Genomic DNA, 217,157 nt, shown 5'->3' with positions numbered 1-217,157 from the left:
CCCGCGACATCGTGTTTCGGTGCCGTCGGATAGAAGACACCGACTTCTTCGACTTTCCCGATCTCATTGACGACGGCCCATTTACAACCTGTGCGATAGGCCGGGTCAATCCCTAGGACGACGACCTCACGAAGCGGCGGTTGCATGTAGAGTTGCTTCAAGTTTTTCGAGAACACGTCGATCGCCTGTTCTTCGGCCGTCTCGGTCAATTCGCTACGAATCTCACGTTCGATGGCCGGAAATACCGACTTCTTGAACGCGTCCTTCACGGCGAGCGTGACGAGTTCGCGTTTCTCTGTCGGCAAACGGTCAAACTTGCCGAGCGCTTGTCGCATGAAGCCGGCTTCGTCGAAGACAACCTTCACTTGCAACACGTCCGTGCGCTCTCCCCGGTTCAAAGCGAGAATCCGGTGCGGGACGATTCCTGCGATTTTTTCTTCATATTCATAATACTGGGCGAACACTTCTTTCTCGTCTTCCGCTTGTTTTTTCTTCTGCGAACGAAGGAGCGCCTCTTTCCGGACTCGTGTTCGAAGTGATTGTCGAAGCGTCGCCACTTCGCCCCACTCCTCCCCAATGATTGATTGGACGAACGGAAGTGCTTCTTCAAGCGAAAGATCACCCGCTAACGACTGCGCTTCTTTCAGCGAATAGGGTGTCGGTTGACGATACCAGTCAGCGAGGGCTTGTAGTCCTTTCTCCCGCCCTTGTTCGGCTTTCGTCCGTCGCTTCGGACGATAAGGGAGATAAATGTCATCGACTTGTTGCAGGCTCGTCGCCGCTTCAAGCGCCCGTGTCAATTCCGGCGTCGCCTTCTCGAGTTCTTCAAGTTTGGCGAGGACGTCCGTCTTACGCTTGTGCAAACTCTCTTCATATTGTAAGGCGTCGAGAATCGCTTTGATTTCGACTTCATCGAGATTACCGGTCATTTCTTTACGGTACCGGGCCATGAACGGAATCGTCGCTCCGTCCGCGGCAAGTTGTTGCACCGTCTCGACTTGACTCGTCTTCAACTTCAACTCTTTTGCGACTTTCGTAATCAATCGAATCACTTCCTTTTCTCTTCTCTCTAGAAGTGTAGCAAACTCACGCCTAGACGACAAAAAAACGATGACCATTTAGTCATCGTTTGAGAATACTTCGTTGAGCGGGACTTTGATGGCCTCACGTAACTTCTCAAGCGCGCGTCGCTGCAAGCGCGATACGTGCATCTGCGAAATCCCGAGGAGTTCACCCGTCTCTTTTTGGCTCATGTTTTTATAATAAGCACATTCTAAAATCGCCTGTTCCCGTTCGTTCAGCACACTGAACGCTTTTTCAAGGATGAGGCGCTGGTCGACCGATTCGTAGCCACGCTCTTGGCTTCCGACAAGGTCGAGGAGCGTGACGGTCGAACCTTCGTTGTCCGCTTCGATTGAGCTGTCGACGGAAAGGGCTTGGTAGCTCTTGCCCATCTCGAGCGTCTCGAGAATCTCTTCATCGGAAACGCCGAGGTGATCGGCAATCTCATCGATGCGCGGTGAACGTTGCAACTCGGTCGTCAATTCCTCGACCGTCTTCTTGATTTTCGGTCCAAGCTCTTTAATCCGGCGCGGAACGTGGACGCTCCACGTCTTGTCACGGATGAAACGCTTGATTTCACCGATAATCGTCGGAACGGCAAACGATTCGAAACTGCGTCCGAACTCAGGGTCGAAACGACGAAGGGCAGCGAGAAGTCCGATCATCCCGACTTGAACGAGGTCATCGTGGATAGCCCGGCCGCGTGAAAACTTTCGTGCAAGTGCCTCAACGAGGTCCGAGTATCGGTTAATGAGGAGCATCTGGACTTCTTCATTTTGATCGTCCTGTTGATAACGCTCAATCCACTCTAATACTTCATCATCACTGTGATGGCGTTGTTGAGATTTTGCTGGCACTCTGATCCACCTCGTCCCTGTTAAGGAGTTTCGTCATCGTCACCTTGACACCATTGTCCTTGTTGATCGAGACGTCATCCATTAAGGCTTCAATGAGGAAAAGACCGAGTCCTCCTTCGTGAAGCGATTCAATTTCAGCCGTCTCTTCGACTGGCGCCGCTTGGCGTTTCACGTCGTCGGCAAACGTTTTGCCCGAGTCCTCGATCGTCATCTCGAGACGATCTTGATGGACGCCACACGTGAGTTTCACTTCACCCTCTTGATCTTCATAGGCATGTTGAACGGCATTGCCACAGGCTTCCGAGACCGCGATTTTAATATCTTCGATCTCGTCGTACGTATATCCCATACGGTTAGCGATTCCTGAGACGACTAAACGGACCACACCGACATACTCCGGTTTGGCCGGGAACGTCATCACCGTCTGTTCGATGTTACTCATTGCGTGCCACCTCTTACGTTTGTATTGATCGAAAGCAACTTGTGCAGTCCTGTCAATTCAAAGAGACGATTGACGCGGTCAGTGACGCCGACGAGCGACAACTCTTTCTCATTACGTTTGGCTATTTTAAGGGCACCGACAAATACGCCGAGACCAGTTGAATCCATATAGTCCACTTCATCCAAATGAACGGTGACGTCTTGGTCCGTGATTGCCGGGTGCAAGACTTCCTTCAATTTTGGTGCGGTATATGTATCCACTTCTCCAGATACGTAAAGGTGTAATTGTTCTCCAATGACTTGCTCGCGAATCGCTAAATCCATCGTATATTCCCTCCTAATGTGCGTACAGAAAAATTGAGTACGATTAAACTAAATTCCCGTTTTACAGAATTCTAAACTATTTTTCAAAGGTTTTTTTGAAAAAAAACCGATACCCATGTATCGGTTTCTTTATATGTAAGCTAGAGAGGGATTAATCCCAGACTAATCTCTAGCGCTCGGTCAACTTTGTGCATCGTCTCATCATCAAGATGAGTGACTTTATCCGTCAGACGACGCTTATCAATCGTTCGAATCTGTTCAAGTAAAATCACGGAATCTCGTTCGAGACCATGTTTGACTTGATATACCTCTACATGAGTCGGCAGTTTTGCTTTCTGGATCTGAGCCGTAATCGCAGCGACAATGACGGTCGGGCTAAAGCGATTGCCGATATCGTTTTGAATGACGAGAACCGGACGAACTCCACCTTGCTCTGAACCGACTACGGGCGACAGATTCGCATAAAACACGTCACCACGCTTTACGATCACTCCGCTCACACCCCGCTTACTTGACGTAAGAGAGCATGTTCGGCTTCCGTCTCAATCATCAGCATCTCTTCTGCCATATTCAAATTAAACGCGGCCATCTCTTGATAGCCTCTCGCCAATTCTTCGCGCAGTGTTTGTTGTCGATCAGCAATTTCTTTGGACAAGTACGTCACTACATCGTTCAATGACAATGATTCACGGTCTTTCATCGAAATCGGACCCACATGTTGCGAGAACCGATCTGGAACGGACGCTAAAGCACCCGCAGTTCGCTGTTTCAACATCTTACACCTCCAGAATCGTTTCAATGACTGGCGGAAATATTCCCGCGTTCTTTACCAATATAACACGCGAGTTTGGGAAAATATAGAGAATTCCCGAAAGAATTCAGATAATTTCACACGTTTTCCGCTTTACACATAACGTCGCGGGAGGCGATTCGTTAATTGACAGACGACCTCATAGTTGATCGTCTCGAGATGCGTGGCCAGTTCGTCAATCGCGACTGGTCCGCCGATGAGCGTGACCACAGTCCCGACCGGCAGCTCTTTAGGAAGCCTCACCATGAAGCGATCCATGCAGACACGACCGATAATGGGACAGCGCTCTCCATTGACGTCTACTTCGAAGCCGCTCGCTTTACGAATCCAGCCGTCGGCATATCCTACCGGCACGGTACCGATCCACTCGTCCCCTGCCGTCGTGTATGTCGCCCCGTAGCTGATCGTCTGTCCAGCTTCGAGTTGCTTCACTTGCATGAGCTTGCTCTTCAACGTGAAGGCCGGACGTAAAAATGAATAGAAGGAAGCCATCTCAGCTGACGGGTAGAGCCCATAAATCGCAATTCCGACCCGCACCACGTTGTACGGCACGTCTTGTCCGGCCATGCGGATCGCTCCGGCCGAGTTTGACGTATGAATGTAGCGGAATCGCGAGTGGAGTCCATCCATCAACTGACCGAACCGCTCCTGCTGCTCATAGTAAAGCTCACTGTCCGGCTCATCCGCTGTCGCAAAGTGCGTATAAATCCCTTCGACGATAAAACGGTCATCTGCCGCTTCTAAAAGGGCATCAAGTTCGGCGCGGGTCCGCAAACCGAGACGACCCATACCGGTGTCGACTTTCACATGAACGGTGAGTGGACGGTCAGATAGATGTGTGCACGCCTCACGCAACCAGTCGGCCGAAAAGACGGACAACGTCACATCGTGTTCGGCTGCGACGCCCGCATATTCTGGGAACTGGGCCTCCATGACGAGAATTGGCGCTTTAATCCCGGCCTCTCGGAGCTCGATTGCCTCCTCGAGTAAGGCCACACCGAGCATCGTCGCTCCGTTATCAAGCGCAATCTTTGCCACTTCGACGGCACCATGCCCGTAAGCGTTCGCTTTGACGACGGCCATGAGCGCTTGCGGGATCCGTTTTTTAATTTCGATTACGTTATGTTTGATCGCCGCCCGATCGATTTCAATCCAACTTGGACGAAACATCGTGATCCCCCTCTTCAATGATGACTTGTGCCACGGCATATTGCTCGCTGTGGCTGATACTCATATGAATCCGGCCTGAGTACGGCGCCGTCATATGCGGTCGCCCGGCCTCATCCGGTAAGATTTCGATTTGTTGCCACGACAGGCCCCGGGCAACCCCGGTCCCGACTGCTTTGGCATACGCTTCTTTCGCCGCAAATCGTCCAGCGACGAATTCGATGCGCCGTTGTTCTGGATAGGCGTCCGCAAGCGCCCGCTCGGCTTCGGTCAACAGACGTGCGACGAAACGGTCATTTTTGAGCGAGCGAGCAATCCGCTCGAGCTCGACGATATCGATTCCGATCCCCACAATCACAGGACACTCGCTCCTTTCCTTTTTCACTCGTTTCCTTATACAATTAAGGAAAGAGGTGATGCTATGTTTAGTCGTACTGAGAATGTTCAAACGTTCGTCCGGGCGTATCCGCTCGTAACGCTGTTCATTGTAATCCAACTGCTCGTGTTTGTCATCGATTCTTTGGTCCCCGACCTCCGGATTGTCGCACTCGGCGGGTCATTCCATCTCGCACTCGCCCAAGGGGAATGGTACCGTCTCTTGACGGCCAACTTCATCCATTTAGGGCTCGGTCATTTGCTGTTCAACTCGTTCGCTTTGATTATCTTCGGACCTGCCATGGAACGCATGGTCGGTCACATCAAGTTCGCCGTGTTCTATATCGTGGCCGGTGTGCTTGCCAACTTGCTCACGTTCTTCACGGTGAGTGAACTGTTCTACCTGCAAGCCGGTGCTTCAGGTGCGATTTTAGCGATTCTCGGCTTTTATGTGTACATCGGTCGGTTCCGCCGGACGCTCATCTACAGCCAGGACGCTCGACTCGTTTATATCTTCGTCGCCATCAGCGCCGTGTTCACGCTCATCGGCGCGAACGTGTCACTTTGGGGACATGTGTATGGTTTCCTGGCCGGGTTCTTGCTCGCGATCCCGCTCTCCCGGTTCGCGGTGCCGTATTCGCGCCCGCTCCGTTACGGGAAGTACAAGCCACGCAAGTATTCCCCGCCCATCATTCATACGGGAGAAGGCAAATGGATTTTCTACGTGATCGTCGGATTGGCCGTGTTCGGCCTGTTCGCCCGCTTTTTATGATAGTAAAAAGAGAGGATTCGCCCGAGCGGCGAATCCTCTCTTTTCGTTTAGGCGAGCAAGGTAAGCATGAGCGCCTTTTGCGCGTGCAATCGATTCTCGGCTTGATCGAAAACGACCGATTGCGTGCCATCGATGACGTCGGCCGTCACTTCTTCGCCGCGATGGGCCGGGAGACAGTGCAGGAAAATCGCATCTGACTTCGCTTGCTGCATGAGCGAAGCATCGACTTGGAACGTCGCAAACTGCGTCAACCGTTCCGCCGCTTCCGCTTCTTGCCCCATGCTCGCGAACACATCCGTGTAAATGACGTCCGCACCCGCTGCCGCAGCGACCGGGTCTTGCCACAACGTAACGCTGCCTCCAGTAGTCGCCGCGAGTTCGTTCGCCCGTTCGAAAATCTCGGTCTCGACCGTATATGCTTCCGGCGAGGCGATGCGGATGTGCATCCCGCTGAGCGCGCCCCCGATCATGAGCGAGTGGGCCATATTGTTCCCGTCGCCGATGTACGTCAACGTCTTACCTGTTCTCGTGCCGAACACTTCCTCGACCGTCAACAAGTCGGCGAGTACTTGGCATGGGTGATGGGAATCGGTCAATCCGTTGATGATTGGAATCGAACCTGCCGAAGCGAGCGTCTCGACCGTCGCGTGGGCATACGTCCGAATCATGAGCGCATCGACATAACGGCTCATGACTTGAATCGTATCCGTCAGCGGTTCCCCACGCCCGATTTGTAAATCACTGCTGCTCAAGAACAGCGGATAACCGCCGAGTTCGACGACACCGACCTCGAACGACATCCGGGTCCGGGTCGAGGCCTTCTCGAACAAGAGCGCCACTTTCTTGCCGGCGAGCGCCGACTGGAACGCTTCCGGCTGTCGTTTGACCTTGGCCGCGAGTCCAAGCAAGTCGTCGAGTGCGGACGGAGTCAGTTCCTCGAGTGTCAGTAGATGATTGATTGTTTTCGTCGTCATAATGGTAGTCCCTCTCCTGTCTGCATCGTTTGAAGTGAACGGACCGGCATCGGTTCCGCTTGCATCGCTTGTTGATAGTACTCGGCAAGATGTGTCTCCGAGATGACGTGGACGCCGTTGCGGACGGCCGTCTCACGTGCCGCTTGTTCTTCTGGTGCGTTTGAAAATAGGACCGACACGTTTTGGAACTCGGTCGTCTCATCGAGCGCTTGATCACTATATGATGACCAGCCTTGGCCGGCTACGGTCTCAGTCCGATTCATGATGCGCGCCGTCGTCGCATCGTAACAGAAGCGTTCGGACACGTAAGGGGTCATGCTGAATTGGAGTGTCTCTCCAGTCGAGCGCATGACGGGTCCGGTGAGCGGGTCGACGCCCGGCAATTTCAAACTCGAGAACACCGGTGTCTTGATGGCATAGCCGCTCCATACCGGACGTGCCTCTGGGACGACGGTTGCCAACTCATGGCCGAACGCCGCGAGCGTCGCCCATTCGATGAGTGGTTCCCCGGTCACTTTACTGACGATCGGGACCGTCCGAGATGCACGCGGATTGATTTCGAGCACGTAGATGACGTCGTCTTTCAACACGAATTGGATATTGAGCGCACCCTTATATGCGAGCGCTTGACCAATCGTTTGAACGATGGCTTCAATCTCGGCTTGTTGCGCGCGTGACGTTTTGACCGGCGGCAGAATCATCGTCGAATCGCCCGAATGGACACCGGCTGCCTCAATCTGTTCGAGCAAGGCCGGAATGTAGACGGTTTTCCCGTCAGTGACACAGTCGACTTCGAGTTCACGTCCATCGACATACGCATCGACGAGGAGCGGATAGGTCAAGTGTGATTCGACTTGGTGCAAATCCGCCGCGGTCCGGATGATATACATGCCTTTTCCACCGATGACGTAGGAAGGACGGACGACACATGGATAGCCGAGACAATCGATCGCGGACGTCAAATCGTCAACCGATCCGACCTCTTCGCCAGGGATGTGGGCCACCCCGATCTCGTCGAGGAATTGATAGAACCGATCCCGGTCCTCCATTTGATCGATGACGTCTGCCGTCGCCCCGAGCAAGTGGTAGCCTTTGGCTTCCAGCGCATGGGCGAGTGAGATGCCGGTCTGGCCGCCGAACTGGATGAGGACGTCCTGACAGCCTTCTGCTTCCAATACGTGGACGACATCTTCAATCGTCAACGGTTCGACGTACAGTTTGTCGGCGACCGTGAAATCGGTCGACACCGTCTCCGGGTTATTGTTGATCATGATCGTCTCGACCCCGAGTTTTTGAAGCGCCCAGACGGCATGCACCGAACTGTAATCGAACTCGATGCCTTGTCCGATGCGAATCGGTCCAGACCCGATGATGGCGACTTTCGGACGCTCGCTCGGTACGACTTCAGACGTCCCGTGCCACGACCCGTAAAAGTACGGTGTGCGGCTCTCGAACTCGGCGGCACACGTATCAATCATCTGATAGACCGGATGGATGTCGTGTTCGAGCCGCATCGCTGCGACTGCGTCGGCCGTGACGTTCATCTGCTGCGCAATCTGGGCGTCGGTGAAACCGAACCGTTTCGCCTGCAACATGTTCGCTTTCGTGGACAGGTCCAGATGGATTGTCGACACGAGTCGATTGAACGTCATCATGAAGTGCGGGGCGATACCCGTCAGCGCTTCAAGCTGTGACGCCGTGGCGATTCCCCGATCGAGTAGTGCGAGGCACGCCAGGAGACGACGATCAGTCGGAGCCGAAATTTCAGCGTATAGCGCGTCAGGATCAGCTGTCGCCATCCAACTCGGATAGAGCGGACTCTGCTCGACACCGGCACCACGCCACGCTTTCTGTAGCGCTTCCTCAAGTGTTTTGCCCATCGCCATGCTCTCCCCGGTCGCTTTCATCTGCGGTCCGAGCGTCCGGTCCGTCCCATTGAACAAATCGAACGGGAACGTCGGCACTTTCGCCGTCACATAATCGAGGGCCGGTTCGAAGCTCGCCATCGTCCCGTTCGTGACGGGATTGATGCAATCGTCGAGTCGTTCCCCGAGGGCAAGACGGGTGGCGATCTTCGCGATCGGATACCCGGTCGCTTTCGAGGCGAGCGCCGAGCTACGCGACACGCGCGGGTTCACTTCAATCACGTAATAGGCGTCTTCCGTCGGATGGACGGCGAACTGGATATTACACCCGCCGACGACACCGAGTGCCGAGACGATTCGGAACGCGGCGCTCCGTAACGTCTGATGCATGACATCCGATAACGTCTGGGCCGGGGCGAACACGACCGAGTCTCCTGTATGGACGCCGACCGGGTCGATGTTTTCCATGTTGCAGACGATGATACACGTCCCGTTGGCGTCGCGCATGACCTCATATTCGAACTCTTTATAGCCGGCGATGCTCTGCTCGATCAAACACTGCGAGATTGGACTCGCCTCGAGACCACGTTTCGCGATCGTGTAGGCGGCATCAATCGTCTCCGCAATCCCGCCGCCGGTACCGCCGAGCGTGAACGCCGGACGGACGATGAGCGGGACGCCTGTCTCGGCGATGAAGCGATCAAGTCCATCGATCGATTCAATCGTCGTGCTAACCGGGAGCGGTTCCCCGAGTTCGTTCATCTTCTGTTTGAACCGTTCACGGTCTTCCCCGTCACGGATCGTCTCGAGCGACGTCCCAAGGAGGGCGATACCGTATCGTTCGAGCACGCCGGCCTCGTCCAAGGCGAGCGCCAAGTTGAGGGCGGTCTGCCCGCCGACTGTGGCGAGCAAGTGGGTCGGACGTTCTGTCTCGATAATCAATTCGGCCTTCTCTAACGTCATCGCCTCGATGTACGTGTGGTCGGCCAAACCGGGATCGGTCATGATCGTGGCCGGGTTCGAGTTAAAGAGTACGACCTCACAACCTGCTTCCCGGAGCGCTTGGCACGCCTGTGTGCCCGAATAGTCAAACTCGGCCGCCTGTCCGATGATAATCGGACCCGAGCCGATGACGAGTACTTTTTTATGCATAGACGTTCACCCCTTGTTGAATCATTTCGTCGAAGCGATCAAAGATGGCTTGTGCTTCCTTCGGTCCCGGACTGGCCTCTGGATGGAACTGAGCCGTTAGAATCGGGGCCGTCCGGTGCAACGTCCCTTCGACCGACAAATCGTTCACGTTCTCAAATAGCAGTTCGAGCGGCGTCGCTTCCAAACTGTCCCGTGTGACGACGTACCCATGATTTTGCGACGTCATCCACACTTCACCCGTCTGGACGTTCCGGACCGGATGATTGGATCCGCGGTGTCCGTAAGCCTGTTTTTCAATCTCACACCCGAAGGCGAGCGCGAGCAGTTGATGGCCCATACAAATGCCGAGTGTCGGATACGACAGTGCCACGTCACGCACATTGTCGAGGTAGCCGACCAAATCACGTGGGTCTCCCGGACCGTTCGACACGAGAATCCCGGTCGGTGCGAGCGCGTGGACTTGGGCGGCCGTCGTATCGAACGGAACGACCGTTACCGCGTACCCTCGCTCCACCATCGCTTGAACCATCGACGCCTTCACACCGAAATCAAGACAGACGATGTGTCCGCTCGCCCCGTCGCCGTGACGCACATGACTTGGCGTCGAAACGGTCTCCGTAATCTGATGTAGGTCCCCATCGAACGACACATCTGATTCAGACGTCATCACACCCCACTGATCGCCGTGTTCACGGAGCGCATGGACGAGCGAGCGCGTGTCGACGTCAGACAGTACCGGCACACCGGACTGCTCCAGCCAATCCTTCAAGTCGGTCGCCGCCCCGTTTCCGGCTAACGTCTGGACGAGCACGCCCGCCACTTGAATGTCCGCACTTTCCGATGCTGCGTCGGTCAACCCATATTGCCCGATGAGCGGATATGTGAACGCGACGATTTGACCGGCGTACGACGGATCGGTCAACACTTCTTGATAACCGGTCATCCCTGTGAAGAAGACGACCTCTCCTTTCGCCAAGCACGCACTCGTCTCCCACGTCCCGTTGAACTGTTCACCGCTTTGTAACGTCACTGTCCCCGTCATGACACCATCTCCTTTGTAATCACCTGTCCAATGATTGCGAGCGCCTCATCCACTTCGGCTTCCGTAAGCAGCAAAGACGGTAAGACGCGAATCACGTCCGGACCTGCCGCAACGACCAGGAGGCCCGCGTCTCGCAACTGTTCGATCCATGGCGCGACCGGTTGCGTCGCGACGAGCCCGAGCATCAAGCCGAGTCCACGGACCTCGATGAACGTCTCTCCGTCGACAAATTGTTCCAAGCCCGCTCGTAATCGTGCCCCCATCGCATTGACGTGGGCGAGTGCGTCCGCCTCGAACAAAATGTCGAGCGTCGCTTCCGCCGCTGCCATTGCGAGCGGATTGCCGCCGAACGTCGAACCGTGACTGCCAGCCGTGAAGACGTGCTCTGCACCTGCCGCTGTCAAAATCGCTCCGACAGGGAAACCGCTGCCGAGCCCTTTCGCGAGCGTGACGACGTCCGGTTTAAGCGGTGTCTGTTCGAACGCGAAGCGGGTACCTGTGCGGGCAATCCCGGTCTGCACCTCATCGACGACGATTTTGACCCCGTGCTCAGTCGCTTTCGCTTGAAGCGCTTCGAGCCATGCCGAGTCAGCGACGACGACCCCGCCCTCGCCTTGGACGATTTCGAGCCAGACCGCAGCCGTATCGGCATCGATCATGTCGAGTGCGTCCATGTCGTTGAACGGTGCGTGTACAAAATCAGCCACCATCGGCCCGAATCCGGCTTTGACCTTGTCTTGTCCCGTGGCTCCGAGCATGGCGAACGAGCGACCGTGGAACGATTTCGTGAACGTCACGACTTTCGTCTTGTTCGTCCATTTCCGAATCAATTTGAACGCCCCTTCGTTCGCCTCGGTCCCGCTGTTACAGAAGAACGCATGCGTCAAATGAGTCCCGGAGACGAGCATCTCGGCGACGCGAGCTTGCCCGCTGATGTTGTAAAGGTTCGACGTGTGCCACACTTTTTGCAGCTGCGCCTCGAGCGCTTGGCTCACATGCGGATGACGATGGCCCGTCCCGCAGACGGCGATGCCCATGACGAAATCGAGGTACCGTTTCCCCGTGGTGTCGGTCACATACGATCCGTTCGCCTGCTCAATCTCAATATGTCGTTGTCCGTAGGTCGGTAGTAGTGAATGCATGGTGCACCTCCTGTAGTGTTGTCCCGGGATGAACCGGGTCCTTGCCGTCACGGATGACGGCGATATCAATCCCTCCTGTTAGAGCAGCCAACAGCGCCTCGGTTTTCGGGATCATCCCCCCATAGATATCCCCTGTGGCGATGGCCGTCTGGATGTCCTCACGTGTCAGCGTTTGACGGAACGTCCCATCAATCCGGATACCTGGTACGTCGGTGATCATTTCGAAGCAGTCGGCCTGCAGCGCGACCGCGACTGCGATCGCACAATCGTCCCCGTTACAGTTCAACGTGCCTTCCGGTCCTTGTAAGAGTGATGTCACGACAGGCACGTAGCGACTCGCGAGCAATAGCTCGAACAAGTCTGTCTCGACATGGTCAACTTCTCCGACCGCCCCGAGCTCCACCAATTGTTTTCCTGTCAGCGTCTGTCCGTCCACACCCGAGAGACCGACCGCTTGAATATGGTGACGTCCGAGGGCAGCAACGATTTCGGTCTGCATCTCCCCCGCGAGCACGCGCTCGGCACCGGTCAACACGTCCGCTGTCGTGACACGACGTCCGTGTTGAAACACCGGTTCGATTTGTTGGTGCTCGCAATAAGCGGACAACGCAGGTCCACCCCCATGGATGAGCACGAGCTCATGCCCCGCCTCAAGCCACGCCTGCCATTCTTTGAAATAGTCCGGATGAAGCGTGTCCCAAACGCTTCCACCGAGTTTGACGATTTTCCGCTGTTTCATGTCCGGTAACTCGCGTTGATTTTGACGTAGTCGTAAGTCAAATCGCAGCCATACGCCTGACCTTGTCCGGTGCCGTCTTGCAACCGGATCTGAATCGGCACGATGTCTTGGCCCATCTCTTCTGTCGCGAGCGTTTCATCGAACCAGACCGGCGAACTTTCCAAGAGTACGTGCTGTGACCCGATGCGGATGTCGACGTGGTTCACGTCAATCGGTTGCTCTGATGCACCGATGGCGGCGATGATGCGTCCCCAGTTCGCATCTTGTCCATAGACGGCCGTCTTCACGAGCGACGAGCCGACGACTTGTTTCGCAATCATCCGAGCCGCTGCGTCCGTTTTCGCCCCGACAACCTCGACCTCAATCAATTTCGTCGCCCCTTCCCCGTCACGGGCAATCGCTTTGGCGAGATTCGTGCATACGTCCGTCAACGCTTGAAGGAAGCGGTCATAGGCCGGTGTCCCTTCGATGATTTCATCCATCTCGGTCAGTCCGCTCGCCAAAGCGAGCACCATATCGTTCGTCGAGCTGTCCCCGTCGACGGTGATACTGTTAAACGAGGCGTCCACGCTCTGTTTCAGCGCCCGTTGCAAGACGTCGGGTGCGATGACGGCATCGGTCGTGATGAAGCCGAGCATCGTCGCCATGTTCGGATGAATCATCCCCGAGCCTTTGGCCACGCCCGCGATCGTCACGGCGGCATCGCCTTCGGTGTACTCGACGCCCGTGCATTTCGTTCCCGTATCGGTCGTCAAAATCGCTTCCGCGAACGACTCCGCCCCCGTCTCCTCATGGATCGGTTCAAGCAAATCGATCCCGTTCAAGAGCGTCTCCATCGGCAACAGTTGACCGATGACACCTGTCGAGGCGATCGCTACTTCTTCCGGCTTGACCCCGATATGTTCGGCCGCCTTATCGCGCATCGTATACGCGTCCTCTAGCCCTTGCGGACCGGTGCAGGCGTTGGCGTTCCCACTGTTGATCAAGACGGCACGAATCTTTCCGTTCGACGCTTGTAGCGTCTCTTTCGTCACTTGAATCGGGGCCGCTTGAAACTGGTTCGTCGTATACACCGCGGCGGCACTGGCCAACTGTTCGCAGACGAGCAGGGCTAAATCCTTACGCTTCCGCTTCAGTCCGACGTGAACTCCGCACGCTTGAAACCCTTTCGGCGTGACGACGTGGACGACAGGGCTGATTGCTGTTTCAATCATTCGTTTCTACCTCCTCATATGTATTGGGGCTGTTCATTCAACCCGGCTGTCTCGTTTAATCCAAAGCGGACGTTGGCGTTTTGAATCGCTTGTCCGGCCGCACCTTTTTGCATATTGTCGATGACCGAGATGACGGTCAGTCGATTCGTTCGTTGGTCGAGATACACCCACAAGTCGCAGTAGTTCGACCCGACGGCCGTCCGAATCTCCGGTTCGCCTTGTTGCACCCGGATGAACGGTTCGTTCGCGTATGTTTGTCGCAATGCGTTCACCCAAGCTGCTTCACTCTGCTCAATCGTCGGGACAACGCTCATCGTTGCCATAATGCCTCGATTGATGGGCAATAGATGTGTCGAGAGTGACACGGTCGCTTGCGTCCCACTCACTGCATAAAGCGTCTGTTCAATCTCCGGGATGTGTTGATGCGTATGAATTTTATAAAGTTGCACGTTTTCGTTGGAGCGGGCATGGTGCGTCTTGGCGCTGAGCCCTTTCCCAGCACCCGTGATGCCGGAGCAGGCCGAGACGATGATTTCGTTCGGATCGATCCAGCCTCCATTCACGAACGGCAATAAGCCAAGGGCGACCGCCGTGGCGTAACACCCGGGATTGGCAATCCAGTCGGCCGACCTTACAGCGTCTCGATTCCATTCCGTCAATCCGTACACGGCCTGCGCTTGAAGTGATACCGGTACGGCCGGTTTGCCGTACCATGTCTCGTAACTCGATGCCGGCAGACGTAAGTCTCCGCTCAAATCGATGACGACTCCTTCATACTCCGTCAACTGCGCCACATATTGTGACGACACCCCGCTCGGCGTCGCTAAAAAAATGACGTCGATGTCGTTCAATGCGCCCGCCTGGAACGGCTCGAGCGTCAAATCCTCAATCTCTAACCATGGATACAGTTGCGCGAGCGTCAATCCGGCGCTCGAATCGCTCATCGCCCGGACGAGCGTGAACTCGGGATGTTTCCCGATGAGCTTCAACAGCTCCATCCCGGCGTACCCCGTGACGCCGACGATTCCACAAGTGATCATCTGTCGAACCCCCTTAAAAGAATAAATCGATTAAAACATACGTATATTTATACTGTCAATTGTATTTTTATACAAGTTGAACAGAGAAGTGTTTGCCAGACCATAAAAAAACGGCCCGGCGCAAGAGCGCCAGACCGTGATAGATTGATTAAATTTGATTTTTGTGACGAGCGTCTTGGAGCGCGTCGACCAAGTCTTTCACATCTTCGACGAGATTTTGAATCGTGTCTTGGTTCTCTTCGTAGAGCGCCTTCAAATCCATGACGCGATCTTTCAAGCTCCCTTTCGATGAGGCTTGAAGGCCGACCGAATGGCTTTGTGTTGACGCATCCTTCGACTTGAGTCGTGATTTCATATGTTTGAGCTGTCTGACTTGTTGTTCTCGCGTCTCTCTGTGGAGAAGCGATGCCCCGGCTCCGATGACGGCACCTGCGGCCATTCCCATCCAGAAGTAGTTCTTGTTCATAAAAAATCCTCCCCTAACATGACGTTATGTTTATTATAGGTCATCCGCTTCATCGACGACATAGTGTTTTATGATTGGACCGGCTCCTTTTTGTTCGACGGCTTCTTTCAGCCATTCTTGGAACAAGACATAGTCGGTCGAATCACGGAAACGATTTCCGCCCTCGGTGAATTGGATGAAGATAATCCCGTGGTGATCGTCCGGGTCGACACCGAGCCGATAGGCGGCAAAACCGCTATGGCCAGACCCAAGACGTGATTTGTCTTTCAACAAGCGATGGAACAAGAGCGACCGGGCGTTCGAATCGACCGGAATGTTCGCATAGACAATATTCCCTTTCGAGGCGAATTGTCCTTCCGCTTCTTCGATTTGAAACGTCTTCCCGCTTTGGAAGGGAGACTTGTCGCCTTCTGCGAGCAAAATCGTCTCGGTCCCGTTGGCGACAAGGATACCGGGTTGTTGACGCAATCGTTCAGCGACAGTTCCTGAGGCAAACGTCATGAACAGTTTAGACAAGCCCCTCACACCCTTTCGCGAGCATGATGTCTTTCTCCGTGATTCCACCTTCGTCATGCGTGGACACGGTCAATGTGACGTTCCGATACTCGATCAAGATGTTCGGATGATGATTGAGCTCCTCCGCCAAATCAGCGACGAGATGGACGAACTGAATCGCCTCTGGAAACGTCTCGAGCCGATACGTCTTTTGTAATTCCCCTTCAACAACATCCCAGCCATTTAAGCGGGATAGTTGCTCTGACAGTTCGGTTGATGACAGCAACATGTGCTGATTCCCCTTTCGCAAACGGTTCTTCTTACACCTAGTACCCGACCCCAATCAAAAATAATCTTTTTCGCATCACGCAAAATGATTTAGAATAAGAAAGATAGCCAACTATTCTTTACATGAGAGAGGAGAGCTCCCCATGCGCGCATTGATTGTGATCGATTACACGTTTGATTTTATCGCAGATACGGGTCGTTTGACTTGTGGAAAACCAGGGCAAGACATAGAAGAACGAATCGTCCAGTTGATCGAGGAGTTCGCAGACGAGGATTATGTTGTCGTCGCGAACGACGTGCATGACGCCGGTGATACGTATCATCCTGAGACGACGCTCTTCCCGCCCCACAATATTCGCGGTACAGAGGGCCGTGAATTATACGGTGCCGTCAAAACCGCGGCGAGCCGGGCCGATCATTGGATCGATAAGACACGCTATAGCGCCTTTGCCGGCACAGACCTCGACTTGCGCTTGCGCGAACGGGCCATCACAGAGATTCATCTCGTCGGTGTGTGCACAGACATTTGTGTGCTTCATACCGCTGTCGACGCTTACAACCTCGGCTATACAATCGTCGTCCACGCCGACGCCGTCCAAAGCTTCAACCCAGTCGGCCACGATTGGGCGCTCGAACATTTTGTCACGACCCTCGGAGCAACGGTGACCGGGAAGTGACGTAAAACAGAAAGGATCGATTATGTTACATCGCAACTTAGCACTTCACACAGACTTATACCTCCCACGTTGGATGTATATCTATTGGAAACAAGGCCGTCACAACGAACGAGTCGTGTTTGACCTATACTATCGCTCAAACCCGTTCAGCGGAGGTTACGTCGTCTTCGCCGGCCTCCAAAATATCGTGCATTATTTAGAGAACGTCTCATTCACGGAAGAAGATATCCGCTACTTGAAACAGCAACTCGACTTCGAGGACGAGTTCGCGGATGTACTCCGTAACTTCAAGTTCACGGGCTCGCTCTACAGTGTCCGTGAAGGAGAAGTCATCTTCCCGAACGAACAAGTCGTCCGCATCGAATCGACGATCTTTGAGGCGAAGCTGTTCCAGACGGCGCTCTTGAACATCGCCAACCACGAATCACTCATCGCGACGAAATACGCGCGCATCCGCCAAGCTGCGCCGAACGAGACGCTACTCGAAGGCGGTGCTCGTCGCGCCCAAGGCGTCGATGCTGCGTACTACGGAACACGGGCCGCCTATATCGCCGGTTTCGACGTCACGAGCTTGGTTTCGGCCGGACGTGATTTTGACGTCCCGACCGGTGGAACGATGGAGCACGCCGATATCCAGTTCCACGATGACGAACTCGAGGCATTCCGCTCGTTCGCCTCGATGTACCCGGACAATACGAGCCTGTTGATCGACACGTACGATACGCTCAAGTCAGGTCTCCCGAACGCGATCACGGTCGCCAAAGAACTTGAAGCGAAAGGCTACCGCTTGAAGTCGGTCCGACTCGACTCGGGTGACTTGGCCTACTTGTCGAAACGGGCCCGAAAAGCATTGAACGCGGCCGGACTCGATTACGTCAAAATCGTCGTCTCGGGCGACCTCGATGAGTACGTCATTCAAGACTTGCGGATGCAAGGAGCTGAAGCCGATACGTTCCTCGTCGGGACACGCGGCATCACGGCCTATGAGCAACCTGCACTCGGTATGGTGTACAAACTCGTCGCCCGCGAAGGCGCCGACGGGAAGCTGAAGCCGGTCATCAAAGTGTCGTCTTCGAAAGTGAAAACGACGACTCCGCACAAGAAAGAATTGTATCGCATCATCGATAACGAGACCGGGAAGTTCAAAGGTGACTATATCGCCCTTGCCGACGAACCAGTCGAGTCGTATAACGAGATTGACTTGATTGACGTGCGCGACCCCGCGTTCCGCATCAAGACACGTAACTTTAGCGTCAAACGTTTGCTCGTCCCGATTTTCCAAGACGGCGAACGCGTATATGAGTTACCGAACGCGACAGAAATCCGCACGTATCATCACGAGCAGATGAACGGTCTGTGGGAAGAGTACAAACGCCTCCGCTTGCCGGAAGTGTACTCGGTCACATTCAGTAAACCGCTCTGGGACTTGAAGCTCGAAATGATTCGTCAAACTCGGATTCCGAAATAAAAACAAGAGGCTACGGATTTTTTTCCGTTAGCCTCTTGTTTTTATGCCGTCGTCATCTCATTCGCATGGATTTTATCTTCTTTTCTCCGAAAGTAAAGGGCGATCGAAAGAGAGATCAAAATCAATATGAAGTAAACGGTCCGTTGCCAAAACGTCGCTTCCGTATCCCCTCGGAACAACGCGATGATATAGTCACTCCCGCTCACGAAGAACAAGCCCGCGAGCAAGAGGAAGATTCGATATCCGGCCCGACTCCGCTCCTGCTTTACTTTGAAGAAAAGGACACCATAATAACCGATTGCTAGAATCGCGATATACCCGATTATGCCAACAACCCAACTCATCTTGATGCCTCCTTGTCCTCTATTTTTTTTACGTCGCTTCCCCGCTATCGTAACACAATCTTCGAATCAGACTGTGTTAAGATGAGTTAAAGAAAATGTGGAAGGGATCGATACGATGAAAACGTTCCGCCTAGTCCAAGTTCGCCTCGTCCAAGACGAGTACGGCAACGAGTTGAACCTGCCCGTCGAACTGCTCGATGGGTTGATCATCTCAAAAGAGCACGACAACGAATGGCTCCTCGAGATGCTCGTACCGACTGAATTTGCCGTCACGCTTCATCATTACTTGAATAAACGAATCCTGCTTCTCGCCGAGGCCGTCATCACGTCTCCATCGAACCGGCCGGCCGCCCTCGCCTTGACGTTCACGAGTGAACGGTCGCTAAGCGACCATCACACGTTCGTCGCCGAAGGGCTCATGTTGTTGCCGAAACAAGACACGACGAAGCAAGTACTCGATTCGTTGATTTCCGAAGGCGTGGCGAACGCCGAGCTCAAACCGTCCTTCTTCGAAAAACAAATGGAGCAACAGCAGTCGTTCAGCCGCTCCGCCTTCACTCAGCTCGTTAAGACAGGATCGTTCGAATAAGTCGAACGGTCTTGTTTTTCTTTCCCCGTTTTTTCAAATATCTCAACCCAAAAAGGCGAAGAAATTTCTCCGCCTCAAATGTAGATGAAAAACAAGATGACCATCATCGTCATTCCGACGACTTTGAGCATCGTACTTCCAAGGAAAGCAAGTACCGTCCCGACACCGATACTCCACGCCTCACGCGTCGATTTACCGAGCGTGAGCTCCGCTAGAAACGCGAAGATGAACGGGAAGATGAGCACGCCGACGAGCGGGAAGATGAACGGACCTGCGATCAATCCGATCGTCGCTCCCCACTTCGCCCGTTCGGAACCGCCTCGTTTATCAACCGTCGCCCGAGTGACGATATAGTCGACTACGAACAAGAAGATCAAAAATACGGTTTGCCAAAGCCAGAACGTCCATGTGAGCGGCTCGAACGAGAATCCAAAACCGTAAATCATATAACCGATGAATAAGAACAAGACGCTCGGGATGACCGGATAGATCAGACCCGCGAACGCGACAACAAATGATGCGATGATGAAAATCCAGAGCAATGTCGTCATGAACTTCTCCTCACTTCGCGACGATCACATTCGTAATATGGTCGGCGACATTGACCGCCTTGACCACGAACTGACCCTCTTGATATTCGATATAATTCGAGCAGGCGTTGCGCATGGCGTGGCGGAACGTATACGTGTCGTCAATCGCCGATAAGGCGGCTTTAATTGCATGTGAATGACAGACGACGATGATACGTTTTCCAGCATGTGCCTCGACGATGTCTTCCATGCCGCTCAAGACCCGGGCCCGCATCTCATCTTCTGACTCGAGACCCGGGACGCGATCTTGATCATCGGCTTGGACAGCTTCGTAAATGCCAGGCACCGGTTTTCCCGACGCATGACCGAACTCCCGCTCGATGAACCGTTCGTCTTGAATGATTACGCCTGGGTCGATGCCGCACGCCTCTGCGATGTAGCGGGCCGTATCCATCGCTCGCGAAAGCGGGCTCGCGACGATCACGTCCCATGATTCTTGGCTTAAAAAGGCCGCACTCTCTTCGGCCTGCCGATGTCCGAGTGCGTTGAGCGGGATATCTTCCCGCCCCTGAATGATTTCTTGAAAATTCCAATCGGTCTGACCATGTCGGACCAAACAAAGTTCTGTCACACGAGTCACTCCTTTTTGATTCCTAAATCCTACCCCATCGTACCATCTTTGAAAAAAAGCGCAACGTCACATCATCGCGTCATCGATGAAACGATCGATCCGGGCCATGAGTTGTGTTTCTTTGATCGGGTTATCGGATTGGAGGAAACTCGCTAACGAATGGGTGCCGTTCGGAAAAGAAATCAATTGCACGTTCGCGCCGACCTCGCTCGCATGCTCCACGAAATGGAGCGCTTGTCCGAACGGAACGATGGGGTCTTTTTTCCCGTGCAAAAGGAGAATCGGCGGGGCATCATCGTACAGATGCGTGACCGGAGAACACTTCACCATCAGTTCGCGCCACGCCTCACGACTGCCTTCGTAAAACTTCAAATGGGCGAGCCACGTCTGGATGAACTTGAACAACAAGAAGTTCGTCGGCGGATAAAGGGCGATGACACCTTTCACCGGCGGCACGTCATCGCCGAGTTCTCCTATAAACTGCTTGCTTCGGTCGAGTGCTGTCGCAAGGACAAGGGCCGCGCCTGCCGAGTCGCCCCAGACAATCAATTTGTCGATGTCAAGATTGAGCAGACCGTCGTGTTGTTTGAGATAGCAAAGCGCATCGGAGACGTCGATGATGTTGTCCGGGAAATAGACCCCGTCCTCGAACAGACGATAATCGATGCTGATGACCGCGAATCCTTTGGCGAGGAAGTGGTCGAGCAATGGATGGAACAACGTCACCATGCCTCGATTCCCTCGAACGAATGCCCCGCCGTGTGCATAGACTGCGACCGGGAACGGTCCTTCGCCGGGCGGGTAGTACACATCAAATTGGAGCGGACGGTCATTGACAATCTTGTACGTGTGAGTCCGGCGTTTACGGGTCGAGGGACGCACCGGCAACTCGGGCTCTTGCCAACGCACGAGCGATCCGTATTGGTTCCATACGCTTGCCCCGGCTGCGGTGGCAGCTGCGAGCGCCGCACCACCGACGAACCAGGCGGTCTCCTTTCTCATATACATCCACTCCTCGTTCTTTTTTTAATCATATTCCCTTTTTCTCGAAAAACCATCCATCTGAAGTCGGACTTGACGTGTTCGCATTCGCCCCCTATAATATAAAACGCAGTCTCAGAACGTAACGGTTACGATTTAAAGGTTTTATATAGAGAGGACAGGTGGAGAGGGTTATGAACAAAAAACTGTTAGGTGTCGCCGCTGCCGGGACACTTTTATTAGGTGGTTGCGCAAGCAATGAAGAGGGCGGTGCCACAGAGGAAGCCAACGACCAGTTGACCGTATATGCGTCGACGTTCGCGTTGAAATCATTCGCCGAGGAGATTGGCGGCGACCGCGTCCGCGTCGAGATGGTCATCCCGCCTGGTGCCGACCCGCACACGTACGAGCCGACCTCAAAGCAAATGACAGACATCGCTGAAGCGGACTTGTTCTTGACGGTCGGCCATGACCTCGAGCCATACGTCGAGTCGATGGAGAAAAGCTTGGCCAATGAGAACGTCACGTTCGTGAAGACGGCCGAAGACATCACCCTTTTATCGGCTGATGACACGGTCCACGTCCACGGCGAGGACGAGCATAGTGAAGAAGACGAGCACGGACATGAGGACGATGACCATGCCGAGGAAGAAGCCGGTCATAGTGAAGATGATGGCCATAACCACGGTCAATACGACCCACACGTCTGGCTCGACCCAATGAATGCCGTCTCGATGGCCGAAGCGGTCGAAGCGGCCTTCAGCGAACAGTCCCCTGACTATAAAGATGAGTTTGCGGATCGCTTGAGCGTCTTCAAAGAAGAAGCCGACACGCTCGACGCCGAGCTGAAAGCGGCAGTCGAGGGCGGTTCGAAGTCAGAGCTACTCGTGACGCACGCCGCCTATGGCTACCTAGCGGAGCGCTACGGATTCGACCAACTCCCAATCGCAGGTCTCACACCTTCGGAAGAACCGTCACAACAGGCGTTGAAGCGCGTCATCGAAGAGGCTCAACTTCATGATTTGAAATACATCGCCTTCGAGGACACGGTTACCCCGAAAGTCGCCCAGGTCGTTCAAAATGAGATCGGCGCGGAGACGGTGACGATCTATAACTTGGAATCGGTCACGAAAGAACAGATGGACAAGAGTTACTTTGATCTCATGCGCGAGAACGTCAAAGCGCTTGAGACGGCATTGAAATAAGACAAAAAACTCGGCGCTGCGGCGTCGAGTTTTTTGTCTAAATGGTATGACTAGTGTTTGGCGTTGTCCTGTAGAATTCGTTCCGCGACCAAGACGTAGACTATAGAAACCAAAACGCCTACGGTACCTGGTAGAACGGCGACAATTGGGTCGGCCAAATATGAGGCCGGGATTAGGTAAGTTAACAAAACCTTAACGCCATAGAGTGCGATTAAAGCCGTAAGTAGAATTAAAGTGATCGTTTTTTTCTTCACATTCGCGAAAAATTGACGTTCAGTTTGATTTGTCTCATCTGCATTCGTTATACCTAACCAAGATAACATTCAGCGAACCCCCATAATCATCACACTTGTAGCACTTCTCCCCCATTAGTTCACGTGAATCGAGACTAGAAGTGACTGACATCTTTCCTAATTATACCATTTAGGCGATATTACTCATAATAAATCAACACGAGCTCGTCCCGTTCAATCGCTTCTTCGCAGAATCGTTTCAACAACGTCCATTTGAGCCATACATCATCGAGGCCTTCATGGTCGACGAACGCCATGTCGGCGACATCCTCTTTCGTGAACGCGTTCATCGCGTCTTTGACGATGTGGAGCAGTTGCGGCGTCAAAATCCCGACGACGACCGCCTGCTTCTCGTTGACGATCAACTCTTCCCCAATGACCGCCATCTCCAAGTTATACGTGTCATCCCCATCGATATAGACTTCGATTTGCCCGAGAATTTTTTGGAAGCGTTCAATGTTCGGGAGCGTCAACGTCTCATACGTGTCACGCTGTTGAGCGTGAACGTGCAACAGCCAATCTAAAATCATTTCCGGGTCTTGCCCGAACGAGACCCATACTTCTGGGGAAATGCGTATATAATGTGTCGTCTCCATGATTGAACGCCCCCCTTTTCTTCAGTTTACCCATCTTTTAGGCGCAAAAAAACCGCCTACGTGTTTTCGTAGACGGTTTGTCGCTTATGAACGAATCGTGCCTGTCTTGACTTCTTCCTCTTCTGCCGTCTCCCAAGCCTCGATGTACTCGCGGCCTGGCAAGTTGTCGATCGAATCGGCGTAGAATACAGGGTCATCACCTTGACGGCGTTGCTCCAAGTAATCGTCGAGGACGAGACGAGCGACTTTCGCGAGACGGAAAATCGCATACAAGTTGACGAGCGCCATAAGGCCCATGAACACGTCCGCAATCGACCAGACGAGACCGGCCGAACGGACGGCTCCGAAGAGGACCATACCGACGACACCGATGCGGTAGAGCGTGACGTAAATCTTTTTATCCGAGATGAACTGGATGTTCGTCTCGCCGTAGTAGTAGTTTCCAAGAATCGAGCTGAACGCGAACAAGAAAATCGCGATCGTGAGGAACGATGTCGCCATCGGACCAATCTCAGCCGTAAGCGCCGCTTGTGTCAATTCAACACCTGCGAACGACTCCGATCCGGCTACACCTGACAACAAGATGATCATCGCTGTCGACGTACAGACGAGAAGCGTATCGACGAAGACGCTGAACGATTGAATCAAGCCTTGCTTGACCGGGTGTGATACTTCCGCTGTCGCCGCCGCGTTCGGGGCAGAACCCATTCCGGCTTCGTTCGAGAAGAGACCGCGACGAATTCCTTGGAGCACCATCGCTCCGATGGCACCGCCGAACAGTTGCTGCAGACCGAACACGCCTTCTGAGAAAATCAAACCGAACACTTCCGGCAACAATGATGCGTTTGAAATCATGACCCATCCTGCGAGCAAGATATAGCCACCGGCCATGACCGGGACGATGATACTCGAGAGCACGGCGATCGACTGAATCCCACCGAAGATGACGATGGCTGTGACGACGGCCAAGACGAGACCGACTGTCGTCGTGCTCACGCCGAACTGATTGCTCATCGAGAGCGAGATTGTGTTCGACTGTACCGAGTTGAACGCAAATCCGAACGAGAACGTGATGAGAATCGCGAACAAGATCCCGAGCCAACGTTGACCGAGGGCGCGCTCCATATAGTACGCCGGGCCTCCACGCCATGTGCGTCCGTCCCGAATCTTGTAGACTTGTGCGAGCGTACTTTCTACGAACGCCGAAGCCGATCCGATGAGGGCGATGAGCCACATCCAAAAGACGGCTCCTGGACCTCCGAGCGCGATTGCTGTCGCGACACCGGCGATGTTACCCGTTCCGACGCGGGCTGCTGTCCCGATCGCGAACGCTTGGAATGACGAGACTTGGCCTTTTTCACGTTTCATGCCGTCTTTGAACAAGAGGCGGAACATTTCAGGCAACATCCGGAACTGGACAAACCCCATCCGGACGGTGAAGTACAAACCTAAGGCAACAAGGACAACGATTAGCACTGACGACCAAAGCAAGTCGTTGGCTGATGAAACGAGACCTTCTACGAATTTCTCCATCTTTAAATCCTCCGTGTATGTATGAGTTATAAGAAAAAGTTATGTCAACTTTCTTTACATGAGTAGAATTATAGGAAAAACGTCTAAGAATTGCAATCCTTTTCGACAAATTTCACATGAGCTGTCGAACCACAGAAAAAGCGACCGGTCAAGTGACCGATCGCCCATCCTGCATCATTTGATTAGATGAAGAGGTTCAAGTTGCCGCCTTCAGCCGCCCCGAGGTATGCTGCCACACCACCGAGATCGATGCCGTCGATCAACTCTTCTTCTTTGATTCCCATGACGTCCATCGACATCGTACAAGCGACCATTTTGACGCCTGCTTCTTGAGCCGATTTGATCATTTCGTCAAGTGATGGCACATTTTTGTCGCTCATCACTTTTTTCATCATCTTTTGACCAACTCCACCGAAGTTCATGTTCGAGAGTGGAAGTTCACCCGCATGCGATGGCATCATCATGCCGAACATCTTCTCGAGACCTTGTTTCTTCACTTCCGGTGCATCTGGCTTACGAATGACGTTGAGTCCCCAGAATGTGAAGAACATCGTCACGTCTTTGCCCATCGCCGCCGCACCTTGGGCGATGATGAACGAAGCGAGCGCGCGGTCGAGGTCTCCGCTGAAGACGACCATCGATGCGCCGTCTGTCGCCGGTGCCCCTGCTTGTACAGCCGCAGGACCATTACCTTTTTGAAGAATCGCTTCCACGCGACCGTTCACGAACTGTTTCGAGACGAGCTTGTTGCCGGTTTTCTTCGCCCATGCTTCGATGTCTGCAAAGAAACCAGGGTCACTCGCGAGGACACGAAGCGTCTCGCCTTCGCCGAGCTCGGCTACTTTTTTATTTACTTCTAAGATTGGTCCCGGGCATTGCAGACCGCACGTATCTAGGAAAATCGGTTCCCCGACTGGTTCATTCGTCATTGCTGGTGGTGCCTCCTCCGTTACTGTTGCGGCAGTCTCATTGGCTGCCTTCGTGCCTGCCTCAATGGCATCAAAATCACGTTTTACTTGTGACCATGTTTTGTAGCCACCGCTCAAGTTTTTCACCTTGAAGCCGTTTTGACGCAAGATACGGGATGCGAGATAGCCGCGAAGCCCGACTTGGCACGTCACATAAATCGTTTCGTCTTTGCTGTAGTTGTCCAAGTGATCGCGTAGCGAGTTGAGCGGAACGTTGATTGAACCAGGAATTTTGCCAAGTTCATGTTCTGACTCGTCACGGACGTCGAGCAATGTCGCGCCGTTTTGGACCAACTCGTCAATCTCGTTCCAGTGCACGACTTCGTTATCGCCGAGAACGACGTTCGACGCGACGTAACCGATCATGTTGACTGGATCTTTCGCTGAGCTGAACGGTGGTGCGTAGCTGAGTTCAAGGTCTGGAAGGTCAAGGACCGTCAAGCCACCTTTCATCGCTGTCGCAATCACATCGATTCGTTTATCGACGCCGTTCATCCCCACGCCTTGCGCGCCGTAGATTTCACCTGTCGTCGGATGGAACAAGAGTTTGAGTGATACTGGTGTCGATCCTGGGTAATAACCCGCATGTGAACCCGGGTGCACGTGAACGGCTTCGAATTCTTTACCAGCTGCTGTTAAACGTTTTTCGTTCCAACCTGTCGAAGCAACTGTCATATCGAATACTTTGGCGATCCCAGTCCCCATCGTTCCGTTATATTTAACGTCACGACCGTTGATGATATCGGCGACAAGACGGCCTTGGCGGTTGGCCGGCCATGCAAGCGGAACGACCGTCGGCTCTTGGAAGACATAATCGAGTACTTCAACAGCATCTCCGATCGCGTAGATGTTCGGGTCTGACGTGAGCATCTTCTCGTTGACGCGGATGGCGCCGCGGATGCCTGTTTCAAGTCCTGATTCCGTTGCGATTGACGATTCTGGCACGACGCCGATTGACAAGACGACCATATCGGTATCGATGACGCGACCGCTCTTCAAGTGGACACGTTTCCCTTTCTCAGAGAACGAATCGACACCGTCAGAAAGCTGAAGGTCGACGCCATGGAGACGCATATGTTCGTGAACAGGTGATACCATCTCACGATCGAGCGGTGTCATAACTTGGTCGGCCATCTCGACGAGTGTGACCTCGACGCCGCGCTCACGTAAGTTTTCAGCCATTTCGATCCCGATGAAACCGCCACCGATGACTGTCGCGTGTTTCGGCGCTTTGTCGTCAACGTAGCTGCGGATTTTATCCGTATCTGGAATGTTGCGGAGCGTGAAGATGTCTTCTGCTTCTTCAATTCCAGGGATGTTCGGACGAATCGGTTTCGCTCCTGGTGACAAGACGAGTACGTCGTACGACTCATCGTATGTTTCGCCCGTCTTGACGTTTTTCACCGACACCGTCTTCTCGGCACGATTGATTTTTGTCACTTCCGTCAAGTTACGGATATCGAGTTGGAAACGTTTATTCATCCCTTCAACGGTTTGGACGAGCAATTTTTGACGATCTTGAATCACGTCACCAATGTAATATGGAAGCCCACAGTTCGCGAACGAAATGTATTCGCCTCGGTCGAACATGACGATTTGGTTCTCTTCATTTAAGCGACGAAGGCGTGCGGCTGCTGAAGCGCCACCGGCGACTCCACCGACGATTACGATTTTTTTACTCATTGCTCATTTCCTCCTTTGACGACTTCACCAGGCCAGCTCATCAAGCCATCTTCTATATTGACCACTTTATAACCTTTCGCTTCCATTTGCCAAGTTGCTTGCGTGCTGCGAGCACCTGAACGGCAGAGAACGATGTATTCTTCTTCAGGGTCGAGTGTCTCGATCCATTCCGAAATTTCAGATAGCGGATAATTGCTCGCGCCAGCAATGTGCGCTTCTTGGAACTCGTCACGTTCACGAACGTCGACGATGTTCACTGGTACTTCAAAATCCATTTGACGTTTTAAAGCAGATGCTTTCATGTTATTTACCCATCCTTTTAATCTATGATGTTTCACTTATTTATTCGTCATCTTGGTAGCGGGCGTCCGACGAAAGTTTGTGATTCGTTGAACATATCGCTTCCACGTCATTAATATACCCCCTATGGTATTCGATTGCAAGGGATTTGTTTGACGAAATGGTAAACTTTCAAAAAATCTTTATCTCAAACGTTGTGGCTCGACACATACTCCCCCACGTATTAAGATGAGACTACACAATAAATAGTTGGGTTACTGAACGATTTGAATATAGAGGTGAATCTAATGGAACAGTATCAATACGATGCGAAAGTATTGAACCGGATGAAACGAGTCGAAGGACAAATCCGGGCCATCATCCGTATGATGGAAGAAGGGAAAGAGTGCCGCGACGTCGTGACGCAGTTGAGCGCGGCTCGTTCGGCACTCGACCGTGCTTCGACCATCATCGTCGCGAAGAACTTGGAGCAGTGCATCATCACCGCCCAAGAAGATGGCGAAGATACGTCAGAAACCGTCGAAGAAGCCATCAAAATGTTGATGAAACGCTAGTTCCCCTTGCTTTCCCTCCGCAAATGGGAGAAAGTTAGAGTAACGACTTTTAAGGGGGACTTGTTTGTGAACTTCGAAGAAAAAGTAGAATCATTTAAAGCGCTCGTCGCTGAACGCAATATGACGTTCAAAGAGAGCGAGACTGAAACGCACGTCACATTCTTGACGCGTGAAACGACTAAATCCGGGGCTCAGCCCGTTATGATTATCGCCTTCAATAAAAAGACGACGGATGCGGAACTTTATGCCGCGACAGTCACACACGTGCCGGACTACGTGGAAGACCTACCGATTCTTAACGCCTTGAACGAGTTCAACCAAGAGTTCAAATACTTCCGTTGCGTACTCGATAGCGACCGTGATGTCACGCTCGCCTCGACGCTCGACCTCGACCTCGGCTTCTCGCCAGAGATCATCTTGCAACATTCATTCATGATGTTCCAAGCGGCCGATGAAGTGAACGAGTATATGCAGAAGTTGTATACGCAAGTCCAATAACAAACAGCCGCCCCGGACGAATCCAGGGCGGCTGTTTTTGAATCATTCTTTCGATTGTACTCGTATAAGGAGCAAAAGGAGGAATTGCTGATGATGACACGTTACACCCGTTACCTCGAAGCACTCGAAGGAATCAGGGGAGCGACAAAGTGGTTCACTGACGATTTCCGACGTTTGATGGCCATCAACTACGCCATGCACGATACCCCGTTCGATTCGGAACGGTTCGAACACGCTCAAGCGGTTCTGAAACAGAAGACCGGCATATTCTCGAAATTTCGAGGCAGCAATAACTTCGTCTGGCTGTCGTTCCTCGATGCCAAATACGAAGACATCGAATCTGCCATCGACGAGGCACTCCGGCTTGATACGCTACTCGACCGGAAGCACTTCCGTTTCAGTATGTTGCGGCCCTTTATCGCGAGCCAACTGATCAACGTCGATGAGCCCGAGCGCCGGCTTGACGAGGCGAGCGCACTCTATCAAACGTTCAAACGAAACCATCCTTGGCTGACGAGCGAAGAAGACCTTCTGTCTGCCCTCGTCCTCGTCCAAGCGTTCGATGACCATGTTGCGCTAAATGAACGAATCGAGACGTATTACGAAGCGTTGAAAGCCGAGTTGCCCCGCTCAAACGAGCTCCAACTCGTCTCCCATCTACTTGCTTTTAGCGACTTGCCTTCAGACGAGGTCATCAACCGCCTGCTCGAGTGGCGCACGCGGCTCCAAGGACAAACAATCGCTGTCAAAAACGAGCATCTGCCAGCGCTCGCCCTCTTGGCCATCGTCGCGGCTCCGAACGACAACGACGAGCGCGACCTGATTGACATCACGAACGCCGAGAAGGAACAGCATCGCTGGTTCCACACCCACGCGTTGACGGTCGCCCTGCAACTCGTCGCGGCAAACAACATCAAGGAAGACGCGAGCGATTTACTGTTACACGGGACGTTCGCCCACCTGCTCGCCATGCAACAGGCAGCAACGGCCGCGACGACTGTCGCCATCATCTCTAGCAGCGCTTCAAGCGATTAAAAAAAGAAGGGTCGCCCCTTCTTAAGAAAATAAATACCAGCTGAGACAACCGAGCACGAACACCGAGTTGGCGATTTCGACGATCCCGATCTTCATGATGGGGATCTTTTTGCCGTAGAACGCGACCGCCCGGACGAGACTTGGCGCGTAAGCGAGTGCCAAAACCGGATAGCCGAACGCGATGAAGGTGGCGACGAGCAAACCATGATACCCCCATGATACGTTTCGATAGAATAGACTTTTTTTCTCTCGAATCATCGTCTTGACGAAAAAGATACTTCCGAGGAAATATAAGTACGGCAAGACGAACATCCACATCATTGTCTCGTCCAAGACCCGTGCTCCGAGATAATAACTCGCCATCCCGCCGATACAAAATGAGGTGACGGCGCTGACGTCGTTCCAGACGTTGCGCTCGTCTTTGATTTTGGCGAAATAGGCGTTGACGAGTCCGAACGGAATCATAGCAAGGACAAACCAAATGAGACGCCACTCGGACAGAAACACCGGGACGGCGGCGACGGTGGCAATCGTCAAATACGTCACGACCGTACGCAACAGTTCCTTAGACTTCTTCCGTTGCTTAATGTATTGGAACAAGAAAAACGTGCCCATATAAACGAATAACCAAGCGATCGCGAACGGGATGTGCGCGAGCGTCCACCCTCCGACGATACCGCCGAGTAAGAACGGTAAGATCAGCATCGACCAAGCGCCGTGCTGTTTTGGAATCATCCATGTCATGTGACTCCCTCCTTCTATGTTTAGTGTAGAAGAAAGATGACTGTAAAACTGTGATAAATTTTACAAAACAAAAAACGATCTCACGCGAGATCGTTTTTTGTTTTTAGTTTGGTCACACTTGGTACGGTTACTTCGACCACATCGTCCGTCAACATCTTCGTGACGACACGACCTGCGATCGAGACCGCGAGAAGCGTGTAAAGCGCGTTCGACAGCGGCAAATAGATGAGCGAGATCGCCAAAACGATGACATCAAATATGATGAGAATCGTCCCGACCGATACGCCGGTCCATTTCGATAGGCCGAGGGCGAATAAATCGTCGCCTCCGGTCGCCCCGCCTGACTTCAAGACGAGACCGAGACCGTAACCGGTCACAATCCCGCTCGCGATGGCGGCAAACAACGTTGCCGGCCAGACTTGAATGTCGAATGTGAGTAAATCCAATCGGTCCCACATCGCATAACTGAGCGATAACGACGCGGCGGCAAGCACGGCTTGTCCGACGAAGCGCCAGCCCTTCCACCAAAGGGCAATTAAAAAGAAGGGGATATCGAGTACGATCATCGAGATCGCTGGATCGATATCAAATAAATAGCGGCCGAGCAATGCTAGCCCGACGAAGCCCCCTTCTGCCAAACCAAACTGTTCATTCAAATAATAATAACCGAACGCCATGATTAGCGTTCCGAGCACTATGGTAGCAACTCGTTTCATTCCGATTGTCCTCCCCGTTTTCAACGGAGAGGAGGATCCTCAGTCGTAGCCGCGGTTCCATCTGTTCCATCTCCGATCTTCCGTTTGTTGATTTTTACATTGATGTCGCTTGTAAAAACTCAACGCTAGAAGTCCGGCAATTGAAACAGAGGCCATGTCCTCTCGGTATCCATAAAGACCTTCCTTTCCCAAATTGCGCGTAATCATGAAACTATTTTAACACATTTTCAGGACTATTTCATTAAATGTATATTTAGTGTAGATTACGTTTCGGTAAATCTTTCTTCCCGAACCACCACCAGTTCCAGTCCCCGAACATTTTCATCAAAGATGGTACGAGCAAGATGCGAATGATTGTCGCGTCGATGAAGATGGCGAGCGCGATCCCGACCCCGAGCTGTTTAATCGGGCTGACGCCGGTGAAGGCGAACGCCCCCGTGACGACGATCATGATGACCGCGGCCGACGTGATGATTTTACTCGTCTTGGCGAGTCCCATCTCCGTCGCGTAATCGTTATCCCCGGTCTCCCGATAATATTCCTCAATCCGCGAGACGAGGAACACCTCGTAGTCCATCGATAGGCCGAACACAAGCGAGAAGATAAACACCGGGGTCAATATACTGATCGTCTCGGCGTCATACACGTAACCCGATTCGAAGATGATGACGAGCAGACCGAACGTCGCCCCGAGACCGAGCACGTTCATGATAATCGCCTTAATTGGAATCAAGACCGAGCGGAACGCCCACATGAGAATGACCATCGTCGCCAAGATCACGGTCACGACCGCATATGGGATGCTGTCATAAATCTCTTCATAGATTTCTTCGTTGAACGCGGCTGGTCCCCCGACGTCAAAACCGTTCTCGCGCCAATCTCGGACGAACGCCTGCGCGTCTTTATCACTTGGCGGGACGTTGAAACTGACGTTGACGAGGGCAAGGTCTGTATTTCCTTCAAGCGTGATGAGACGATCGAACGCCTCAAGTTGCTCTGGTGCCGCTTCAGCGAGTTGTTGGAACTCGGCTGGTTCGAGACCGGATGCCGTCAAGAACGTCGTGACGTTGTCGACAATCGGATCCTCGGATAGCTCATCAGTGAGTGCGGTCAATTCATCGAGAATCATCGAATCGGTCAAGTCATTCGTCTCAAACAAGAGCACCGCATCGATCGACGTCTCTCCGAACACGTCGTCCCACCGCTCAAGGGCGGCCCGTGACTCGTACGAGGTCGGGAGCGCATCGGCGTCCGGGATGTTCAGTTCGAGGTCACGAACGAACCAGAGGCTTGGCAGTAGCAGCAAGAGTGCGACGAGTGTCATGGTGACGGGACGTCTCATGACGAAGCGGGCCAACTTCTGCCACCGCACCTCGGAACGCGTCTCATTCGTCTTGACGAGACGCCCTTTATTGATCGCATCTCCGACGATGTATAGGGCAGACGGCAACAACGTGAGCGCGGACAAGACCGCACCGGCGACGGCAATCAACGCCCCGAGCGCGATGGCTTGGAACACGTCGACTTGGATGAATAGCAACCCGGCCAGTCCGACGAAGACGCAAAGTCCTGAGAATAGAATCGATCGTCCGGCCGTCGCGACCGTTCGGACGATGGCCGCCTCACGTGATTTCCCTTTCGCGAGCTCTTCCCGGTACCGGTTGACGAGCAATAAGGAGAAATCAATGCCGAGCGCGATGGCAATCATCGCGACCGCATTCAAGACGAAAATGGATAGTTCCATCGTTTGGGCAAAGAAGAACAACGAGCCGGCAGCCACGATGAACGTAATCAATCCAACGAATAATGGCATGACCGCGGCGAGCGGCGTCCCGAAGACGAGCAAGAGGACGAGCAACGCGACCGGAATCCCAATCAACTCGGCCCGAATCAAGTCATTCTTCGACGCTTCATTCAAGTCATCCGCGAACACCGGCTCTCCGGTCAATCGCACGTCTGTATCTGTATCTCGAATCAAGGCGTTGCGAACGTCATCGATTGACGCCTCGGCCGTATCGTAATCCTCGAACTCGAGCAATAAGTAAGCTGCGTCCCCTGAGCGGGCATCGGGATTCTCGGCTGGCGTGATCACGCCATCGATCCCATCGACTTCAGCGAGTCGATCCCGTTGCTGCTCGATGACCGTATCAAGGTCCCCACCTTCCAACAAGACGATCATCGAGGCACCGGCCCGGTCGAACCGGTCGTTCAACGTATCTTCCACTTGGGCGAAACGCCCGTCTTGGATTGCGAACCCGTTGCCGCGCAGTTCACTTGGCAACTGTAATCCGAAATATACCGATACCGCGAGCAATACCGTCCAAATCAACACGACAGCGTAGCGCCATCGGACTAACGCTTGTCCTAATCGTTCCATCCCTGTCCACTCCTCTCCATCTAAGAAGACTGTTCCCGTTTTTTTGGGGATTCACCAAGTCTTCGTAAAAAAATCCTGAACCATGGTCTGGTCCAGGAGCGTCAACGCTCGAACACTTGAAGCCAACTATGGCAAAAGCGGCGTGGCGTTGACAAGACGACAAGTCGGTCGCCCGGTTCGTCCAATAAGACGACTTTCAGTAATTCAGTTTCAGCACACACTTCAGACGAGAACACTTCGCGATCGCGTTCAAACAGTTGGAACGACGTCATCGATGTGATCGCGGTCGTCTCGCCGATTTGATCGACGATGGCCAGATCGCGGTCACCTCCGTATGGAATCATCCAAGACGCGCTCGACGCAACATTCTCGACTACGAACTGTTGATTCGGTTCGTCGTACAGCGTCACGAGGCCCGGTGCCGTGAATCGTTCGAAATCATAGGTCGGCTGATAGGCAAGTTCGATGATATTTCCGAACTCGGGGACCTCTTCGTAGCGGCTATACCGGAACGTGTGGTCGTTCAAGTTCAAAGCGACAATGTCTGATTCGGCCGAGTAAAGAAACAGGTCGTCTCCTGACCAGTGGTGCAGGTTACTGAACCAATCGTCATGAAACGTCCGTGGGATCGGATGACGTTCCATCGTCCCGTTTGTTAAATCCATGACTCCGTATGTCTGTAAATCCCGAAACAGCGCGACGGCTCGTCTGCCATGAGGCTCAATATATAGTGCGCACGGTGCCCATTTCCACTCGAGTTCCCATCGGATTTGGAACGTCTCGTCAAAAAACAGAAAACCGGTTTGCGCCAAATACAACATCCATCCTCCACCAACGCGCTCCAACCATTCAACCGTTTGATGAAATTGATAGTCTGCTACTTGTTTGTACATTTGATCACTTCCTAGTTTCAGCTTAGCAACGCCCCACGCATTTTTCGATTTTGAATGTGTTCACAGAACACATTCTCCATGCGCCTGATTTTCCTGTATACTGGCATTAGCATACCCTGAATGTGAAAGGAGGAACCTCAATGCGCCCACTTCAACTCTCTCCCGAGACGGCGGTCGAGCTTGCTAAAAAGCTGAACGTTCCGCTCGAGGAGCTCATGCATATGCCAAAACACATCATCGTGAAGAAGATGATGGAACTGGAGGCAGCCAAAACTGAAACGAACGAGGAAAAGGAGACGGAATGACGTCTCCTTTTTTTGGTTACTGCTGTTTGTTCTTGCGTTTTTTCGCGACGTACCAGAGACCAAGGATCGCAAGGGCAGCCCCGCCGGCGACCGCATATTTGCTGTAATCCGGGCGGCGTTCCGTCACGACGAGCGTCGAGAGCGGTGCGACCGTGACGTGTCGTTCTTCAAGGAGGCGCGGCGCTGTCAAATTGACGGTATGGTCTTCAACGTGGACCTCGAACTTACCGGCCGGCAGCTTCACCTCGACCGCTTCCTCGAGCCCGTTATGGTAGACGAGATGACGTTCGACATACCCTTCGACGTGGCGACTCAGTTCAAAGGCGATCACCCCTTCTTCTTCATCGAAGAAGCGCAAATGTTTGCGAATCTGCTCCGTGTTCTCGAGACGGAACAACGGATATTGTTTCCGCAGACTGATCAATCCTTTCACGTATTCGACGCTCGGTGTCTCCTGCTCGGCCCGTGTCCAGTCCAAACGGTTGACGACCTCACCCGAGTTGAAGCTGTTCTCGTCCCCATCTTTTGTTCGGAAGAACTCTTGACCGCTATGCAAGAATGGGATGCCTTGACCGAGCATGACGATCGTTGTCGCGAGGCGATGCCGGCGACGACGTGTCGTCTCGTCATCGTCCGGGTTCGTGACGGCGAGCTTGTCCCAAAGCGTCAAGTTGTCATGACACTCAACGTAGTTCACGACTTGGTTCGGTTCATCGGCAAAACTCTGACTTGTCACCGCGCCGGCAATGCCGCGCTTGACGTCCGCCGTCATATCCGCGTTGCCGCTGATCCAGCCTGGCAAGTCCTCGATGAACACGTCCCCACGGACGCCGTCGCGAATCGCGTCGTTGAACTGGGCGATACGTGGCATCTTATGGGCGTTATGCTGGTTCGCTTTCTTGCGGACCGAGAGCGGCGTGTCGAGATCCCATCCTTCTCCGGTGACGAGAATCGATGGGTCGATGCGATCGAGTGCTTTCCGGACTTGGTTCATCGTCTTGACGTCATGGAGCCCCATCAAATCGAAGCGGAAGCCATCGATCATGAACTCTTTCGCCCAGTATGAGACACATTCGACGATCAACTTCCGCATCATCGCGCGCTCTGAAGCCGTATCGTTCCCACACGCCGAGCCGTCGGCGAGCGTTCCATCCTCGTTCAAGCGGTAATAGTAATCGGGCACAAACTGACCGAGCGGTGTCGTCAATGCGTCATACGTATGGTTGAACACGACGTCCATGATGACACGGATCCCACGGTCGTGCAGTGCCTGGATCATCGCCTTCAACTCGATGATGCGAGCGGCCGGGTCATCGGCAGACGAGGCGTACGAACCTTCGACGGCGAAATAATGGACCGGGTCATAACCCCAGTTATAATTCGCCTCGCTCTCACGCGACTCGTTCACCGAACCGTAATCGAAGAACGGCATGAGTTGGAGGTGCGTGACGCCGAGCGCGGTGATATAGTCGAGCGCGGTCGGATAGCCGTTCGGCGTTTTCGTGCCGACCTCGGTCATCCCAAGGAATTTGCCACGATGCATGACGCCGCTGTCGGGATGGCTCGTCAAATCACGGACATGCGCTTCATAAATGACCGCCTCTTGTGAAGAGTGGAAGAGCGGACGTTCTTTGACCCAATGGTCCGGGTTGAGCGCTGACGGGTCGAGCAGACACCCGCGCTTCCCATTGACACCGACGACTTTCGCATACGGATCGAGCGACTCGACACGTTTGCCTTCGACGGTAGCTTCAAACACGTAAAAATATCCTTCGAATGAAGCGCGGTCGAGTTCAAGGACCCACGTCCCTTTCTCGGCCCGTTCGAGCTCAATCCGTTCGAACTTTCGTGCCCGCGGCGTCCGGTATAGTTTTACGGTCATCTCTTCAGCGACTGGCGACCAGACCCGCAACCGGATGATATCACCTTTAAACGTCACCCCGAGGTCTTTGCCGTGATACGCCATATGGTCTAAATCTACATTTGTCTGTTGATCGATAGTATGTTCCATCTCTTTCACTCCTTCACTACTTCAAATCTGCTATCATTATAACAAAACCCTTGTAAAGGATGGATGAAACATGGCAAAAGACAATTCTTTTGATATTGTGTCAGAAATGAACCTGGAAGAAGTGAAGAACGCGATCCAAATCGCCGAGAAAGAAATTTTAAACCGTTACGACTTTAAAGGATCGAAGAGTGAGATGTCACTCGACAACGGCGACCTCGTCCTCGTATCGGATGACGACTACAAGCTCGAGCAATTGAAGGACGTCATGATCTCGAAATTGATCAAGCGCGGCGTGCCGACGAAAAACCTCGACTACCAAAAAATCGAGCGCGCCCTCGGTGGCACCGTCCGTCAGCGCGTCAAGTTGAAGAGCGGCATCGATAAAGACGATGCGAAAAAAATCAACAACGCCATTAAAGAATCAAAATTGAAAGTGAAGTCGCAAATCCAAGACGATCAAATCCGTGTGACGGCCAAGTCACGCGATGACCTCCAAGCCGTCATGCAGCTCGTCCGTGAGCTCGAATTGTCTGTCGATGCCCAATTTACGAACTACCGATGAAGCTCGCCATCATCAGTGACCCGCACGGTTCGTTTGATGATTTGAAGGCCGTCCTCGAGTCGGTCCGGCGTGAGACGGAGCATATCCTCTGCCTCGGCGATTTATATGAATGCCACATTGGCAAAAAGCGACGGAACGAACGGTTCCACGAAGTGTCCGACGTCGTGACGTACGATCCGGATTACGAGGCGCTGCTCACGTTCCCGAGTCTGCGTGGCAATCAAGAAGAACGGATTGACGAGGTGCTCGTCGTGTCGCATCCAGTTAAGACGCGGATTTCATTATTACCGGAACAGACGACGCTCGATGAGGCGTTGTTCTTGCATGGCCATCAAGTGAACTGGAGTCCGGACTGGGAACCGATCGTCGAGAAAGGCAAGTATCCGCTCGTCTTTATCGGCCACAGCCATATCCCGGGGATTTACCGGAAAGGCCGTTCGATTCCCTGGGAAATCGGGAAACCGTTCACATTGAAGAAAAAACGGTACGTCATCAACGTCGGCGCCGTCATCTTCGACCGGGAATGGTGTTTGTACGATACAAAAACCCGGACAGTCACACGAATGAAGGCATAGGAAAAGGGACCCCCTCAAAAGGGTCCCTTATTTGTGCTTACATTTCTTCTGGAGCTTGAACACCGATCAGACGGAGTCCTTCTGTCAATACGATCGTCACCGCTTTGACGAGGGCGAGACGCGACTGTTTACCAGCATCTTCTTCGAGTACACGGACATGGCCGTAATACTTGTTGAACGATTGCGCCAAGTCGAGGACGTAACGGCTGATGATCGACGGTTCACGGCGCTCATGGGCACGTGTGATCACGTGTGGGAACGCGTTTAGCATCGTCACGACGCCCCACGTGTGGTCGTCATCCGCACCCGTGAATGTCGAGCCGTCGTAGTTGCCTTTACGGAGGAGCGAGTTCGCACGCGCGTTCGTGTACTGCACGTACGGGCCTGTCTCGCCTTCAAACTTGAGCATGCTGTCGAGGTCGAACTCGATGTTGTTGATGCGCTCGTTCTTCAAGTCGTGGAAGATGACCGCGCCGACACCGACCATACGTGCCACGTCGTCCGCGTTCGCAAGTTCTGGGTTCTTCTGGGCGATGTTGCCTTGAGCTTTCTCGATTGCTTCTTTCAGCACTTCCTCGAGCAAGACGATGCGACCTTTTCGTGTCGACATCTTTTTCCCTTCTTGCAAAATCAAACCGAACGGCACGTGATGCATGCCATCGACGAAGTCGTAGCCGAGTTTACGGAGGACCGAGAACAACTGCTTGAAGTGAAGCGCCTGTTCGCCGCCGACGACGTAGTTCGCTTGGACGAAGTTATACGTCTCATGACGATAAACGGCCGCTGCCAAGTCACGTGTTGCGTAAAGCGTCGCGCCATCTTTCTTTTTAATCAAGCATGGCGGCAAGTTCTCGTCTTCGAGTGAGACGACCATCGCCCCTTCACTTTCGACGAGAAGGTTCTTCTCTTCGAGCATGGCGACGATGCGGTCCATCTTGTCGTTGTAGAACGCCTCCCCGTGGAAGCTGTCGAACTCGACGCCGAGCAAGTCGTATACTTTTTGGAACTCTTTGAGCGACTCGTCACGGAACCATGTCCATAGCTCAGTCGCTTCTTCGTTGCCGTCTTCAAGTTTCTTGAACCAAGCACGGCCTTCGTCCTCAAGTTCCGGTTGCGTCTTCGCCTCTTCATGGAAGTGAACGTAAAGCTTCAACAATTCGGCAATCGGATGCTCACGTACCGCTTCCTCGTTGCCCCATTTTTTATAGGCGACCATCAGTTTTCCAAACTGTGTCCCCCAGTCCCCAAGGTGGTTGACCCCAACGACGTCGTAGCCGTTTTTACGGGCGATCTGGTTAATGGCGTTCCCGATTACAGTTGAACGGAGGTGTCCCATCGAGAACGGTTTGGCGATGTTCGGTGACGAGAAGTCGGTCACGATTGTCTCGTTGCGGGTCGCATGCGTCGCATAGTCCGCTTTTTCGTCGAGCACCATGTTGATGATTTCTTGTGACACGACGTCACGGCTCAAGAAGACGTTCACGTATGGTCCAGCCGCCTCGACTTTTGTGAACAATTCATCGTTCAAATCGTTCGCGATATCAGTCGCGATCATGACCGGCGCTTTCCGGTAGGCTTTCGCGAGTTGGAAACAAGGGAAAGCAAGGTCCCCGTGTGCCTCATGTTTTGGTTTTTCAATTAGAGCTTCAATTTGGTCGAGCGTCAACTCGTCCCCGATGACACGGGACAAGGCTTCCGCATATTTGCGTTCATAACTCATTACAATTCCTCCTTATAAAATTTTCATAAAAAAAAACGCCCTTTGCACAGATGCAAAGAGACGGGATGGCCCGCGGTACCACTCTTCTTGCCTGCTTGACGCAGACCGCTTTATCGGTGATAACGGGGGTCCCCCGGCTACGCCTACTAAGGTTCGGGCAGCATCTCAAAAGTGCGTTTCGCGATGTTTGTCAGCCTAGGCTCTCACCAATCCCTAGGTCGCTTTGTTGACGGAACGATCGTTACTCTCTTTTTCATCGACTTTCGTCTATGTGGTTGAAAAGCAATTTCATTATAGAGGATATTTCATATAGACTCAATGCTAGAATTCCGCCATTATGATGAATAGGCAGGACTCAGGCATGATTGTGCCGAATCTCCTACCATACATATCGAATTTTCCCACATAGGAGGGAACCATGAACCATTTTCGCAAGATGTCCGTCCTTGGTTGGAGCATATGGAGTGTTTTACTCATATCGACGATCACCTTGTTCGCCACAGGCGTATTGAACATACCCGCCATCGAGCCGTTGCCGTTCATCTTGATCGCGCTCCTTGTCATCATTTTTCAAATGGACTCCATCGAACGGAAAGGCGTCTACTTCACGTTTTCGGAAAGTATCGTCCTCATCATTTTCTTGTTTTTTGATTTCGAGACGGCGCTTTTCGTCAATCAGATTGGTCTCCTCGTCTTCCAGTTCGTAAACTTGAAACCGCGCGTCGCGCTTCGACGCTTCCGCTTCACGTATCCTTGGAACGCCATCACGTCTTTCTTGGAGATTGCCATCCCAGCCGGTGTTTACTTGGCACTTGGTGGTGTGACCGGTCTCGGCTTCTATTCTCAAGACTCGTTCCTGCCGCTCGCCGGTTTGATTCTGGCCATCATCTTGAACACGGTCGTGCAAAAGTATCAAGTCGGTTGGTGGTTCCGCGTCGACATCCCGGTCCGCGATTTTCTGAGCATCGCGTTTTATACGTATATCGTCAGTCTCGTCTTCATTTTGGCGGCCTCGTTGTTCCGGGAGACGAATTTACTCGTCGTCAGCAGCATCGCTGCCGCGTTGACGTTCTTCATCAAGCGGCTCATCATCCAAAAAGGCCGGCAAGACGCCTTTAAATCGTTGATTGAACAGTATGATGAGGCAAAAGAAGCCGTGTCGTTATCGCAGAGCGAGGCGCAAGCCATCGAAGTGTTTCTCAGTCAATGTGAGCGGCTCAATCACTATGACGAAGGGTTCGTCGAGTTTAAACTGTTCGACCGTACCCTGTACTTTGATTTGAAGACGCGTCAGCCGATTGACCGTCACATCGTGTTCGATTTGCTCGATCACGCTTATCCGAACGAAGCCTCGGTCGAATATGAGATGCGCTTCGAATGGGACGCACCACTGTCGAACGAATTTGACGACGACTATCATAGTTTCATCTCGGTTCGGTCCGAGGAGATCGAAGGGATTCGCACGTGGCTCGTCATGACGGGTGAACACGTCTATGGGTATCCCTCGACCATCCAACGTGAAATCGTCAAACTTCTCAAGTCGTTCAACCGGACGATCAGCCGTTGCCATGAGCGCGACCGTCTTTACACGGAAAGTCGGACCGACAGCTTGACGCTGCTCGCGAATGCACGCGCGTTTTACGAATACGGGATTCAACAAATCTCGGACGGTTCGATGTATCCGATTTCGGTCGCGATGCTCGACATCGACTTTTTCAAAAAAATCAACGATTTGCACGGACATCAAGTCGGGGACAGTGTGCTCCAAGAGTTTGGACGGCGGATTCGCCAGGCACTCCGCACCGAAGATTTTGCCGCCCGTTACGGCGGTGAAGAGTTCATCTTGCTCTTAAACCGTTGTGATGTTGAGGCCGCCGTCGAGATCGCCGAGCGCATCCGCCAACAAATCGAGAACAAACCGTTCCACGTCGACGGAATCGATATCCCCGTCACCGCTTCGATCGGTGTCGACACGATTCAGGCGTTCGGTGACAAACGCCTCGACGATACGATCCGTAACGCTGACCGGGCCCTCTACGTCGGCGGGAAGTACGCCGGACGCAACCGCGTCGCCCATTACAATTTCTTAACGACCTGACTCACCCCCACGTTCACCGCGTGGGGGTTTGCTATTGACAAGCGGATTTGAAACAGGTACGTTAGGGAACGTGTCTTATAATTAAATATCACAACTTTTTTATCAAGAGAGACTGAGGGACTGGCCCAGTGACGTCTCGGCAGCGGGTAACCTGTGCCAAATCCAGCGAGCAGTCTGCTCGAAAGATGAAAAAAGTGTTTTCTTGTAGAGAGAGCCTTTTTTCAGAAGGCTCTCTTTTTATTTTATGAATGAGGTGAATCGATTGGAACAACCGACAGCTAACAAATGGGCACTATTGCCTTTGCTCGTCTTCCTCGTCTTCTTTATCGGGGCAGGCATCTACTATAACGACTTTTATAAATTCCCGGTCCTGATCGCGGCGTTGATCGCGGTCATCGTCGCGGCGATGATGACGAAAGGCAGCGTCACTCAGACGGTCGAGCGTGTCGCCCAAGGTGCGGGGAACCCCGGCATTTTGATCATGGTCTTCATCTTCTTGCTCGCCGGAGCGTTCTCGAGTGTCGCCGAAGCAATCGGCGCAATCGACGCGACCGTCAATGCGGCGCTGACATTTTTACCGTCCTCGCTTCTACTGAGCGGTTTATTCGTCATCGCGGCTTTCATCTCGATGGCGATGGGAACGTCGACGGGCACGATTGCCGCCCTCGCCCCGATCGCGCTCGGTATCCACGAAGAAAGTGGCGTCAATATCGCCATCGCGGCGGCTGCCGTCGTCGGTGGTGCCATGTTCGGGGACAACTTGTCGTTCATCTCGGACACGACAATCGCTGCCGTCCGGACCCAGCGTACCAATATGCGTGACAAATTCCGAACCAACTTTTGGATTGTCCTCCCGGCCGCCCTTATCACAATCGTCCTCTTATCGGTGTTATCGAGTGGAGAATCGACTGTCGATGCAGCCGCGTTCGAATGGTATAAACTCATTCCATACCTCGCCGTCATCGCTCTCGCCTTGACCGGGTTGAACGTCATTCTCGTTTTGCTTGGCGGGATTGCCTTGACCGGCATCATCGGTTTGATCGATGGGAGTTTGGCTGTCACTTCATACGTCACGGCTATGGCAGACGGGATGATGGGTATGGCCGAGATTTCGCTCTTGACGCTCCTCATGGGCGGACTCGTCGGACTCATCTCGCATAACGGCGGGCTCACTTACTTGCGTGACGCGCTCACGTCGCGGATTCAAAAACGTGCCGGTGCCGAATGGAGCATCGCCGGGCTCGTCAGCGCGACGAACGTTGCGACGGCGAACAACACGATCTCGATTCTCGTGGCCGGTCCGCTCGCCGCCAATATCGCCGACACGTATGACATCGAGCGAAAGAAATCAGCGAGTGTGCTCGACATCTTCTCGTGTGGCGTCCAAGGCCTGTTGCCTTATGGGGCACAGCTGCTCATCGCCGCCGAATTGACGAATACGGCGTCACCAGCGCTCGTCCCGTATATGTTCTATCCATTCCTGCTCTTCATTTGCGGAGGGCTGGCCATCGTCTTTAACTTCCCGCGTTTCAAAAAGCGCGCCTGACCAAAACGACCCTTTGAAGCACTAGCTTCGAAGGGTCGTTTGACGTTTCGTTTCACGTTCACGTTGAAGTTGTTCGTTGCGTTTTTTGAAGGCGCGCCGCTTGAGCAATTCCTCGAGGCCACGGCTGATCGCCCAAAGAACAAACAGTAACAGTCCAAGCATCGATAAGCGGAACGGACTTTGAATAAACTCTTCCCACTGGTCACCAATGACCGAAAAAATCAAGACGACAAGCAGTTTCCCGAACCCCGCCGCCATGATGAATGTCCGAAGCGGCATTTGAATGAGGGCAAGTAAGTATGTGATCAAACTGACCGGGATGAACGGGAGCGAATATAAAAACCCAAGCGAGATCGGGCTCATATGGTTGATGCGTTCCAGCCAATATACCCCTTGTTTATGTTTTTCGAGCCACCGTGTCATCGGTTTACGGAATACGTAACGGACGGCTGTAAAGACAAGAATCGTCCCTAGTAAACTACCGACCCAAGACAATAACGTCCCGAGCAAGAACCCATACGTGGCCGCGTTCGCCGAAATGATGAGGACGAGCGGAAGAAATGGAAAGATCGCCTCAAGGAACGGCGCCCCTAGTCCTGCCCATGGGCCTCCCGGAAGCTCTTGCAGCCATTCAATCAGTTGGATAATCCATTGTTGGAGTGATGTGAGCATATCAGTTTCCACCTTCGACTTTCATTAATACCTTTTACCCGATTTCGCTCAGGAAGACGCATCCCCCTGCACGCCAGTAAAAAAAATAAAAAGTATTTGCGAAATTTCGCTGTGATATCTATCATATAATATGGACTTGTGGTTGCAGGCAAGTCCGCTCGTCGAACGACACAACCCAACGTTCGTTTTCCTGCAAAAAACTGAACACAGGGGAGTAATAACATGGAAACAAAACCAATGCGGGTCTTGCTGTACTATAAGTACGTCAACATCGAAGACCCAGAAACGCTCACACAAGAGCACCTCAAGTATTGTAAGGACCTTGGCATCAAAGGACGGATCTTGATTTCTTCCGAAGGAATCAACGGAACGTGCTCTGGGACTTGGGAACAGACCGAGCAATACATGAACGACTTGAAAGCGAACCCGCTTTTCAGCGATATCGAGTTCAAAATCGATGAAGTCGAAGAGCATGCGTTCAAAAAAATCTTTGTCCGTCATAAGAAAGAGCTTGTGACGTGGCGCTTTGATGGTGAGTTCGACGTTCCTAAACAGCACGGTGCGTACCTCGAACCGGCAGAATGGAAAGAGATGATGAATCGCGACGATGTCGTCATCCTCGATGTTCGTAACAACTACGAGTACGATCTTGGTCACTTTAAAAATGCGATCAAAATCGACGTAGAGGCTTCTCGTTACATGCCAGATTGGCTCGAAGAGAACAAGGACCTCTACGAAGGGAAAACCTTACTCACGTACTGTACCGGAGGCGTCCGTTGCGAGAAATTTACCGCATATATGCGTGACCAAGGTCACGACAACATTTTCCACCTAAAAGGCGGCGTCGCCATGTACGGCAAAGACGACGCCACGAAAGGCGAAAATTGGGAAGGCGAGCTCTACGTCTTTGACGAGCGCATCAACGTCCCAGTCAACACGGTCAATCCGTCGGTTGTTTCCGAGTGCATGCACTGTGGGACGAAGACGGTCCGTTACGTTAATTGTGCCAACCCGGTGTGTAATGCTCAACACTTCTGTTGTGAAGAGTGTGAACCGAAACAAATGCGTTCATGCTCGAAAGAGTGCCAGGAGCATCCACGTAACCGCTATATCATCGAGAATATCGCGGACAAACTTCAGGAGACTGAAGGCGTCGTCGGGTAACAAAAATCGACCGAGAAGCACTTCGAGCCTATGCTCGAGGTGCTTTTTTTGACAAAAACTTTACGTCTAGTGCCTGAAAGAATCGGGTATAGTGTAGATACCATTGTCAGACAGGAAGTGAATCGATTGCTCTTTAACGAACCTTTACTCGCCGCCTTGCTCGCGTGGTTCATCGCCCAAGCGGCCAAGCTCGTAACCGAACTCATTAAAACACGAGATTTTGAACTTGAAATCATGTTTGCCTCAGGTGGGATGCCAAGTTCCCACTCCTCGACCGTCGTCGCATTGACGACCGTGATCGGGCGTATCGAAGGGCTCGACTCCAGCATGTTCGCGCTCGCCCTGATTTTCGCGACGATCGTCATGTACGACGCGACCGGTGTCCGGCAAGCGGTCGGGTTCCAAGCCCGTTTGTTGAACGACTATTTCAAAGGCATCAAACATGAGACACCGATTTTAAATGAGTTGGTCGGTCACACCCCGTTCCAAGTCATCGTCGGTGCCCTGCTCGGTCTCGTCATCGGATTGTTTTTCCCGATTTAAGCTGAATTTTAGAGGCATGTCGCCCCTTCTTCTCAAAACACTTCCATCTTTTTGTGAACTTTCACAACAGAGACGGTATAGTGAGAGAGAGGAGGAATCGACATGCCTTTTTTGCAGAAATCTTATGAATCGCTCGATACACTCGCCGAAGCAATCGGACAAGCGATTCGGGCCCCAATCACGATTGAAAATCGCCACCACCAGTTGCTCGCCTACAGCACCCACCCCGACTCGACCGACCCGGCCCGCATCGCGACCATCATCGGCCGTCGTGTGCCGGAAGCGGTCATCGAGGACTTATGGGAAAGTGGAATCCTGCAAGAAGTGATCGACCGAGACGAACCGGTCGTCATCCCAGCCCGGGTGGCTGTCGGTTTAGGCGAACGTGCCGCTGTCGTTATCAAACAACAGGACGATGTGCTCGGTTATATTTGGAGCCTGGCCCGAACGACCCCGTTCTCGGAACAAGAGCTCACTGTGTTAAAAGAAGGCGCGAGCATCGCTAAAAAATTGCTCATGACCATCGCCATGCATGAGCGGCGCATCGATGCCGAGCTCGAGCGTTTCTTTTTAGAGGTGTTGGCCAGCCCCAATTTGTCGCCCGCTCATCGCGATCGTTTGAACGAACTCGCCCCGATTGCTGTCGCCAGCCGACTCACCATCATCGAGTGCGGCCAACCGATCACCCCACAGCTGGCGGAGCGATTGTTTTATGTTCTCGCGACCCAACAAGCGATCGAGGTCGTGTTGCACGCCATCGATGGTCAACAGCTACTCGTCTGGCATTATATGAAATCGGAGTTAGCCGAGGAAGAGACGGCACTTTTGCAGTGGGCCAATCGCTTCGAGACACAGCTCCGAGAGAAATTCACGGAAGTCGATCCACGTTTAGGCGTCAGCCGTCGTTTCTTTGAGAGCGACATGCTGTATGCCGCGATGGAAGAAGCACGACAGGTCACCTCGCTTCGTCGGAAGTTCCCCTATGAGCTTGCCGCGACGCACACGTTCGAACAAATCGGGATTTATCAGCTCGTCCCAGATCTCGCTCGCCGAATCGGGCTTCGGCTCGAAACGCATCCGACCATCGAGCGTTTGCAGGCATATGATGTCGCCCATCATACCGAGCTCGTCACGACGCTCGAGTGGTATTTCTATTTTGATGGGAACGTCAAACGCGTCGCCGCCCATCTTCACATCCATCCGAACACCGTGCTCTATCGGATTCGCCGCATCGAGGACCTGACGAATATTACGCAAGTCTCATTGCCCGAACGAGCCGCTGTTTACCTCGCCATCAAGGCAGGCCAATACCGACAAGATGATTGATGCCCGCTTTGTGATTTTTCACAAAGTGGGCATTGTCATTTTTAGAATCCATGCTAAAGACAGCGTTTTCGGATGGGTCTATACTAGAGGTGTGAACAAATTGTGTCAGTAGAGAGAAAGGGGAACTTTACATGAAAATCGGGGTATTGAAAGAAATCAAAAACAATGAAAACCGCGTCGCCTTGACGCCGATGGGTGCAGCCGTATTAACTGAGCTTGGACACGAGGTTCTCGTCGAGACGGAAGCCGGTGTCGGGAGCGGCTTCACGAACATGGAGTATGTCGATGCAGGGGCGACAATCGTCGACACAGCCGCAGACGTTTGGGGAAACGTCGAATTAGCGTTGAAAGTAAAAGAACCGCAACCGTCTGAATATCGTTATTTCCGTCCGGACTTGACGCTCTTCACCTACTTGCACTTGGCAGCCGAACCAGATCTCACGAAAGCACTCGTCGATTCAGGCGTGACGGCGATCGCTTACGAGACGGTTGAAATCGACCGCACGTTGCCGCTCCTCACACCGATGAGCGAAGTGGCTGGACGGATGGCCGCTCAAATCGGGGCCCAAATCCTTGAAAAACCGCACGGTGGAAAAGGGATTCTCTTGTCAGGCTTGCCTGGCGTACCACGTGCGAACGTCACCGTCATCGGGGGAGGTGTCGTCGGGATGAACGCAGCCCGCATCGCCATCGGCCTCGGTGCCAACGTCACAATCATGGACATCAGTCCAGCCCGTCTTCGCCAAATCGACGACCAATTCGGCAACACGATCAATACGCTCATCTCAAACAGCTACAATATCGCCAAACAAGTGGCTGACAGTGACCTCGTCATCGGTGCCGTCCTCATCCCAGGCGCGAAAGCACCGAAACTCGTCACAAAAGAAATGGTGCAACAGATGTCACCGGGGTCGGTCATCGTCGACGTCGCCATCGACCAAGGCGGGATTTGCGAGACGATCGACCATATTACGACGCATGACGCACCGACGTATGAGCGCTACGGCGTCCAACACTATGCCGTCGCCAACATGCCAGGTGCTGTCCCACGGACGTCGACGCTCGGTTTGACGAACGCGACGATGCCGTATATCGTCGAGTGCGCTCAAAAAGGGATTTTCCCGGCGCTTCGTGAAAACGCGGCGTTACTCAAAGGCTTGAACGTCATCGACGGGACAGTCACGTATGAGGCTGTCGCGCGTGACCTCGGCTACACGTTCGTGGCGCCTGCTGAAGCGGTCACAAAACAATTACAAGCGTAAGGACCAAACCGACAGAACTATTCTGTCGGTTTTTATGTCGTCACATCATCAAAAAACGCTCGAACCGGTTGGTTCGAGCGTTTTCGTGCTTATGCGTTTTCGACGGCGATATCCTCACCAATGATTTTGACTTCTGGTTCAAGCTCAATCTCGAACTTCGCCTTCACCGTCGCTTGGACGTGACGGATGAGCGAGATATATTCAGTCGCCGTCGCTTCATCGATATTGACGATGAATCCGGCGTGCTTGAGCGAGACCTCCGCCCCGCCAATCCGCTTCCCTTGCAGGCCGCAGTCTTGAATCAATTTACCGGCAAAGTAACCAGGCGGTCGTTTAAAGACGCTACCACACGATGGGTATTCAAGCGGTTGTTTCGACTCGCGCTTGTGCGTCAAGTCATCCATCACTTCTTTGATTGCCTCATAGCCGAGCGGCTCGAGTTCGAACGTCGCTTCGAGGACAATCAGCCCGTCTTTAGAAACTCGGCTCGTCCGATAATCGAGGTCGAGCTCTTCTTTCGTGAGCGTCATGAGTTCGCCTTCTGGTGACAAGACGACCGCGCTCGCGATGACGTCTTTCGTCTCTCCACCGTAGGCGCCTGCGTTCATGTAGACCGCGCCACCGACCGTCCCCGGGATGCCACAGGCGAATTCTAAGCCTGATAGTTCCTCGGTGAGCGCTTGGCGTGACACATCGATGATGGCCGCGCCGGCTTGGGCGATCAATTGATTCCCATCGCGACGAATCGTTTTCAACTCGTTCAAGTTCAAGACGATTCCGCGAAGGCCGCCGTCACGGACAATCAAGTTTGATCCAAACCCGAGAATCATGAACGGGACGCTCTCGCGATGAGCAAGTTCAAGCACGGCTTGTACTTCCTCGTACGTGTGCGGGGCCACGAAATAATCGGCCTTCCCGCCTAATTTTGTATACGTGTGTGCCGACAGTGGTTCGTCTTGGTTGACGCGATCGGCCGGAATGATAGTAAGTAGTTGGTCTAAAAAGCTCATGCGTTGCCTCAATCCTTTACGTTCTATTTTAAGCATGCCTCGGTTTGTCAAGAGAGAGGCAAACACGTCACTGAATGATTTCAGTACGAAACACAGTATACAAATCTTTGACAGGGGTGACAAGCAACGTTTTCTTTACAATGAAGCAATTAGTTTATAGCAATAATGATGTAGCTACTGCCACCACGATAGGAATTGTGAAATTATCCCAGTCCCGATACGAAATCGCTTCTGTCAACGTAGCGATAATGGAAATGATGAATCCATATGTTACCACTTGCCAAAGTGGAACATCATCCCACAAAAACAATAAAAAGAGGACAGCGTACGAACTGAGGAACATGGCCATGCTCCCTTGAAACGAGCGTTTCTGTCCGTATAAGTCGTACGTCACTGTACCATATTTACGTCCAATCAGAGCGGCCAACCCATCTCCCCACGCCAAAACGAGCGATCCGGCCAAAAAAGCGAGCGGCTCCGATTCGAAGAAAAAGTACAGGATGACGAGCAAGGCGATCGGATAATAGACGGTACCGAGTGATTTGCGCTCCGTCTGGTGGACCGGTGACGGACTCTTATAAAGAAGCAATGCGTTCGCAAACGTGAAGAAGACGAGCGGGACGGCTGCGACGTACCAAGTCTCCATTAACCAGACTGCAAGCAGCGACCAATGGCCGACCGCGATATGTACACTCTTTCGAATTGTCTCATCCGTCCAGCCGAGGCGTTTGCCAATCTGTTCAAGACCGACGAGAAACACCAGGACAATGACGATGGACAGGATGGAACTGACCCATTCATTCATCGTTGGACCACCTTTATCTACATTTTTTTATACGTTTCCATTATACCTTAATCAGGCGATAGCCTAGCTTCCTTTTCAAACATTTGGTAGAATGAGGTCAAATGACTGTATAGCCAACGGACGTAGGTGGCTATAGAAAGGATGCCTGTATGCGCGACGCAATTTCGATTCAAACTTTGGCTGATTGCCTTCATTATATGCGGGTTGGCGACGTAGACCGGGCCATCTCTCTCTTCCCAGAGGACGTGCGTGAGCATTTCCCGAAAGAACTTCGCAAAATTCATTTGTTTCATATTGAAAAGAACGGATTGTCGATCAATCAAATCGTTGCTTTGGCGAACACGTTGACGGGGGAACACTTATCCGCCACCACGATCCAAAACTGGACGAAACGAGAGGTCCGGAAAATCATCGGAGTGCCCCGGGTCGGTAAAAAGTACTCGCTCCAACAAGCGGCCATCATTTATTTACTCGATGATTTGAAGCACTTGTTCTCGCTAGAAGAGACGAGTTCGCTCCTGGCGCTCATCTTCAACAACCCTGACCGTGATGAAGACGACCTCATCTCACCGATCGACTTTTATCGTCTCTACGCCGAGTACGCCAAGTCGACGAGCCCGATCGAGCTCCTCGACACCCGTGCGAAGCGTTCAATCGAGAAGATGGGCTATACTCACCCGAACATCTTGCACGTCCTTAAACTCTGTTTATACGCGCACCGCGTGACGACCCTCGAGATCGAGGCCAAACATTATTTGAACCGCTTCATTTGACCACGTCGAATGGAGCTTTTTTTCATAAAAAAACACCAGTCGCCGTGACTGGTGTTCGTCATATTGGTCACACCGATACCGCGATGGGCATCCGTGATTTTACTGTCAACGTTTTAAGGACAGACAACAACTCGAACATCGAGAGTTGGTCGGCCTCTTTCGTCAAGCAGAAGCAGTCATCCTCTTGTTTGCGGAGTTCCGCCACAAGCTTGCCTGCTTTGTCTCGAACGCTGAACTTATAGCGCTCGACATCGTATTGAATCGTATAGAGTCCGCGTTCATAGACGTTGTACTCACACTTTTTCCCGAATAACGAGAATTTGTCCTTCAACTGACCAATCGCCTGCCCGTCGTGGTTCATGACGACCCACTTTTGACAGTTCGGGATGTACTTCCCGTGAGCGATTTGACGGCCTGACAAGTTATGCACTTGAACACTGCCCTCCGCGTCGCGGTGAACAGATCCGATCGCATCATTTGTCTCGTCATAAATGGTTGCTTCGCCTTGCGTAAAGACACAACCTTTTACATAAATTAATTTGCGCACCGCTTTTCCTCCTAATACGTTCCAACCTTGGATTTGTGTGTGTTTGGTTGGTCTTTCTATGAAACCCCCAAATTGGTACTGCTAGCCGCCTTTCCTCGTTTCAGCGACTACATATTTCATATGACGAAGATGATTATTGCATCGATTGATGAAAAAGACAACCCCTTTTTCTTCGACACAATCCGCCATTCTGTCAAAGTTGTGAACACGCCTGATTTTATCGCTTAAAACCGGCCTCTTTTAGCAACTGTTCGAGCTCCATTCTTGCAATCAGACGAACTTGATTCGGTTCCGCCAATTCGTACGCACTATCGGTATACGATGAGTTCGTCACGACCCAGCCCTCGTTCACGCCATAGTATGGAACAGACGCCGCGACTTGCTGGACGGCTTCGAGTCCGACCGCCTTTTCATAGCGTTTCGCTTGGACCGCGATCGACCATCCATCTTCTGCTTCAAGGAGCAAATCCGCCCCGAAATCACGTGACGCCGGGGTCACCGTCACGGTATACCCGAGCGCGGTGAACACTTCCTCTAAAAATAGTTCAAATTCTCGGCCGTCCATCCGGTCGATGCGGTGGATCGTCGAGAGACGCATCCGCCAAATGAGCCAAAGCAGGCCGACTGCCACGCAAGCGATGATGCTCCAAATCGGTGCATCCCACCACCATAACCCGAGGGCAATCATTAAGCTGAGCCCCATTCCTTTCACGTCCATCGCCCTCTCTATGTGTTCTTATCTTCACTTTACCGTTTGAAGGCAGGAAAACAAAGGGGGAGCTGTCGAATGTATTGAAGATGTACCCGTTTGATATAGAGAAGGAGGGATCATCGTTAATGGAGAACCGAGGACATCTCCAAAGCGAACTGCTACACGCCTTACCGTACGGTGTAGCGTTAATCACGACGGATGGGACAATCGTCCAAGCAAACCGTCCGTTTTTAGAGCAATTCCCTGAAGACTTACAAACGCGATCAAACATTTTTCATATGGTCAACCAGTCACCGATCACGATGGAGCTGTCACGACGGATGGAGCAAGGACTATCTTGGACGTATGAGATGCCGACGATCCGGATTCACGCCATCCCCAATGGTGACGTCTACATCCTCTCAATCGAGCCGCTCCCGCTCGATACACGGGTGACGGTACAACATAACGCGTTCGAAGCCATGATGCACACGGAGCTTGATATGGCGATGATCATGACCGATGCCAATCTGTTGATCAATCGCTTCAATAAAGGCGCGACCGAACTGTTCGGATATGCGCCGCACGAAGTACTCTATGAAATGACCCCATTCGGTCTGTTCGAGTCAAGAGAACTGAGCGAGAAGCGGACCCACTATCAAGACGAAACGGAGCGGCTCTTGTCATTCGAACAGATGCTTCGTGTGGCGTTAGACCGAGGCGACCGTGAATGGAAGTTCCAACGAAAAGACCGGACCCATTTCGTCGGAAAACTGTTCATGCACCCTGTCTATGAGCAGGCACGCGTCATCGGCTTTTTCTTTTTCGTGTTCGATGTCAGTCCTGAGATTGCCTTGAAAGGCGAATTGCTTCATAAAGAACAACGCTATCGCATGTTTGCCGAATCAGTCATCGAAGCTGTGCTATTCCATGAAGGCGGGACGATTTTAGACGCGAACAAGGCGGCCGAAACGATTTTTCGCATCCCGGCCGAACAGATGGTCGGCCGTCAAACGATCGAGTTCATCGCCGAAGGCTACCGGGCCGATGTGTTGCGCCGCATTCGCAATCATATCCAGACACCGTATGAGGTCATCGGCCGTCGTGAGGACGGGACGTTCCTCGAGATGGAAGTGTACCCGAAAGAAGTGACGTTCCAAGGTCAGACGCTTCGTGTCGCCGTCATGCGCGACATCAGCGACCGAAAGAAAGTCGAGCGCATGCTCGAGCGGGAGAAGAACGCCATCGCCCGGCAACGGGATATCATCCAATCGATTTTACAGGCGTCCAATGAAGCGTTCGTCTTGACCGAATCGAACGGCAGCGTCCTCTTCATGAACGTGCACGCCCGTCGTCTGCTCGATTTGCCGGGTATCGCCCCGAACAAGATGCAAGAGCGAATTCCGCTCCTGACGACATTCCGCGCGCGTGACCGCACCGAGATGTTGAAAAAAATCGATTTGTTGCTCGACGGATCGGCGCGAGAAGTGTCAATGCGCTTCTCGATTCCGCAACCGAATGATCGGGACGAGCAATATTACGAGATGTATGGGACTGGTATGGATACGAAACGCCAAATCGGAATGGACAGTGGGTTCTTGTTTGTTTTTCGCAACCGGACCGAAGAAGAACGGATGGACCAAATCAAAAACGAATTGGTCAGCACCGTGTCCCACGAACTGAGAACCCCGCTCTCGTCACTGTCGGGATATATCGAATTGATGCTCACTCGCGACTTGAACCCCGAAAAGCGTGAGCGCTACTTAAAGACGATGGCGAAGGAAGCGAAGCGTCTGACCGACCTGTTGAACGATTTTCTCGATATTCAACGAATGGAAGACGGCAATCAAGAGTATAAAAAAGACCACTTCATCTTGAACGAACTCGTCCGCGATGTTGTCGAACGCTTCCGCGAGACGAGCAATCACTCGATTCATTTCGATGACGCCTATGAATCGCTTCACCTCATCGCCGACAAAGACCGCATCGAGCAAGTCATCATCAACCTGCTCTCGAACGCGATCAAGTACTCGCCTCATCACCACGAAGTCGAGGTACGGGTCCGCCATGAACGTAACCAAGCCCACGTCTCCATTCAAGACTTCGGCATCGGGATTCCCGAGCATGCGTTCGAAGAGTTATTCAAAAAGTTTTATCGCGTCGACAACTCGGACACACGTCAAATTGGCGGGACGGGTCTTGGGCTGTCAATTTGTAAGGAAATCATCGAATCACACGGCGGTAGTATCGAGGTCGAGTCGAGCGTCGGCGTCGGCTCGACATTCACGTTCACGTTGGACTTAGCGGAGGAGACACTATGAACCATTACGCTTTCACCGGTTTCCCCGGCTTTTTAGCCGGAAAGATGATCACGCACCTCGCAACCTTGCCGAATCAAATCGGAACGATTTACGCGCTCCACCTCCCGACCGAACGTTCCGGGGCACTCGCTTTAAAACAGGAGCTGTTGGAAGCGACATCGTTACGAGATGACCAACTCGTGCTCGTCGAGGCCGATATCACGCTGCCTGAAGTCGTGCTCGACCCGATCATGCGCTCGGTCATCGAACGTGAAGTGAATTACGTGTTTCACTTGGCCGCTGCGTACGACTTGAGCATCCCTTATGATGTCGGGTATCGCATCAATCTGCTTGGGACGAAACACATCACCTCGCTCGCGAAACGGGCCCCGCACTTGAAACGATACGTCTACTTCAGCACCGCCTATGTGTCCGGACGCCGTCAAGGAACCGTTTATGAGAACGAGTTATGGCACCGTGTCCGCTTTAAAAATCATTACGAGGCGACGAAGTATGAAGCCGAGGCCATCGTCTCGCGGGAGCTCGGTTCGATGCCGGTGACCATCATCCGTCCCGGCATCGTCATCGGCCATAGCGAGACCGGCGAGACGAAAAAGTTTGACGGGGTCTACTTCGTCTTGAAGCTGATGGACCAACTCCGCCAAGCCGCCCCGCTGCCTTACATTGGACGACAGAATATCGAAGTGAACCTCGTCCCGTATGATTATGTCGTCGAGGCGACCGCTTATCTCGCCCACGCCCCGGTCGGTTTAAAACGGACGTTCCATTTGACGGACCCGTTCCCGCACGGCGCACGCGAAGTGTACCGGATGATTCATGAAGAGATGTTCGGTCGTCCTCCACGCGGGACGATTCCACACGCAGTCGCGGAGACCGGATTCTCGGCGCTGCATCTGTCGGAACGTTACGGCGTTCCGCGCGAACTACTCGCCTATTTCAAACATCAAGTCCATTTCGATACGACCCAGACGTTGCGGGCACTGAGCGGGACGGACATCGTCTGTCCTGACTTGAAAGACTACTTGCCGAAAGTCGTCGCCTATTACGAGACACACAAAAAGCCCTGAACAGGGCTTTTTGTGTGTCATCCGATTAACAACTTCTCTTTTGGATAGCGAATCTTCCGGTCCATTTGTCTCGCGACCGTGAATAGAATCGTCAACGAGCCGACGCGGCCGAGCAACATCATGAACATGATAAAGCTTTTTCCGGCATCGTTCAGTTCTGCCGTGATTCCAAGCGATAACCCGACCGTGCCGAACGCCGAGACCGTCTCGAATAGGAGCGCGGTCGCCGAAATGTGGCCGTTCGTCAAGATGGTCAGTGCGGTAATCAATAAAATAAAGATGAAACTGGTGATGGCCACCATATACGCTTTTTTGATTTGGAACGCGTCAATCGTCCGCTCCAAGATGACCGTCTCCTTTTTACCGACGATGAACGCCCACATATCCGCCAAAATGACAGCCACGGTCGTCACTTTAATCCCGGACCCGGTGGAAGCGGCCCCTGCACCGACGTACATGAGAATCAAGACGACACCGATCGACACAGGCGCCATCGTCGAGATGTCGACCGTGTTGAAACCGGCCGTCCGTGTCGTCACCGCCTGGAAGAAAGTAACGTGCAACGCTTCACCGAACGGGCGTCCATATAAACTCCCTTCCGTCGACACCCATTCAAACAGCATGAGCGCGAACCAGGCAATGCCGTTGACGATGGCGAGTGACGCAATCATGATTTTCGAATGCAGCGCGAGCCGTTTCCAGCGCTTCACCTCGGTCGCGTCCGCAATCGTCGTGAAGCCGAGCCCTCCAATCATCAAGAGGACGGCAATCGTGATGACGATGGCCGTATTCTGTTCAAATTGCATCAAACTGTCTGGCCAAAGGGCAAACCCCGCGTTATTGAACGCTGATACCGCATGGAAGAAGCCATAATACAATGCCTCGCCGAAGCGATAATCACCGGTGCTGTACAGTTCGAACGTTAAAAACAGCATGCCTAGAAACTGAACGATCAGTGTCGTGAAGACGATGTTGCGGACGAGCCGGACCGTGCCGCCAGGCCCCGACAAGTTGAGCGATTCTTGAAGGAGAATCCGCTGTTTCAAGCCGATTTTCTTCCCGAGCACGCTGAGTAACATGAGAGCGACCGTCATGAAGCCGAGGCCTCCGATTTGAATCAAGGCGACGATGACGAGCTCGCCGAACGTGTTGAAGGAAGAGCCGATATCAATCGTCGACAACCCGGTCACCGTACCGGCCGACGTGGCGATAAAGAGACAGTCAATCCACGACACGGGTTGCGTCTGTGCAAACGGCATGTAGAGCAGGGTCGCACCAGTCAAGATGGCGAGTAAAAATCCAGTCGCGATAAAGCGGGCCGGCTTTTCAAACACGAGCCGGTAGAGCGCTTCAATTCGTTTTATGCGCATTTCCCGCACGGTCAATCGATGTCGCATCTCGCTATCTCCTTCACATCTAGTTTTCTAAGGCTCATATTACTCCTCACTTTTAAAATTGCCAACTAGAAAAATGTATCGCTAACTGTTTGCCGATTTTTTTGGTAATATGAGAGATAGACTTTAAGAATGTTGAGGAGGTTGAATGAAACCGTGGACCCTAGTACGGTAGATCATTCGCTAACGGATGTCTCGCGAAGGTTGGAGCGTCAGTCACAATGTATGCCCGCCCATCTTTATTTCCAACTTGAAGAACTGCTACATTGGTCACTCGATCAAGAAGTTGTGAATCAATTGTACGCATTATTAAAAAAATACGACGTGTTAACCGATATAGAGCGTGAAGAACGAAATATCAGCATTCAAATGCTGATTGACGAAAACGGCGCTTAACCATCGGGAACGCATTTGCGGGAGACGAGTTAAGTCTCTCGCTTTTTTTGTCTCCTGATTTTTTTTAGAAAGGTGGAAAACATAGACATGGATGTCGTCACGTTAGTAGGACTCATACTTGGGTTCCTCACCCTCGTCGGAGGGATGGTATTGAAAGGAGCCGGGATTGCCCCGCTCATCAACCCGGCAGCACTCGTCATCATTTTTGTCGGGACAGCGGCCGCAGTCAGTATCGCCGTCTCCAAAGAACAACTGCAAAACGTACCGAAGTTGTTCGGAATTCTCTTCAAAAAGCAGGAGTTGCCAAGTAAATCCGGGCTGTTGACACAGTTCGTCGACTTGTCGACGCAAGCGCGTAAAGAAGGACTCTTGTCGCTCGAGACAGCGCTCGAACAAGTCGAAGAGCCGTTCTTGAAACAAGGGATGATGATGGTCATCGACGGCCAACCGTCCGAATATATCGCCGAGGTGATGTCGCGCGATATCGAGAACATGGAGCAACGCCATAAAGCGAACTCGGACATCTTTACCCAAGCCGGCACGTATGCGCCGACACTCGGGGTTCTCGGAGCCGTTATCGGGTTGATTGCGGCCCTAAAAGATTTGTCTGATATCGAAAAGCTCGGTCACGCGATTTCAGCCGCGTTCGTCGCGACGTTGTTCGGGATTTTCACAGGATACGTCCTCTGGTTCCCATTCGCCAATAAATTGAAGCAGTATTCGAAGAGCGAGGTCATCATCAAAGAGATGATGATTGAAGGGATTCTCTCGATTCAAAGTGGGGAGTCTCCGAAGACGTTAGAAGATAAATTGTCTGTGTATTTGTCTCCAAAGGAGCGAGCCGACTATGAAGCGCAAAAAGAAGCATGATCATGAGGAACATATCCCGGAAGGTTGGTTAATCCCGTACGCCGATTTATTGACGCTCTTACTCGCCCTCTTCATCGTCTTGTTCGCCTCGAGTAACATCGACCAGACGAAGCTCGAGAAAATGTCTCAATCCTTTAATCAAGTGTTCTCTGGCGGGACGAGCGTGTTCCAAGCGTCGACCGCCTCGAACAGTGACATCAGCCGTACGAACAAGACAGATACGACAGCGAATCCTCGGACATATGAGCTCGCCAAACTGGATGAGTTAAAAGAAGAGGTCAATCAATACATCAAAAAGAACGGGCTCGAACAAGAGATTGAAGCGACCATCAACTCGAGCGGTCTCGTTTTGACGATTCAAGACCGAGCCTTGTTCAGTATGGGGGAAGCGACGCTTGACGCCGAGGCTAGAACGGTGGCCGGCTCGATTAGCGGTATCCTGGAAAAAGCCGGTAACCGTGAGATTGTCGTATCGGGTCACACCGATAACATCCCGATCAACACGGCCCGGTTCCCGTCGAACTGGGAACTCAGTTCAGCCCGGGCCACGGCCTTCATGCGCGGTCTGTTGACGAACGATGCTTTGAACCCTAGCCAGTTCACGCTCGCTAGCTACGGAGAATACAAACCGATTGCGACGAACGACACCGAAGCAGGGCGCTCGAAAAACCGCCGGGTCGAAGTGTTGATTAAACCACTCGTCGATTTATCAGAAGGCTCACCGAAGATGCTCGAAACGATCGTCTTACCATAAAAAAATCCCACTCTGTCGAGAGTGGGATTTTTCGTTATCGGGTCCATTCGAAGTACTTGCGTGACAAATCCGTGAGCGGGCTGTTGAACAAGCGCTTCCGCCAGTAAAGGTCGGCCACTTTTTTCACGGCCTCGCTCCGCGACGGATACGGATAAATCATGCGGGACAGCTTGCCGATTTTATCGCCTCGTTGCATCGCATAAACGACGATTTGCATCCAATCCCCGGCCGTCATTCCGACCGCGTGCCCACCGATAATCTTACCGTTCTTCCGGGTGATGATTTTGACGAATCCTGTCTCTTGACGGTCGGCGACGAACCGATCGACCTCAGACAGTTTCGCTTCAAAAATCTCGACGTCATCGCCGTGACGCTCACGTGCCTCGGCCTCGGTCATGCCGACGTGGAACACTTCCGGGTCCGTGAACGTGATCCACGGCATCTTCGTGTAGTCGACCTTGTTCCATAGTCCGAACAAGGCGTTCGCCACGACGGCTTTCCCTTCTTCTCCGGCCGCATGGGTGAACGGTAACGTCTTGATCGTGTCACCGATCGCGAAAATGTGCGGTTGGGACGTCCGGTATGTCGAAGTGACATCAACGTACCCGTCTTTCACGTTCACATGCGCCCGGTCGAGCCGTAGTTCATCAATTCTCGGTTTACGGCCCGTCGCCATGAGCAGTTTGTCAGCCTCATACGTCACGGTCTCGCCATCGACTTCAGTCGTGACGTGAATACGTCCGTCCTCTTCCGCAATCTGCTTCACTTTCACCCCGATTTTCAGACGCATCGCCATCTCGAGCTGGGAGCGGAGCAATTTGCTGACAGACTCATCTTCTTTCGGTAAGAACGTGTCCTGTGCCTCAAGCACGGTCACTTGGCTTCCAAGACGAGCGAACGATTGGGCAAGTTCAAGCCCGACCGTGCCGGCGCCGATGACGATGATACTTTCTGGCAGCGTTTCTTCTTCAAAAACTTGTTCGTTCGTTAAGTACGGCACACTGTCCAATCCATCAATCGGCGGTACGGTCGGTTTCGATCCGGTCGCGATGACAAACTTTTTCCCAATCAACAAATCGTCTCCGACTTTAAGCTCGTACGGGCTTTGGAATGATGCCTCGCCGATATACACATCGACACCAAGTTTTTCGAAACGCTCCGTTCCGTCATGATCTTGGATAATGGCGCGGGCACGATCGACACGCGCCTTCGTCGTCTGGTAATGGTCGCGGCCATCAAACTCAGCTCCGAGCACACGCGCCGCCTGCATCATGCTACTCGCTTCTTTCGAAGCGGCAATCAGCGCTTTCGACGGGACACACCCGACGTGAAGACAGTCTCCACCAAGGTGTTTCTTCTTCTCGACCAAGGCGACCTTTGCGCCTAAGTTTGCGGCACCAGCCGCGACCGTCATCCCGGCCGCGCCTCCACCAATCACAATCAACTGATAATCCTTCATCTCATCAACCTCCGATAGCGTTCACTCACATCCTGCATCCGTTTCCGGTTCACCCCAAAGTCAGAGTGACCGAGTCGTGATGCCGAGCGGAATTCAATCTGTCTTGTCTCATCGTCGAATCGGAATTCAACGTCATCCTTAAAGCGCATCATTTTCGACGTGACGACATAATGGAGCGTGTCATCCGTCTCCTTGACGAGCTCGGTCCGAGGCAGTTGCCCCATCACCATCTTCATTGTCTCGATGCTCTGAGCGCGGTCTTCCCCGTATGGGAGCGGCTCCATGCGTAGCGCCTCAATTTCTGTTTCGGTCGAGACAGCGTTCGGACTACCTGACAATGGCTTCAATGATTTCGTTGCCACGAAAAAAACCTCCCTCATTCTACATACAATTACATGTATCCTGAATTCGGAAGGTTTAACCCTTTTAATGCAGTTCGCTCGGATCGAGCGGCAACAAAACAGTCACCGTCGTCCCATGACCGACCTCACTTTCAATGACGAGCTTTCCTTCGTGCGCCTCGATCAACTCCTTCGCAATCGCGAGACCAAGACCACTGCTGCCTTTCGTCACTTGCGCCTGATAGAACATTTCCGTGATGCGTTGCAGGTGATCCCGTGAGATACCAGGCCCCTCGTCAATAATCGAGATGAACGCGACCCGCTCCGATTGCACGAACCGTACGGTCAACGTCCCACCTTCGGGTGAGAAGCGAATGGCGTTCTCGAGTAAGTTTAAAAATACTTGCTTCAACCGGTTCTCATCAAACAGTCCAATCGATTTTTGGGGGTACCGTTCGATGAGGGTGATCTGTTTATCCTCGAGCGACTGTTTCAACTGAATCGTCACTTTCCGTAACAGCGATACGAGGTCGAGTTCTTGCCGATACAAGACGAGCCGGCTCTCTTCAATTTTCGTGTAATCGAGCAACTGCTCGACGAGCCCAATCATCCGCTCCGTCTCCGAATGGATGATGCTCAAACCGAGCTCGGTCTCCTCTGACACTTTCTCGTCCCCGCCGCGAATCGTCTCGGTCCATCCTTTGATCGAAGTGAGCGGCGTCCGCAACTCGTGCGACACGTTTGATAGAAATTCATTTCGTGTCGATTGATGCTGCTGCACTTTCGCTCCTAAATACGTCAGCGTCCGGGCCAGTGCCCCGAGCTCATGTTTTTCATTGGAATAGACTTCGACGTCAAAATCACCTTGCGCCATCTCATCAGCCGTCTCAATGATGTCTCGAATCGGTCGGACGAAGCGGTCTGCAATCCGAATGACGGCATAGAGCGCGACCAGCCAAATCAAGACACCAATCATGACGACAGCCATCCAAATCTCGCGAATCAACGTATCGAGATCGGCGAGCGGTCGCGTGAAGCTGATGGCGAATTCACTCGTGCCGTCCGTGATGATGGGACTCGTCACCGACAAATAGTGGTTCCCTTCCGCATCGTAATCTTGGACGACGGACTCACCGCGGGCGAGGTCTTGCAGTTGTTCCGGTGTGAAGGCCGCCTGCTGCGCCCGCTGTCCCGTCGTTTTAATGATTTGACCGGTCCGGTCGACAATCGTCAAATCGGTGCCTGGATACCCGAACGTCCGGACGAGAACCGAGAACGCGCTCGGTGTTTCAAAACCGACCTGCGCCTGGGGATAGAGATAGGCACTCGTCGTCGCATGGCTAAGTAAGGCCTCTGATTCATATTCATAGTAGTAGCGGTACGTTCCGTACGACAAGACGCTCACGAGCAAGACGAGCACGAACGTCATGACGAGCATAATCCGAATGACGAGCTGTTGCTTCATCCGTCATGTCTCCGCCATTTGTACCCGTGCCCCCACAGTGTCTCGATATAAGCCGGGTGGCTCGGATCATCTTCAATTTTTTGACGGAGACGACGAATGTTGACGTCGACCGTCTTTCTGTCCCCGAAGTAATTGATGCCCCAAACGGCATCTAACAGCGCATCACGTGATAAGACGACTTCCTCGTTTTGGACGAGGTGACAAATCAAATCGTATTCGGTCGGGGTCAAATCAATCGACTGCCCATACTTCGTCACTTGCTTCGCTGCCAAGTCGATGGCGAACGGTCCGGACTTCAATCGCTTCTTCTCTTTTCGTTTCACTTTCTCGACACGTCGGAGGAGTGCTTGAATCCGCGCCACGAGTTCGCCGGGACTGAACGGCTTGGCGATGTAGTCGTCCGCCCCTCGGCCGAGTCCTTCGATTTTATCTTCTTCGAGTGTGCGCGCCGTCAGCATGATAATGCCGACATTCTCATCTAAATCACGGATGGCCGCACATGCCTCAAAACCGTCCATCTCTGGCATCATCACATCCAATAACACGACATCGAACGGTTCACGATCAAACGCCGTGACCGCCTCGCGTCCGTTCGTCGCCTCAAAGACGTCGAATCCGGCCCGCTTTAAATTAACGATGATAAAGCTGCGAATCGCATGCTCATCTTCGGCTACTAATATTCGATTCATCATTCCACCTCTTCTGAAATTCACTACTTCTTAATAGTTACGTTTTTGCGACAAGGTTGTCAATTGACCTCAAATCGTATTAGGATGGAGTCATTAGATTCTGAAGGAGGACTCCTTACCATTATGAGTTACAAGATGATTGTTTTAGATATGGACGATACGCTCCTCACGAGCGATCACACGATTTCCGCCAAAACGAAAGCTGCCTTGCTGGATGTACAAGAACGCGGACATAAAGTCGTGCTCGCGAGCGGACGTCCGACGTACGCGATGTGGGATGCCGCCCGTGAACTCGAACTTGCCAAATATGGTAGCTATATTCTCTCATTCAACGGTGCCTCAATCATCAATTGTGAGACGAATGAAGAAATCTTCTCGAGTACGTTGCTTCCGGAAACGGTCGCCCATCTCCATGATATCAGTGTCCGGGAAGAAATCGCGATTCATACGTACATCGGTAACGAAATCGTAACCGATCAACCGAACCCGTATACCGATATCGAAGGTGAATTGACAGGGATGCCGGTCATCCATGTCGACGACTTCAAAGAAGCGGTCACGACGCCTGTCGTCAAGTGTCTCATGCTCGGTGATGGCGATACGCTTGCCCCGATTGAAACGAAACTGCAAGTCGAACTCGAAGGCAAACTCGCCGTCGCCCGTTCGAAACCGTTCTTCCTCGAATTTACGGAAGCGGGTGTGACGAAAGGGACGAGCCTCGCCTTCTTAGCGGAGCACGTCGGCATCGAGCAAGCCCACGTCATCGCTTGCGGAGACGGGAACAACGACTTGACGATGATTGAATGGGCCGGGCTTGGGGTCGCAATGGGCAACGCCAACACAACGGTCAAAGGCAAAGCCGACTTCATCACGAAATCAAACAATGAAGACGGGATCGCGCACGTTATCGAAACGTTCATGGGAACTGTCCTCGTCGATCGATAAACGGACAACTCAGGTTGAATTCAAGGAGGAATTACGATGAATAAAGGATTGAAACGGGCGGGACTCGGACTCGTCGGCACGGCTGTCGCCGGTGCCGCCTATGTATTCTTGTCCCCGAAACCGACCTCACGCCTCGTCAAAACCTCATTTGCCGGCGGGAACGAAGTGGCCATTAAAGGGTTCGAGGAAGTCGTACAAAAAACGTCGGTCCGTAAAGACATCGACTACCATTCGGCTTACGAGAACGGAACGTTCGACTTGATTCGCTACGAAGGTGAGAAGCAGATCGTCCCAACCATCTTTTGGGTGCACGGCGGTTCATTCGTCGGTGGCGATAAGGCCGACGTCTTCAAGTATGCGACGTCGATCGCAAGCAACGGCTCCAACGTCGTCAGCGTCAATTATGCGCTCGCTCCAGACGTCACGTACCCCGTCCCGCTCCAACAACTTGAAGAAGCATACACGTATATCGCTGAAAACAATGACCGCTTCCGGCTCGATCTCGACCGTGTCTTCTTTGCGGGCGATTCGAACGGGGCCCAACTCGTCGCTCAGTTCGTCGGTATTCAATTGAACGACGACTACGCACCATCGGCCGAAGTGAATCAAGTCGTTCCGAAAACGTCGATCCTCGGCACGATTCTCATGTCGGGTCCGTACGATTTGAAACGAAGCATCATCGAGTCATCGAAGGCGGTCAACCGCTTCTTGTTCAAACGGATTGGTTGGGCTTACTTCGGAACGTACAATTGGGAAGACTTGCCGGTCGTCGCGGAAGCGTCGCCGCTCGTGAATATCCCGGCCACGTTCGTTCCGACGTTTATCACTGACGGCAACACCGGTTCGTTCGAAACGCAAGCGAAAGAATTTTCGACGATCCTCTCAGGTCGTGCGGACGTCACGAGCGTCTTTTATGACCGAAACGAGCACACACTCGGCCACGACTACCATTTTGAGATGGATAAGCCGGCAGCCAGTGCCACGTATCGCCGTTTAATCACATTCTTGCGTGAAACGACGCGTTAACAAATAATCCCCGCCCATCATTGGGCGGGGATTATTTTTGTCAGTTGAGCAATGCGAGCGCGCGGCCGATCAACTCATGCCGCGACGGTGACGTCTCACGTAACGCGTGCAACCGTTCCGTCAACGCCTGTCGAAGCGCATCGGACTCGACGAGCTCCAAACATTCGATATGGAGCAACCAAGCATCGGGATGATTGGCAAGAATCGTCGGCACGAGCTCATCAATCGACTCGCCTTGCTCCCGCATATTGCGAATTCGATTGAACATCGGGTCATCGTTCGTCCAAACACGGGCGTCACGTTCGATGCGGACCGGCTTCTCTAAGATGATGAGCTCTTCAATCTCGGTGCCTGGGAAGATCGATGGGAGCGTGTCTTGTCTCACTTCAAGTGTCGTGAGATGGATTTGTCGGTCTTCAATCGTGACGATGACGTCTTCGAACCGTAACGCTTCCGTCGTCTCGCTGACGAGGCGTCCGTCCAGTCGAATCCCTGCCGTCGCCAATACGTCTTGAAGCGGTCCATCGAGAACGAGTACGCCGTGGTTCTGTAAGTTCGTCAATTGACCGTGATTGACGTTCACACAGTCGTCCCACTGGACGAGCGCATGGGCTCCGGAGCGTGTCACGTGACGAATCACACCGACGCGGTCCGTCCCGTCTTCAAGCCGGACGGTCGATTGACTGCCCGACGCGAGCGCTTTCTCGAGCGAGGCGATTCCACCTTGGTTGACCGCCATCCGTGACTCGAGTTCGTCTAGCGCGTCCTTCAACGCTTCAAAGTCCGGGATGACGAACAACTCGCGTTGCATATTCGTCACGTCCTGTTTCGTTTCGAGTGCGTGCTCTAAATTGAACGGATGTTTCGTGACGGCGTCAGTCAAACAATGACGGCTCTCCCCGACCGATGATAACAGTCCTGCCCCGTAGATGAGCGGGTTGTCCACCTCACCGATGAGACCGAACTCGACCGTCCACCAAAAGATGCGGGCGACTTGTTGCGCTTCAGAGAAGCCGGTTACTTGGGCTTTGGCCGCATGAACCGCCGCTTCGGCTGCCGCGATCTCCTCGTCCGTCGAGTTCGCATTCTCCTTCACGACGGTCAATCGTTTCAGTGCTGCAAACGAGGCGTGTTCTTCACGATTCATGAACGCTTTCGCTCCAAGCTGTCCGAACCGCTTCACGATTTGGGAGAACTCCGGATCCATCAACATCGGTGCATGACCAGCCGCCTCGTGGATGATATCTGGTGCCGGACTGTACAAAATATTCTCGACTTTACGAATATCGGTCGCGACCGGCAACATGCCGTTGCCTTGGAAATCAAAGAAAGCGACGCCTGGGATGAGTCCATCGACCGCGACCATCGACCAACCGGCCGCTCGCATCTCTTCGGTCATCTTTTCAACGTCAGGGAGACGCTCTGGCCCCATGCCCGTCTTTTTCAACCCTTCGATGTAGAACGGGTGTGCCTTCCCTTCAAGCGTGTGCAAGTTCAGTCGCAAGACGAAGCGCCAGACAGCATGATCCGTCGGCGTGTACTCGTCGTAGAACTGTGGCGAAATATGTGGGGCCAAATGGCGTGGAATGATTTGTGTGAGCATGATGTTTCCTCCTTTGATTGACTGAACGTAAAAAAGTCCCTATCGATTCACTCGATAGGGACGACGATGCCGCGGTACCACCCTGATTACTAGACGATGTCTAGTCACTCTATTCCGATAACGGGGGACCGCTCAACAAGTGAGAGCTCGCGAACTGTAATTCGATTCATCTTTTGGGCGTGTTCACAGCACCACACGCTCTCTGGGCCAGGGAAGATGTCTCTACTTCGGTTCGGTCATCGCTTTTATACTGTTATACAGTTATGCTTCTATGCACATATGCTTTTAAGCGCTAAAGTATCTTGTTGGTAGTAACGATAACAGACCGTTTGAATGTCGTCAACAAAAAAACAGTCCGCATCTGCAGACTGTCACAAACACCAATCAATTTCAGGTTGTCCCCACTCACTCAACTTCGCGTTCACTTGCGAGAACGGCTTCGATCCGAAAAAGCCGCGATGGGACGAGAGCGGGCTCGGATGGACCGACGTCAAGACGGCATGTTGCGGGCCAATCCATTTCTGTTTCTTCTTCGCGTCGTTCCCCCATAAGACGAACACGATCGGCTCTTCACGCTGCCCGAGTCGCTCGATGATGGAGTCGGTGAACTGTTCCCAGCCCTTCCCGCGGTGAGACCCAGCCTTGCCTGCCTCGACCGTGAGGGCGGTGTTGAGCAATAGCACGCCTTGTCGGGCCCATTTCTCCAAATTGCCGCTGGTCGGGACCGGACAGCCGACATCGTCCTGCAATTCTTTAAAGATATTACGGAGTGACGGCGGAAGGCGGACGCCGTCTTGGACCGAGAAACTGAGTCCATGCGCTTGGTTCGGTCCGTGATAGGGATCTTGCCCGAGGATGACACATTTGACGTCCTTAAACTTCGTATAGACGAACGCGTTCCAAATATCTTCTCGCTCCGGATAGACGGTCGATGTCGCATACGCTTCATCGACGAACGCTTTCAAGTCAGTAAAATAAGGCTCGGCCATCTCGGATGCGATGATGTCGCTCCAATCCCCGAGCAGGCGATCTGATAACTGTTCTCCCATGTCACTCTCCCCTTTCCGTCTTATCATACCCGAATCGATGGCACACAAAAAGGCGAGCCCGATGTTGGACTCGCCTTGATCATTATACTGTGACCGCGCCTGCGACTTCTTTCGCAAGTGCTTCGGCTTTCGCTTTCGCGTCAGCAACGATTTCTTCGATTTTGTCTGGATATTGGTTCATCCCTTCAACCGGAAGTGTCGTCACTTCTGTCACGCCTACGAATGCGAGTGCTTGACGAAGGTATGCGTCTGCGAAGTTGAGGTCTGTACCTGTGTAGATTCCACCCGTACCTTGGATGTGAATCGCTTGTTTGTTCTCGAGAAGACCGACTGGACCTTGCTCTGTGTAACGGAACGTTTTACCAGCAGTCAATACGCTGTCGAGGAACATTTTCATGCGTGCTGGGAAGAAGAAGTTCCACATTGGCGTCGCGAACACATACATGTCAGCTTCCATGAACTTCTCGAGCATACCGTTCATTGTTGCGACTTTAGCCGCTTCGACGTCTGTGAGTGCTTCGCCTGATGCGAATTTGCCCCATGCGCTGAGGACGTCGCCGTCGATTTCTTGGACATCGACATCGTAAAGTTCAATCGCTTCAACTTCGAGTGACGCATTTTCGTTCGTGAGTGTCGTCATGAATGTTTCAGCGACTTGTTTGCTGTATGACAATTCTGTCGGTTTCGGGTTAGCAGATACGTATAATACCTTTTTCATAATGGGTTCCTCCATAAAAGTAATCTCTATTTGTAACAACAGTTTGAACTATATCATCTGTATATCTCGCAGTCAATTATTTTAACTTCAAGATAAATGAGTCAAAAAAAAAACAGGCAGGCGTCATTTGCCTGCCGCGTTATAACCGACCCGTTTTAATAGGTCGATCAGCATTTCCGTCTCCTCTTCACTAAGTGGACCGTAAATGTCTTTAAAGATTTCGATATGCTCGGGATAGACGACGTCCATCAAACGCTTGCCTTCTTCGGTCAACGAAGCATACGTAACGCGTCGGTCAGATGGACAAGCCACACGTTCAATCAAGCCACGTTTTTCAAGCTTATCGATCACGTATGTGACACTGCCGCTCGTAATCAAAATTTGATCTCCGATTTGCTGGAGCGGGGTATCCCCTCGTTTATACAATACGGATAAAACACCGAACTCTGTTGAATTCAATTGGTGGCGTCTTAAATCGTCCTTTACACGGTCACTGATCGCGTCCATCGCCCGCGCTAAAACGATCCACGCCTTCAATTCGAGTGATTCAATCATGTCGGTTTCACCTCAATTCGTTCATCATTTACCTTTAGTATAGCAGGACATGAGCAGTATACGGTGGGAAAAACGCTTCGTCAAGAAACTTCTTCATTGTCGCCCCTGTCTGAAACGTATAGAATGGAATTATTGCGATTTTTAGAAAGGGTGGACGGTATGCGTGAGTATTACGAGATTTCATTGACGATTAAACAAGCCTATTTGAGTACGGTCATCGAGTTGTTGAACCGGGAAGGGATCGCCCCAGACTATGCGCTCGAAAAAGAAGGCGCGGTCTTTTTATTGTTCAACCACTTACCATGGCCGAACGTCACGCGCGAACCCCATGCGGTCGAACGCTTTTTGTTGACGTTGGCGCGTGAGGACTATTTGTTCGTCAAAACGAAACGCAAGTCCCCCGTCCCGGACCATGAACCGGTCGCCTGCATGGGCGCGTTCGACTCACCGTTCCATGAGCATTTGAAGATTGAACTCGCCGTCGACGAATCGGATGCGAGCCATCTCGATATGTCGGCGTTCCGGCACTACTGAACAACACATCTGTGTTGTTTTTTTTATGACTAGTCTGGGCATATGACGGGAATAGATGACAATATCTGAGTGTGAAAAGGAGAATGTGCTTTGATGGATACAGTCATGTTAATCGTCAACCCATCGTCTGGGAAAGAGTTAGGGAAAGAACACGCCGCGGCAGCGGAGGAAGTCTTACGTGAGCGTTACGGGAACGTCGATGTCCGGTTCACGGAGAAAGCTGACGATGCCACCCATTTCGCAAAAGAAGCGGCATCGAAACAATATAAAGCCGTCATCGCGATGGGTGGCGACGGGACACTGAACGAGGCCGTCACCGGTCTCGCCGAAGCCGACCATCGTCCTGATTTCGGCATCATCCCGCTCGGTACCGTCAACGACCTCGCCCGCGCGCTCGGCGTCCCGAGCGATCCCGCAGATGCCATCGAGGCGCTCAAGACAGCTCAACCGACACCCATGGATATCGGCAAATATGAGAATGGCTATTTCATGAACGTCATCGCCATCGGGCTCATCGCCGAGGCCGTCGACGAGGTCAGTGTCGAGGAGAAAACGAAATGGGGCCCGTTCGCCTACTTGATCGAAGGCATCAAAGCGTTCCGCGAACATAGCCCGTATGCGCTGTCGGTCCAAGCCGATGAGCACACGTTCGACGGAGACGCCTATTTGGTCGTCATCGCCCTCACGAACTCGGTCGGCGGGTTTGAGAACTTTGAACCGGACGCTGAGTTGAACGATGGCTTGCTTCATGTCTATTTATTTGAAAACCTCGGCTTCAAAGACGCGGTCCAACTCGCACCGGCCCTCTTCACCGGCAAGTTGAAAGAAACGGACAGCGTCACGTCGTTCACGACGAAACGCGTGCATGTCGACTCACCAGAATCGCTTCCCGTCAATGCCGACGGCGACACGGGCGGGCAGCTGCCGCTCACGTTTGAAGTACTCCCGAGTCATTTGAACGTTTTGAAGCCGGTCGAGTGAAACAAGGATTTTCCCCCTTAAACGCGAAAGAACGTCACGGAAAGGAGGGGAAAGGATGACCATCTCGCTCGTCCCTTTACAGGAAGCGTCGAACGCCATCGCCGCAACGTTCAACCGTTGGAACAACGACCCGACAATCGTCCATTTGATTCGTCCCGTCCGCTCGGAGGAAGAACTCGCCGCCGAACATCACATGACGGTCGAAGACTTGACGGACCGTCTCCGGACCCATGACATCTTCCTCATCTACGCAGATGACGTGCTCGTCGGTGAGGTGAATATCATCTATGATGCCCCGCATCTGTACGACAACGAACGCGGAAGCGCCTGGCTCGGACTCGTGATTGGAGAGCCGACCGGTCGCGGGAGAGGTGTCGGTACAACGGCCCTCGCCCTGTTAGAAGAACGACTGCGTGCACAAAATGTGCCTCGCATCGAGCTCGGTGTGTTTGGATTCAATGAAGCGGCTCATCACCTTTATCGAAAGGTCGGCTACACGGAAATTGCCCGCATCGAGGCATTCACTTATTGGAACGGTCGATTTTGGCCGGATATCCGGATGGAAAAACGATTGGACTGAAAAAACCTTCCTCAGGAATGAGGAAGGTTTTTTGTCAGTTGTTCAAGTTTTCGACTTCGACGACGCGGAACCCTTTTTGTTCGAGTTTCGCGACGATTTTGTCTTTCTTCGGCTCGTCGCAATCAGGCGGCAACGTGATCAATACCCGGCGCAAGACTTTACTCTTGGCATCGAGCGTCATGAGACTGGCAATCGATGAGTATTTGCTGATGATTTTCGTAATCTTCTCAAGCGCCCCCGCTTGCTCACTGAGTGCGATTGTGACGACATAACTCCCCGTGTCACGACTCCATGCCTCTTCGAGCATGCCGAGCATCTTCCCGTGCGGCAAAATCCCGTAGAATTCGTTGCTCTCATCTTTCAAGACCGCGATATACGGTAATTCTTTGATCGAGAAGAACACTTTGAAGAAACCGTCCGATTCATGGACGTACTTTTGCGTGTTCTTGATGAGCTCCATGACGTTGTCGTCTAGGCTCGCCCCACTCATCCCGTGGCGATAAATATGCATTTTATAGATATTACCGCGGAAAAACGTTCCCGTCTCATCGAGCACAGGGACACAGCGGTAGCCTGTCTTTTCGAGCGTGTCGAGCGCCTCGCGTAATGTCGCCTTTTCACTGATTGTGACGACATCTTTCTTCGGAATGCATAAGCTATGCACTAACATGCGGTTTTCCTCCTAGCCAATTGAAAGTGGTCTACACCCTATTCATTACTATTCCCCAAATATGATTGAAATCCTGCCATCAATTTTCGAAACTTATTCCGGCGCGAAAACGACCTCGGAATTTGTCGTAGCGTCAAAAAGTCGTTATAGTGAAACTATCCAAACAGACAAAGGGGATTGAACGACTATGACAATGAAAAAAGCGTTAACGATCGCTGGCTCGGATACGAGCGGCGGTGCAGGCATCCAGGCTGATTTGAAGACGATGGAAGAGCTCGGTGTTTACGGGATGACCGCACTCACGGTCATCGTGGCTCAAGACCCGCATAACGCGTGGCACCACGAAGTATTCCCGATCGACACGACGTTGATTGAGAAACAAATCGATACGGTCCTCGCCGGAATCGGTGTCGATGCCGTCAAGACAGGCATGCTCCCGACGCCAGAGATCATCGAACTCGCCGCTCGTAAAATTAAAGAATACGGCATCCAGAACGCGGTCGTTGACCCGGTCATGGCTTGTAAAGGTGCAGACGAGATTCTCAACCCGGACGTCGCGGTCGCGATGCGCAAGCACCTCGTACCGGTCGCTAAAATCATCACACCGAACTTGTTCGAGGCGCGCATGCTCGCAGGTCTCGATAAAACACCTTCGACGATGGATGAAATCAAAGAAGCTGCTCGTTTGATCCATGAGCTCGGCGCTGAGATTGTCATCGTCAAAGTCGGCGGCAAGCTCGGGTTTGATACAGCATTCGACGTGCTTTACGACGGTAACGAGTATCGTCTCCTTGAGAGCGAGAAAATCGAGCCTGCCTTCACACATGGCGGCGGCTGCACGTTCTCGTCAGCGATCGCGGCCTCACTGGCGAGCGGTCACTCGGTCGACGAGGCCATCCAAATCGGAAAAGAGTTTATCACTGAAGCGGTCCGTCACTCGTTCCGCCTCAACCAATACGTTGGCCCGACGAACCATACCGGTTACCGTAAAAAACTAGCAACACAATCTTAACGGGTGGCCCGGGACGTATGTCTCGGGTCATCGTTTCCATTGGAGGGAACCGCGTGAAATCGATTCAACCTACAACTATCCAGACATACTTGGACGCGCATGTATCCATGCCGCTCTATGTCCACGTCGAGACGACGAACGGGGCGTATGCGACGCATAACGACCCTGACTTTCATAACGCCGGCATGTTCATCCGGAACGTCGTCATCGAATACAGCATCGGCCAAATCAAAGGCAACGGTCCATATCGGGTCGGCTTGAAGCTCGATCACGGTTGGCTTTACGTCGAAGGATTGACCGATTACGAACAGCATGGGGACCAGCTCCTGCTCGCCGGTCATGACCGGCTCGGTCGCCTCGCCTGCGCCTTACACTTAGATATCAAACCGCTCCCACAAGGAGCCTCGGAGGTGGAAAGCCAATGAATGGACCGTTACTCGTTATTTTTCCGCATCCTGATGATGAAGCGTTCAGCTCGGCCGGGACGATCATCCAACACCATAAGAACGGCTTCCCGGTCACGTACGTCTGTCTGACGCTCGGTGAGATGGGCCGCAATATGGGCTCGCCGATTTTCACAACACGGGAAGAGTTGCCGAAGATTCGCAAGCATGAGCTCGAGGAAGCATGTGCCGTCATGGGCATCGACGACCTCCGCATGTGGGGACTCCGTGATAAGACCGTCGAGTTCGAAGACGAAGCGGAACTCGCTGGACGGTTCAGCGCGTTAATCGAAGAAGTGAAACCGGCCCGCGTCATTTCCTTCTACCCGGGCTACGCCGTCCATCCCGACCATGAGGCGACAGCACGAGCGGTCGTTCGAGCGCTCCAAGAGATGGATGAAGCGAGTCGTCCAGAGTTTTTAGGCGTCGCCTTTGACCATCGCACCGAAGCGGAACTCGGAAAGCCGCACGTCCTCATCGAAGTCGGCGACGAGAGTGCCGCGAAACGCGAGGCGTTGCTCGCCCACCGCTCTCAGACGGAAGGATTGCTGCGGGCCATCGACAACGCAGAAAACGCCCACGTCATGGAGTTACTCCAACGTGAGCGTTTCTATCACTATCCGTTCTCATGATTCGTAAGCGAGACGCGTCATGTACAAGAGTGCACCGACAGCCCCGAGGCCAATCAACGTTCCCAATACGACAACGATATGTTCCATGTTCTCACCTCTACTTGGTTATACGAACTTGATGGATCATTGGTTTCAAAGCGCATGTGCTGACATGCGCTTTTTTTCTTAGAAGTACAAGAAGTAAATGATAGCCGCCAACACGATGCGATATATGGCGAACGGCGTCAATTTGACTTTATTGATCAACTTCAAGAAGAACTTGATCGACAACAGCGCGAATAAGAACGCGCTAATGAATCCGACGACGAAGACCGGGAGGGTCGCCATCGTGAAGTACTCCCATTTGCTGTAGAGCGAGAGCGCACTAGCACCGAACATAATCGGTACGGCCATGATGAACGTGAAGTCCGCCGCGGCCCGGTGACTCATCCCTAAGAGGACACCGCCCGAGATGGTCGACCCTGAGCGTGAAAAACCTGGCCAGAGCGAGAAACATTGAATCAAGCCGACACCGAGCGCCTGCTTGTACGAAATCTCATCGAGCGTTGCTGTCGTCTGACGCTTCACGCCTGACAAATCGGCGGCAATCATAAAGAACGCGCCGATGACGAGCCCGATTAAGACCGTCTTGATCGAAAACAAGTGTGTGTCGATATAATCCTCGAACATCAACCCGAGCACAGCGGCCGGGAGCAGCCCAATCAATATATGTAACACATTCAATTTGTTCGTCGGCCCGCTGTTACGAATCGCCAGCAATTCTTTCGGATTCAATAACTCTTTGAACCGACTTCGAAACACGACGATGACCGCTAAAATCGAACCGAGCTGAATCACGATTTTAAACGTGTTCGCGACCTCTTGACCGAGGAAGCTGCTCGAATTGAGCCATAGGTCGTCCACAAGAATCATGTGCCCCGTCGACGAGACCGGGGCGAACTCTGTCATCCCTTCGACGACCCCTAACAAAAATCCAATCAGTAACTCATACCATTCCATCGTCTGTCTCCTACTCCAGTATTGTTTCTTATCATACACGGTTGCTTCTCCGTCCGCCTCGGTCTTGAGGCGTAAAAAAAGGATGCTCGCTTAAGCATCCTTTTTCCAAGTAACGAATATGATGAGCAATTGATGCATACAAACGACGATCCCAATCCATAAAAAGGCAACGAAGAGCGTCATACCGGCCCCGATCACAAACACTAGTCCGATGAGGATGATACTAACGTGCAGCAACATCGAGACGGATGACTCGGTCGTCGCCCGGATGACAGACGGGACACGGTGATGCAATGCCCCGAGATAGAGCGGTTCGACGATGCCGATAAGAAACGCCATGCCTGCCATCCAGACGAGTCCGACTTGTCCTGGGAAAAAGCCGAGAATGACAAAACCGAGACCGATGCCCCAACCGATTCCGTGCAACCAACGATCGACCGTCGTGATGTGTAACAGGACCGGGGCGAGCAGTTGCCCTGGTATTTGAATGAGCAACAGGACAGTCGAAATCATTCCGAACCAATAGATGGGAACTTCGACGTCACGGGCGTACAACTGCCAAAACTCATCGATGAAGTTGAACGCACCGATTGTCACGATGAACACCGACGACAAAGCAAGCAGCTGGCGGTCGTGCCACACGAAGCGAAAACCTGCCCCGATATCCGCCCATGTCATTCGTTCCTCTGTCACGACTCGTCTCGGCTCGACAAGGCCGAGGCTACACGCTGTCGCGATAAACAAACTGACAATCGACAGCACATAGTTCAGTTCAAACGGGAAGCGTGTGGCCAGCAATGCGCCGCTGATCGCCGCGAGAACGGCGGCAACGATTCCGATGACATTCAACCGGCCGACCCAGCGCTCGAATGCCTCCGTCTTCCCATCCTGTTCAAGCGTCTCATAGAGCAGTGCATTCTCCGCCCCGCTCCGGAGCGCCGCCCCAATGCCTGACAAGGCGATGGCTAAGGCGAAACCGCCGAACGAAAAGGACACAAGTAACACGACAAAGGAACCCCACTCGAGTGCAGTTCCGATTTGCAACAGACGTCGCCGTTCCAAGCGATCGGCTAACACCCCGGTCGGCACTTCGAGGATGACGACGAGGATGGCATAGAGCATTTCGAGATAGACGACTTCTTGCATCGTGATCGTCCGCGACTCCCAAAACAGACGCTCAATCGTGTAGGCTGGGATGAGCGCCTCGAACCAACGCATCCATCCAAGCAACGTAACGTTTCGACCGACTTAGCTAGGTGAACGTGCTCGTTTCATCTAAATCTCCTCCTTATTCACCTATTCCCGATTGCACAAAAAAAGCCACGGGAAATTCCGTGGCCAGACGATTATTTGAGCAGATTAAGGATTTCGCGATTGAACGCCGGGATGTCGTCCGGTTGACGGCTTGTCACCAGCTGTTCTTGGCAGACGACGACTTCTTTGTCCGCATACTTCGCACCGGCATACTCCATGTCGACTTTAATCGACTTATAACCGGTTGCATCGCGGCCTTCGAGCGTCTTCGCCGTAATCAACAGTTGTGGGCCGTGACAGATAGCGAACACAGGTTTCTTCGCGTCCATGAACGCTTTCGCGAATTGAACGAATCGCTCGTCTTCACGTAACAAGTCGGGTGAGAACCCACCTGGTAACAGCAACGCGTCGAAGTCTTCCGGCGACACGTCATCGATTGCTTTGTCGATCGTGACTTTCGACTCGCCTTGTTTGCCTTCAACCGTGTTACCGGCTTTCTTTTCAATCGTGACAACTTCGTGCCCCGCTTCCACCAATGCGTCGCGTGGACCCGTGAACTCTACGTCTTCAAACATATCTGTGATTAGCGTTGCTACTTTTGCCATATTGAAAACACTCCCTCATTATTTTTATGCACATAAGGAGTGTTCCACACCTAACCGGCCCATAAACATTCAACGAAACTTCGAGACGTACGGATTGGCTCGTTCGAAGAAGCGGTACGGGTAATCGCGTGCTTCGCCCGTATTTGGAATCCCTACGCGTGGACCGGCCTCGATTTCCGGGATGGCACTCCCTTCAACGATATAAAGTGGCTCATGTTGGAGCGAATGTCCGTATAGGTCCATCGTGATGCCAAGCGCTTTCGTCAGTTTTCCGGGTCCGTTCGTCTGGTCGAATCGCTTGATGCCGGGACGATTCGCCTCAATGATGCCCTGTCCTTCAATCGGCTCGATGGCCCGAATGAGGACGGCTTCCGGCGTGCCGACCGGACCGCTCACGACGTTCAAGAGCGTATGCGTGTGCATCTGATACGTGTAAACGTGTCCAGGTAACCCGAACATCACCTCGGTCCGATTCGTCCGTCTGCCGCCGAAACTGTGGGCCGCCCGGTCGATGGCGCCGAGATAAGCTTCCGTCTCGACGATTTTTCCGACGATTTGACCGTCGAGATGATCATGGACGAGATAGTGACCAAGTAACGAACGGGCCAATTCGAGCGTCGGTTGCTCATAAAATGATGGATCGAGTCGTTTCATCGTCATCCCTCCTCGGTCTCATTTTCTCAAATGAAGACGGGAAGATACAAAAAAGATGCCCGTTCTAATCAAAGGGATTTCGTAATGGAAGCCGAATGGTATGACATACGAGAAAGTGAGGCGAACCAAGGTGGGGTATCTATTAGAATTAAGAAAGACAGTCGGCAACAGGCCATTAATCACTGTCGGGGCGACCGTGCTCGTCTTGAATGACAGGCATGAGCTGTTGTTTCAGCATCGTTCCGACACGCATGATTGGGGATTGCCAGGAGGCTCGATGGAGTTGAATGAGACGTTAGAAGAAGTGGCTGCCCGTGAATTGAATGAAGAGACAGGGCTTGAAACCAATCAATTTGAACTCGTCGGTGTCTGCTCGGGGCCAAAGTTTTTCTTCAAGTACCCGAACGGAGATGAAACGCATAGTGTCATCAATCTCTTCCATGCGAAGCAAGTGCGAGGGACGTTAACCATGAACGACGGAGAAAGTCTGGACTTGCAGTATTTCTCAAGAGCTGATTTGCCGACGGATATCGAATCCAGAGCCCAGGCGCTCATCGATCAATTCGGAGATACGTTATGGGAACTCGAGAGCTCTTTTACCTGAGACATTAAAAAAAACCATCCAGGACACCTATTGGTCCTGGATGGTTTTTTGGAGTGATTCGATTAAGATGCGATCCGCATCGCCTCACGTTGCTTTCCCAACTTCACGTATCCGAGAATGATCGAGAAAATCGGGCTGAGCCAGAGGAAGAAGGCGAACGGTGCGTATTCAAGTACCGGTACCCCGAGCGTGGCCGCGAAGAATGCACCCGACACGCCCCATGGGATGAGCGGGTTGATCACCGTCCCGCCGTCTTCAAGAGCACGTGACAAGTAACGGGGATCGATGCCGCGATCGATGAACCCTTGTTTGAACGCCTGACCTGGAAGCAAGATCGACAAGTACTGCTCACCCGCGAGCAAGTTGACACCAATCGAGCTGAGGACGACCGACAAGACCGAGCTGCCTGGTGACTTCAACCGTTCGAGCAATGCGTCGACGATCGCTTGGAACACACCAAGTTCGCGGAGCAATCCACCGAACGCGAGCGCGATCAAGACGAGGCTGACCGACCAGAGCATCGATTCGAGTCCGCCACGGTCGAGTACGGCCGCAATCGTCTCATTCTCGACGCCCGATTTGAATCCGGCCTGCATAACGCCAAACCAGTTCGTGACGTTCCAGTTGCCTTGGACAAACCCTGCCGTCAACACACCGGCGAACATCCCGACGAGCATCGTCGGCAAGACCGGCATCCGGCGGAAGGCGAGAACGGCAACTAGGATTGGCGCGAGCAAAGTCAGCCATGATAAGTTGAACCGCCCGGCGAGTGCTGCCTGCGCTTCAGCGATTTGCGTCGTGTCGGCCGCTTGGCCGCTCCGACCGAGAAGCGTGAACAAGATGAGCGTGATGACAAAGGCCGGGACGGTCGTCCCCATCATGAAACGGATATGGTCGAACAGTTTGACACCGGCCACGGCCGGCGCGAAGTTCGTCGTATCTGACAATGGGCTCATTTTGTCGCCGAATAATGCACCTGAGACGATTGCCCCTGCGGCAAGCGCCGGAGAAATCCCGAGCGCCATCCCGATACCGAACAAGGCGACCCCGACCGTACCGACCGTCGTAAAGGCACTGCCCGTGAACGACGAGACAATCATTGTGATGAGCAAGACGCTCGGCAAGAACCATTGCGCTGAGATTGTATTTAAACCGATGGAGAGGATCGTCGCCACCGTACCAGACATCTGCCATACACCAATCAACATCCCAATCAACAGTAAAATCAAGACCGGCATGATGGCTTCACGGATCCCGCTGATCATCGCGGCTTCGATTCGTTTAAAATCACGCGTGCGATAATACGCGTAACCCCCTATTAATACCATTGTGCCAAAGATCGCCATGTGTGGCGTCGCTTTGGCCAAAAACATCAGTGCGAGCAGGGAAATACCGCTCATCAGCACGACGAATACAGCCTCTTTTCCTTTCATCTGCATCGACGTCCCCTCCTTTCAGTTCCATTATTTTCTACCTAACCGCTTAAACGCTTTTATGCGCGAAAGTGTTTCAGTGATGTTCTTTACTATACCTGCTTCTCTTTTCCCTGTCAAACGTCTTTTTATGGTAAAGTAAACGCTCGAGGGTGACCTCCGGAGTTCGTAACCTCCTCCGACATCAAAACTAGCGAAAAAGGAAGTGTGCACGTTGCAACACGAAAAAGCATTGGTCGTCTTTAGCGGCGGTCAAGATTCAACCACCTGCCTATTTTGGGCAAAACAACAATTCTCTCATGTGGAAGCGGTGACGTTCGCCTACGGGCAACGCCATGACGCGGAAATCGAGGTCGCGAAAGAGATTGCGGCCGAACTCGATGTCCCGCACCACATCCTCGACTTGTCCTTACTCGGACAACTCACCTCTAACGCGTTGACGAGACACGATCTCGACATCGACAATGCGGACGTCCCAAACACGTTCGTCGATGGACGCAATCACTTATTCTTATCCTTTGCGGCCGTCATGGCCAAACAGCTCGGTATGCATCACATCGTCACCGGCGTATGTGAGACCGACTTCTCAGGTTATCCGGATTGCCGGGACCAGTTCGTCAAATCCTTGAACGTGACGCTCAACTTGGCGATGGACTATCCGTTCGTCATCGACACACCGCTCATGTGGCTCGACAAAAAGCAGACGTGGGAACTCGCGGATCAGCTCGGTGCGTTCGATTACGTCAAAGAACGGACGCTCACGTGCTATAACGGCATCCTCGGATCAGGTTGTGGCGAATGTCCGGCGTGTGTGCTCCGTCAAAACGGCCTCGCCGCGTATGAGGCGGTGCGCGTATGAAGAACGCCCCATTCCTCGCCCCGACGAGTGTCGAAGCCAAACAAGACGGCTCGCTCATCTATTGTCCGCACCGCGTCCAAATCGTCAAAGAAGTGACGTTTGACGCCGCCCATCATTTGTTCGATTACGACGGCAAGTGCCGAGCGCTACACGGACATACGTATAAATTGCAAATGGGTATCAGCGGTTTTCTCGATAACCGCGGCATGACGCTCGATTTTGGCGATTTAAAAGCCATCTTTAAAGAAGAACTCGAACCATACCTCGACCATCGTTATTTGAATGAGTCGTTACCTTATATGAACACGACTGCCGAAAACATGTGCTACTGGATTTTCGAGCAGCTCGCCAAACACTTGCCTGACGAGCGCGACGTCCGCGTCGAATTCGTCAAACTGTACGAGACACCGACATCGTACGCCGAGTTCCGCCGCGAATGGTTGGTGGACTGATGAAAATCCCTGTCCTCGAAGTGTTCGGCCCGACGTTTCAAGGGGAAGGCCGCGCCATCGGACAAAAGACGATGTTCGTCCGGACCGCCGGTTGCGATTATCGCTGTTCGTGGTGCGACTCCGCCTTCACGTGGGACGGCTCGGAAAAACCCGACATGCTGACAGCCGACGAAGTGATCGAACGGCTCGACGCGCTCGGCGTGTACGACTATGTCACCATCTCGGGCGGCAACCCGCTCCTCATCGCCGCGATGAAAGACTTGGTGACGAAACTGAAGGCGCGTGACGTCAAACTCGCCGTCGAGACGCAAGGCAGTCGCTATCAGGATTGGCTCGCTGACATCGACGACGTGACGCTCAGCCCGAAACCACCATCTTCCGGCATGACGACCGACTGGGAGAAACTCGACGCCATCGTCGAACGGCTGCGCCCCGAACAGATGACGTTCAAAGTCGCCGTCTTCGACGAGATCGACCTCGCCTATGCGAAATCGGTACAGACGCGCTACACCCCGGACGTCATGTACTTATCGGCCGGCAATCCCGAGCCCGGTGCGGACGGTGACATCACCGACGCCCAGCTCCGTCGTTTGAAAGAACTATGGGAGGACGTCGCCCGCGACCCGTCATGGCAAAGCGTCCGTGTCCTGCCGCAGCTGCACACATTACTGTACGCCAACGAACGTGGCGTCTAAGGAGAATACTTATGAGACCAGAAGACTTACAAGACTTGTCGCTCCTCGGACAGAAGAGCGTCCCATACATTTTTGAATACGCACCGGACGTCCTCGAGGCGTTCCCGAACCGTCACCCGGAGAACGACTACTTCGTGAAGTTCAATGCACCGGAGTTCACGTCGCTCTGCCCGATCACGAACCAACCGGACTTCGCGACGATTTATATCTCATATATCCCGGACGAGAAGCTCGTCGAGTCAAAATCGCTCAAGCTATATTTGTTCAGCTTCCGCAACCATGGGGACTTCCATGAGAACTGCATCAACGTCATCGGAAAAGACCTCGTCAAGTTGATGGAGCCACGCTATCTCGAAGTGTGGGGCAAGTTCACGCCACGTGGTGGCATCTCGATCGATCCGTACTACAACTACGGCAAACCGGGCACGAAATACGAAAGAATGGCTGAACATCGTTTGTTCAATCACGACCTGTATCCTGAGACGGTCGACAACCGTTAACCAAAAAGTAGGCGCTCAACGGGAGCGCCTACTTCTTTTTATAGCGATTAACTTGTCGTTTGATCGGTTCCCGGAACACCGTCGCGACGAGCGTCAGGACGACCAAGACGACGAGGGCGAGGATGATTAACTTAAAGTCTCCGCTCGCGAGGCTGCTGCCGAGGAAATTGTTGGCGAACGCACCCGGGATCATCCCGACCGTGGTCGCGAAGACATAACCCGGGAGGCGCACTTTCGCGAGCCCTGAGGCGTAACTGACCAAGTCAAAGTTGACGAGCGGAATCAAGCGTAAAATCAAGACGTAGAAGAACCCGTCCTCTTCAATCTTATGCTGCACCTTCTCATAGTTGCTCGTCTCGAAATGGTGGAGAAAGCGGTCACCGAAGCGAATCGCGATATAGTAAGCGACGAGCGCGCTGAGCGTGGCCCCGATGACCGTATAGACGACACCAGGCAGCGTCCCGAACGCCAATCCACCGGCGACGGACAAGACCGACGTCGGAAATAAAATCAACGGGCGAACAGTGAACAGTAAAATATAGACGAGCGGGGCGAGCCAACCGAATTGAACGATATAATCGCGAATCTCACCCGGTCGCAAGTCAATCCACTGATAAAGGAACGTCGCGGTACCGAAGACGAGCAAGACGATGGCAATGATCCATTGCGTTTTCCACTTGTTCATCGGTCGACCTCCTCTCTTTCTTCCATCATATCGCCTCACCTCGAAAAAGTAACGCCTTCCTTTTTTTAGGAATCGCAGTATGGTACGGTTAAAAAAAGCAGAAGGAGGAATCCCTATGTACTTGGCAGATGCCATCAAGTTGAAACACCTGCTTCTGAAGCAGATTGATAAGTTGCTCGAAGAAGTCGAACGTGTCGCATTCATCGAACTTGAGAAAGATGAGCCGCTCCCGACGATCCAGTCCCGTTCACTCGAGGATATCGAAGTTGAGCTCGAGGCGATCCGGACCGATTTACGCCGTCTTGATCGTCTCGTCTGTGAGGCGAACCTGCATACCGTCATCGAGACGAATGACGGACCGCTCCCACTCGTCGAAGCGATGGAGTTCGCCGTTCAATTACGAGCTCAGGCTCGAATGTATCAAGATTTGGCCGAGCGTCCGAAACGCGAGTTCCAAACGGGTTACGGGGAAGGGACGAGCGTCATCAAGCATGCGCTCTATGACCCGGAACTTTACCGGCTGAAAGCCCGTGACGTCGAAAAACGGGCCAACCGCATCGCCAGCGCCATCGAGTCAGCCAATCATCGGACCGAAATCGAGTTTGACGCAAGTCGTTATATGTAACAAAAACGCGTCGGGACGTTCCCGACGCGTTTTTACATGTGATGATTATGGTGGTCATGATGGTGTGAGCTCGAACGGCGTCGCGGGACCGGCTCATCGGCGAATTTCTCCCCGTCCAAGATGCCGAGCCGTTTGTATTGGCGGTCGACCCGCTCTTTCGTCTCGTCGTGCACGTGCGACGACTCCATAATCAAGTGATAGCTGCCGAGCGCGACCCGGAACGGCTCCATCTGTGTCCGCTCGACCGGGAACGACGTCACGTCTCGCAAGTAGTTAGCGAGACGGTTTGCCGATTCGTCACTCGGATGGTCGGCCAAGTCTGACGCGAACTGTTGCATGTCTTTCAATAGACTGTTCGTCTTCACTTGCTTACCGATGCCTCCAATAACAGCGAACACGATAATACCGATAATCAGGAAAAAGAATATCGGGAAAATGATTGGTACTCCACTAAAAAACGAGTCCCCCATCCCTGTTGAATCGATGTATACTTCTTCCCCGAATGCAAACGTATGGACCATGATGTCTCCCCCTTTTTTCTATAATACGGATGCAGCCCCATTTGGTTTCATGCCAACAAAAAAAACCGTGGCATGCGCCACGGCTCAGCGGTCAGTTCAATTGTTTCTCCATCATGATGCGAGGCTCGTTATCCTCTGTATACGCCCCCATGATGTCGTAGCCACACAACAGGTTCAAGATGATGACCCCTTTGTTCGTGTTACGGGCTTTCGTTCGAATCGAATGGAACCCTTGCGCTTTCACCCACTCGAGTTGCGTGTCCATCAGCTTGCGGCCGATGCCATGCTTTTGAAACTCGGGGTGCACACCTCCGGCCCAGCTATAGAAGCGATACGGCTCGGCCTCGTAACCGATTTTGAAGCCGACGAGGCGCTCATCTGAAAATGCGAGCAACACGAGCGGATTCGCATGACGATACAGCCGTTCTTTAAAACGCAGTTGATCGATGTCCCCGTAAAGCGTGCGGTACAGGTTAAAGAATTCCTCTTCGTAGTCTTTGAAATTCGTCGTCACATCTTTCACGATAAATGAACTGGTCGTACTCATCTTTCCATCCCCTTTCAGTATATGGACAAGTTGTTCGTACGCCTGTAACTTTCGCCGTTTACTCCGTTTTTCCTGTCTCACGCGCAAAAGCGGTCAAACCTTTTTGCTTATACACACCGAGCGACCGCTTCGGAAGGCTCTTTACCATCCAATTTTTTAAGATGCGCTGCTTGTCTTCCACCTTCAGTCCATATCCGTCCGTCACGACATGGCGCGCCCGCGTCGTCACATCGTACAACGAGATGGCGGCAGCGACAGAAATGTTCAAACTTTGGACGTATCCTTGCATCGGAATCAAGTAATTGCCGTCTGCCTTGGCGAGCGCTCGTTCCGATACGCCGTGATGTTCGTTCCCGAACAAGAGCACGGTCGGTTTTGACACATCGATGTCCTCAAGTGGGACCGCCTCTTCACTGAGTGCCGTCGCGAGCACTTGGTAACCGTCCGCCTTCAACCGATCGATTGCGTCCTCGATCGAAGGATGTTCGACCACGTCGACCCAGCGATCGGCGCTTTTGGCGATAATCGAGTTCGGCTTGAACTTGGCCCGTCCCTCGACGACGTGCAACGTCTGGACACCGAACGCGTCCGCCGAACGGAGCACGGCCGACTGATTGTGCGGGTCATCGACCCCTTCCGTCAAAATCGTGATATGGTTCGTCCGTAACTCCAGCACTTCCTGCATACGCTTGACGCGATCGGGCATCAACATGCTGTACAGCAGTCGATCCTCTTCTAATAACAGGCCCGACTGCAACAATTCATCGAGTAATGCCGCTTGCTCTTCTTTTGATAATGCCGATGTTGTCTGTCTCCATCCCATCGTTCTCGCCCCTTTCAACCTTTAGTATTGTAGCGAGATTCGTTCCGACTGACAAGCTAGGTGAGAAACGAGTCGAATATCCTCTCGTTATGAAAATCCATGAAAATTAGGAAAACGGTTGCACAAAGTTATGCAATCGATTACAATCATCTATGCAAGCGATTGCATTGACAGTCGCCATAGACAGATAAAAAGTTCCGTACAGGAAGGAAGCGTATAGCATGAAACAACTCATCTCGTTCGACTTTTGGCAGAAACTCGGTAAGGCCTTAATGGTCGTCATCGCCGTCATGCCGGCCGCAGGTCTCATGATCTCGATCGGTAAATTGATTGGCATGTCAGCCGGAGACGTCAGCATCTTGCTCACGACGGCACGCATCATCGAAGACCTCGGTTGGGGAATCATCGTCAACTTACATATCTTATTCGCGGTCGCCATCGGTGGTTCATGGGCGAAAGACAAAGCCGGCGGCGCGTTCGCTGCACTCATCGCCTTTATCTTGATCAACCGTGTCACAGGCGCCATCTTCGGCGTCAACGGAGCGATGCTCCAAGACCCGGAAGCGACAGTCCAGTCTCTCTTCGGGGCTGACCTTGTCGTCGCCGACTACTTCACATCTGTACTCGGTTCACCAGCACTCAACATGGGTGTGTTCGTCGGGATCATCGCCGGTTTCCTTGGTGGAGCCCTTTATAACAAGTTCTATAACTTCAACAAATTGCCGAACGCCCTCTCGTTCTTCAACGGGAAGCGCTTCGTGCCATTCGTCGTCATCCTCGGTTCGGTCATTGCCGCGATTGCCTTATCAATCATTTGGCCGACGATTCAAGGCGCGCTCAACAGCTTTGGTGAATGGATCGCGACGTCACGCAACACGGCACCAGTTCTCGCGCCGTTCATCTACGGTGCGCTCGAACGTCTCCTCTTGCCGTTCGGCCTTCACCACATGCTCACTGTGCCGATGAACTACACGGAACTCGGTGGCACGTACACGATTTTGACAGGTGCGACAGCTGGTTCGGTCGTTGCGGGTCAAGATCCGCTCTGGTTGGCTTGGGTCACTGACCTCGTTAACCTGCGCGCCGCTGGTGATACAGCCGCTTACAACGCCTTGCTTGCTGACGTCGTACCGGCCCGCTTCAAAGTCGGTCAAGTCATCTTGTCATTCGCTGCCTTGATCGGTGCTGCTTACGCGATGTACCGCAACGTCGACGAAGACAAGAAAGCACAATACAAACCGATGTTCTTGTCGGCTGGTCTCGCCGTCTTCTTGACGGGTGTCACAGAACCAATCGAATTCATGTTCATGTTCGTCGCTCCAGTCCTTTACGTCGTCTACGCGCTTTTGGCCGGTGCCGCCTTCGCTTTAGCGGATGTCATCGACCTTCGTGTCCACGCGTTCGGTGCGATTGAATTGCTCACACGCATCCCGATGATTGTCAAAGCGGGACTGTTGCAAGACTTGATTAACTTCTTCCTCGTCTCGGCTGCTTTCTTCTTCTTGAACTTCGGTGTGTTCAACTTCTTCATCAAGAAGATGAACCTTCCGACGCCTGGCCGTAACGGGAACTACATGGAAGAAACAACAGAGAAGTCGAATGTGACAGGCAACGAGCAGGTCATGGGGATTATCGCTCTACTCGGTGGGGAACAGAACATCGAAGACGTCGATGCCTGCATGACGCGTCTCCGTGTCACAGTCAAAGACATGTCGCTCGTCTCAGAAGAGAGCGAATGGAAAAAGAACGGCGCCATGGGTCTCATCTTGAAAGACCGCGGTGTCCAAGCAATCTACGGCCCGAAAGCCGACGTATTGAAGTCTGATATTCAAGACGTCATCGGTGCATAATCAACAGGCCAGCTCGCACGAGTTGGCCTGTTTTTTCTAAAGGAGGACTATCGTGAATATTTTAACGCTGAACTGTCACGCCTGGTTAGAGGACCGTCAACAAGAGAAAATCGACTCGATCGTCGAACGGATCGCGAGCGAGGAATATGACATCATCGCACTCCAAGAAGTGAATCAACATAAAGAGGCCCCACTCATCGACGGCTTGATTCGAGAGAACAACTTCGCCTATGTGCTCGTCGAGCGTTTGAAAGAGCAAGGCGTCGATTACTACATGACGTGGGACTTCGCCCATTATGGATACGACATCTACGAGGAGGGCGTCGCGATTTTATCGCGCACTCCGTTCGTGTCGACCGAATCGTTCTTCGTCTCCCAGACGACCGACCCGAACGATTACAAATCTCGGAAAATCGTCAAGGCGGTCGTGGACGGCATGGACGCGCCGACGGCGATTTACTCCTGTCACCTCGGTTGGTGGCATGATGCCGATGAACCGGTGCGCCATCAGCTCGATGAACTGTTGCGCCGCGTCGAAGATGACGACCGCGCCTTGCTGCTCGGTGACTTCAATAACGATGCGTTCATCCGCGGGGAAGGTTATGATTACTTGATCGAGCACGGTCTCCAAGATTTGTTCCATTTGGCGACGGAGCGTGAAGGCGATGCGACCGTCCAAGGCAAGATTGCTGGCTGGGACGAGAACAAGCAGGCGCTTCGCATCGACTTGATGCTGACGAACGCCCCGATTCACGTCTCACGCCATGCCGTCGTCTTTGACGGCGAGAACGGTCCGATCGTCTCGGATCATGCCGGTGTCGAAGCAACGGCATTTTGGCGGTAAATGGCACCCTTTTCTTTTCCTCACGGAAGGGAAAAGGGTTTTGCTTTGCGTGGAAATCCTGTATGGTTGAAAACGACTGAAGTCTAACAACCTTGAACGAAAGAAGTGATTTTATTTTGACGACTACCCCATCGCTCAGTCGGACCGACTGGACGCTTATCTTATCGCTCGCCTTGCTCACGTTCGTGCTCGGGACGAGTGAATTTGTCATCGTCGGGATTTTACCCGATATCGCCGATGGACTATCGATTTCGATTGCCACGGCCGGAACGCTCGTCTCGGCGTTCGCGATCACCTTCGCCATCGGGACCCCGCTGACGATGTCACTGACGAGCCATTTGCCGAAACGAAAACTGATGCTTACGCTCACCGCTGCGTTCATCGTCTTTAACTTGTTCAGCAGCCTCGCTCCGACGTACGGGATATTGCTCGTGCTCCGGATGATGACCGCCGTCGTGACGGGCGTGCTCATCTCGCTCGCCATGCTCGTCGCCAGTGAATCGGTTCCAACCGGGAAGCGCGGCATCGCTGTCTCATTCATTTTCGGCGGTTTCACGATGGCCAACGTATTCGGCGTCCCGCTCGGTACGTTCATCGGCCAACGCGCCGGATGGGAAACGACATTCCTGTTGACGACCGCTTTAGGCGTCGTCGCATTTCTCGCCGTCTACCGTGTCGTGCCGAGCCATTTAACGAGCGTCAAGACGTCGATTGCCGATCAATTGCGGCTCTTGACGAACCCGCGCATCCTAATCGCGTTCTTCATCCCGGCGTTCGGCTTCGGCGCGACGTACGTCGTCTATACGTATCTCGTCCCGATTTTGAAAGGCGTGCTCGGCGTCCCGATCGCTTGGGTCAGTCCAATCCTGTTCGCTTACGGATTCATCTCGATCTTCAGCAACATGGCGGCCGGGAAAATCGCCAACCATAATCCGATTGGACGGCTTCGGTTCGTCTTTCTCATCCAAGCGTTCGTCTTGGCGGCCTTGTATGTGACGACCTCGAGCGTGACGCTCGGCCTCATCAATATCGCGCTCATGTCGTTCATGGCGATTCTACTGACCACATCGACGCAAATCTATTTGATCGATTTGGCCGAGAAGTTCAATCCGGACGCCAAAGGTCTCGCCTCGTCGCTCATGCCGGTCGCGAGCAACGTAGGTATCGGAATGGGCTCGGCGCTTGGTGGTCTTGTCTACGCCAACGCACCCGTCATGACGCTCGCCCTTGTCGGCGGCGCCGTCGCGCTCGTGACAGCCTTGCTGACAGCGGTCAGTCATAAGCTCGACCAACGTTAAAACAGCGTGCCCCATCATGTGGGCACGCTGTTTTCATAACCAATCCAAGATTTGATCGATCGTCTCGTCGAGTTGTTGTTTGGCGCTGAGTGGGCTATCGTTATCTCCGTCCTGCGGGCCGTACATCCCGAAGTTGGCGTGATTGCCGTCTTTGATTTGATGGAAGACGGCGTCATCCGGGACGTTGTCACGGCTCGCCTCGATATCAGCCGGTGTGGCCAGACCGTCGATTTCCCCAGAGACGGACAAGACACGTAAATCGCTGTCCGCCATCGTACTGATCGGATACGATGCGAGGAAGATGACCCCGTCGACTTGCGCCTCGTGTTCGAGCGCGTAACCGGACGCGGCCGACCCGCCGAGTGAATGCCCCCCGACGACCCAACGTTCGATGTCTGGATGGGCGGCGATGATCTCTTCTGCTGCATCGATATCTGCTATCCCGAGATTTAAGCGCAACGATGGGATGGCGACGAAGACACCTTCTTCTGCCAGTCTGGTGCCATAATAGGCGTATGCCTCTTTCTCGACTTTCGCTCCCGGATACAGGATGAACCCAACCTCGCTGTCCGTCTGCCCGAACTCGAGACGATTGTCCACTTCCGTCGCCTCCGCCGCGTAGCTGAGCGCCTCTTTCGTCGGTCCGTACGTCAGTTGCGTCCAAACAAGGAAGCCGATGATGGCGACCAACATGACTCCTAATAGGCCGAGGCCAATCCACTTCAGTTTTTTCTTCATTATATACCTCCATTTGCATCCACTTCCCCGTCACGGTACACTAGTATTAAAAAAGGGAAATACCAGGGGGACACCATGACTAAAAGTTCTGTAACCACGACGATTCAGTGGTTTATTTTTATTTTAGCTACAAACATTGTACCACCGCTCTCAATCGCTGCCTTATTTGAACTGTCGCCGGGCGAGACGATGACGTTCATCTCACGCTCACTGTTCGTCTTCGCACTCTTCAGCATCATCCAGACGCTGCTCGGCCACCGCCTGCCCATCTTAGAAGGACCGGCCGGGATTTGGTGGGGCGTGTTCACACTCTATGCCTCCATCGGTCCAGCGCTTTATGGTAGCGGACAAGAGACGCTCCAAGCGCTCGGTTTCATGTTGTTCTTAAGTGGTGTGCTCGGAGTGGTCATGACTGTCACCGGCCTGTTGCGACGGATGCTGTCGTTGTTTACCCCGCAAGTACTCGGCGTCTACATGATTTTGCTCGTGTTGCAATTGTCCGGCGCCGTCATCAAAGGCGGCTTCGGCGTGACCGAGGACGGCATCAACACAATCCAAGCCGTGGCGACGGCCGGCCTCGTCTTATTCGCGCTCACGCTCGAGCGGAGCCGGTTCAAACAGTATGGCCTCGTCATGACGCTCATCGTAGGGTTTTGGCTATTCAACATGCTCGGACTCGGCAACCCGATTGTCCGTTCCGAGTCGTTCTTCCTCGTGCCTGAACTGTTCCCGTTCGGAACGTGGGTGTGGGATTGGAACTTACTTCCGACTGCATTCGTCATCACGCTCCTTCTCATGACGAACGTCCTTGCCAATATCAAATTGATTGAACGCATCGTCAGCTCACGTGAGAAGCGTCAAATCGAAGGGAACGTCCCGGCGTCCGGCGTTGTCAGCGGCATCAGCCAAATGGTCGCGGGCTTGTTCGGGACACCGGGACCGGTCGCCATCTCTGGGACAGCCGGCTTCCTGTCTTCGACCGAAAGTGTGCATCGCACGCCACACCTCATCGCTCATGCTTTGATGATGGTGCTCGCCCTCGTCGGTCCATTCGTCTCGCTGATCGCAAGTATCCCAGCCGCCGTCGGATACGCCATCGTCACCCCGCTCATCGCGACGATGATCATCATCGGGATCAACGAGGCAGCGTTCGAATTGAACCAAAAGACGGCCTCGCTCACTGTCGGTCTCCCGCTCGTAATTGGGGCCGGCGCGATGTTGCTCCCACCTGGGGCAATGAACGATTTGCCGCCGCTCTTGGCGACCGTGTTCTCGAACGGACTCGTCCTCGGAACGATCGTCGCCTTGACGACGGCCATTCTCAGCCGCATCAAAGACTAAAAAAAACTGACCTCGAGAGGTCAGTTTTTTTCGGTTACGTGCATATGGAACGCTGCGTCGTGCGGCAAGACGGCACCGTCTTCGGCCTCGAAGTGCGCGCGGTCTTTGACGTAGGCGACAATCGAGATTGTGTCGCGGTGAAGCGCCCGTTTGAACGCTTGCTCGGCCGTGACCGGTGTCCCGTCGTCATTTTTCAACTCGAGACCCATCAGCTTATAGCCGAGCGTCTGTCCACTGCGGCGCATCTGACATGCCTCAAGCGCGTAGGAGACGAGCGTCGGGGTGATGACAGCATGGACGAACTCGCTCTTCACTTTCTTCCGAACGAGCTGTTCGACACCAAAACTGAGCAATCCGGCAATGACGCCATCAATCAAGACGGCTTGGGTACGTTTCTTGGTTAATGGGTTCATTGGCTCATCCTCTGCATCATACCTGACGTCAACACTTCGATGCCCTGTCCTTCTTCCGCGGCCATAATCAAGGCGCGGGCCACGTGGAGCGCTTGAATCGGCGCTGCATCCGGTAGTTTATCGAGCAACAACGGTTGGAGCGGACGGCTGACGACTTCGGCCGCTTTTTCGCCGAGTCGGAACTCATCCCGCTCCCCAAGGAGGAGCGATGGCCGGGCGATAATCAAGTGCTCGAAGCCGAACACTTTGAGCCCGTTCTCGAGCTCCCCTTTCACCCGGTTGTAGAAGAACGGTGACCGAAGTGACGCGCCTTGCGCCGATACGACGGCATAACGTGTCGCTCCGTGTTGTTTCGCGACCCGTGCCACTTCGAGCGGCAAGTCGAGATCGACGTGTTTGAATGCCTGACGCGAACCGGCGACAGCGATCGTCGTTCCGAGTGCGCAGTAGACGTCATCAATATGCGGCAACGCCTCGTCCATTCCTTCAAATCCGACGACCTCGTGCAGTTTCGGGTGACTCCAACGCTTCGAGCGACGGACGACAATCCAGACTTGATCATATCGTTCTTGTTCGAGCAACTGTTCGACGAGTTCGCGTCCAATCAATCCGGTGGCGCCAACGACAAGTGCAGTTTTCCCCATGCTTGTTCCCCCTAGTTACGTAGTTCCTTTCAGTCTAGCTGACTTGCCGGTTATCGGCAACGACCTCGGCCGGACGGAACCGGTCGACGAGTCGGAAGAACCCGTTCAATAACAAGGCGGTGAACGATCCGGCGACGATGGCGCTGTCCGTGAACAACTGAACCGCCTCAGGCATGTTCGCGACGATGGCCGGATTGGCCGTGATACCGAGACCGACCCCGATCGACAAGGCGATTGTAATCAAGTTCTCATTTTTCGCAAAATCGACTTGGCTCAAGATTCGAATCCCTGACGCGGCGACCGTTCCGAACATGACAAGCATCGCCCCACCGAGCACCGGTTTCGGAATCAATGTCGTGAACGTCGCGACTTTCGGCAAGAAGCCGAGCAAAATCAATAGTCCACTCGTCCAGAAGATGACGCGGCGCGATTTGACGCCTGACAATTGGACGAGACCGACGTTTTGACTGAACGTCGTGTATGGGAAGCTGTTGAAAATCCCACCGAGAATCGTCGCCACACCTTCGGCCCGATACCCTTTTGTCAACTCGTTCGAGCCAATCGGCTTTTTCGTAATATCGCTCAATGCCAAGAAGACACCCGTCGATTCGATCATCGAGATGATAGCCACGAGCGTCATGACGAGGATGGCTGAGACGTCAAACGTCGGCATCCCGAAGTAGAACGGTTGTACCATTTGGAACCAGCCGGCCTCACGGACCGGGCTGAAGTCGACGAGACCGAGGAACGCGGCGACACCTGTGCCGATCAAGACCGCGAACAAGACCGCGGCCGCCCGTGTGAACACGGTACCGATTCGGTTCAAGACGAGAATCAAACCGATGGTCAAGCCACCGAGCGCCAAGTTTTGCATCGAAGCGAAGCCGGGCTCACCCGGCATCCCGCCGCCGATGTCATTGACAGCGACTGGGATGAGCGAGAGACCGATAATCGTCACGACCGAGCCGAGCACGACCGGCGGGAAGAAACGGGCCAGTTTCCCGACGAAACCTGAAATCAAAATAACGATGATCCCGCTCGCGATGAGTGCCCCATAGATGGCGGTGATGCCGCTCGAGCTACCGATGGCAATCATCGGACCGACCGCGGTGAACGTACAACCGAGTACGACCGGGAGGCCGACACCGGTGAAACGGGTCGTCCATACTTGCAACAGTGTCGCGACACCGCACATGAACAAATCGATTGCGACGAGGTAAGCGAGTTCTGTCGGACCGAGCCCGATGGCTCCGCCGACGATGAGCGGGACGATCGCCGCGCCCGTGTACATGGCGAGTAAATGTTGGAATCCGAGACTGGCTGTCTTGAACGTGTTCATCGGACTACCTCCATGAAGGAAATCTCACCTGCTTCAAGCTTGGCAATCCGAGCGAGTGACTCGACCTGATAACCTCGCTCGAGCAACTTGCCCCGTCCTGGCTGGAACGACTTCTCGATGACGATCCCGACACCGGCGACGACCGCCCCGGCCGATTCGACGAGTTGCGTCAAACCGAGTGCCGCTTCCCCGTTGGCGAGAAAATCGTCGATGACGAGCACGCGCTCCCCAGGTTGGACGAAGCGACGGCTCAAACTGATTCGGTTCGTCTCTTGTTTCGTGAACGAGTAGACATCCGCTTCGACGAGGTCATCTTGAAGTGTGAGTGATTTGCGTTTACGGGCGAAGACGAACGGAATGTTCATCTCGAGCGCCGTCATCATGGCCGGAGCGATCCCGCTCGATTCCAATGTGACGATACGGTCGATTCCAGCGTCACGGAACCGGTCCGCGAACTCGCGTCCGATCGCCTGCATCAAGACAGGATCGACTTGATGGTTCAAGAAGGCATCGACTTTCAACACGTGTTCGGACAACGCTTGTCCTTCATCTCTGATTTTGTCTTCTAACTGCTTCATTGTTTTCCCTCCAATAAAAAAATGCGATTCGTCACCCCAACCCGGGGACGACGAACCGCATGGAAACAAAACGAATGCACACGACAAGCGTCACCCGTAGTCGAACCATTTACGGTGGTTCGGTAGAGACTTGCGGGCCATATTCCCGCTGATATACGAGTGCGAATCTTTTATTTATATAAGATAGGACTTATTCTAGACGATATTGTAGAAATTGCAACCCGTTTCTGAAAAGACGGCTAAAAGTTCGATTTTTCTGAAACTCCTGTATACTAAAGATACTGGAAAAACGAGAGGAGCCACATCCATTATGAAGCTATTCGTTTTAGGTGCCACCGGCCGGACCGGTCATCAGTTTGTCGACCAAGCCATCGAGCATGGCCACCATGTGACCGCCTTCGTGCGGGAACAAAAAAAATTGATTCCGACTCCGCAACTTGAAATCATCGAAGGCGACGTCACAGACAGCGCCGCTTTGACAGACGCCCTCGCTGGTCATGACGCCGTCATCAGCTGTCTCGGAACCGACTTGAGCGATCCAGACTTCCTGGCCCGCGTCACCGACGCACTCGTCCCGGCGCTGAAAGCAAATGACGTCACTCGGGTCGTCTACCTCGCCTCGGCTGGAATCGACAAAGAGATTCCGGGCATCGCTGGTACGGTCGTAACGTTCATGCTTCGGAAGCCGCTCCGTGATCACCGGGCCGCGGTCGATTTGTGGCGCAACTCGTCGTTCGATTACACAATCGTGCGGCCGATGCAACTGACGGACGGTCCCCGGACCTCGGTGTATCGAACGTCTATCGACACCATTCCAGACAACGGAAAACAGATTTCACGGGCCGATGTCGCCCAGTTCATGCTGAACGCCGTTGAAGAACAACACTTCGTCCGCCAATCAGTCGGGCTGGCGTACTAATTTTTTTGAATCCATGCTACAATATCGGATAGTCAACTTTGAAGGGAACGAATAAGAAATATGAGTATATTAACAGTACAAAACTTGAGCCACGGTTTCGGTGACCGCGCCATTTTGAACGACGTGTCTTTCCGTCTATTGAAAGGCGAACACATCGGCCTCATCGGAGCGAACGGTGAAGGAAAATCAACGTTCATGAACATCATCACGCGCAAACTCCAACCGGACGAAGGCAAAATCGAATGGGCGAAAAACGTCCGTGTCGGTTACCTCGACCAGCACGCTGTCCTCGAGCGTGGGATGACGATTCGGGACGTGTTGAAGAGCGCGTTCCAATACTTGATTGACACCGAAACACGAATCGGTGAGCTCTATATGGAAATGGGCGATGCGACGCCTGAACAGATGGACGACATGCTCGCCGAGGTCGGCGAACTGCAGGAAATGCTCGATTCGAACGACTTCTATATCATCGATGCGAAAGTCGAAGAAGTCGCACGCGGTCTCGGTATTTTAGATGTCGGACTCGACCGTGACGTCACGGACCTCTCAGGTGGTCAGCGGACGAAGGTATTGCTCGCGAAACTGCTTCTCGAGAAGCCGGACATCCTCCTCCTCGATGAGCCGACCAACTATTTGGACGAGGCCCACATCGAATGGTTGAAGCGTTATCTCCAAAACTACGACAACGCCTTCATCTTGATTTCGCACGATATCCCGTTCTTAAACAGCGTCATCAACTTGGTCTACCATATGGAGAATCAAGACTTGTCACGCTATGTCGGCGACTATGACAAGTTCATGGAAGTGTATGAGATGAAACGCTCGCAGCTTGAATCGGCTTATAAACGCCAGCAGGCTGAAATTGCCGACTTGAAAGACTTCGTCGCCCGCAACAAGGCACGCGTCTCGACACGGAACATGGCGATGTCGCGTCAGAAGAAGCTCGATAAGATGGATGTCATCGAACTGAGTGCGGAACGTCCGAAACCAGAGTTCCGGTTCTTGCAGGCACGCACGTCAGGCCGTCTCATCTTTGACGCCAAAAATCTCGTCATCGGTTATGACGAGCCGCTCTCACGCCCGCTCGACCTCCAAATGGAGCGCGGTCAGAAAATCGCCCTCGTCGGTGCGAACGGGATCGGGAAGACGACGCTGTTGAAGAGTCTTCTTGGCATGATCAACCCGCTTGAAGGAACCGTCGAACGCGGTGAGTTCTTGGAGATCGGGTACTTCGAACAAGAAGCGGCTGTCAGCAACAACACGTGTATCGAAGAGATTTGGAGCGAATTCCCGTCCCTCAACCAGCAACAAGTCCGCGCCATGCTCGCGAAATGCGGTCTCATGACGAAGCATATCGAGAGTAAAATCGCGGTCCTCAGTGGTGGAGAGAAAGCGAAGGTCCGTCTCTGTAAGCTCCAAAACAACGAATCGAACTTGCTCCTCCTCGATGAGCCGACGAACCACTTGGATGTCGACGCGAAGGAAGAGTTGAAACGTGCGTTGAAAGAATATAAAGGCAGTATCCTACTCATCAGTCACGAACCAGAGTTTTATCAAGACATCGTCACCGACGTCTGGAACTGCGAATCGTGGACGACAAAAGTATTCTAATCCGTGTAGAGGAAGTGGCGTATGACTGGCCCGATTCAAGTAAACGAACGTATCGTTCTATATGACATCATTCGAGGGTTTGCCCTATGCGGCATCTTTCTCGTCAACATCCCCACAATGCTCGGAAGCGACTGGATTTCCGGTCGCGCCGACTATGCGGGGAGCGATTTACTCGTTCGGACGCTGTTCGATTTGTTCGTCCAGACGAAGTTTTACACGATTTTCTCGCTCCTGTTCGGAATCGGCTTCTCGATTTTTCTCGAGCGCTCGTATGCGCGCGGGGATTCGGTCGCCCGTTATATCCGCCGTATCGCGATTTTGTTTCTATTCGGACTCGTTCACCTGGCCATTTGGTCGGGTGACATCTTACATACGTACGCGATGTGGGGCTTGTTGCTCCCACTGTTTTATGGATTAAGCAACCGGGCGATTTTGACATGGGCATGGAGTTTGTTGATTGGGAGCTTTTTACTCTTCTATGTCTCATCCATGTACTTAGAATTGTCGCTCGGATTTAGGTTTAGTGGTGATCCTTTCCCGGCAATCTTTAATTCTGGATTCGGCCCATGGTTCGACTATCGCTTAGACGAAGAGATTTTTGACATGTTCCAAAACTCCTTTTTTGTCGGGGTTGAAATTCTAAGCCTGTTCTTGTTCGGACTTTATATCGGACGGGAACGGAAACTCCTCACGTGGAGCATCCGAGGATTGACGCGGACGGCCATCATCTGTGTAGTAGCGGCCCTTCCGTTCTTTGCAGTCATCCTTTGGCACCATTACGGTGACGGTGCCGAATATTCGGCGACAAATTCTGCCGCCGTCCTCGTCTCCGGCAAACTGCTCGCGACGGCGTACGTCTGTCTGTTCACGATTGCCGTCCGCAACGGGCGCGCATTCCGTCCGTTGCAGGCGCTCGGCCGTATGGCGCTGACGAACTATTTGACGCATACCCTCGTCGTCGTTCTGCCCGTTATCGCCCTCGGCTACTACGGTCGCCTGTCGTTGACGGAAGGATTGTTCTTAAGTATCGCGATTTTGATTGCCCAAGCGTTCTTCTCGATGTGGTGGCTCAAATCGCATCGATACGGCCCATTCGAGAAATTATGGCGCATTGGAACGTATGGACGACAAAAGCAAGCATCTTGACCGCAAAAAAAGGCTCGGAGCAGATTGATCTGCTTCGAGCCTTTCTCGTTTCTTAGTTCGTCGCCGCTGCTGTGAGCACCGGTACGATTTGCTTTTTACGTGAGACAACACCAGGGAGTGTCGCAAGACCATCGACCAACTTGACGTTGAACGCCTGCTCGAATAGATCCGTCTTCTTACCGACAACGAGTGCTTCCGAATCGTTCGTCAAAATGTTCGTGATGGCGAAGACAAACAAATCGAGTTCTTTGTCTAACATCTTCACGGCCATTGCCGCTTCGACTTCAGCTTTACGGCTCAACACGTCGTTCGCGTCGACCGTGTTCACTTGAGCGATCTCAATGCGGTAGTCGCCCATCGCAAACTCTTTCGCGTCGAGCGAGATGAGTTCTGGAATCGTCTTTTGGCTAAGGTCAGCTCCAGCTTTCAACATCTCTAGACCGTATGTCTCGATGTCTGTGCCTGAAATGGCTGCGAGTTCTTTTGCCGCTTTGATATCCTCGTCCGTGCATGTCGGTGACTTGAACAAGAGCGAGTCCGAGATGATCGCCGATAGCATCAATCCTGCCATGTCAGGCGCGATTTCGACACCGTGCTCTTTATAGAGTTTGAGCAAAATCGTCGCCGTGCATCCGACCGGCTCGGCCCGATAGTAGAGGGCATCCGCTGTTTGGAAGTTGGCGATGCGGTGATGGTCAACGACTTCGAGGATGCGCACGTCTGCGATGTCTTCCGCGCTTTGCTGGAACTCATTATGGTCGACCAGGATGACCGAGTTCGCTTCGTCTGACACGCGCTCCACAAGGCGTGGTGCCTTGACGCGGAAGTGGTCGAGCGCATATTGCGTCTCTCCGTTCACTTCACCGAGACGGACCGCCTCAGCGTCCATGCCTAACTTTTTCTTCAGCTCCGCGTAAGCGAGCGCCGAGCAAATCGTATCCGTGTCTGGATTTTTATGTCCAAAGACTAGTACTGTACTCATGATGCATTCTCCTCACTATGATAGTTTTCCCTTATCCATTATACCGTCTATCCTCATTCTTTCAATTCCCAAACAAAAAGAGCCACCAGGGGCTCTTTACGCTTGTTCGTCTTCGTCCGTCTCTTCAAGGTCCGAATGATCCCCTTTTGAATCTTCTTCATGCGAAATATCCGGTTGGTCTCGTTTCAACTTCTCTTGTTCTTCTTGTTCACGCTTTTTATCTTGTTCTGACATCTGTCTCATCCTTTCGGTTTTGTCATGTCGTAGACTGTTCCCCGAGCTGGATGGCTTCAAACGGATGTCGCATTTCTGTTAACAAACTGTGATGTCACGCTTGAACGAACACGACCTCGTCGCCACGAATCTCGACGTTGACGTCTTGTCCTTGGAATAACCACTCATCCTGTTCAGCCACGACGAAGCGAATCCCATCCGCTTCCGTTTCGACTACAGCGTTGTCGATGTCTTCTGTGATGACGCCCACTGAGAAGCCGTGCGTCAAGTCGGTCGAACCCCCATATTTGGCGAATAGGCGCACCGTCTGGCCTGCCTCAACTTCCATCTCATCTTTAAAAAATTGGAGTGCTTCTTCTGTCACGTTAATCTTCATTCGTCATCCTCCTCTCGACTTCTGTCTCCATTCTAATCGTTTCAGAAAAACCGAGCGAGAAAGTTGCTTAAAGGGTCGTCCCCGGCAAATACGTGACCGTTAAACTGTTTGCGACCGAAGCCGCACCGTTCATCTCCGCAAACGTCACATCGAACAACGTCCGTCCGATGTCTTCATTTGGCGAATGCATCGTCGACAGGCCGAACGCCTGACCGATTGGATGACCATCGAAGCCAAGGATGGCGACTTCGTCCGGGATGCTTACACCACGGCGGCGTAATTCTCCTAAAAAACCGAGCGCCACATAATCCGACGAGAAAAAGAGCGCTCGAGGACGCTCTTGTTGACGCAGAAACGCATCGGCCAGTCCGATCCCGTCCTCGCTCGTCAAGTAACCGGTCCAAACCCATCGCTCACGCGCAAGTTCGACTTCATCGAAGTACGCCTGCTGACGCGCGATCGAGCTTGGACTGTCTTCTCTTGACAACACGATGCCGATTTCAGTATATCCCGCTTGCGCCAACACGCGCAAACCGGCGACGAACGCGGTGTAATGATCGACGTGGACCGAAGAAATCGTCTGCGGCGCCCCGACGGTCGCGACCGAGATTGGACCAAATTGTCGATACGTTTCCATCTCATCGAATGACATCGTATGGGATAACAGGATCGCCCCATCGACTTCACGGTGCTTCAATAGATCAAGCGCTTGCCGTTCCTGGTCGAGTTGATACTCTGTCTGCCACATGACGAGTCGATAATCTCTTTGGAGGGCAGCTTTCGCGAGCCCGTTGACGAACAGTCCATAATACGGATGATCCAAATACGGCAACACGACGACGAAACGCTGCGTGCGACCGGTCGATAACGTCAGCGCCTGCTGATTCCGTAAATAGCCAAGTTCGGCCATTGCCCGTTGCACCCGCTCACGCTTCTCTTTCGACACGTACGGATGCTCATTGAGCACGCGCGACACCGTCGTCACGGAGACGTCCGCATATTTCGCGATATCTCGGATGTTCGCCATTCCGCTTCACCTCAATCTGTCAGTCTTTGCATATAGTGTACCCAGTCTGACTCCTGACTGTCACCTTTCGCAATCACTTGCTTTCGGATGGCTTGGACGAGGCGGAACCGTTCTTCGACGGGTAGATGAAGAAACTCGTCTTGAAAACGGGCGCACAACATTCTTCCGAGCGGCGTATACAACTGATTGATGACGAGTTCGTAGACGATCCCACTACACCATGTTTTCCACGTTGTCGGATTCATGAGCTTTCCCTCCTTTGACTTAACCGTACAGTCTGAAACGCGTTTCAGAGCAAGTACTATTTTTATTTCGCCTATTTCCGAACATTCAGCGCTTACATGAGGATATTTAAAGTTTTTTCACTCAAAATCATTGACGACAGCCAGCTCATTTTGTATAGTCATCAAGTTGATAACGTTAGTTCGACGATTGTCGGACATTATTGTTCGGAAATTACTAATTATAGGGAGTCCTACTCATGAACTTATTTCAATTAAAACAACATGGAACGAACGTTAAACAAGAAGTGATGGCAGGCATCACAACGTTCGTGACGATGGCTTACATCTCTGTCGTCAACCCGGCGATTCTGTCAGATGCCGGCATCCCGTTCGCCCAGGCATTCACGGCGACCATCATCGCCATCTTGATCGGTACCGGGCTCATGGCATTCTACGCCAACCTTCCGATTGCCGTCGCCCCAGGGATGGGACTGAACGCGTTCTTCGCGTATACGCTCGTCGCCCAGCAACAGATTACGCCGTCCGCTGCGCTCGGCGTCGTCTTCGTCTCATCGGTCTTCTTCTTGATTTTGTCGCTGTCACCGATTCGGACGAAACTGATTCAAGCCATCCCGGCCTCGCTCAAGCACGCCATCACGACCGGTATTGGTTTATTCATCGCCTCGCTCGGATTGAAGTTGTCAGGACTCATCGTCGCCGATGAAGCAAACCTCGTTCGCCTCGGGGACTTGTCGTCGCCAAGCGTCCTGCTCGTCCTCGGCGGTTTGATCGTCTCGGCCCTCTTGTTCTCACGGAACGTGCCGGGCTCGCTCCTCATCGGGATGGTGCTCACAGGCATCGCGGCCACCTTCATGGGTCTCTTGAAGATTGAAGGCGTGACGGCGATGCCGACATTGCCGGAAGGACTTATGGTCAATCCGCTCACGGCGTTCTCGGACGTCATCCAATACGGTTTGTTCGGTGCCGTCTTGTCGTTCTTCCTCGTCACGTTGTTCGATACGACCGGAACACTCGTCGGAGTCGGAAAACAGGCCAATCTGTTGAAAGAGGATGGGACAATCGAAAACGGGCACCGCGCCTTGTTCGCCGATTCGCTCGCGACGATGGGCGGTTCGCTCGTCGGGACGAGCCCGTCGACGGCTTATATCGAGTCGGCCGCCGGTGTCGCCCAAGGCGGACGGACCGGTCTTACGACAGCGGTCGTGGCCGCCATGTTCGGACTGACATTGTTCTTCAGCCCGCTCATCGGTGCCATCTCTGGCGTTGCCGCCATCACGGCACCGGCCCTCATCATCGTCGGTGCGCTCATGTTGACGAACGTCCGTTACATCGACTGGACAGACTTCAGCGAATACTTCCCGGCATTCATGACGATTCTCATCATGCCGCTCTCAGGCAGTATCGAACGCGGGATCGCCTTCGGTTTCATCCTGTATCCGATTTTTAAAGCGATGAACAAAGAAACAGTTCACCCGCTCATCTACTTGTTCGGCGCGCTATTCATCCTGGAAATGTTTTTCTTATAAGTTAGATTCGAGCCCTCGTCGACCGATGAGGGTTTTTCTGTTATCGGGCAGGGTAATGGTGTTTTATAGCAGTCATCTTCTGAATATTGATTCATTATCATTTAGTTCTCAATTAGACAGGATTTGACATTTTTTTGTGAGAATCGTTCCATTTTTCTGTTTTGAACTCGTTTGTTATGGAATAATAACTGTGAAACCGTTTTCGATTTTGACTAAGAACAGGAAAGAAGGAATGGACATGCCTAACGTGGCGCTGTTCGTCACTTGTCTCTCCGATACGTTGTTCCCATCGGTAGGACAAGCGACGGTCGAACTATTAGAACATCTAGGTTGTGACGTCAGTTTCCCATTTGAACAAACGTGTTGCGGGCAGCCCGCTTACAACAGTGGCTACCATGAAGAGACGAAAAAGATTGCGAAACATATGATTGAGACGTTCGAGAAGGCGGATGCTGAGTATATCGTCGGTCCGTCTGGGTCTTGTGTCATGATGATGCGCGACTATCCACATTTATTTAAAGACGATCCCGCTTGGAAGGCGCGGGCTGAGGCTCATGCGGCGAAGACGTTCGAGTTGACGCAGTTCATCGTTGACGTGCTCGAAGTGACGGACGTCGGGGCCAAATTCCCAGCCAAGGCAACGTATCATGCGTCTTGTCATATGACGCGGCTCCTCGGAATCGAGGCGGCACCGGGCCAGCTACTTAAAAATGTCGACGGATTGACGATGCTTCCGCTCGACAATGTCCACAACTGTTGTGGCTTCGGGGGGACATTCTCCGTCAAAATGCCAGACGTCTCGGTGCAGATGGTCGATGAGAAAGTCGAGTCGATCTTGAACTCGGGAGCCGAAGTGTTGATTGGGGCTGACGCTTCATGTCTGATGAACATCGGGGGACGTTTGCATAAACAAGGTCATCCGATCAAAGTGATGCATATCGCGGAAGTGTTGAACGAAGGGGTGAAACAAGCATGAGTATGGGGATTCGGCTAGATGAGAAGTTTCAGGATCGACGGAAGGACGGGATCGATAATCCGTTCATGCGCCAGGCTGTCAGTTCGGCGCAAAACCGACTGCGTGACGGACGACTGAACGCGGCTGGTGAACTCGGGGATTGGGAAGCGTTCCGGGACCATTCGGAAGAGATTCGCCAACACGTGCTCGAACATCTTGACTATTACTTGTATCAATTGAGCGAGAACATCTCAAAACGAGGTGGCAACGTCTTCTTCGCCGAGACGCCGGAAGAAGCGAACCGGTATATCCGGGAAGTTGTACGCGCCAAGAATGCCAAACATGTCGTCAAATCGAAGTCGATGGTGACAGAAGAAATCGGACTGAACGAGGCGCTCCATGAGGAAGGATGCATGGTCGTCGAGTCCGACCTCGGGGAATGGATCCTTCAACTCGATAATGACCCGCCGTCGCATATCGTCGCCCCGGCCCTCCATAAAGATCGGAACGCCGTCCATGAGACGTTCACGGCCCACGGCTACGAAGGATCGAACGACCCGACCGAGCTCGGGCGCTATGCACGCCGTGAGTTGCGGAAAGACTTTTTGAAAGCGGAGGTCGGCATCACCGGCTGTAACTTCGCCATCGCCGAGAGCGGTGCCGTCGGGCTCGTCACGAACGAAGGGAACGGCCGCATGGTGACGTCGCTTCCGGACACGGTCATTTCCGTCATGGGGATGGAACGGATCGTCCCGTCGTACGAGGAGTTCGAGGTGCTCGTCAATATGTTGTGCCGGAGCGCCGTCGGTCAACGACTCACCTCGTACATCACGACGTTCGCTGGCACGCGCGGCCACGGCGAAGTCGATGGACCAGAGGAGTTCCATCTCGTCATCGTCGACAACAAACGTTCCGGCATCCTCGGCACACAGTTCCAATCTGTGCTCCAATGCATCCGTTGTGCGGCCTGTATCAACGTCTGTCCCGTGTACCGCCACATCGGTGGTCATGCCTACGGCTCGATTTATCCGGGTCCGATCGGCGCCGTGCTCGCTCCACTCCTCGACGGCTACGAGAATTATAAAGAGTTGCCGTATGCCTCGAGTCTATGCGGTGCCTGTACGGAAGCCTGCCCGGTCAAGATTCCGCTCCACGAGCTATTGATCGAACATCGCCGTGTCATCGTCGAAGAGAAAAAACAGTCACCGTTCGTCGAGCGCATCGCCATGAAAGGCTTTGCGGTCACGTCGTCGAGCCCGTTCTTGTTCGAAGCGGCCGAACACATCGCGCCGTTCGCATCGTCCCCATTCACGAAAGCGGGACAAATCGAGAAAGGCTTGCCGGCCTGGACGGATTCGAAAGACTTGCCGCAACCCGCCAAGCAGACGGTACGGGATTGGTTCAAGAAACGGGGGAATGCAGAATGAATCCAGGCACGATCACCAATCGCGAAGACTTTCTAAAACGAATCGCCGGACAGCTCGGACGTGACGTCGACTTGACGCCGCCGAAACGCGTGTATAAGCACCGCCCGCAAGACGAGGTGCTGAAAGACGCCTCTGACGAGGAACTGCTCGAGACGTTCCGGATGGTCGCGACACGCATCCATACTGACGTCGTCGAATGCGAGTCGGCTAACCTCGATGATACACTCCGTCTCTTGATTGAACGGTATGATGGGCAGAGCATCATCGCCGAACGTGACGACCGAATCCAGGCATGGGCGCCCCAGACGAGCGAATCGTTCGACTGGTGGGATGCGGAGCGGCCAGAAGACAGCCGTGCCCTCGCCGTGAAGGCCGATATCGGTATCACGATTGCCGACCAGGCCCTCGCCGAGAGTGCGACGATTGTCCAGTACGCGGCTCCAGGGAAGTCACGCACAATCAGCTTATTGCCGCGCGACCATATTGCCATCATCCCGAAATCGGTGCTCGTGCCGCGGATGACACAGGCAGCCAAAAAATTAGCCGAACTTGACCGGACCGGTGACCTCGCCTCGCCGAACGGTGTCAACTTCATCTCCGGCCCGTCGAACTCGGCCGATATCGAGATGAATTTGATTGTCGGCGTCCACGGACCTGTCCGTGTCGCCTATTTGCTCGTCCATGACTTATAAGGAAAAAGACTCGCCGCGTGATGAAGCCATTCACGTAGCGAGTCTTTTTGTGTTCAGTTTATTCGACCGTGATACTCCCGTTTGAGCTCGTCAGTTTGACTTCAACCGCTCCGTCCCCGAACGTCCGCTCGTTCGCCCGATCCCCGAACAGCTCGACTTTGCCGTTTCTCGTCTTGGCCCGAATGACGGCATCACGCGGATCTTGCTTCAGACGCATATCGATGCGGCCATTGTTCGTCTTCAGACGGATTGGATGCTCGATCACATCAATCACACAGTCGATGCGGCCGTTCGAGGTTTTCCCCTCAATCGCTCCTGTCACGTCGTTAATATCGAGGCGACCGTTCGACGATTGGATTTCGAGGCGGTCCACGTTCGAGGCGCCCACTTCCACACTCCCGTTCGATGATTGCGCGTCAAGGATCTGTCCTGTTATCGACGTCAAACTGACTTTTCCGTTCGAGGAGCGGAATGAGGCACGCTCGGCGCGAACTGTGTGGGCCGTGATGCTCCCATTCTCACTCTCGACGTCGACCGACGTGGCGTCAACATTGCTCATATCGCACGAGCCGAGACGGTTTTTGATCATGACCTTCTCATACGCATGGCGCGGCAGCTCGACGTGTAACACCGGTGCTTTCGTGACGATCCAGGAGAATAGGTTCGACAGACCGAAACGACGTTCTGACTCAATTCGGATTTCGAGCGTGTCTCCAACGATATCCATCGTCACCCCGTGGTCCCGTTCCGTCTCGAGCGTCGCGTAGGCAAAGCCGTCATCAGATGGGACGACTTTGACGTGTGCTTGCAGGACATTGATCGAGACGTTGCGGAACGCAACGTTCGGACTTTTCACAATAGCCGGTTCCTTTCGCTCTGCAGTGAGTGGCTCGACCGTGCCGAGCAACTCGCTCGCGAGTGCGCTTGGCGTCCCGAGCTCCTCGACCATTGCCGCATCACTTTTCCCGTCGAGTCGTCCGCTCGCAAAGTACTCCGACACATCCCGTAAAATATCAACCCGATCGATGACGCTCATCCCCATCAACAAACGTTCGAGTTCCAATAAATACTGTTCTTCTGTCATTTGTCCGTTCCCCCTTCGATCAATTCGTTGACGCCGGTCGTGAACGTCTCCCATTCCGCGCGTAGTTCCGCCAAATGAGCTTTCCCCTGCTCCGTGATGGCGTAGTACTTTCGCGGTGGTCCTTCTGCCGATTCTTTTAAATACGTCGTGAAGTACCCGTCTGACGTGAGCCGCCTTAGGAGCGGGTAGACGGCACCTTCTGAGATGGCGACTTTTGCCGAAATGGCTTGCACGAGCTCATAACCGTAACGATCATGCGTCTCGACAAGTGCGAGCACGCACAAGTTGAGCACGCCTTTCTTAAATTGAGGATTCATTCCCTCGCCTCCTCTACTATATATTAAACAATAGCTTATCGTTCACTATTATTCAATAGACAATAGTTAGATTTCCGCTTATTTCTTGATTGGTGGAAACAACTGGTTTAAATCTGTACAATGAAAGAACGACACTCGCAGGATATTTGTCACATCAGGAATGTACGCAGTTCCGGGAAGGACCGGTCTTTATGAAAGCATGGATTGACCAGCGGATCGGAAGACAGTTTTTATTCGTCTTCTATTTATTCATCGGACTGATCCTCCTGACCTCACTCGCCGTGTACATGTATACGGAAAACCGAATCGAACAGACGACATCATCGCTCGAGAACATTAGTGAACGTCGCACGAACGCGACCGAACTATTCGAAACGTGGCAGTCGATGCAATATGAAATGCGTGGCTATGTCATCCTCGGCGACGAGGCGATGCTCGCTCGCGTGAAAGAAAAACAAGACTTGATTGAGATTCAGACCGCATGGTTCGAGACGAACGCGGTCACGGAAAAAGAGAAGACGTATGCCAGCGACGCGCGGACGCTATTCTCGGCCTATCAACAACGCGTCATGCCGAGCCTAGAGCGATATGTCATCGCCAAACGCGAAGGGACGGTCACTGAACCGTTCTTGAAAATGCCGACGCTCGGTAAAGTGAATCCACAAGCGGAACCACCTGCCGATCGCAAATTCAAGATCAATTCGAAAAGTGCCGCTGACATGAGCGCGAGCATCGTCGATATGGAGACCGTATTCACGGAGTATCGCAACTCATTGAATGAAGAAGAGAATCTGCTACGGGAACAACTGGCCACACATACGAAGTGGGCCCAAGTGTTATGGCTCCTCTCTCTCTTAGCGGTCTTGCTCGTCCTCTTCATCGCCGCCCGTCCTTACGTCCAACGACTGACCGGTCAACTTCATGAGTTGATCATCAACAGTGAACGTTTGGCGGACGAACGGATCATCCCGATCCCGGCGGCTGTGTCGTCACGAAATGAGGTTGGACAATTGACGAACTCCTTCCGTCAAATGGCCTCTTCGCTCGCGACGCAACGCAATCAAGTCGAGGAAGAACGCGAGAAGACGGCGCGGCTCCTTCACTCGATTCGTGATGCGGTCATTTATGTGGAGCATACGACGCATGAAAAATTCGCTAACCAGGCCCTCTTCATCATGTTCAATCAAGCCGCCACGAAACGAAACGAGATGGACTTGTATCGCTTGGACGCCGATCTAGAAGAACTCGGTCTTCAAGTCGATCAAAAAGATTCGTTCTTCTCATTTATGCGTCGCGCGTTTGATGGCGAGAGCATGGAAGAGAGCGTGACGTTCTCGATGAATCAAGAAGCCCGTTTCATCCAGATGTACGCGGAAAAGATTCACTTGCGTGGTACCCGGCACGGTACGATGCTCGTCTTCCGGGACGTGACACAAGAGACCGAGGTCGATCGGTTGAAGACAGAGCTCGTCTCGACCGTGTCGCACGAATTGCGTACACCGCTCACGAGCATCATCGGCTTCACCGAGCTGTTGCGTTATCGAACGATGCCTGCCGAACGCACCGACCAATACTTAGGAATGATCCACCAAGAGACATTGCGTCTCGAGGACTTGATTTCAAACTTATTGGACGTGCAACGGATGGAGTCCGGCAAACAGACGTACCATAGCCAACCGGAGAGCCTGCATGACATCTTGAAAGAGACGATTGCCGTCCACCAAGGCGCGAGCGAACATCATCAGCTCGCCCTCGAATGTGACACAAATCTCTATGTATATGGTGACCGGGATCGGCTCAGTCAGCTGTTCACGAACTTGCTCCACAATGCGATCAAGTACTCGCCGGATGGCGGGAAAGTGGCCGTCTGCGTTACAAATGATAAATCAGACGTCATTGAGATTTCCATTCAAGACACAGGCATCGGGATTCCGATGGCGGCATTGCCGAAACTGTTCGACAAGTTTTATCGCGTCGACAATTCGGCCAGCCGTAAAATCGGCGGCACGGGCCTCGGCCTCGCCATCTGTAAAGAGATTGCTGAAGGGCACGGCGGCTCGATTCGAGTCGATTCGAGCGTCGGCCATGGCTCGACGTTCACGATTATCTTGCCGAAGTATAGTATGGAAGACCAGATGAGCAGCTAACGAACAAGGGAGGACTCGCGTAAAGCGAGTCCTCCCTTTCGTCATTGTACTTTATTTTCAGGTCCGAAAGCCGGGTACAGCGATAGACCGCCATCCGCGAAAATCGTCGCGCCTGTGACGTACGACGACTCGTCAGAAGCAAGCCAGGCCGCCACGGCCGCAATCTGTTCAGGACGCCCGATCTCATGCGTCGGGATGAGTGCCTCAAGTCCTTTTTTCTCTTCCGGGTCTTGCATTGTCTCTTCGTTGATCGGTGTGTCGATCGCGCCCGGCGCGATGCCGTTGACACGGATCTTGTTCGGTGCGTACTCGAGCGCGACCGATTTCGTGAACATCTTGACGCCACCCTTACTCGCTGCGTAATGGGTATAACCAGGACGCGGAATCACTTCATGCACCGACGACATGTTGATGATGTTCCCTTGGATTTTGTGCTCCACAAAATATTTGAGAGCGGCCCGCACACCAAGGAACGTTCCAGTCAAGTTCGTGTCGATGATTTTCTTCCAGTTGTCGAGTTCCATCTCATGCGTTTTTGCTTCGACCTGCACCCCTGCATTATTGACGAAGATGTCCATCTTCCCGAACTCGGACACGGCCGTTTCAATCATCTTCTCGGCGAGTCCTTCTTCCGCGACGTCACCTTTCACCGCGACTGCCTTGCCGCCAGCCTCTTCGATTCCTTGAATCACTTTCTTCATCTCGTCTTCACTGCTGCGATAGTTCAGGACGACATGGACCCCTTCTTTTGCGTAACGCTCTGCAATCGCTCGACCGAGTCCTTTCGAACTGCCGGTGATGACTGCGACTTTGCCTTTCAGTTCTGGATAGTTAGCCATATCAATTCCTCCTTCGTCTCTTCTCGATTTGTAGTTCCCTCATTCCCCTCTTCGTGAAACCTTTTAGGCTGTTTTTTGAATATTTGTGGCAAATCTACTATACTGAAACAAACTATTCGTTTTCAGGGATTCTCCTGAACGACATACAACTTACTCTAATGGAGGTGACTCCCCGATTTTTGGGGGAATTTTTGGACAGTCCCATGTTATTCAGCTTATTGATCGTCGCCCTGCTCATTTTCATGACCGCCTTTTTTGTGGCGGCTGAATTCTCGATTGTTAAAGTGCGCGGCGCCCGTCTTGACCAACTCGTGCTCGAGGGAAACAAACGGGCCTCTGTCGCCAAAAAGGTGATTGAAAACCTTGATGACTCGCTATCGGCTTCACAGTTCGGTATCACGCTCGCCGCACTCGGTCTCGGTTGGATCGGTGCGGATCAAATCGAAGGGATGATTCAACCGCTTGTCGACCGTTTGAACGTATCGACGTCGCTCGCGACCGTCCTATCCTTTTTGATTGCCTTCTTACTGATTGCCTTCTTGCACGTCGTCATCGGGGAACTGGTCCCGAAAACACTGGCCGTGCACGAAGCCGAGCGCTTGACACTGCTCGTCGCCCGACCGCTTTATTTCTTCACGAAATTATTGTATCCGTTCATCCACGTGCTAAACGGCACAGCCCGGCTGACACTTCGCTTGTTCGGCGTGCAGACGACAGCACAGGAGACGGCGCACTCGGAAGAAGAACTCAAAATCATCATGACCGAGAGTTTCCGCAGTGGAGAAATTAACGAGAATGAGCTCGCCTACGTTCAAAATATCTTCTCTTTCGACGAACGTGTCGCCAAAGACGCGATGGTCCCACGGATGAACATGGTGACCATCGACGAAGAAGACTCGATTGAGACGATTATCGCTACCGTCCAAGAGCACCAATATACGCGCTACCCGGTCACCCGTGACGGTGACCGCGATGATGTGCTTGGCTTTATTAACGCCAAGCAGCTATTCACCGCTCAACTCGTCAAGAGCGACGCCCCGTTCGAATCGTTCATCCATCAACTCCCGCTCGTGACGGAGTTCACGCCGCTTCAAGAGGCGATGGTGAAAATGCAGAACGCGCGGACGATGATGTGTCTCGTCATCGACGAGTATGGGGGTACGGCGGGACTTCTCACGATTGAAGATATCCTCGAGGAAATCGTTGGGGAGATTCGTGATGAATTCGACCGTGACGAGCAAGCTGAGATCACCGAAGTCACACCCGGGCATTATCGCCTGTCCGGTCTCGTCTTGACGCAAGAGATCGAAGAACGGTTCGGCATCGAAATCGAGGATGATGTCGATACGATCGGCGGCTTCGTCTTATCACAAAAAGCGAATGCACGTACTGGAGAACGCTTCGTCTTACCGGGCGAACATGAGCTGATTGTTCGTGAAATCGACAATCACCGTATCGTTTTCGTCGATTTGATTTTGGCTCATAAAGACGAGATTCAACCTGAACTCGACTGACCAATTAGACCGCCCTCCCCGAAAAATCGGGGAGGGCTTTTCGTAGGCGGTCCGAACTGTCGCTATATTTTCAGACCTTGTCGTGATATACTGCACATATGTTGCTTATTTGAGTGCGTGTCACTCATTGACACAACATCACCGAACAGTTCATGAATGTTCGGTCCAACAACTACAGAAAGAAGGTTACGCATGGAACGTAAACTATTTTTAATTGACGGAAACTCCATGCTGGCCAGTGCCTATTACGGTGCCGCCGCGAGCCGAACGAAAAAAGGACGCGAGGTATCTAAAAACGATCGGAGTGCCGTCATCGGTATGACCGGCCTCATCCGGACGATTCTACGTAGACATCGTCCGACTCATTTTGTCGTCGTGTGGGACGTCTCACGTGAAACATTATGGCGCCGCGAGCTTTATCCAGGCTATAAACGCCGTCGCCGCCAGACACCACCCGAGTTGAAAGCTCAAATGGAACTCATGCGCCAATTGCTTGAAGATAGCGGGATTCCGCAATATCAAGTCGAAGGCTATGAAGGAGAAGATTTGATCGCTCATATCGCTCGGAAGTTTAGCTGTAGCGCTCCTGTCGTCATCATGACGAAAGACAAGGACTTGCTTCAGCTCGTGAGCCCACGCATCACCGTTTGGCTTCAAACGCAAGAGTTGCAACAAATGCAGGCTCGTTGCGACATCAAAGACAATCGCCCGCTCCCGCTCAAGCGACATCTCGAGATTCGTCCTGAGGAGATTGCGGCGTTGTACGAAGGATTGAAGCCAAAACAGCTCTCAGCAGTCAAAGCATTGACAGGAGACCGTTCAGACGGGATCCCGCCTGTGGCCGGATTGGACGAAAGCCAATCGGTCCAGTTGATCAAACGCTTTGGTTCGCTTGATAAGCTCTATACGGCGCTAAGCGTCAAAGGCGACAAACGACAATTAATCAATGAAACGATCGCGGCACTGACGTCAGAAGAAGTGCCCCGTAACTTGAGACGCACACGTAAAAAGGCCGAGCGCAACATGGAGCTCGTCCGTCTCGATGTCACGGTGCCAGAACTCGAACACTTGAAACTCGCTCATCTTGAGCTCAGTATCAATTCAAAACGTGTCGAACAAGCGTATCAAAAACGCGGCATTCGCCTCTCGTTTGATTCGAGTCAAAAGAAAATTTCAGCACGCTAAAAAAGCGCGGACAATTAGTCCACGCTTTTTATATTTACCTTGATGCCATCATCGTCGGTGAGCGACCATTCCGGTGTCGTCCCGCCAAGCGCGCGGTTTGTCTCTGCGTCGACCAAAAGCGTCCACGCCTCCAGACCGGCCTCTTGTCCCATCGCCTGGCTCGGCCGGGCCCAGACGTTCGTCCCGATATGGTGATGATACCCGTCGGCCGCTAAAAATAAGGCGCCTGGATACGAATCGGTCGTCACCGTGAAACCGAGACGATTTTGATAGAATAATTTTGCCGCTTCTAGGGAACGTACTTTGAAGTGGACATGCCCCATCGTCGTCCCGTTCGGAAGGCCCGTGAACGGACGGTCGGCCGCCGCCTCGAGCATCGATTCATATTCAACCGGGTCCGTCGACATCTTCACATGACCGTTCGCTTGATATTCCCACTGCTCCCGGGGACGATCCGCGTAGAGCTCGATGCCGTTGCCTTCCGGGTCGCTCAAATAAAACGCCTCGCTGACCAAATGATCACCTTGGCCGACTTCAATCCGTTGCTCAATCAAATGACGAAGAATCCGTCCGAGTTCGACACGGTCCGGCAATAAGATGGCCATATGGAACAAACCGGCTGCTCGTGGATTTGGACGCACGCCGCTCACTTCATGTAAGACGACAAGTGCCATTTCATGGGTTCCGAGCGTGACGCGATGTTCTGACGTCTCGAGCACATCCATTCCGATGACGCGCTCATAATACGTTTTCATCGTTTCTAAATCATTGACGCGCAGCGTGACAGCGCCGAGTTGTATGTTTGTTAATTTCATAGTTGATCACCTCTGTCCTCAGTATACTCGCTAAGTAGGATCGACAGAAGACGGCACAAAAAGGTGGTATAGTTACCTAAAGGATACTTAGAGAGGAGTGAGGCAGATGCCACTGATTTCAAGCTGTGAGGTCGATACCGCACTCGAGATGATCACGGGAAAATGGAAACCATCGATTTTACTCGCACTCATCAACGAAGACACGTTGCGGTTCAGCGAATTGAAACGTTCCCTTCCGAACATCAGTCAAAAAATTTTGACGGCCCAGCTCCGCGATTTAGAGGAGCAGGACCTCATCATCCGGACCGTCTATCCGGAGGTGCCGCCTCGCGTCGACTATCGCTTGAGCGAGTACGGGAAAACGCTCATCCCGGTGCTCGAGACGATGAACGCTTGGGGCATTCAACACGCCGAACGCATGCGCAACAAATAATTGTCCACATGTGGATAACCCATTTCCGTAACATCATCTATCACTTATCCACAGGAGGCTCACATGATTCGTTATCCACAGTTAACCGGTCATCACTTCGGTGTGACGGCCCCTTCATCGGGTGTTCCTGCTGAACTGCACAAGTTGCTCCACGAGGCCGAAGCCACATTCACTCGCCATGGCTTCACGCTCCAATTTGAACCATCGGTCTGGACGCAGGACAAAGCGAAATCGGCACCGGCAAAAGTCCGGGCCGATGAGTTGACGCGCTTGTTCCATGACGAGGCCATTGACCTGATTATTCCGCCATGGGGCGGCGTCTTATTGATTGAGTTGCTAGACGCGATTGACTGGGACGCGCTCCCTCCGAAATGGATGCTCGGATATTCGGACGTCAGCTTATTCCTATTCGTGTACACGCTCAAGACCGGTATCGCTTCGGCCCACGGGACGAACCTCGTCGACCTACGCGGCGAAGAATGGGACGCGACGAGCTCGCGTTGGCTCGACGTCGTATCGGCGAAAGAAGGCGAGACGGTCATCCAACTCGCCTCGGAACAGTTCCAAAAAGAGTGGCAACATGAGAACCCGAGCCCTCATGTGTATCACTTGACCGAGCCGACCGAATGGAAATCACTCGGTGGGACGGAAGCGACCGGACGACTGCTCGGCGGCTGTATCGACGTCTTGTTGCATACGATCGGCACACCGTATGGCGACGTCGCTACGTTCCAACAGACCCATTTGAACGGGGAACCGATTCTTTGGTATTTCGAGAATGCCGAGCTCGATGTACCGGCACTCAAACGGACCCTGCTTCAAATGAAGTGGGCCGGTTGGTTCGATCATACGTCTGGCATTCTGTTCGGGCGCAGTGCGGCCCAACAGCCCGTCCAAGGCTACACGGCAGAGGACGTGTATGCGGAACTGCAGGCATTGCTCGACGTACCTGTCATCTACGACATCGACTGCGGGCACGTCCCGCCGCAAATGACACTGATCAACGGTGCCCACGCCTCGGTTCAAGTCGAGGACGGCAAAGGGACACTCATTCAAACGTTCAAGGGCTGACGCGTCAGCCCTTGATTTTTTGTAACAGCTCAGTCAAATGTGTCCGGTAAAATCCTTCTGGAAGCTTTTCGACGGCTTCACGAATAAACGGGATTAACTTATCCCCACATCCGTAGCTCGCCCCAATCAGCACACCCTCGAAATATACGGCCTGGTCAATCAAACTATGCGCCTTCCAATCATCCATTCCTTCCCATAGACGGTCGAACGCCTTGTCCCCTGTTTCTTTTTCCCCTTTCATCGCATAGTAGACGCCTTTTGACATTTCAATCGCGGCGATGAATGGGTAATCTTCAGCTAGCAGTCGTTCCATTTCTTCGATGTGTCGTCCTAGGTGTTCGACACGACGATAATGGATGGCATAGAGCGCTTCTGACAACGCGAGTCTTACTTTTGCGACGTGATCATCCGTGAACTGAATGTATTGTCTCGCTTTCACAAATGCTTCATCGATTCGTTGTTCGTCCTTCAAATACAGCGAACATAACGCGATGGTCCGATATACATCATCCGCTCGATAGTACGTTCGTGTCTGATGCATATATTGAAGCGCATCATCTAAATGACGAATAGCTCCTGACAAATCGCCTTCATACGTCAACTCTTTCATAACGAGTATCATCGCATATTCGATTCGGGTTCTCGAAGACATGTTTCGCACATCTAACCATTCCATCCGATCGATTTGCGCGCTAGCTTCCTCGAACTCATTCCATAAAATGTGATAAAACGCTTTTCCAACAAGCGCCATCGCTAGCTCATCTCTTTCCCCGAGTCGCTCAAATAAGGTGATGGCACGCTCATAAAACGTTAACAGTTCAGCCCGTTTGTCGCTATATCTCAATTGGTCTCCCATAATGATATAGGCACGACCTTGCCATACTGAGTTCATCTCGGGCTCTAGGTACGGAGTGAGTGCTTCATGCGTGGCTTTTTCAGTCCACTGATCGAGCGTCAATTGCGCATATTCAATCTCCTCGACAATTTTCTGTAGTTCCGCCTCGCGCGGATCGACGAGAAGTGACTGCACCGACACGCCCAGCCGCTTGGCGATTTCACGAAGACTGCGCATCGACGCCTCCGCCTTTCCATTTTCAATCATACTGAGCATCGATTTTGTGATGATGCCTTCGGCCAGTTGACTTTGGGTCAATTTTTTTTCTTTTCGTAACGCTTTAATCCGTTGTCCAATCATAGGCCACCTCTTAAAAGTTAAATTTAATTGAACTTATTGTATACAAATCGGTTGTCATCGTTTACTATAAAGTTAAATCAGGTTGAACTTAATTGTAAAGGAGAATCGATATGACGACCACCTCATCAAACTTGTATGTATTGTTGATCGGAAAATTCATGTCGTTGTTCGCATCCAGCCTCTTCACGTTCGTCGCGGGATTGACCGTGCTGACAACATCTGGCTCAGGGCTCCAGTTCGCGCTCGTCTTGCTCGCCGGCACAGTGCCGCGCGTTTTATTATCTCCGTTTGCCGGGGCATTCGCCGACAAACTGGATCGCAAACGCGTGATTATCACGATGGAGTCAGTAAACGCCTTATTATTTTTGGCTGCTGGCATCGCGAGTCTCGTCTGGACGTTCGGCGTCCCTGCTTTCTTGATTATCACATGTCTGCTCTCTGTCGTCTCGACTTTCTTATCGGTCACGTTGTCGAGCTCGATTCCGCTCTTGTTTGACGAAGACGGGCTCCAACGCGCAAACTCGCTCGTTCAAAGCACCATTTCCATCTCAAGCATCGGCACGCCGCTACTCGCCGGAGCACTGTTCACTTTGCTGCCCGTCTCGGCATTTTTGTTCAGTTCGTCGCTCTTGTTTGTCATCGCCGCCTTTTTCGCCTCTCGTCTCCACTTTAAAACGTATGACCATGTCCCCACCGAGCAGTCCACTTGGAACGAGGTCCAATCTGGCTTCCACTACTTGAAACGCCAGCGCGTACTTTGGACGTTGACCCTTTTAGCAGCATTGCTCAATTTCTTCTTCGTTGCCGCAGAAGTACTATTCCCGATTGCCGCCCTACAAGAAATCGGCGTCAGTCCGCTCCAGTTCGGCTTTTTAGAAAGCATGTTCGCCGTCGGCTTTTTAGTCGCCTCGCTCGCCCATGCGTTACCGGTCTTTCAAATCAAGCATCGGCTAGCCACGACCCGAACCGCGCTGATCATTATGAGTTGCCTCTTTATCGGACCGGCCGTCCCGCTCTATTTTGCCTTCTCAGTCACACCAGCTATCGTCTTCTTCGCTGGTTTCGCCTTATTAAGCGGATTCTTCATCATCCGCGTCAATATCCCCATCCAGCTCTATTTACAGACGAACACGGAACCAAGTTATCTCGGTCGCGTGATCGGTGTTCTCGAATCCCTCGCCATGGGCATCACACCGTTCGGATTCATCGTGTTTGGCCTATTGAGCGAATGGATGCCGGTCGCCTCACTCTATACGATTTGCATGCTCTGCCTCCTCACTATCACGTTGTTCGCGATGTATCGGATCCGTCACGACATCGCTGCCGAAAAAGCAGATGTGTCAGCGAAAGCAGAAAGTGCGTGAACACAAAAAGACATCGAACGTTTTTCAGTTCGATGTCTTTTCTGTGGATGGAAGGACGCGTTTCTCTAACAAGAACGGTCCGAGTGGGATGACCGACGCCATTACGGCGAGGACCAATACTTTGAAGCCCCAATGGAAGCGCCATGCCATATAGACGGCTGCCGCTACGTAAGCGACGAACAGGAAACCATGGGCCGCGCCGACGATACTGACAGCGAGCGGCATGCCCGCCAAATACTTGAGCGGCATCGCGATGAGCAACAAGAGTAAGAAAGACACTCCTTCTGTGTATCCGAGCCATTTAAAATGTGTCGCGTTCATATTCGTTCTCCTTTTCAATCGATGCTACGTTCATCGTAGCCGAAAGTGGTGAGGTTTGTCACAGGAGAACGTCATAAAGTCGTTACGCTATTTGACGATTTGGTGAACGATGCATGACTTTTGTTTCCACGAACTTGCGAAGGAACAATCCATCGACGCCAAGTTTACCAGCATTGTAGCCTGCGACGAGAATGAGGACTGAGACGATTAACATCGTCGGGTTCGTGCTGACCGTACCTGAGAGCAAGAACGCCATGTTCATAACAAGACCGAAGAAGGCTGCGCTACGTGTGAGGGCACCAACCAAGAGTCCAAGACCGACTAGGAATTCACCGTATGGGATTAACACATCGAACAAGGCCGCGTTCGGAATGGCGAAGTTTTCAAGGAACGCTGCCCACCAACCGGCTACAGCTGGGTGATCGCCTGTTGCAAGGGTCAGCGCATTATTGAGGAAACCTTCTGAACCGAATCCGCCTGTGATTTTGCCCCAACCTGCTGTGAGCCAGTGATAGCCGAGCCAGACGCGAAGGACTGTCAAAATACCGGTGGCGACGTTGTGGTTCTGCCAAAATTTTGTGAACATGATAATTCCTCCTTAGAATGAGTGAATGATGACTTATATGTGATTACATTCACAATATACCATCCATGTTCATCTTTTCACATAGGTTAGGACAAGAGTTCACGTTTCGTTCATATGTGTGTCACAGGTCAGTCACTTTTTGGAAATTGGTCAATTCGAAAAGGACGTCCGCGAGGGACGTCCTTGTTTGAGTTACAACTTCACCTCTTGAGGTGGCTGTCCTTTTTTATTCATCACGCGCATTGATTGTGGCGCGATTTTTAAGATGACGAGTTTTGAATCATCCGGACCGTCGAACCAACCTTCGAGTTTCTCGTTCCATACCTTTTCTTTCATCGATTCATCGTCAGATACACTCGTCTCACCTAAAATCTCGAGGTACGTATCCCCAACGCCGTCCCCGTCATAGCCAATCAAAATATGCGTATACGGATTATTTTTCAGTTCATCCACTTTATCCGTTTCTTTCGAAGTTGCGGTGTAGAGCGTCAAGTCATCATGGAAAAATGTCATATAACGGCTGTGCGGCTTCCCTTTATAAACCGTTGCCATTGTCCCTACGTTACTATGATCTAAAATCTGTTTTGCCGTTTGCATTGCATCCATTCTGAAAAACCTCCTTGTGGTAGTCACTCGTATATTGATTCCCCCGGGACAAGTGATTAAACACGCGGACAACAAAAAACCTGCTCGCCGAAGCGAGCAGGTTATAAAATTCCTTAGAAAGGAAGATTAGATTTTTTCAACGTTAGAAGCTTGTGGTCCACGAGCTCCGTCAGTGATTTCGAAAGTTACTGCTTGGCCTTCTTCAAGTGTCTTGAAGCCGTCGCCTTGGATTGCTGAGAAGTGTACGAATACGTCGTCTCCGCCTTCCATTTCGATGAAGCCGTAACCTTTTTCTGAGTTAAACCATTTTACTTTACCTGTGTTCATAATGAACCCTCCTGAAATAAACGCTGTGCGTTCTAGTAGTGCCTTACTAGAAAAAACTGACCAATAAAAAATCACAAACCTCTAGGATTATCTTAAACGAAAAATAATCCAAAGCGTTTTGTGAATTATGTTTCCAGCTATTCTTAATTAAGCACATATAGAATATACCATGGATAAATGCTTCTGTCTACTAAATACTTCGGTTTGCTAAAAATACTTCTAAAACGGGTACATCCAATTGTAGTGAACGCTAGGAGGATGAACCATATGACAGCATACATTGACCGTTCGAACATTGCCGCCACAATCGCCCATCATTCGAATTGGGCACTTGATAAGTTACTGACGGAAACACTCGATTGGCATGAGGCGACTCGACGCACGGCCTATCCCGATCAAGCAAAAACTTATCTCTCCCATTTGCCGATGACGGAGCGTATCGTTCCAGTGACGAGTTCGTTGCCGCTCGAAATAGTAGAAGGAATCGTCCGTCCGGTGTGGATGCGCCGGCTCGACGCCGAGTACTTGAACTTGAGACAAATGACGCGTCAGCACGTCGACGTCACCGATTATGGCGCCATCGGGGATGGACAGACGGATTGCACCCTCGCTTTTCGGCTCGCCCTCAGGTCGAACCGCCACGTCCACGTGCCGGCCGGCGTATATATCGTCCGCGGCATCCGCATCCCGTCGAACTGCGTGCTCGAAGGGGCCGGCCAGCAAGAAACGATGATCAAACTCTCAGACCGGTCCCCGAAACATCGACGATTACTTCGAAATGCGACTCCGTTCGCCGGAAACCACCATATCGAAGTCGCACATTTGACGCTCGATTGGAACGTGGAGCGCCTCGGTGACGTCGACCGGACGTCGAGTGGCGATACCGCCTCGAGCGCGTTAACGTTCGCGCACGTCAAATTCGGTTGGATCCATCACGTCACGGCGAAAAACGCGGGGTTACACGCATTCGATATTACTGCACCCCACTATCATTACTTGGGAGACGGATTACGTGCCACAAAAGGTAGCCGCTACGTGTGGCTCGATCATTGCGAGGCGACGAATTACGGCGATGATGGCATCACGACCCATCATAGTGACGCCCTCTATATCACGAACTGTTACTGCCATCATCCACACGGACGGACCCACGCCCATGGCTTCTCGAACTCGAACGGAATCGAGATTGATGATGGGTCGCGCCACGTCACGCTCGTCAACAATATGAGCGAGGGTTGCTTCGGGGGCGTCGAAGTGAAGGCGCACGGGACGTCTTCAGCCGCTCACGACGTCCACATATTCGGACACTTCTCGTATCACGACAATCGCTCGTTCAACTTCCGGCACATCAGCCACCACTTGGCTGATGACCCGCAGTCGAAGACGGCACGCTTCCTTTCAGGGACGAACCTCGTCTCGATGGAGCCGGTCCGTTCGAGTCTTTATAAGAAGTCTTCTGCGCGTAGCCTCGTCATATCAGCGTATCAAGACGTGTTCATTCACGGGTTCACGGCGATTGGGAATCCTGAATATGACTATCGTGGAAACCCGGCGCTCGCCGTTCAATACAAGTCTCGGAACGTCCGCTTGAAACGGATTGCGGCGAGCGGGTTTACTTCCGGACGAGCCGACATCGAACTGTTCGGCGGAGATAACCGGACCGATCACGTCACGATCGAGGACGTCATTTGCCGTAACTCGGCCCCGGTCGCGTTGAAAGTCGGCGGGCAACTGACGAACGTCATGCTCCGTCGGATTGAAGGCGAACAAAAAAGTGGAGATGTACTCATCTCCACGAGTAGCCCGATCGAGGCCCATGATTTATTCGCTTATGGGTTTTCCGATCGCGTACGCAATGACGCTTGAGCCGACTCGACGAGTTCATCGAGCATCGCCTCATCTAAATTGAGTGAACTCACCGTCTGTTTCGCCATCATGCGGACGATGGCTTTGTCGAGAAAGCCCATTCGTTCGAAATCATAGCCGTTGCCGACGACTTCGACGAAATAAGCATGTGCCCGCAACACTTCTCGATAAGCATCCTCGAGTTCTCGTTGCCGTTCGGCCGCAGTCGGCGTACCGGCACATAAATAGAGGCCGAGCGGTCGTTTGAGCAGTTGGGTTTCGTTCATGTGCAGCCAAGCCGTCATCTCGTCTTGAATTTTGCCCATCCGGATCGAGCTGCCGACAATCACATGGTCGACCGTCTCCCACTCGACATCCGGCTGCTCGACTACATTTTGGATGTGAACGTCTCCCGGAAGCCGTTCGGCCAACAAATGGGCAACTTTCTCACTCGTCCCGTAGCGGGTCGAATAAGCAATTAACGTATTCATCGCGTTTCCCCCTTTTCGTTCAGACTCTACTATCTCTATTCCCGAAAGCATCCACCTTTACTAGTGACCACAAAAAAACTCGCCAAGGAGGCGAGTTTTTTTCGTCACACTTTATACACTTGCGCTTCGTACGGACGAAGCGTGAACGGTTCGATTGGTTCCATGTTGCCGATGACGCGTTCTGTCACGTCATACGGGAGTTCGCGTGTCACCGTCTCATCCGAGAAGTTACAGAGCACGAGCCACGTCTCCCCTTCGAACGTTCGAGTGAAGGCGTATACCGCTTCATCGTCTGGGAGTAACAGTTCATACTTCCCGTAGACAACGATCGGATGTTGTTTCCGAAGCTGAATCAACTGGCGATAGTAATGGAAGAGCGAGTCTGGATCACGCCGCGCCGCTTCCGCGTTCACGGTCACATAGTTCGGGTTGACCCCGATCCACGGCGTTCCGGACGTGAATCCGCCTTGCGGTTCGGCCGACCACTGGACCGGTGTCCGCGAGTTGTCGCGCCCACGTGCGTGAATACCGCGGAAAATCTCATCATGCGTCAACAAGCCATTCGTCGTGTAATCCCGATACGCGTTGAGCGTCTCGATGTCACGGTACTCATCAATCGAGTCGAACGCCACGTTCGTCATCCCGAACTCTTCACCTTGATAGATGTATGGCGTCCCTTTCAGCATGTGCAGGAGCGTCGCCAGCATCTTGCCAGAGACGACACGATACTCGTCCGAGTCGTTCCCGAATCGTGAGATGGCTCGCGGTTGGTCATGGTTGCTCCAATAGAGACTGTTCCAGCCATCTTCTTCAAGACCTTCTTGCCAACGCGAGAAGATTGTCTTCAAGTCCGTCAACTTCCAGTCCGTCGGGTTCCATTTGCCGAAACTGCCGTTGCCGACGTCGACGTGCTCGAAATGGAACACCATGTTCAACTCGTCACGGTCTGTTCCCGTATAAAGTTTCGCCTCGTCGACGCTGACGCCCGGCATCTCACCGACCGTGATTGTATCGTATTTCGACAGGACCTCACGATTCATCTCCTGCATGAACGCATGGATGCGCGGTCCGTTGAAGAAGAACGGTGTACCGTCTCCGTAACCTGTCCCCCGCGTCTCGCCGTCTGGATAGCTCTGATCTTTCGAGATCATGTTGATGACGTCCATTCGGAAACCATCGACCCCTTTGTCGAGCCAGTACGTCATCAAATCGTATACTTCACGGCGCAACGTCTCTGACTCCCAGTTCAAGTCTGGTTGCTTTTTGCTGAACAGATGCAAGTAGTATTCGTCGCTTGCCTCATCGTATTGCCAGGCACTCCCTCCGAAGAAAGCACCCCAGTTCGTCGGTGGCTGACCGTTCTCGCCTTTTTTCCAAATGTAGTAGTCCCGATATGGGCTGTCTTTTGAGGAGCGCGACTCCATGAACCATTGGTGTTCGTCCGACGAGTGGTTGACGACGAGGTCCATCATAATTTTGATGCCGTGACGATGCGCTTCTTCGAGCATCGCATCGAAATCGTCCATCGTTCCGAACTCATCCATGATGGCCCGGTAATCGCGGATGTCGTATCCGTTGTCGTCGTTCGGTGAATCGTACACCGGCGATAGCCAGATGACATCGATGCCGAGTTCCGCCAAATACGACATCTTCTCGGTGATTCCAGGGATGTCCCCAATCCCGTCACCGTTCGAGTCATTAAAGCTGCGCGGGTAAATTTGATAGACGACCGCTTCTTTCCACCATTGTTTCATGTTTCATCCTCCTCATACGTTCTGTCGATTTCATCGTACCCGCTCCTCGCCTTGATTTCTATCCATGATATGATGAGAATATGCACGATATTGCTATTAAGAAAGGATGATTCGATGGAAATTGGCTTTTGTGGCTATTCTTATCATACAACGTCCTATACTTTTCCTTTCCCTAATCGATTAGAGACGTATTTGATTCGTTTGCAGACAGAAGGCACGGCACGAATCGTCGTCAATGGAAAGACGTATACGGTACGGCCTGGCGATTTGTTACTCGTCAAACCTGGTGACGAGTATGAACTGCATGTCGACACCCCGGCGAGCGGGGATTATCATCTCTTCTGCAACGGTTCATCACTTGATACATGGTGGACTGCGGCGAATCGTTCACGCATCACGTCCATCTCAATCGATCCTCGCCTGTTGTCACTCTGGCAACACATCACCGAAGAGGCACGACGCCCGACGACTGAACAAAGTCCAGCCTTGATTGAAACACTGATTGAAGCCTTGCTCCTCATGCTCGACCGTTCACTCCAAGAAGTGCACGCAAACGTGCGACCACCTGTCGTGTCACGCATGATGCGTTATATAGAAGGAAATGTCACGAGCGACTTCAAAGTGGCGGACGTCGCCGACGCGGTCGGACTCAGTGTATCGCGGACCGTCCACTTGTTCAAAGAAGTGACCGGTATGACGATTGTCGCCTATGCCCAATCGATTCGACTTCAGCTCGCCGAAGAACAGATGCAGTACACCCAACACTCTCTCGAACGGATTGCCGAGCTGTCCGGATTCCGCTCCTATCCATATTTCCATCGTATCTTTAAACGAAAATATGGCGTCGCACCAGGGGTTTATCGCACACTTCAACAAAAAAACGAAAAAAAATAAAAAAAGAGTGATCCATTTTTTGAACCGCTCCGTTAGATGGGTGTAAACAACGACAACCACTCAAAAAAAGGAGCGATTACCCATGAAGAAGAAAACAATGAACAAGATTGTAGCACCGGCACTCGCACTCGGCTTACTCGTACCATTGAATGCACAGGCAGCGGATCACGCGCCGACAGCTAGCACACCAGCAGGTGACTTACGAGCCACGCTCGACCAACTACTGTCTGAGCATTATGTCTTAGCCGTCACATCGATGATGAAAGCTTACGACGGAGCGCCAGACGCTGAAGTCGCGATGAAGGCACTCGATCAAAACGCACTCGACATGACACCGGCCATCGCTTCGATTTATGGAGATGAAGGCGCAGCCCAGTTCGAAGACATCTTCGCTGGCCACAACGACTATTCAGCTGACTTCGTCGAAGCGGCTAAATCAGAAGACAAAGAGCTTCGCGCTGACGCGGAAGCCGAAGTCGATGAATTCGTCGAAGAGTTCTCAACATTCCTTGATGCAGCAACAGAAGGTAACTTACCAAAAGACGCTGCAGCTGACGTACTTGAGCTTCATGAAGACCAAGTTCTCTCAGTATTCGACAACTATGTCGCAGGTGACTACGAGTCGGCATACATGACGTACCGCGAAGGATACAAGCTCATGTTCGACATCAGTAAAGCCCTCTCAGGCGCAATCGTCACACAGATGCCTGACAAGTTTGAAACTGCTGCTGACACACCGGCCGTCGAGCTTCGTTCGACATTGAACAGCCTTGCTGGTGAACACTTCGCCCTCGCAGCAATCGGCATGCAAAAAGGCTACGATCAAGCAGAAGACTTCGACTACGTGAGCTGGGCTGAAGATCAGAACACACTCGACTTCAAAGCAGCCATCGGTTCAGTCTACGGTGATGAAGGTGCGGCCCAATTCGAAAAAGTATGGAACGGGAACCACATCACAGCACAAGGTGACATCGTTGCCGCTACACTCGAAGGCGATGAAGCTAAAATTGAAGAAGCACGCATGAAGCTCGACCAGTTCGCTGTCGATTTCAGCACATTCCTCGATGCAGCGACAGAAGGTAACTTGCCACAAGAAGCTGGCCAAGAAGCGATCAAACAACATGAGGCACTCGTACTTCAAACGTTCGATCAGTATGTAGCTGGTGATGCGGATGCCGCTTGGATGTCATTCCGTGAAGGATACGCGTTCATGTTCGGTGTTGGTGAGACACTCGGTAACGCGATCGTGACACAAATGCCTGACAAGTTCGCGGAAACAACAATGCCTGAAGAGATGCCTGAAACAGGTCTCGGTGGTGCACAAGAACAATCAATGAACACGCTCTACGCTGGCCTTGCTGTACTTGGCGGAATCTTGCTCGCCTTTGTAACGCTTCGCAACCGTAAAGAATCTGTTCAATAATTCAATAAGGAGGGAGCCCCATGAACAAGCGCCATTTGTTTCTGGCGCTCTCTCTCTTTTGTTTTGGCTTCTGGACGTGGACGAGCGCCCAAGAATCGTCGTCACCACCTGTAGAAGAAAAACAAATAGAGGAGAGCCCAGATTTATCGGCTGAATTCTCACTTCTACAGGAAGAGGTGAAGAAGCTCCGATTAGCCGAGGAAGAGGAAAGTGCCAAGGCCGCGACACCCGTCCAACTTCAAATTCCAACCATTGATGTCGATACCGCTATCGAACAGGTCGGCGTTCTCGACAACGGACAGATGGGCGTCCCGAAAGATGAGGACCAAGTCGGTTGGTTCGAACCGGGCGTCAAACCCGGAAGTAAAGGGAATGCCGTCATCGCAGGACACGTCGATAGTAAGACAGGACCCGCTGTCTTTTATGAACTCGATCAGCTGAAGAAAGGCGATGACGTAACGATCATCGATGAGAACGGCAACACGTTGACGTTTCGTGTCACAAAAACAGAGAGTTACGATACGAAAAACGCACCGATCGAGGATATCTTCGGGGCCACTTCGAGTCGACATTTGAACTTGATCACGTGTTCCGGTACGTTCGGTGACGGCGGTTACGACGAGCGTTTCGTCGTCTATACCGAACTTGTCGATACCGAAATCAATACCGAAGTCGAACTCGACGCACCGACGAGCGTCGAACTCCGCGGGAACTTGTTGACGTGGCACGCCGTCCGTGACGACGCCGTCATCGGCTATCGCGTCTATGAAGTCGTCGATGGTGAAGCGACCCATATCGAGAGTATCCCGTCGCACGCTCGGAAGAGTATCGAGGTCATGAACGAACAGGCAGCTTATTACGTGACAGCGATCGATCAACTCGGGAACGAGTCGAGTCCTTCTCAAGAGACGAAATAATCACAAAAGAACCCGCAGACGATTTATGTCTGCGGGTTCTTACGTTTTACACGAAACACGGAATCTGCGGGTTGAACGTCTTGTTGTTCTCCGTCATGATCTGTTTCTTGATTTTGCCTTCGCCGAGATAGACGATACGGTCGGCGAGCGCCTCTGCGTCCTCTTCATCGTGGGTAACGAAGATCGTCGTCGTCCCCGTCTGTTTGAGGAGGCGGCGCAAATCGTCCCGAATACGATGTTGGAGCGACGTGTCCAAGTTGCTGAACGGCTCATCCAAGATGAGAAGCGATGGTTTCGGAGCGAGCGCACGCGCGAGCGCGACACGCTGTTGCTGACCGCCACTGAGTTCGTACGGATAGCGATGACGGAACTCGGACAAGTTCACGAGCGTCAGCATCTCTTCGACGCGCTCGTTCCGCTCTTTCCGGCTCAATTTATGCAGACCGAAGCGGATGTTCTTCTCAACAGTCATATGCGGGAAGAGCGCATAGTCTTGGAACACCATCCCGACACCACGCTGTTCAGGCGGCATGAACTGGCAATCGTCGCAACAGACACAGTCGTTGACGACGACGACGCCTTGATTCGGCATCTCAAGCCCTGCGATGAGGCGTAAAATCGTACTCTTCCCAGAACCGCTGTCACCGAGAAGCGAGACGATTTCACCTTTCGTGATCGAGATCGAGAATCCTTTAATCGTCTCGGCTTGCGTACCTTTATAGCTGAAGTGTAAATCGTTGATTTGAACAAACATTAGTCGGCCTCCTTATCAAGCACCTTATGGAACACAAAGATCAACAGTCCGCTCATGAGCACGATGACGATCGAGGCGAGCGCGGCCTCATGTATCTTCTCGTCACTGACATATTTGAACGCCTGTGTGGCGAGCGTCGAAAAATTGAATGGCTGTAAAAACAGCGTCAGCGGCAATTCTTTCATAATATCGATAAAGACGAGGATGAACGCGCTCATGATCGCCCCTTTAATCATCGGGATATCGACCCGGAAGAACGTCTGCACCGTCCCCCACCCGAGCATGCGTGACGCTTCCGTGAACGACTTCCCGACTTTCTCAAATCCACTCTCGATCGAGTTATAGCCGATGGCGAGGAAGCGGATGACGTAGGCGAAAATGAGCATGATGAGCGTCGTCCTGAACACGAACGTCTGGCCTAAGTCCAAAGCGAGCGCCACGTTCAACACCCACTCATCAAGCAGCAAGAACAACGTGATGACGGCGATGGCGATGGCCGCTCCCGGGATTGAATAACCGAGCGTCGTCACTTTCGAGATGACGCGTGTCATGTTTGACGGGAACAGGCGCGTATAGTTCGCGATGATGAGCGCAAACACGAGAATGATCATCGTCGCGATGAAGGCGACGCTCACCGTGTTCCAGACGAGACGGAAAAACTCGGCTGTGAACACTTGTTCAAACGTCAATACCGTCCAAGCAACGAGTTGAACGAACGGAATGAAGAATGCGACCGCGAAGATGGTCGCTACATAACCGAACACGGCGTATCGATGCCATCCATTCAGTTGTCTCGGTTTGAGCGGCTTCACTTTCGTCGTCGCATAGCTGAACTGTTTTCGACCTCGGATCAGCCGTTCCATCGTCAAGATGGCGATGACGAGAATCATGAGCGTCCCAGCCAATTTGAGCGCTGAGGACGTATCTTTCATCCCGAACCACGTACTGAAGATGGCCGTACTGAACGTCTGAATCCCGAAGTATTTGACGACGCCATAGTCGTTCAACACTTCCATCAAGACGAGGCTGACCCCGCCGATGATGGCGACGCGCGAAATCGGGATGACGACGGTGAAGAAGATATCCCACGAGCCGCGGCCGAGGATACGGGCGTTTTCAATCATCGAGGACGATTGATTGTGCAGGAAGGCACGCGTGATCGTGTAGATGTATGGATACAAGAACAGCGTGAAGATGAACACCGTCCCTTGAATCGTCATGATGTTGAAATACGTCTGGTCGACCGTGATACCGAACTCGTTGCGAAGCGTCGTCTGGATGACGCCCGTATAGTTTAAAATCCCGTGATACGTATAAGCCCCAATGTAAGGCGGGATGGCGAGCGGTAAGATGAGCGCCCATTTGAAGAACCGACGGAATGGAAAGTCGTACACCGTGACGAACCAAGCCAGGCTCGTTCCGATGACGGTCGTCAACAATCCGGTCGCGAGCATGATGAACAGTGTATTGCGCACATAAGTCGGCAACAAGTACTCGCGAATGTGTTGCCAGTTCTCGTTGACCGGTGCGAACAGCTCGACCAAGACGACGACGCCTGGCAGGACGATGAACACCAGCGCGATAAAGCTGAGGATGGCCCATCCATTCAGTTGTCGTTTCAGCGCGTACCAGTTCATGTCGTACAACTCCCGTTCTTTCGTTCAGTCACTTCCTGTCCCATCATATCAGTTTCCGCGCCACCGGTGTACCGTCAGCGTGCCATGAAACACAAAAACCTTCGGCCTGAACATCTGTTCAAGCCGAAGTCGTCTTATTTCCAGCCCGCTTCGTTGAAAATACGGATGGCTTCTTGCTGGTTTTCACCGAGGACAGACAAGTTGATGTCCTGCTCTTTGAACTCACCCCATGATTGAAGGAGCTCGTTCGGTTCAACCGATTCGTTGACCGGATACTCGTAGTTCACGCTCGCAAACTGCTCTTGTGCTGACGGATCAGACATGAACTCCATGAGTTTCTTCGCGTTTTCTGAGTTCTTCGCTGCTTTTGTCATCGCAATCCCCGAGATGTTCACGTGTGTCCCCGTCGTGTCTTGGTTCGGGAAGAAGACACCGAGTTGCTCGGCCACTTTCTTCTCTTCCGCATCTTCTGAGTTCAACATGAGACCCATGTAGTATGTGTTCATGATGGCGACGTCCCCTTCACCGGCCACGACCGCTTTCGCTTGGTCACGGTCGTTCCCTTGTGGATCACGTGCCATATTGTTGACCATGCCTTTCGCCCACTCTTTCGCTTGATCGACACCGTTCACTTCAATGAATGAAGCGAGGAGTGAGATGTTGTACATGTTCTCAGACGGACGAACGAGCACTTTTCCGTTCCACTGTTCTTCTGTGAGCGCTTCGTATGTTGACAAGTCTTCTGGTTTCACACGGTCTTTTGCATAGACGATGACACGTGCCCGTTTCGTGAGACCAAACCACTCGTTGTCCGTATCACGATATTTTTCAGGGACGTTCGACTCAAGCACGTCGCTATCGACCGCTTGAAGATGACCCGCGTCTTTCGCTTGATACAAGTTCCCGGCGTCTGCCGTGATAAAGAGGTCGGCTTCTGTGCTCTCACCTTCTGTGTTCAAACGCTCGAGAAGCTCATCACTCTTCCCTTCGACGACGTTAACTTTTACGCCCGTCTCTTCTTCGAACTGCTTGTAAAGTTCTTTATCGACGTCATAGTGACGGCTCGAGTAGACGTTGACGACTTTTGACTCTTCTGCTGTCTCGTTATCATTTGACGTCGTCTCTTCCGTGCTCGCGCAAGCGGCCAGGAGTGATGTTGTGAGCGCAGCCGATAGGCCGAGCGCCATGTACTTTTTGTTCATTTGATTATCCCCCACTTATTCATCTCTATTGTTGGTAATGATAATTACTCTCAGTTACTATCATCACTGATAATCATTCTCACGTCAACCTTTTTTTGAAATCGTTTACAGTAGTTATAAATACATAACTTAACAGTTTTGACGTCATCATTTCTTGACTTCAAAATGACTACGCACCTATAGTGGAAGAGAACAAACCGTCTGGTCGGTACAGAAAAGAGGGATGACATGACAAACCGATCAATAATCACCAAACAAAAACTGTTGGATGCCGCGACCGATATCATCATGGAGCACGGTGTGCATCACCTGACATTGGATGAAGTCGCCAAGACGGCGGGTGTCTCGAAAGGTGGTCTCTTGTACCACTATCCATCCAAAGAAGCGTTGTTGACCGCCATCGTGGAACGGCTCCAAACCGAGCAAAACGATTTGTACGAATCGCTCCAAGCCGATGGCAATGGCCCTGTTGAGGCGTTCGTGCGTCTCTTTGACGAGACGAAACTTCATCCGGAGCGCTCAGCCATCCACATCGACGCCGAAAAGATGATTGCGTTCCTCACATTGTTCGCCGTCGACCAAGAGTACGCAGAGCGGTGGAAGCACGACCTCGACACGTTCTTCGCTCAGTTTCAACAGACGAGCGATCCAGTGGAGACGATGATCATCCGCTATGCGCTCGAAGGAATGATGATGTCCGAGCACTTCAATGTCGGCGTCGCCCCACCTGCTTTAAAACAAGACATTATCGCTCGCTTGATCGAGCGAGCCCAGAACATCGATTCGGGTAAAACAGACTAATCTATTAGAGGAGAAATGAACCCCATGCAAAAAATCACGTCCTTCTCCGTCAATAACAAGTTCGCCGTCTGGTTGATGACCATCATCTTGACGGCCGCCGGAATTTTCGCCGGCTTGACGATGAAACTAGAAACATTGCCTGATATCACGACACCGACCGTCTCGGTGACGACGATTTACCCAGGAGCCTCACCTGAACAAGTGCTCGACGAAGTCAGCACCGTGCTCGAAGAGCGCTTGAAGAGCTTGAATGGGGTCGAACAAGTTCGTTCGTCTTCGTTCCAGAACGCTTCAAACATTCAAATCGATTATGACTTCAGCACTGATATGGAAGAAGCTGAACAGCTCGTCAAAGACGCGCTCAGCAACGTCGAATTGCCAGAAGCCGTTCAAGACCCACAAGTATCACGACTCAGCTTTGACGCGTTCCCTGTCGTTGGTGCAGCCGTCTCAGATGAGAGTCTCGATTTGGCCGAATTGACGAAATTGGTCGAAGATGAATTGCAACCGGCCCTTGAAGGCGTCGAAGGCGCTCAGACCGTCCAAATCGCCGGACAAGAGATTCGTCGCGTCGAGCTTCAGTTCGATGAGGAGGCACTCGCCGAATACAACTTGACGGAAGACACGGTCAAACAGTTGATTCAAGCGAACGACGCCCGCATCGCGCTCGGCCTGTATGAACTTGGTGATACGGAGCAAGCCGTCGTCATCGACGGGAAGTCGGAGACGCTCGAGGCGTTCCGCGACCTCCAAATTCCGTACTCACCCGCACAAACGGAACAGCCTGTGCCAGGTGCGCCAACGGAACTTCCGACTGGCGAGACCCCACAAGTCCCGACTGAAGTACCAGGTGCCGTCCCACCTGCCAATATCCCGACAACCGTCCCGACCGTCGCTTTGAGCGAACTCGCGACGATTGAAGACCGTGGCATCGAGGAATCGATTTCGCGCTCAAACGGAGAACGTTCAATCGGGATTCAAGTGACGAAAACACAAGACGCGAACACCGTGGACGTCGTCAACGCCGTCAAAGAGGTGCTCGCCGACTTCGAGGCCGACTATGACACGGCCAACGTCTCCGTCACGCTCGACCAAGGTCAACCGATTGAAGAATCGGTCGAGACGATGGTCTCGAAAGCGTTACTCGGTGGTCTATTCGCCATCTTGATTATTCTCGTGTTCCTTCGTAACTTCCGCTCGACGATTATTGCGGTCATCTCCATCCCGCTCTCGCTCTTGATGGCGTTGATCGTCTTGAAACAGCTCGACATCACGCTCAACATCATGACGCTCGGCGCGATGACCGTTGCCATCGGACGGGTCGTCGATGACTCCATCGTCGTCATTGAGAACATTTACCGTCGCCTCACCCGTCCGAACGAGACGTTGCGCGGCAAAGAGCTGATTATCGCCGCGACGAAAGAAGTGTTCATTCCGATCGCGTCGTCGACAATCGTTACGATTGCCGTCTTCTTGCCGCTCGGGTTCGTCACCGGATTCGTCGGCGAGCTGTTCTTACCGTTCGCCTTGACCGTCGTCTTCGCTTTGCTCGCATCACTTCTCGTCGCGATCACGGTCGTGCCGATGATGGCCGACTCGTTCTTTAAGAACCGTGACAAGTTGAAGCCGGAAGAAGGACCAGGGAAACTCGCCGAATGGTATCGCGGCGTCCTCAACTGGTCGCTCAACCATAAACTCGTCGTCTTCGGCCTGGCTACCGTTCTCTTAATCGGAAGTTTCGCCCTCGTGCCAGCCATCGGGGTCAACTTCTTGAACCAAGAATCTGAGAAGACGCTTTACGTCACGTTCGACCCAGAGCCGGGACAAACGCTTGACGATTCGATTGCGGCGGCCGAAATCGCCGAGACGTATTTCATGGAAGAGCAAGCGAACGCGACCGACGTTCAATTTACAGTCGGTGGCGAGAACCCACTTAACCCAGGAAACAACAAACAAGGAATTTTCATCGTCCAGTACGATCCGGACACGGAAGATTTCGCCGATGTCAAAATCGCCGACGTCGAACGCTTGAATGAACTCGCCTCAGGCGGTGAATGGAAAGAACAAGACTTCGCCGGCGGTGCCGGAACGAGCGGCGTGACGTACAACGTCTACGCCAACTCACTCGAAGACCTCGAAGCCATCGTTCCGACGTTCATTGAGACGATTGAAGAAGAGACGGATTACGTCCGTCAAGCGACGTCTGATCTTCGCGAATCATACGTCCAATACACGTTCAACGTCGACCAACAAGCTGCTGCTGAAGCAGGTGTATCGGCCGCCCAGCTCGCCCAGACGATTGGACAGTTCCAAGCCCAAGAAAGTCCGCTCTCGACCGTGACGATTGATGACAAGCAACTCGACGTCATCATTCCGACAGAACAAGTCACGTACGACAGCATTGACGATTTGCAGGAACAAGAAGTGACGACGCCGTTCGGACCACGTCCAATCTCAGACTTCATCGAAGTCGAGGAAGGCACGACACCGGATACGCTCGTTCAGCGTGACGGCAAGCTCCTTGCTCGCGTCAACGTCGAGCTCAGCACGGACAAAGCGACGGAAGCTTCGGCGGCCATCGAAGAACGTGTGTCTGACATCGAGCTCCCGACTGGCGTCTCGTATGATGTCGGCGGTGTCACGGAACAGATTCAAGAATCGTTCACTCAGCTCGGTCTCGCCATGCTCGCAGCCGTTGCCATCGTCTACTTGGTGCTCGTCATCACGTTCGGTGGTGCCGTTACACCGTTCGTCGTCCTATTCTCGCTCCCTTACGCGATTATCGGGGGACTTGTCGCCCTTCTCATCACTGGCGAGACGATCTCGGTATCTGCCTTGATTGGAGCGCTCATGTTGATTGGGATCGTTGTGACGAACGCCATCGTCTTGATTGACCGTGTTATTCATAAAGAAGAAGCGGGTCTCTCGACGCGTGATGCCTTGCTCGAGGCAGCCGGTACGCGCCTCCGTCCAATCCTCATGACGGCACTCGCGACGATTGGTGCCCTCGCACCGCTCGCGCTCGGTCTTGAAGGTGGCGCTTTGATTTCGAAAGGTCTCGGTGTGACCGTCATCGGTGGATTGACAAGTTCAACGCTATTGACGCTCCTCATCGTTCCAATCGTGTATGAGTTCTTCGCACGGTTCCGTAAGAAAAAAGAAGCGTAATTCAAAAGAGAGTCGCCCGCACAGGGTCGACTCTCTTTTCGATTCGGTCATTTTTGATGTGTTCCACACGGCTTTCCGTGCTTTTATAAAACCTCTTTGGAGAGAAGAACTTCACTTTTTGATGATTGCCTAACCTTGACCTGTACAAATAAATCTGAGAAAATTTTTACGTTTTGAACGTATTCGCGAAAGGATGGTATACATGCAACTCTTTATCAAATGGATGATCGGCCTTTCGCTCTTATTCGGGTTAAGCGCGCTCGGCAATTGGATCGTCGCCACTTTAGAATGGAAAGTGCCTGGGAACGTCGTCGGGATGATGCTGTTGTTGATATTACTTATGACAAAAATCATCCGAGTCGAATGGATCGAAGACAGTGCCGGCTTCCTCACGAAACATCTCGCTTTCTTCTTCATCCCGATTGCGGTCGGTCTCATGTCTTATAGTAATCTATTAAAAGCAGAAGGGATCCCGCTCTTTCTCGCCTTGATGATCAGTCTAAGTGTGGGACTCATCGTGACCGCCATCATCTCCGGAAGACGAGGTGAAGCGTCATGACATTATTTTGGGTACTCGTCACAGTTGGTGTCTATCTCATCAGCCGAAAACTATCATTTAAATGGGCGTCTCCGTTCACGAACGTCGTCTTCTTGAGCACAACTATTTTGATTGTGATCCTCCTTCTCTTTGAACAACCGTACGACGTGTATGAACCGGCCAAAGATTTGATCACGATTTTACTCGGCCCGGCGACCGTCGCCCTCGGTCTGCCGTTGTACCGCAACTTGCCGACGCTACTCGCACGCGCGAGACGTGCCCTCAGTGCAATCGTTGCCGGTACCGTCTCGACGATTATCGTCGCAGTCATGATCGGCACGGCGCTCAAACTGACGGACCAAGTGCTCATCGGGCTAGCGGTCAAATCCGTCACTGCTCCGATTGCACTCGAACTGGCAAAACAGCTCCAAGGAGACGCGGCGCTTGCTGCCTCCATCACTGTCGCCTGTGGCATACTCGGTGCCATGTTCGGTCCGATAATGCTGTCGCTTTTCAAAGTGACTGATCCCTTCACGCGAGGACTCGCACTCGGAACGATCAGCCACGGCATCGGCACGGCTCAAGCCGCGACAGAACATCCGCTCTCAGGGGCCACCGGGGGCGCGGCGATGGGCCTGTCCGCCATCTTCACGTCGTTTTTGTTGCCGTTTCTCCTGCCGTTCCTTCTTTAAAAAAAGGCCAGCATCCTTGTTTCATAAAAATTGAGTAAAAGTAGGGGCCTTAGCGCCTCTCTTTTTATTTTCAAACAATTTCGATACTTCTCAAAACGGCTCTCATGCTACACTAAACGAGAACAGATTGATTAGAGGAGGCAGACCATGCAATCGAAATTAATTGAACGTTTAATCACGTATGCAAAAATTGATACACAGTCCGACTTCACGAGTGAGACGACACCGTCGACGGCGAAACAATGGGATTTGATTCGCCATCTCGAGGCTGAGTTAAAAGCGATTGGACTCGAGGACGTCGAGACGGATGACTATGGCTACTTGTTCGCCACCCTTCCGAGTAACGTCGACCATGACGTACCGACGATCGGCCTGCTCGCCCACGTCGATACGGCGACCGACTTCACCGGGACGAACGTCAACCCGCAACTCGTCGCACATTACGAGGGCGGCGATATCGTCTTGAACGAGGCGCTCCAAGTCATCTTGTCGCCGCGTGACTTCCCGGAGCTCGATGGCTACGTTGGACATACACTCATCACGACAGACGGCACGACGCTGCTCGGTGCCGACGACAAAGCCGGCATGGCCGAGATCGTCACCGCGGTCGAATACTTATTGGCCCATCCGGAAATCCCGCATGGCCCGGTGCGAATCGCCTTCACACCGGACGAAGAGATTGGACGCGGACCACATAAGTTCGACGTCGCCCGCTTCAACGCCGATTTCGCCTATACGATGGACGGCGGCCCGCTCGGTGAACTGCAATACGAGAGCTTCAACGCTGCCGGCGCCACGGTCACGTTCCATGGGACGAACGTGCACCCGGGCAGCGCCAAAAACAAGATGGTCAACTCGATGAAATTGGCGATGGCGTTCCACAACCGCCTCCCGGCCGATGAGGCACCGGAACATACGAGCGACTATGAAGGCTTTTTCCATCTGAACGGCTTCTCTGGCGACGTGGAGACGACGACGCTGCAATACATTATCCGCGACCACGACCGCACAAAGTTTGAGGCGCGCAAAGCGTTGCTTGAAAAGCTCGTCGTCGAATGGAAACAGAAGTACGGCGAAGCGCGCATCGACTTGAAAATGGACGATCAATATTACAACATGGCCGAGAAAATCGAGCCGGTAAAACACATCGTCGACACCGTCGCCGACGTCATGCGCGAACTAGGCATCGAACCGAAAATCGAACCGATTCGCGGCGGGACGGACGGTTCGCAACTGTCGTATATGGGACTCCCGACCCCGAACATCTTCACGGGTGGCGAGAACTATCACGGCAAGTTCGAGTACGTCTCCGTCAACAACATGGAAAAAGCGACCCACGTCATCATCCAGACGCTCCGTACGTTCGCTGAACGCGCGCGAGCATAACACATGCGCCTCCAATCGTTCTCTTCTAGAATAGAGACATTGGAGGCGATTTTTTATGAAGCATACGTTTCAAATGAACCTAGACTGGACCGGCGGACGCAACGACGTCGGAACGATCGAGGCCGAACGGTTAAAGACACAGATATCGATTCCCCCGGAAATGGACGGGCCCGGCATCGGCACGAACCCCGATGAGATGTTGCTCGGTGCTGCGGCGACCTGCTATATCATCACACTTGCGGCTATGCTCGGGCGAAGCGAACTGCCGCATCAAGGCATCACGATTGACGCCGAAGGCATCGTCGACGTGACGAACGGTGTCTTCACGTATGAGACGATTCGCTACACGACACGTATCAACGTTCCAAAAACGGCCACAAATCGCGATATCACGCTCGTCGAACGAATCGCCAAAAAAGCGAAGGATGGCTGTATGATTTCACGCGCCTTGGCCGGCAACGTCGCGTTCGAACTCGACACGACGGTCACGCGCGTCGTCTGACGATGTATCGCTTCGTATCCCCTTTGCAGGAAGGGGTCATCCTGAAACGCCGCAATCGGTTCGTGATGGACGTATTGCTCGGCGACACTGTCGTCGCCTGCCACTGTCCGGTCACAGGCCGCATCGGTGACCTCGTCTTTGACGGGGTTCCTTGCCTCGTCTCAGCGACGGACGACCCGCGACGGAACACCGCCTTCACGGTGGAGGCCATCTCGATTGACGCGGACCGACAATGGATTGGAATTCATCAAGGCCGCGTCAATGATTTCGTCGAACATTGGTTGCGGACGAACGTGATTTCAGCTTTTCCTTCTCCGAGACATGTGGAACGAGAGAAAGTCGTCGATGCGTCACGAATCGACTTTAAAGTCGATGGCACTTATATCGAAGTGAAAGCACCTCTAGCCGAGTTGTTCGTAACGCCTCTCCCCCGCTTTGAACGGCGTGCGGTGACAAGACCAATCGAGACCGAACGGTTGATTCGACATCTCGAGACACTCATTGCGACGTTGCCGAAAACTGGTCGGGCCGTATTGCTGTATGTTTTCTTATATGATGCGCCCATCTTCACCGGCAACCCGAATCGGAAACACGACTTACGAATTCGGCAGCTGATTCGCGACGCAATCGCGGACGGACTTGAAATCTGGCAAGTGAATGGCGAGGTGTCTACGGAAGGGATTCGTTTAACCCACTGTGTCGAGACGACGCCTCATTTCAAGTAAAAAAGCCATCAGCGATGGCTTTTTTACTGTAATAACAGTGGGGTCACGTACGCCTCGATGATCGCAGAGATGACGAGGAGCGGAACTGCGATGACGAGAAATGTCTTCACGCCTGCCACGAACAGCGCCTTGAACGTGACGTCGGTCTCTTTCCCGCGTAGTTTTTTCCAGATGTAACGGTTAAGCGACAACCCCATCGCCGCTCCGAGCAAGATAGCCGAGATTTCGGTGATGCCGTGGGGCAAAATGCCGAGCACGATGACCCGGATCACGGACTCGCCGGCAAACCCAACAAGCATGGCAACCAGGCCGATGACCGCGGCGTTGATGACGACGAACACATACGGGATGAAGAGCGGGATCATTCCGAGCAGGAAAGCGAGCAACGTGACGCGCGTATTGTTCACGAATAGGGCGATCATCGTCTCGCGTGCGCTCGAATCGAACGTCAATCCTTGTGATTCAAATGATTCGCCGAGCTGAGCTAAAATTTCGTCCACTTGTTCAGGGGCGATGACGGCCCTGAATAGAAAATACGACCCGATGCCCGTCACGAGGAAGATGACCCAGAGCCGGAAGAAATCTCGGCTGTAGTAGTTTGACCACGCTTCTTTCAGCGAGAGTGTTGTTTTCATGGCTGATTCCCCCTTTCTTCTCTATACGAATCAGGCTGCTGTTTGTTTCATTTTTACCCACGACTGCGCGTTTTCAAAAAACGTGATACAATACACGTCGTAAACTAATCAGAAAAACGAGGGATCCTATACATGATTACAGTAAATAACGTAAGTCTCCAATTCGGTGGACGCAAGTTGTTCGAAGACGTGAACATCAAGTTCACACCAGGCAACTGCTACGGCTTGATCGGCGCGAACGGTGCCGGGAAGTCGACATTCTTAAAAATTCTTGCCGGTGAGCAAGAAACGACAACAGGTGACGTCAGCTTTTCACCTGGCGAACGCCTCGCCGTCCTCAAGCAGGACCATTATGCGTACGAAGATCAAGCGGTACTCGAGACGGTCATCATGGGCCACGAGCGTTTGTATCAAGTCATGAAAGAGAAAGACGCCATCTATATGAAGGAAGATTTCTCTGACGAAGATGGTATGCGCGCTGCTGAACTCGAAGGCGAATTCGCTGAGATGAACGGTTGGGAAGCCGAATCAGAAGCTGCCATGGTCCTTCAAGGACTAGGGATCACGGATGCATCACACCACAAGCTCATGAGCGAGCTCACAGGTGGCGAGAAAGTCAAAGTCCTCCTTGCTCAAGCATTGTTTGGCAAACCTGACATTCTTCTCCTCGATGAGCCGACGAACGGTCTTGACCTCAAAGCGATCCAATGGCTCGAAGAGTTCTTGATCAACTTCGAGAATACCGTCATCGTCGTATCCCACGACCGTCACTTCTTGAACAAAGTCTGTACGCACATGGCCGACCTTGATTTCGGGAAGATCCAATTGTACGTCGGGAACTACGACTTCTGGTACGAGTCGAGCCAACTCGCTTCGCGTATGGCCAACGACCAGAACAAGAAAAAAGAAGAGAAAATCAAAGAACTTCAAAACTTCATCGCCCGTTTCAGCTCGAACGCCTCGAAGGCGCGTCAAGCGACGTCGCGTAAGAAGTTGCTCGATAAAATCACGCTCGACGATATCCGTCCATCATCACGTCGCTATCCGTTCGTCGGTTTCTCGATGGAACGTGAAATCGGGAACGACGTGCTCTACGTCGACAACGTCTCGAAGACGATCGATGGCGTCAAAGTACTCGACAACGTCACGTTCTCACTCAACAAGACGGACAAAGTCGCATTCGTCGGCCGTTCGGACGTTGCCATTACGACTCTCTTCAAAATCATCATGGGCGAGATGGAACCGGACACGGGTACGGTCAAATGGGGCGTGACGACGACACAGTCGTACTTCCCGAAAGACAACTCGGAATACTTCGAAGGCTCGGATAAGAGCATCTTGGATTGGTTACGCCAGTTCTCACCAGCCGACGAGTCGGATACGTTCCTTCGCGGTTTCCTCGGACGTATGCTCTTCTCAGGCGAAGAAGTCATGAAGAAAGCATCTGTCCTCTCAGGGGGAGAGAAAGTGCGTTGCATGCTCTCGAAAATGATGCTCTCGAACTCGAACGTCCTCGTCCTCGACGATCCGACGAACCACTTGGATCTCGAGTCGATCACAGCGCTCAACAACGGTCTCGAAACGTTCAAAGGCGTCCTCCTCTTCAGCTCGCATGACCATCAGCTCATCTCGACGATTGCCACGCGCATCATCGAAGTGACGCCGAACGGGATTGTCGACAAAGAAGCGACGTACGACGAGTTCCTCGAGAACGAATCGCTTCAACAGCAAGTCGAGTCACTCTATCAGAACGCATAAGAAAAAAACGATCGGCCGCGGCCGATCGTTTTTTTTATTTGACCTCGACCGTCTCCATGATGTGTTCATGGATGTCGTGTCCTTTCGTCACATGGACTTGAACGTTGTATATGCCTGACTCTTTGAATGTATGCTCACCTGCATAGCTTCCGCCTTCCGTTTCATCAAGCTTCACCCAGTCGTGCTTGTCCGCTCCGTCTTTGAACACTTCGAGTTGGACGTCCGCACCCGTCAACGCCTCATGCTCAATTTTGACGTTGACTGTGAACGGTTGGACTTCATTGGCGACAGCTTGAGTCGGATCAAGGACAATGTCTGCTCCCGCGTGGTTGTGATGATCTTGCTCAGCTTCAGCTTCAGCCTCGGCCGCCGTCTCCGGATGGCCGACCGTCACGTTCGTCGTCGGCATCGTATGCATCGAACGGGCCGTCACATGGACTTGCACCGTGTAAACTGCTTCTTCGACAAACGTCGTCTCCGCCTCGTAGACTCCATCTTCTGTGAGCGACGCTTTCGTCATCTCGCTCTCTTCCTTGGCGCCATTTTTCCAGACCTCGAACTTAATCTCGTCGGCATCATCGACCGCTTCACCGTCTTGTGTGACGCGAACCGCCAACGTGACCGTCTCGTCTTTGTCCGCCGTGGCCGGAACGTTTAATTCTGCTTCTACCGGTTCCATCGACTGCACCGTCTCCGTACCACTGGTCGTTTCATCGGCTCCACACGCCCCGAGGACGAACAGACCGACGAGACCAAATGCCACCCCGAATCGTTTCATTGATTTGCTCATGTTGAATCCCCCTATTCAATCGCTTACATTCTTCACACATTGTTCATGATAGCACCCTTTTTTAGGAAATGTGTGAGGATTGTGTGATATTTGACACGTTTGTCACTCATAAATTGAACACAAATATTGAGAGTCATTATCCAAAAATTCCTTTCCCTATTTTTAGGGTTAGACGATGTTTACCACTAAAAGGGGGTATATAAAATATATACACAGCTCAATATATGGAAAGCCTTAACATCAAGATACATACACCCAAGAATGGAGGCGAAACCAAAATGAAGAGCAGGTTTGTACGTGTGTTGATGGCCTTGTTGATCATGTTGGCACCGTTAGTCGCTTATCCAAAATCGGCTGACGCCGCCGCTTCGAAATTCATTACGAGCGTGAATACGACGAGTAAAGTTGTCGCGTTGACGTTCGATGACGGGGCGGATGGTGCGAATACGAATAAGATTTTGGACATACTTGCCAAGAACAATGTCAAAGCCACTTTCTTTTTGACTGGATCAGGCGCCAATAACCATCCTCAATACATTAAAAACATCGCAGCTAAAGGTCACCAACTCGGTAACCATTCGTATACCCATCCAGACTTTACAAAGTTGACCGCCACGCAAATGAAATCAGAACTTGATCGGACGGAAGCAAAAATCAAATCCATTACTGGTAAAACGACAAAACCAATCTTCCGGGCACCGTTCGGCGCCGTCAATAGCGCCGTGTTGAGCGGAGTCGGCGCTGCCGGCTACGGTTATACGATTCAATGGAACATCGATACCGTGGACTGGAAAGGAGTCACTGCTAGCCAAATCAATACGAAAGTGCAGGCGAACATCAAACCAGGCTCAATCGTCTTGATGCACACCGGTGCCGGCGCTCCAGGTACACCACTCGCCTTGCCGACGATGATTGCCCAGTTGAAAGCGAAAGGCTACAAGTTCGTCACCGTCTCGCAATTGCTCGCTTACCAAAACACATCTACCAGCAAAACGTATACCGTCAAATCAGGCGATACCCTTTATAGCATCGCCCGAGCTTACAACGTCACAGTCGCTGCGCTCGCTGCGGCCAACAAAATTACAAACTACAGTCTCATCTATGTCGGACAAGTGCTCGTCATCCCGGGTACCACTGTAACTCCTCCACCTACGACGACCGTCAAGTATACGGTTAAATCGGGTGACACGCTCTATAAAATCGCCACTTTGTACAAAACGACCGTCGCTAAGATTGCAGCCGCCAACAATATTACGAACGTCAACTCCATCTATGTCGGACAAGTACTGATCATCCCAGGTACAACCGTCACACCACCGACGACTACAGTGAAATACACGGTCAAATCAGGGGATACGCTCTACAAGATTGCGACGATGTATAACACGACTGTGGCTAAGATCGCAGCCGCCAACAATATTACGAACGTCAGCTTGATTAGCGTCGGGCAAGTGCTTACAATCCCACGCTAACCAAAAAAGTGTCCTCCGCTTTTCGGGGGACACTTTTCTATGCGCCAAGACACTCATCGACCATCGCGATTGCGACGTTCGCGTCATCGATTCCATGAACGAGCACACGACCGTCTTTAAATAAAAGCATCCGATGATTCCGCCATCGCCATTCTAACGTGAACGGTGTCTGTTTTACAGCGATGTCCGCACGCTCGAGTTGATGGGCGATTGGTTCAAGCCCTTCAATGGACCGCCGGACTTGGACGACGTCACGCCCACAGAGGAGTGCTGTCTGTTGCCGATTCGGGACGAGGCTCGGATAGTCGTGAATTTGACAAGAAGGACAAGACACATCGACGAGACGTGCGACATCGAGTCGCTGTGACTGGTTTTCCCACATATCTTCAATCAAGAGTCGACGTTCCATCTTTTCATGACGCCCCGTCAAATATTTCAATGCCTCAACGGCTTGACGACTTGCCACATGTTGAACGATTGGCGCTACCACCCCCGCTGTCGCGCACGTTTGCCCGGCTAGCGGCAAATGACGCATGAGACAACGAAGACACGGCGCTTCTCCCGGCATCACCGTGTAGTTCATGCCGTATGCCCCGACGCAAGAGGCAAACAAGAACGGAATGCCACGCTCGAGTGCGAAATCGTTCAATAGAAGACGCGTCTCGACGTTATCGGTTGCGTCCAAGATGAGATCAACGGACGGCAAAGGCCGAAGCCAATCCCACGAGACATCGGCGATTTGAGCGTCCAACTCAACGTCTGAGTTGATGGCCCGCAGGCGTTCGAGCGCTGCGACCGCTTTCGGCGTCTCGGAACGTGCGTCCTGTTCCGTATAGAGCGTCTGTCGTTGTAAGTTCGTCACCTCGACATAGTCGCGGTCGACGAGGATGAGCGAGACGCCGGCCCGAACAAGTTGATCGCTAACGGCTGCCCCGAGCGCGCCGAGACCGACGACGAGCACTCGTTTCTCCATCAGATGTTCTTGGCCCTCCACCCCGATGCCGTGGAACCGGGCCTGCCGCGCGTAACGTTCCGGGATATGTGTCATCGGATGTAGTCCCCTGACTTCCCGCCTTGTTTCTCGAGCAAGTATGTCGGTCCGATGACGATGCCTTTATCGACTGCTTTCGTCATATCGTACACGGTCAATGCAGCGACCATTGCTGCCGTCAACGCCTCCATCTCGACACCGGTATCGCCTTTCGTCTTCACAAACGACTCGATGATGAGCTGTGTCCCGTCCCATTCGAACGTCAAATCGACTTTTTTCAAGGCGAGCGGATGACACATCGGAATGATGCGGCTCGTCTCTTTGGCGGCCATGATGCCAGCCACTTGAGCGACAGCGAGTACATCCCCTTTTGCAAGACCCCCATTCGTGATGAGCTGTTTGAGTTCACCGCTCAGTTCAACTGATGTACGGGCCCGAGCAGTACGTGTCGTTTCCGGTTTATCCGAGACATCGACCATCCGCGCCCGCCCTTGGTTGTTCATATGTGTCAATTCCATCGTTTACCCTCCGCTCACCATTGGAATGACGGCGACCGTGTCCCCGTCTGCAACCGTGTATTCGTCCGTCTCATAACGCTCATTGACCGCGAACATGAGACGTTCCGCTCCTGACACGCCCCGCTCGGCCAAATCCGCTCGCAAGGCGGCGATTGTTTGTGGCGCTGAAACGGTATAGGACCGGACCGCCAACTCTTCTGCCACGTGGGCAAAACATAATACCTCAATCATGTGTACGTCACTCCTTCCGGGCGTCCTGGGTGTTGTTCTTTTTGATCACCCATCCATTTCGTGCCGTCGGTCCAATGCTCCCGTTTCCAAATCGGGACAATTTCTTTAATCCGTTCGATGGCGTAACGATTCGCCTCGTAGGCGTCGGCGCGATGGGAAGAACTCGTCGCGATGACGACCGCTTCTTCCATGATATCGAGTCGACCGATCCGGTGATGGATCGCCGTCAACGCACCAGGCCAACGTTCCGCTACTTCTTTCGCGATTTGTTCGAGCATCTTCTCGGCCATCGGTACGTATGATTCATACTCCAAGAGTTCGGTCTGTTTGGAACCAGTCATTTCCCGCACCGTCCCGATAAACAGCACGACCGCCCCGACGTTTCGATGCCGGACCGTTTCGTAAAGTGCCATCGGTTCGAGCGGATGTTCATTCACTTGATACCATTTCATCCTCCATCCACCTTTCCACTGAACGCATCAACCGGTCCTTGTCTGCCACGGAGTCTCCGCGTGCGATCACGTTCGTCACACCGACCGGTTGTTCATGCCCGTCTCGCACGAGCACCACTTTCGGATAATCTTTCCGTTTGTATCCTTCGATTAGCACGATGTCGACGTGCGCCTCGTACCAGTTGAGGAGCAATTCAAACGTATCGACCGCTTGCCACTCGATCAACGTCCCGTCCTCACCGATCACACTCGATAGCACGGCACCGGCCAACGCGTGACGGTGCGAGTCAGTCATCGGCAAGTCGAACGACCCTCCGTGACCGTGGTGCTTGATGACGCCGACACGGAGCCCCGTCGCCGACAAGCGTGTTGTCAGCTCGGAGACGAACGATGTCTTGCCGCTATTTTGATAGCCGACCACTTGTAAAATCAAAGCCGATCGATGATTCGACATCGCACCGTGTCTCCTTTCTGAAACCCTCTCGTCCCGCCTGGCAGATGAATCAACGCGTTACACGTCGCGAGCGAGGAGACGATGCCCGACTTATCTTTACCGCTCGGATGAACGACCGTCTGCCCGGTCGCATCAATCGTCACATGTCCACGGACGAAGCGGTCGAACGGATTCGGTTTCGGGAAATCGACACCGAGTTCCGCCAAAATGACAGGACGTTCCGTTTGTCCGAACAACGTCTTCATGTACGTACCGACAAACAGTTCCGTGCCGACAAAACAGGCAGACGGATTGCCGGATAAACCGAACAACAGCCGACCTTCGACATGCGCGACCGTCGTGACGGATCCTGGCCGCATCCCGACTTTATTAAACAGTACTGTCGCTCCGAGCGCCTCATACACATCCGGTAAATAATCGAAATCGCCGACCGATACCCCGCCTGTCGTGACGATGGCATCACTCGTCTGAAGCGCTTCTTCGACCGCCCGCTTCGTCGAAGTGAACGTATCCGGCAAGATGCCGCCATACGTTGCCGCGCCGCCAAGCTCCTCGATTTGGGCAAGAATCATATACGCATTCGAATTATAAATTTGCCCGTCGGCTTTCTTCCGCCCCGGTTCGACGAGCTCGTCTCCAGTCGCGAACACGGTGATGTGTGGTTTCACGTACACGTCGACTTGTTCATAGCCGAACGTTGCGAGCAAGGCGATGACGCCTGGATTGATGCGGGTGCCTCGGCCGACGATATGCGTTCCTGCCGCCACATCTTCCCCGCGATAGGAGATGTTGGCATCACGGGCCGGTCGTTTGAACGTCACGACTCGTTCATCCGCTTGTACGAGCTCGAGCATGACGACCGCATCGGCTCCGTCTGGAATTTTTGCCCCGGTCATGATGCGAATCGCCTCGCCGGCGCGGAGCGGTTCTCCGACGTGTCCAGCTCCCTGAACGTATTGAATGGGTAATGTCACCGGTTCATCGCGGTTCGCAGTCAACAAGTCCGCGGAGCGGACAGCAAAACCGTCATATGGCGACTTGTCAAACGCCGGAACGTCATGCGTCGCGACGAGATCCATCGCTAAAATCCGTCCGTTCGTCCGATGCAACGGTACCGTTTCCGTCCGACCTCTCCCCGTCGCTTCTTCGACGCGTGCGACCGCCTCGTCAACGGCGAGCGGCTTACGAAATAGCGTCGATCCCTTTTCCATTACTCCACTTCCTTTCCTAGCACTTCTTCATAATCTCTCAGTGTGTTCACATTTTTAAACCAGTCCCGTTCAGCAAACGAGACGATTGTCGCCTCTGTCAAGTGAGGCATGACCGCCCGTTCGCCTCGACGTAACGCGGATTCGAACTGGGACAGTATCGAGCGGGGATACAAGGCGATGAGCGGATGGATTCGATTGTCGGCGTAGGCGACAACCGGCTGATTCCCTCGTTCTATCGCAAGCCGTTCATAAACGGTCGGCGGCAACAAAGGTGTATCACACGCACAGATGGCATACCATTCAGCCGGGACGTGCCGCATGACGGTGACGATGCCAGCGAGCGGCCCCATGCCGCACCATTCTCTGTCGTCTTCGAGTTGATAGGGTGTCATCGACTGTCCGGCCGGCACGACGCTCCATTGGGACGTCGTCGTGGTACTAAGCGTCTGTCGTGCCCGGTCTTCAAACGAGACGTCCTCATAACGGGCTTTCCATTTGGGAGACCCGAACCGACGTGACTTCCCGCCTGCCAAGACGATCCCAATCATCGTGTCGCTTCCCAGACGATATGGGAGAGCTCAGGGAGAATCAAGCGAGTCATCGCCAAGTCGACGGCGCCTCGCGACCCTGGCATCGAAAAGATGATCGTATCCCCGATGCGTCCTGCTAAAGCTCGCGACAACATCGCCGCCGGTCCGATATCTTCCGTGAAGCTGACATAACGGAACAACTCGCCGAAGCCGACCATTTCCCGGTCAAGCAGCGGTCGAATCGTCTCAATGGTGACGTCCCGTTTCGTGATGCCCGTTCCTCCGGTCGTCAAGATGACATCCATTTTTTCGTCGACCATTCGTCTGACAGCCGCTTCGATTTCAAATGGGTCATCTTTCGTGATCTCACGGTATGTGACCGTGTGTGCTTCTTCTTTTAACAGCGTGCAAATATGTTCGCCTGACACGTCCGTATCGAGTGTGCGCGTATCCGAGATCGTTAAAATCGCTGCCCGGACACGCTGTGTGTTTTGATGTACATGGTTGTGTGCTTGCATCGTCTTCATCCTCCGATATAACTCATTTCAATCCGGTTACGTGTCCGACTCCCAGTTTGTGACCGTTCTTCCGAATAGCGGTCGTCCCGTACTTCCCATACCATTTTCAGTGTCATGGCAATCAATTCATCGCTCGCCCCACTGCGGAGCAATTCGCGGATATCGGTCCCGTCTTCAGCGAACAGGCACGTGTACCATTTGCCGTCACTCGATAGGCGGCCTCGCGTGCACGTTCCGCAGAACGGTTGGCTGACCGAAGAGATGAAGCCGACTTGCGCCCCATCCGTGTAACGGTAACGTTGCGCGACTTCTCCTAGTGTTTCGGGTGCAAGCGGTTCAAGTAATCCATTTCGTTGTTTCAACACCTCAAGAATCGATTCAGACGACACGACATGTTCGACGTTCCATTCATTCGCCGTGCCGACATCCATGAACTCGATGTAACGGAGCGTGATGTTCCGTTCTTTGAAATACGCGGCCATAGGGGCGACTTCATGATCGTTCCAGCCTTTTCGGACGACCATGTTCACTTTCACTTCGAGCCCTTGCCGTTTCGCCTCATCGATTCCTCGTAATACCGTCTCGGGCGACGTGCCGCGTCCGTTCATCATCCCGAACGTCTCGGCCGATAAGGCGTCTAGACTGACGTTGACCCGGTCGAGCCCAGCTTGCTTCAACACTTTCGCCATCCGTTCTAAATAGACGCCGTTCGTCGTCAACCCGATCGTCTCGATGGTCGTGACCGCGCGAAGGCGGCGAATCAGTTCATCGAGATTCGGCCTGAGTAGCGGTTCGCCCCCGGTCAGACGCACTTTTTTCACGCCGTGTGGGGCGATGATGCGAACGAAGCGCTCGATCTCGTCAAACGATAACAACTCATCTCGTTTTAAAAATTGGTGGTGGCGGAACGCCTCTTCCGGCATGCAGTATCGGCAACGAAAGTTGCATTTATCAATGACTGAGATGCGTAAGTCTTCCAACGGTCGTCTCCGTCGATCGGTCCATGGTGTCATCTTGGTTCATCCTTTCTATCCATCAACGACAGCAGGGACCCTCACAGTCCCTGCGTCGATTTGTCAGCGAATCGGCTTTTCAGCACCGCTGCGCAAGTAATAATAAATTGTGGTGGCAATCGAGATCGCATAGAGCCCTAGCATGACGAACAACGCACCGTTGAACGAACCGACGAGCTCGAGCGACCAACCGAACATCTTCGGAATGAAGAAGGCTCCGTAAGCAGCAAACGCTGCCGAGAATCCGACGACGGCCGGTGTCTTCGTCGCCACGAACACGTGGGGAATCATCGCGAACGTCGCTCCAGAGTTGAGTCCTGTTGCGATGAACAAGACGACGAAGGAGATGAAAAACATCGTCAAGTTGCTGTTCGTGATGGCCATGATGACACTGATCGTACCGAGCGCCATGATTCCGAACACGATTAATGTCACTTTGGCCGCTCCGATCTTATCACTGATCCAGCCCCCGAACGGACGCGAAGAGGCGCCAAGGAATGCACCAAGGAAGGCGAGCGCCATCAAGTCCGACTCAGGGAACTTTAACTTTAAAATCATCGGGAACGCTGCGGCATATCCAATGAAGGAACCGAACGCCGCCGTGTAGAGCAACGTTTGAATCCAAAAATGTTTGTCTTTAAACACGCTCGCCTGTTCACGAAGCGATTGACGCGCGGTCGGTAAGTTATCCATGAACAAGTATGCGCAGACCGTCAAAATGATGGTCGGCACGACCCAAAGGAGCGCGGCGTTTTGAAGCCAAATCTCTTCGCCGGTCTCGGTCACGAGTGCGTTCCCGCCGATGAACCCGAAAATACTTGTCGTGATGACGAGCGGTGTGATCAATTGGACGAGCGAGACGCCCAAGTTCCCGATGCCTCCGTTAATCCCTAGCGCCGTCCCTTTTTTCGCTTTCGGATAAAACGCGCCGATGTTGGCGTTTGATGACGAGAAGTTTCCGCCGCCTAGTCCGCAAAGTGCGGCCAAAATCATGAATACCCAATACGGCGTATTGACGTTTTGAACGGCATAGGCGATGCCTAGGAGCGGCAACAACAAAATCGATGTCGAGAAGATCGTCCAGTTCCGACCGCCGAATATACTGTTTGCGAACGTATAGAAAAAGCGCAACGTCGCCCCGACGAGTCCAGGTAGGGCGGCCAACGTGAACAACTGGCCTTGCGTAAAGCTAAACCCGATTGAATTCAATTGGACGGCCGCGACCGACCACATTTGCCAGACGATGAATGCAAGCGTCAGTGCCGGGACCGAGACGAGCAAGTTCCGATTGGCGACTTGTTTTCCCGTCCCTTCCCAAAATCCCACATCCTCCGGCTTCCACTCGGCGAGTGCGTGTGACCCTTTGTCTAATTGTTGCATGGTCTATTCCTCCTCTTAACGGTTCAATTCGTACCCTAATCCCATCCTATCGACCGTCCTCTTAAAAAAGTGTGCCTTCTTTCACACTTATTTCGCATCTTGAGTTTTTTTCTCACCCTGTCATCAATCTGTGACAAAATCGCCTATCTTTTGTTTCTGTGACATTGAACACAGAAAAACCCTCCCCGATTCCTTACGATAAGGAATAGAGGAGGGATTAATTTGTCACATCTCATTCAAATCCACTGTGCGCCCGAAGTTCGCTTGGCGCTACAACCATATTTCTTCAGTCAAGACGGGGCCCACGTGTTCCGTGTCTTCGGCGTCGCGATCGCCGAGGCTGCGTTCACCGAGACGGGGCTCGATATCACGTTCCCACTGGAAAGTCCGATGGAAGAACTACAAGCGCTGCACACCTTGCTCGTTCGGATCGATACAAACCACGACGTGACGATCGATGATACCCAGGCGGTCATCGGCTACTTAGGGGACGGGACGGTGGTCACCGTCTATCGCCACTTCAAACGTTGGCTGGACTTTTTGTCCGCAGCGCGCGTTCGCTCGATGGAAGGTGTCGTCGTCGAGGTCCGTGCTAACGGGGTCAAGCTAGCCGAAGGCGTGCTCCGGTCTTATGAGTTGATGGAAGATGGCGATTTTTATGTATCGGCCTGTACAATCGAGGCCGATGGGTTAGAACATTTCGAGGGCGAGCTATCACTTGCCGCCGTAATGTGATCAATCGATGACACAGACCGAGACCGGACAGTCCTCACAATGGTTGAGCAGTTTCAACCGGTCGAGGTCATGGATAATGATTTGACGGGAAGGGAGCGAAATAATCCCTTCTTGAGCGAGCTCGTTCAACATGCGGTTCACGCGTTCACGCGATGTCCCGCAATAGTTGGCGAGCTCTTGGTTTTTCAGTTTCAAGTCGATGAGAATGCCGTCTTCGACTTCCACCCCATAGCTGTTCGCCATACGAATGAGCGTCGAGTAGAGCGCTCCTTTTTTCCCGTTCAATACCAAGTCTCTAAATTTCGTATGCTGTTTCCGCATATGTTCGTTGATCATGACCATGAACTCGCGGACGAATTCCGGGTTCGACGACAAAATCATCGTTTCAATACGCTCGATTTTGACCGCATAAATTTCACTATCTTCTAACGCCTTGGCGTTAAATAAATATTTTGGTTCGATTGCGAATAACGTCAACTCTCCGCAACAAGCCTCAGCGCTTAAACAACGTAACGTCAATTCTTTTCCATTTTCCGTCAATTTCGAAATTTGGATCAGTCCACTCTTTACAATATAAAATTCAGCTGCGTCTTCTTGTTCTCGGAACAGAAAACCGCCTTTTGGGACATGAATGATTCGATGTGCCAATTTTTTTGTTTCCTCGAGCACCATCGCTTTACTTGAATGAGCCATTTCCACCGACCTTCCTTAAAACACGTTGCGCCATATTAAAGCTTGCCTTCATTCTAAACACAAACCCCCTCGAAACGCAATCAACATTTGGAAGCGTTTCAAGGGGAGGACTATTCTTTCGTACGATATTCAATTTTTTTCCAATATCGATATAATAAGCCGATCAATCCGACATTGATGACAGCGATGATCATATACAGTCGCATCGAGGCATGATCATACACCATGTAGCTCTCAATTGTATATTGCAAGAGTACCATGTTCGTCGCGAGCAATATGACCAATCCGATTAAACTCCAACCGTTACGCCCCATGATGAATCTCTCTTCCGACCGCAAAAATCTTCCCGTTCTCGATTTCAAGCAAGATTTTAGGGAGTTCCCGCTGCGGCGGACCGGCCTGTGGTTGGCCGTCGACACCGAAGTAACCACGGTGGCACGGACAGAGGAGTACGTCCTCCTCCTCTACGTAAAACACCGGGCACTGCAGATGGGTGCATTTGTTGTTATAGGCAACGAACTCACCATTCTTTAAATGAACGAGCAACGATGGTTCCGTACCCGGATATTCAAATTCGAGTGATTTCCCGCGCTCTAGCGCCTCGACCGTCGTGATGAACTGACGGTCAGTTCTCGGCTCGCTTCGAACGAAGGCCGCGATATTGAACGGGACGGTCGCGAGACCGAGTGCGATACCGGCGCCGAACGTTGATTTGATGAACGCCCGTCGATTCAGTTTCACGTCATCGGCCCGGCTCAAGTTATCGACGAGTGCGGATAACCGTTCCCGGTCTTTTGATTCATTTGACATAAGTCATCTTCCTTTCCATCTCAATCGGAATAGACGCCAAAGAATTCAGGGACGTAATTCCATTTATCGTCTTGCGAAGGCTTTTTCCCTTCGATCATGTTCATTTGGACGCGTTGACGACGGAGTTGCATCATCTCGTCATGGTCGATGAAGCGAATCGCATCTGACGGACAAACCGACGCACACATCGGCGCGATATCATGTTTGGAGCGGTCGTAACACATGTCGCACTTATACATCTTATTCTTCTCAAAGTCGAACTTCGGAATCCCGAACGGACAAGCGAACGTACAGTTCCGGCAGCCGATACATTTTTCTTCCGAAGCCGATAACACGACGCCCTCTGGCGTGATTTGAATCGCATTGGCCGGACACACTTGAGCACAAGCCGGATTTTTACACTGCATACAGATCATTGGGAACGTCTGACGGTTCTCCGAGAAATCGATATAATCCACATAGTTGCGCTCGAGCCCCTCGTGGTCCCCGCATTCGCGGCAAGCTGCCTGACAGGCCCGACAGCCGATACAACGTTCAAACTCTAAATACATGACCTTATTCATTTCGTATGAACCTCCTCATCCATGACGTGACAGCTCGTCGCAATCGCATGGTCCGCCATGAACGGCACGCTTGATCCGAGCGGGACCGTCAACGGATTAATGTGTAACGGGGTGTTGGCCGGTAACTTTTTCATTTGTACCGCACATACCTTGAACTCCGGCATGCGTGACATCGGATCGAGACACGGGTTCGTCAATTGATTGATGGCGAGCTCCTTGCCCCAATGATAAGGGACGAAGACCGTATCTTTTCGAATCGCCTTCGTCAAACGTGCTTCGACGACCATCGATCCGCGACGTGTGCGGAGTTCGACTTTGTCGCCCGTTTGAAGGCTATAACTTGATGCCAACTCCGGATGGATTTCCACGAACGGCAGTTTTGACATCGTGCTCAAGAAGTCGACACGGCGCGTCTGATTGCCCGACAAGTAATGGAAGACGACCCGCCCTGTCGTGAGCGTGACCGGATATTCTTCATTCGCATATTCACCGGCCGGCCGATATGTGACGACAGGCAAATTCGCTTTTCCGTTCGCCGTTCCAAACCGTTCTTTGAACATCGTCGGTGTGCCGGGATGATCTTCGGACGGACATGGCCAAAAGACACCATACTCGTCGTCGATTCGTTCCCATGTGATCCCAGAGTAGTCAGCCGCTCCACCTTTCGTCGCGATGCGGAACTCTTCCCAAATGTCACGCGCCGTCTCGTATGGGAAGTACTGTCCACGTCCCATCCGCTCAGCGATCCGCTTCATGATTTCCCAGTCTGGGAGCGAATCCCCGAGCGGTTCGCGCACTTTCCGGATTCGAATGACACGTCCTTCTAGGTTTGTCGTCGTCCCTTCGTCTTCGGCCCACGAACAAGCCGGTAAGACGACATCAGCGAACTCACAAGATTCCGACATGAAGAAGTCACTGACGACGAAGAAATCGAGTTTGTTGAAGCTGTCCCACACGTACGGAAGGTTCGGTGCTGAAACGGCTGGGTTCGAACACATGAGGTGCATCGCCCGAATCGTTCCCGCTTGAATCTCATCGAACATTTCGAACGCGGACACACCTGGTTTTGGCATCTCGGAAGGATCGATGCCCCAAACCCCGCTCACATATTCAACGGCTTTCGGGTCAGTTAATTTCCGGTAGCCTGGTAACAGGTCTGCTTTTTGTCCATGTTCTCGTCCACCCTGCCCGTTCCCTTGCCCCGTCATCGTGGCGACGCCCGAAGCAAACTTCCCAATCATGCCTCGTAAGAGCGCCATCGACGTATAGAGCGAGACATTGTCGACGCCTTTTGACTGTTGTTCGACGCCGCGGGCGAACAACATGACCGAACGTGGGCTCTTCCCGTAAATATGACCGGCCTTCTCGAGTTTTTCGATGGCGACACCGGTCACCTCACTTGTCCGCTCGAGCGTCCAGTCTCGGACCGACGCTTTCAACTCTTCGTAGTTATCGCAACGCTCATCCACGTACGCTTGATCAACATAATCGTGTTCGACTAAAAAGTTGAGCAGTCCCATCGCAAGCGCCGCATCCGTCCCTGGCTTCAAATCGAGATGGACATCGGCGACGCGCGCCATCGGAATTTCACGCGGGTCGGCGACGATGATTTTCGCGCCTTTGTCTTTCGCCTTCCAAATATGTTGTGTCGTCGTCGGATGACATTCGGCAATATTCGAACCGGCGACAAAGAATGTGTCGACGTGCTCGAACTCCGTCCATGGAAGCGTCGCTCCGCGGTCAATCCCAAGTGTCTTTAAGAAACCGCCGGCAGCTGACGACATGCAGAAGCGACCGTTGTAATCGATGAACCGTGTGCCGAGTGCGACCCGGGCATACTTCCCGACGAGGTAACATTTTTCATTCGTCATCGAGACGCCGCCGAAGACGGACACCGCATCTTTCCCATGCTCTCGTTGAATGCGTTTAAAGTTCGCTTCGATCACGTCGAGCGCTTCTTCCCATGTCGCTTTTTCAAACTTGCCGTTCCGTTTGATGAGCGGAGTCATGATGCGGTCCGGATGTTCGATCGTTTGATAGGCCGTGACGCCTTTCGGACAAAGTTTTCCTTTGTTGACCGGGAAATCGTAGCGTGGTTCAACGCCTTTGACGGCCCCGGTTTTCTCATCGACCCGGATATGCATGCCGCACTGCATGCCACAGTAACAACAGTGGGTCGTGATCAACTTTTCACCCGGTTTGATTAAATTCTGTACTTCTGGCGACGTTAAAAAGTCACTCATCGTCTTCCCCTCCATAGAACGTTTCCGCTCTTCGTTTTGAAAATCCACTGACGTGATAGCCGTTAATCGTTTGAAGCGGATAATGCATCCCGTCACTTCCGGGCCGTCCGAGCGCCGAATCGAGCCGGGCGCGACGACGACAGGCGTGACAGAGGTCTTGGACCGTGTGCGCCGCATCGACTTTCACGAGTTGGTCCGACCCCTCGAGCAATTGTTTCACTTGTTCAATCTCTTCAAGCGTGCCGGTCGGTTCGCCGCACTTAACGCACAGGTGTCTCATCTTTTGCCTCACCTTTCGTCTCCTTCGGTCGGCCGAATCCTGGCATCGACATGCCCGTGTTCGTATCGACCGGGTGTGTCGGTAACTGTCCGTTCATCAAGTTCAATTGCATCTTCACACGCATCGAACGTCGACACGGTTGGCAGTAATCGGAGAGCTGGGTCCCGTCACTGAGCCCGAGCTGGATCGTCTGTGCTTGCAAAATCGCTTGGACGTCCTCGACTTGATTATCCGTCGCATAACGTGTCCCGCACCCGGCGCAGACACGGGTCTCATCCGCTTCGACTTCCCGGTAGTTCATCGGGACGCTGGCCGCCATCGGTCGGACCGGCAAGTGGAACAGTTTACCGAACGGGAAGTAACATAAAAAGATGATGACGGTCAATTGATGGAACAAGGCGAGCTCGTGATGGATGAAGCCTCCGAAGAATACATACGACACGGTCAACAACAACCCCGAGACAGTGACGATGAGCAACATGAGGAGCGGTAAAATATCAAATTCGAACCGCTGGGTCACTTTCACGTCCTGGTCGTTGATCCGGCGATAGAGTGCCATGAGCACGCCGACGAGCAACATAAGCGCGGTGATGTTCAACCCGTTATAGACGAGCTCCGCGAACAACCCGTGCGCAGCCATCTTGATGGTCGGGATGTTAAAGACGACAATCTGATACGTCTCGATATCAATCAAATCAAACCGCATCCATTGGAACGTCAGCCCGAATGTGATGGCGAACGACCCGAGACATCCCCAGGCAATCAACATATGTTGGGTCCAGCGGTACCAGCCACGTTCCCAGATGAACTTCTGTAAGACAATATTGTTGACGGTCGTGGCGGCGACGGCCTTGCTGGCCCGTTTCTTTTCTGCCTTTATTTGTTTGAGGCTCCGCTTCAATACTTGTGAGGTGGCCGGCCGTGCAAAAAATAACGTCAAGCGGACGACCATCCCAATCATGCAAATGACGGCGGCGATATAGTAGCCGAACAGCGCCATGTCTACGTGCTCAAATCCTGCCGAGGCGATCCATGTCGAGAGCACCAAGACGGTGAATCCTACGAACGACCACTTTGCGGCGGTCGAATAAAAATAACGATCGGACATATGTGTTCCCCCTTCTCTTTCCGAGCGACTTCATAGTTTCATCATAAAGATGACATCTCGACTTAACTGTTACTTTTTTCACAGATAAGCGATTCGAGACGTGACAGAATAATGAACGAAGGAGGCGTTCCCTTATGAAATCATCGCTTAAAATCATGTTATTCCTCACCATCGCGGCCATGCTCGTCGTCTTTTCCATCGGTTTCGTCTTCGCCAATCGAGCGACGACCGAACCAGATGTCGAGGGGTATGTGATTGAAATAAATGAATCTGACCGCACCGCACTCGTCATCAGCGGAATTACCGCAGAAGAGGCCACGCTCTCTCCTGACACCTTGTTCGCACAAAGTGAACCGGAAGACGTAAGCTGGTTCAAGTTTCAAGTGAAAGCCACGTTCGAGCAAATCACTGTCGGAGACCACGTCCACATTTGGAAAAAGACCGGTCCGAGTATCTTAAATACTCCGAACCGGTCTTATGTGAAAAAAATCGACGTGATCGACTAATATGAACGCTTGCCATAACGTTCACTCAGCCAGAGGACTAAAAACGCCAAACCAACCAACCATCCGCTCCAGACGAGTGCCTGGGTCATATCTCCGTTGATTGTCGCCATATAAATCGCTGTGGCGAGCGTCATCGTCTCGCCCGGGATATTTCCGGCAATCATCATCGTAATCCCAAACTCGCCGATTGATCGGGCGAAGCCGAGGACAAAGCCGCTCGTCAACGCAGGTAACAGCAGCGGAATCGTCACGTAGGTGAACAGTTGACGCTCTGACCCGCCGAGCACGCGTCCGGCCTCATACCATTCCGCATCGAGTTGTTTGAGACCGAGACGAATCGTTTGGTAGATGAGTGGGAACGCGGCCAAGGCGGACGCGATGACGTTCGCCTGTTTGGTGAACAAGATAGTAATCGGTAACAATCCGCCGATCCCGTTGTTCCCGAGGACAATCAAGGCGTATAGTCCGATGACTGTCGGCGGCAAGATGAGCGGCAGTAAAAACACCGTCTCCAACAGCCGCTTTCCTTTGAATTGACGGTGATGCATGAAATAGGCCGCTCCGAAGGCGAGGATGAAGGCGCTCACCGTCGCCATCATCCCGACTTCGAATGTGAGTTGAAGTGGAGATTGCGTCATTTAGAAAATCCTTTCGCTAAAAAGTGAGCTTGGATATCATCGTCAAACAAACGCGCGTAAACATCGCGCACGTATGGGTTGTGCGTCAATCGGACCGCCGGATACGCGATCGTACCCGTCGCTTCAAACGGGACCGCCTGAAGCGACTCGACGTCCGTCGTCAGTTCCGTCTTATAGACAAATCCCGCATTGGCGTCGCCTTGTTCGATGAGCGTCAACACTTGTCTCACATTCTGGGCGAACATGATTCGTGGTTCCACTTCTTCCCACACGCCTTCCACTTCTAGCGCCGCTTTCGCGTAGCGACCGGCCGGGACATTGACCGGGTCACCGATGACGATCCGAGCACATGCGTTTAAGTCGTCCCACGTCTCCGCGCACGGATTCCCTTTCGGTGTCACGAGCCACAGCTCGTTATGCAAAAACGCATCCCGCTCTAGAATCGGGATTTGTAATCGGTCGACATCATCAACGCTCGCGGCTAAAAAGATATCTGCCGGAGACCCGTGATCGATTTGTGCTCGCAAGGCGCCGCTCCCGTTCGTCACGACCCGAACGTCGATCCCATCGAATTCCGCTTCAAGTTGTCGCTCTACCGCTTCTAAAGCCGGTCCTAAGCTTGCCGCCGCCAAAATGGTCACGGTGGTGTCCTCCGAATCTGAACTCGACCAGACTTGACTTAGTAATAAGGCGACCGTCACCCCTACGATGACTCCACTCACCCGTTTCATGATTAATCACTCCTTTGCCTCCCCTTTATCGTAGCGCTTGATTTGCCTCCCATCTGTATCAAACGTCACAAAAAGACACCCCCACGTAAGTAGAGGTGTGCCACTGCTTAAGCGAACGTGCGCGCCCGCGGGAATAAAATGTTGTTTTCGAGATGAATGTGTTCAAATGTATCCGATTCGAGCGCTTCTAACCGTTGATAGACAAGACGATACGTCCCACACGCTCCTTCAGGCGGCGTATAGTCGTTCGTGATTTGACGCAACTCTTTTAAAATGTCACCGGCTGCCGCGTGTTCTGACTCGAGCGAGGCCAAGATGTCATCAAGCTCCCGTCTCGTTTCAGCTGTCGGTGCCGTCTCGTGACGAAGCAACGTCGGGAAGTCTTCTGTCTCTTCTTTGACGATATGTTGTTCAAGTTCCACTTTCAATTGATTGAACAGTTGATGAATGCGTCCGAGGTGCGGATGGTTTTGTCCGTGAACCCGGAACACTTTTGTCACATATGGTGTGAGCTGTGGCAATTCGTCCGTCAAAAACTGGTGATGCTTATAAATGATGTGCTCAATCAATTCCGATGAAGAAGCAGCATCCCAATCGATGCTCTTCTCGTTCATCTCTTGCTTGCGTTGATAGAGCGCATTAACTTCTTCTAAAATGTCTTCCGTCGACCGTTTCGATTTGTCAGTCGCTTCAGCGAGTGGCCGGTTGCCGCCACAACAAAAATCGATTCGGTTCCGTTTGAAAATGTCTGCCGCTTGCGGGCATTGTTTGACGATTTCAGATACGTGCGTATCGCCCGTGAATGTCTGTGTCATCTGTCATAACCTCCATATTCATTTTGACATGTTCAGCGTAGCAAGAGTTTGACGACAAAAATGTGAAATACGTCACATTTAAGTGAACAGGATGCACGCGTTCTGAATTTGGACACAAAAAAAGCCCCTCTTGTGGAGGGGCGACGCTTAATGGGACGGCGCTTCAAATTGTTCTGCCTCGGTCGATCCGGTGAGCGCCGTCGTTGACGACTGGCCTCCCGAGATGACGAGAGACACCTCATCGAAATACCCGGTCCCGACCTCACGTTGGTGACGTGTCGCCGTATAACCGTGCTGTTCTGCACTGAATTCGGCCTGTTGCAGTTCCGAGTAGGCGGCCATCCCGCGGTCTTTATACCCGCGTGCGAGTTCGAACATTCCGAAGTTGAGCGAGTGGAAGCCAGCGAGCGTGACGAATTGGAACTTATATCCCATCGCACCAATCTCTTGTTGGAACGTTGCGATCTCCTCATCCGACAGCTTTTTCTTCCAATTGAATGAAGGCGAACAGTTGTAAGCGAGAAGTTTGCCCGGATACTTCGCATGAATCGCATCCGCGAATTGACGCGCTTCGTCCAAATCAGGCTCGGACGTCTCGCACCAGACGAGGTCTGCGTACGGTGCATAGGCGAGACCGCGCGCGATCGCCTGTTCGATTCCTGCCTCGGTCCGATAAAAGCCTTCCGGCGTCCGGTCACCGACGATGAACGGATGGTCGATTGGGTCGATGTCGCTCGTAATCAAATTCGCTGCGTGAGCATCCGTCCGGGCGACGATAATCGTCGACACCCCCATGACGTCTGCCGCGAGCCGAGCGGCAATCAAGTTTTTCACGGCCGTCTGTGTCGGCAGCAACACTTTGCCGCCGAGGTGACCGCACTTCTTCTCTGAAGAGAGTTGATCCTCCAAGTGGACGCCGGCTGCACCCGCCTCAATCATCGCCTTCGTCAACTCGAACACGTTGAGCACACCGCCGAAACCGGCTTCCATGTCAGCGACGATCGGGGCGAACCAATGCGTATCGCCTTTCCCTTCCGCCGTTTGAATTTGATCGGCCCGTTGAAGCGCCTGGTTAATCCGTTTGACGACGCTCGGCACCGAGTTAGCCGGGTACAGGCTTTGGTCCGGGTACATGTGTCCCGACAAGTTCGCATCGGCGGCGACTTGCCATCCGCTCAAATAGATGGCTTCGAGACCCGCCTTCACTTGCTGGATGGCCTGGTTCCCCGTCAACGCGCCGAGCGCGTGGACGTAGTCTCGTTCGTGGAGTAACTCCCATAACCGTTCCGCTCCTTTTGTCGCGAGCGTATGCTCGATTAGGACAGACCCCCGAAGCCTCATCACGTCTTCGACCCCATATGGACGTTCGACCCCGTTAAACCGTTCCGACTGTAACATATCCTCTAGTTGCATTTGTTGTTCATTCATATCCATTCCTCCTGTATTATATTAATTTATATATTCATCTTTTGTTATATAACAGATAATGCAAGCTTAATCCAAGTATGCACAGCATTCGAGCGCCGCTTTGAATGACGAGTGCTCCATCCCGCAGCAACGACAGACGTTTTCTTCGTCACGATCTTCTGGTTTACGGAATATGACGACCTCTTCGACCGGCTCTCTCATGATTTGGAGCGACCCGTCGGCCCGGTCGAGCACGAGGCGCATCAAATCGTTCCCATAGACGAACGCCGTGTTAGCGAGCGCCGCTGTCGATTCCCCCGAGACGATCCGACGGACGACCCAACGTTCAATCAACTGTTCGCTTTCGATTTTTTTCGTTGTCATGATGATGCTCCTCCTTTTAAATTCGGTTCTAATGTCACTTGTTGTAAAAACTGTCGGCGGCGCCGGTGCAGGATCGGTTCCGTATATCCATTTGGTGATGCATCGCCTTCGAACACTAACTCTTTCGCCGCTTGATAGGCGATGGAGCAGTCTACATCTGGCGTCATCGGACGATAGTGCGGATCTTCCGCGTTTTGCGCGTCGACGACCTCGGCCATCCGGTAAAGCGTCGCTTCGACTTGTTCACGGCTACAGATTCCATGGTATAGCCAGTTGGCGACATGTTGACTCGAAATACGAAGCGTTGCTCGGTCTTCCATCAACCCGACATGATGAATATCTGGCACTTTGGAGCAACCGACACCTTGCTCGACCCAACGGACGACGTAACCGAGCAACCCTTGCAGGTTGTTCTCGAGTTCCTCGTTCACTTCCTCATCTGTATAGAGACGCGTGGCGAGTGGTACCTCGAGCAGACGCCCTCGCTCAGTTGCTGGATCAAACGAACGATTCGCCAACTCACGCTGAACGTCAAACGCATCGACTTGATGGTAATGCAGCGCATGAAGCGTGGCCGCCGTCGGGGACGGCACCCAAGCCGTCGTCGCCCCGGACCGGACATGATTGCTTTTTTCACGCATCATGTCGCGCATCCGATCGGGCATCGCCCACATCCCTTTCCCGATTTGCCCGCGTTGATGGAATCCTGCGTCAAGCCCGATCTGGACATTCAGACATTCATAAGCATCGAGCCACTCCGATGTCTTCATCTCGCCTTTCTTGCGCATCGGTCCGAGCGTGAGCGAGGAGTGAATCTCATCGCCCGTCCGGTCGAGGAATCCGGTATTGATGAAGACGATGCGTTCCTTCACTTGCTCGATACAGTTCTTCAAATTAAGCGACGTACGTCGCTCCTCGTCCATCACGCCGACTTTGAGCGTGTGACGCGGTAACTCGAGTACATCTTCAATCGCATCGAACAAGTCGTTCGTGAACGCGACTTCCTTAGATCCATGCATCTTCGGTTTGACGATATAGATGGAGCGTTCGCGGGAATTTCGTCTGGCATCAAGGTGGCGGCTCGCGATGAGCGCAGTGAAAATCCCGTCCAAGATCCCTTCCGGTACTTCACGTCCTTCCGCGTCGAGCATCAAGTCTGTCGTCATCAAGTGCCCGACGTTTCGAATAAAGAGGAGCGATCGGCCCGGAAGCGTGACTTCACGCCCGTCTTTCCCGACATACTTCCGGTCAGGGTTCAACTTCCGAGTGAGCGGCCGACCTCCTTTCGTGAATGTTGCTTCGAGCGTCCCGTCCATCAGGCCTAGCCAGTTCGCGTAAAGGTGGACCTTGTCTTCCGCCCGAACAGCGGCAACCGAGTCTTCACAGTCGACGATGGCAGACAAGGCGGACTCGAGTTCGATGTCAACGAGCCCTGCTCGATCCGTCCGTCCGATTGGATGGTTCCGATCAAATTTTATTTCGGCATGAATCCCGTTATGGATGAGTAATAAACTCGTCGGAGCTTCTGGATTCCCCACATAACCGACGAGACAATCGTCTTGAAACGCGATGCGGTTCCCTTCGATGATGGCGTATGGACTGCCCTCTGACACGAGATAGCCGTTCGCTTCTTCGTGCGAGCCCTCCTGGAGCGGAAATGTATCGTCGAGAAACTGTTTGGCATAGGCGATGACAGCTTCACCGCGAACTGGATTATAGCCGCTCGACTTCGTTTTCCCGTCCTCTTCGTCGATGACGTCCGTTCCGTACAAGGCGTCATAGAGGCTTCCCCAGCGAGCGTTCGCCGCGTTCAATGCATAGCGTGCATTGTCGAGCGGAACGACAAGCTGCGGTCCGGCTTGCCTTGTAATTTCTGAGTCGACACCCGTAACGTCGATGTTGAAATCGGGGACGGCTGCTTCGATGTAATCGATGGACCGAAGGAAACGCTCGTAGTCTTCCATGTCAAACGCTTGCTTATGCTCGCTGTACCACCCCTGTAATAGTCGCTCATATGACTCACGTTCGTGAAGCATTGCCTCATTGCGAGGAATGAACTCATCGAGTAGGCGCCCGACCCCAGCCCAAAATTGTTGGTGTGCCTCTTCTTCAGGCAATATACGAGCCGAGATGAAATCGAGCAACGTTTCATGTACGTGATAAGTACCTACTTGTTTGTAATGTTCCAAGCCGTCACATCCTCTCATTCAATTGTTATATATCAGTTGACTTTAATATAGACTATTATATAACAGTTTGACAACAGTTTTTTTGAAACTTTTTATTTGCGATCTATTTCAAAACCGATTAGTATACATTGTGTGACCTATCAATGATTGATTCATCAATTAGTTTTTGAAGGAGGATATCCGATGCGCGACGCTTGTTCGCTCAGCGATGAGATTCTCTACCACGTCATCACCGTACAAAAAGAACTGGCCCAACTGTTCGATACGGAAATGGACGGGCTCAGCTCGACCCGCTTCGATATTTTAAGCAACTTGCATCACGTCGGCCCTTTGCGTCAGCGTGAACTGCAACAACGGGTCGGCGTCGATCATGCCGCCATCACGCGACATTTGAAACAGCTCGAGACACAGGGCTTGATTACGCGCGAACGCTGCCTCCAAGACAATCGGGTCATCTTTGTCAATTTGACCGATGTCGGTCGGGAGCGGATTGCACATTGGACCGAGCAAAAGAAGTGCTTATCGGACCGTCTTTTTGTAAACATGAAGGTAGAGGAGCAACGACAGTTACTCGAACTTTTAAATACGTTACAAACCAACATTCAACATGAAAGGAAGACCCTTATATGAACACGACAACACAGAAAGACTTTATGGAAATCCTCAAAGGACGCCGCTCGATTCGCGTCTATGATGAGAACGTCAAAATCTCAAAAGAAGAGATGACACAAATCCTGGAGGAAGCGACGACGGCACCGTCATCACTCAACCTGCAACCGTGGCGCTTCGTCGTCATCGATAGCGCAGAAGGCAAAGATACTCTCCTTCCGCTCGCAAGCTTCAACAAACGCCAAGTCGAGACGTCATCAGCCGTTATCGCCATCTTTGCCGACTACCAGATGGCCGATTACACACAAGAGATCTTTGATACGGCCGTCGAGCGTGGCCTCATGCCACCAGAAGTCCGCGACCGTCAAGTTGACATGATCAAAGGCATCTTCAAAGACGCACCGAAAGAGTCTGTTAAAGACAGCATCTTGCTCGACTCAGGTCTCGTCGCGATGCAACTCATGCTCGTCGCCCGTGCTCACGGCTACGACACAAACCCGATCGGTGGCTACGACAAAGCGAACATCGCGGAAGCGTTCGGCCTCGAGAAAGAGCGCTACCTTCCGGTCATGCTCCTCTCAATCGGAAAAGCCGCGGAAGACGGTTACCAATCGGTCCGCTTCCCAATCGACCGCATCACCGACTGGAAATAAGCAAAAGCTCAAGCGCCTCGGCGCTTGAGCTTATTTTTATCCGATGTATTTGACGACCTCGTTGAAATCGCGACGTGTCTTCGGCGCGAAGTCACGGGCCCGATGTCCGAACGCGACCATGACCGAAAGCGACCAGGCGCCTCGTTCCATGACGCCTTCGGAGATCAATAATTCATCGATGTCTGCTTGATTGAACCCTTCAATCGGACATGAGTCGACGCCGATCTGGGCAGCGGCCGTCATCATGTTGCCGAGCGGGATGTACGTCTGACGTTTAATCCACTCTTGGAACACACGCTCGTCGTCCAACAGTCGATAATCTTGTTCCTGGAACTCACGGACCCGTTTTACCCGAAGGGCGTACTCGTCCTCGGTCCGTCCTTGGACGTCCGTGACGATGTGACGGATGTAGTCCGAGTCGTAGCGCATCGCTTCAGGCGTCCGCGCCAAGATCAACACGAAATGGCTCGCCGTTAACGCCTGTCCTTGGGCACCCCACGCGTGGTCTTTGATCTTCCGGAGCAAGTCTTCGCGACGAATGACGACGAACTGCCAAGGCTCGAAGCCGAACGAACTCGGTGATAAGCGACCCGTCTCCAGAATGAATTCGAAATCTTCCTCATCGATTTTGCGGTCCGCGTCGAACTCTTTCGTCGCTTGACGCCAACGATACGCATCTAAAATATCTTCTTTTTTCACGATGATCCACTCCCCATTTACCAAGATGACTCCATCATATCAAAACGATAAATAAGAAAGCGCTCATGGAGATTCTTTAACGGCAAGCGAACGTCCTGTACGTAGCGGAAAGGCGTCTCGTCATTCAAAAAATGTAAGTACTCATCGGCCGGATAATAGAGGATGAGGTCGACCGGACGCTGTGCGCGCTCGACCGACTCGATGATGTTCGCAACGACCTGCCGGAACACGTTCACCGAGAACGGGTTGAAGAAATAAAAGCGGTTCGCCTCAGCCGGCACCTCAAACTGTTCGGCGTAGCCGCGGACGAGCTGGACACTGCCACGCGTCCGGTGTTTCTTGGCGTAGTTCATCCAATTCTCAAGTGCCGCTTCGTGGAAGCCACCATCCATCTCGATGCCAATGGTCCGAACTCGGAACGTATAGGCGAGATAAAACGGGAGGCGCCCTTTCCCCGATCCGAAGTCGACGACCGTGTCCGTGGCCGCGAGCGGATAGGCGTCACGCAACAAGTCGAGCGCCTCATACGGGGTCGGTTCATAGCGATGATATTCAGCCGAGGCCGGGAATCCTTGTTGCGGTTTCGCCGTCTCGATTTGGAGCAATCGTTCATAGTCTTGTTCAGTCATGAATGTGTCCTTTCTTGGATGGCACGGAAAAACGGATGCCGCTCCATCTCTTGTTTAAACGCCTGTCGTTCTTGCCACATCACATAGCCGACGTAGAGCGGGATGAGCAACTTAAACCAACTCGGTACGAGGAGCATCCCCGTGACGGCAAGCGGGATGAGACGCAGCCATAAGTTCCGATGACGCGGCGTCCGTATATAAAGTAAGATGGCCGTCGTGCGCCGAGCGGTCCCAAACCGATTCGGTCTCGGTCGATAGAGCGGACGCTTGCGCCGGCTCGGCTTCTCGATGGCGCCCGACGTCGATAATAATGCCCGGTCAAAGGCGGTACGCAACGCCTCACTACGTTCGAGTTCTTGGCTAAGATATGGGTGGCGTGACAGCCACCCTTCTCCGACATACATCGCAAATGCAACAAGACCACTGCCGAGTACGGCCGACCATAAAGGTGAGTCGATGAGGAGCGCATACATACAAACGAACGTCACACACGTGGCCGTAACTCGTAACATCCAATGGCTGCGCCGGACCGTCAACTGATAACGGATCCACGTATGAATCCCGGTCAAAAATAGGAGGCTGATCCCGAATGCGAATATAGAGGCAACGGACCAACCGTCAAGCCAAAGCACGGGCATGAACGCCGACAAAACAAAGAGGAACATTGCACCGAGTTTGAGGGCTTGATAGAGCAACGAATCGTGCTTCAATTTATCAATCAAAGAACGTTTGGCCACCAGCGTCACGTCCGCCCGTTCGACCCAGACGAAAAACGGATTTCTAAGGAGGACGATTCCAATTCCAAGCGCCCAAACGAACATCGGCACCTGACTCACCCACTCGATTTCGCCTTGCCAAAGCAATCGGTATTGATACCCGAGAAAGATGGCGAACGGAATGACGCCGTATAGAACGACTGTCCAATCCAAGATGAGCCGCCACGTCTTCCACTGTTTGGTCACATGGGTGCGGACACGTCTAACGAACAGCTGATGTTCATTCATCGCATGACCACATCTTCCATCATCTCGAACAGCGACTCGCCTTCGGTTTGCAGGCTGAGACGCAACTCTTCTTTTGTCCCGCCCGCGAGCATGCGTCCGTCATCAATCCAGACGAAGCGGTCGCATAACCGCTCTGCCGTATCGAGGACGTGGGTGACGAGAAGCACCCCGGTGCCTTGACGACGTTCCGCTTCAAGTAAACGAAGCAGCTGGATCGTCGTCGTCGCATCGAGTCCGACGAACGGTTCGTCGACGAGGAGAAACTTCGCTTCTTGGATGAGCGCCAAGAGAATCATCGCTTTTTGCTTCATCCCTTTTGAGAACGAGGAGATATAGTCGTGGCGGACCGTCTCGAACCGAAACAACCGGATCAGTTCTTCCGTCCGCTCACGATTATCAACGTCCGTCAATTCCAACACGAGAGCGATATGTTCCTCGAGCGTCAAATAGTCATAGTACACCGGTTGCTCCGGGATGTAGGCGTAGCGGTCGATTTGCACCGTTCCACGCATCCACGGGATCGTTCCGGTGAGACAGGCGAGCGTCGTGCTCTTCCCGGCCCCGTTCGACCCAATCATCCCGACGATTTCGCCCGGCCGGACCTCAAATTCGATGTCCTCAATGACCGACTCACCGTGTTCATACCCGGCTTGTTCAATGTGAACGTTCATGAGAACCTCCTTCGCAAAAAGTCGCCTTTTCAGGCGACGTCATCGAACGATATTGACCGAAGAGAAGACGAACTTGTCATAGCGGTGCCGAGCGAATGAGTATTCGAACGGTTTCCCGTTACTCAAGTAAACGACTTGTTCGACCTCGATGATTGGGTCGGTAATGTCATTCTTCAAGTAACGTTGATCATATTCGTCAGGCTTATCGGCCCGAATCATCTTGTGTGAGCTCGTGATCGTGTAGCCGAGCTCCTGTTGGATGTAGCTATAGACCGACTTCTCCAAAATTTTACGCGACAGTCCTGTAATTAGATTGGCGACCATGTACGTCAATTCGATGACGTACGGCTCTTCGTCCACATAGCGGACACGACGAATCTCATAGACCGGTTCCGTCAGCTCAATCATCAAATGGTCGGCGACTTCCTGGGTCGGGAACTTCACTTCAAAATCGAGCACTTCACTGCGCAAACTGCGGTCGCCGATGACTTGCGTCAATCCTCTCGTCTCTTTACTGATGATGTTGATGCGTTCTTTTTGGAAACTGGCCGGCAAGATGAACGTCCCTTTGCCACGCTTCCGATAAATCAAGCCTTCCATCACGAGAATCTCGAGAGCGCGCTTCATTGTCATGCGGCTGACACCAAACTCTTCCGCTAATTGAATCTCATCCGGAAGCGGTGTTTCGAGTTCATAAGCCTGTTCATTGATCCGATGCCGAATCTCATCCGCAATCGATTCATATTTTGGTTTTTTCTTTGTAGACATATTCCACCTCATGTATAGACATATACAAATAATATATCAAAAAAAGCTGACAAAGAGTAGTCCTTGTCAGCTTTTCCTATTATTCTGTAAATCCATGATCGGCAATCACTTGTTTGAACCAGTGACCAGACTTTTTAACGGTCCGCTCTTGGGTCGCCAAGTCGACACCGACGAACCCGTAACGGTTCTTATAAGCGTTGCTCCATGACCAGTTGTCCATGAACGTCCATAAGTGGTACCCTTTCACGTTCGCGCCTTCTTCGAGCGCCCGATGCGTCCACTTCAAATGTTCACGAATGAAGTCGATTCGATAGTCGTCTTGGACGCTTCCGTCGGCGTCGCGGTAACGTTCTTCTCCTTCGACGCCCATCCCGTTCTCAGAAATGAAGCAGGGGATGTTGCCGTAGTTGTCTTTCAAGTTGATTAAGATGTCATAGACGCCCTGCTCATAAATTTCCCAACCACGATACGGGTTCATCTTGCGACCCGGCATCTCATAGAAGTCGAACAGATTCTCAGGCAGGAACGGCGCATCAGGATTTGGGAGCGACGCTTTGGCCTTGACCCGACGCGGTTGATAGTAGTTGATGCCGAGAAGGTCAATCGTGTTGGCCCGAATGAGATCCAAGTCTCCAGATTGCATCTCTGGCATCGCGTCTTGTTCCTGTAGCACATCGATGAGCTCTTCAGGGAACGTCCCGAGCACGGACGGGTCCAAGAACGAGCGGTTGAAGATGGCGTCGGCCAAGCGTGACGCCTTCACATCGGCCGGATGTTGGCTGCGCGGATACGACGGTGTCAAATTCAGGATGATCCCAATTTGACCGGCCTGTCCCTGCTCCCGGTACGCCTGAATGGCGAGCGCGCTCGATAAGATCGAATGGTAAGCGACTTGGACGGCACGCTTGAAATCGACGACGTTCGGATAGTGGAAATCGTACAAGTAGCCACCTTCGACCGGCACAATCGGTTCGTTATGAGTGAACCACGTCGTCACGCGATCCCCGAAAAGCTCGAAACACGTCTTCGCGAACTGTACGTAAGCGTCGACGACGTCACGTGATTCCCAGCCGCCTCGGTCTTGAAGCGCCATCGGCATGTCGAAGTGATATAAGTTGATGAACGGCTCGATGCCATGATCGATGAGGCAATTGATCACATTGTTATAAAACGCGATCGCCTCTTCATTCACCTCGCCGACACCTTCTGGGAACAGACGTGACCACGAAATCGAGAAGCGGAACGTGTTATGTCCGAGCTCTTTCATGAGCGCGATATCTTGCTCGTACAAATGATAGAAGTTAGACGCTTCGGTCGCACTGACACCATTGAAGAATCGGTTCGGTTGTTGCATATACCAGTAATCCCAAATATTTAAGCCTTTGCCGCCTTCAAACGCCGCACCTTCCATTTGCGTCGCCGAAGAGGCCGTCCCCCACCAAAAATCGGTCGGGAATTGATACGTCACTGCTGCTGATGTTTTCGTTTCTGTCGGGTTCGTCATAAACTCTCTCTCCCTTATTCTCTATTTCTCATTCATACCGCTTCGTCTTTACGGTTAGCGGCTTCTTCCTGTTCTTTCTTCACGTTCAAACGGTCAATAAATTTAAGGAATGGGAACCAGACCGCCAAGATGATCAAGAAGTTGACGAGTTGTAGCAATCCGCCGGCAAGTGAGTTCGTCGCCATCATCCCGCTGATGAACATCGGGACGGTCCAAGGTACCGCGACCCCAGTCGGCGGCGGGACGAGCCCTGTCGACATCGCAAAGTAAGTGACCGTGACCGTGATGAGCGGAGCAACGATCCACGGAATCATGATGAGCGGGTTCATAACGATCGGTAAACCGAAAATGACCGGTTCGTTGACGTTAAAGATCCCTGGTCCGAGTGACAGTTTCCCGATTTGTTTCAACTGCTTCGATTTCAAGAACAACAAAATCGCTACGATGACGGCAAGCGTCGAGCCCGAGCCGCCAAGGCCGACCGTATAGATTTCGACAAATTGTTTACTGATGATGTTCGGCACATCTCCGGTCGCCGTGTACGCGTTCAAGTTTTCAAGCGACAACGTATTCCAAATTGGATCCATGACCGAGTTGACGATGACTTGTCCGTGCAACCCGAAGAACCAGAACAATTGGACGAAGAAGATGGCGATCAACGTTGGGACGAGACCGTTACCCAATTTAACGAGCGGCTGTTGCACGACGTTGAAGATGACGTCATGTAAGTTCGTATTGAACAAGCTCGTCACACCGATGTTGAGGAGCAAGAAGACCGTGAGCGTCAACAAGGCCGGTACGAGCGCTGAGAACGACTTCGCCACCGCCGGCGGTACGCCGTCCGGCATTTTGATCGTCCAGTTCTTTTGAACGACGAATCGATAAATCTCACCTGAGAGGAAACCGGTGATCATGGCGAGGAACATTCCTTTGGCGCCAAGACGATCGAGCGGGAGGACGTTACCGACCGCTTCTGTCATTCCTTCGACTTCGATGAGGAACGGTGTCAACAAGAGGAACGATACGAGCGAAATCGCCCCACCGAAGACGGCTTCGACGTTGTAACTTTTCGAAAGATAATAGCCAATACCGAAAACGACGAAGATTGACATGATTCCCATCGTGGCCGATGGGGCGTTACCGAGTGACGATTTGAACGCGTTCAGCGTCCCTTCCGACATGAACTTGTCTAAGAACGGCAAGTTGGCGATAACGACGACGATCGAACCGAACATGGTAATCGGGAACGCGAGCATGAACGCATCCCGTAATACTTGCAAATACCGACTGTTGTTCAAGTAAGTCGCCATCGGCATGAGCAACTTGCTGATCAGTAAGAACATTTTGTTGTCCTGTGACATAGGATTCACCCTTCTTGATTAGGATTTACAATCTTTTGCTCCATCATCTCGATCAGGCTTGCCGTCAAATCGAGCATCGTCTGGGTCGACATGAGATGGTCTTCGGCGTGAAGGAGCAACAGTGACATGTCCGTCTTCTCCCCGTTCGCCTCTTTTTGAATTTGGCCGAAGTGCGTCTGATGCGCTTCTTTTAACTGTTCACGTGCTGTCGCCAGCTGCGCTTCAAACGCTTCGTATGAACCGTTCTTATACGTTTGGATGGCTTCTTGAATCGTGCTCCGAGCGTTGCCGCTGTGCAAAATCATCATGAACGCCATCTGTTCTAACGTTAACTCTTCCGTTCCTTCCATGACCTCACCCCATCAATTTGATTGCTTGCTCATACGCCGCTTTCCCATTCGCCGTTCCGTAGGCCATCATGTCGATGACTTCGACCGGTTTCGATGTTTGCGCTTTCAATTTGTCGAGCAAAAAGCGCATTTGCGGTCCGATGAGGATGACGTCCGCTTCTTCCATCTCCTTACCGACCTGGTCTTGACCGACTGCCCAAATTTTCGCTTCGTCCCCGATTGACGCCGCGTGCTGTTGCATTTTCGTGACGAGCAGGCTCGTCGACATTCCTGAACTACAAGCAAGTAATACCTTCTTCATGTTCGACCACTCCTTTTTTGAAATCGTTTACAAGTTTTATTATACACATGATTTATTTCATGTCTATACTTGATTTAAAGTTTGTTTAGTTTTTAAATTTAAAAGTGTATATGATAATAAATGAGAGTGAGGGAATTGACGATGAAAATCATCCCGTTACAGCCGCATTATCAATATCGTCTTTGGGGAGGCGACCGCTTAAAGCGTTTTGGTTTTTGTTTTGATGAAGTCTCGATTGGCGAAGCATGGACCGCCTCGGCGTTGCCGCAAGGCAGTTCCGTCGTGTCTGCCGGATCGCATATCGGGACAACGCTAGACGACCTTTATGCCACGCATCCAGAACTGTTCGGCATTGATTCACCTGTGTTTCCGTTATTGATCAAGTGGATTGACCCGAACGATGACCTTTCGATTCAAGTCCATCCCGACGATGCGTTAGCACAGTCGCTCGAGGGTCAACCTTACGGAAAGAATGAATGCTGGTACATCCTCGACGCACCAGAGGGAGGAGAAATCATCTACGGGCATACGTTCGAGTCGAAAGAGACGTTGCAACAGGCGCTCGAAGCCGGTGATGTCATGTCCGGTTTAATTCGAAAACCTGTCAGCCGCGGCGATTTTCTGTACGTTCCGGCCGGGACCGTACACGCCTTAACGAAAGACGTGTGCGTCCTTGAGATTCAACAGAGTTCGGACACGACGTACCGTCTCTACGACTACGAACGAATTGAAACATCAACTGGACACACTCGTGACCTCCATGTCGAGCAAGGCGCCCTCGCCTCGTTCGCACCACATCTCGACTATGCGGAACCTGTCCTGCGCCTGGATCATTTCCGGACACAGTTGACACGTAACCCGTATTTCTTCGTCGAAAAATGGAACATCGAACGCGAGGAATCCGTCTCGACAGATACGTTCCGCCTGCTTTCGGTCGTGGAAGGGACACTTGATATTGACGGTTCGTCCTTCGAGATTGGTGCGACGTTGCTATTGCCAGCAGGTCAGTCATTTCAGCTGGACGGAACGGCCACCTGCCTCATCGCCGGTGTCTCATCCCCAATCAAACAAAAAGCCCGCATCGGCATCGATTTGGGCGGCACGAATACACGCGTCGCCGTCGTGTCGACGGACGGACGTGTCGAGAAACAATATAAATTGAAGACACAGCCTCACCTTGAGCTCGACGCCTTGTTAAATCAAATCACACTTGCCGTCGAACGATTCCAACTCGAATATGACATCACGCACGTCGGTATCGCTGCACCGGGTCCGCTCGACCTAAAACGAGGTGCGTTTTTGACCCCGCCAAACCTCCCGAACTGGCATCATCAGACGATTGTGGAGCCGCTATGCACTCTGCTCGGTCTACCTGTCACGTTAGAGAATGATGCCAACGCAGCAGCGCTCGCCGAAGCAAAGTTTGGGGCCGGCCGTCATGTCGACTCCGTCTTTTACGTCACGGTCAGCACAGGGATTGGCGGCGGTTTTGTCTATAAGCAAAATTTGATTAGCGGGGCTCACGGTAGCGCCGGAGAAGTCGGAAATATGATCATTCGTACGGACGGACCAGCACATCCGACACTGAACGTCGGAGCGCTTGAGACGCATGCGAGTGGAACGGCACTTCACGAACGCGCCCTCACTAAAGGAGTGACTGATTCGATGACGCTTTTGACAGACAACATCGAACGCAATACGTTCGTCGAGGATTTAGCAACGGGTCTCGCCAACATCATCCATACGGTCGACCCCGATATCATCATCCTCGGGGGAGGCGTGACAGCGTCGGCTCCGTTATACTGGAATCAGTTACAAGACGCGGTCGCGATGCGAGTATACCCCCATTTGAGAGGAGCGACCCCCCTCGTCCTGCATGAGTTGCACGGCGACGCTGGCGTCATCGGGGCCGCGTTCTTGCCATAAGGAGTGGAAAGAAATGCAACATTATTTAGCCATCGATATCGGTGGAACTAGTATCAAATACGGAGTCGTCCGATCCGATGGCACCCTACTGTCAAACAAACACGTCCCAACCCCTGCGACGTGGGACGGCTTGCTCGAACAAGTCGATGTGATCTTTAACGAAACGACCGCCGAAGCCCGCTTCGACGGTATCGGCTTCAGTGCGCCCGGCGCCGTCGATTCGACGACCGGCGTGATTCATGGAATCAGTGCACTTCCCTACATTCATGATCGCCCTTTCTTACAGGCGTTCAAAGAACGGTATGACTTGCCTGTCACTGTCTTGAACGATGCCAACGCGGCAGCGCTCGCAGAAGGATGGACCGGTGCCGCGGCGTCGGTGACGAGCTACGCGACGGTCGTCATCGGGACGGGCGTCGGCGGAGCATTCGTCGACCATGATCAGGTGATGATCGGATCCCACTTCCATGGCGGTGAGTTCGGATATTGGATTCTCGACCCGTCTCTTCCCCACCCAGATGGGACATGGAGTAAAATCGGTGCCACGGCCGCTCTTGTCCATCGATGCGGTGAACAACTCGGACGTCCCCTTACCGGAAAAGATGTGTTCGCGCTTCAAAGCGACCCAATCATCCAGGTGGAACTGGAGCGCTTCTATCGCTGGAACGCGATTGGCATCTACAACCTCCAATTCGGGCTCGACCCGGAGCGTATTTTAATCGGTGGCGGCATCAGTCGTCGCCCGGAAGTTCGGGACGGCATCAAGCGACACTTGGATGCGCTTTGCGACGCGTTCGGAACATTCCGCATCGACGTCGAGACGTGTGCCCACTTCAACGAGGCCAACTTGATCGGTGCCGCACGGTTTCACATGTTAGCGCAGTAAAAAAGGGTTTCCATCACAAGTTTGTGATGGAAACCCTTTTATTGTGCCAGGCGGTCTTCATGGAGGTGATGATACACCTCGTCTCGAATCGCTGCGAGCGTACGCTCATGAACGATCATGTGTGCCCGAATCGTTCGGTTGACGCGTTCATTAACCTTGCCGGCCTCCAAGTGTCGATCCAACACGGGAAGGCTGAAGTCGTCAATCGGCAAATAGGCGATAGGAATCACGGCGGACCCTGATTTCACCGAGACTTGCACGCCGTTCACTTCTGGAAAGAAATACGACTCATAATACGGTTCGACGGCCAGCTCTTCTTTCATCGCATCCCGCACTACGGGAATCGTTGTCGGCAAGGCGATGAAATACACCATTTGGTCGAACGAGAATGAGACGTCTTTCAGCGAGACGCCCAATGCCTCCGCATGTCGGTTGGCCACACTACCCGTCACAAACCGATAACTCGGACGGCTCGTAAACAAGATGGTCGCGATAAAGGCGACGGTCATGATCATGACACTGAATTCGGTCATAGCGGTACCCCTTCCCAGCGGCAGACTTGGTTTTTCCCTCGTGATTTAGCCGCATACAACGCTTGATCGGCGCACTCAATCAACTGTTCGCGTGACTGTTCGTGAAGCGTGTGCTTCGAAGCGACACCGAAGCTGAGCGTTAACTGACCACCTGGTTGTCGCTCCCCGTACATGAAGTTGGTGCCGAGCACGGCCGCACGAATCGTCTCCGCGACGTGGGACGCCTCGACTTCGTCGAACTGCGGCAAGAGAACGACAAACTCTTCGCCACCGAACCGATACGCCATCTGTTCATCCGGCACGCTTCGTCGAATGACACTCGCGAGCCGCGTGAGTAACTCATTTCCAGCCAAGTGACCGTTTGTGTCGTTGAAATGCTTGAAATGGTCAATATCCATCACAATCAGTGACAGCTCGTCCGTTTCGCACTCCCGGAACAAAACGTCCAAATCTTGTTCAAACGAGCGATGGTTTTTAAGACGCGTCAACCCGTCACGAAGCGCCAACGTTTCGATGCGCTGGTACAGCATCGTCTGATGGAGCGCGAGCGAGGCTTGTTCCGCAATCGGTCGGACACTGTCAATCTTTTGAGGGGTGATCGGTTTTTTATTGACGACATTGTCGATGACGAGAAGTCCGTATGGAATTCCTTGATGATGGAGCGGAAAAATCGTGCACTCGTCCATCTGTAAGTCGGTATGTAACATGCGCAGCACCGGATCATCGGTGATGCTCGCGTAGACGTGGAGCGGCCGTCCCGAGTCAAGTGTCTGTTTGAACAGATGGTCTGCATGAAACGGGATCGTCATTTTCCGAATCCGTTCGTTCAACTGTTCATCGTGTGTCGAGTCCGTCTCTTTCTCATCAATCAGTCCTTGGAGATCATAATGTTGCCGGGTGATTTCTTCCCAAATGTGAAACCCGTCTTCCGGATTCATCGGACCCGTTCCCATGACTCCGTAAATACTATCTTTTTCCAAATCAGCGAAAAAGATGATCGATCGGTTAAAGCCGAGTCCGTGCCCCGCCGTCACCGATGTCAAAATCGTTTGCAGCAATCGGTCCGGGTCGAGCGTGTCTTGCATCGTAAAACTGACTTCCCGGAAGACGTTCAATTGACGGGAACTCGCCGTCAGCATCCGCAACCGGCTTGATCGCTCTCGCTTCAACTGGTTGACGTAACCAAAGAGCAACGCTGCCCCTAGCCCGAAGAAGATATAACTAAGCAAAAGCGGGAACGACAGCGTTCCCGATTGACTGTATACTAAAAGCCAGCTGACCATGATTGCAACAGTCATGCCTTTCCAGTGAAAACAGACGAGCCCTGTCATAATCAATAACAGCACTGACCAATGTAAATCATAAAAATCGAACAACACCCCGTGCCAAATCACGACAAGGCTGCTCGTCCCTGCGAGCAGCCAGCGATTCAAGGCGGGGGTCGTCATCAACCGAAGGACGTTGAGGACGATGGTGATTAGGATGATGCCGCCAATCAATAGGCCATAAACCATGGTTACCCCTCGTTTCATCGAGTCATCTATACATTTGATTATAAGTCGAATCATCGAACGCGGGACCGGATTTGTCCAATCACTGACCAAACTTTTAACTTACTTGAAGTATTTTCCATAAGTTGTCGAACTCGCTTGTTCTTTCTCATATGAGTGATTTCACATAATCCTTTCATTTACTTTAGCGAAGTAACGTGGAATGATGGAATTAACTAACCTATTTAAGCGAGGTGGAAGCGTGACCCGTACCGAACATCTTGAAGCAACACGGATTTTACAGCATTTGTTTAACGCGTCTTCCTTCGTCGGAATCGACTTTGGTTCCGGCCCCAATCATCATCTACTCTACTTCAACCGAGACGGCAACGAGTCGTGGCTCTCGATTGAAGGACCTTGGTACGTCCATTCATCTGGACCTTCGTTCAACGAAGATGAACAACTCCATCACCTCGTCGGACTCCGGCGTGAACGCGTCCGTTCCATCCTGTTATCTGAAGACAATCCCCATCTTGAACTGACATTTGAATCTGGAGCCGTCCTGTTCGTGAACGGCTATCACGAACAGTATGAAAGTTGGCAGGCCGGAGACGCCCGTCCGCTCGGAGGCGAACACTTCTTACTCGTCGCCATGCCTCAAGGGGACTTGGCCGTCTTTGCAGAGGAAGACGTCTGATGGCAGCCTGGACGGAGATTCTCACGTATATGTTGATTGCCGGTGGTGTCAGTCTCGCGATCATCGTCTTGCGCAAAGTCACGAAAGCATAAGAAAAGAGCGGCCGCGGCCGCTCTTTTCTTATTTTACCGTCTCATCTTCGAACAAGCTCGCCCCGTTCGTCTGGATGACGTCTTGATACCAGAAGAACGAGTCTTTCCGCGAACGCTCGAGCGTCCCCGACCCGTCGTCATGCTTATCGACGTAGATGAAGCCGTAACGCTTGCTGTACTCCCCGGTCGATGCACTGACGAGGTCGATACAGCCCCAGCTCGTATAGCCAATGACGTCGACACCGTCTTCAATCGCCTCCACCATCGCTTTCAAATGGTCACGCAAGTACTCAATCCGATAATCGTCATGAACCGAACCGTCCGCTTCAACCTTGTCATAAGCACCGAGACCATTCTCGACGATGAAGAGCGGCAATTCATAGCGCTCATACAGTTTGTTCAAGATGACGCGAAGTCCCATCGGATCGATTTCCCAACCCCAGTCGCTCGCCTTGAGGTAAGGGTTTTTCACCCCGCTCATAATGTTCCCCGCTGCCTCGTCTTCCGTCTTCTCCGCTTTCTCGGTACGCGACATATAGTAGCTGAGCGAGAAAAAGTCGACCGTGTTCGCTTTCAGTGTCTCGAGGTCCCCGTCTTCCATCACGAGTTCGATTCCGTTCTCACGGAAGAAGCGTTTCGCGAATGATGGATACTCACCACGGACATGGACGTCGCCACAGAAAAAGTTCATCATGCGCTCGGCGTCGTGTGCATACCAGATGTCTTCCGGATTCGAGCTGTACGGATAGACCGGCGCCGCGATAAGCATGCAGCCGATTTGCATCGACGGATCGATCTCTTTTGCCGCTTTTGTCGCGAGCGCACTTGCCACGAGTTGATGGTGCAACCCTTGGTACGTCAACTGCAACTGGTCGTCCCCTTCACGAATCGCCATTCCGAGACTGAGCATCGGCATGAACTGGGCCCCGTTGATTTCATTGAACGTGAGCCAATATTTGACCTTGCCTTGGTAACGTTCGAACAAGACACGGCTGTATCGCTCGAAGAATGTCACGAGGCGACGGTCGCGCCAACCACCGTATGCTGTCGCCAAATGGAGCGGCAACTCGTAATGTGAAATCGTGACGAGTGGCTCGATTCCTTGCGCGACGAGTTCATCGATGACGCGGTCATAGAATTTGAGCCCTTCCTCGTTTGGTTCGAGCTCATCTCCATTCGGGAAGATGCGCGACCAAGCGATCGACATGCGGAACGTCTTGAAGCCCATCTCTTTGAAGAGGGCGATGTCTTCCTTGTAGTGATGATAGAAGTCGATGCCTTCATGGTTCGGGTATGTGTACTCGTCATGCAACTCGAAATCGAACGTCGGGTCATGAATGATTTTCATTCGGTCTTTGCCGCCCGGCATCACATCCGCGATCGAGAGCCCTTTTCCACCTTCTTGGTATCCACCTTCAAATTGGTTCGCCGCCGTGGCGCCACCCCATAAAAAGTTCTTCGCTACTTGTTTCATGTTTGTTCCTCCTCTTAGGCTAAGACGCGCAAGACGCCGTGGTTTGGTTCGACGATGCCGACATGTGTCGGCAAGACATCTAAGTAATTCCCTGTATTCGTGACAATTACCGGGGTAATCGTGTCATAACCGGCTTGGGCAATGGCTTCTAGATCAAATTTCACTAACACCTCGCCCTCGGTCACACGCTGTCCGGCTTGGACGAACGTTTCAAAATGTTTCCCACCGAGCTGGACCGTGTCGAGCCCGACGTGAATCAATACTTCGACGCCGCTATGTGAGCGGAGTCCGATGGCGTGCTTCGATTGGAAGACCGTGACGACTTCGCCATCGAATGGGGCGTAGACGACCCCTTCTGTCGGCATGATGGCAAGTCCTTTCCCCATCGCGCCGCTCGAGAACACTTCATCGCGAACGGTCTCGAGGGAAACCGCTTCTCCTTTGACTGGAGCCGATACCGGGAAACCGACGTGCTCCGATACGGCCGGCGCTACTTCTGCCGTTGTCTGTTCGCCTGTCTCGACTTCTTTATGGAATGCGAACGTGAGTCCGAACGAGACGAGTGTCGCGACCACAAGACCGATCAAGGCGCCGTAGAACGTCATATCGAGACCCGTCGCCGGAATCATGACCGGGATACTGAACACGCCGAGACCACCCATCGCGTAAGCCGCCGTGCCAAGCATACCGCCGACGACCCCGCCGGCCGCACCGCCAACCATCCCGAAGACGAACGGTTTCTTGCGCGGAAGCGTCAATCCATAAATCGCTGGCTCTGTGATGCCGAACACGCCGGCAATCGTCGATGACGTCCCGAGCCCTTTCGTCTTCGGGTCACGCGCCTTCAATGTGATGGCGAGCGTTGCCCCGACCTGACCGAACGTCGCCATGAGGACTCCGACGACGATCGTGTCCATGCCGACGACCGCCAAGTTGTTGATGATGATCGGCACGAGCCCCCAGTGGAGACCGAACATGACGAGCACTTGCCAGAACGCGCCGATGAAGGCGATAGCGACGACCGGACTGAGTTCATATAAGAACGAATAGCCGCCGGCGAGTCCTTGGCTCGCGTATGTCGCGACCGGACCGATCGCGAGGAATGTGAGCGGGACGACGATCAAGAGTGCCATCATCGGGGTCGTGAAGTTACGGACCGCTTCATGCGTGTGTTTGTTAAAGAATGTCTCAATTTTCGATGACACATACGCTGCTAAGATGATTGGAATGACCGATGACGCGTAGCTCATCAAGACGACCGGTACCGTGAGGAACGTGAGCGACTCGCCCGCTCCTTGCATCGCGACGATGGCCGGGTAGACGAGCGCACCCCCGATAATCATCCCGATATACGGATTGCCGCCAAACTTCTTCGCTGCCGAATGGCCGAGAATGACCGGTAGGAAGTAGAAGAGCGCGTCAGCCGCTGCGTTCAAGACAATATACGTGCCCATGTCTTGCGTGAGCAGGCCGAGGGCGACGAGAATTGCGAGCAACCCTTTCAATAGACCGCTACCGGCCATCGGACCGAGAATCGGGGTAAAAATCCCCGCAATCACATCAATCAACCGGTTAAAGACGCCCGTTTTTTCCGTATCGTCGTTCGATGACGTCTGGAATCCGCCCGCCTCGACCACGTCTTGGTAGACGTAAGGGACGTTGTTGCCGATGACGACTTGGAACTGACCGCCGCTTTGGACGACCGTGATGACACCATCATGGTTTTTTAACGCCTCGGGATTGGCTTTCTGTTCATCTTTTAATTTAAAACGTAGCCGTGTCGCACAATGGAACACGCTTTTGACGTTATCTTTCCCGCCGACGTGACGAATGATGTCCGCCGCGAGCGTTTTTGTTTGGCTCATAGTGTTCACTCCTTCAATTTGTGTAAAAAGAAAAACCTAAATGAACGCACACGGGAGGTGTCGTCATTTAGGTTTGGCCTGCATCATCAGTAACCATCCTTAGGATCGTCGTTCTTTCATTAAGTTTTCGATATGAATCATCATATACAACCGCTCATCGGTCGAGACCTCGTAATTGTACTTCGTGGCGATCAACCCTGCGATTTTCTCGACACACTCATAAGCGTCCGGATAACGCAGCTTCACCATCTCAAACAGCGTCTCATCACCGCCGGGTTTAATCTTCTCCCCGGAGGCGAGCCGTTGGACGAAGTATTTCAAGTGGGTCAAAAACCGTGAGTAGGCGTACGACTCTTCGTCCAAATCGATTTGAAAGTGGTACGTGATGATGGTGAGAATCGCTTGCGTGGCACGCGTCATCTCGGTGACGAGATGTAAGTTCTCACCTTTGGCACCCGACATCGTCGCGTTGACGAGATGGAGGGCGATCGCGACCGCCTCGTCCTCGTCTAACTTGACGTCATGCCGGTCGTTAATCAGGGCGACCGCTTCTTTCCCGATCGCGAACTCGGGTCCATAAAACCGCTTCACTTCCCAAACGAGCGGGTTACGGATGATGATTCCATCTCGATATCGGCTGAGCGCGAAATGGATGTGGTCGGCGAGGGTCACATAAAGCGAGTCATGGACCGGCTTCTCGAGTCGCGTCTCCGCGAGCTTGACGATTTCTTTGACCGTATCCATCTCGGTAGCCGGCATCTCATTCAAAAAATGGACGAACCGTTCATGGCTTTCTTTACTCTCGAGCGTAAAGACTTTTTCAATCCGCGTTTGATCGATTGCATCGCCTGGACGCTTTTGGAACGCGATTCCCCGTCCCATGACGACTTGTTCTTGACCGTTCGCTTGAATGGCCACGACGTTATTGTTGAACACTTTTGAAATTTGCATGGAATCAATTCACCTCCGCTCAAGTTCGATTGAAAAGAAAAAAACCTAAATTCACACCGGTCCCCACATCTGGATGATCGGCATCAATTTAGGTTTTGCCTGCTTGACCAGTAACAATCCCAAAGTGGATTTTCTTCTTCTCGCTACTAGCATACCCCCTTGAAATCTTGACGTCAACATAAAAATAAAACGCTTACACCGTGACCGTTTTTCATTCGAATAGGATACGTTGCATCCGTTCCGGTGCCGCTAGAAAGTCGCGCATGACACGGACGTGCTCGAGTTCATCGAACGTCGTCGGCCGGAGTCCCGTCTCGACTTGGAGGATGTCGGCGTCCGGATACGACATGAGGATTGGCGAATGGGTCGCGATGATGAATTGACTTCCCGACTGGACGAGTTCATGCATCCTTGCGAGCATCGTCAACTGCCGCATCGGGGACAAGGCGGCCTCGGGCTCATCTAAAATATACAGTCCGCCGTCTCGGAAACGATGGAGCATGAGCGACAAGAACGCCTCCCCGTGCGACTGCTCATGGAGCGATCGACCGCCGTAGGACGCATAAAACCGTTCCGGGTCGGGCGACGTTCGCGCGATCTCATCCACATAGCTCGACAGTTGATATGCCGTCTCGGCCCGGAGGAAAAATCCGTCTTTCGGCCGGTACGCGCCCCGAATCGGACGAAGCGCTTCGAACAGCGGGCTATGTGTCGACTCGGTCTCAAAACGGAACGTCGTCGCGCCGCCTTCCGGATTGAATCCAGCGGCGATGGCCATCCCTTCGACCAACGTCGATTTCCCGCTCCCATTCTCACCAACCAAGAACGTGACCGGCTTCGTCAGCGTCAATTCATCAAATCCATCAAAAATCGGTAGCGAGAACGGGTACCCTGGCTTTTCAATCCGATCTCGCTCTAAGCGGACACCCCGCAAAAATAAGTTTAGTCCCATTCGATCCAAAACAACGCCCCCTCTCCCTCTCTCGATTCGACTCCGTAAACGAGCCCTTGAGCCTCGAGCAACAGCTTGTTGATAGCCAGACCAAGTCCGTGACCGTTCGAACGGTCCCCTTTCACATACATATCCCAGATGTTGGCGCGCATCGTCTCGGCAATGCCCGGCCCTTCGTCTTCGATTTCAAGCCGTCGCTCGGAGAGCCTGATCGTGATCACACCTCCTAGTGGACTGGCGTGATACGCGTTCTGAAGAAAGTTCGACAGCACACGCTCCATCGCCAATCGGTCCGCCTGGACGACCGCGTCCTCGACGAGTTCAAGTGTGACCGTCACTTCCTTATGACGGAACCATTCATCCATCCGCGAGACAGTCTCTTTAATCAATGCATCCAAACGAACGGACTCGAGCGAAAGTGTCACGTTGCCCGCGGATAGTTTGGAGTATTCGAGCATCTGACTGACGAGCCGATCGATCCGATCGACTTCCTCGGTTAAACTGCGACCCGTCGCCGCCACATCTTCTTGTTTGACGACACCGAGTTCAAGCATTTCGGCCTCGTTCCGGACAATGGCAAGCGGGGTCCGGACATCGTGCGTAACCCCTGAGATGAATGTATTTTGCATCCGTTCTTTCTCTTCGAGTGATGTGTTCATCTGACGGACCGCTTCCGTCAAATCTCCAATCTCGTCGTCGGTGACAGGCGGTAGTGTGATGTCATGCCGGCCCGACATGATGGCTGTGGTCGCCTGCTTCAACTCGACGAGCGGGGACGTCAAACGCCGCCCCATCCAATACGTCACACCGACGGCGACGATGAGCGCGAGCAAGAACCCGCTCCCGAGAATGACGTAGATTTGACGAAACTGCGGATTCGACAGCGGGACGGGTGCGTACGTCACGATTTGTACATCCCCTTCTTCCCGAAGGAACGTCAATAACCGCGCCCCGTTCACACTGACCTCATCTCGTTCGGAAAGTAAGTCTGGATCGAGGACTGGCGACATATGTCGACGCATCCTGCCCCCACGATCAAGATTGACCGCCTCCCCGTCTTGAAACACGAGAACATCGAGTTGACCCGGTATGCCGCGTCCATCCACAAGCGCCTCATACACGATGTCCGCTTCACGCTCGAGTTGGTCATAGCTCTCCGTCTCCGCGAAACGCCCAATCAGGAGTGATGTCAGACCAAATGTGAGCACCGCCATGACGACGAGAGGGAGAATCGCGGTCCAGAGCAACTTCTTCATCAACCGGCTCATCGGACTTCCTCCAATCGATAACCGACGCGATGCACCGTCTTCAAGTACCGCTTCATCGTCGGCAATTTGTCACGCAACTGTTTGACGTGCGTGTCGACCGTGCGCGTGTCCCCGGCGAACGTATAATCCCACACCTCGTCGAGTAGGCGGTTGCGATCGAGCGCTTCTCCGCTATGTTTCAAGAAGAAGAGGAGCAACTCGTATTCTTTATTGGTCATCCGAATCGCTTGGCCGTGATCGGTCACCGTGCGTGAACGTGCGTCCACCGTCATGTCGCCGAACGAAATCTCGTCCGTCTGTTTGACGAGACGTTTCAGGCGAATTTCGAGTTCCTTTAACACGATCGGTTTGACCAAATAATCGTCGGCCCCGAGCTCGAGGCCGAACACACGGTCATCCGCCTCTCCTCGTGCCGTCGCCAAGATGATAACCGGTCGCGGCTTGAGCGTCTTCAATTTTGGAATGAGCGTCCAACCTTCCCCGTCTGGCAGACGAACGTCGAGCAGGACCGCATCGAACGGTTGCTCGAGCTGCCGTTTCGCTTCGGCGAGTGTACCGGCCACACTGACGTGAAACCCCGCGTACGTTAAAAAGCGGGCGAGCCCGTCCGCTAATTTCGGTTCATCTTCGACTACGAGTACGTTCATCTCTATCGCCTCCACTCCCATTATATCGCATCGGGTAACGAACCCATCGTTTCCCAAAGACAATTTGCAGAAACCTTGCAACTCCCTCACAACTTTTGAACGTCCACGTCCTACACTTGAAGTAGTAAAGGAGGAGATTAATATGAAAACATCTAAATTAGCCATCGCCCTGGCCGGCCTACTTGCCGTCTCAGGAACCGGCGTCTATGCCGCCACGAACGATACGACAACAACCGACGGAACGGAAACGACGACCCAATGCGAACGCGGAGAACGCGGCGAGCGGGGCATGTTCGGTGACCGGGCAGCCGGGCAGGCCGCTTTGCTCGAGGCGCTTGGCTTGACCGAAGCCGAGGTGGAAGCAGCGCGAGAAGAAGGACAATCGCTTCCCGAACTCGCGGAAGAAACAGGAATCACCATCGAACAGTTCATCGAGGCGATCATCACTTCTCATGAAGCGAAACTTGAGGCAGCCATCGAATCCGGTGACTTGACGCAAGATGAGGCCGACGCGATTCTTGCCGACCACGAAGAACGTTTTGCTGACATCACGAGTTACGACGACTTAGGCGACATGCGCGGCTTTGGCGGTGGACGTCACGGAGGCGGGCATGGCCCTCATCACGGTGGTCAATTCGGTGGCCCGAACCAAGATGAGGACACACCTGCGGCCGATGATAACGTAGACAATCAGAGCACCAATTCACTGTAAGCAAAAAGGCAACCGCGAGGGTTGCCTTTTCATATGGCCAATAACAGTAAAGCGTATCCGATGAGCCCGACAGCAAACGCACGAAAGCTGCTGTCTCGTTCTTCTGGCAGCTCTTCTTTCATGACGTTCAAAATAATCCCCCCGGCCAAGAACGCGACAATCATCGACAGCGTCACTTCATGGAGCGCTGAAAATGCGCCGACGCTCCACCCGGCAAGCACGGCCAACGACAACCACAATCGGCCTCGCCTGTCGTACGACTCCTGATGGTGATGCCTCAGACCCTGGTCGACCGTGATGAAATGAATCCCTAATGCGACAAAGTAGAGTGTCATTGCCCATGCCGTATCGAACTCGCTCTCCGCGAGCACATAGCCGATGCTGAAGTTGTAGACGATGAACAACGCCATGTGAATCCAAAAAACGCTGCCGTTGCCACGCCGTTTCATTTGCGTGGCCAACCGTTCCAGCCCATAAAACACGGCCAATCCGAGCATGCTGACGACGAGGATGTGATTCTCGATCGAGGCGAACAGCCCACTCTCGAGATGTCCTTCGAGCTCGCGTTGATATTCGTTCAGCTCAGGTAAAAGGTGTAGAAACACATAGGCGACGGCGACACCGCCGGCGAGTGACAGAAACCGGCTCCGCGGCGTCTCGCGCACGTGAATCAACTGTCCAGAGAAGTAATGAATCAAGGCAAATCCGATGGCGAACAACAAGCTTAACCAAAACATCCAGTCACCTCCGACACGTTACCCGAAAGCCGAACTGTACGTGATGACTCCCGGTCCTTGTTCCTTACCCGAGTGTCCTCCCGGATACACTCATTCGCCTCGTTCGGCACGTTGCCGCGCCCGAATCTCTTTCTCGACGCGACGGAGCGCCTTCTTCGAACCGCGAGCAAAGTCGTGGGCTTCTTTCCGGTCCCGATAATCGACGAATAATGTCTCCAGGTCATAACCAGCCGGATACAAGTCGAGCGCTTTCGCCTCACGCCGAACCCGACGGAGCGGATGCTCGCTGAAGACACCGTCGACATACACGGTGACTTGGCGCAACGATGCGTCCATCGCATAGACGAGTCCGACTTGATTCGTCTCGAGCAGACGGATCCGGTCCCCTTTTGACAGAACTTGATCTGGTTCGATGACGGATGAGACGACTGCTTGCGTCAGACGTGCCGGATCGACGAGCGACTGGTCGTACGACTTGTCGTGCATATAGCGGGCCGCCTGCTTCAAAATCGATTCGGGCAATTTCATTTTCCGGGCAATGAACAAGGCGTTGCTGTCGCCGGACTGCCCAATCAACAACCGATATTTTGGTTCGAGCGTGTCTGGGTCGAACTGCATGGCCGCGTTCATAAAGTCAGGATGCGTCTCGGAGTACGCTTTGATTTCGCCGTAATGGGTCGAGGCGACGACGAGACAACCTCGTTTATATGCTTCCTCTAAAATTGCGATGGCGAGGGCCGCTCCCTCGTTCGGTTCGGTCCCGCTTCCAATCTCATCGAATAACAGTAACGACCGTTTCCCCGCCTTCTGCATGATGTTCGCCACGTTATGCATATGGGCCGAGAACGTGCTGAGCGCCGAACCCATGTCCTGGTTGTCCCCGATATCGACGAATACGTCGTCAAACGTCGAGATGTCCGTATCCGGATGGGCCGGGATATGAAGTCCGCTCATCGTCATCAAACTGAGCAGACCGATCGTCTTCAAGACGACCGTCTTCCCGCCGGCGTTCGGTCCGGTGATAATCAGACCGCGGTACGTGTCCCCGAGCGAGAAGTCGAGAGGGACCGCCCGTTCGAGGAGCGGATGGCGGACTTGTTTCAAACGGATTTTCCCGACAGCGTTCACGCGAGGGGCGATGCCATCGAGGGCTTGGCTATACTTCCCTTTCGCGAACACCATGTCGTATTGGGCGATGACGTCGAGCGTCGCCTCGATGGTCGGCAACGCTTCCGCCACCATGCCGGTGAGCGTGGCGAGCACTTGATAGATTTCGACCGCTTCCTCCGTTCGTTTGACGACGAGTTCCGCGTTCAACTTCGCGACCGCCTCTGGTTCGATGAAAACGGTCGTCCCTCGGCTCGAGGTGTCGATGATTGCCCCAGCGACTTTATGTTTATATGACGCTTTGATTGGAATTGTGAATCGGTCTTGTTTCTTCGTCACAAAGCCGTCTTGAATCGCTTCCCGGTTTGCGGCGCTCTTCAAGAACTTGCTCAACCGCTCCTCGATCCGTCCTTCGAGAATGTCGATTTGTTTGCGGACGCGTTTCAATTCTTTGGACGCCTCGTCGACGACCCGTCCCCCACGAATCGATTGGACGATGTCTTCCTCGATGCTGCGCCACTCGCTCATCTCATCCGCGTAAAGGGACAAGAGTGGGGCAAAGAACGCCTGCTCGGCCATGAACCGCTTCAGTTTCCGGGCCCCGCGGAAAAATTCGGCGACGGCTTCGAGTTCGCTTGCCTCGAGCTGGATGCCACGGCTGATTTTACCGATGAGCGGTTCCATAGCAGACACCCCGATAAAGGGGACGTGTGACGTCGCGTCGAGAATCGCGCGTGCTTCCGATGTCTCTTGAAGCCGTTTTTTCACCGTTTGCAGATGGCTTGTCGGACGCTGGTTTCGCAACAAGTTGCGTCCGAATCCGCTGATGCAGTATCGTTCGACGTGATGAATCAAGTCGTTGTATTGTAGTTTGTCTAATGTTTGTTCATTCATGATGGAGTCTCCTTATTTTGTGATGGAGATACCGCGCAAACAAAAAGCGTCGGCCGATGACGACCAACGCAAAAAGACAGACCGGTGTCTGGCAGTTTATGAAGGGCGGTATCTGTAACAGAACATGAAGGCATGACAAAAAGACGCGTCATCCAACATTTTTCAGTTCGTTAGGCAGATACAACCTCACTCATTAACATGCAACACCTTTCCCATTCAGTTTCGCCCTAACTATACAACAGATTTTCGAAGAAGTAAAATTTCTAGAGAACGCTTTCAAATTAGGTCTTGATATCTATACATCGGCGTGCTATCTTGAGGGTGACGAAACGAATAATGATCACATGTGACTGATTCGATCAGGCATGGGGTAAGACGAAAGGCTCACGCCACCCGTCTATACTCCATGCCTGTTTTGTTTTTTCACAATCATTTTTCAAGCGAAAGGATGAATCGAACATGTTATTGAATAAGTGGATGAAGAGACATACACTGACACTTTACGCACCCATGGAAGGAGACATCATTCCACTTGAGGAAGTGACCGACCCCGTCTTCAGCGAGAAGATGATGGGCGACGGGATTGCCATCATGCCGACGGACGGAACGGTCGTCGCACCGGTAGATGGAACCATCATTCAGGTCGCACCGACGAAGCACGCGATCGGTATCCGTTCGGGAGACGGAGCTGAAATTTTGATTCATGTCGGACTCGATACGGTCGAACTTGCGGGTAGCCCATTCAACGTCCACGTCAAAGTCGGTGACACGATCACGACCGGACAGCCACTGTTGACGGCCGACTTGGAACAAATCCGACAAGCCGGAAAAGACACGGTCACTCCGATGGTCATCACAAACGGGAGCACGTTAGAGCACCCGTATTCGTTCCATGCAGGAGGCCCATCGCTTCCCGGGAAGACCGTCGTCGCTCAAGCGGAAAAATGACTCCTCGTTAGGAGGACACATGTTAAAAATTAAAAAGATTTTAAACAACAACGCGGTCATCGTCTCGGACGAGGGCGAAGAGAAAATCGCCATCGGACCAGGCGTCGCGTTCAAGAAGGCTCGCAACGATATTGTCAATCCGCATAAGGTGGAAAAGCTGTTTGTCATGTCCGAGAATGATAAGTTTCAACAACTACTGACACGGATTCCGATTGAGCACTTCACGATTTCAGAAGAAATCATTTCGCATGCGGAAAAACGGCTCGAGACGACGTTCAACGAACACATCCATATCGTGCTCACCGATCATATCTCGTTTGCCATCGAGCGCGAGCAAGAAGGCATCTCGCTCCGCAACAAGCTGTTGAACGAGATTAAAATTTTATATCGCAACGAATACGAAATCGGGTTATGGGCGCTTCACCTCATCGAGGACAAACTCGGCGTGAAGATGCCGAAAGATGAGGCGGCCTTCATTGCGCTACACATCCATACACTAAAAGTGAAGGGAGGTGATTTACGCAAGACGGTCAAACAGACGACAATCGTACGTGACATGATTCAATCGATTTCGAGACGACTCGATCTATCTATAGAAGAAGATGACTTATCCTATCAACGCTTATTAACTCATTTACGATTCGTCATGGATCGGGTCAACCATTACGATCACCATACGATCGACGAAGATATGCTTCTCATGATTCAAACGAAGTTCTCGTCGGCCTATGCATGTGCGTCTGACGTCGCAAACGAAATGGAAGACTTATACGGCATCGTCTTGCCCGAATCAGAGCTTGGTTACATCACGCTCCACATTCAACGCCTGCAAGATCAACACCATCAAAAAGGAGGACATTCACAATGATGAACTTTTTACAACGTCTCGGACGTTCCCTCATGTTGCCGGTTGCGGTACTTCCTGCAGCTGCCATTCTCATGGGGATCGGTTACTGGATCGACCCGGTCGGCTGGGGTTCTGAAAACATCGCTGCCGCATTCTTGATCAAAGCCGGTGCAGCCATCATCGATAACATTCCAATTCTCTTCGCAGTCGGGGTCGCCCTCGGGATGGCGAAAAACCGTGACGGCTCAGCCGCTCTAAGCGGACTTGTCGCCTTCCTCACGGTCACGACACTCTTGTCTTCGGCAACGGTCGCCTTGTTCCAAGGTGTCGACGTCGAAGCCGTCAACCCAGCGTTCGGTAAAATTGCCAACGCGTTCGTCGGTATCTTGTCAGGTATCGTCGCCGCTCAAATGTACAACCGCTTCAGTCATGTGAAGCTACCAGATGCACTCGCCTTCTTTAGTGGGAAGCGTCTCGTGCCAATCATGACGGCATTCTCGATGATCCTCGTCTCGGTCGCCCTTTACTTCGTCTGGCCGGTTGTGTACACAGGACTCGTCGGATTTGGGGAAACGATCTCTAAAATGGGTGCAATCGGGGCAGGCCTTTACGGCTTCTTCAACCGTCTGTTAATCCCAACTGGTCTTCACCACGCCTTGAACTCGGTATTCTGGTTCGATGTGGCCGGCATTAACGATATCGGTAACTTCTGGTCAGGTGAAGGTGTGAAAGGGATTACTGGACGCTATCAAGCCGGGTTCTTCCCGATTATGATGTTCGGTCTTCCGGCAGCAGCCCTCGCCATGTACCATACAGCGAAAACAAAACGTAAAAAACAAGCGGCCTCGCTCCTTCTCGCCGCAGCGTTCGCATCGTTCTTCACAGGTGTCACGGAACCGCTCGAATTCTCGTTCATGTTCCTCGCACCAGTTCTCTACCTCGTCCACGCGGTCTTGACAGGGGTTTCCCTCTTCATCGCGGCGACGTTCCAATGGACGGCCGGATTCGGCTTCAGCGCCGGTCTTGTCGACTTTGTCCTCAGCTCACGGTTACCGCTCGCGAACCAGCCGTACATGTTGCTCGTTCAAGGTCTCGTCTTCGGTGCCATCTACTACGTCATCTTCCGCTTCATGATCGTCAAGCTCAACTTGGCAACGCCAGGCCGTGAGTCAGACGAAGCGGTTGACGCGGTCGCAACGGAAACGACTCCTGAAGGCGAAACGAAGACGGCTCCAGTCGCTGCCGGCGGTCAATATTCAGCGATGGCAGCGATGATTTACGATGGTCTCGGTGGCGATCAAAACGTCACAGGCATCGAGTCATGCGTCACACGTCTCCGCGTCGATGTGAAAGACATGGATACGGTCGACCAAGCACAAATCAAGAAAGCGGGCATCCCTGGTATCAAGGTTGTCAGCCCGAACCATATTCAAGTCATCGTCGGAACGAACGTCCAATTTGTCCTCGAAGAGATTGAAAAACTCCGGAGCCATCGCGCCGGATAACTGACGAAAGCCACCTCGCGCGCGAGGTGGCTTTTTACTGCCTTTGCTCATATGTTTTGTAAAATTGTCGTTCACTCAGCTCTTCTTTTTGACTGACATCAACATGAGCGAAACCGTGATGGAATAAATCAATAAAAATAGGACAATGCCTAACTCGAGTGCCGACTCAAACATGGAATCTCCTCCATTTCATCCTCTTTTTACTATCATTCCCATTTAATATTGATACAAACTGGATTTGCGAAATGAGTTGGTCCTATTCACGTACAAAAAAGCCCTCTTCTAAAAAGAGGACCTTCGTATAGGCTACATACTGCGAAGTCTGGCAATCCGTTCAGCCGGGTTCGGGTGCGTCGAGAACAGACCGCTCAGCTTTTTCTTAAGCGGGTCTGAAAAGTAGAGCGACGCCGAGGCGCGAGAGGCTTCCTTCACCGGTGTTTGGATATTCGCGATTTTCTCTAGCGCCGACGCGAGCGCATCCGGATTACGCGTCAACTCGGCCCCGCTCGCATCCGCCAAAAACTCGCGATTTCGCGAGATGGCCAAGTTGACGAGCGTGGCGATGAGCGGCGCAAGAATCAATAACACCAGCCCGACGATCATAAAAATCGGGTTTTGGTTGTTGTCACGGCGTCCACCGACACTTCGGAAGAAGAGCATCCGTGAGCCGATATCGCTCATGATGGCGATGACCGAGACGAGGGCGAGCGTCACTGTCGCCAATCGCACATCGTAATTTTTAATATGGGCGACTTCATGGGCGATGACGCCTTCGACTTCTTCTCGCGTCAACTGATCGAGCAGTCCGGTCGTCACGGCGACGGCCGCTTTCTCTGGTTTCAGGCCGGTCGCGAACGCATTCGGTGACGCATCATTGATGATAAAGATGCGCGGCATCGGGACACGCGCGACCATGGCCATGTTCTCAACCGTATGCCACAGAAATCGGTGCTGGTCGACCGAGGTGATTTCTTGGGCATGGTTCATCTTCATGACGATGTTCGTGCTCGACATGATGACAATCCCGATATAAAACAACGAGAACACCGGAGTGAAGATGAGGCCTGGGAGCGGGTCACCATAGTTCAAATATGAGATGACCACTCCAACGGCCAAGACGAGCAGGACGAATCCGGCCACGATGAACACGGTTTTGATTTTATTTTTACGAATTTGTTCATACAGGATCATCGTCGCCACCCCAATCCATTAGAATGAGACACGCACGTTTTCGCGTTCTTCCTCACGTGCTTCGAGCATGTCGCGTTTTTCAAAATTATGGACGGAGGCGATGATGTTCGTCGGGACCGATTCGACTTTCGTGTTATATTTCATGACCGTATTGTTATATAACTGCCGTGAATAGGCGACTTTATTCTCCGTCTGCGTCAATTCTTCTTGGAGCATCTTAAAATTCTCGTTCGCTTTCAAATCTGGGTATGCCTCCCGAAGCGCGAACAAATTCTTCAATGCGCCGCTCAATTGATCGTTCACTTCCATCTGTTCTTGACGGCTCGTCTTCGAACCGAGTTGATTCCGTAACTCAACAACTTTTGCGAGCGTCTCTTGCTCATGCTTGGCATAGCCTTTTACCGTTTCGACCAAGTTCGGAATCAAATCGTAACGCCGTTTCAGCTGCACATCAATCTGTGCCCACGCCTCGTCGACCCAGTTCCGATATTTGACGAGTCCGTTGTACATCGAAAAATAGATGAACGCCAAGACAACGATGATACCGATTGCGATAATCCAACCCATTTCGACACCTCATTTCATGATTTTCTCCTGTATTAATTCCCTTTTGTCGTATACCATAAGCATAACTTAGGGAATATGTAGAAAATGATTCATATATGCTGTGGGTTCTCTCACGAATTCATACAAAGGAGTGTCATCATGTCCGTTCCTACCATCGTTGTTGCCGTGAAAGCGGTGATTGTGCAAGACGACCACATGCTCATCATCAAACGAGCTGATGATGACGAGGTCAATCCCGGCACGTGGGAACTCGTCGGAGGCAAACTCGACTTTGGCGAGTCGCTCGAACACGCTCTTGAACGGGAAGTGTTCGAAGAGGCCGGTTTGCATGTGGCGGTCCAGCAATTGTTGTACGCCACGACGTTTTTGACCGCCCCGGATCGTCAAGTCGTCATCATGACGTACTTGGCTCACCCGGTCGCGACGACCGTCACCCTCTCCGAGGAGCACAGTGATGCCAGATGGGTGACGGCTGACGAAGCGCAAACCTTATTACATCGTCCGATTCTCGACGATTTGAATTCACACGACGTATGGACCTTGCTTCAACCAAAAATGATCAACGGACAGGAGTGTAAATCATGCTTGTGACTGACCTCGATTCACGCTTGACTGAGCTATACGACGAGATGGTGACGCTCCGCCGCCACTTCCATCAACATCCCGAACTTTCATTCGAAGAACGAGAGACACCTCGGACGATTGCAGCTTATTTGCGCGACCTCGGCCTCGATGTGCGCGAACATGTCGGTGGCAACGGTGTTGTCGCACGCATTCATGGCGGCGAAGGCCCGACCATCGCGTTTCGGGCCGACTTTGACGCCTTGCCGATTCAAGATTTAAAGGACGTCCCGTACCGCTCGAAAGTAAATGGCTCGATGCACGCTTGCGGTCATGATGCGCATACGGCGACGTTGCTCGTCCTTGCGAAAGCACTCACGGAAATCGACCTTCCGGGAGATGTCGTCCTCATTCACCAGTTCGCGGAAGAACTCGCGCCAGGTGGGGCCAAACCGATGATCGAAGATGGATGTCTTGACGGTGTCGATTATATTTACGGCTCTCATATTTGGACCCCGCTTCCATACGGGACGATTGGTGTGAAGACGGGACCGATCATGGCCGCGGCTGATCGCTTCGAACTGACCGTCAAAGGCAAAGGTGGTCACGGGGCCATCCCGCAACACACGGTCGATGCCGTCATGGTCGGAACGAATATCGTCAGCCAGTTGCAACAAGTCATCAGTCGTCGCATCGACCCGCTCGAACCGGCCGTCTTAACTGTCGGCACGTTCGTTGCCGGTCAGGCATTCAACGTCATCGCCGATGAAGCGAAGCTGTCTGGCACGGTACGGACGTTCACACCGGAGACGCAAACACGCATCATCGCCGAGATGGAGCGGACTATCGCCCATATCTGTTCGGCGAGCGAAGCGCACTACGAGCTCGACTATATCCGGGGCTACCCCGCCGTGATCAACCATCCCATCGAGACCGATCACGTCCGTCGCAGCGCCGCTCGCGTCGTTGGCACCGATGGCGTCATCGAGATGTCCCCGCTCATGGTCGGAGAAGATTTTGCCTATTATATGCAACACGTACCGGGCAGCTTCTTCTTCACCGGAGCCGGTAACCCGGAAGTCGGTGCCGTCTTCCCTCATCATCATCCCCGCTTCGATGTGGACGAACGGGCGATGCTTCATACCGCCCGCGTCCTCATGCAGGCGGCATTCGAGACATGGAACGCGCCTAAAAAAGAAGACTGACGCCGCGGCGTCAGTCTTCTTTTGTTTGTTCAGGCAACATCGATACGAGCACTTGGTCAACACGTTTGCCGTCCATATCGACGACCTCGAATCGAAGACCATATGCTTCGACAACGTCTCCCCGTTTTGGGAAATCGCCGAGCGCATAAATAACAAGTCCGGCAAGAGTATGATACGAGTTACGCCCTTCATCAAAACGATTGTCTCGAATTCCGAACGTCCGCTTCAAATCCTCAATCCCGAGCAAACCATCGGCCAAGTACGAACCGTCTTCACGGCGCACGACTTCCGGTGTTTCTTCTTCAATCATCACTTCGCCGACGATTTCTTCTAGAATATCGAACAATGTGACCATCCCGAGGAATCCGCCGTACTCATCGAGCACGAAGGCGATTTCGACGCCATTCTTTTGCATCATCTGCAACACTTGGCTCGCTTCTCGCTGTTTTGGGACGATGAGTGGTTGTTTGATTCGCTTCAAAATTTGTGAGGGCTCCCGAAGCGTCGATAATGTCAAAATGTCACGGACATCGATATAACCGACGAACTCGTCGAGCGTATCGCGCCCGACCGGGAGTTTATTGTGTTTACTCTCATAAATCGATTTCTTGATATCGTCCATATCGTCTTCAAGGTCGACCCATTCCAGCGTCGTCCGCGGTTGCATCAATTCATAAATCAGCTGGTCATGGAACGCAAACACACGCTCGACCTGCTGCACTTCCTCGTGTGCGAATGCCCCTTGCTGGGCTCCTTCGAACAAGAGTTGCTTGATTTCGAGCTCGGTCTCACCACTCGACTGCTCCGCTTTCAGGCCAAGCAATTTGAAAAGGAAAAGTGTCGACTTCGACAAAATCCAAATAAATGGTCGCATCACTTTACTAAATAAGTCGAGTGCCGGAATGATCGCCATCGTGACTTTTTCCGGAGCCACGAGCGCAATCCGTTTCGGCACGAGCTCACCGATGATGAGCGACAAATACGTAATAATCGTGACGACGACGACGTAACCGACGGTCGGTGCGTACTGGGGACTCATGCCAAGATTGGCGAACACATCGGCGAGCGGCGCCGAGAAACGCGCACCCCCGTAAGCCCCGTTGATGATACCGATCAACGTGATTCCGACTTGGACCGTCGATAACAGGTCGGTCGGATCTTTTGAATACTTGAGTGCGATTTCGGCACTGCGTTTACCACGGCTCGCCTCGACTTCAAGTTTGGCCGGTTTGGACGAGATCAGTGCGATTTCCGTCATCGCGAAAATCCCGTTCAACACGATCAAGAATAAAACGATCAGTAAATCGATCACTATGGAAGAATCCACTGTTTTCATCACCTCTGCGTATATTTCGTACTACAATCTCATCATATCAAAGATTTGTTATTCACCTGTACCCGTTTCACTCAAGAAAAAAGCCCCTTCAACGTGAAGTGGCTTCGGGTGCGGCTTCCTGATGCAGGGCCGCCGCTTGAGATTGTTTGAAGACGATGACGCCTAAGAGCAACACCATCAACCCGATGACCTGCCCTGGGGACAGTGACAACTGTTGCATCCCGAACGCTCCCGTTAAGTCGACGGCGAGCGCCCATATCAACTGAGATACGAGAATGATGGACACCGATAGCGTCGGTCCGAGCAATTGAATGCTTCGCATCACACAGAAGACGACACCGACCCCGAGCAACCCACCGAGCGCGTATATCGGCGAGATTTCGAATACGCCGTGAACATTACCACCGAACAAAGCGAGTGGGACGAGCGATCCAAGCAAGCCGACGATGAAGACGAGCACCGTTGTCGCCCATGCCCCCAGATGGGCGTTCATTTTGGCATTGACTGCAGCTTGTACACTAATGAATGCGCCGGCTACCGCCGAACAGATGATTCCTACTATCATGAGTTGCCTCCTTATTCGTACAACATGCCATTGGCACGTTCTTTTAATCGAGTCGCATCTAAAATCGTTACTTTTGTCCGCGTCTTTTCGACGAGTCCTTCATCCGCGAACGATTGTAACGTCCGATTCAAATGACGATAACTCGTCCCGAGCCATTCCGCCACTTCTTTTCGTTTCAACTGACTCATCTCGTCTTGGAACAAGTCGTTCCCTGATTCGCTGAGCGAGACGAGATATCCCGCCAATCGTTCTTCGAGTGTCGACATGAGATGGTTCGACGAGGCATTCGCCTCGATGAACAGTTTCTCAGATACGCCGCGCAGAAGATGCTCCGTGAACTCGATCGTTCGGTTATGCGTGCGGAGCACATCAAACGGCACGCGCAGACAGGTTACTGCCCCGACGGCCTCGACCGTGTGGAGTACGTTGCGTCCGCTGGCGTATTCGATATCCCCAATCAATGTCGGGGCCATCTTTAAACGGAGCAAGCGCAACTTGCCTTCCTCGCTCAACGTATAGATTTTGACACGCCCTTCTAACACGACGAAGAGAGACTCGATCGGGTTATCGTTCGTGCAGAGCATCGCTCCGGACGGATACGTCACAATCGTCGATGCCTCTAATGTTTGTTCCGAGAACAGGTGGGCCCACCCGAGTCGTTCTAGTGCTGCCTCTACTTTCATCCGTCTCCCCCTTACGTGAACGTGTAAATGCCAATCCCGGCGACCATCAAGGCAAGTCCTGTGAGCTGACCTTGGTTGAGCGGTTTCCGTTTCACACCAAACCATCCGTTCACATCAATCAAAAACGCCCCGATCAATTGGGCGACGAGCAAGACGCAGATCGCCCAAGTCACACCGAGCTGTTGAATAGCGGTCAGTTCTCCGAAAACGACAAACACCCCGAACAGACCACCCAAGCTATAGTACCAAGGTACGCGCCGAAACGCCGTCATGTCTGCATCCCGCTTGAACGCATAAATGAGAAGAGCAAGTACAAGACCAACGAGGTGAACGACCGTGACCGACATCCAAGCACCGACCGCGTAGCCGAGCTTGGCATTAAAAATCCCTTGCAATGCGATGAACGTGCCCGAAAGCACGGCAAATAACAGACCCATCCGATTTCCTCCTATCTCCTCGTCTGACTTTACGTGAGATGAGAAGGCTTGAAAAGGACATATGTCCGAAAAAAAGACAACTTAGGAGTAACCTAAGCTGTCTGTGGGATTATCCGAGCAATTTGACGATTTCTGCTCCGACTTGTTCTGAAGATTGCGGATTTTGTCCGGTAACGAGACGTTCGTCGACCGTTACGTTGACAGCCCAGTTGTCTGCGCCATCAAATTTTCCACCGCGCTCGCGCATCGCCGATTCAAGGAGGAAAGGTACCGCTGAGTCAAGCTGCATCTCGCGTTCCTCGGCATCCGTGAATCCTGTCACGCGCTTGTCTTTGACGAGCGGATCTCCGTTGCTCAAATTAACGTTGACGAGTCCAATCGGTCCATGACAGACGGCCGCGACGACGTTTCCGCCTTCATACGTATCACGGATGACACGCTGTAACGTTTCACTGTTCGGGAAATCAACGACCGTACCGTGTCCTCCCGGAAGGAAGACTGCGTCATACGTGTCATCGGCCACTTGATCGAGTCGCGCCGTATCTTTCAACAGGTGCTTCGTGTCCAACACCTCTTGCGGCAAATCGCCTTCTAGGCTGTTCGCATCGATTGGCACGTCTCCACCTTCGATGCTCGCTACTGTGACTTTATAACCTTGTTTCTCGAATTGAAGATACGGTGCAGCAAACTCCTCGAGCCAAAGCCCTGTCGCGTGACCGTTCTCCAGTTGATTCGCAGAAGTCGTGACAATCAGTACATGTTTAGACATTGCAAATTCCTCCTTCTAAATTAAGCATACGAAAGAGTTGTTCCCGCTGTGAGTTCATTCAAACCTTGGAACCCGTAACGCTACTCTTTTTTTGACCCGGTCCTATTTTTAGAACGGCAGAAATCCATCCACCATCTATACTGGTCTCATCAGCTGGCAGGAGGGAACGACCGTGATGAAGCATGTACTCGACTGGGGATTTCTTGCCGTCGTCGCTTTGATTGTGTTACTCGTGATTATTGGTGGGTTGTGAAGAAAGCCCAAAGCAGTTTCACCGAGATGTCACATGTAGGACTGTTTGAAGGAGGGGCTGTATCGGGAACAAACCTACTGTTGTCCTGTCGTCACTGTTACTTTAGAAAGGATGTTGAATATGTCAGAACGCGTATTTATCAGTCCGGCCAAGTACGTGCAAGGAAAAAATACAATCGATCGCATCGGGGAGCACGTTAGCCATTTTGGATCACAGGCTCTCTTGATTGCCGATGACATCGTCTGGCGCTTGATTGGGGAACGGGTGACCGATTCACTCAAGTCGAGCGGCGTGAACGCAGAAAAGGCCGATTTTGTCGGGGAAGCGTCCCGTCACGAGATTGAACGGATCGCCAAAGCAGCAGCAGAGAGCCATACTGCTTTCGTCATCGGAATGGGCGGCGGAAAAACGCTCGACACGGCGAAAGCTGTCGCCGACGAACTCGATGCCCGCATCGTCATCGTCCCGACCATCGCCTCAACGGATGCCCCGACGAGCGCCTTGTCCGTCATCTATACGGATGAAGGAAACTTTGAAAGCTATCGCTTCTATAAAAAGAATCCGGATTTGGTCCTCGTCGATACGAAATTGATCGCCGAGGCCCCGGCCCGATTCCTCGCCTCGGGGATTGCCGATGCGCTCGCGACATGGGTCGAAGTCCGGAGCGTCCTCGCCTTCGGCGGCAAAACGATGGCGGGTGGTGTCCCGACGATTGCGGCGGAAGCCATCGCCAAACGCTGCGAAGAGGTGCTATTCGATTACGGAATCCCTGCTTATGAATCGGTGAAGGCCAAAGTCGTCACTCCGGCACTCGAGTCCGTCGTCGAGGCGAATACACTTCTAAGTGGTCTCGGTTTTGAAAGCGGCGGGCTCGCAGCGGCCCACGCCATTCATAACGGCTTCACCGCCCTCCACGGAGACATCCACCATTTGACGCACGGGGAAAAAGTCGCGTTCGGCACACTCGTCCAACTTGCGCTCGAAGGCCGAACGCAGGAAGAGTTCGACCGCTACGTCGCCTTGTATATGGCGCTCGAGTTGCCGGTCACACTCGAAGACGTGAAGTTGAAAGACGCTTCCCGTGAAGACATCCTAAAAGTCGGTCAAGCGGCAACGGCGGAAGGTGAGACGATTCATAGTGGGTTCGATGTGACCGCTGAACAAGTGGCCGATGCCATCATCGCGGCCGACCGGTACGCTCGTCTCTATCAAAACAAATTGCAGTGAACAAGAACGAGGAACGGCTAGTTGAGCCGTTCCTCGTTCGTTTGTTTTCGCGTGACGAAGGAAAACGTTACCCCGATTGCCATGCAACTGACCGTCAAGACGAAAAACGTCAATTGGTTCGCATAAATGATGTTCGTGAACTGGTTCCATCCTGATGCGTACGCCGCATTCTCAGAAGCACGGATTCCAGCCCGGAGCGAAGCCGCTTGACCGGCGTTGATATATAGACCGATTCCAGCCATCACGAGGCTCCCGGCTAAAAGACCGACTCGTCCCAGGCGATGAACTGATTCGACCGCACGCCGAGCAAGCCGAATCGTAATCCAGATGAACAACAGGACGAACGGCCAACCGATGAGCAAGACGAGCACGTAGGGATTCCCTTCACCCGCCGTTTCTGTATAGGCGGCAGTCATCGTCTCGCCGAGTTTGAATAATACAAACGTTATGAGCGTGATGATGAACCACGCCTTGATCAATTTCTCCATGACAACACCTCACCCCCAGTATAACAAAAAAACACCATGCGCTTTCGCACACGGTGTCAGGTCAGGCTTTCGGACGGACTGCATAGTAGATCAAGATGACGAGCCACGTCCAAACGCCGGTGAAGATCCCGATAATCCCGACGATAAAGAACCCGAGCGGCATCATCGATTTCGTCCGATCATAGTCTTTCCACATGTTCGATAACCCTTTGATGTTGAAATACAAAAAGGCGAAGAACAAGACGAGCAACAATAACGGTAAACCAAAAATGAGTTCCATACGCTCACTCCTTTCTAGTCTCAACCATTCTCTTACATCCAGTGTACTACTTCCCGCTCTCCATCACATCGGGCTCGCGCAGTACAGAAAGCAGGTCAAGAGGCGGAGACAGTCCTGTTCACTATTCCCTAATTTCTCTTCTTTTCATCCCCTTAAAAACCGGGAAAAGAAGACTATCCAGCAAAAAGGGGGTCTTTCCTGTGAAGCTCATCCGTGTACTCCTCGTCCTGTTGCTCGTCTTCCCCACCACGTCCACCTTTGCCGCGACGCCTTCACCTCAGCCAGGCTATACCATCAAGACGACGAAATTGTATTGGCGGGCGATGCAATCGTCTCCGGTCGCCAAGACGCTTTTGACCAATACGCCTGTCCGCTACACGACCTACAACCGAAGCTGGTCGAACGTCTACATCAATGGCACACGCTACTACACTCCGTCTAGTAATTTGAAAGCCGGGATCCCAAAACTTACGGCTACAGAACGGCTTCGACTCGTCAATAAACAACACGGACTATCGAGCACGTATCGCTCTCGTCAACTCGTCACGTTGACCATCCCGACCGTCTATACAAAAGGAAGCGAGCGCACCCTCATGGCCGCTGAAGCCGCTCACGCCCTCGCTCGTCTCTATTATGCCGGTCGAAAAGAAGGACATACGCTGTATGCGCTCAGCGCCTATCGCTCCTATGCCACGCAAAAATCGCTTTACACGTATTGGGTCAATACCCGCGGCACGGCATACGCCTCAAAATATGTCGCCCGTCCCGGCCATAGCGAACATCAGACCGGACTCGCCGTCGATATGACGAGTGCGCGGATGCGGATGGGGCTCTATGCCTCGTTCGACCAAACCCCTGAAGGAAAATGGATGCTCCAACAGGCACACCGTTACGGGTTCATCGTTCGCTATCCGAAAGGCAAAGAGAAAATCACCGGCTACAATTATGAACCGTGGCATCTTCGTTATGTCGGTGTAAAAGAAGCGACGATAATCAAACAACAAAACTGGACGTTCGAGGACTGGTGGGCGAAACGTTGACGCGAGCATCTCGAGCGATTCATTGAATGCGTTCAAGGTATAATGGACGCGTACGATATCGCAGAGGAGGACATGTGCATGTGGATTGTCATGAACAAACTAGACGTTGAAAAAGGGAAAGTCGCTGCGGTCACGGCCCGTTTCCAGACGACGAAAGGCATCGAGTCGATGGATGGGTTCGTTCGGATGCAAGTGTTGACCGATACGTCGGACGAGACGAAAGATCAAGTCGTCATCATGACGACGTGGCGCGATGCGGCGAGCTTCGAAAATTGGCGTGATAGCGGAGCGTATAAACATGCCCATAAAAAACGGGACGACGGCACTTCTGAAGTGAAGCCCATCGTCCTTGGAAACACGGTCACCCAATATGAGGTCGCCATCGAGCACGGCGCCTCAACCGATGACGTATAAAATATCTTGCGGCCGGATGATCCCGAGCAAAGGTTCATCTTCTTGTCCTGTCTCGGTAATCAATAAGGCATCGAGCCGGACCCCGTCTTTCATGTTGATGAAATGATGATGCGCCTCGATGACCGACGTCTCTTTCGCGATAAACCGATACCGTCGCAGGTGCGGGTCGTGATGGAGCACGTGCTTGACCTGCACGCCTTCGAGTGACACACGAGGCCCGTCGACCGTTTCGGCGAGCCAACTGGTCACTCCTTTTTTCGTCAATAATCCGCGCCACGACCCGTCATGATTATAGACCGGGAACTGCGAGTAGTTCTTATCCCGAATCTCACCGAGCACGTCGACCAACGAGTCGTCGGCGTCGAACGTCGTCACGATTTTACGGAACATCGGAATGACTTGACGCGGGTGAAGCAACTCCCGTTCGACTTCAAGAATCAACTTGACAATCGATTCATGCGGTTCGGCGATAATGAAATCCGGCTCACGCCGCTCGTGAACGATGGCGTTGCGCAACTGACTCATCTGATGTAAATCTTCTTTATAGCGTTCGATAATGGGATTATGTTTGGCGAGACGATTGACCATGTTGCTGAAACTGAAATGCTGGCCGTCCCCCATCTCGCGACTCAAATGATCCTCGATCCGGTGATACGATGCGATAAATTCTTCTGCACGACTCATATATTCACACTCCTTATCGCCTATATATACCCTATTTTTTTCGGGTTCGAGCAGGAAAGCGTGACCCAATCTCGAATCCACAACTAATCATCTCTGAAATGGAGGGGGTCTCATGGCAACTCCGGTCTCACAAATGACACCGATCCCGAATAAGGACGCCTTCCGTTCCGGCATGCGGGCCGGTATACCGGTCGCTGTCGGCTATATCCCGATTGCCATCGCTTTCGGGCTGCTTGCGAAATCATTCGATATGCCAAACGTCATCACGCTCGCCATGTCATTATTCATTTTTGCCGGCGCCAGTCAATTTATTGGCGTCCAACTGATCATGGCCGGTTCGATGTATTGGGAGATTATCTTGACGACGTTCATCCTGAACTTACGGCACTTCCTCATGTCGGCGTCGTTGTCCCAGCGTCTCGAGACGACCTCGAATCGATTTCTGGCCGCCATCGCGTTCGGCGTGACCGACGAGACGTTCAGTGTCGCCTCGACGCGTGACGAATCGACGCGCGGCCACTTTGTGCTCGGGCTAAATATGATTGCCTTCTTGGCTTGGAACGTCGGAACATGGATTGGCGTCTTTCTCGCCTTCGGCTTGCCCGCCTCGGTCCAAGCGAGTATGGGCATCGCCTTGTACGCCATGTTCATCGGCCTACTCGTCCCATCCCTTACCCGCAAACCGGTCATCGTCGTGGCTGCAATCGCCGTCTTGACTCAAGCCATTCTCTACTTCGGCGTCTCTCCATTCATCCCGCTGTCGTCCGGCTTGAGCATCATCTTGGCCACGATTGTCGCCGCTGGAGCCGGAGCCTTGCTGTATAAGGAGGACGAAACATGATCAGCCTCTTGTTGCTCGTCCTTGCCATGGCGCTCGTCACATATATCCCGCGACTCGTGCCGCTGCTTTGGCTCCGGGACTTGAAATTACCTCCGCTCTTGAAGCGGTTTTTACTCTTCACGCCTTATGCGGTGCTCGCCAGTCTCATTTTCCCGGGCATCCTGCAGGCAACGACCAGTCTTATGTCAGCTTTAGCGGGTGGGGTGGTCGCCGCAACGCTCGCATTCCTTCGGGTCAACTTGATGCTCGTCGTCATCGGCGGCATCGTCGGGGTGTATCTCATTGAAACGTTCCTTTAACAAACAGGTCCGCCCAATTGTGGGGCGGACCTGTTTGTTTAAGCAGAGATGGCCTGACGTCGTAACCTAATGAATACATCGACGAACGCCGGATCCCACTGTGTACCGCGACCGCTCTCTAAAATCGATAGAGCCTTCTCGACTGGCATCCCGTCCCGATATGGACGGTCAGAGGTCATAGCGTCATATGCGTCGGCGATTGCCATGATACGACCGAAGAGCGGAATCTCCTCTCCGACCAATCGATCCGGATATCCGCGCCCATCAATCCGTTCATGATGGGACCGGACACCTGCCAATATCGGTTGTAACGCAGCCGGTAGAGAAATTTGATTCAAAATATGAATTCCGATGGTCGGGTGTTCTTGAATTTGCGCGAACTCATGATCCGTCAGCTTCCCTTCCTTCAACAACACATCGTCACGGATACCAATCTTCCCGATATCATGGAGTAGCGCCGATTTGCGGAGCAGCTCGATTTGTCCGGTCGGCAACTGGAGCGCCTGTGCCAACTCGACAGAATAGGCGGCGACTCGCTCGGAATGCCCGGCCGTATACGAATCCCGGGCATCGAGTGTTGCAGCGAACAAGACGAACAGACTGTTCAACAGTTGCTCGTTTTCCGCATCTCGATACGTGACGTTCGTGACCATCTGATTAAAGCCCGTGACGAGTTGGGCGAACTCATCCGAGTAAGGGTTGTCAATCTGATTCAATCGTCCGGCATCTAACGCGGCGACCCCTTCGGTTAATGCACTGATCGGACGTTTGATGTTGTCATACAGCAAAAAGCTGCTAAACGTCGCGACCCCGATGATAACGACTAAAATCACAGCCGCCCACTGCCAGTATGCATCGACCTGATTGACAGTCGACAGTTGCACCCCGGACGCGAGGATGAACAATGCGACCGGGAACACACCGATGACGAGCATGCTGATCAATAGTTTCGTCCGGACGCTAATGGAGCGATACGTCGCTTGGAGCGGCCGCCCGTACAAGTTTCCGCTCATCTCCTGCAACTGAAGCAACAACGGTTCAACCGAGCGATAGGTCAAAAAGAATTCAATCAACGCATGCAAGATGGCGATTAAAATAGCACCGAACGCCGCCAAGCCAATCAACCGATACGGCAAGTCAATCCACCCTTGTTCGATGGCGAGTGCCGTCATACTCATCGCCGGCACGGACAAGCCGAACAAATGCGGACCGAGAATCCGTTTCACCGTCAACGTAGGAAAGTGACTCGTTTGATCGAACGCCTGTTGAAGCTCCTCATACGTTGGTGTCTCTGTTTGAAACACACGACGGATCGGCCGGATGTGACGCCGATAAAGAAGCAGTTCAAGCCCAATCATCATCATCCCGGACAGCCCCATGATAGCCAAGAGGATGAGCATCTCCGTCTTGGATAAATCGAGCGTCTGAAAGATGAACAGCCCCCCGACACCGAACACGGCGATGCCTGAACCCCATATGTAATTCATGATTAATGTGTGTTGAAATCGTTGAAACATTTTCGCCTCACTCCTGCCTTTTCGTCGACCTCTTTCTTATTATATCGACTAAAGTGACACTTTTTTACAGAAATACAAAAACGGGCCCCTTTTTAGGGACCCGTCCTTCACCGTTACGGACGACGTGGACCTTCGTTGTCATCAAGTGAACGATTGTCTTGATCTGGCGTGACGTTTTCATGGAACGGGTTCGGTTCTGGACCGTCCACGTTCGTCACGTCAGATTGTGAGGCTTGCGGACGATTCGTTTCACGTTTCAACTCTTGTTTCGTTTGATCCGCTTCACGCTTCGACTGCTCCATGCCTTGTTTCGCCTGTCGCTTCGCAGCCTCGGCTTCTTGGTTCATTTGGGCTTTTTCTTGCTCGAGACCTTCTTTTGACACTTCTGTCTCATCGATTCGCTTCTCAGCTTTCTTCAAGTAGCGAGCTGCTGTCTCACGTCCGCCGAGACCGAAGGCAAGGCCGAAGGCGAGCGCAACTGCACCAAGGATGAGCAAGAATGCCGTATTGACGATCATTGGCGCAATGCCAAGTTGACTGATGGCCATGAAGAAGGCGATTCCAAGAATCGCGTACTTCGCGACGTGGCGCAGGACGCTCGGTTGGCCAGCTCCATCTACGAGCACACTGCCGACGAGACGCTCTGCCATGTTCGCGAGCCAGAAACCGACCGCCAAGATGACGATGGCTGCGATGACCATTGGCAAGTATGCGAAGATGGCTGTCGCGAGCGAAGCCATAAAGTCGAGGTTTGCGACTTGAAGGGCTTCCGATACGAACAACAAGATGATGATGATTTGAACGATTGTTCCGATCACTTGTGCGATCGATGTCGATGACGACGAGCGACCACCGAGACCCATCTTACTAGCGAGTGAGTTGACGCCTAAGTTCTCAAGGAGAGACACAACGACGCCTTTCAACCATTTAGCAAGGAAGACACCTGCGAGAATCAAGACGATGGCCACGATGATATTTGGAATCATTGCCAAGACGTCGTTGAGCATCGAGATGGCTGGATCCGAGATTCCGCGAATATCGAGCGCTTCAAGCGCTGAAATCGTGACCGGGATCATAATCAAGATGAAGACGATCGTACCGACCACTTTCGCGAGACTTGACCCTTTTACGTAGTCTGACAAGTGCAGTTTTTCAGCGAAGCGGTTAAGACCTGCTGCTTCCAAGAACTTCGTCAAGATGTCACGGACGATTTTCGCAACGATATAACCAATCGCGAAGATGAGTGCAGCCGCGACAAGTTTCGGAATGAAGGCGAGGAAACTGTTCAACAAGTCTTCAAACGGTCCGCTGATGCCTTGCAACCCAAGCGCATCAAGCACCGCCGGAAGAGCTAACAATAAGACGAGGTAGAAGACGATATTGGCGACCGTGTCGACCCATTTCGTCTGATTGACGCTCGTCGACTCTTGGCCTGTCTTCTCCATCAACTTGTTCAAGTTGAGGCGATGACCCGCCATTTGAATACCTTTTTTCAAGAGCGTCGCAATAATCCATGCGACGAGCAAGATGAGACCTGCTTTGATGACCCCTGTGATCAACCCAGAGAAGCCAGCATAGATTTGACTGAACGGTTGTGTGATAGCTGGTACGTTCATGAATTCGAAGATGATTAAAAATGCGAGAAGCAATACGCCGAAGAAGACGACTTTCCCGATGATCCGCTCAGGCGTCCATCGTTTCTCCTCTTTACCCGGTTTTCCAGGTTCCCCTTCTGGTTTGACACCGACACGATCGTCGAGGCGTGCTTTGCGAAGCGCTTTGCGCGTCACGTTTTCTAGAACTTTCGCCAAAATGAATCCGACGACAAGAATGAGCAATGCGAGCAAAAGCTCAGGCAGCCATGACATGAACGTGTTGAAATTATAAGTAGTATCGTTCATCTAACATCTTCCTCCCATCTCTTTTTAAAAATGATTTCATTTATTTGACTCTTTGTATAAATACCAACATTTTCATCTACCTAAACCTTGCCATTTCCTATTTCCCGATAAAGACTTGATGGGAAAACAGCTTTTTCAGAAAGCATTCTTAAAGAAAGAAGGCGTGTCTTTCTAGGTCAAATGTGATACGAATTAAAAGAAGAAGTCTTTTTGAGGAGGAAGTAAGATGAACATCGCCCTAATTGCCCATGACAAGAAGAAAGATGATTTAATCGTACTTGTGAAAGCCTACGCTCATGTCTTGGAAAAACACCATCTGTTCGCCACTGGCACGACCGGTAAGCGCATTGCCGAGGCGACCGGATTGCCCGTCCATTGCTTTCAGTCGGGCCCGCTCGGCGGAGACCAAGAAATCGGTGCCGCCGTCGCCCGGGGTGAGATGGACATGATTATTTTCTTCCGTGACCCATTGACGGCTCAACCGCACGAACCTGATGTGAGTGCCTTGATGCGTCTCTGTGATGTCTATTCCATCCCTTTGGCCACTAATATGGGTGGAAGTGAGATTCTCATCCGCAGTATCGAGCAAGGCGATTTTGAATCGCTGACCTTGACCCATAATGACAAACCACCTGTATGAACAACTTATCAAGAAGAAGAGAGGAATTTTTCTGAAACCACACGTATCGAACGACCCGGTCGTTCAACAGTTTTACGATCAAGTCCGTACGCATTTAAACGACCTATTAGATGACAAGCAGCAAGCCGATCGCTTGCTCGACAGTTTAGCCGGCTATATTCAACAGGCGGAAAAGAACGGGCAGCCTCTCGAAGGACTCACGAAACAAAACCCGCACGACTATGCTCGATTTTTAATTGAACAACCGGCGACAAACGAGGAGTACCAACGTCGCTACCATATGATGATCGAGGCGACGGATGAATTGAAACCTCATGAGAAAGCGCAGGCGAATCGGGAATTCGATTGGGCGATTGAGCGGCTCAACGAAGTTCAAGTCAAGCTCCAGGATGTCGAGATGCGTGATGTCTCCTTTTTAGCTTATACGAAAATTGAGGCAATCAAGTCATCTCGTCGCGTCTGGAATCAATTCGGTTGGCTACTCGGTATGATTTTGGCATTCGCCTACGCCAACTTATTGCTTGTGATGGATGATGTGTTCAGTCTGCGCTTGTTCACGGCACCCGCTACGCCTTACCCGCTCGATTATTTCGGCTTCGTCCTCCCTGTTCTATTGACTGGTGCCATCTTTGGCCTATTGACGCGTTTCCGTCACCACTTCCAAACGCTAGGACGACGGATTGTCTTCGCATTGCTCATCATAGCCTTGTACGTCGGTTTCGTGTTATTGACCCAGCCCATCTTGTTCGCACTCGGATGGTCGTTCTTGATTCAATTGACACCTGTGTATGCGCTCATCCTGCTTGCGATCAGCGGATTCATGGCCATGTGGACATTGGTCGAGTTCGTCTGGAAGAACACGCGGTGCCACCTCGGCAATGAGACGTTAATGATTTATTATTGATCACGCCATTCTCTCTAGGAGATGGCGTTTTTTGTTTGAACCTTTGCTAGAACGGAAATTACTAATAGCGTGACGTCAATTAAAAAATGAAACGAAATCGAAGGAGGCACAACATGTCGGATCGCAAAATTATTGGGTTGTTCCATGACGAGCAAGAAGTAATGGATAAGGTGAACGAACTCAAACAAGCTGGGGAAGCAGAGAAAAACATGCATGTCGTGGCCAAGCGGGACGGGGAAATTTCCGCCTTGCGCTACCATACCGATGTGAACGCCGAATCGGGGATTCGTGATGTCAACTGGCTGGACCGTGTGAAAGCGTTCCTTCACGGCAGTGACCGCATTCGTGATGAATTGCGGAACATGGGACTCAGTGATGCGGAGGCTGAAGAGTATTATACGTCGATCGATGCCGGCAAATTATTGCTTTACATCGATAAACACTCATACGAACGCTATCCGAATATGTATAAGAAAGATAGTGAACTCGACCATGATAAAGGGGAAGAAGCGGATGGCATCGCCTTCGACGCGAAGCCATTCAATGATCACGACGAAGAACCTCGCGGTACGAAAGAGGACCCGATCGTCCGCGGACATTCCGGTCTAGAAGACCACCGTCGATTATAAGGAGGAAACGAAGATGAGTGAGAAACGGTTTATCAGCATGTATGACACACAGGACGCGGCACTCGGAAAAGTCGAGGAGTTGCGTGCGAAGGGCTATAAAGACTCAGACATCTATGTCGTCGCCAAACATGAAGATAACGTCTCGATTTTGCGTCGTCAAACGGACGTCCATACCGAAGCAGCACACCACGCCGGCTGGTTTGATAAGGTACGGGCTTTCTTGAGCGGACATGAGGACGTCCATGCCGGACTTCGCAATATGGGCTTGAGCGAAGACGAGGTGAAGCGCCACTACAGCGATGTCGAGGCTGGAAAGATTTTAATCTATGTGGATGAAGATTTCGAGCGTCGTCATAATGAAGGGCTGACGATCGATTCGTCACCTTATACCGACTCGAGACACGATACGAGTCACCAAGGCCACCATACGGCCGATGGGCTTGAAATCGATTCGACGCCGTATAATGATCCGAAATCTGACACGACCCGTTCGACCCGCTCAGATCATCACACGTCCGATGGTGTGGAGATTGATTCGGAGCCATATAATGACCCGAAACATCGTGACGCGAACCGGGACGATCGCCATACGTCTGATGGTGTAGAAATCGATTCGAAACCGTTCAACGAATCGACGGCCGACAATCCGAACCGGGCCGTCGACCCCGAGCAGGACAAATTGGATAAAAAATCCGAGTTGACTGACCGTGAGAACAAGTTGCGTGGACTCGATGACCGGGCCCTCCGAAACGATTACGAAGATCCAGACAATATCCGCCGTTTCTAATCAAAATGCAACAAGGACCTGACCACAACCCGGTCAGGTCCTTGTTTTACGTTAATCGGTTTTTCGGCTCTTCTCCTTCGAGCACGTTCACGATGGCTTCCCGATTGAGCGCCATCATGGCAAGCCTTGTCTTGATGGAGGCGCTGCCGATATGCGGCAACGTCGTCACGTTCGGGAGCGTCAAGAGTGGATGGTCCATCGCCACCGGTTCTTTAGCGAACACATCAAGTCCCGCCGCCCAAATCCGCCGTTCCTTCAGTGCTTCATAGAGCGCCGTCTCATCGATAATCTCGCCACGAGCGACGTTGATGAAGACCGCTGTCTCTTTCATTTTCGCGAACTGGTCTGCGCCTAACATCCCACGTGTCTCTTCGGTGAGCGGCGCGAGGACGACGACGAAGTCGGACTGTTCGAGTAACTCGTCGAGTTCCGCATAGACGAAGCCATACATCGATTCCGATTCATGGCGACGCGTCCGATTATGGTACAACACATCCATGTCGAAGCCGCGGGCCCGACGTGCGACCGCTTCCCCGATACGACCCATGCCGATGATCCCGAGTTTGGCCCGGTACAAGTCCATCCCGACGTAACCCATCGGCGTCCACGATTTCCATTCGCCGTCTCGTAAATCGTGTTCTGCTTCCCCGAGCCGACGTGCCGTCATCATCATCAATCCGAATGCGAGATCGGCCGTCGTCTCTGTCAACACGTCGGGCGTGTTCGTCACGACGATGCCGCGTTCCTTGGCCGCTCCAATATCGATATTGTTATAGCCAACCGCCAAGTTCGAGATGACTTCGAGTTGCGAGGCCTGTTCAATCACTTCCCGGTCGATTGTATCACTGAGCATCGTCCAGAGCGCATGCGCTGACGCCGCTTCTTTCAACAAGACGTCGCGCGGGACGCTCTTCGCTTCTTCTTCCCACATGCGGACCTCGTACTTGTCTCGCAGTGGCGCCACTGCTTCTTCCGGTAACCGTCTCGTAATGTAAATGCGTTTCTTCATTCCGTCTCCCCCTTTGTCTTATCTCGACCAGTTTATCAAACGTGTCGAATCAAGGTTTCTTTTTCGTTACTGGATTTTGCTCCATGAACTGCTCGAATAGCGAGCCGAAGTCACTGTTGAGCAGTTGCTCGATTGTTTTCGATGAGTCCATCGCGTTCCGGTACGCAACTTCGTTGATGGCGAGCCCGATCGCCCAGGTGATGCCTGACGCAACAGTCGCATTGATGACACTCGCGGCGGCGTTTGCCCCTGGGAAGAACTTCATGACGTTCAATAAAATCGTCTTCGAGAGCGCCCGACCGATTTGAGGGATGATGGTGCTCCCAATCAGCGTCTTCAACATATCGTCATTCGCTTTCACACCCCAATAACGGAACAAGTGAACACTCATCGTCACTTGAATCGGAGTGAGCGCGATCGCATCGGCGAATGGGAGCGGGACCGCCGCCGCCGTCCCGGCACTGGCGACATAACCCGAGATGATCCGGTTCGCTTTCTTCCGTTTCAGCTTGAGCATCGCCTCGCTCTCTGCGTGAATCTCCATGAGCAGTCCTTCTTGGAGCGATTGGTCGAGTTGTTCGACAGACCAGGTGACGAGACGCTCCCAATCGAGATGGTTCCGAAGTTCTTGGTCATTCAACAGCTCTTCAGCGACACTGACTTGGAACACGGCCTGTTCCGGGACAACGTCCACTAACTCGTTTCGGAGCGCCGTCAGTTCATCTAGGTCGACTTGATCGATTTGCGTCAACAAGACCGCGACCGACGTCGCTTCGTTCAATTGTTTGATGAGCGCCCGATCAAGCGGCGTGACCCGTTTCATCGAGGCGTTGATGGCATACCAGACAAGATGAATTTGTTCGGCCGCCCCTTTCGTCTGGGCCCGTTCGACGAAACCGATGACTTCATCAGCATATGCTTGTTGCCGGGCACTCCCAATCTCATACCCTTCACTGTCATAAAGCACGATGGCGATGTCGTCACTCATGAACTGATGGATCCCGCGCGTCACCGGCTCGCCGGCGGCGACTTTCGTCAAGTCACGACCGAAGACGTGGTTGACGACGGAACTCTTGCCCGACCCGGTCGCTCCCGCGATCAAGATGTTCGGTTTTTTTACTTTTCCGCGCAACCGGTCAAGTTCTTCTTTTAAGTCATACGTATCCAAATTGAATGGGACTTTTTTCTCCATGTCTGTTCCTCCTCATTGATTGAGCGTTCGGCCAAGCCGTCGCATCTCTTCCTCGAAACCGCGGCGCACATCCAGCTCAATCGTCTGTTTAACCAACTCGTATTGCTGATTGACAGCTTTTTTGATACCTCGCTCCGCCGTCCTCCGTTTGAACGCCCAATAGATGAAGTGGACGCCCGGGATCATCCCGAGCACCATCTTCCGAACGGTGCGATTGAATGAATAGTCAAACCCGAGCTCGACCCGGCGTGTTTTGAACACAAGGTCAGACGGGGCACCGACGAGCGGATAACGCTCCATCAGTTGAATGTAGTGACGAACACCTTGGGCCATCGCGGCCTCTGTGGTCTCGGCGGCCTCCTCGAGCGTTCGTTCCAAGTCTTTTTCGATTTGACGGGCTTTCCAACTGATCATCACTTGTGGTGTGATCATGCGGATTGTTTCAGCCGAACGATAGCTTCGGGCGCGCCACGCCTCTAACTCGGTCAATAAATGACGCGTCAAGTTGTGTGGCAGTTTTCGTTCGACGTCTTTCCAGAGGTTGGTCCGATTACGTTGCCATACCGCCTCATATCCGATATACGGCACGACTTGTCCACCGAGCAACTTCTTTTCGACACTATTGACGCGAATCATCGCATCCCGTGAAATTCCGAGCTCGCGCATGAGGACTGCTTCCATCGCCTCCGCCTTCTCGACGTTCATCGCACTGTCCGGGTTATAGTTCGTCAAGATGATCGTGACGTTGCTTCGCTTCGCATAGAGCGGTTTTAAAATGGCTTCTAACTCGTACGCCTCGACGCGTCCCGAGTTGATGGACAGTAAGTAATAAATCGTATGGAACCAATCGGCGATATCGAGTGCACCTTCCCGTTGATTGACGATGGACAATACCGCCTCATGCCATTCGTCGGATCGGTCCGCCTCAAGTCCCCATGTATCGAAGAAACGGAACAAGATGCCTCGCTCAAGGTCATAGTATTCATATTCATGCAGCCCTTCCGCCGTCACTGGGCTGCCGGCACGTGACTCGGCCACATCACGCCCGTAAATATAATTTAAAAAAGCGCTCTTGCCGACCCCGGTCTTCCCCGCAATCAATATGTTCGAGACAAGCCCCGTGTTGTCCATATGGTTCCCCCTGCATTCGTTATATAATAACCATTATACTAAACGGACAAATTTGAAACGTCCGACGGAAGGATGAGACCGATGTTACATCATGTCGAACTGTACGTTTCTGATTTGAACAAGAGCCTCATGGCGTGGGACTGGCTCCTCACTGAGCTCGGCTATACCGTCTACCAACAATGGGAAGAAGGAAGGAGTTATCGTTTCGGCGATACGTATCTCGTCTTCGTCCAAACCGAGGCCGATTATCTCGAGCCGCCGTACCATCGCAAGAAGACCGGGTTGAACCATCTCGCCTTCCACGCCGAGTCGATTGAGCAACTCGTACGTTTCCGTGAAGAACTGACACAGCACGGATTCACCGAGCTCTACGCCGATCGGTTCCCGCACGCCGGAGGACCGTCCTACACCGCGCTTTACTTTGAAGATCCGGACCGGATGAAAGTCGAACTCGTGGCAACGATGTGAACAGTTGAAACGGCTTTCAAAAAAGTTTGTGAAAACAATTGCAAACTTTTTGTAGACCTCCTAGACTTAAGTTGTCTAAAGGAGGCCGTGTTCAAATGGAAAAACAAGCTGTCGAGTATATGGAAGAAGCCGCCTATAAAAAAGCGACGTTGTTGCGTCACGCGTTCGGTCACTACGCACTCCGCTCCATCGTCGCCGGTTTTCTGATTGGAATTGGGGTCGTCTTTGCCTTCTCCATCGGAAACATGTTCATCGATGTGCCAGGAACGATGCTGTTCGCGGGGATGAGTTTCTCGGTTGCCCTCGTCTTCATTGTTTGGACGGGCGGAGAGCTGTTCACGAGCAATACGATGTATTTGTATACGGGCGCGAAACGCGGACGTGTCGACTGGCGCGATTTAACGGCCGTATGGGGCATCAGCTGGCTCGGTAACTTGGTCGGTGCGCTCATCCTCGTCGGGCTCGTCATCGGTGCCCATAGCATGGGCGACGTCAGTGCCGACCACCTGTTATCGGTCGTCGCCGCGAAAAAAATGGGCGGAGACGTACTCGCGATTTTCTTGAAAGGGATTTTGTGCAACATCCTCGTCTGTATCGCTATCTTTATGCCGTTGAAGACGAAAAATGACGTTGCGAAGATTATGCTCACGATGCTCCCGGTCGTCGTCTTTTTCGCCGCCGGTTTCGAGCACTCGATTGCCAATATGGGAATCTTCGGGCTCGCGCTCTATTACGCCCCATCTGAGGCGATCAACCTCGGGCTGGCGTTGAACAATCTCGTGTTTGCCACGCTTGGCAACATCGTCGGAGGCGCCTTGTTCGTCGCCGGGACGTACGTCCATTTGAACGCGAAACCTGCCGAGAAAAATATTGAATCGATCCGTCAAAACGCATAAAAAGACAGGGGCCCCGATGCGCAGGGCCCCTGTTATTGCTTGATTGAATGAAATTAAGCTTTAGATGAGTCGGCAGCAGCCGCTTGGACCGCTCCTTGTGCGACTTCTTCTTCTTCGACATCCCAGCATTCCGTGTTCTCGATGCCGAGTTTGCGGGCCGAGAAGCGCGGGTTGAGACCTTGGGCACGCTGTTCTTCGTAGTCACGAAGGACTTTGAAGGCAACGCCGCCGAGAAGCGTGATGGCTACCAAGTTGATTAACGTCATCCCGGCCATGAACAAGTCGGCAAGGCTCCAAACGAACCCGAGGCTTGCGACCGATCCAAGGAAGACGAAGCCCATCGTGAGAAGGCGGAAGCCGAAGACGGCACCTTTACTCTTCTTGATGAACTCGATGTTCGTCTCACCGTAGTAGTAACTACCGACGATCGAGCTGAAAGCGAACAAGAAGACACTGACAGCGATGAAGGCCGGAGCCCATGAACCGATTTGTTCAGACAATGCGTTTTGAAGGAGTGCGATCCCTTCGCCATTCCCTGCCGCATAGCTGTCAGAGAGAAGGACGATGGCTGCTGTTGCTGTACAGACGATCAATGTGTCTAAGAAGACACCGAGTGTTTGCATGAAACCTTGTTTGGCTGGGTGTGACACTTCTGCCGTCGCTGCGGCGTTTGGTGCCGAACCCATACCTGCTTCGTTCGAGAAGAGACCACGACGGACACCCATCATGATGGCTGCACCGACCGATCCACCGAACGCTTGCTCGATACCGAATGCGCTCTTGAAGATCATACCGAGCACAGCTGGTATTTCTGCGATGTTCACAACGACCACGTAAAGCGCGATCACCAAGTAAAGAACAGCCATGATTGGTACGACGATTGCTGAGAAGTTGGCGACACGTTGGACGCCCCCAAAGATGACGAGTCCAGTCAAGACGACGAGTGCAATTCCACCAACAGCGGCTTCAAGACCGAAGGCGTTATCGAACGCTGCCGCGATTGTGTTCGATTGGACTGAGTTGAAAATGAGACCGAATGTGAAGGCAATCAAAACCGCAAACACAATACCGAGGACACGGTTGTTCAAACCTTTTTCGATGTAGTAAGCAGGACCGCCGCGGTATGCGACATCGTCTTTTACTTTATACACTTGCGCAAGCGTGCTCTCGATCATCGCGGTCGCTCCACCGACGAGAGCGACAACCCACATCCAGAAGACCGCCCCTGGTCCACCGAGCGTGATTGCAACTGTGACACCGGCCAAGTTCCCTGTACCGATCCGTGTTGCCGCTCCAATGAAGAACGACTTCGCCGAGCTGATGCTCTTACTGTCTGTGACATCTGATTTTTCGGTGACGACCCGGAACATCTCTTTTAAGTAACGGAACTGCATAAACCTTGTTTTGACCGTAAAGTAAATCCCGGCCCCGATCAATCCGACGATGAGCACGTACGACCATAAAATGTTGTTTAAAAAGTCGACGCTTCCTTGCAGCAAGTTTTGTACAGCTTCCATGAATAAGTTCCTCCCTGTTGTGTGAATCTAAAGTTGAAATGTTTTATGATGTCTTAGTTCTGAATTATACAAAGATTCTGACAATTATCAATAATTTTTTTATAGGTCAGTTCACACAAACTTCATATGTTATATAACAAAAAGTGAGTGATAGCTTTATTTAAAGCGCTTACAAAGTTAAACCTAAGAAATAATAAATCTTTATTTCCCTACTAATTTTTGATGTCTACATTCAACTTGTTTCAAACCATTCGCTTTATGAATAGGTTTTATTATGAAGGTTATGAAACTATTCTCGTTCCCTTTGAATTATTTCCCTGATTCTTGAGTGAACCAAAACTTACCGGGTAATAAATAACTATAGGTGCGCACCTTCTATAACACCACGTTCAGTCATCAGGAGGAAAGAAGGGAACGAGATGAAGAAGCATCAAAAATGGTGGTCACTCTTGTTCGTGCTCATGTTCGTACTGTCGCTCTTGCCAATGAAAGGAGTCGTTGCGGAAGAAAGTAGTCAACAATGGTGTGTGTCGACGACATCGGACACGACAATATATGCGGGACAAAACATCCCGATTGGTACCGTTGATTTTGAGTTCGTGACCGATGGGCTGAAGATTGTCATCGATTTGAATGACGGAGTCGTCTTGCAAGATGTA

General features: G+C 52.6%; 231 protein-coding genes, 2 riboswitches and 2 other annotated features (2 of these 235 running past the window's edge). Of the genes, 91 read left to right on the top strand and 140 right to left on the bottom strand.

The window, feature by feature from the left end; translation table 11 throughout:
* The 8 genes from AC13H5_RS01885 to acpS all read right to left on the bottom strand — a co-directional run.
* Positions 1 to 1,043: the beginning of a Tex family protein gene (locus AC13H5_RS01885; protein ID WP_483546541.1), read on the bottom strand. Its footprint begins 1,084 nt before the window's first position; 1,043 of the gene's 2,127 nt are visible here — the first part of the coding sequence; its start codon is at positions 1,041 to 1,043; its stop codon lies off the left edge, out of view.
* Between the two features lie 75 nt (positions 1,044 to 1,118).
* Complete coding sequence (sigB, locus tag AC13H5_RS01880) at positions 1,119 to 1,919, bottom strand: RNA polymerase sigma factor SigB (protein WP_021068185.1); 801 nt, start codon at positions 1,917 to 1,919, stop codon at positions 1,119 to 1,121.
* The gene (gene rsbW, locus AC13H5_RS01875) at positions 1,885 to 2,361 is read right to left on the bottom strand and encodes an anti-sigma B factor RsbW (protein ID WP_021068184.1); all 477 of its coding nucleotides are present in this window, start codon (positions 2,359 to 2,361) and stop codon (positions 1,885 to 1,887) included. Before rsbW ends, sigB begins: the two co-directional genes overlap by 35 nt.
* Entirely contained in the window at positions 2,358 to 2,684 is a 327-nt protein-coding gene (locus AC13H5_RS01870; RefSeq protein WP_128123185.1) for an STAS domain-containing protein, read from the bottom strand. Before AC13H5_RS01870 ends, rsbW begins: the two co-directional genes overlap by 4 nt.
* Before the next feature lie 140 nt (positions 2,685 to 2,824).
* On the bottom strand, positions 2,825 to 3,175 hold the full coding sequence (locus AC13H5_RS01865) for a type II toxin-antitoxin system PemK/MazF family toxin (protein ID WP_029596222.1): 351 nt from the start codon (positions 3,173 to 3,175) through the stop codon (positions 2,825 to 2,827).
* 5 nt (positions 3,176 to 3,180) lie between these two features.
* Entirely contained in the window at positions 3,181 to 3,459 is a 279-nt protein-coding gene (locus AC13H5_RS01860; protein ID WP_021068181.1) for a hypothetical protein, read from the bottom strand.
* Between the two features lie 129 nt (positions 3,460 to 3,588).
* Positions 3,589 to 4,665, bottom strand: coding sequence for an alanine racemase (gene alr, locus AC13H5_RS01855; protein WP_483546201.1), 1,077 nt, complete (start codon positions 4,663 to 4,665; stop codon positions 3,589 to 3,591).
* Positions 4,643 to 5,020, bottom strand: coding sequence for a holo-ACP synthase (gene acpS / locus AC13H5_RS01850; protein ID WP_483546200.1), 378 nt, complete (start codon positions 5,018 to 5,020; stop codon positions 4,643 to 4,645). The genes alr and acpS overlap by 23 nt, the downstream gene beginning before the upstream one ends.
* A 63-nt stretch (positions 5,021 to 5,083) precedes the next feature.
* On the opposite strand from acpS, the gene AC13H5_RS01845 reads away from it, so the two are divergent.
* On the top strand, positions 5,084 to 5,809 hold the full coding sequence (locus AC13H5_RS01845; RefSeq protein WP_034780868.1) for a rhomboid family intramembrane serine protease: 726 nt from the start codon (positions 5,084 to 5,086) through the stop codon (positions 5,807 to 5,809).
* 47 nt (positions 5,810 to 5,856) lie between these two features.
* Here AC13H5_RS01845 and argF read toward each other — a convergent pair whose 3' ends face one another.
* The 10 genes from argF to AC13H5_RS01795 form a co-directional block, all read right to left on the bottom strand.
* Entirely contained in the window at positions 5,857 to 6,783 is a 927-nt protein-coding gene (gene argF, locus AC13H5_RS01840; RefSeq protein ID WP_483546199.1) for an ornithine carbamoyltransferase, read from the bottom strand.
* Positions 6,780 to 9,800: a carbamoyl-phosphate synthase (glutamine-hydrolyzing) large subunit gene (gene carB / locus AC13H5_RS01835; RefSeq protein ID WP_483546198.1), complete on the bottom strand. Its 3,021-nt coding sequence runs from the start codon at positions 9,798 to 9,800 to the stop codon at positions 6,780 to 6,782. The genes argF and carB overlap by 4 nt, the downstream gene beginning before the upstream one ends.
* Positions 9,793 to 10,842 (bottom strand): carbamoyl phosphate synthase small subunit, encoded by a 1,050-nt coding sequence (locus tag AC13H5_RS01830; protein WP_483546197.1) that lies wholly within the window; start codon positions 10,840 to 10,842, stop codon positions 9,793 to 9,795. The genes carB and AC13H5_RS01830 overlap by 8 nt, the downstream gene beginning before the upstream one ends.
* Positions 10,839 to 11,984, bottom strand: coding sequence for an aspartate aminotransferase family protein (locus AC13H5_RS01825; RefSeq protein ID WP_483546196.1), 1,146 nt, complete (start codon positions 11,982 to 11,984; stop codon positions 10,839 to 10,841). The genes AC13H5_RS01830 and AC13H5_RS01825 overlap by 4 nt, the downstream gene beginning before the upstream one ends.
* Positions 11,944 to 12,723 carry an acetylglutamate kinase gene (gene argB / locus AC13H5_RS01820; protein WP_483546195.1) on the bottom strand — a complete coding sequence of 260 codons (780 nt, stop codon included), beginning with the start codon at positions 12,721 to 12,723 and terminating at the stop codon, positions 11,944 to 11,946. Before argB ends, AC13H5_RS01825 begins: the two co-directional genes overlap by 41 nt.
* On the bottom strand, positions 12,720 to 13,937 hold the full coding sequence (gene argJ / locus AC13H5_RS01815) for a bifunctional glutamate N-acetyltransferase/amino-acid acetyltransferase ArgJ (RefSeq protein ID WP_483546194.1): 1,218 nt from the start codon (positions 13,935 to 13,937) through the stop codon (positions 12,720 to 12,722). The genes argB and argJ overlap by 4 nt, the downstream gene beginning before the upstream one ends.
* Positions 13,938 to 13,951: 14 nt before the next feature.
* Positions 13,952 to 14,977, bottom strand: a complete 1,026-nt coding sequence (argC, locus tag AC13H5_RS01810) for an N-acetyl-gamma-glutamyl-phosphate reductase (protein ID WP_483546193.1) — start codon at positions 14,975 to 14,977, stop codon at positions 13,952 to 13,954.
* A 148-nt stretch (positions 14,978 to 15,125) separates the two neighbouring features.
* On the bottom strand, positions 15,126 to 15,443 hold the full coding sequence (locus AC13H5_RS01805) for a hypothetical protein (protein WP_214709349.1): 318 nt from the start codon (positions 15,441 to 15,443) through the stop codon (positions 15,126 to 15,128).
* Between the two features lie 33 nt (positions 15,444 to 15,476).
* Positions 15,477 to 15,959, bottom strand: coding sequence for a hypothetical protein (locus tag AC13H5_RS01800; protein ID WP_235420248.1), 483 nt, complete (start codon positions 15,957 to 15,959; stop codon positions 15,477 to 15,479).
* Positions 15,952 to 16,227, bottom strand: a complete 276-nt coding sequence (locus AC13H5_RS01795) for a 4a-hydroxytetrahydrobiopterin dehydratase (RefSeq protein ID WP_034780860.1) — start codon at positions 16,225 to 16,227, stop codon at positions 15,952 to 15,954. Before AC13H5_RS01795 ends, AC13H5_RS01800 begins: the two co-directional genes overlap by 8 nt.
* A 142-nt stretch (positions 16,228 to 16,369) precedes the next feature.
* Here AC13H5_RS01795 and AC13H5_RS01790 point away from each other — a divergent pair, with 142 nt between their 5' ends.
* The gene (locus AC13H5_RS01790) at positions 16,370 to 16,903 is read left to right on the top strand and encodes a cysteine hydrolase family protein (protein ID WP_214762434.1); all 534 of its coding nucleotides are present in this window, start codon (positions 16,370 to 16,372) and stop codon (positions 16,901 to 16,903) included.
* Between the two features lie 22 nt (positions 16,904 to 16,925).
* Complete coding sequence (locus tag AC13H5_RS01785) at positions 16,926 to 18,371, top strand: nicotinate phosphoribosyltransferase (RefSeq protein WP_034780858.1); 1,446 nt, start codon at positions 16,926 to 16,928, stop codon at positions 18,369 to 18,371.
* Positions 18,372 to 18,412: 41 nt separating this feature from the next.
* Here the strand turns inward: AC13H5_RS01785 and AC13H5_RS01780 are convergent, their stop codons facing one another.
* The gene (locus AC13H5_RS01780; protein ID WP_034780857.1) at positions 18,413 to 18,715 is read right to left on the bottom strand and encodes a hypothetical protein; all 303 of its coding nucleotides are present in this window, start codon (positions 18,713 to 18,715) and stop codon (positions 18,413 to 18,415) included.
* A gap of 115 nt (positions 18,716 to 18,830) precedes the next feature.
* Between AC13H5_RS01780 and AC13H5_RS01775 the strand changes: the two genes are divergently transcribed.
* Positions 18,831 to 19,304 (top strand): YwpF family protein, encoded by a 474-nt coding sequence (locus AC13H5_RS01775; RefSeq protein WP_034780942.1) that lies wholly within the window; start codon positions 18,831 to 18,833, stop codon positions 19,302 to 19,304.
* 74 nt (positions 19,305 to 19,378) lie between these two features.
* Here AC13H5_RS01775 and AC13H5_RS01770 read toward each other — a convergent pair whose 3' ends face one another.
* From AC13H5_RS01770 to AC13H5_RS01760, 3 genes are all read right to left on the bottom strand, one after another.
* Positions 19,379 to 19,855: a DUF456 domain-containing protein gene (locus AC13H5_RS01770; protein WP_034780856.1), complete on the bottom strand. Its 477-nt coding sequence runs from the start codon at positions 19,853 to 19,855 to the stop codon at positions 19,379 to 19,381.
* A 10-nt stretch (positions 19,856 to 19,865) separates the two neighbouring features.
* A complete protein-coding gene (locus tag AC13H5_RS01765) occupies positions 19,866 to 20,465 on the bottom strand; it encodes a histidine phosphatase family protein (RefSeq protein ID WP_214797446.1) in 600 nt (199 codons plus the stop codon).
* A 66-nt stretch (positions 20,466 to 20,531) separates the two neighbouring features.
* Positions 20,532 to 21,467 carry an alpha/beta hydrolase gene (locus AC13H5_RS01760; RefSeq protein ID WP_034780854.1) on the bottom strand — a complete coding sequence of 312 codons (936 nt, stop codon included), beginning with the start codon at positions 21,465 to 21,467 and terminating at the stop codon, positions 20,532 to 20,534.
* Positions 21,468 to 21,640: 173 nt separating this feature from the next.
* Between AC13H5_RS01760 and AC13H5_RS01755 the strand changes: the two genes are divergently transcribed.
* Positions 21,641 to 22,651, top strand: coding sequence for a metal ABC transporter solute-binding protein, Zn/Mn family (locus tag AC13H5_RS01755; RefSeq protein ID WP_034780853.1), 1,011 nt, complete (start codon positions 21,641 to 21,643; stop codon positions 22,649 to 22,651).
* Between the two features lie 433 nt (positions 22,652 to 23,084).
* On the opposite strand, the gene AC13H5_RS01750 is transcribed toward AC13H5_RS01755, so the two are convergent.
* From AC13H5_RS01750 to AC13H5_RS01735, 4 genes are all read right to left on the bottom strand, one after another.
* Positions 23,085 to 23,540, bottom strand: coding sequence for a DUF1877 family protein (locus AC13H5_RS01750; RefSeq protein WP_034780851.1), 456 nt, complete (start codon positions 23,538 to 23,540; stop codon positions 23,085 to 23,087).
* 84 nt (positions 23,541 to 23,624) lie between these two features.
* Entirely contained in the window at positions 23,625 to 25,073 is a 1,449-nt protein-coding gene (locus AC13H5_RS01745; protein WP_034780850.1) for an alanine/glycine:cation symporter family protein, read from the bottom strand.
* Between the two features lie 182 nt (positions 25,074 to 25,255).
* A complete protein-coding gene (locus tag AC13H5_RS01740) occupies positions 25,256 to 27,724 on the bottom strand; it encodes a CoA-disulfide reductase (protein WP_483546192.1) in 2,469 nt (822 codons plus the stop codon).
* Complete coding sequence (locus AC13H5_RS01735; protein WP_214797443.1) at positions 27,721 to 28,026, bottom strand: rhodanese-like domain-containing protein; 306 nt, start codon at positions 28,024 to 28,026, stop codon at positions 27,721 to 27,723. Before AC13H5_RS01735 ends, AC13H5_RS01740 begins: the two co-directional genes overlap by 4 nt.
* 285 nt (positions 28,027 to 28,311) lie before the next feature.
* On the opposite strand from AC13H5_RS01735, the gene AC13H5_RS01730 reads away from it, so the two are divergent.
* From AC13H5_RS01730 to AC13H5_RS01720, 3 genes are all read left to right on the top strand, one after another.
* On the top strand, positions 28,312 to 28,578 hold the full coding sequence (locus AC13H5_RS01730) for a metal-sensitive transcriptional regulator (protein ID WP_138860044.1): 267 nt from the start codon (positions 28,312 to 28,314) through the stop codon (positions 28,576 to 28,578).
* Between the two features lie 66 nt (positions 28,579 to 28,644).
* Positions 28,645 to 29,076 (top strand): type III secretion system chaperone family protein, encoded by a 432-nt coding sequence (locus AC13H5_RS01725; RefSeq protein ID WP_016509669.1) that lies wholly within the window; start codon positions 28,645 to 28,647, stop codon positions 29,074 to 29,076.
* 90 nt (positions 29,077 to 29,166) lie between these two features.
* Positions 29,167 to 30,111, top strand: coding sequence for a DUF4003 family protein (locus AC13H5_RS01720; protein ID WP_251131384.1), 945 nt, complete (start codon positions 29,167 to 29,169; stop codon positions 30,109 to 30,111).
* A gap of 21 nt (positions 30,112 to 30,132) precedes the next feature.
* On the opposite strand, the gene AC13H5_RS01715 is transcribed toward AC13H5_RS01720, so the two are convergent.
* The 4 genes from AC13H5_RS01715 to AC13H5_RS01700 form a co-directional block, all read right to left on the bottom strand.
* On the bottom strand, positions 30,133 to 30,855 hold the full coding sequence (locus AC13H5_RS01715) for a YwiC-like family protein (RefSeq protein ID WP_214797442.1): 723 nt from the start codon (positions 30,853 to 30,855) through the stop codon (positions 30,133 to 30,135).
* An 80-nt stretch (positions 30,856 to 30,935) separates the two neighbouring features.
* Positions 30,936 to 31,571, bottom strand: coding sequence for a YitT family protein (locus AC13H5_RS01710; RefSeq protein WP_034780845.1), 636 nt, complete (start codon positions 31,569 to 31,571; stop codon positions 30,936 to 30,938).
* 253 nt (positions 31,572 to 31,824) lie between these two features.
* A complete protein-coding gene (locus AC13H5_RS01705; RefSeq protein ID WP_483546191.1) occupies positions 31,825 to 33,948 on the bottom strand; it encodes an MMPL family transporter in 2,124 nt (707 codons plus the stop codon).
* Positions 33,949 to 34,049: 101 nt separating this feature from the next.
* The gene (locus tag AC13H5_RS01700; RefSeq protein ID WP_214797440.1) at positions 34,050 to 34,841 is read right to left on the bottom strand and encodes a hypothetical protein; all 792 of its coding nucleotides are present in this window, start codon (positions 34,839 to 34,841) and stop codon (positions 34,050 to 34,052) included.
* Between the two features lie 140 nt (positions 34,842 to 34,981).
* On the opposite strand from AC13H5_RS01700, the gene AC13H5_RS01695 reads away from it, so the two are divergent.
* Positions 34,982 to 35,146, top strand: a complete 165-nt coding sequence (locus AC13H5_RS01695; RefSeq protein ID WP_021068148.1) for a YycC family protein — start codon at positions 34,982 to 34,984, stop codon at positions 35,144 to 35,146.
* A 16-nt stretch (positions 35,147 to 35,162) separates the two neighbouring features.
* On the opposite strand, the gene pulA is transcribed toward AC13H5_RS01695, so the two are convergent.
* Entirely contained in the window at positions 35,163 to 37,157 is a 1,995-nt protein-coding gene (gene pulA / locus AC13H5_RS01690) for a type I pullulanase (RefSeq protein ID WP_214788359.1), read from the bottom strand.
* A 70-nt stretch (positions 37,158 to 37,227) separates the two neighbouring features.
* On the opposite strand from pulA, the gene AC13H5_RS01685 reads away from it, so the two are divergent.
* Positions 37,228 to 37,719 carry a YajQ family cyclic di-GMP-binding protein gene (locus AC13H5_RS01685; RefSeq protein WP_034780837.1) on the top strand — a complete coding sequence of 164 codons (492 nt, stop codon included), beginning with the start codon at positions 37,228 to 37,230 and terminating at the stop codon, positions 37,717 to 37,719.
* The gene (locus AC13H5_RS01680; RefSeq protein WP_034780835.1) at positions 37,716 to 38,294 is read left to right on the top strand and encodes a metallophosphoesterase family protein; all 579 of its coding nucleotides are present in this window, start codon (positions 37,716 to 37,718) and stop codon (positions 38,292 to 38,294) included. The genes AC13H5_RS01685 and AC13H5_RS01680 overlap by 4 nt, the downstream gene beginning before the upstream one ends.
* Before the next feature lie 37 nt (positions 38,295 to 38,331).
* Here AC13H5_RS01680 and argS read toward each other — a convergent pair whose 3' ends face one another.
* Positions 38,332 to 40,014: an arginine--tRNA ligase gene (argS, locus tag AC13H5_RS01675; protein ID WP_034780833.1), complete on the bottom strand. Its 1,683-nt coding sequence runs from the start codon at positions 40,012 to 40,014 to the stop codon at positions 38,332 to 38,334.
* A gap of 53 nt (positions 40,015 to 40,067) precedes the next feature.
* Positions 40,068 to 40,280: a binding site (T-box leader), on the bottom strand.
* Between the two features lie 152 nt (positions 40,281 to 40,432).
* On the opposite strand from argS, the gene AC13H5_RS01670 reads away from it, so the two are divergent.
* Positions 40,433 to 42,112 carry a GGDEF domain-containing protein gene (locus AC13H5_RS01670; RefSeq protein WP_483546190.1) on the top strand — a complete coding sequence of 560 codons (1,680 nt, stop codon included), beginning with the start codon at positions 40,433 to 40,435 and terminating at the stop codon, positions 42,110 to 42,112.
* A 96-nt stretch (positions 42,113 to 42,208) separates the two neighbouring features.
* A riboswitch (SAM riboswitch) is annotated at positions 42,209 to 42,304 on the top strand.
* Between the two features lie 52 nt (positions 42,305 to 42,356).
* Positions 42,357 to 43,658, top strand: a complete 1,302-nt coding sequence (locus AC13H5_RS01665) for a Na+/H+ antiporter NhaC family protein (RefSeq protein WP_214793010.1) — start codon at positions 42,357 to 42,359, stop codon at positions 43,656 to 43,658.
* A 21-nt stretch (positions 43,659 to 43,679) separates the two neighbouring features.
* Here the strand turns inward: AC13H5_RS01665 and AC13H5_RS01660 are convergent, their stop codons facing one another.
* Positions 43,680 to 44,330, bottom strand: coding sequence for a TVP38/TMEM64 family protein (locus tag AC13H5_RS01660; RefSeq protein ID WP_034780827.1), 651 nt, complete (start codon positions 44,328 to 44,330; stop codon positions 43,680 to 43,682).
* Between the two features lie 222 nt (positions 44,331 to 44,552).
* Between AC13H5_RS01660 and trhO the strand changes: the two genes are divergently transcribed.
* The 4 genes from trhO to ald all read left to right on the top strand — a co-directional run bounded on the left by trhO (position 44,553) and on the right by ald (position 48,625).
* Positions 44,553 to 45,494 carry an oxygen-dependent tRNA uridine(34) hydroxylase TrhO gene (gene trhO, locus AC13H5_RS01655; protein ID WP_034780826.1) on the top strand — a complete coding sequence of 314 codons (942 nt, stop codon included), beginning with the start codon at positions 44,553 to 44,555 and terminating at the stop codon, positions 45,492 to 45,494.
* A 117-nt stretch (positions 45,495 to 45,611) separates the two neighbouring features.
* Positions 45,612 to 46,037: a divergent PAP2 family protein gene (locus AC13H5_RS01650; protein WP_131434844.1), complete on the top strand. Its 426-nt coding sequence runs from the start codon at positions 45,612 to 45,614 to the stop codon at positions 46,035 to 46,037.
* A gap of 102 nt (positions 46,038 to 46,139) precedes the next feature.
* Positions 46,140 to 47,363 carry a PucR family transcriptional regulator gene (locus AC13H5_RS01645; RefSeq protein ID WP_483546189.1) on the top strand — a complete coding sequence of 408 codons (1,224 nt, stop codon included), beginning with the start codon at positions 46,140 to 46,142 and terminating at the stop codon, positions 47,361 to 47,363.
* Positions 47,364 to 47,494: 131 nt separating this feature from the next.
* On the top strand, positions 47,495 to 48,625 hold the full coding sequence (ald, locus tag AC13H5_RS01640) for an alanine dehydrogenase (protein WP_483546188.1): 1,131 nt from the start codon (positions 47,495 to 47,497) through the stop codon (positions 48,623 to 48,625).
* 89 nt (positions 48,626 to 48,714) lie between these two features.
* On the opposite strand, the gene murB is transcribed toward ald, so the two are convergent.
* Positions 48,715 to 49,635, bottom strand: a complete 921-nt coding sequence (gene murB / locus AC13H5_RS01635; RefSeq protein WP_034780819.1) for a UDP-N-acetylmuramate dehydrogenase — start codon at positions 49,633 to 49,635, stop codon at positions 48,715 to 48,717.
* A 154-nt stretch (positions 49,636 to 49,789) separates the two neighbouring features.
* Positions 49,790 to 50,440, bottom strand: coding sequence for a diacylglycerol/polyprenol kinase family protein (locus tag AC13H5_RS01630; protein WP_034780817.1), 651 nt, complete (start codon positions 50,438 to 50,440; stop codon positions 49,790 to 49,792).
* Between the two features lie 149 nt (positions 50,441 to 50,589).
* Between AC13H5_RS01630 and AC13H5_RS01625 the strand changes: the two genes are divergently transcribed.
* Positions 50,590 to 51,213 (top strand): DUF1836 domain-containing protein, encoded by a 624-nt coding sequence (locus AC13H5_RS01625; RefSeq protein WP_034780815.1) that lies wholly within the window; start codon positions 50,590 to 50,592, stop codon positions 51,211 to 51,213.
* 67 nt (positions 51,214 to 51,280) lie between these two features.
* On the opposite strand, the gene AC13H5_RS01620 is transcribed toward AC13H5_RS01625, so the two are convergent.
* Together AC13H5_RS01620 and AC13H5_RS01615 are read right to left on the bottom strand one after the other, a co-directional pair.
* The gene (locus tag AC13H5_RS01620) at positions 51,281 to 51,760 is read right to left on the bottom strand and encodes an LURP-one-related family protein (RefSeq protein ID WP_034780813.1); all 480 of its coding nucleotides are present in this window, start codon (positions 51,758 to 51,760) and stop codon (positions 51,281 to 51,283) included.
* Between the two features lie 217 nt (positions 51,761 to 51,977).
* Entirely contained in the window at positions 51,978 to 52,478 is a 501-nt protein-coding gene (locus AC13H5_RS01615; RefSeq protein WP_233005248.1) for a restriction endonuclease, read from the bottom strand.
* A 119-nt stretch (positions 52,479 to 52,597) separates the two neighbouring features.
* Here AC13H5_RS01615 and AC13H5_RS01610 point away from each other — a divergent pair, with 119 nt between their 5' ends.
* Positions 52,598 to 54,772, top strand: coding sequence for a PAS domain-containing sensor histidine kinase (locus tag AC13H5_RS01610; RefSeq protein WP_483546187.1), 2,175 nt, complete (start codon positions 52,598 to 52,600; stop codon positions 54,770 to 54,772).
* A complete protein-coding gene (locus AC13H5_RS01605) occupies positions 54,769 to 55,839 on the top strand; it encodes an SDR family oxidoreductase (protein WP_138860057.1) in 1,071 nt (356 codons plus the stop codon). Before AC13H5_RS01610 ends, AC13H5_RS01605 begins: the two co-directional genes overlap by 4 nt.
* Before the next feature lie 17 nt (positions 55,840 to 55,856).
* On the opposite strand, the gene AC13H5_RS01600 is transcribed toward AC13H5_RS01605, so the two are convergent.
* Positions 55,857 to 57,236: a TrkH family potassium uptake protein gene (locus AC13H5_RS01600; protein ID WP_214797436.1), complete on the bottom strand. Its 1,380-nt coding sequence runs from the start codon at positions 57,234 to 57,236 to the stop codon at positions 55,857 to 55,859.
* 480 nt (positions 57,237 to 57,716) lie between these two features.
* Here AC13H5_RS01600 and motA point away from each other — a divergent pair, with 480 nt between their 5' ends.
* Entirely contained in the window at positions 57,717 to 58,499 is a 783-nt protein-coding gene (gene motA, locus AC13H5_RS01595) for a flagellar motor stator protein MotA (RefSeq protein ID WP_021068127.1), read from the top strand.
* Complete coding sequence (locus tag AC13H5_RS01590; protein WP_214755008.1) at positions 58,477 to 59,253, top strand: flagellar motor protein MotB; 777 nt, start codon at positions 58,477 to 58,479, stop codon at positions 59,251 to 59,253. The genes motA and AC13H5_RS01590 overlap by 23 nt, the downstream gene beginning before the upstream one ends.
* 34 nt (positions 59,254 to 59,287) lie before the next feature.
* On the opposite strand, the gene AC13H5_RS01585 is transcribed toward AC13H5_RS01590, so the two are convergent.
* The 4 genes from AC13H5_RS01585 to AC13H5_RS01570 all read right to left on the bottom strand — a co-directional run bounded on the left by AC13H5_RS01585 (position 59,288) and on the right by AC13H5_RS01570 (position 63,207).
* Positions 59,288 to 60,712 (bottom strand): dihydrolipoyl dehydrogenase family protein, encoded by a 1,425-nt coding sequence (locus tag AC13H5_RS01585; protein ID WP_214754908.1) that lies wholly within the window; start codon positions 60,710 to 60,712, stop codon positions 59,288 to 59,290.
* Positions 60,709 to 61,074 carry a DUF1499 domain-containing protein gene (locus AC13H5_RS01580; protein ID WP_214754906.1) on the bottom strand — a complete coding sequence of 122 codons (366 nt, stop codon included), beginning with the start codon at positions 61,072 to 61,074 and terminating at the stop codon, positions 60,709 to 60,711. The genes AC13H5_RS01585 and AC13H5_RS01580 overlap by 4 nt, the downstream gene beginning before the upstream one ends.
* Before the next feature lie 64 nt (positions 61,075 to 61,138).
* A complete protein-coding gene (locus AC13H5_RS01575) occupies positions 61,139 to 62,518 on the bottom strand; it encodes a sensor histidine kinase (protein WP_034780803.1) in 1,380 nt (459 codons plus the stop codon).
* Positions 62,515 to 63,207, bottom strand: a complete 693-nt coding sequence (locus AC13H5_RS01570) for a response regulator transcription factor (RefSeq protein ID WP_034780802.1) — start codon at positions 63,205 to 63,207, stop codon at positions 62,515 to 62,517. The genes AC13H5_RS01575 and AC13H5_RS01570 overlap by 4 nt, the downstream gene beginning before the upstream one ends.
* Before the next feature lie 123 nt (positions 63,208 to 63,330).
* On the opposite strand from AC13H5_RS01570, the gene AC13H5_RS01565 reads away from it, so the two are divergent.
* Positions 63,331 to 64,152 (top strand): Cof-type HAD-IIB family hydrolase, encoded by an 822-nt coding sequence (locus tag AC13H5_RS01565; RefSeq protein WP_034780799.1) that lies wholly within the window; start codon positions 63,331 to 63,333, stop codon positions 64,150 to 64,152.
* Positions 64,153 to 64,188: 36 nt separating this feature from the next.
* Entirely contained in the window at positions 64,189 to 65,178 is a 990-nt protein-coding gene (locus tag AC13H5_RS01560) for an alpha/beta hydrolase (protein ID WP_483546186.1), read from the top strand.
* A 40-nt stretch (positions 65,179 to 65,218) separates the two neighbouring features.
* Here AC13H5_RS01560 and AC13H5_RS01555 read toward each other — a convergent pair whose 3' ends face one another.
* The 4 genes from AC13H5_RS01555 to AC13H5_RS01540 all read right to left on the bottom strand — a co-directional run bounded on the left by AC13H5_RS01555 (position 65,219) and on the right by AC13H5_RS01540 (position 69,103).
* Positions 65,219 to 66,781, bottom strand: a complete 1,563-nt coding sequence (locus AC13H5_RS01555; protein WP_483546185.1) for an aromatic amino acid hydroxylase — start codon at positions 66,779 to 66,781, stop codon at positions 65,219 to 65,221.
* A 53-nt stretch (positions 66,782 to 66,834) separates the two neighbouring features.
* Positions 66,835 to 67,030: a binding site (T-box leader), on the bottom strand.
* Between the two features lie 122 nt (positions 67,031 to 67,152).
* Positions 67,153 to 67,830 carry a uracil-DNA glycosylase gene (locus AC13H5_RS01550; RefSeq protein WP_483546184.1) on the bottom strand — a complete coding sequence of 226 codons (678 nt, stop codon included), beginning with the start codon at positions 67,828 to 67,830 and terminating at the stop codon, positions 67,153 to 67,155.
* Positions 67,831 to 67,912: 82 nt separating this feature from the next.
* The gene (locus AC13H5_RS01545; protein WP_029596264.1) at positions 67,913 to 68,548 is read right to left on the bottom strand and encodes an FMN-dependent NADH-azoreductase; all 636 of its coding nucleotides are present in this window, start codon (positions 68,546 to 68,548) and stop codon (positions 67,913 to 67,915) included.
* 123 nt (positions 68,549 to 68,671) lie between these two features.
* Positions 68,672 to 69,103, bottom strand: a complete 432-nt coding sequence (locus tag AC13H5_RS01540) for a MarR family winged helix-turn-helix transcriptional regulator (protein ID WP_034780788.1) — start codon at positions 69,101 to 69,103, stop codon at positions 68,672 to 68,674.
* A 159-nt stretch (positions 69,104 to 69,262) separates the two neighbouring features.
* On the opposite strand from AC13H5_RS01540, the gene AC13H5_RS01535 reads away from it, so the two are divergent.
* The 3 genes from AC13H5_RS01535 (at position 69,263) to AC13H5_RS01525 (ending at position 71,198) form a co-directional block, all read left to right on the top strand.
* Complete coding sequence (locus tag AC13H5_RS01535) at positions 69,263 to 69,637, top strand: hypothetical protein (protein WP_034780785.1); 375 nt, start codon at positions 69,263 to 69,265, stop codon at positions 69,635 to 69,637.
* Between the two features lie 93 nt (positions 69,638 to 69,730).
* Positions 69,731 to 70,618, top strand: coding sequence for a diacylglycerol/lipid kinase family protein (locus AC13H5_RS01530; protein WP_034780782.1), 888 nt, complete (start codon positions 69,731 to 69,733; stop codon positions 70,616 to 70,618).
* Positions 70,619 to 70,673: 55 nt separating this feature from the next.
* A complete protein-coding gene (locus AC13H5_RS01525; protein ID WP_483546183.1) occupies positions 70,674 to 71,198 on the top strand; it encodes a GNAT family N-acetyltransferase in 525 nt (174 codons plus the stop codon).
* A 34-nt stretch (positions 71,199 to 71,232) separates the two neighbouring features.
* On the opposite strand, the gene cbpA is transcribed toward AC13H5_RS01525, so the two are convergent.
* Positions 71,233 to 71,868: a cyclic di-AMP binding protein CbpA gene (gene cbpA, locus AC13H5_RS01520; protein WP_034780770.1), complete on the bottom strand. Its 636-nt coding sequence runs from the start codon at positions 71,866 to 71,868 to the stop codon at positions 71,233 to 71,235.
* Positions 71,869 to 72,055: 187 nt separating this feature from the next.
* On the opposite strand from cbpA, the gene pdxK reads away from it, so the two are divergent.
* The 3 genes from pdxK to bshB2 are packed head-to-tail and all read left to right on the top strand — an operon-like array spanning position 72,056 to position 73,955.
* Entirely contained in the window at positions 72,056 to 72,880 is an 825-nt protein-coding gene (gene pdxK, locus AC13H5_RS01515) for a pyridoxine/pyridoxal/pyridoxamine kinase (protein WP_483546182.1), read from the top strand.
* A 53-nt stretch (positions 72,881 to 72,933) separates the two neighbouring features.
* A complete protein-coding gene (locus AC13H5_RS01510) occupies positions 72,934 to 73,305 on the top strand; it encodes a YojF family protein (RefSeq protein ID WP_034780768.1) in 372 nt (123 codons plus the stop codon).
* On the top strand, positions 73,302 to 73,955 hold the full coding sequence (bshB2, locus tag AC13H5_RS01505) for a bacillithiol biosynthesis deacetylase BshB2 (RefSeq protein WP_034780767.1): 654 nt from the start codon (positions 73,302 to 73,304) through the stop codon (positions 73,953 to 73,955). Before AC13H5_RS01510 ends, bshB2 begins: the two co-directional genes overlap by 4 nt.
* A gap of 165 nt (positions 73,956 to 74,120) precedes the next feature.
* Here bshB2 and AC13H5_RS01500 read toward each other — a convergent pair whose 3' ends face one another.
* The 4 genes from AC13H5_RS01500 to AC13H5_RS01485 form a co-directional block, all read right to left on the bottom strand.
* Positions 74,121 to 74,954 (bottom strand): undecaprenyl-diphosphate phosphatase, encoded by an 834-nt coding sequence (locus tag AC13H5_RS01500; protein ID WP_034780766.1) that lies wholly within the window; start codon positions 74,952 to 74,954, stop codon positions 74,121 to 74,123.
* Between the two features lie 90 nt (positions 74,955 to 75,044).
* A complete protein-coding gene (locus AC13H5_RS01495) occupies positions 75,045 to 76,184 on the bottom strand; it encodes an MFS transporter (RefSeq protein ID WP_235420244.1) in 1,140 nt (379 codons plus the stop codon).
* Positions 76,185 to 76,300: 116 nt separating this feature from the next.
* Complete coding sequence (locus AC13H5_RS01490) at positions 76,301 to 76,813, bottom strand: type 1 glutamine amidotransferase domain-containing protein (protein WP_034780765.1); 513 nt, start codon at positions 76,811 to 76,813, stop codon at positions 76,301 to 76,303.
* 69 nt (positions 76,814 to 76,882) lie between these two features.
* Positions 76,883 to 77,473, bottom strand: a complete 591-nt coding sequence (locus AC13H5_RS01485; protein ID WP_138860072.1) for a DNA-3-methyladenine glycosylase — start codon at positions 77,471 to 77,473, stop codon at positions 76,883 to 76,885.
* A 124-nt stretch (positions 77,474 to 77,597) separates the two neighbouring features.
* Between AC13H5_RS01485 and AC13H5_RS01480 the strand changes: the two genes are divergently transcribed.
* On the top strand, positions 77,598 to 78,071 hold the full coding sequence (locus tag AC13H5_RS01480) for an NUDIX hydrolase (protein WP_214823480.1): 474 nt from the start codon (positions 77,598 to 77,600) through the stop codon (positions 78,069 to 78,071).
* A 62-nt stretch (positions 78,072 to 78,133) separates the two neighbouring features.
* Here AC13H5_RS01480 and nhaC read toward each other — a convergent pair whose 3' ends face one another.
* Entirely contained in the window at positions 78,134 to 79,510 is a 1,377-nt protein-coding gene (gene nhaC / locus AC13H5_RS01475; RefSeq protein WP_483546181.1) for a Na+/H+ antiporter NhaC, read from the bottom strand.
* 208 nt (positions 79,511 to 79,718) lie between these two features.
* Between nhaC and queC the strand changes: the two genes are divergently transcribed.
* From queC to queF, 4 genes are read left to right on the top strand one after another with little or no spacing between them, the layout of a single operon-like run.
* The gene (queC, locus tag AC13H5_RS01470; RefSeq protein ID WP_483546180.1) at positions 79,719 to 80,363 is read left to right on the top strand and encodes a 7-cyano-7-deazaguanine synthase QueC; all 645 of its coding nucleotides are present in this window, start codon (positions 79,719 to 79,721) and stop codon (positions 80,361 to 80,363) included.
* On the top strand, positions 80,360 to 80,815 hold the full coding sequence (gene queD, locus AC13H5_RS01465; RefSeq protein WP_021068101.1) for a 6-carboxytetrahydropterin synthase QueD: 456 nt from the start codon (positions 80,360 to 80,362) through the stop codon (positions 80,813 to 80,815). The genes queC and queD overlap by 4 nt, the downstream gene beginning before the upstream one ends.
* Positions 80,815 to 81,510 carry a 7-carboxy-7-deazaguanine synthase QueE gene (queE, locus tag AC13H5_RS01460; RefSeq protein WP_251131381.1) on the top strand — a complete coding sequence of 232 codons (696 nt, stop codon included), beginning with the start codon at positions 80,815 to 80,817 and terminating at the stop codon, positions 81,508 to 81,510. Before queD ends, queE begins: the two co-directional genes overlap by 1 nt.
* A gap of 11 nt (positions 81,511 to 81,521) precedes the next feature.
* Positions 81,522 to 82,010 carry a preQ(1) synthase gene (gene queF, locus AC13H5_RS01455; RefSeq protein WP_021068099.1) on the top strand — a complete coding sequence of 163 codons (489 nt, stop codon included), beginning with the start codon at positions 81,522 to 81,524 and terminating at the stop codon, positions 82,008 to 82,010.
* A gap of 28 nt (positions 82,011 to 82,038) precedes the next feature.
* On the opposite strand, the gene AC13H5_RS01450 is transcribed toward queF, so the two are convergent.
* Complete coding sequence (locus AC13H5_RS01450) at positions 82,039 to 82,695, bottom strand: TVP38/TMEM64 family protein (protein WP_138860076.1); 657 nt, start codon at positions 82,693 to 82,695, stop codon at positions 82,039 to 82,041.
* A 115-nt stretch (positions 82,696 to 82,810) separates the two neighbouring features.
* Here AC13H5_RS01450 and AC13H5_RS01445 point away from each other — a divergent pair, with 115 nt between their 5' ends.
* Positions 82,811 to 83,320, top strand: coding sequence for a hypothetical protein (locus AC13H5_RS01445; RefSeq protein ID WP_215190546.1), 510 nt, complete (start codon positions 82,811 to 82,813; stop codon positions 83,318 to 83,320).
* 32 nt (positions 83,321 to 83,352) lie between these two features.
* On the opposite strand, the gene AC13H5_RS01440 is transcribed toward AC13H5_RS01445, so the two are convergent.
* The 3 genes from AC13H5_RS01440 to AC13H5_RS01430 form a co-directional block, all read right to left on the bottom strand.
* Entirely contained in the window at positions 83,353 to 83,841 is a 489-nt protein-coding gene (locus tag AC13H5_RS01440; protein ID WP_215191559.1) for a hypothetical protein, read from the bottom strand.
* A gap of 91 nt (positions 83,842 to 83,932) precedes the next feature.
* Positions 83,933 to 84,469: a GNAT family N-acetyltransferase gene (locus AC13H5_RS01435; RefSeq protein ID WP_353049036.1), complete on the bottom strand. Its 537-nt coding sequence runs from the start codon at positions 84,467 to 84,469 to the stop codon at positions 83,933 to 83,935.
* The gene (locus AC13H5_RS01430) at positions 84,447 to 85,211 is read right to left on the bottom strand and encodes a TrmH family RNA methyltransferase (protein WP_114164885.1); all 765 of its coding nucleotides are present in this window, start codon (positions 85,209 to 85,211) and stop codon (positions 84,447 to 84,449) included. Before AC13H5_RS01430 ends, AC13H5_RS01435 begins: the two co-directional genes overlap by 23 nt.
* A gap of 221 nt (positions 85,212 to 85,432) precedes the next feature.
* Here AC13H5_RS01430 and AC13H5_RS01425 point away from each other — a divergent pair, with 221 nt between their 5' ends.
* The 3 genes from AC13H5_RS01425 to AC13H5_RS01415 all read left to right on the top strand — a co-directional run bounded on the left by AC13H5_RS01425 (position 85,433) and on the right by AC13H5_RS01415 (position 89,203).
* Complete coding sequence (locus AC13H5_RS01425; protein ID WP_483546179.1) at positions 85,433 to 87,061, top strand: PTS transporter subunit IIBC; 1,629 nt, start codon at positions 85,433 to 85,435, stop codon at positions 87,059 to 87,061.
* A 52-nt stretch (positions 87,062 to 87,113) separates the two neighbouring features.
* On the top strand, positions 87,114 to 87,905 hold the full coding sequence (locus tag AC13H5_RS01420; RefSeq protein WP_029596278.1) for an endonuclease/exonuclease/phosphatase family protein: 792 nt from the start codon (positions 87,114 to 87,116) through the stop codon (positions 87,903 to 87,905).
* A 116-nt stretch (positions 87,906 to 88,021) separates the two neighbouring features.
* Entirely contained in the window at positions 88,022 to 89,203 is a 1,182-nt protein-coding gene (locus tag AC13H5_RS01415) for an MFS transporter (protein WP_483546178.1), read from the top strand.
* Positions 89,204 to 89,236: 33 nt separating this feature from the next.
* Here AC13H5_RS01415 and AC13H5_RS01410 read toward each other — a convergent pair whose 3' ends face one another.
* Positions 89,237 to 89,941, bottom strand: a complete 705-nt coding sequence (locus AC13H5_RS01410) for an alpha/beta hydrolase (protein WP_483546177.1) — start codon at positions 89,939 to 89,941, stop codon at positions 89,237 to 89,239.
* Positions 89,942 to 90,016: 75 nt separating this feature from the next.
* Between AC13H5_RS01410 and AC13H5_RS01405 the strand changes: the two genes are divergently transcribed.
* Positions 90,017 to 91,282, top strand: coding sequence for a purine/pyrimidine permease (locus AC13H5_RS01405; RefSeq protein ID WP_483546176.1), 1,266 nt, complete (start codon positions 90,017 to 90,019; stop codon positions 91,280 to 91,282).
* Positions 91,283 to 91,302: 20 nt separating this feature from the next.
* On the opposite strand, the gene AC13H5_RS01400 is transcribed toward AC13H5_RS01405, so the two are convergent.
* Genes AC13H5_RS01400 through AC13H5_RS01385 form a run of 4 tightly spaced genes read right to left on the bottom strand, consistent with a single transcriptional unit; the run spans position 91,303 to position 94,256 of the window.
* Positions 91,303 to 91,695 (bottom strand): RDD family protein, encoded by a 393-nt coding sequence (locus tag AC13H5_RS01400; RefSeq protein WP_034780735.1) that lies wholly within the window; start codon positions 91,693 to 91,695, stop codon positions 91,303 to 91,305.
* A complete protein-coding gene (locus AC13H5_RS01395; RefSeq protein ID WP_034780733.1) occupies positions 91,692 to 92,339 on the bottom strand; it encodes an NAD(P)H-binding protein in 648 nt (215 codons plus the stop codon). The genes AC13H5_RS01400 and AC13H5_RS01395 overlap by 4 nt, the downstream gene beginning before the upstream one ends.
* A gap of 34 nt (positions 92,340 to 92,373) precedes the next feature.
* Positions 92,374 to 93,678, bottom strand: coding sequence for a nucleobase:cation symporter-2 family protein (locus AC13H5_RS01390; protein ID WP_029596283.1), 1,305 nt, complete (start codon positions 93,676 to 93,678; stop codon positions 92,374 to 92,376).
* Positions 93,675 to 94,256, bottom strand: a complete 582-nt coding sequence (locus AC13H5_RS01385; protein ID WP_483546175.1) for a xanthine phosphoribosyltransferase — start codon at positions 94,254 to 94,256, stop codon at positions 93,675 to 93,677. Before AC13H5_RS01385 ends, AC13H5_RS01390 begins: the two co-directional genes overlap by 4 nt.
* Before the next feature lie 77 nt (positions 94,257 to 94,333).
* Positions 94,334 to 94,435, bottom strand: a riboswitch (purine riboswitch).
* 131 nt (positions 94,436 to 94,566) lie between these two features.
* Between AC13H5_RS01385 and AC13H5_RS01380 the strand changes: the two genes are divergently transcribed.
* From AC13H5_RS01380 to AC13H5_RS01370, 3 genes are read left to right on the top strand one after another with little or no spacing between them, the layout of a single operon-like run.
* Positions 94,567 to 95,175 carry an NAD(P)-dependent oxidoreductase gene (locus AC13H5_RS01380; RefSeq protein WP_483546174.1) on the top strand — a complete coding sequence of 203 codons (609 nt, stop codon included), beginning with the start codon at positions 94,567 to 94,569 and terminating at the stop codon, positions 95,173 to 95,175.
* A 60-nt stretch (positions 95,176 to 95,235) separates the two neighbouring features.
* Positions 95,236 to 96,789 (top strand): ABC-F family ATP-binding cassette domain-containing protein, encoded by a 1,554-nt coding sequence (locus tag AC13H5_RS01375; RefSeq protein ID WP_021068083.1) that lies wholly within the window; start codon positions 95,236 to 95,238, stop codon positions 96,787 to 96,789.
* A 21-nt stretch (positions 96,790 to 96,810) separates the two neighbouring features.
* On the top strand, positions 96,811 to 97,935 hold the full coding sequence (locus tag AC13H5_RS01370) for a DUF418 domain-containing protein (protein WP_215190536.1): 1,125 nt from the start codon (positions 96,811 to 96,813) through the stop codon (positions 97,933 to 97,935).
* A 52-nt stretch (positions 97,936 to 97,987) separates the two neighbouring features.
* Here AC13H5_RS01370 and AC13H5_RS01365 read toward each other — a convergent pair whose 3' ends face one another.
* The 5 genes from AC13H5_RS01365 to AC13H5_RS01345 all read right to left on the bottom strand — a co-directional run bounded on the left by AC13H5_RS01365 (position 97,988) and on the right by AC13H5_RS01345 (position 100,799).
* Complete coding sequence (locus AC13H5_RS01365) at positions 97,988 to 98,917, bottom strand: manganese-dependent inorganic pyrophosphatase (protein ID WP_034780718.1); 930 nt, start codon at positions 98,915 to 98,917, stop codon at positions 97,988 to 97,990.
* Positions 98,918 to 99,013: 96 nt separating this feature from the next.
* On the bottom strand, positions 99,014 to 99,151 hold the full coding sequence (locus tag AC13H5_RS01360) for a hypothetical protein (protein WP_021068076.1): 138 nt from the start codon (positions 99,149 to 99,151) through the stop codon (positions 99,014 to 99,016).
* Between the two features lie 94 nt (positions 99,152 to 99,245).
* Entirely contained in the window at positions 99,246 to 99,527 is a 282-nt protein-coding gene (locus AC13H5_RS01355; RefSeq protein ID WP_034780715.1) for a HesB/YadR/YfhF family protein, read from the bottom strand.
* A gap of 67 nt (positions 99,528 to 99,594) precedes the next feature.
* A complete protein-coding gene (locus AC13H5_RS01350; protein WP_483546173.1) occupies positions 99,595 to 100,554 on the bottom strand; it encodes a LacI family DNA-binding transcriptional regulator in 960 nt (319 codons plus the stop codon).
* An 11-nt stretch (positions 100,555 to 100,565) separates the two neighbouring features.
* Positions 100,566 to 100,799, bottom strand: a complete 234-nt coding sequence (locus AC13H5_RS01345; protein WP_034780710.1) for a hypothetical protein — start codon at positions 100,797 to 100,799, stop codon at positions 100,566 to 100,568.
* Between the two features lie 236 nt (positions 100,800 to 101,035).
* Between AC13H5_RS01345 and AC13H5_RS01340 the strand changes: the two genes are divergently transcribed.
* From AC13H5_RS01340 to AC13H5_RS01325, 4 genes are all read left to right on the top strand, one after another.
* Entirely contained in the window at positions 101,036 to 102,325 is a 1,290-nt protein-coding gene (locus AC13H5_RS01340) for an NCS2 family permease (protein WP_214710179.1), read from the top strand.
* A gap of 238 nt (positions 102,326 to 102,563) precedes the next feature.
* The gene (locus AC13H5_RS01335) at positions 102,564 to 103,301 is read left to right on the top strand and encodes a (Fe-S)-binding protein (RefSeq protein ID WP_214754910.1); all 738 of its coding nucleotides are present in this window, start codon (positions 102,564 to 102,566) and stop codon (positions 103,299 to 103,301) included.
* Positions 103,302 to 103,303: 2 nt separating this feature from the next.
* A complete protein-coding gene (locus tag AC13H5_RS01330) occupies positions 103,304 to 104,707 on the top strand; it encodes a LutB/LldF family L-lactate oxidation iron-sulfur protein (protein ID WP_483546540.1) in 1,404 nt (467 codons plus the stop codon).
* On the top strand, positions 104,704 to 105,399 hold the full coding sequence (locus tag AC13H5_RS01325) for a LutC/YkgG family protein (protein ID WP_138860096.1): 696 nt from the start codon (positions 104,704 to 104,706) through the stop codon (positions 105,397 to 105,399). The genes AC13H5_RS01330 and AC13H5_RS01325 overlap by 4 nt, the downstream gene beginning before the upstream one ends.
* Positions 105,400 to 105,457: 58 nt before the next feature.
* Here AC13H5_RS01325 and AC13H5_RS01320 read toward each other — a convergent pair whose 3' ends face one another.
* Together AC13H5_RS01320 and AC13H5_RS01315 are read right to left on the bottom strand one after the other, a co-directional pair.
* Positions 105,458 to 106,483: a DUF4097 family beta strand repeat-containing protein gene (locus AC13H5_RS01320; RefSeq protein ID WP_034780701.1), complete on the bottom strand. Its 1,026-nt coding sequence runs from the start codon at positions 106,481 to 106,483 to the stop codon at positions 105,458 to 105,460.
* A complete protein-coding gene (locus AC13H5_RS01315; RefSeq protein ID WP_034780699.1) occupies positions 106,480 to 106,800 on the bottom strand; it encodes a PadR family transcriptional regulator in 321 nt (106 codons plus the stop codon). The genes AC13H5_RS01320 and AC13H5_RS01315 overlap by 4 nt, the downstream gene beginning before the upstream one ends.
* Positions 106,801 to 106,991: 191 nt before the next feature.
* Between AC13H5_RS01315 and AC13H5_RS01310 the strand changes: the two genes are divergently transcribed.
* Positions 106,992 to 108,947, top strand: coding sequence for a HAMP domain-containing sensor histidine kinase (locus AC13H5_RS01310; protein WP_215190534.1), 1,956 nt, complete (start codon positions 106,992 to 106,994; stop codon positions 108,945 to 108,947).
* Between the two features lie 41 nt (positions 108,948 to 108,988).
* On the opposite strand, the gene AC13H5_RS01305 is transcribed toward AC13H5_RS01310, so the two are convergent.
* On the bottom strand, positions 108,989 to 109,786 hold the full coding sequence (locus AC13H5_RS01305; protein ID WP_034780694.1) for a glucose 1-dehydrogenase: 798 nt from the start codon (positions 109,784 to 109,786) through the stop codon (positions 108,989 to 108,991).
* A gap of 191 nt (positions 109,787 to 109,977) precedes the next feature.
* Between AC13H5_RS01305 and AC13H5_RS01300 the strand changes: the two genes are divergently transcribed.
* Both AC13H5_RS01300 and AC13H5_RS01295 read left to right on the top strand, forming a co-directional pair.
* Entirely contained in the window at positions 109,978 to 111,300 is a 1,323-nt protein-coding gene (locus AC13H5_RS01300) for a hemolysin family protein (RefSeq protein WP_034780692.1), read from the top strand.
* Between the two features lie 192 nt (positions 111,301 to 111,492).
* The gene (locus tag AC13H5_RS01295) at positions 111,493 to 112,485 is read left to right on the top strand and encodes a 5'-3' exonuclease (RefSeq protein ID WP_034780689.1); all 993 of its coding nucleotides are present in this window, start codon (positions 111,493 to 111,495) and stop codon (positions 112,483 to 112,485) included.
* A gap of 14 nt (positions 112,486 to 112,499) precedes the next feature.
* Here AC13H5_RS01295 and AC13H5_RS01290 read toward each other — a convergent pair whose 3' ends face one another.
* The gene (locus tag AC13H5_RS01290; RefSeq protein ID WP_483546172.1) at positions 112,500 to 113,300 is read right to left on the bottom strand and encodes a VOC family protein; all 801 of its coding nucleotides are present in this window, start codon (positions 113,298 to 113,300) and stop codon (positions 112,500 to 112,502) included.
* A gap of 106 nt (positions 113,301 to 113,406) precedes the next feature.
* Here AC13H5_RS01290 and AC13H5_RS01285 point away from each other — a divergent pair, with 106 nt between their 5' ends.
* Together AC13H5_RS01285 and AC13H5_RS01280 are read left to right on the top strand one after the other, a co-directional pair.
* Positions 113,407 to 113,733 carry a winged helix-turn-helix transcriptional regulator gene (locus AC13H5_RS01285; RefSeq protein ID WP_034780682.1) on the top strand — a complete coding sequence of 109 codons (327 nt, stop codon included), beginning with the start codon at positions 113,407 to 113,409 and terminating at the stop codon, positions 113,731 to 113,733.
* Positions 113,734 to 113,796: 63 nt separating this feature from the next.
* Positions 113,797 to 114,804, top strand: a complete 1,008-nt coding sequence (locus tag AC13H5_RS01280) for a S66 family peptidase (protein WP_483546171.1) — start codon at positions 113,797 to 113,799, stop codon at positions 114,802 to 114,804.
* Between the two features lie 4 nt (positions 114,805 to 114,808).
* Here AC13H5_RS01280 and AC13H5_RS01275 read toward each other — a convergent pair whose 3' ends face one another.
* Complete coding sequence (locus AC13H5_RS01275; RefSeq protein WP_034780676.1) at positions 114,809 to 115,999, bottom strand: helix-turn-helix domain-containing protein; 1,191 nt, start codon at positions 115,997 to 115,999, stop codon at positions 114,809 to 114,811.
* A 110-nt stretch (positions 116,000 to 116,109) separates the two neighbouring features.
* Here AC13H5_RS01275 and AC13H5_RS01270 point away from each other — a divergent pair, with 110 nt between their 5' ends.
* Complete coding sequence (locus tag AC13H5_RS01270; protein WP_483546170.1) at positions 116,110 to 117,363, top strand: MFS transporter; 1,254 nt, start codon at positions 116,110 to 116,112, stop codon at positions 117,361 to 117,363.
* 24 nt (positions 117,364 to 117,387) lie between these two features.
* Here the strand turns inward: AC13H5_RS01270 and AC13H5_RS01265 are convergent, their stop codons facing one another.
* The 4 genes from AC13H5_RS01265 to AC13H5_RS01250 form a co-directional block, all read right to left on the bottom strand.
* The gene (locus AC13H5_RS01265; protein ID WP_034780670.1) at positions 117,388 to 117,684 is read right to left on the bottom strand and encodes a DUF3817 domain-containing protein; all 297 of its coding nucleotides are present in this window, start codon (positions 117,682 to 117,684) and stop codon (positions 117,388 to 117,390) included.
* Between the two features lie 82 nt (positions 117,685 to 117,766).
* Entirely contained in the window at positions 117,767 to 118,270 is a 504-nt protein-coding gene (locus AC13H5_RS01260; RefSeq protein WP_021068056.1) for a DoxX family protein, read from the bottom strand.
* A gap of 192 nt (positions 118,271 to 118,462) precedes the next feature.
* The gene (locus AC13H5_RS01255) at positions 118,463 to 118,876 is read right to left on the bottom strand and encodes a pyridoxamine 5'-phosphate oxidase family protein (protein WP_483546169.1); all 414 of its coding nucleotides are present in this window, start codon (positions 118,874 to 118,876) and stop codon (positions 118,463 to 118,465) included.
* A 126-nt stretch (positions 118,877 to 119,002) separates the two neighbouring features.
* Complete coding sequence (locus AC13H5_RS01250; RefSeq protein WP_016507985.1) at positions 119,003 to 119,203, bottom strand: cold-shock protein; 201 nt, start codon at positions 119,201 to 119,203, stop codon at positions 119,003 to 119,005.
* Positions 119,204 to 119,470: 267 nt separating this feature from the next.
* Between AC13H5_RS01250 and AC13H5_RS01245 the strand changes: the two genes are divergently transcribed.
* The gene (locus AC13H5_RS01245; RefSeq protein ID WP_483546168.1) at positions 119,471 to 121,069 is read left to right on the top strand and encodes a glycoside hydrolase family 55 protein; all 1,599 of its coding nucleotides are present in this window, start codon (positions 119,471 to 119,473) and stop codon (positions 121,067 to 121,069) included.
* On the opposite strand, the gene AC13H5_RS01240 is transcribed toward AC13H5_RS01245, so the two are convergent.
* Both AC13H5_RS01240 and AC13H5_RS01235 read right to left on the bottom strand, forming a co-directional pair.
* Positions 121,033 to 121,539, bottom strand: coding sequence for a flavodoxin domain-containing protein (locus tag AC13H5_RS01240; protein ID WP_483546167.1), 507 nt, complete (start codon positions 121,537 to 121,539; stop codon positions 121,033 to 121,035). The two genes, AC13H5_RS01245 and AC13H5_RS01240, sit on opposite strands and share 37 nt — an antisense overlap.
* A gap of 104 nt (positions 121,540 to 121,643) precedes the next feature.
* A complete protein-coding gene (locus AC13H5_RS01235) occupies positions 121,644 to 123,293 on the bottom strand; it encodes a glycoside hydrolase family 13 protein (RefSeq protein ID WP_483546166.1) in 1,650 nt (549 codons plus the stop codon).
* A 114-nt stretch (positions 123,294 to 123,407) separates the two neighbouring features.
* Between AC13H5_RS01235 and AC13H5_RS01230 the strand changes: the two genes are divergently transcribed.
* The 3 genes from AC13H5_RS01230 to AC13H5_RS01220 all read left to right on the top strand — a co-directional run bounded on the left by AC13H5_RS01230 (position 123,408) and on the right by AC13H5_RS01220 (position 126,527).
* On the top strand, positions 123,408 to 124,187 hold the full coding sequence (locus AC13H5_RS01230) for a helix-turn-helix domain-containing protein (RefSeq protein ID WP_034780658.1): 780 nt from the start codon (positions 123,408 to 123,410) through the stop codon (positions 124,185 to 124,187).
* An 82-nt stretch (positions 124,188 to 124,269) separates the two neighbouring features.
* Positions 124,270 to 125,610 carry a globin family protein gene (locus AC13H5_RS01225; RefSeq protein WP_034780656.1) on the top strand — a complete coding sequence of 447 codons (1,341 nt, stop codon included), beginning with the start codon at positions 124,270 to 124,272 and terminating at the stop codon, positions 125,608 to 125,610.
* Between the two features lie 20 nt (positions 125,611 to 125,630).
* Complete coding sequence (locus tag AC13H5_RS01220; RefSeq protein ID WP_483546165.1) at positions 125,631 to 126,527, top strand: class F sortase; 897 nt, start codon at positions 125,631 to 125,633, stop codon at positions 126,525 to 126,527.
* 46 nt (positions 126,528 to 126,573) lie between these two features.
* On the opposite strand, the gene AC13H5_RS01215 is transcribed toward AC13H5_RS01220, so the two are convergent.
* The 3 genes from AC13H5_RS01215 to AC13H5_RS01205 form a co-directional block, all read right to left on the bottom strand.
* The gene (locus AC13H5_RS01215; RefSeq protein WP_483546164.1) at positions 126,574 to 127,281 is read right to left on the bottom strand and encodes an ABC transporter ATP-binding protein; all 708 of its coding nucleotides are present in this window, start codon (positions 127,279 to 127,281) and stop codon (positions 126,574 to 126,576) included.
* Positions 127,281 to 128,918 carry an ABC transporter permease gene (locus AC13H5_RS01210; RefSeq protein ID WP_214754837.1) on the bottom strand — a complete coding sequence of 546 codons (1,638 nt, stop codon included), beginning with the start codon at positions 128,916 to 128,918 and terminating at the stop codon, positions 127,281 to 127,283. Before AC13H5_RS01210 ends, AC13H5_RS01215 begins: the two co-directional genes overlap by 1 nt.
* Before the next feature lie 134 nt (positions 128,919 to 129,052).
* Positions 129,053 to 130,120, bottom strand: coding sequence for a Fe(3+) ABC transporter substrate-binding protein (locus tag AC13H5_RS01205; RefSeq protein WP_034780649.1), 1,068 nt, complete (start codon positions 130,118 to 130,120; stop codon positions 129,053 to 129,055).
* Between the two features lie 228 nt (positions 130,121 to 130,348).
* Between AC13H5_RS01205 and AC13H5_RS01200 the strand changes: the two genes are divergently transcribed.
* The 7 genes from AC13H5_RS01200 (at position 130,349) to AC13H5_RS01170 (ending at position 137,932) form a co-directional block, all read left to right on the top strand.
* Positions 130,349 to 130,921 (top strand): TetR/AcrR family transcriptional regulator, encoded by a 573-nt coding sequence (locus AC13H5_RS01200; protein WP_052090260.1) that lies wholly within the window; start codon positions 130,349 to 130,351, stop codon positions 130,919 to 130,921.
* A 24-nt stretch (positions 130,922 to 130,945) separates the two neighbouring features.
* Positions 130,946 to 134,089, top strand: a complete 3,144-nt coding sequence (locus tag AC13H5_RS01195) for an efflux RND transporter permease subunit (protein WP_034780643.1) — start codon at positions 130,946 to 130,948, stop codon at positions 134,087 to 134,089.
* 202 nt (positions 134,090 to 134,291) lie between these two features.
* Positions 134,292 to 134,648 (top strand): CidA/LrgA family protein, encoded by a 357-nt coding sequence (locus AC13H5_RS01190; protein WP_034780640.1) that lies wholly within the window; start codon positions 134,292 to 134,294, stop codon positions 134,646 to 134,648.
* The gene (locus tag AC13H5_RS01185; protein WP_214710713.1) at positions 134,645 to 135,319 is read left to right on the top strand and encodes an LrgB family protein; all 675 of its coding nucleotides are present in this window, start codon (positions 134,645 to 134,647) and stop codon (positions 135,317 to 135,319) included. The genes AC13H5_RS01190 and AC13H5_RS01185 overlap by 4 nt, the downstream gene beginning before the upstream one ends.
* A gap of 147 nt (positions 135,320 to 135,466) precedes the next feature.
* Entirely contained in the window at positions 135,467 to 136,705 is a 1,239-nt protein-coding gene (pepT, locus tag AC13H5_RS01180) for a peptidase T (RefSeq protein WP_114164929.1), read from the top strand.
* A gap of 55 nt (positions 136,706 to 136,760) precedes the next feature.
* Positions 136,761 to 137,207 (top strand): SACOL1771 family peroxiredoxin, encoded by a 447-nt coding sequence (locus AC13H5_RS01175; protein ID WP_214823460.1) that lies wholly within the window; start codon positions 136,761 to 136,763, stop codon positions 137,205 to 137,207.
* Positions 137,208 to 137,209: 2 nt separating this feature from the next.
* The gene (locus AC13H5_RS01170) at positions 137,210 to 137,932 is read left to right on the top strand and encodes a DNA/RNA nuclease SfsA (RefSeq protein ID WP_214754829.1); all 723 of its coding nucleotides are present in this window, start codon (positions 137,210 to 137,212) and stop codon (positions 137,930 to 137,932) included.
* A 23-nt stretch (positions 137,933 to 137,955) separates the two neighbouring features.
* Here the strand turns inward: AC13H5_RS01170 and AC13H5_RS01165 are convergent, their stop codons facing one another.
* Complete coding sequence (locus tag AC13H5_RS01165) at positions 137,956 to 138,567, bottom strand: stage II sporulation protein M (protein ID WP_215191515.1); 612 nt, start codon at positions 138,565 to 138,567, stop codon at positions 137,956 to 137,958.
* 132 nt (positions 138,568 to 138,699) lie between these two features.
* Between AC13H5_RS01165 and AC13H5_RS01160 the strand changes: the two genes are divergently transcribed.
* Positions 138,700 to 140,325, top strand: a complete 1,626-nt coding sequence (locus AC13H5_RS01160) for an ABC-F family ATP-binding cassette domain-containing protein (protein WP_034780623.1) — start codon at positions 138,700 to 138,702, stop codon at positions 140,323 to 140,325.
* A 34-nt stretch (positions 140,326 to 140,359) separates the two neighbouring features.
* On the opposite strand, the gene AC13H5_RS01155 is transcribed toward AC13H5_RS01160, so the two are convergent.
* Positions 140,360 to 141,115: a FixH family protein gene (locus AC13H5_RS01155; RefSeq protein ID WP_483546163.1), complete on the bottom strand. Its 756-nt coding sequence runs from the start codon at positions 141,113 to 141,115 to the stop codon at positions 140,360 to 140,362.
* Positions 141,116 to 141,393: 278 nt separating this feature from the next.
* Here AC13H5_RS01155 and AC13H5_RS01150 point away from each other — a divergent pair, with 278 nt between their 5' ends.
* Positions 141,394 to 142,587, top strand: coding sequence for a LysM peptidoglycan-binding domain-containing protein (locus AC13H5_RS01150; protein WP_214797400.1), 1,194 nt, complete (start codon positions 141,394 to 141,396; stop codon positions 142,585 to 142,587).
* Positions 142,588 to 142,624: 37 nt separating this feature from the next.
* Here the strand turns inward: AC13H5_RS01150 and AC13H5_RS01145 are convergent, their stop codons facing one another.
* The 10 genes from AC13H5_RS01145 to AC13H5_RS01100 form a co-directional block, all read right to left on the bottom strand.
* Positions 142,625 to 143,635 (bottom strand): ThiF family adenylyltransferase, encoded by a 1,011-nt coding sequence (locus AC13H5_RS01145; RefSeq protein WP_483546162.1) that lies wholly within the window; start codon positions 143,633 to 143,635, stop codon positions 142,625 to 142,627.
* On the bottom strand, positions 143,632 to 144,096 hold the full coding sequence (gene moaC / locus AC13H5_RS01140; RefSeq protein ID WP_034780615.1) for a cyclic pyranopterin monophosphate synthase MoaC: 465 nt from the start codon (positions 144,094 to 144,096) through the stop codon (positions 143,632 to 143,634). Before moaC ends, AC13H5_RS01145 begins: the two co-directional genes overlap by 4 nt.
* Before the next feature lie 3 nt (positions 144,097 to 144,099).
* Positions 144,100 to 144,327 carry a MoaD/ThiS family protein gene (locus AC13H5_RS01135; protein WP_015880400.1) on the bottom strand — a complete coding sequence of 76 codons (228 nt, stop codon included), beginning with the start codon at positions 144,325 to 144,327 and terminating at the stop codon, positions 144,100 to 144,102.
* Positions 144,324 to 144,779: a molybdenum cofactor biosynthesis protein MoaE gene (locus AC13H5_RS01130; protein ID WP_015880399.1), complete on the bottom strand. Its 456-nt coding sequence runs from the start codon at positions 144,777 to 144,779 to the stop codon at positions 144,324 to 144,326. Before AC13H5_RS01130 ends, AC13H5_RS01135 begins: the two co-directional genes overlap by 4 nt.
* Positions 144,757 to 145,233: a molybdopterin-guanine dinucleotide biosynthesis protein B gene (gene mobB / locus AC13H5_RS01125; RefSeq protein ID WP_483546161.1), complete on the bottom strand. Its 477-nt coding sequence runs from the start codon at positions 145,231 to 145,233 to the stop codon at positions 144,757 to 144,759. Before mobB ends, AC13H5_RS01130 begins: the two co-directional genes overlap by 23 nt.
* The gene (locus AC13H5_RS01120; protein WP_214797397.1) at positions 145,209 to 146,444 is read right to left on the bottom strand and encodes a molybdopterin molybdotransferase MoeA; all 1,236 of its coding nucleotides are present in this window, start codon (positions 146,442 to 146,444) and stop codon (positions 145,209 to 145,211) included. Before AC13H5_RS01120 ends, mobB begins: the two co-directional genes overlap by 25 nt.
* Entirely contained in the window at positions 146,444 to 146,992 is a 549-nt protein-coding gene (locus AC13H5_RS01115) for a molybdenum cofactor guanylyltransferase (RefSeq protein ID WP_214797396.1), read from the bottom strand. Before AC13H5_RS01115 ends, AC13H5_RS01120 begins: the two co-directional genes overlap by 1 nt.
* On the bottom strand, positions 146,989 to 147,492 hold the full coding sequence (locus tag AC13H5_RS01110; RefSeq protein WP_114164944.1) for a MogA/MoaB family molybdenum cofactor biosynthesis protein: 504 nt from the start codon (positions 147,490 to 147,492) through the stop codon (positions 146,989 to 146,991). Before AC13H5_RS01110 ends, AC13H5_RS01115 begins: the two co-directional genes overlap by 4 nt.
* A 5-nt stretch (positions 147,493 to 147,497) precedes the next feature.
* On the bottom strand, positions 147,498 to 148,505 hold the full coding sequence (moaA, locus tag AC13H5_RS01105; protein ID WP_214797395.1) for a GTP 3',8-cyclase MoaA: 1,008 nt from the start codon (positions 148,503 to 148,505) through the stop codon (positions 147,498 to 147,500).
* Positions 148,506 to 148,568: 63 nt separating this feature from the next.
* Positions 148,569 to 149,885, bottom strand: a complete 1,317-nt coding sequence (locus tag AC13H5_RS01100) for an MFS transporter (RefSeq protein WP_211781932.1) — start codon at positions 149,883 to 149,885, stop codon at positions 148,569 to 148,571.
* A gap of 222 nt (positions 149,886 to 150,107) precedes the next feature.
* Between AC13H5_RS01100 and AC13H5_RS01095 the strand changes: the two genes are divergently transcribed.
* The gene (locus AC13H5_RS01095) at positions 150,108 to 150,620 is read left to right on the top strand and encodes a hypothetical protein (protein WP_214754328.1); all 513 of its coding nucleotides are present in this window, start codon (positions 150,108 to 150,110) and stop codon (positions 150,618 to 150,620) included.
* Here the strand turns inward: AC13H5_RS01095 and AC13H5_RS01090 are convergent, their stop codons facing one another.
* The 7 genes from AC13H5_RS01090 to AC13H5_RS01060 form a co-directional block, all read right to left on the bottom strand.
* Positions 150,621 to 151,313: a Crp/Fnr family transcriptional regulator gene (locus AC13H5_RS01090; RefSeq protein ID WP_034780597.1), complete on the bottom strand. Its 693-nt coding sequence runs from the start codon at positions 151,311 to 151,313 to the stop codon at positions 150,621 to 150,623.
* A gap of 110 nt (positions 151,314 to 151,423) precedes the next feature.
* Positions 151,424 to 151,627 (bottom strand): hypothetical protein, encoded by a 204-nt coding sequence (locus AC13H5_RS01085; protein WP_214718588.1) that lies wholly within the window; start codon positions 151,625 to 151,627, stop codon positions 151,424 to 151,426.
* Positions 151,617 to 152,123 (bottom strand): QcrA and Rieske domain-containing protein, encoded by a 507-nt coding sequence (locus tag AC13H5_RS01080; RefSeq protein ID WP_034780593.1) that lies wholly within the window; start codon positions 152,121 to 152,123, stop codon positions 151,617 to 151,619. The genes AC13H5_RS01085 and AC13H5_RS01080 overlap by 11 nt, the downstream gene beginning before the upstream one ends.
* Before the next feature lie 20 nt (positions 152,124 to 152,143).
* On the bottom strand, positions 152,144 to 152,686 hold the full coding sequence (locus AC13H5_RS01075; protein WP_015880388.1) for a 4Fe-4S dicluster domain-containing protein: 543 nt from the start codon (positions 152,684 to 152,686) through the stop codon (positions 152,144 to 152,146).
* Positions 152,683 to 154,929, bottom strand: coding sequence for a molybdopterin oxidoreductase family protein (locus tag AC13H5_RS01070; RefSeq protein ID WP_034780591.1), 2,247 nt, complete (start codon positions 154,927 to 154,929; stop codon positions 152,683 to 152,685). The genes AC13H5_RS01075 and AC13H5_RS01070 overlap by 4 nt, the downstream gene beginning before the upstream one ends.
* Entirely contained in the window at positions 154,922 to 155,209 is a 288-nt protein-coding gene (locus AC13H5_RS01065) for a hypothetical protein (RefSeq protein ID WP_114164958.1), read from the bottom strand. Before AC13H5_RS01065 ends, AC13H5_RS01070 begins: the two co-directional genes overlap by 8 nt.
* Positions 155,190 to 156,317 carry an MFS transporter gene (locus tag AC13H5_RS01060; RefSeq protein ID WP_214823455.1) on the bottom strand — a complete coding sequence of 376 codons (1,128 nt, stop codon included), beginning with the start codon at positions 156,315 to 156,317 and terminating at the stop codon, positions 155,190 to 155,192. Before AC13H5_RS01060 ends, AC13H5_RS01065 begins: the two co-directional genes overlap by 20 nt.
* A 134-nt stretch (positions 156,318 to 156,451) precedes the next feature.
* Here AC13H5_RS01060 and AC13H5_RS01055 point away from each other — a divergent pair, with 134 nt between their 5' ends.
* Positions 156,452 to 156,823, top strand: a complete 372-nt coding sequence (locus AC13H5_RS01055) for a DUF3221 domain-containing protein (protein ID WP_034780581.1) — start codon at positions 156,452 to 156,454, stop codon at positions 156,821 to 156,823.
* Here AC13H5_RS01055 and modB read toward each other — a convergent pair.
* From modB to AC13H5_RS01025, 6 genes are all read right to left on the bottom strand, one after another.
* Positions 156,820 to 157,461, bottom strand: a complete 642-nt coding sequence (gene modB / locus AC13H5_RS01050; RefSeq protein ID WP_214823454.1) for a molybdate ABC transporter permease subunit — start codon at positions 157,459 to 157,461, stop codon at positions 156,820 to 156,822. The genes AC13H5_RS01055 and modB overlap by 4 nt on opposite strands.
* Positions 157,458 to 158,192, bottom strand: a complete 735-nt coding sequence (gene modA, locus AC13H5_RS01045; protein WP_034780575.1) for a molybdate ABC transporter substrate-binding protein — start codon at positions 158,190 to 158,192, stop codon at positions 157,458 to 157,460. The genes modB and modA overlap by 4 nt, the downstream gene beginning before the upstream one ends.
* A 107-nt stretch (positions 158,193 to 158,299) precedes the next feature.
* Positions 158,300 to 159,007, bottom strand: a complete 708-nt coding sequence (gene ric, locus AC13H5_RS01040; RefSeq protein ID WP_029596325.1) for an iron-sulfur cluster repair di-iron protein — start codon at positions 159,005 to 159,007, stop codon at positions 158,300 to 158,302.
* Positions 159,008 to 159,154: 147 nt separating this feature from the next.
* Positions 159,155 to 160,435 (bottom strand): isocitrate lyase, encoded by a 1,281-nt coding sequence (aceA, locus tag AC13H5_RS01035; protein ID WP_483546160.1) that lies wholly within the window; start codon positions 160,433 to 160,435, stop codon positions 159,155 to 159,157.
* Positions 160,436 to 160,501: 66 nt separating this feature from the next.
* On the bottom strand, positions 160,502 to 160,798 hold the full coding sequence (locus AC13H5_RS01030; RefSeq protein WP_029596327.1) for a hypothetical protein: 297 nt from the start codon (positions 160,796 to 160,798) through the stop codon (positions 160,502 to 160,504).
* Positions 160,795 to 162,987, bottom strand: coding sequence for a malate synthase G (locus tag AC13H5_RS01025; RefSeq protein ID WP_483546159.1), 2,193 nt, complete (start codon positions 162,985 to 162,987; stop codon positions 160,795 to 160,797). The genes AC13H5_RS01030 and AC13H5_RS01025 overlap by 4 nt, the downstream gene beginning before the upstream one ends.
* A gap of 183 nt (positions 162,988 to 163,170) precedes the next feature.
* On the opposite strand from AC13H5_RS01025, the gene AC13H5_RS01020 reads away from it, so the two are divergent.
* Positions 163,171 to 163,617: a MarR family winged helix-turn-helix transcriptional regulator gene (locus tag AC13H5_RS01020; RefSeq protein WP_483546158.1), complete on the top strand. Its 447-nt coding sequence runs from the start codon at positions 163,171 to 163,173 to the stop codon at positions 163,615 to 163,617.
* Entirely contained in the window at positions 163,614 to 164,249 is a 636-nt protein-coding gene (locus AC13H5_RS01015) for a nitroreductase family protein (RefSeq protein WP_034780571.1), read from the top strand. The genes AC13H5_RS01020 and AC13H5_RS01015 overlap by 4 nt, the downstream gene beginning before the upstream one ends.
* 36 nt (positions 164,250 to 164,285) lie before the next feature.
* Here AC13H5_RS01015 and AC13H5_RS01010 read toward each other — a convergent pair whose 3' ends face one another.
* The 9 genes from AC13H5_RS01010 to AC13H5_RS00970 all read right to left on the bottom strand — a co-directional run bounded on the left by AC13H5_RS01010 (position 164,286) and on the right by AC13H5_RS00970 (position 171,536).
* Complete coding sequence (locus AC13H5_RS01010; protein ID WP_034780919.1) at positions 164,286 to 164,948, bottom strand: NAD(P)H-dependent oxidoreductase; 663 nt, start codon at positions 164,946 to 164,948, stop codon at positions 164,286 to 164,288.
* A gap of 17 nt (positions 164,949 to 164,965) precedes the next feature.
* Entirely contained in the window at positions 164,966 to 165,577 is a 612-nt protein-coding gene (locus AC13H5_RS01005) for a class I SAM-dependent methyltransferase (protein WP_214797390.1), read from the bottom strand.
* The gene (locus tag AC13H5_RS01000; RefSeq protein ID WP_214710725.1) at positions 165,574 to 166,581 is read right to left on the bottom strand and encodes an ABC transporter permease; all 1,008 of its coding nucleotides are present in this window, start codon (positions 166,579 to 166,581) and stop codon (positions 165,574 to 165,576) included. Before AC13H5_RS01000 ends, AC13H5_RS01005 begins: the two co-directional genes overlap by 4 nt.
* Positions 166,578 to 167,252: an ABC transporter ATP-binding protein gene (locus AC13H5_RS00995; RefSeq protein WP_483546157.1), complete on the bottom strand. Its 675-nt coding sequence runs from the start codon at positions 167,250 to 167,252 to the stop codon at positions 166,578 to 166,580. Before AC13H5_RS00995 ends, AC13H5_RS01000 begins: the two co-directional genes overlap by 4 nt.
* A gap of 39 nt (positions 167,253 to 167,291) precedes the next feature.
* Positions 167,292 to 168,020: a GntR family transcriptional regulator gene (locus tag AC13H5_RS00990; protein WP_021068003.1), complete on the bottom strand. Its 729-nt coding sequence runs from the start codon at positions 168,018 to 168,020 to the stop codon at positions 167,292 to 167,294.
* A gap of 79 nt (positions 168,021 to 168,099) precedes the next feature.
* Positions 168,100 to 169,524 (bottom strand): glycoside hydrolase family 1 protein, encoded by a 1,425-nt coding sequence (locus AC13H5_RS00985; protein WP_214754342.1) that lies wholly within the window; start codon positions 169,522 to 169,524, stop codon positions 168,100 to 168,102.
* A gap of 32 nt (positions 169,525 to 169,556) precedes the next feature.
* Positions 169,557 to 170,867 carry a PTS cellobiose transporter subunit IIC gene (gene celB, locus AC13H5_RS00980; RefSeq protein WP_483546539.1) on the bottom strand — a complete coding sequence of 437 codons (1,311 nt, stop codon included), beginning with the start codon at positions 170,865 to 170,867 and terminating at the stop codon, positions 169,557 to 169,559.
* A 23-nt stretch (positions 170,868 to 170,890) separates the two neighbouring features.
* Entirely contained in the window at positions 170,891 to 171,235 is a 345-nt protein-coding gene (locus AC13H5_RS00975) for a PTS sugar transporter subunit IIA (protein WP_021068000.1), read from the bottom strand.
* A gap of 4 nt (positions 171,236 to 171,239) precedes the next feature.
* Positions 171,240 to 171,536, bottom strand: coding sequence for a PTS sugar transporter subunit IIB (locus AC13H5_RS00970; protein ID WP_021067999.1), 297 nt, complete (start codon positions 171,534 to 171,536; stop codon positions 171,240 to 171,242).
* 141 nt (positions 171,537 to 171,677) lie between these two features.
* Between AC13H5_RS00970 and AC13H5_RS00965 the strand changes: the two genes are divergently transcribed.
* A complete protein-coding gene (locus tag AC13H5_RS00965) occupies positions 171,678 to 173,462 on the top strand; it encodes a type I phosphomannose isomerase catalytic subunit (RefSeq protein WP_483546156.1) in 1,785 nt (594 codons plus the stop codon).
* Between the two features lie 13 nt (positions 173,463 to 173,475).
* Positions 173,476 to 174,348, top strand: a complete 873-nt coding sequence (locus AC13H5_RS00960) for an ROK family protein (protein ID WP_214754348.1) — start codon at positions 173,476 to 173,478, stop codon at positions 174,346 to 174,348.
* A gap of 38 nt (positions 174,349 to 174,386) precedes the next feature.
* Here AC13H5_RS00960 and AC13H5_RS00955 read toward each other — a convergent pair whose 3' ends face one another.
* Positions 174,387 to 174,881 carry a hypothetical protein gene (locus AC13H5_RS00955; RefSeq protein WP_034780556.1) on the bottom strand — a complete coding sequence of 165 codons (495 nt, stop codon included), beginning with the start codon at positions 174,879 to 174,881 and terminating at the stop codon, positions 174,387 to 174,389.
* A complete protein-coding gene (locus AC13H5_RS00950) occupies positions 174,878 to 176,395 on the bottom strand; it encodes a sensor domain-containing diguanylate cyclase (protein ID WP_214754352.1) in 1,518 nt (505 codons plus the stop codon). Before AC13H5_RS00950 ends, AC13H5_RS00955 begins: the two co-directional genes overlap by 4 nt.
* Positions 176,396 to 176,633: 238 nt before the next feature.
* On the opposite strand from AC13H5_RS00950, the gene AC13H5_RS00945 reads away from it, so the two are divergent.
* Positions 176,634 to 177,068: a DUF6188 family protein gene (locus tag AC13H5_RS00945; RefSeq protein WP_214710730.1), complete on the top strand. Its 435-nt coding sequence runs from the start codon at positions 176,634 to 176,636 to the stop codon at positions 177,066 to 177,068.
* Positions 177,069 to 177,188: 120 nt separating this feature from the next.
* Here the strand turns inward: AC13H5_RS00945 and AC13H5_RS00940 are convergent, their stop codons facing one another.
* From AC13H5_RS00940 to AC13H5_RS00915, 6 genes are all read right to left on the bottom strand, one after another.
* On the bottom strand, positions 177,189 to 178,634 hold the full coding sequence (locus AC13H5_RS00940) for a glycoside hydrolase family 1 protein (RefSeq protein WP_214754354.1): 1,446 nt from the start codon (positions 178,632 to 178,634) through the stop codon (positions 177,189 to 177,191).
* Positions 178,635 to 178,648: 14 nt separating this feature from the next.
* The gene (locus AC13H5_RS00935) at positions 178,649 to 180,499 is read right to left on the bottom strand and encodes a beta-glucoside-specific PTS transporter subunit IIABC (protein ID WP_483546155.1); all 1,851 of its coding nucleotides are present in this window, start codon (positions 180,497 to 180,499) and stop codon (positions 178,649 to 178,651) included.
* Positions 180,500 to 180,598: 99 nt separating this feature from the next.
* Positions 180,599 to 181,450 carry a BglG family transcription antiterminator LicT gene (licT, locus tag AC13H5_RS00930; RefSeq protein WP_034780544.1) on the bottom strand — a complete coding sequence of 284 codons (852 nt, stop codon included), beginning with the start codon at positions 181,448 to 181,450 and terminating at the stop codon, positions 180,599 to 180,601.
* Positions 181,451 to 181,661: 211 nt separating this feature from the next.
* Positions 181,662 to 182,402 carry an AAA family ATPase gene (locus AC13H5_RS00925; RefSeq protein ID WP_084592953.1) on the bottom strand — a complete coding sequence of 247 codons (741 nt, stop codon included), beginning with the start codon at positions 182,400 to 182,402 and terminating at the stop codon, positions 181,662 to 181,664.
* Positions 182,393 to 183,670, bottom strand: a complete 1,278-nt coding sequence (locus tag AC13H5_RS00920; RefSeq protein ID WP_034780538.1) for a sensor histidine kinase — start codon at positions 183,668 to 183,670, stop codon at positions 182,393 to 182,395. The genes AC13H5_RS00925 and AC13H5_RS00920 overlap by 10 nt, the downstream gene beginning before the upstream one ends.
* Positions 183,667 to 184,317 (bottom strand): response regulator transcription factor, encoded by a 651-nt coding sequence (locus AC13H5_RS00915; RefSeq protein WP_483546154.1) that lies wholly within the window; start codon positions 184,315 to 184,317, stop codon positions 183,667 to 183,669. The genes AC13H5_RS00920 and AC13H5_RS00915 overlap by 4 nt, the downstream gene beginning before the upstream one ends.
* 142 nt (positions 184,318 to 184,459) lie before the next feature.
* Between AC13H5_RS00915 and AC13H5_RS00910 the strand changes: the two genes are divergently transcribed.
* Entirely contained in the window at positions 184,460 to 185,029 is a 570-nt protein-coding gene (locus tag AC13H5_RS00910) for a hypothetical protein (protein ID WP_214827782.1), read from the top strand.
* Positions 185,030 to 185,058: 29 nt separating this feature from the next.
* Here AC13H5_RS00910 and AC13H5_RS00905 read toward each other — a convergent pair whose 3' ends face one another.
* Both AC13H5_RS00905 and AC13H5_RS00900 read right to left on the bottom strand, forming a co-directional pair.
* Positions 185,059 to 185,766, bottom strand: a complete 708-nt coding sequence (locus AC13H5_RS00905) for a hypothetical protein (RefSeq protein WP_483546153.1) — start codon at positions 185,764 to 185,766, stop codon at positions 185,059 to 185,061.
* Between the two features lie 90 nt (positions 185,767 to 185,856).
* Positions 185,857 to 187,767, bottom strand: a complete 1,911-nt coding sequence (locus AC13H5_RS00900; RefSeq protein ID WP_483546152.1) for an endonuclease MutS2 — start codon at positions 187,765 to 187,767, stop codon at positions 185,857 to 185,859.
* Positions 187,768 to 188,226: 459 nt separating this feature from the next.
* Between AC13H5_RS00900 and AC13H5_RS00895 the strand changes: the two genes are divergently transcribed.
* From AC13H5_RS00895 to nagE, 3 genes are read left to right on the top strand one after another with little or no spacing between them, the layout of a single operon-like run.
* Entirely contained in the window at positions 188,227 to 188,715 is a 489-nt protein-coding gene (locus tag AC13H5_RS00895; protein WP_483546151.1) for a PTS sugar transporter subunit IIA, read from the top strand.
* 19 nt (positions 188,716 to 188,734) lie between these two features.
* Positions 188,735 to 189,583 (top strand): PRD domain-containing protein, encoded by an 849-nt coding sequence (locus AC13H5_RS00890; RefSeq protein WP_034780531.1) that lies wholly within the window; start codon positions 188,735 to 188,737, stop codon positions 189,581 to 189,583.
* Entirely contained in the window at positions 189,580 to 191,067 is a 1,488-nt protein-coding gene (nagE, locus tag AC13H5_RS00885; RefSeq protein WP_215191475.1) for an N-acetylglucosamine-specific PTS transporter subunit IIBC, read from the top strand. Before AC13H5_RS00890 ends, nagE begins: the two co-directional genes overlap by 4 nt.
* A gap of 306 nt (positions 191,068 to 191,373) precedes the next feature.
* On the opposite strand, the gene htpX is transcribed toward nagE, so the two are convergent.
* Together htpX and AC13H5_RS00875 are read right to left on the bottom strand one after the other, a co-directional pair.
* A complete protein-coding gene (gene htpX, locus AC13H5_RS00880) occupies positions 191,374 to 192,255 on the bottom strand; it encodes a zinc metalloprotease HtpX (RefSeq protein ID WP_034780909.1) in 882 nt (293 codons plus the stop codon).
* A 21-nt stretch (positions 192,256 to 192,276) separates the two neighbouring features.
* Positions 192,277 to 192,825: a LemA family protein gene (locus AC13H5_RS00875; protein ID WP_034780526.1), complete on the bottom strand. Its 549-nt coding sequence runs from the start codon at positions 192,823 to 192,825 to the stop codon at positions 192,277 to 192,279.
* A 138-nt stretch (positions 192,826 to 192,963) separates the two neighbouring features.
* Here AC13H5_RS00875 and AC13H5_RS00870 point away from each other — a divergent pair, with 138 nt between their 5' ends.
* Both AC13H5_RS00870 and AC13H5_RS00865 read left to right on the top strand, forming a co-directional pair.
* Positions 192,964 to 193,416 (top strand): NUDIX hydrolase, encoded by a 453-nt coding sequence (locus tag AC13H5_RS00870; protein ID WP_138860142.1) that lies wholly within the window; start codon positions 192,964 to 192,966, stop codon positions 193,414 to 193,416.
* Positions 193,407 to 194,591, top strand: a complete 1,185-nt coding sequence (locus AC13H5_RS00865; protein WP_214797380.1) for a M20 metallopeptidase family protein — start codon at positions 193,407 to 193,409, stop codon at positions 194,589 to 194,591. Before AC13H5_RS00870 ends, AC13H5_RS00865 begins: the two co-directional genes overlap by 10 nt.
* 10 nt (positions 194,592 to 194,601) lie before the next feature.
* Here the strand turns inward: AC13H5_RS00865 and AC13H5_RS00860 are convergent, their stop codons facing one another.
* The 5 genes from AC13H5_RS00860 to AC13H5_RS00840 form a co-directional block, all read right to left on the bottom strand.
* Complete coding sequence (locus AC13H5_RS00860; RefSeq protein ID WP_138860144.1) at positions 194,602 to 195,927, bottom strand: hemolysin family protein; 1,326 nt, start codon at positions 195,925 to 195,927, stop codon at positions 194,602 to 194,604.
* 88 nt (positions 195,928 to 196,015) lie between these two features.
* Positions 196,016 to 196,492 (bottom strand): DMT family transporter, encoded by a 477-nt coding sequence (locus tag AC13H5_RS00855; protein ID WP_131471707.1) that lies wholly within the window; start codon positions 196,490 to 196,492, stop codon positions 196,016 to 196,018.
* An 11-nt stretch (positions 196,493 to 196,503) separates the two neighbouring features.
* Entirely contained in the window at positions 196,504 to 197,175 is a 672-nt protein-coding gene (locus tag AC13H5_RS00850) for a Crp/Fnr family transcriptional regulator (protein ID WP_084592951.1), read from the bottom strand.
* Between the two features lie 11 nt (positions 197,176 to 197,186).
* Complete coding sequence (locus tag AC13H5_RS00845) at positions 197,187 to 197,612, bottom strand: DMT family transporter (protein ID WP_034780518.1); 426 nt, start codon at positions 197,610 to 197,612, stop codon at positions 197,187 to 197,189.
* A 109-nt stretch (positions 197,613 to 197,721) separates the two neighbouring features.
* On the bottom strand, positions 197,722 to 198,381 hold the full coding sequence (locus tag AC13H5_RS00840) for a type 1 glutamine amidotransferase domain-containing protein (protein ID WP_034780515.1): 660 nt from the start codon (positions 198,379 to 198,381) through the stop codon (positions 197,722 to 197,724).
* A gap of 373 nt (positions 198,382 to 198,754) precedes the next feature.
* On the opposite strand from AC13H5_RS00840, the gene AC13H5_RS00835 reads away from it, so the two are divergent.
* On the top strand, positions 198,755 to 199,861 hold the full coding sequence (locus AC13H5_RS00835; RefSeq protein ID WP_034780513.1) for a glycerol dehydrogenase: 1,107 nt from the start codon (positions 198,755 to 198,757) through the stop codon (positions 199,859 to 199,861).
* A gap of 17 nt (positions 199,862 to 199,878) precedes the next feature.
* Here the strand turns inward: AC13H5_RS00835 and AC13H5_RS00830 are convergent, their stop codons facing one another.
* Complete coding sequence (locus tag AC13H5_RS00830) at positions 199,879 to 200,349, bottom strand: hypothetical protein (protein WP_214797379.1); 471 nt, start codon at positions 200,347 to 200,349, stop codon at positions 199,879 to 199,881.
* Between the two features lie 61 nt (positions 200,350 to 200,410).
* A complete protein-coding gene (locus AC13H5_RS00825) occupies positions 200,411 to 200,629 on the bottom strand; it encodes a hypothetical protein (protein ID WP_034780509.1) in 219 nt (72 codons plus the stop codon).
* A 200-nt stretch (positions 200,630 to 200,829) separates the two neighbouring features.
* Here AC13H5_RS00825 and AC13H5_RS00820 point away from each other — a divergent pair, with 200 nt between their 5' ends.
* Both AC13H5_RS00820 and AC13H5_RS00815 read left to right on the top strand, forming a co-directional pair.
* On the top strand, positions 200,830 to 201,669 hold the full coding sequence (locus AC13H5_RS00820; protein ID WP_214754372.1) for a M15 family metallopeptidase: 840 nt from the start codon (positions 200,830 to 200,832) through the stop codon (positions 201,667 to 201,669).
* A 78-nt stretch (positions 201,670 to 201,747) separates the two neighbouring features.
* Complete coding sequence (locus AC13H5_RS00815) at positions 201,748 to 202,083, top strand: antibiotic biosynthesis monooxygenase (protein WP_034780505.1); 336 nt, start codon at positions 201,748 to 201,750, stop codon at positions 202,081 to 202,083.
* On the opposite strand, the gene AC13H5_RS00810 is transcribed toward AC13H5_RS00815, so the two are convergent.
* Complete coding sequence (locus AC13H5_RS00810; protein WP_214754374.1) at positions 202,066 to 202,767, bottom strand: CBS domain-containing protein; 702 nt, start codon at positions 202,765 to 202,767, stop codon at positions 202,066 to 202,068. The two genes, AC13H5_RS00815 and AC13H5_RS00810, sit on opposite strands and share 18 nt — an antisense overlap.
* A gap of 112 nt (positions 202,768 to 202,879) precedes the next feature.
* On the opposite strand from AC13H5_RS00810, the gene AC13H5_RS00805 reads away from it, so the two are divergent.
* Positions 202,880 to 203,608: an AzlC family ABC transporter permease gene (locus AC13H5_RS00805; protein ID WP_084592950.1), complete on the top strand. Its 729-nt coding sequence runs from the start codon at positions 202,880 to 202,882 to the stop codon at positions 203,606 to 203,608.
* Entirely contained in the window at positions 203,605 to 203,907 is a 303-nt protein-coding gene (locus AC13H5_RS00800; protein WP_483546150.1) for an AzlD domain-containing protein, read from the top strand. The genes AC13H5_RS00805 and AC13H5_RS00800 overlap by 4 nt, the downstream gene beginning before the upstream one ends.
* Before the next feature lie 38 nt (positions 203,908 to 203,945).
* Here AC13H5_RS00800 and AC13H5_RS00795 read toward each other — a convergent pair whose 3' ends face one another.
* Both AC13H5_RS00795 and AC13H5_RS00790 read right to left on the bottom strand, forming a co-directional pair.
* Positions 203,946 to 205,424 (bottom strand): HD domain-containing phosphohydrolase, encoded by a 1,479-nt coding sequence (locus tag AC13H5_RS00795; RefSeq protein WP_483546149.1) that lies wholly within the window; start codon positions 205,422 to 205,424, stop codon positions 203,946 to 203,948.
* Between the two features lie 113 nt (positions 205,425 to 205,537).
* The gene (locus AC13H5_RS00790) at positions 205,538 to 207,325 is read right to left on the bottom strand and encodes a mechanosensitive ion channel (protein ID WP_483546148.1); all 1,788 of its coding nucleotides are present in this window, start codon (positions 207,323 to 207,325) and stop codon (positions 205,538 to 205,540) included.
* 226 nt (positions 207,326 to 207,551) lie between these two features.
* On the opposite strand from AC13H5_RS00790, the gene AC13H5_RS00785 reads away from it, so the two are divergent.
* The 4 genes from AC13H5_RS00785 to AC13H5_RS00770 all read left to right on the top strand — a co-directional run bounded on the left by AC13H5_RS00785 (position 207,552) and on the right by AC13H5_RS00770 (position 210,285).
* The gene (locus AC13H5_RS00785; RefSeq protein ID WP_034780495.1) at positions 207,552 to 207,965 is read left to right on the top strand and encodes a methylglyoxal synthase; all 414 of its coding nucleotides are present in this window, start codon (positions 207,552 to 207,554) and stop codon (positions 207,963 to 207,965) included.
* On the top strand, positions 207,946 to 208,869 hold the full coding sequence (locus tag AC13H5_RS00780; RefSeq protein ID WP_233005141.1) for a hypothetical protein: 924 nt from the start codon (positions 207,946 to 207,948) through the stop codon (positions 208,867 to 208,869). The genes AC13H5_RS00785 and AC13H5_RS00780 overlap by 20 nt, the downstream gene beginning before the upstream one ends.
* A gap of 113 nt (positions 208,870 to 208,982) precedes the next feature.
* Positions 208,983 to 209,498, top strand: coding sequence for a YflT domain-containing protein (locus AC13H5_RS00775; protein WP_214797376.1), 516 nt, complete (start codon positions 208,983 to 208,985; stop codon positions 209,496 to 209,498).
* A gap of 13 nt (positions 209,499 to 209,511) precedes the next feature.
* The gene (locus AC13H5_RS00770; RefSeq protein WP_214797375.1) at positions 209,512 to 210,285 is read left to right on the top strand and encodes a YflT domain-containing protein; all 774 of its coding nucleotides are present in this window, start codon (positions 209,512 to 209,514) and stop codon (positions 210,283 to 210,285) included.
* 46 nt (positions 210,286 to 210,331) lie between these two features.
* On the opposite strand, the gene AC13H5_RS00765 is transcribed toward AC13H5_RS00770, so the two are convergent.
* Genes AC13H5_RS00765 through AC13H5_RS00755 form a run of 3 tightly spaced genes read right to left on the bottom strand, consistent with a single transcriptional unit; the run spans position 210,332 to position 213,617 of the window.
* A complete protein-coding gene (locus tag AC13H5_RS00765; protein ID WP_483546147.1) occupies positions 210,332 to 211,294 on the bottom strand; it encodes a 2-hydroxyacid dehydrogenase in 963 nt (320 codons plus the stop codon).
* Positions 211,295 to 211,343: 49 nt separating this feature from the next.
* A complete protein-coding gene (locus AC13H5_RS00760) occupies positions 211,344 to 212,486 on the bottom strand; it encodes a YcjF family protein (RefSeq protein ID WP_034780484.1) in 1,143 nt (380 codons plus the stop codon).
* Between the two features lie 12 nt (positions 212,487 to 212,498).
* The gene (locus AC13H5_RS00755; protein ID WP_483546146.1) at positions 212,499 to 213,617 is read right to left on the bottom strand and encodes a GTPase; all 1,119 of its coding nucleotides are present in this window, start codon (positions 213,615 to 213,617) and stop codon (positions 212,499 to 212,501) included.
* Positions 213,618 to 213,698: 81 nt separating this feature from the next.
* Here AC13H5_RS00755 and AC13H5_RS00750 point away from each other — a divergent pair, with 81 nt between their 5' ends.
* Together AC13H5_RS00750 and AC13H5_RS00745 are read left to right on the top strand one after the other, a co-directional pair.
* Positions 213,699 to 214,085 carry a VOC family protein gene (locus tag AC13H5_RS00750; protein ID WP_214797373.1) on the top strand — a complete coding sequence of 129 codons (387 nt, stop codon included), beginning with the start codon at positions 213,699 to 213,701 and terminating at the stop codon, positions 214,083 to 214,085.
* Between the two features lie 95 nt (positions 214,086 to 214,180).
* A complete protein-coding gene (locus tag AC13H5_RS00745; RefSeq protein WP_483546145.1) occupies positions 214,181 to 214,981 on the top strand; it encodes a formate/nitrite transporter family protein in 801 nt (266 codons plus the stop codon).
* Between the two features lie 53 nt (positions 214,982 to 215,034).
* On the opposite strand, the gene AC13H5_RS00740 is transcribed toward AC13H5_RS00745, so the two are convergent.
* Complete coding sequence (locus AC13H5_RS00740) at positions 215,035 to 216,498, bottom strand: alanine/glycine:cation symporter family protein (RefSeq protein WP_034780477.1); 1,464 nt, start codon at positions 216,496 to 216,498, stop codon at positions 215,035 to 215,037.
* A 419-nt stretch (positions 216,499 to 216,917) separates the two neighbouring features.
* Between AC13H5_RS00740 and AC13H5_RS00735 the strand changes: the two genes are divergently transcribed.
* Positions 216,918 to 217,157 carry the 5' end (the start) of a hypothetical protein gene (locus tag AC13H5_RS00735; RefSeq protein WP_034780476.1) on the top strand. It continues 735 nt past the right edge of the window, so the window shows 240 of its 975 coding nt (coding positions 1-240); it begins with the start codon at positions 216,918 to 216,920; its stop codon lies beyond the right edge, outside the window.

It is taken from the genome of Exiguobacterium sp. FD-YE-25-4, from assembly GCF_057004685.1.
The sequence above is the reverse complement of the archived record's forward strand: the minus strand, read 5'-3'. Positions and strand labels throughout refer to the sequence as shown.

Coding starts and splice junctions, on each gene's coding strand:
- rsbW (WP_021068184.1), bottom strand. CDS start 2,361: ATGAGTAACATCGAACAGACGGTGATGACGTTCCCGGCCAAACCGGAG.
- AC13H5_RS01870 (WP_128123185.1), bottom strand. CDS start 2,684: ATGGATTTAGCGATTCGCGAGCAAGTCATTGGAGAACAATTACACCTT.
- AC13H5_RS01860 (WP_021068181.1), bottom strand. CDS start 3,459: ATGTTGAAACAGCGAACTGCGGGTGCTTTAGCGTCCGTTCCAGATCGG.
- alr (WP_483546201.1), bottom strand. CDS start 4,665: ATGTTTCGTCCAAGTTGGATTGAAATCGATCGGGCGGCGATCAAACAT.
- AC13H5_RS01845 (WP_034780868.1), top strand. CDS start 5,084: ATGTTTAGTCGTACTGAGAATGTTCAAACGTTCGTCCGGGCGTATCCG.
- argF (WP_483546199.1), bottom strand. CDS start 6,783: ATGACGACGAAAACAATCAATCATCTACTGACACTCGAGGAACTGACT.
- carB (WP_483546198.1), bottom strand. CDS start 9,800: ATGCATAAAAAAGTACTCGTCATCGGCTCGGGTCCGATTATCATCGGA.
- AC13H5_RS01830 (WP_483546197.1), bottom strand. CDS start 10,842: ATGACGGGGACAGTGACGTTACAAAGCGGTGAACAGTTCAACGGGACG.
- AC13H5_RS01825 (WP_483546196.1), bottom strand. CDS start 11,984: ATGCATTCACTACTACCGACCTACGGACAACGACATATTGAGATTGAG.
- argB (WP_483546195.1), bottom strand. CDS start 12,723: ATGAAACAGCGGAAAATCGTCAAACTCGGTGGAAGCGTTTGGGACACG.
- argJ (WP_483546194.1), bottom strand. CDS start 13,937: ATGATTGAAACAGCAATCAGCCCTGTCGTCCACGTCGTCACGCCGAAA.
- argC (WP_483546193.1), bottom strand. CDS start 14,977: ATGATCACTTGTGGAATCGTCGGCGTCACGGGGTACGCCGGGATGGAG.
- AC13H5_RS01805 (WP_214709349.1), bottom strand. CDS start 15,443: ATGAACAAGAACTACTTCTGGATGGGAATGGCCGCAGGTGCCGTCATC.
- AC13H5_RS01795 (WP_034780860.1), bottom strand. CDS start 16,227: ATGTTGCTGTCATCAACCGAACTGTCAGAGCAACTATCCCGCTTAAAT.
- AC13H5_RS01790 (WP_214762434.1), top strand. CDS start 16,370: ATGCGCGCATTGATTGTGATCGATTACACGTTTGATTTTATCGCAGAT.
- AC13H5_RS01785 (WP_034780858.1), top strand. CDS start 16,926: ATGTTACATCGCAACTTAGCACTTCACACAGACTTATACCTCCCACGT.
- AC13H5_RS01780 (WP_034780857.1), bottom strand. CDS start 18,715: ATGAGTTGGGTTGTTGGCATAATCGGGTATATCGCGATTCTAGCAATC.
- AC13H5_RS01775 (WP_034780942.1), top strand. CDS start 18,831: ATGAAAACGTTCCGCCTAGTCCAAGTTCGCCTCGTCCAAGACGAGTAC.
- AC13H5_RS01770 (WP_034780856.1), bottom strand. CDS start 19,855: ATGACGACATTGCTCTGGATTTTCATCATCGCATCATTTGTTGTCGCG.
- AC13H5_RS01760 (WP_034780854.1), bottom strand. CDS start 21,467: ATGAGAAAGGAGACCGCCTGGTTCGTCGGTGGTGCGGCGCTCGCAGCT.
- AC13H5_RS01755 (WP_034780853.1), top strand. CDS start 21,641: ATGAACAAAAAACTGTTAGGTGTCGCCGCTGCCGGGACACTTTTATTA.
- AC13H5_RS01750 (WP_034780851.1), bottom strand. CDS start 23,540: ATGGAGACGACACATTATATACGCATTTCCCCAGAAGTATGGGTCTCG.
- AC13H5_RS01745 (WP_034780850.1), bottom strand. CDS start 25,073: ATGGAGAAATTCGTAGAAGGTCTCGTTTCATCAGCCAACGACTTGCTT.
- AC13H5_RS01740 (WP_483546192.1), bottom strand. CDS start 27,724: ATGAGTAAAAAAATCGTAATCGTCGGTGGAGTCGCCGGTGGCGCTTCA.
- AC13H5_RS01735 (WP_214797443.1), bottom strand. CDS start 28,026: ATGAAAGCATCTGCTTTAAAACGTCAAATGGATTTTGAAGTACCAGTG.
- AC13H5_RS01730 (WP_138860044.1), top strand. CDS start 28,312: ATGGAACAGTATCAATACGATGCGAAAGTATTGAACCGGATGAAACGA.
- AC13H5_RS01720 (WP_251131384.1), top strand. CDS start 29,167: ATGATGACACGTTACACCCGTTACCTCGAAGCACTCGAAGGAATCAGG.
- AC13H5_RS01715 (WP_214797442.1), bottom strand. CDS start 30,855: ATGACATGGATGATTCCAAAACAGCACGGCGCTTGGTCGATGCTGATC.
- AC13H5_RS01710 (WP_034780845.1), bottom strand. CDS start 31,571: ATGAAACGAGTTGCTACCATAGTGCTCGGAACGCTAATCATGGCGTTC.
- AC13H5_RS01705 (WP_483546191.1), bottom strand. CDS start 33,948: ATGGAACGATTAGGACAAGCGTTAGTCCGATGGCGCTACGCTGTCGTG.
- AC13H5_RS01700 (WP_214797440.1), bottom strand. CDS start 34,841: ATGTACAAACAAGTAGCAGACTATCAATTTCATCAAACGGTTGAATGG.
- AC13H5_RS01695 (WP_021068148.1), top strand. CDS start 34,982: ATGCGCCCACTTCAACTCTCTCCCGAGACGGCGGTCGAGCTTGCTAAA.
- pulA (WP_214788359.1), bottom strand. CDS start 37,157: ATGGAACATACTATCGATCAACAGACAAATGTAGATTTAGACCATATG.
- AC13H5_RS01685 (WP_034780837.1), top strand. CDS start 37,228: ATGGCAAAAGACAATTCTTTTGATATTGTGTCAGAAATGAACCTGGAA.
- AC13H5_RS01680 (WP_034780835.1), top strand. CDS start 37,716: ATGAAGCTCGCCATCATCAGTGACCCGCACGGTTCGTTTGATGATTTG.
- argS (WP_034780833.1), bottom strand. CDS start 40,014: ATGAGTTATGAACGCAAATATGCGGAAGCCTTGTCCCGTGTCATCGGG.
- AC13H5_RS01670 (WP_483546190.1), top strand. CDS start 40,433: ATGAACCATTTTCGCAAGATGTCCGTCCTTGGTTGGAGCATATGGAGT.
- AC13H5_RS01665 (WP_214793010.1), top strand. CDS start 42,357: ATGAATGAGGTGAATCGATTGGAACAACCGACAGCTAACAAATGGGCA.
- AC13H5_RS01660 (WP_034780827.1), bottom strand. CDS start 44,330: ATGCTCACATCACTCCAACAATGGATTATCCAACTGATTGAATGGCTG.
- trhO (WP_034780826.1), top strand. CDS start 44,553: ATGGAAACAAAACCAATGCGGGTCTTGCTGTACTATAAGTACGTCAAC.
- AC13H5_RS01645 (WP_483546189.1), top strand. CDS start 46,140: ATGCCTTTTTTGCAGAAATCTTATGAATCGCTCGATACACTCGCCGAA.
- ald (WP_483546188.1), top strand. CDS start 47,495: ATGAAAATCGGGGTATTGAAAGAAATCAAAAACAATGAAAACCGCGTC.
- murB (WP_034780819.1), bottom strand. CDS start 49,635: ATGAGCTTTTTAGACCAACTACTTACTATCATTCCGGCCGATCGCGTC.
- AC13H5_RS01630 (WP_034780817.1), bottom strand. CDS start 50,440: ATGAATGAATGGGTCAGTTCCATCCTGTCCATCGTCATTGTCCTGGTG.
- AC13H5_RS01625 (WP_034780815.1), top strand. CDS start 50,590: ATGCGCGACGCAATTTCGATTCAAACTTTGGCTGATTGCCTTCATTAT.
- AC13H5_RS01615 (WP_233005248.1), bottom strand. CDS start 52,478: ATGGACGTGAAAGGAATGGGGCTCAGCTTAATGATTGCCCTCGGGTTA.
- AC13H5_RS01610 (WP_483546187.1), top strand. CDS start 52,598: ATGGAGAACCGAGGACATCTCCAAAGCGAACTGCTACACGCCTTACCG.
- AC13H5_RS01605 (WP_138860057.1), top strand. CDS start 54,769: ATGAACCATTACGCTTTCACCGGTTTCCCCGGCTTTTTAGCCGGAAAG.
- AC13H5_RS01600 (WP_214797436.1), bottom strand. CDS start 57,236: ATGCGACATCGATTGACCGTGCGGGAAATGCGCATAAAACGAATTGAA.
- motA (WP_021068127.1), top strand. CDS start 57,717: ATGGATGTCGTCACGTTAGTAGGACTCATACTTGGGTTCCTCACCCTC.
- AC13H5_RS01590 (WP_214755008.1), top strand. CDS start 58,477: ATGAAGCGCAAAAAGAAGCATGATCATGAGGAACATATCCCGGAAGGT.
- AC13H5_RS01585 (WP_214754908.1), bottom strand. CDS start 60,712: ATGAAGGATTATCAGTTGATTGTGATTGGTGGAGGCGCGGCCGGGATG.
- AC13H5_RS01575 (WP_034780803.1), bottom strand. CDS start 62,518: ATGAAGCAACAGCTCGTCATTCGGATTATGCTCGTCATGACGTTCGTG.
- AC13H5_RS01570 (WP_034780802.1), bottom strand. CDS start 63,207: ATGAATCGAATATTAGTAGCCGAAGATGAGCATGCGATTCGCAGCTTT.
- AC13H5_RS01565 (WP_034780799.1), top strand. CDS start 63,331: ATGAGTTACAAGATGATTGTTTTAGATATGGACGATACGCTCCTCACG.
- AC13H5_RS01560 (WP_483546186.1), top strand. CDS start 64,189: ATGAATAAAGGATTGAAACGGGCGGGACTCGGACTCGTCGGCACGGCT.
- AC13H5_RS01555 (WP_483546185.1), bottom strand. CDS start 66,781: ATGCTCACACAAATCATTCCACGCCATTTGGCCCCACATATTTCGCCA.
- AC13H5_RS01550 (WP_483546184.1), bottom strand. CDS start 67,830: ATGGGAGAACAGTTATCAGATCGCCTGCTCGGGGATTGGAGCGACATC.
- AC13H5_RS01545 (WP_029596264.1), bottom strand. CDS start 68,548: ATGAAAAAGGTATTATACGTATCTGCTAACCCGAAACCGACAGAATTG.
- AC13H5_RS01540 (WP_034780788.1), bottom strand. CDS start 69,103: ATGATTGAATCACTCGAATTGAAGGCGTGGATCGTTTTAGCGCGGGCG.
- AC13H5_RS01535 (WP_034780785.1), top strand. CDS start 69,263: ATGCGTGAGTATTACGAGATTTCATTGACGATTAAACAAGCCTATTTG.
- AC13H5_RS01530 (WP_034780782.1), top strand. CDS start 69,731: ATGGATACAGTCATGTTAATCGTCAACCCATCGTCTGGGAAAGAGTTA.
- AC13H5_RS01525 (WP_483546183.1), top strand. CDS start 70,674: ATGACCATCTCGCTCGTCCCTTTACAGGAAGCGTCGAACGCCATCGCC.
- cbpA (WP_034780770.1), bottom strand. CDS start 71,868: ATGTTAGTGCATAGCTTATGCATTCCGAAGAAAGATGTCGTCACAATC.
- pdxK (WP_483546182.1), top strand. CDS start 72,056: ATGACAATGAAAAAAGCGTTAACGATCGCTGGCTCGGATACGAGCGGC.
- bshB2 (WP_034780767.1), top strand. CDS start 73,302: ATGAATGGACCGTTACTCGTTATTTTTCCGCATCCTGATGATGAAGCG.
- AC13H5_RS01500 (WP_034780766.1), bottom strand. CDS start 74,954: ATGGAATGGTATGAGTTACTGATTGGATTTTTGTTAGGGGTCGTCGAA.
- AC13H5_RS01490 (WP_034780765.1), bottom strand. CDS start 76,813: ATGGCAAAAGTAGCAACGCTAATCACAGATATGTTTGAAGACGTAGAG.
- AC13H5_RS01485 (WP_138860072.1), bottom strand. CDS start 77,473: ATGACGATGAAACGACTCGATCCATCATTTTATGAGCAACCGACGCTC.
- nhaC (WP_483546181.1), bottom strand. CDS start 79,510: ATGCAGATGAAAGGAAAAGAGGCTGTATTCGTCGTGCTGATGAGCGGT.
- queD (WP_021068101.1), top strand. CDS start 80,360: ATGAAGAACGCCCCATTCCTCGCCCCGACGAGTGTCGAAGCCAAACAA.
- queE (WP_251131381.1), top strand. CDS start 80,815: ATGAAAATCCCTGTCCTCGAAGTGTTCGGCCCGACGTTTCAAGGGGAA.
- queF (WP_021068099.1), top strand. CDS start 81,522: ATGAGACCAGAAGACTTACAAGACTTGTCGCTCCTCGGACAGAAGAGC.
- AC13H5_RS01450 (WP_138860076.1), bottom strand. CDS start 82,695: ATGAACAAGTGGAAAACGCAATGGATCATTGCCATCGTCTTGCTCGTC.
- AC13H5_RS01445 (WP_215190546.1), top strand. CDS start 82,811: ATGTACTTGGCAGATGCCATCAAGTTGAAACACCTGCTTCTGAAGCAG.
- AC13H5_RS01440 (WP_215191559.1), bottom strand. CDS start 83,841: ATGGTCCATACGTTTGCATTCGGGGAAGAAGTATACATCGATTCAACA.
- AC13H5_RS01430 (WP_114164885.1), bottom strand. CDS start 85,211: ATGGGATGGAGACAGACAACATCGGCATTATCAAAAGAAGAGCAAGCG.
- AC13H5_RS01425 (WP_483546179.1), top strand. CDS start 85,433: ATGAAACAACTCATCTCGTTCGACTTTTGGCAGAAACTCGGTAAGGCC.
- AC13H5_RS01410 (WP_483546177.1), bottom strand. CDS start 89,941: ATGAAGAAAAAACTGAAGTGGATTGGCCTCGGCCTATTAGGAGTCATG.
- AC13H5_RS01405 (WP_483546176.1), top strand. CDS start 90,017: ATGACTAAAAGTTCTGTAACCACGACGATTCAGTGGTTTATTTTTATT.
- AC13H5_RS01400 (WP_034780735.1), bottom strand. CDS start 91,695: ATGAACCCATTAACCAAGAAACGTACCCAAGCCGTCTTGATTGATGGC.
- AC13H5_RS01395 (WP_034780733.1), bottom strand. CDS start 92,339: ATGGGGAAAACTGCACTTGTCGTTGGCGCCACCGGATTGATTGGACGC.
- AC13H5_RS01390 (WP_029596283.1), bottom strand. CDS start 93,678: ATGAACACGTTCAAGACAGCCAGTCTCGGATTCCAACATTTACTCGCC.
- AC13H5_RS01385 (WP_483546175.1), bottom strand. CDS start 94,256: ATGAAGCAGTTAGAAGACAAAATCAGAGATGAAGGACAAGCGTTGTCC.
- AC13H5_RS01380 (WP_483546174.1), top strand. CDS start 94,567: ATGAAGCTATTCGTTTTAGGTGCCACCGGCCGGACCGGTCATCAGTTT.
- AC13H5_RS01375 (WP_021068083.1), top strand. CDS start 95,236: ATGAGTATATTAACAGTACAAAACTTGAGCCACGGTTTCGGTGACCGC.
- AC13H5_RS01370 (WP_215190536.1), top strand. CDS start 96,811: ATGACTGGCCCGATTCAAGTAAACGAACGTATCGTTCTATATGACATC.
- AC13H5_RS01365 (WP_034780718.1), bottom strand. CDS start 98,917: ATGAGTACAGTACTAGTCTTTGGACATAAAAATCCAGACACGGATACG.
- AC13H5_RS01360 (WP_021068076.1), bottom strand. CDS start 99,151: ATGTCAGAACAAGATAAAAAGCGTGAACAAGAAGAACAAGAGAAGTTG.
- AC13H5_RS01355 (WP_034780715.1), bottom strand. CDS start 99,527: ATGAAGATTAACGTGACAGAAGAAGCACTCCAATTTTTTAAAGATGAG.
- AC13H5_RS01350 (WP_483546173.1), bottom strand. CDS start 100,554: ATGGCGAACATCCGAGATATCGCGAAATATGCGGACGTCTCCGTGACG.
- AC13H5_RS01345 (WP_034780710.1), bottom strand. CDS start 100,799: ATGAATCCGACAACGTGGAAAACATGGTGTAGTGGGATCGTCTACGAA.
- AC13H5_RS01340 (WP_214710179.1), top strand. CDS start 101,036: ATGAACTTATTTCAATTAAAACAACATGGAACGAACGTTAAACAAGAA.
- AC13H5_RS01335 (WP_214754910.1), top strand. CDS start 102,564: ATGCCTAACGTGGCGCTGTTCGTCACTTGTCTCTCCGATACGTTGTTC.
- AC13H5_RS01330 (WP_483546540.1), top strand. CDS start 103,304: ATGGGGATTCGGCTAGATGAGAAGTTTCAGGATCGACGGAAGGACGGG.
- AC13H5_RS01325 (WP_138860096.1), top strand. CDS start 104,704: ATGAATCCAGGCACGATCACCAATCGCGAAGACTTTCTAAAACGAATC.
- AC13H5_RS01320 (WP_034780701.1), bottom strand. CDS start 106,483: ATGACAGAAGAACAGTATTTATTGGAACTCGAACGTTTGTTGATGGGG.
- AC13H5_RS01315 (WP_034780699.1), bottom strand. CDS start 106,800: ATGAATCCTCAATTTAAGAAAGGCGTGCTCAACTTGTGCGTGCTCGCA.
- AC13H5_RS01310 (WP_215190534.1), top strand. CDS start 106,992: ATGAAAGCATGGATTGACCAGCGGATCGGAAGACAGTTTTTATTCGTC.
- AC13H5_RS01305 (WP_034780694.1), bottom strand. CDS start 109,786: ATGGCTAACTATCCAGAACTGAAAGGCAAAGTCGCAGTCATCACCGGC.
- AC13H5_RS01295 (WP_034780689.1), top strand. CDS start 111,493: ATGGAACGTAAACTATTTTTAATTGACGGAAACTCCATGCTGGCCAGT.
- AC13H5_RS01290 (WP_483546172.1), bottom strand. CDS start 113,300: ATGAAATTAACAAACATACAACTCGGCGCTGTCACGCTGCGCGTCAAT.
- AC13H5_RS01285 (WP_034780682.1), top strand. CDS start 113,407: ATGCCACTGATTTCAAGCTGTGAGGTCGATACCGCACTCGAGATGATC.
- AC13H5_RS01280 (WP_483546171.1), top strand. CDS start 113,797: ATGATTCGTTATCCACAGTTAACCGGTCATCACTTCGGTGTGACGGCC.
- AC13H5_RS01275 (WP_034780676.1), bottom strand. CDS start 115,999: ATGATTGGACAACGGATTAAAGCGTTACGAAAAGAAAAAAAATTGACC.
- AC13H5_RS01270 (WP_483546170.1), top strand. CDS start 116,110: ATGACGACCACCTCATCAAACTTGTATGTATTGTTGATCGGAAAATTC.
- AC13H5_RS01265 (WP_034780670.1), bottom strand. CDS start 117,684: ATGAACGCGACACATTTTAAATGGCTCGGATACACAGAAGGAGTGTCT.
- AC13H5_RS01260 (WP_021068056.1), bottom strand. CDS start 118,270: ATGTTCACAAAATTTTGGCAGAACCACAACGTCGCCACCGGTATTTTG.
- AC13H5_RS01255 (WP_483546169.1), bottom strand. CDS start 118,876: ATGGATGCAATGCAAACGGCAAAACAGATTTTAGATCATAGTAACGTA.
- AC13H5_RS01250 (WP_016507985.1), bottom strand. CDS start 119,203: ATGAACACAGGTAAAGTAAAATGGTTTAACTCAGAAAAAGGTTACGGC.
- AC13H5_RS01245 (WP_483546168.1), top strand. CDS start 119,471: ATGACAGCATACATTGACCGTTCGAACATTGCCGCCACAATCGCCCAT.
- AC13H5_RS01240 (WP_483546167.1), bottom strand. CDS start 121,539: ATGAATACGTTAATTGCTTATTCGACCCGCTACGGGACGAGTGAGAAA.
- AC13H5_RS01235 (WP_483546166.1), bottom strand. CDS start 123,293: ATGAAACAATGGTGGAAAGAAGCGGTCGTCTATCAAATTTACCCGCGC.
- AC13H5_RS01230 (WP_034780658.1), top strand. CDS start 123,408: ATGGAAATTGGCTTTTGTGGCTATTCTTATCATACAACGTCCTATACT.
- AC13H5_RS01225 (WP_034780656.1), top strand. CDS start 124,270: ATGAAGAAGAAAACAATGAACAAGATTGTAGCACCGGCACTCGCACTC.
- AC13H5_RS01220 (WP_483546165.1), top strand. CDS start 125,631: ATGAACAAGCGCCATTTGTTTCTGGCGCTCTCTCTCTTTTGTTTTGGC.
- AC13H5_RS01215 (WP_483546164.1), bottom strand. CDS start 127,281: ATGTTTGTTCAAATCAACGATTTACACTTCAGCTATAAAGGTACGCAA.
- AC13H5_RS01210 (WP_214754837.1), bottom strand. CDS start 128,918: ATGAACTGGTACGCGCTGAAACGACAACTGAATGGATGGGCCATCCTC.
- AC13H5_RS01205 (WP_034780649.1), bottom strand. CDS start 130,120: ATGAACAAAAAGTACATGGCGCTCGGCCTATCGGCTGCGCTCACAACA.
- AC13H5_RS01200 (WP_052090260.1), top strand. CDS start 130,349: ATGACAAACCGATCAATAATCACCAAACAAAAACTGTTGGATGCCGCG.
- AC13H5_RS01195 (WP_034780643.1), top strand. CDS start 130,946: ATGCAAAAAATCACGTCCTTCTCCGTCAATAACAAGTTCGCCGTCTGG.
- AC13H5_RS01190 (WP_034780640.1), top strand. CDS start 134,292: ATGCAACTCTTTATCAAATGGATGATCGGCCTTTCGCTCTTATTCGGG.
- AC13H5_RS01185 (WP_214710713.1), top strand. CDS start 134,645: ATGACATTATTTTGGGTACTCGTCACAGTTGGTGTCTATCTCATCAGC.
- pepT (WP_114164929.1), top strand. CDS start 135,467: ATGCAATCGAAATTAATTGAACGTTTAATCACGTATGCAAAAATTGAT.
- AC13H5_RS01175 (WP_214823460.1), top strand. CDS start 136,761: ATGAAGCATACGTTTCAAATGAACCTAGACTGGACCGGCGGACGCAAC.
- AC13H5_RS01170 (WP_214754829.1), top strand. CDS start 137,210: ATGTATCGCTTCGTATCCCCTTTGCAGGAAGGGGTCATCCTGAAACGC.
- AC13H5_RS01165 (WP_215191515.1), bottom strand. CDS start 138,567: ATGAAAACAACACTCTCGCTGAAAGAAGCGTGGTCAAACTACTACAGC.
- AC13H5_RS01160 (WP_034780623.1), top strand. CDS start 138,700: ATGATTACAGTAAATAACGTAAGTCTCCAATTCGGTGGACGCAAGTTG.
- AC13H5_RS01155 (WP_483546163.1), bottom strand. CDS start 141,115: ATGAGCAAATCAATGAAACGATTCGGGGTGGCATTTGGTCTCGTCGGT.
- AC13H5_RS01150 (WP_214797400.1), top strand. CDS start 141,394: ATGAAGAGCAGGTTTGTACGTGTGTTGATGGCCTTGTTGATCATGTTG.
- AC13H5_RS01145 (WP_483546162.1), bottom strand. CDS start 143,635: ATGACACATATCCCGGAACGTTACGCGCGGCAGGCCCGGTTCCACGGC.
- moaC (WP_034780615.1), bottom strand. CDS start 144,096: ATGGAATTGACACATATGAACAACCAAGGGCGGGCGCGGATGGTCGAT.
- AC13H5_RS01135 (WP_015880400.1), bottom strand. CDS start 144,327: ATGATTGAGGTATTATGTTTTGCCCACGTGGCAGAAGAGTTGGCGGTC.
- AC13H5_RS01130 (WP_015880399.1), bottom strand. CDS start 144,779: ATGAAATGGTATCAAGTGAATGAACATCCGCTCGAACCGATGGCACTT.
- mobB (WP_483546161.1), bottom strand. CDS start 145,233: ATGTCGAATCATCGATCGGCTTTGATTTTACAAGTGGTCGGCTATCAA.
- AC13H5_RS01120 (WP_214797397.1), bottom strand. CDS start 146,444: ATGGAAAAGGGATCGACGCTATTTCGTAAGCCGCTCGCCGTTGACGAG.
- AC13H5_RS01115 (WP_214797396.1), bottom strand. CDS start 146,992: ATGATTGGGATCGTCTTGGCAGGCGGGAAGTCACGTCGGTTCGGGTCT.
- AC13H5_RS01110 (WP_114164944.1), bottom strand. CDS start 147,492: ATGCAAGCACACAACCATGTACATCAAAACACACAGCGTGTCCGGGCA.
- moaA (WP_214797395.1), bottom strand. CDS start 148,505: ATGACACCATGGACCGATCGACGGAGACGACCGTTGGAAGACTTACGC.
- AC13H5_RS01100 (WP_211781932.1), bottom strand. CDS start 149,885: ATGCAACAATTAGACAAAGGGTCACACGCACTCGCCGAGTGGAAGCCG.
- AC13H5_RS01090 (WP_034780597.1), bottom strand. CDS start 151,313: ATGGCTCATTCAAGTAAAGCGATGGTGCTCGAGGAAACAAAAAAATTG.
- AC13H5_RS01085 (WP_214718588.1), bottom strand. CDS start 151,627: ATGGGGCGTAACGGTTGGAGTTTAATCGGATTGGTCATATTGCTCGCG.
- AC13H5_RS01080 (WP_034780593.1), bottom strand. CDS start 152,123: ATGTCAAATGAATCAAAAGACCGGGAACGGTTATCCGCACTCGTCGAT.
- AC13H5_RS01075 (WP_015880388.1), bottom strand. CDS start 152,686: ATGAATAAGGTCATGTATTTAGAGTTTGAACGTTGTATCGGCTGTCGG.
- AC13H5_RS01070 (WP_034780591.1), bottom strand. CDS start 154,929: ATGAGTGACTTTTTAACGTCGCCAGAAGTACAGAATTTAATCAAACCG.
- AC13H5_RS01065 (WP_114164958.1), bottom strand. CDS start 155,209: ATGAGACACCTGTGCGTTAAGTGCGGCGAACCGACCGGCACGCTTGAA.
- AC13H5_RS01060 (WP_214823455.1), bottom strand. CDS start 156,317: ATGTCCGATCGTTATTTTTATTCGACCGCCGCAAAGTGGTCGTTCGTA.
- AC13H5_RS01055 (WP_034780581.1), top strand. CDS start 156,452: ATGAAATCATCGCTTAAAATCATGTTATTCCTCACCATCGCGGCCATG.
- modB (WP_214823454.1), bottom strand. CDS start 157,461: ATGACGCAATCTCCACTTCAACTCACATTCGAAGTCGGGATGATGGCG.
- modA (WP_034780575.1), bottom strand. CDS start 158,192: ATGAAACGGGTGAGTGGAGTCATCGTAGGGGTGACGGTCGCCTTATTA.
- ric (WP_029596325.1), bottom strand. CDS start 159,007: ATGACACAGACATTCACGGGCGATACGCACGTATCTGAAATCGTCAAA.
- aceA (WP_483546160.1), bottom strand. CDS start 160,435: ATGAATGAACAACAAATGCAACTAGAGGATATGTTACAGTCGGAACGG.
- AC13H5_RS01030 (WP_029596327.1), bottom strand. CDS start 160,798: ATGACAACGAAAAAAATCGAAAGCGAACAGTTGATTGAACGTTGGGTC.
- AC13H5_RS01020 (WP_483546158.1), top strand. CDS start 163,171: ATGCGCGACGCTTGTTCGCTCAGCGATGAGATTCTCTACCACGTCATC.
- AC13H5_RS01015 (WP_034780571.1), top strand. CDS start 163,614: ATGAACACGACAACACAGAAAGACTTTATGGAAATCCTCAAAGGACGC.
- AC13H5_RS01005 (WP_214797390.1), bottom strand. CDS start 165,577: ATGACTGAACAAGACTATGAACGATTGCTCCAAATCGAGACGGCGAAA.
- AC13H5_RS01000 (WP_214710725.1), bottom strand. CDS start 166,581: ATGAATGAACATCAGCTGTTCGTTAGACGTGTCCGCACCCATGTGACC.
- AC13H5_RS00995 (WP_483546157.1), bottom strand. CDS start 167,252: ATGAACGTTCACATTGAACAAGCCGGGTATGAACACGGTGAGTCGGTC.
- AC13H5_RS00990 (WP_021068003.1), bottom strand. CDS start 168,020: ATGTCTACAAAGAAAAAACCAAAATATGAATCGATTGCGGATGAGATT.
- AC13H5_RS00985 (WP_214754342.1), bottom strand. CDS start 169,524: ATGACGAACCCGACAGAAACGAAAACATCAGCAGCAGTGACGTATCAA.
- celB (WP_483546539.1), bottom strand. CDS start 170,867: ATGTTCTTACTGATCAGCAAGTTGCTCATGCCGATGGCGACTTACTTG.
- AC13H5_RS00975 (WP_021068000.1), bottom strand. CDS start 171,235: ATGGAAGGAACGGAAGAGTTAACGTTAGAACAGATGGCGTTCATGATG.
- AC13H5_RS00970 (WP_021067999.1), bottom strand. CDS start 171,536: ATGAAGAAGGTATTACTTGCTTGTAGTTCAGGAATGTCGACGAGCCTG.
- AC13H5_RS00965 (WP_483546156.1), top strand. CDS start 171,678: ATGAAAATCATCCCGTTACAGCCGCATTATCAATATCGTCTTTGGGGA.
- AC13H5_RS00960 (WP_214754348.1), top strand. CDS start 173,476: ATGCAACATTATTTAGCCATCGATATCGGTGGAACTAGTATCAAATAC.
- AC13H5_RS00955 (WP_034780556.1), bottom strand. CDS start 174,881: ATGACCGAATTCAGTGTCATGATCATGACCGTCGCCTTTATCGCGACC.
- AC13H5_RS00950 (WP_214754352.1), bottom strand. CDS start 176,395: ATGGTTTATGGCCTATTGATTGGCGGCATCATCCTAATCACCATCGTC.
- AC13H5_RS00940 (WP_214754354.1), bottom strand. CDS start 178,634: ATGAAACAAGTAGCGAAGAACTTTTTATGGGGTGGCGCCACGGCGGCG.
- AC13H5_RS00935 (WP_483546155.1), bottom strand. CDS start 180,499: ATGAGCCAAACAAAAACGCTCGCGGCGGACATCATTCGTCACGTCGGC.
- licT (WP_034780544.1), bottom strand. CDS start 181,450: ATGCAAATTTCAAAAGTGTTCAACAATAACGTCGTGGCCATTCAAGCG.
- AC13H5_RS00925 (WP_084592953.1), bottom strand. CDS start 182,402: ATGGGACTAAACTTATTTTTGCGGGGTGTCCGCTTAGAGCGAGATCGG.
- AC13H5_RS00920 (WP_034780538.1), bottom strand. CDS start 183,670: ATGAGCCGGTTGATGAAGAAGTTGCTCTGGACCGCGATTCTCCCTCTC.
- AC13H5_RS00915 (WP_483546154.1), bottom strand. CDS start 184,317: ATGAACGTACTCGTAGTCGAAGATGAACCGAAATTAGCGGACGGGCTC.
- AC13H5_RS00910 (WP_214827782.1), top strand. CDS start 184,460: ATGAAAACATCTAAATTAGCCATCGCCCTGGCCGGCCTACTTGCCGTC.
- AC13H5_RS00905 (WP_483546153.1), bottom strand. CDS start 185,766: ATGTTTTGGTTAAGCTTGTTGTTCGCCATCGGATTTGCCTTGATTCAT.
- AC13H5_RS00900 (WP_483546152.1), bottom strand. CDS start 187,767: ATGAATGAACAAACATTAGACAAACTACAATACAACGACTTGATTCAT.
- AC13H5_RS00895 (WP_483546151.1), top strand. CDS start 188,227: ATGTTATTGAATAAGTGGATGAAGAGACATACACTGACACTTTACGCA.
- AC13H5_RS00890 (WP_034780531.1), top strand. CDS start 188,735: ATGTTAAAAATTAAAAAGATTTTAAACAACAACGCGGTCATCGTCTCG.
- nagE (WP_215191475.1), top strand. CDS start 189,580: ATGATGAACTTTTTACAACGTCTCGGACGTTCCCTCATGTTGCCGGTT.
- AC13H5_RS00875 (WP_034780526.1), bottom strand. CDS start 192,825: ATGGGTTGGATTATCGCAATCGGTATCATCGTTGTCTTGGCGTTCATC.
- AC13H5_RS00870 (WP_138860142.1), top strand. CDS start 192,964: ATGTCCGTTCCTACCATCGTTGTTGCCGTGAAAGCGGTGATTGTGCAA.
- AC13H5_RS00865 (WP_214797380.1), top strand. CDS start 193,407: ATGCTTGTGACTGACCTCGATTCACGCTTGACTGAGCTATACGACGAG.
- AC13H5_RS00860 (WP_138860144.1), bottom strand. CDS start 195,927: ATGAAAACAGTGGATTCTTCCATAGTGATCGATTTACTGATCGTTTTA.
- AC13H5_RS00855 (WP_131471707.1), bottom strand. CDS start 196,492: ATGATAGTAGGAATCATCTGTTCGGCGGTAGCCGGCGCATTCATTAGT.
- AC13H5_RS00850 (WP_084592951.1), bottom strand. CDS start 197,175: ATGAAAGTAGAGGCAGCACTAGAACGACTCGGGTGGGCCCACCTGTTC.
- AC13H5_RS00845 (WP_034780518.1), bottom strand. CDS start 197,612: ATGGGTCTGTTATTTGCCGTGCTTTCGGGCACGTTCATCGCATTGCAA.
- AC13H5_RS00840 (WP_034780515.1), bottom strand. CDS start 198,381: ATGTCTAAACATGTACTGATTGTCACGACTTCTGCGAATCAACTGGAG.
- AC13H5_RS00835 (WP_034780513.1), top strand. CDS start 198,755: ATGTCAGAACGCGTATTTATCAGTCCGGCCAAGTACGTGCAAGGAAAA.
- AC13H5_RS00830 (WP_214797379.1), bottom strand. CDS start 200,349: ATGGAGAAATTGATCAAGGCGTGGTTCATCATCACGCTCATAACGTTT.
- AC13H5_RS00825 (WP_034780509.1), bottom strand. CDS start 200,629: ATGGAACTCATTTTTGGTTTACCGTTATTGTTGCTCGTCTTGTTCTTC.
- AC13H5_RS00815 (WP_034780505.1), top strand. CDS start 201,748: ATGTGGATTGTCATGAACAAACTAGACGTTGAAAAAGGGAAAGTCGCT.
- AC13H5_RS00810 (WP_214754374.1), bottom strand. CDS start 202,767: ATGAGTCGTGCAGAAGAATTTATCGCATCGTATCACCGGATCGAGGAT.
- AC13H5_RS00805 (WP_084592950.1), top strand. CDS start 202,880: ATGGCAACTCCGGTCTCACAAATGACACCGATCCCGAATAAGGACGCC.
- AC13H5_RS00800 (WP_483546150.1), top strand. CDS start 203,605: ATGATCAGCCTCTTGTTGCTCGTCCTTGCCATGGCGCTCGTCACATAT.
- AC13H5_RS00795 (WP_483546149.1), bottom strand. CDS start 205,424: ATGTTTCAACGATTTCAACACACATTAATCATGAATTACATATGGGGT.
- AC13H5_RS00790 (WP_483546148.1), bottom strand. CDS start 207,325: ATGAACGATACTACTTATAATTTCAACACGTTCATGTCATGGCTGCCT.
- AC13H5_RS00785 (WP_034780495.1), top strand. CDS start 207,552: ATGAACATCGCCCTAATTGCCCATGACAAGAAGAAAGATGATTTAATC.
- AC13H5_RS00780 (WP_233005141.1), top strand. CDS start 207,946: ATGACAAACCACCTGTATGAACAACTTATCAAGAAGAAGAGAGGAATT.
- AC13H5_RS00775 (WP_214797376.1), top strand. CDS start 208,983: ATGTCGGATCGCAAAATTATTGGGTTGTTCCATGACGAGCAAGAAGTA.
- AC13H5_RS00770 (WP_214797375.1), top strand. CDS start 209,512: ATGAGTGAGAAACGGTTTATCAGCATGTATGACACACAGGACGCGGCA.
- AC13H5_RS00765 (WP_483546147.1), bottom strand. CDS start 211,294: ATGAAGAAACGCATTTACATTACGAGACGGTTACCGGAAGAAGCAGTG.
- AC13H5_RS00760 (WP_034780484.1), bottom strand. CDS start 212,486: ATGGAGAAAAAAGTCCCATTCAATTTGGATACGTATGACTTAAAAGAA.
- AC13H5_RS00755 (WP_483546146.1), bottom strand. CDS start 213,617: ATGGACAACACGGGGCTTGTCTCGAACATATTGATTGCGGGGAAGACC.
- AC13H5_RS00750 (WP_214797373.1), top strand. CDS start 213,699: ATGTTACATCATGTCGAACTGTACGTTTCTGATTTGAACAAGAGCCTC.
- AC13H5_RS00745 (WP_483546145.1), top strand. CDS start 214,181: ATGGAAAAACAAGCTGTCGAGTATATGGAAGAAGCCGCCTATAAAAAA.
- AC13H5_RS00740 (WP_034780477.1), bottom strand. CDS start 216,498: ATGGAAGCTGTACAAAACTTGCTGCAAGGAAGCGTCGACTTTTTAAAC.